This window comes from uncultured Desulfobulbus sp., from assembly GCF_963662935.2.
Taxonomy (GTDB): domain Bacteria; phylum Desulfobacterota; class Desulfobulbia; order Desulfobulbales; family Desulfobulbaceae; genus Desulfobulbus.
Window position 1 is genome coordinate 2,537,156 of record NZ_CAXXTL010000002.1, and the last position, 230,686, is coordinate 2,767,841.

A 230,686-nucleotide genomic window follows, 5' to 3' on the forward strand; every position below is an offset into this window, starting at 1 on the left:
CTGACCCTGCGGCTACTGGGGAGAATACAGGCAAAAGAGGCGGCATTTCAGATTCTTGGCCTGCAGCATGATATCGCCCCGCTCACTCTTTACGAGCAGGGCGTTCCCCTGGCAACCACAGTGGCCGAGCTTTCCGCCCAGGCCACCCGCACTCTTTATAAGGAAGAAGGCAATGGCAAGTGAGTTTATTCAACCTCTGGACAGTCTCGGTCCGGTCGCCACGCAGAATGGCAGCGACCAAGACCAGGACAATCCGGCAAAAAAGGATTATCTCGAAGGACGCAAGCTCCACAGTGACGGCGAGTATACCCAGGCGGCCATCGCTTTTCATAATGCCCTCAGGGGCTTTGAAGAGCAGGGAGATCAGGCGGGCGTAGCCAATGCTTCCGACCGGCTGGGCGATGCCTGCCTTGCTCGCGACGAATATGCCATGGCCATCGCCAATTTCCAGCGCGCCTGCGCCATCTGCGAGAAAGAGGATGACAGCTTTTCCGTGCTGGCCTTGAACAAAAAAATGGCGGTCGCCTATCGCAAGCTGGGTGACCAGGAGAAGGCCCTGGAGTTGCTCTATGATACGCTTGAGCATTTTCGGCTGACCAACAACCCCAAGGGGGCGGTTGAGGCGCTGATCTTCATTGCCGAAACCTATACTGAACAGGGTGAACGATTGAAAGCGGCGGACGCCTACCGTTCGGTGGCCAGCATTCACTCCCGATTTAAACACACCCGCCTGGCTGAGGAGTTCAACCAACGGGCCGCTTCCCTGGAGCAGCACGAGTAAATGTTTACCGGGATCATTCAGGGACTGGGTACGCTTTTTGAAAAGCGTCCGGCCGGCGGCGGAATGATCTTTGGCCTGGAGGCCGACTTTGCACTGACCGATCCGGAAGAGGGGGAGTCCATCGCGGTGAACGGCGCCTGCCTGACCGCGCGTCACATTAAAGGCAGCCGTTTTTATGTGGATGTCTCGCCGGAGAGTCTGACGCGAACCATTCTTGGTCGTTTACAAACCGGTCAACGGGTCAACCTCGAGCGGGCATTGCGACTCAGCGACCGCCTGGGCGGACATCTGGTCAGTGGCCACGTTGACACCCAAGGGCTGGTTGAGCAACGACGGAACGCCGGTGATTTCACTCTGTTTACCTTCTCGTTGGACCCTGGTCTGACAAAGTATGTTATTGAAAAGGGATCGATCACAATCAACGGCGTCAGTCTGACGGTCAATTCCTGCGAACGCGATCGATTTTTCGTTTCCATCATTCCCCATACCCTGGCGAGCACCACTTTAGGTGCGCTTAGGGAGGGCGACCCGGTGAACATCGAGGTGGATATGATCGGCAAGTACGTCGAAAAATTACTGACCGAGAAGTCGGCTGGTGGCGGGATGCAGGGCCGGATCAACCCGGCTTTTCTCGCCGAGCATGGTTTTTTGTAAAAGTCCGGGGTATGCATCGCAAACCGGAAGGCTATTGTAGGTATTCGTTGAGAATGGGAAACGTGGCGTGCGCACGGTCTTTCCTGGAAAGAGGGTGATATGGCAGTCAGTTCGATAGCGGAAGTTGTAGAGGACATCAAGGCTGGGAAGATGATTATCCTGGTTGATGATGAAGACCGGGAAAATGAGGGCGACCTCTGCATGGCAGCCGAACTGGTGACCCCGGAGGCCATCAATTTCATGGCCACCCATGGGCGCGGCCTGATCTGTCTGGCCATGAGCCCCGACATCATCGATCAGTTGGGGCTGCCGATGATGGTGTCGAACAATCAGTCGCCATACGGCACTGGTTTCACGATCAGTATTGAGGCTCGCACCGGCGTTAGTACCGGCATTTCAGCGGGGGACCGGGCTCGAACCATCGAAGCGGCCGTCGACCCCAATGCCACACCCCGCGACATTATTAGCCCTGGGCACATTTTTCCCCTGCGTGCTCGCGGCGGCGGCGTCTTGGTCCGCACCGGTCAGACCGAAGGATCGGTCGACCTGGCCCGGATCGCCGGACTACGCACCGCCGGCATCATCTGTGAAATTATGAAAGATGACGGCACGATGGCGAGAATGCCCGATCTGGAGATCTTTGCCGAGCAACATGGACTGAAGATCGCTACCATCGCCGATCTGGTCGCCTACCGGCTGCGCAAGGACGTGCTGGTACGCCGTGCCGCAGAGGCCCGTCTGCCCACCTTCCACGCGGGCGAATTCCGCCTGATTGCTTACCAGAACGATGTTGACGGGCAGGAGCACGTGGCCTTGGTCAAGGGCGAAATCAGTCCGGAAGAACCGGTCATGGTGCGCGTCCACTCCGAATGTCTGACCGGCGACGTCTTTGGGTCCGCCCGCTGCGACTGCGGCTCGCAGCTGCATGCGGCCATGCGTATGGTCGAGCAGGAGGGCAAGGGCGTGGTCTTGTATATGCGCCAGGAGGGACGTGGTATCGGCTTGGTCAACAAACTTAAAGCCTATAAACTCCAGGATAACGACGGGTTGGACACGGTCGAGGCCAACATCCGCCTCGGATTCAAAGCTGACCTGCGCGATTACGGCATCGGCGCGCAAATCCTTCGGGACTTGGGAGTGCGAAAAATGCGCCTTTTGACCAATAATCCCAAAAAGATTATAGGGCTGGAGGGCTACGGACTCGAGGTGACGGATCGTCTGCCTATCGAGATTCCCGGCGACGAGGAAAACAAGGACTATCTACGAACAAAACGCGATAAAATGGGACACATCCTTGAGCTGTACGGCGATCTGCCGATGGGATGTGCGTCACCAGGGACCCGTGATATTTAACTACAGGAACTACAATGGCACATTATCTGGAAGGAAATTTACAGGGCACTGGACGGAAAATCGGCATAGTCGTGGCTCGGTTTAATTCGTTTATCTCCGAAAAACTGCTGGAAGGAGCTCTCGACAGTTTGTTGCGCTCTGGTGTGAACACCGATGATATCGTGGTGGCGCGGGTGCCCGGTGCCTTTGAAATTCCACTGGTGGCTCAGAAAATGGCCAAGTCGGGCAGGCATGATGCGGTCATTTGCCTCGGAGCGGTTATTCGCGGCGCAACACCCCATTTTGATTATGTGGCCGGCGAAGTCTCCAAAGGTACGGCCCAGGTGATGCTTGACGCCGGCATTCCTGTGCTTTTTGGGGTTTTGACCACTGAGACCATTGAACAGGCCATCGAGCGGGCAGGGGCCAAGGCTGGCAACAAAGGTTCGGACGTTGCCATTGCTGCCCTGGAAATGATCAATCTCCTTGATGCGATCAACTGATGCAGGCGCCGGCTTTTTCTGGGCTTCTTTGTCAATTGAACTGCTCTAACTGAATCGCATGGGATTACGACGCAAATCGAGGGAGTTGGCCCTACAGTTTCTCTTTAGCCACGATTTTCAGGAGCGTGCAAGCACTCCTGAAACCGTGGTGCAGGATTTGGAACTTTTCTGTCACAGCTTTGAAGTGGGGCAAAAAGCAATGCCCTATGCCCGCCTTCTGGTCGAGGGGATCTGTCTGCGTTTGGACGAGATTGACATTCTCCTGGCCGAGCACTCCCATAACTGGCGGGTGGAACGTATGTCCTCTGTGGATCGCAACATTCTTCGGATAGCCATATTCGAGATGCTCCTCGCCGATGAAATTCCCGCGCAGGTGGTCATTAATGAGGCCCTGGAGATCGCCAAGCACTATTCCATCCATGATTCGGTGCCGTTTATCAATGGCATTCTTGACGCAGTTCAAACCGCTGTTCCCAAATGAGCTCTGCTCTGTTCCACAGGTGCTGTCTCGTTTTTTTTCCGCTTGGTCCTGTTATCCTGCTGGCTTCCAATGCAAGAAGGAACAGGCTGGCCGCCTGATCCTCGCCGCGTACTCTGTGCAGGTAGTTTGCCTATATTTCAGAAAGTTTAGTGGACTTTTCTCATGGGTTGCATGATTTGGTCGGCGAAAAACCTTCCGGCCTTCCTCCGCCCCTGTGGATGGATTATCCGCACTGTTGTAGGTAGTTGAGGAACGTTCTCGGGCGAGAACGAAAGCGGAAGTTATTTATTAGGGCGTTATGAGCATATCCGAAACACAGCCAGAGGGGAGGGGGCGGCAAGATGTGGTGGCGCTTCTGCTGCTGTTTCTCACTCTTTTTTTTCTTATTGCCCTTGGGAGCTACCTCCAACCACTCTTTGGGTCCGAACCGGCACGGCAGCAGCCAACTGCAAACTGGTGCGGGGCGCTTGGCTTTTATGCAGCCCATTACCTTTTTTCGTTTCTCGGGCTTATTGCGTTTTTTCCGATTGCCCTTCTAGGATATGCCCTGGGCTCGACCCTGCTTTCCCGCACCACTGCTCACCGGTTACCCGCCATCGTGGCCGGGTTTTCCGGGATCATGCTCGGTTCATCGGGTTTATTCGGGGCCATTGAACAACTGCTCGTACCAGCTTCCTTTATTGCACCTGGAGGATACCTCGGCAACCTGATTTGGGGTTTGCTCAGTAGTGTGATCGGTACTGTCGGTTCTGTTCTTGTTCTCCTCCTCCTCCTGCTTTTCTCCCTGATGGCCTCGGTGCGCTTTTCCCCTTTTGCTTTTATTGCATACATAGAGAGAGTTAAACGGCACGAGGCCAAATTCAACGAATTGCAGGATCTCGCAGAACCAAAGGTGAGTAAGTCGGCTTTTTCCCCCAAGCGGAGAAAGCAAAATATAGAATCCAAGCGCCTTCAGGACGAGCCTTTACCTGTTCCTGCACTGCATGAACCCCAGAGAAAAACTACGCCCGCAGAAAAAGACCGAAATACCATATCGAAGTACGCTCAACGGGGCGAGTATCAGTTGCCGCCGCTCTCCTTGCTTGATCAGAACGATGAGGGTGACATAGAGTTGAGCCGCGAGCACTACTACGAGGTCAGTGCTACCCTAACGGCTAAGCTTCAGGATTTCGGCGTGCAGGGCACTGTGGCTGGGATTTCTCCTGGGCCAGTGGTTACGACCTACGAGTTTTCGCCGGCGCCGGGAGTGAAAATCAATCGCATCGTAACCCTCGCTGATGATTTGGCCATGGTGCTGAAGGTCGACCGCGTTCGGATCGTCGGTTCCATTCCCGGAAAGGCGGCCATCGGCATCGAGATTCCTAATCCGCTACGCAAGACTGTTTTTCTGCATGAAATTTTGACCACCGCCGAATACCAGGATGCTGCTGCCATGCTTACGCTGGCCCTTGGTTTCGATGTCGTCGGCCACCCGGTAGTTGCCAACTTGGCCCGCATGCCGCATCTGCTCATTGCCGGGGCCACTGGTGCGGGTAAATCGGTGGCGATTAACGCCTTTATCGCCTCCATACTCTTCAAGGCCACTCCCGAGGAGGTGCGGTTGTTGATGATCGATCCGAAGCGGATAGAACTTTCCGTGTACGACGACATTCCCCATCTGCTCCATCCCGTGGTGGTTGAAGCGAAGATGGCTTCCCGAGCCTTGCTCTGGGCGGTGCGCGAAATGGAACGCCGTTACCGGTTGCTCGAGGAGCGACGGGTGAAATCTATTGCTTCTTATAATCAGGTAGCCGAGGAAAAACTGCCCTATATCGTTATCATTGTTGATGAACTGGCCGATCTGATGATGGTTGCTTCCAAGGATGTGGAAACCTCGATTGCCCGTCTCGCGCAGATGGCAAGGGCCGCAGGCATGCATATTATTTTGGCGACGCAACGGCCGTCGGTTGATGTCCTCACTGGCTTGATCAAAGCCAATTTTCCCACCCGCATCTCATTTAAGGTCTCTTCGAAAGTCGATTCAAGGACTATTCTCGATGGATCCGGGGCGGAACATCTGCTCGGCATGGGTGATATGCTGTTTTTGCCACCGGGCGCCGCTAAATTGCAGCGTATTCATGGTGCTTTTATCTCCGAACAGGAAACCGAAAGACTGGTTACTTATTTGAAAGGTCAAGGAACCGCCGAGTACGACGAGTCAGTTTTGCAAGGGATCGAGGAAGAAGCGGAGAGTGCGGACGAGACCTGCGAGGAGCATGATGAAAAGTATGACGAGGCCGTGGCCGTGGTCACGGAAACAGGACAGGCCTCGATTTCTATGGTGCAACGCCGGTTGCGGGTCGGATACAATCGTGCCGCACGAATGATCGAAATCATGGAGAAGGAAGGCATCGTCGGCCCGGCTGACGGCTCGCGGCCGCGCGAGGTCCTGGTCCGGTCATCGTATTCCGGGAACGATTGAAGGCTGCCTTGAGTTGACCGAACTGGAATTGTCGACCGGAAGTTATCCTTTCCACGAGACGGGAAATATTCTGTGTCTCGGTATGGTTAACAGTATGTATCCATAATTCTGATACTTTCGTTAAGTTTTGCTGTTCAATGTTGTTTTGACGATTTTTCTTGACATCGGGAAGGCAACAAATTAAAAGTGTGACACGGTCAGAAATGAGTGGCTGTTCATTTTTTGTATAATGACAAATTGTCTGAAAAGACGTATGAAATGAGCAGGTTGCACCCGTGGCCGCGGTGGAAAACGGTTGGCTGCTTGATGTGAGTATTTGTTTTTCTTGAAGCAAGAAGCTAGAGGTTATTGGTTGCCCAGATCGGGCGCCATAAAGGAAAATTCAAGTGAGGAGGTAGTTTAATGCCAAGTTACGTAGATCCTTCAAAATGTGATGGTTGCAAGGGTGGAGATAAAACCGCCTGCATGTACATCTGTCCCAACGATCTGATGGTTCTCAATGTTGAGGCTATGAAGGCGTACAATCAGGAACCGGATGCATGCTGGGAGTGTTACTCCTGTGTTAAGATTTGCCCGCAGGGTGCAATCTTTGTTCGTGGTTATGATGACTTTGTACCGCTGGGAGGCCAGGTGCATCCAATGCGTTCCTCTGACTCCATCATGTGGACTGTAAAATTCCGGAATGGCAATATTAAACGCTTTAAGTTCCCGATTCGGACCACCGCTGAGGGCGCTGCCAATGAGTATCCTGGTCAGAAAGGTGCAAGCCTGGATGACGAGTGTTTGCTGCTCGAGAGCAATCTGCCATCCCCCACCAAGCTGGCCTGAGCATCAACGGGAAGCAAGGGTTAACTGAAAATTCTATTCTGAAAATAATACTGAGGAGATAGAAATATGGCATTACCAAATAAGCCGAAAGGCGAGCTTAACGCCGTTGTCGATCCAGAAATCGTTGAGCATAGCTGTGACGTGCTGATCGTGGGCGGTGGTATGGCTGCTTGCGGCACAGCTTTCGAGATTACCAAATGGGCTCCTGCCGACATGAAAATCATTCTTGTCGACAAGGCTTCTCTCGAGCGCTCAGGCGCTGTTGCTCAAGGCCTTTCCGCTATTAATACCTATATCGGCGAGAACCCCATTGAAAACTATGTCAAGATGGTTCGTAATGACCTGATGGGCGTTGTTCGCGAAGATCTTATCTATGATCTCGGTCGTCATGTTGATGAGTCTGTTAAGCTGTTTGAAGAATGGGGTCTGCCCATTTGGAAGAAAGCTGATGACGGCGGCAACCTCGATGGCGCCAAGCCTGCCAAAACCCTCCGTGAAGGTGGCGCTCCGGTTCGTACCGGTAAATGGCAGATCATGATCAACGGTGAATCGTACAAGTGTATTGTTGCTGAGCCGGCCAAGAAGGCATTGGGCGAAGCCAATATTCATGAGCGTGTTTTCATCGTCAAGATGTTGCTTGACAAGAACAAAGAGAACACTATCGCCGGTGCGGTTGGCTTCTCTACCCGTGAAAATAAAGTCCATGTCTATACCTGCAAGTCCGCTATGGTTGCTTGCGGTGGCGCGGTAAACATTTTCCGTCCCCGGTCCACCGGTGAGGGTAAAGGTCGCGCTTGGTATCCGGTATGGAATGCTGGTTCCACCTACACCATGTGCGCCCAAGTTGGTGCTACCCTGACCATGATGGAAAACCGATTCACACCGGCTCGTTTCAAAGATGGTTATGGTCCGGTCGGTGCGTGGTTCCTGCTGTTCAAGGCCAAAGTACAGAATGGTCTTGGCGAGTTCTATGCCAATAGCCCGGATGTTAAAGCAGAGCTTGAGAAGTTCATGCCTTATGGTGCATCTGCGGTTACTCCGACCTGTCTGCGTAACCACCTGATGATCAATGAGCTGAAGGCTGGACGTGGTCCGATCTACATGGCCACCGACGTAGCCCTTAACGCCTTCTTGGATGACATGCGCGCCGCCGGCAAAGATGAGAAAGAGGTTAAAAAATTCTGGAAACATCTGGAGTCAGAAGCATGGGAAGACTTCTTGGATATGTCCGTTGGTCAAGCCGGTCTCTGGGCGGGCACCAACACTGAACCCGAGAAAGTCGGATCTGAGATCATGCCGACCGAACCCTACATGCTAGGTTCCCATTCCGGTTGTTGCGGTATTTGGGTTTCCGGTCCTGAAGAGAGCTGGGTCCCTGCAATCGACGGTCCTCGTTCGCATCAGTACAAATGGGGCTACAACCGCATGACAACCGTTAACGGCCTGTTCACCGCAGGTGACGGCGTTGGCGCATCCGGACATAAGTTCTCCTCCGGCTCACATGCTGAAGGTCGTATCTGCGCTAAACAAATGGTTAAGTACTGTCGTGATAACGCAGCGTTCAAACCTGAGCTCGCTCAGACCGCCAAGGAATTGGCCGCTGAAATCTATGCACCGGTACGTCTGTATCATGAGTTTAAAGATGCTTCCACCGCATCTGACGTTAACCCGAACTATGTTAAGCCTGCCGGGCTGATGATGCGTCTGATGAAGGCCACCGACGAATACGGCGGTGGTGTTGCTACCTACTATATGACCTCCGGCAAACTGCTGAACATCTGTCTTGATCTGCTTGCAGTAATGCGTGAAGATGCTGCCAAGATGGCTGCCGGCGACCTGCATGAGTTGATGCGCGCTTGGGAAAACTATCACCGCATCTGGTGTGTAGAGACCCACATCCGCCACATCGAGTTTCGTAAAGAATCCCGTTATCCCGGATTCTATTACCGGTCAGATTATCCGACCTGTGATGACGAGAACTGGAAGGTCTTTGTTAACTCCACTTTTAATCCGAAAACCCAAGAGTGGAAGTGTGAAAAAGTCAACTGTGTGAACATCATCGAGACCACTCCTTGGATCTGATCTCGAAGAGACATTGATTGTCTGAAGAAAAATCTCCAGGCTCCCTCGCGGAGCCTGGAGATTTTTTATATACGGGTCTGATTTTGTTTGAGTTGAGACGAAAGATGAAGTAGTTATTCACATTTCGTATCAATTGAACCAGAAATCACCTTTCATCAATACCAGCAGTTATGGAGGTTTGGCATGAGTGACACTGCAGGCAATGGTGCGGTACTGGTTGTGGGCGGCGGTATAAGTGGTTTGACCGCTGCACTCGAAGCTGCTGAAGTCGGCAATGATGTTTTTCTCGTTGAGAAAAACTCTTATTTTGGTGGCCGGGTTGCCCAGCTCAATCAGTATTTCCCCAAACTTTGTCCCCCCACATGTGGACTTGAAATCAATTTCAAGCGCATCAAAGACAATCGTAAGATCAGAACCTATTCCTTGACAACCGTTAAATCGGTTACTGGTGGGCCTGGTAATTTCGAGGTTCAGCTCGAAACAGCACCGCGTTACATCAATTCTAACTGTACCGCCTGTGGTGACTGTGGCCAAGTTTGCACCGACGAAATCGAAGATGACTTTAACTTCGGTATGAACAAAATCAAGGCTGCGTACCTCCCTCACGAGATGGCCTTCCCGCGGCGATATGTCCTGGCAAAGGATGCCTGCTCAAGTACCTGCCTCGATGCAATTAAAGCTGCCTGCAAGTACAATGCTGTTGACTTGGATATGCAGCCCCAAACTTTTACTCTCAAGGTTAGCTCCATTATCTGGTCGACCGGGTGGAATCCCTACGCTGCCAACAAAATCAGTAACTTGAATTACAATTCCTCCAACGCTATTATCACTAACATGATGATGGAACGGATGGCGGCCGATAACGGGCCGACAAAAGGAAAAATTCTTCGTCCCGGAGATAACAAAGAACCCGCCTCCTTCGCCTTTGTGCAATGTGCCGGGTCTCGTGATGAAAATCATTTGCAGCACTGTTCTTATATCTGCTGCATGGCAACTTTTAAACACATTTCCTATATTCGGGAACAGTATCCCGACGCCAAGATTTATGTCTTTTACATCGATCTGCGAACGCCTGGGAAATACGAACATTTTCGTGAAAAATTTATGGCTGACCCCAATACCACCTTCATTAAGGGTAAGGTGGCAGATATTGTCGCCGAACGTGATGGCGGTGTCAGCGTGACTGCTGAGAATGCCGTCACCGGAACCAAGGTCCACCAGAAAGTGGATCTCTGCATTCTGGCAACCGGGATGGAACCCGCACTTGGTGAGCAGGGCAAGGCGTTGGGCGTTATCATGGATGGAAACGGTTTTGTGGTTTCCGATGCGGCAAAAGGTATGCTTTCAGCAGGTTGTGCAAAATCAGCCGTTGATGTTTATACCAGTGGACAATCCTCCACTGCCGCTGCCCTTAAAGCCATTCAGATCGGACGGTAGGAGGAGAGTCAATGAAAAAAGTATATGGTGCATATCTCTGTACTGGTTGTGGCATTGGCAAAGTCCTCGATGTAGATGGCCTGAAAGACGCCGCATCCGATGCTGGCATTGCAATGAATGACCATGCCTGCTTGTGCGGAGCAGACGGTCGGGCCTTCATCGAAAAGGATATTGCCGAGAAAGGGGTCAATACGGTTGTTGTTTGTGCGTGCTCACCCCGAGTCATGCAGAAGGAATTTGATTTTGGCGAGCAGACCATTACTGTTCGTGGCAATTTACGTGAGCATGTTGCTTGGACAGCCGGTGACCCTAAGGAAGACGGTAGTGTCGATGATTTTCTGCAGGAAATGGGAACCGACTATGTCCGCATGGCAGTCACCAGAGCCCAAAAAACCGAATTGCCGGTTCCTTACAAACTCGAGACCACTTGTAAGAAAATTTTGGTCATGGGTGGGGGCATTGCCGGTTTGACCGCAGCTAATGAAGCGGCAAAAACCGGGTATGAAGTAACCCTCGTTGAAAAGGAAGCACAGCTCGGCGGTAAGGCACTGGGATGGCGGAAGATGTTTCCAACTGCTTACCCGTACACGGATCTGGAAAACCCGACAATTCAAGACATGATTGCCGAGGTGCAGGCCAACAGTAAAATTTCCGTGAAAACCAGCTGCGAGGTCGCTCGAATTGGTGGGTCTCCCGGGCAGTTCAACGTCACCCTAAAGGCTGCAGGCTCTACCATATCATGGGACGCGCCGGCCAAGGTTACAGCTGACCAGCAAGATCTCATTAACAAAGGTGAATTGGAAGATCCCAATAAGGGGTTGGAGAAATATACCAACTTGAATCCCGAGGGCGAGATTTTTGGCGCCGTTGTTCTGGCCACCGGCTGGAAACCCGCTGATGTTTCCCAATATGAACATCTCGGTTACGGTAAATTGACCAACGTGGTTACCAACGCTGAGTTTGAGAAGTTAGCCAAAAATGGTAAGGTACCGGCGCGAGTAGCTTTTGTCCAGAGCCCTGGCGGTAAGGATAACGACAAGGATTTTCCGTACTGCAACTCGGTTACCTCTATGGTGGCTCTCAAGCAGGCCAACTATGTCGTTGAGGATAACCCTGTCGACGGTCAGGCTTATATCCTCTATCAGCACATGCGGACCCCTGGCAACGCCGAATTCTTTTACAAAGGGATGCAGGCCAAAGATGGCGTCTTCATGACCAAAGCGGCGGTCACCAAAGTGGCTGCGGCAGGAAGCGGTTTGGTTGTCGACGTTGAGGATAATTTGCTTGGTGAGAATCTCCAGTTAGAAGTGGATATGGTCGTATTGGCAGCTGGTATGGTTCCGACCACCGCTACCGAGAATGTCATCAATCTGGCTTATCGCCAAGGCCCAGCTTTCCTTGATCTTGACCTGTTTGACGGCTATGCCGATTCACATTTTATCTGTTTCCCATATGAAACGAGAAGAACAGGTATCTATAACTGTGGTGGCGTCCGGAAGGCCGAGACCATGGAAGAAACCATCGACGATGCCACCGGCGCCGCATTGAAAGCCATTCAGTGTATTGAATCGGCTAACCGCGGGGTAGCCGTTCACCCGCGATCAGGTGACCAGACCTATCCTGATTTCTTTTTCTCCCGCTGCACCCAGTGTAAGCGTTGCACAGAAGAATGCCCCTTTGGTGCCTTGGATGACGACGAAAAGGGTACACCGTTGCCGAACCCGACCCGGTGCCGCCGCTGTGGTACCTGCATGGGTGCGTGCCCTGAGCGCATCATCAATTTTGCCGACTACAATATCGACATGATTGGTTCGATGGTCAAAGCCATCGAAGTACCTGATGATGACGAAGAAAAATTGCGAGTTATCGTTTTTGTCTGTGAAAACGATGCATATCCAGCGATAGATATGTCTGGAATGCACCGCAACAAGATCAATAGGCTGGTCCGTTTTATCCCTGTCCGTTGCCTTGGTTCAATGAATATGGTGTGGATCAAGGATGCCATGTCGGCAGGCATGGACGGCGCTTTGCTACTTGGATGCAAGTACGGTGATGATTACCAATGTCACTTTGTCAAGGGATCTGAGATAGCTTCTCGGCGTATGGAGAATATCGGTGAAACCCTTGGTTCGCTGGGACTGGAACCTGAACGTTGTGGGGTACGTGAAATTGCTATTTCCGACTATGACAAAATCCCTGCCATTATCGATGAATTTGTCGAGGAAGTTGTAGCCATGGGGCCCAATCCATTTAAGGGTTTCTAATAATAAGTGACTGTTATCTCGCCGCCGCCATCTTCTTCTATCGTCGATGGCGGTGATTTTCCTATGCTACTGATTTACGGCAAAGGGACTCGACATGTTGACCATCACCTTTTCATGACAGGAGGAAATAATGTCTATGAACGTGCAACCCGATCTTGAATTTATCAAAGCCATGAAGGAGGCGGGTGGCGACACTTTGAAACAGTGTTATCAATGTGCGACTTGTTCAGTCGCATGCCCGCTTTCTTCAGACAGCCAGCCTTTTCCGCGCAAAGAGATGATTCTTGCTCAGTGGGGATTAAAGGATAAGCTGATTACTGATCCCAACGTCTACCTCTGCCATCAATGCGGCGATTGCACCGAGTTGTGCCCACGCGGTGCCCGTCCTGGTGATGTTCTGGGCGCAATCCGCGCCTATGCCTATCGTTCGCTCGGTTGGCCGAAGGCCTTGGCAGGTCTTTGTAGCTCTGCCAAAAACCTTCCCGTGCTCATCGGTATTCCTGCTGTGACTATTTTCATCATGTGGCTGATTTCTGGAGGAATGCATATTCCCTCAGGTGAGCAATTCGCTCGGGCTGGCTACACGCAATTCTTTGGGCACTGGGATTTCTATTTGTTGGCCAAGAATGTTCTCTTTATCGACATTATCATGCTGACGGCAGCCGGTATTGCCGTGACCTCAGTCTACAAAGGCGTTTCAACCCTTTGGAAAGGTATGTCCGAATCAATCGGTCTCAAAGACGTACCTTATCGTCCTTCTGTGCCGCAGTTCATCAAACTGTTTTTGTGGCCCTCGATTATTGAGATTCTTCAGCACAAACGATTCAAGGAATGTACTGTAAACGCAGACCGCGTGAAAGGACATCAACCTATGGTTTTTGGGTTTATTGGCCTCTTCATTGTCACCTGCTACTCACTGTTTACACAAGATGTCATTGGTATTTTTATCCCATCTATGCATGGTCCGATTTCCATGTGGAACCCGGTTAAATTGCTTGCCAACGTTTCTGCGGTGGCGATGATAGCCGGTATCGGCATTCTCTGGATCAATAGAAGCAAAATGGAGGCTGCAGGTAAAGCAACCAAAACTTTCTATGATTGGTTTTTGATCTGGATCGTCATGGGCGTTGGCGTTACCGGCCTTGCAGCTGAGTTGCTCCGGTTGATTGGTATACCTTCTTTGGGATATGTTGTGTATTACCTGCATCTCATCTCTGTGGTTATGCTTTTCTCGTATATGCCGTACACCAAGTTTGCTCATATCGTTTATCGGACCTTTGCCATGGCGTTTGAGCGCTACCGAGAATCATCTTACATTAAAAACCCACTGAACGGCTGAACAGTCGCCAGGGGGGAAGGAACGGAGACCGGAAGCTCTCGCTTCCGGTTTTTTATTTGTTGAGAGTTAGAGAAAATTGTTGATTTTTAATTTTCATAGGGTATATTTTCCGGGTTAATGCTGGCGTAGCTCAATTGGCAGAGCACCTGATTTGTAATCAGGGGGTTGCGGGTTCAAGTCCCATCGCCAGCTCCAGGGAGATGAGAAAACAAATGCCAGGGAGCGGTTGATTGAAAGCTGCTTTCTGTCCTTTGTTTTCTGGTGATAAAGTGGAGGGGTTCCCGAGCGGCCAAAGGGAACAGACTGTAAATCTGTCGGCGGAGCCTTCGGAGGTTCGAATCCTCCCCCCTCCACCATAACCTGGTTCAGTTGTATCGCACTGGTATCGCAGGGTTCGCAAGGATCAAGCGGGAATAGCTCAATGGTAGAGCATCAGCCTTCCAAGCTGAGGGTTGCGGGTTCGAGTCTCGTTTCCCGCTCCACGCATATCGGACGTTGGCCGGCCAATGCAAGGTTTCAAGTAATCGTTCTTCGCCCACGTAACTCAGGGGTAGAGTACCTCCTTGGTAAGGAGGAAGTCATCGGTTCAAATCCGATCGTGGGCTCCAAGTATCAATCGATTGTGAAGGGTGGTCGATTGAGTCTGATTGAACTTCTGTCCAAGGAGACATGAGATGGCGAAGGAAAAATTTGCGCGGACAAAGCCGCATGTCAATGTCGGAACAATCGGTCACATTGACCATGGTAAGACAACCCTGACAGCGGCGATAACCCGCGTGTTGTCGACAAAAGGCATGGCCAAATTCACTGATTTCAGTGAGATTGACAAGGCGCCCGAGGAAAAAGAGCGCGGTATTACAATTGCTACCGCCCATGTCGAATACGAGACAGCTGCTCGCCATTACGCGCATGTGGATTGTCCTGGGCATGCCGACTATATCAAAAACATGATCACCGGTGCGGCTCAAATGGACGGGGCTATTCTTGTTGTGGCGGCCACCGACGGTCCCATGCCGCAAACCCGTGAGCACATTCTCCTGGCCCGTCAGGTCGGTGTCCCGGCCATGGTCGTTTTTCTCAATAAATGCGACATGGTCGATGACCCGGAACTGATCGAGTTGGTTGAGATGGAGCTCCGCGAGTTGTTGGACAAATACGATTTTCCTGGTGATGATATTCCGATTATCCAGGGATCGGCGCTACACGCCCTTGAATTTCCTGAAGACGAGGAAAAGGCAAAATGCATCTGGAATTTGATGGAAGCGGTCGATAACTACATTCCGCAGCCTGAACGCGCCATTGACAAGCCTTTCCTGATGCCAGTCGAGGATGTTTTTTCCATCTCTGGTCGCGGTACCGTCGCAACGGGACGAATTGAACGTGGCGTTGTTCACGTCGGGGATGAGGTTGAGATCGTTGGAATTCGCCCGACTGCCAAGACCACCTGTACGGGTGTTGAGATGTTCCGCAAATTGCTCGACGAGGGGCAGGCTGGTGATAACGTCGGAGCCTTGCTTCGTGGTGTCAAGCGTGAGGAAATCGTCCGTGGTCAGGTCTTGGCTAAACCAGGTTCCATTAAGCCGCATAAAAAGTTCAAAGCAGAAGCCTATATCTTGACCAAAGAAGAAGGTGGGCGTCATACCCCATTTTTTAATGGTTACCGGCCGCAGTTTTATTTCAGGACCACTGATGTGACCGGCGTCTGTACTCTTGAAGAGGGTGTGGAGATGGTCATGCCCGGTGACAATATACATATCACCGGTGAGCTCATCACCCCGATTGCAATGGAAGCAGGGCTTCGTTTTGCCATCCGTGAAGGTGGTCGCACCGTCGGCGCAGGCGTCGTCAGCGATATTATCGAATAATCACGACCCCGCATTCGGGGAAAAAATACGAGGAATGAAGCAGCCGGGCTCGTCCCGGCTGCTCCACTCTGATGGGGCATATTATGAGAGATACCATCACGTTGGCATGCCAAGCTTGCAAACAACGAAATTACACCACCACCAAAAATAAAAAAACTGTGCCGCACAAATTAGAGCTAAAGAAGTACTGTCCCTTTTGTAAGGCTCATACCCCACACAAAGAAACCAAATAAACAGGCCAGTAGCTCTAACGGTAGAGCACCGGACTCCAAATCCGGGGGTTGGGGGTTCGAATCCCTCCTGGCCTGCCATTGAGATTTATGGTCATGTGAATTCAAGTTTCTTAGTTCACGATGTCAAATAAGAAATTAACTCGGACCAACAAGGAAGAGATGGAAGGCAAAAAAGGGATAGTTGATCCCGATAAGAAATTTTATTTCTCTCCTTCTGGCATTCGAGATTTTTTGCTGGAAGTTCAATCTGAATTTCGCAAAATCGTCTGGCCGCCTAAGAAAACCACTGCCGGATTAACCGGTTTTGTTATCTTGTTGGTTGTTGTGATATCGCTATATCTTGGCTCTGTCGATCTCCTCTTGGGCAAATTAGTGTCCACCGTCCTTAAATGATTGGCTCGCTGGGAAGAAACTCATGGCAAAAAGTTGGTATATAGTTCATACGCACACCGGGTTTGAGAACAAGGTCAAGGCCACCTTGGAAGAGCGTATTAAAATGGCAGGTCAAGAGGATGGCTTCGGAGAAATTCTCGTTCCTACCGAGCAAGTCGTCGAAATGGTGAAAGGAGCACGAAAAACTTCCGAACGGAAATTTTTCCCAGGCTACATCCTTATCAACATGGAAATGAGTGAACACACTTGGCACATTGTACAAGAAACCCCAAGAGTTACTGGTTTCGTTGGTATAAATATGAGCCAAGCAGGCACGGATAAAGATATATATAAAAAAATTCCCTCGCTCACAGAAAAAGAAGCGCATAAAATTTTAGGTCGCATAGCCGACGGCGCGAATAAACCCAAGCCTAAGGTGATTTTTGGGGAAGGAGATGCAGTGAGGGTAATAGATGGACCCTTTGCCAATTTTCAAGGAACCGTTGAAGAAGTTTTTCCGGAAAAGGGCCGGGTAAGAGTTATGGTGTCAATTTTTGGACGCTCTACACCGGTTGAACTAGAATATATCCAGGTGAGTAAAAATTAAGCTCCCACTCTCTCGGAGAGGTTTGTGCTATGGCAAAAAAAATTCAGGCGTTTATTAAACTGCAAATTCCTGCAGGAAAAGCAAATCCATCGCCACCAGTAGGTCCAGCTCTTGGGCAACACGGCGTCAATATAATGGATTTCTGTAAGTCGTTCAATGCTCAGACGCAGTCAGTTGGGGATACTATTATTCCCGTTGTGATCACGGTCTATTCAGATCGGTCATACAGCTTCATCACCAAAACTCCTCCCGCTTCCGTCTTATTAAAAAAGGCTGCAGGTTTGACAAGGGGGTCGAGTAATCCTAAGAAGGATCGGGTTGCAGAATTGGATCAAGCAAAAATTAGAGAAATCGCTGAAACTAAAATGCCTGACCTTAATGCCTACGATATTGAGCATGCAGTTCGTATTATCGAAGGTACTGCAAGAAGCTGCGGCATTACCGTTATCAAATAACAAAAACATTCGCTTCACCTGTGCAAAACCACACTGCACCAGGGAGAATACAAGAGGTACTTATGCCTAGACGTGGGAAGAATTATAATGCTTCTGTTGCAACAGTCGATCGCCAAAAACTAACAGATTTGACTGAGGCTCTAGAAAATGTGTTAAAAGCTAAATACGCTAAGTTCGATGAATCTGTCGATATAGCTGTACGACTTGGCGTCGATCCGCGCCACGCTGACCAGATGGTACGCTCTAGTGTCATCTTGCCGAATGGTACTGGAAAAACTGCGAGAGTCCTCGTGTTTGCTAAAGGTGAAAAAGAGAAAGAGGCGCTCGCTGCAGGTGCTGATTTTGCCGGCTCCGATGAACTAATTGGAAAAATTAAAGGGGGATGGCTTGATTTTGATAAAACCATTGCCACCCCCGACATGATGGGTGAAGTCGGAAAAATCGGACGTATTCTAGGACCAAGAAACTTAATGCCTAACGCCAAATTAGGTACGGTAACGTTTGATATCGAGCGCGTTGTTAACGAAATAAAAAAAGGGAAAGTTGATTTCCGCGTAGATAAAGCTGGGGTTGTTCACGCTGTTATGGGCAAAAGTTCTTTCGGCGTAGAGAAATTAGCAGAGAACATTTTGGCCTTTATCGATAAACTAATTCAACTCAAGCCATCGACAAGCAAAGGGATTTACCTGCGAGCAATCTCGGTTTCCAGCACTATGGGGCCTGGCTTTAAGGTTGATCCACTGCAAGTGCGATCCCTCATCAAAGCAGCTTAAATACTACTGGGCCAGGAATATGTGGCAACGTAATCTTTAAATGTAGCATCTTGTTTAAGTAAGATTAACCCTTGGGAAGGTCAAAGACAGCAGGGACGAATGGTTAATGACACTTTGTTTCGGAAAGTGTCCCCTGCCGAGGCCAGACCGGCGTAGAAAGTTATGCCGATTGTAGTCTTCATTCCTCTTTCTGCTCTTTTAGACAGTCCCGTTACACACGAAAGGAGGTATCAACGTTGAATCGCGATCAGAAGACCGATATCATTAGTGAACTCAACGAAACCTTTTCCAAAGCAAAGTTTGCTGTAGTCGCCGATTACCGCGGACTTAAAGTTACGGAACTGGAAAAACTTCGGAAGAATCTTCGTGAAAACGATGCGCAGATTCAGGTTGCAAAAAACACCTTGTTGCGACTTGCCGTGAAAGGAACCGCCTGCGAAAGTTTAGGCGACTCTTTTAGTGGCACGACTGCTGTCGCTATCGGATTCAATGAGCCGGTAGGACCTGCAAAGGTGCTCGCTGCATTTGCCACCGAATTTAACGCGTTTTCCATCCGATCCGCAATACTCGACGGCACTCTTTTGAGTGCGGATGATGTGGTAGCTCTTTCCAAGTTGCCCAGCAGAGACGAGTTGCTGGCCAAATTGCTTGGCACCATGTCTGCTGTTCCGACAGGGTTCGTCAGAGTTCTTAGCGCAGTACCGCAGAAATTGCTCTACGCACTTTCCGCGATTAAAGACCAGAAAGAAAATTAAAACAACAACGCTCTGGAATTGAAAAATCCAGAGTAAATTGATTTTGTCATCACGTCAGGAGGAATGAAAATGGCTGCAACTAAACAAGAGGTTATTGACTTTATAGCAAATATGACAGTTCTCGAACTCTCTGAGCTTATCAAGGAGTTGGAGGAAAAATTCGGTGTTTCTGCTGCGGCCCCGGTCGCCATAGCTGCTGCCGCTGGTCCCGCTGATGGTGGTGCCGTGGCTGAGGAAAAAACTGAATTTGATGTTATTTTGACAGGTTCTGGTGATCAAAAAATTAAGGTCATTAAGGAAGTTCGAGCTATTACTTCCCTTGGGCTGAAAGAAGCAAAAGATTTGGTGGAGGGTGTTCCTGCTCCAGTTAAAGAGGGCGTGAGCAAGGATGAGGCTGCTGCCATCAAAGCTCAAATCGAAGGTGCCGGTGGTACCGTAGAGATCAAATAATTATTTTTCAATTGTGCTAACGGGACACTCCATGCCCGAAGGCAATCCATCCATTCAGGTAACGCTATAGGGCTTAATGCCCCGTAGCGTTCCTGTGTTTGTAGGTTTTTCAATTTTCAGGGCAGATCGTTTTTTTATTTTATACTATTATTTCAGATGAATAATAAGAAAACAATCGGCGTCACGCGGAATGTTTTGAGGGGACTATGAGAAGAGTACGTAAGAGTTTTGCGAAAACCAGCCAGATTATAGAACCACCACATCTTATCGCAATGCAGAGGGAATCTTACGAGCACTTTCTGCAGCGAGGTATAGCGCCTGAGCTACGCAAAGACCATGGATTGCAAGCCATATTTCAAAGTATATTTCCCATTACGGATTTCAACGGACTCTGTTCACTTGATTTCGTACGTTATTCCTTTGGAGAGCCGAAATACACTGTTGCTGAGTGTATAGAACGGGGCATGACCTACGAAGCACCGCTCAAAATCACCGTTCGGCTGATTACCTTCGATTTCGACGAGGAAACAGGGGTTCAATCTGTTCGTGACATCAAAGAACAGGAGGTTTTTCTTGGTGCTTTACCATTAATGACTCAGGATGGCGTCTTTGTTGTCAACGGGACAGAACGCGTTATCGTCAATCAATTGCAGCGATCCCCAGGTCTTTTTTACACCCATGACCATGGAAAGTCGCATGCATCCGGTAAAAGACTTTACTCCGCACGTATTATCCCTGTCCGTGGTTCTTGGCTTGATTTTGAGTTTGACATCAAAGATATCCTCTATGTGCGGATTGACCGTCGCCGAAAACTGCCAGTGAGCGTACTCCTTAAAGCGCTTGGATATAACGAAGCCGAACTGCTCAATGAGTTTTATCATGCGGATACCATTTGTTTTGATGGGAAAGAGTATACAATCTCCTTCAATGCCGTCACTTTTGCTAATCAGCGACTGAACACCGATATCATTAATCCAGCCGACGGAGCTGTGGTTGCCAAGAAGGGGAAGAAAGTCACCAAGACACTGGCGAAAAAGATTGAGAGTTTAGGGGTTTCTTCGCTGAGTATAAGCGTTGATGAACTTCACGGACGTTTTTATGCAAATGATATCGTCAATGAACAGAGTGGCGAAATCTTGGTTCGCTGTAACGAGACCGTTACGCCCGCAAATCTGCAGGCTCTTGCTGATGCCGGAATCAATACGTTTTCTCTGCTTTTCATTGACGGCGTTAATTTTAGTGAATCTTTCAGAAAAACGCTGTTACTCGATAAAATCAAAGATACCGAAGAATCCTTGGTGGAAATTTACCGGCGGCTACGTCCCTCCAGTCCTCCGACTCCTGAAGTAGCCAAATCTTTTTTTGACAACCTCTTTTTTAATTCCTCCACTTATGACCTGTCTGAGGTAGGGCGCTATAAAATTAACACCAAATTAGGTGTGAACACACCTATCGAGGTCCGCACCTTAACCAAGGAAGATATTGTTAAGAGTGTCAAGCATCTGGTTCGGATCAAAGATGAATTGAAAGATGGTGACGATATCGATCATCTTGGCAATAGAAGAGTACGCACTGTTGGTGAACTTTGTGAGAATCAGTTCCGTATGGGCTTGGTCCGCATGGAAAGAGCGATCAAAGAACGGATGACGCTTCAAGAAATAGAAACTTTGATGCCCCATGACTTGGTAAATCCAAAGCCCGTCACTTCGGCCATCAAGGAGTTTTTCGGCACGAGCCAGTTGTCCCAATTCATGGATCAAACTAACCCCCTTTCCGAAGTCACGCATAAAAGGCGTCTGTCCGCTCTTGGGCCAGGAGGTCTTTCCCGTGAACGGGCCGGGTTCGAAGTTCGTGACGTCCATCCCACACATTACGGCCGCATTTGTCCGGTCGAGACACCGGAAGGCCCGAACATTGGTCTTATTGTCAGTTTGGCAACGTATGCGAAGGTCAATCCATACGGATTCATTGAAACGCCCTACAGGTATGTGAAGGAGCGGACAGTCTCCCATGAGCATAAATATCTTTCCGCCTTGCAGGAAGAGGATCATGTTATTGCTCCAGCCAGGGTAGCACTGGACGGCAACCGCCTTGTTGATGACTATCTGATTGCGCGTCATGAAAGTGAGGTGTCCATGGTCCCTGCCGATGACATTACCATGATGGATATTGCGCCCAACCAGATGGTTTCAATTGCAGCCTCGTTGATACCTTTTCTTGAAAACGACGATGCTAACCGGGCCTTGATGGGCTCCAACATGCAGCGCCAAGCGGTGCCGCTCCTCAAGACCAGTTCTCCGCTTGTCGGTACCGGCGTGGAAAAATATGTGGCACGGGATTCAGGTGCTTGTTTGTTGGCGGGTGGCGATGGTGTCGTTGAAGAGTCAGACGCCAATCGGATTGTTGTACGGTATGACCAACCCGGTGTGGATGGCTTTGATACCGGGATTGGTGTTTATCGTCTGTCTAAATACAAAAAGTCGAACCAAAATACGTGCTTTAACCAAAAGGCGTTAGTGTATCCCGGAAAGCGAGTCTCCAAGGGAACTATTTTAGCGGATGGACCGTCCACCGAAGCGGGCGAGCTTGCGCTTGGAAAAAATGTAACCATCGCCTTTATGCCTTGGCGCGGCTACAACTTTGAGGACTCGATTCTGATCAACGAACGCTTGCTTAAGGAAGACACCTTTACCTCTGTGCACATCGAGATTTTCGAGACCATGGCTCGAGACACTAAATTGGGCAAGGAGGAAATAACCCGTGATATTCCCAATGTTGGCGAGGAAGGTCTGCGTAATCTTGACGATTCTGGCATCGTCCGCATTGGTGCCGAAGTCCGTGCGGGTGACATGCTAGTTGGTAAGGTGACCCCAAAGGGTGAAAGCATGCTCTCGCCTGAAGAAAAATTGCTCAGAGCGATTTTCGGAGAGAAGGCTGGCGATGTTAAAGACTCCTCCCTTCGTGTTCCCCCTGGAATAGAAGGCGTAGTGATCGATGCCAAAGTTTTTTCCAGAAAGGGTGTGGATAAGGATGAGCGCACCCTCATAATTGAGGAAGTGGAGATAGAGCGCCTCAACCGTGATATGGAAGATGAACTCAAAAGTTTGAAGAAAGGTGTGCGCAAAACCTTGTCTACCTTGCTGGATGGTCGTACTGCCAAGAGCGATGTCAAGGATAAGAAAGGCAAGGTTATTCTTAAACTCGGAAAACAAATGACCGCCAAGATAGTCGAACAGGTGAGTTTTACCGAGTTACGTGAGCTGGATTTCTCCGAGAAAGCCAAATATGATGAAGAGATGGAGGCTGTCTTTAGCCGCTACAACAGCCAGTCCGCCGTTGTTAGAGGACGTTATCAGGGGATTGTTGAGCGGATGGAAAAAGGAGACGACCTGCCTCCAGGTGTAGTCAAAATGGTTAAGATTTATGTTGCGACCAAGAGAAAGCTGGCAGTAGGCGATAAAATGGCTGGTCGCCACGGCAACAAAGGTGTTGTTTCCCGGTTGCTTCCGGAAGAGGACATGCCTTTTTTTGCTGATGGCACCACCGTCGACATTGTTCTCAATCCACTGGGTGTTCCGTCGCGTATGAATGTGGGACAGGTTCTTGAGTGCCACCTCGGTTTTGCCGCGAAAAAACTCGGAGAACAGATTTCAGCCCTGGCCAAAGAGAAAGAGGTTGAAGGGTTAAAACAGCGGCTAGGTCAGATTTACTCCCCGGCCGAATATAATAGCCTGACTGAAGGCCTCAATGACGACGAACTGCTCGATATCATGTGTAAATATGGTCGTGGCATCCACATAGCCACCCCTGTGTTTGATGGGGCCTCCGAGTCGGAAATCAGACAGTTGTTGGTTGAAGCGGGTGTTGATGAGGTCGGTCAATCGACACTGTACGATGGACTGACCGGTGAGCCTTTTGACAATCAGGTCACTGTCGGAGCAATGTACATGCTCAAACTCCATCACTTGGTTGACAATAAAATCCATGCGCGTTCAACCGGTCCGTACTCCTTGGTTACTCAGCAACCGCTAGGCGGTAAAGCCCAATTTGGTGGTCAGCGGCTTGGAGAGATGGAGGTTTGGGCCATGGAAGCCTATGGCGCTGCCTATACCCTCAAAGAATTTCTCACCGTAAAATCTGATGATGTTGAAGGGAGGACCACGATGTACGAAAAAATCGTGAAAGGGAACAACTTCCTTGAAACTGGTTTGCCGGAGTCGTTCAATGTCTTGGTTAAGGAATTGAAGGGACTCTGCCTAGATATTGAACTGCTCGAGTAGGCCATCGGCCGGTTGAACTCAACGATGTAAATAGCGTCAGCGTTTCTGCCGTTTTAACGGATAGATTTGAAATAAGAATAGGTGAATTCGTGGAAGAACTGTTTAGCTTCTTTGCAAAACCAAAAGGTCCCATTAGTTTCAATAAGGTGAAAATTTCTCTCGCCTCACCGGAAAAAATCAGGGAGTGGTCACATGGAGAAGTAAAAAAACCTGAAACCATTAACTATCGTACGTTCAAACCTGAACGGGATGGCCTGTTTTGTGCCAAAATTTTTGGACCAGTCAAGGATTACGAGTGCAACTGCGGCAAGTACAAGCGAATGAAACACCGCGGTGTAGTCTGCGAGAAATGCGGCGTTGAGGTTATTCAGTCTAAGGTTCGCCGAGAGCGGTTGGGACATATAGAACTTGCGGCACCGGTTGCTCATATTTGGTTTCTCAAGAGTTTGCCTTCCAAGATAGGGGCCATTCTCGATATGACCCTCAAGCAACTTGAGCGGATTCTCTATTTCGAGTCCTATGCCGTTGTTGCTTCACAAGTTGAGGACATGCCGGTCGGTTCTCTCCTGAACGAGGATCAATACCGGACAGCTCTGGAAGAGCATCCCGGTAAATTTCGCGTCGGCATCGGTGCAGAGGCTATCCGCGAAATGCTCATGGGGTTGGAACTGAAAGGACTGTCTGAGACCCTTCGCAAAGAAATGAAGGAAACCGGATCGGTGACCAAACGCACCAAGTACGGCAAGCGGCTCAATGTAGTTGAGGCCTTCCGTGATTCCGGCAACCGGCCTGAATGGATGATCCTGGAGGTTATCCCGGTTTTGCCACCCGATCTGCGCCCGCTTGTTCCCCTCGAAGGAGGGCGTTTTGCCACCTCTGACCTGAATGATCTTTACCGTCGGGTCATCAATCGTAATAACCGGTTGAAACGGTTATTGGAACTCGATGCGCCAGATATAATTATCCGCAATGAAAAGCGGATGCTGCAGGAAGCGGTTGACGTTCTTTTCGATAACGGGAGGCGGGGGCGGACGATCACTGGCCCGAACAAACGTCCGCTGAAGTCGCTTTCCGATATGCTTAAAGGCAAGCAAGGACGCTTTCGGCAAAACTTGCTCGGCAAGCGTGTCGATTATTCCGGCCGTTCTGTTATTGTCGTTGGCCCGCATCTTCGCTTACACCAATGCGGCCTGCCCAAGAAAATGGCGCTCGAGCTGTTTAAACCTTTTATCTACAATAAACTTGAGCGGAAGGGATATGTTACGACCATAAAAAGTGCCCGAAAGATGGTCGAAAAAGGGACCAAGGAAGTTTGGGATGTTTTAGATGACATTGTTCAGGAGTATCCCGTGATCCTGAACAGGGCACCGACGCTTCACCGGCTTGGCATGCAGGCTTTTGAGGTGGTGTTGATCGAAGGAAAGGCCATTCAACTCCATCCTCTTGTCTGTGCTGCTTTTAATGCCGACTTTGACGGCGACCAGATGGCAGTGCATGTCCCCTTGTCGGTCGAGGCCCAGGTTGAGGCCAGGGTCTTGATGATGTCGACCAATAACATCCTTTCACCCGCCAACGGCGGACCTATTATTATTCCCAGTCAGGATATTGTTCTTGGGTTGTATTATATGACTCGGGAACGTTTTGGTGTGACCGGTGAAGGAGCAGTCTTCGGTTCTCCGATCGAGGCTCGTGTTGCCTATGATCACGGCGCCGCTCACCTGCAGGCTAGGGTAAAAGTGCGGATCAAGGGTTCCCTTGTTGCAACCACTATCGGTCGCATGCTTGTCGGGGAACTGCTTCCACCCATGGTCCCCTATGCGTTGGTTAACAAGGAGTTGTCAAAAAAAGAATTAGCCTTCCTCATTGATTATACTTATCGCCATGGCGGAACCAAGGAAACGGTTATTCTAGCTGATCGGCTCAAAGATCTCGGCTATGAATATGCTACCCGGGCAGGAATTTCTATCTGCATCAACGATATGAAAATTCCGGTTAGAAAAGAGGAATTTGTTGAAGATGCAGAAAAAGAAGCTGCGGATGTTGACCAGCAATATTCGGACGGTTTGATAACCGATGGTGAAAAGTACAATAAGATCATAGATATCTGGTCAAAGGCCACCGATAAAATCACCAAAGAAATGATGGATGAGATGGCGGTTGAGTTCATTCCCGACGCATTCGGAAAAGTCCAGGAGCTCAAAAGTTTCAATTCTGTCTATATCATGGCTGATTCCGGCGCCCGTGGCTCCAAGGATCAGATCAGGCAGCTTGCCGGTATGCGCGGGCTTATGGCCAAACCGTCCGGTGAAATTATTGAAACCCCGATTAAGGCTAACTTCCGTGAAGGCCTGAGTGTTCTTGAATACTTTATTTCTACCCATGGAGCTCGTAAAGGTCTCGCCGATACTGCACTAAAGACAGCTAACTCCGGTTATTTGACACGACGTCTCGTTGATGTTGCCCAAGATTCCACCATCGTCATGAAAGATTGCGGCACCATGCGGGGTACCTTGGCTGAACCGCTGATCGAGGGCGGTGAGGTTATTGTCCGTATTGGCGAGCGAATTCTGGGCCGTGTAGCCCTCGAAGATGTGGTTGATTTACACACCGGTGAAGTGTTGGTGGGTATGGATGAGGAAATTACCGAGGATAGAGTCGAGGCCATTGAGGCCGCCGGCATCGATCGTGTTCATATCAGATCGGTACTTACCTGCGAGGCTAAACGGGGGGTTTGCGCCATGTGTTATGGGCGTGATCTCGGTCGTGGACACATGGTCAATATTGGTGAGGCCGTCGGTATTATTGCGGCCCAATCTATTGGTGAGCCTGGAACACAGTTGACCATGCGGACTTTCCATATTGGTGGTACTGCGAGGGGGTCTGTGGAACAGGCTGAAGTCCGGACCCAGCGCGGCGGCCAGATTCGTTATAAGAATCTACATTCGGTCACCAACAACGACGGTTTTGAAGTGGTCATGAACCGAAATGCCGAAATTACCGTGCTTGACGACCTCGGGGTGGATCGTGAACGTTTCCCCGTTCCCTATGGGGCTACATTGAGAATCAAAGATGGCCAAATAGTTGATCCTGGAACGGTCATAGGCGATTGGGATGCGTTTTCTATCCCTATCGTCGCTGAGGTCGGTGGCAAGATCAAATATGGTGATGTAGTGGAAGGGGACACGATGCAGGAACGTGTTGACCAGATCACTGGCAAAGCGAGTAAGGTCATTACCCCTGGGAGTTCTACGAAGCAGATGAACCCTAGAATTTCCATCAAGGATGATCGTGGTCGAACGTTGAAATTACCGGACGGGGAACTGGCAGCCCGTTATCCACTGCCTGTTGGCTCGATTATTACAGTCAGTGAGAATGATGCCATTTTTCCTGGAATGGTGATAGCCAAAATTCCACGTGAAACCACCAAAACAAAAGATATTACAGGCGGTTTGCCCCGTGTGGCTGAATTGTTCGAAGTACGAAAACCAAAGGAGCAGGCTATTATAGCGGAGATCGACGGTCGCGTGAGCTTTGGCAAAGATCTGAAAGGGAAGCGCAGAGTTGTCGTTACTCCTGAAATCGGCGATCCAAAAGAATATCTCATACCTAAGTCTAAGCATATCACCGTGCACGAGAATGACCGCGTCGCTGCTGGCGACCCTTTGATGGAAGGAAACAGATTGCCCAACGATATCCTCCGAGTAAAGGGCGCAGAGGCTTTAGCCCGATTCCTGGTCAACGAGATTCAAGAGGTGTATCGACTACAAGGTGTAAAAATCAACGATAAACACATCGAGACCATCGTTCGTCAGATGCTCAAGCGAGTCCGGATTACCGATGCCGGTGATTCTCGCTTCATGTTGGACCAACAGGTTGAATGGTGGAAGTTTCAAGAGGAGAACGAGCTCCTGTTGCAAACTGGCATGCAACCGGCTTCTGCCGAACCCCTGCTTCTAGGGGTCACCAAGGCCTCGCTTTCGACGGATTCATTTATCTCCGCCGCTTCTTTCCAGGAGACCACGAAGGTACTGACAAACGCTGCCATGGCTGGGAAAGTTGATGATCTTTCTGGTCTAAAAGAAAATGTCATTATGGGACGGTTGATTTCGGCCGGCACCGGATTGATGAGATACCGGTTACATCCGGATAATTAACAAAGATATAACTTGACCTTTACTCTTGGTTCGATTATTAATTTATCCTTTCATGCTTGCCCCCTTCTATTTTAAAGGGGAGCCTGATTGTATTACTTAAAGGAGCTGGTTGAATGCCCACGATAAATCAACTTGTCAGGAACAGAAGAAAGAAAATTACCAAGCGGACTAATACTCCTGCCTTGCAAAGTTGCCCGCAAAAGCGCGGAGTATGCGTCCGTGTTTATACAACAACACCCAAGAAGCCAAACTCAGCGTTGCGCAAGGTCGCTAGGGTGCGCCTCACGAACGGCATAGAGGTGACGTCCTACATCCCAGGCATTGGGCATAACCTCCAGGAGCATTCAGTGGTTCTTATACGCGGGGGGCGTGTCAAGGACTTGCCCGGCGTGCGGTACCATATCATACGCGGTACTTTGGATACACTAGGGGTGAATGATCGTAGGCAGGGGCGCTCAAAGTATGGAGCCAAACGTCCTAAATGATTTTTTGTACAAGATTCTGAACGAGTTAGAGTATGCCAAGAAAAAAACTATTAGATAAGCGGCCTATTGCATCAGATCCTAAATTCAATTCAGTTTTGGTGGCAAAGTTCACCAATGGTTTGATGGGGGATGGGAAAAAGACCGTCGCGAGGCGCCTTTTCTACGATGCCATGGAGATCATTGATGGCAAAATAACTGACCAGGAGCCGCTTGCGGTTTTTGAAGCGGCTATGGAAAATGTTCGGCCTAGGGTTGAGGTAAAGAGTCGGCGTGTCGGAGGAGCAACTTATCAGGTTCCAGTAGAGGTCCGACCCGAGCGTAGAAATGCTTTAGCTATTCGTTGGATTATTAATTTTTCTAAAGGGCGCTCTGGGCAAACAATGTCTGAAAAACTTGCAGCTGAGTTGTTAGACGCTTTTAACAATCGGGGTGCCTCGGTAAAAAAGAAGGACGATACTCATAAAATGGCAGAAGCTAATAAAGCATTTGCCCATTATCGGTGGTAATTTCCTTTTTTTTGTCTTGAGTTCTCCTTGGGTGAACAAGAAGCCTTGACAAGCAGGTAAATTTGCTGTATGTACAGCGACATTTTTCTAGGCTTACACTTGGGGAATGTTTTTTAGAAAATAGGAAGTAACAGTGGCAGTGGTTGATCCATTATCCAATGTTCGCAATATCGGCATAATGGCCCATATTGATGCGGGAAAGACCACCACTACTGAGCGTATTCTTTATTATACGGGACGGTCGCATAAAATTGGTGAGGTGCATGACGGTACGGCCGTTATGGACTGGATGGAGCAGGAGCAGGAGCGTGGCATTACTATCACCTCGGCTGCGACTACTTGTATTTGGAAAGAATACCGCATCAATATTATTGACACTCCTGGGCATGTCGATTTTACCATTGAGGTTGAGCGATGCTTGAGAATCCTTGATGGCGCAATTGCGGTTTTCTGTGCGGTTGGTGGAGTTGAACCGCAATCGGAAACGGTATGGCGGCAAGCTGATTACTACCGGATTCCAAGAATTGCTTTTGTTAATAAAATGGACCGAGTGGGGGCATCCTTTACTAAATGCCTTGAAGAAATAGAAAACCGGTTGGGAGCATCTCCAGTGGCTATCACGCTCCCCGTCGGCAGTGAAGAAACCTTTTCAGGCATCATTGATCTTGTCGGAATGAAGCTGCTCCGATTTGATGAAGACACGCTAGGGCAACTTGTCACTGAAGAATCAATTCCTGACTCTTTGTTGGGAGATTCATCGGCCGCTAGATTGACACTCCTCGAGAAGTTGGCCGACTTCGATGAGGGCGTCATGGAAAAATACTTAAACGATCAAGAGATCGCTCCCGGTGAGATTCGAGCGGCATTGCGAAAGGCAACGCTTCACCTCGATTTGGTACCAGTGCTCTGTGGATCTGCATTCAAGAACAAAGGCGTTCAGCCATTACTTGATGCAATAGCAGATTATTTACCATCACCCGCTGATGTTCCCCCAGTTGCGGGGACGGATAAGGACGGTGCGCCGCTTGTCCGCAAGCCTGAGAGGAGTGAAAAATTTTGCGGTTTGGTTTTCAAGCTGCAAACAGATCCGTATGTGGGGAACTTAGCTTTCATCCGTGTTTATTCCGGTGAGCTTAAGCTAGGGGATAAAATTTTTAACCCGCGTAAAAATAAAACGGAAAAGATCTCGAAACTTATAAAACTTCACGCAAATAAACGTGAAGAAATTTCATCTATTAGCGCTGGTGACATCGGGGCTATTGCTGGTTTGAAATTTACTCGAACTGGCGATACACTCTGCGAAATTGACGACTTCGTTGTTCTCGAAACAATGCAATTTCCTGAACCAGTCATTGGGATCGCCATAGAGCCCAAGACTAAGGCAGATGAAAAACTGCTTGTTGAAAGTTTGGAAAAAATAGCTCAAGAGGACCCAAGTTTCAGAGTGACCCTGAGCGAGGACACTGGGCAAACGATTATTTCCGGTATGGGTGAGCTTCACTTGGAAATAATTACTGATCGACTCGTTCGCGAATTTAAGGTGTCCGCTAATGTCGGAAAACCTCAGGTATCCTACCGCGAGACTATAACAAAAAAGTGCAAGGCAGAAGCTAGGTTTGATAGTTTGGGTAGCGGCAAAGAACAATATGGACATGTTGAAATAGAACTTTTTCCAGGGAAAAAAGGAAGCGGTAACCAATTTCAATGTCTCGTCAACGAAACCTTAATACCCCCTTTATTCGTAGAATCCATAAAAAAGGGCGTTCTTGATAGTTTGGATTCTGGGCCATTGATTGGTTATCCCATGCTTGACGTAGTCGCCCACTTAGTTGGGGGCTCCTACGACGAGGAAAAGTCAACGGAAATGGCTTTCGGGGTGGCCGCCACTATGGCCTGCAGAAAAGCAGCAACTTTGGGAGAACCGGTACTGCTTGAGCCCTTGATGGATTTGGCAATTGTCACACCGGAGGAATACTTGGGTGACGTAATGAATGATTTGAATAAAAAACGTGCGCACGTAAATGGTGTCGTCACGGAAAAAAACAGGCAGATCGTTAATGCAAAGGCTCCCTTGGCTGAGATGTTTGGGTATTCCACAGATCTACGATCAGCCACCCAGGGCAGAGCGACATTTACCATGATTTTCAGTGAATTCTCGATGGTTCCATCCAGGCGAGCTGAAGTCATTATACATAAGATTAGTGGCGTATAACCTTATTTATACCCGTTGAGGTGCATGAGATGGCGAAGGAAAAATTTGCGCGGACAAAGCCGCATGTTAATGTCGGAACAATCGGTCACATTGACCATGGTAAGACAACCCTGACAGCGGCGATAACTCGCGTGTTGTCGACAAAAGGCATGGCCAAATTTACTGATTTCAGTGAGATCGACAAGGCGCCCGAGGAAAAAGAGCGCGGTATTACAATTGCTACCGCCCATGTCGAATACGAGACAGCTGCTCGCCATTACGCGCATGTGGATTGTCCTGGGCATGCCGACTATATCAAAAACATGATCACCGGTGCGGCTCAAATGGACGGGGCTATTCTTGTTGTGGCGGCCACCGACGGTCCCATGCCGCAAACCCGTGAGCACATTCTCCTGGCCCGTCAGGTCGGTGTCCCGGCCATGGTCGTTTTTCTCAATAAATGCGACATGGTCGATGACCCGGAACTGATCGAGTTGGTTGAGATGGAGCTCCGCGAGTTGTTGGACAAATACGATTTTCCTGGTGATGATATTCCGATTATCCAGGGATCGGCGCTACACGCCCTTGAATTTCCTGAAGACGAGGAAAAGGCAAAATGCATCTGGAATTTGATGGAAGCGGTCGATAACTACATTCCGCAGCCTGAACGCGCCATTGACAAGCCTTTCCTGATGCCAGTCGAGGATGTTTTTTCCATCTCTGGTCGCGGTACCGTCGCAACGGGACGAATTGAACGTGGCGTTGTTCACGTCGGGGATGAGGTTGAGATCGTTGGAATTCGCCCGACTGCCAAGACCACCTGTACGGGTGTTGAGATGTTCCGCAAATTGCTCGACGAGGGGCAGGCTGGTGATAACGTCGGAGCCTTGCTTCGTGGTGTCAAGCGTGAGGAAATCGTCCGTGGTCAGGTCTTGGCTAAACCAGGTTCCATTAAGCCGCATAAAAAGTTCAAAGCAGAAGCCTATATCTTGACCAAAGAAGAAGGTGGGCGTCATACCCCATTTTTTAATGGTTACCGGCCGCAGTTTTATTTCAGGACCACTGATGTGACCGGCGTCTGTACTCTTGAAGAGGGTGTGGAGATGGTCATGCCCGGTGACAATATACATATCACTGGTGAACTCATCACCCCGATTGCGATGGAAGCAGGGCTTCGTTTTGCCATCCGTGAAGGCGGTCGCACCGTCGGCGCAGGCGTCGTCAGCGATATTATCGAATAAAAGGAGAAATGATGATTCCTACTGATAAAATTCGTATAAGGTTGAAAGGATATGATCATAAACTTCTTGATCTCTCCACCAAGGAAATAGTCGATACCGCGAGAAGGACTGGGGCGACCATTGTTGGACCTATTCCGCTTCCCACAAGTATAAATAAATACACGGTGCTGCGATCTCCGCATGTTGATAAAAAATCTCGAGAACAATTTGAGATGAGGACCCATCGACGTTTGCTAGACATACTTGAACCTACTCAGCAAACAATCGATTCGCTCATGAAACTTGAGTTATCTGCCGGCGTCGACGTTGAGATTAAACTCCCGTAATTGACGACTGTTGATGAATGGGTGTTTGATAAACTAATAATCACATCTAGTGATTAAGAATTGAATTCAGGTAGAAAAATGCCGAATACAAAAGGAATATTAGGACGGAAAGTCGGAATGACCCGCGTTTACGATGAAAATGGTCGGGCGATTCCAGTAACCGTTATTGAAGCTGGACCATGTACGATACTGCAGAAAAAGACGGTGGGAAAGGAAGGGTACAATGCTATTCAGATCGGTTTTCTTGAGAAAAGAGAATCGAGGCTAAATAAACCTGAGGCCGGACATTTTAAACGTTCAGGGGGTGTCGGTTTTTACCATATTAAAGAATTCAGAGTGAACGATCCTGAATCCTATGAAGTTGGCCAGAAAATTACCCTTGCTGAGATTTTAACCATTGGTGATCTCATCGATATTTCAGGAATGAGTAAGGGGAGAGGGTTTCAGGGTGTCATAAAGCGTTATGGTTTCTCAGGTGGTGGGGCAAGTCATGGTTCTAACTTCCACCGTGCTCCTGGCTCCATTGGCTGCAGTGCATGGCCTTCACGGGTATTGAAAGGCAAAAAAATGCCTGGAAGAATGGGGAATGACCTGGTGACGCTGAAAAATCTTAAGGTCATTGATGTTAGAATAGACGAGAACGTTTTGCTTGTGCATGGAACGATTCCAGGCGCAAAAAACGGGATACTTAATATTTTTACAAAAGCATAATCGCCAGGACTGCTTTTAAGGAGATTCTCATGGCAGTTTGTGATGTCTTAAATACACGAGCCGAAAAAGTCGGCGAAATCGACTTGAACGATTCATTGTTCAATGTTGAAATTAAAACAGGAATTCTGCATGAAGTTGTATGCATGCAGAGAGCAAATCGCCGCAGTGGTAGTGCGTGTACAAAAACGAGAGGCGAGGTGAGTGGCGGAGGTGCAAAACCGTGGCGACAGAAAGGAACCGGCCGTGCTCGAGCTGGAAGCCGGACGTCTCCAGTTTGGCGCGGTGGCGGCACTGTTTTTGGCCCTAAACCACGAGATTACAGCTACTCAATGCCTAAAAAAGTCAAACGGCTCGCTTTGAAAATGGCACTTAGTGCGCGTAATCAAGAAGGCAATCTTGTAATTGTTGATTCTTTCGAACTCCCTGAAATCAAAACTAAAGGTTTTGTAGGAGTGATGAGTAATTTTAAGTTTGACAATTGTTTACTAATCACAAGTGAGATTGATGATAAAATCTCTATTTCGGCGAGAAATGCTGTTGGCTATAAGGTTTTGTCAGTCGCAGGACTGAATGTTTATGACATTCTTAAGCACTCTAAATTGATGCTGATTCAATCGAGCCTAGCTAAAATTGAAGAGAGGTTGATGGCATGAAAGCAATATATGACGTGATTAAAAGTCCTTGCTTGACTGAAAAAGGAAATATCCTCCAGGAGACACAAAATAAGGTTATCTTTGAGGTAGATCCGAGAGCTAATAAAATTGAAATAAAAAAAGCAGTTGAAAGTCTATTTAATGTAACGGTATCAAAAGTTACAACGACTAATATACTTGGAAAACAGAAACGAGTAGGTGCCAAATCCACTGGTAGAACGAGTGATTGGAAAAAAGCGTATATCACCCTAGCAGAGGGAAAAATAAATTTCCTCGACGAGCTTTAATCCATAATTTACCGATTTACATCAGCAGAGATTAGATTATAGGAATTGCAATGTCTATCAAAATCCACAAGCCAACATCACCAGGAAAGCGGCACCACGTATCTGTTCAACAGGCATTTTTGACTGATAAAGAGCCTGAAAAAAGTCTGGTTGCTACCCTTAAAAAAACTGGTGGACGTAATACTTACGGACGGATTACTGCGAGGCACAAAGGCGGCGGTCATAAACGTAAGTATAGAATAGTCGACTGGAAGCGAAATAAAATAGGTATACCCGCTACTGTAAAAGCTATCGAGTATGATCCCAATCGTTCAGCTAACCTGGCACTGCTTACCTATGCTGACGGTGAAAAAACCTACATTCTTTCACCCAATGGCCTGACTGTTGGCGATATAGTCGTCGCAGGGGCAGGGGTGGACATTAAGCTTGGCAACTGTCTCCCCATGATTAACATTCCATTAGGAACAGTTATTCATAACATCGAAATGAAAATCGGCAAAGGAGCGCAATTAGTCCGCTCCGCTGGCGCTGCAGCTCAATTGATGGCTAAAGATGGAAATCAGGTACTCGTTAAACTGCCTTCAGGGGAAGTGCGAAAATTTAATAAAGAATGCAGAGCCTGCATTGGACAGGTAGGAAACCCTGAGCATGCAAGTCAAAAACTTGGTAAAGCTGGTCGCGCCAGATGGAAAGGTGTTCGTCCTTCGGTCCGAGGTGTAGCCATGAACCCCGTTGACCATCCAATGGGCGGCGGTGAGGGCAAAAGCTCAGGTGGCCGTCACCCTTGCTCACCATGGGGCATGCCTTCTAAGGGTTTTAAAACAAGAAAACGGAAAACCTCTGACCGTGACATAGTCAACAAGCGGAGTTAGTAAAAGGAGAACATACTTATGGCCAGATCTATAAAAAAAGGCCCTTTTGTCGATGGACATTTGATGAAAAAGGTTGAGCAGGCTCAGGAGACAGGAGCTCGTAAAGTCATCAAAACTTGGTCTCGTCGGTCAGACATTCTGCCAGAAATGGTTGGGTTAACCTTTGCAGTTCATAATGGTAATAAATTCATTCCTGTTTATGTAACTGAAAACATGGTTGGGCATAAATTGGGTGAATTCTCACCGACAAGAACATACTATGGTCATGCCTCAGATAAAAAAGGCAAATAGACTATAATAAATTATACTGCAGGTCACCCTCAGGAGTGAAACGATGGAAACAAAAGCCGTCGCAAAATATATTCGTATTTCTCCACAAAAAGCACGTCTTGTTGCAGATGTCATTCGTGGTATGAATGCCGAAAAAGCGGTTACTACTTTACGTTTTATGCCCAAAAAAGCTGCTAGGATCATACGTAAAGTGTTGGAATCTGCTGTAGCAAACGCCGATCAGAAGGAATCTATCGATGTTGATACGCTCTTTGTTAAGGAGATTACTATTGATGGAGGCCCTATGCTTAAACGATTTAGCCCTCGGGCTATGGGGCGAGCTACTCGTATTTTAAAGAGAACGAGCCACATTACAGTAGTGGTCGCTGAAGCGTGATCAAAACTATCATTCATTTTGAGATTACCTGTAGATAGGGAACGGAGGATTATCTTGGGACAAAAAGTCAATCCCATTGGACTGCGGCTTAATATCACGCGATCTTGGGAATCCATTTGGTATGCTGACAAGGATTATGCAAAAAATCTTCATCAGGATCAACTTATACGGAAATTTTTAAAACAGAAACTTTATCACGCAGGTGTTTCAAGGGTTGTTATTGAAAGAACCGGTGACAAGATCAAGATAAAACTGTATACCGCTCGCCCTGGGATAGTCATAGGGAAAAAAGGCACTGAAATTGAAGGATTAAAGAAGGAGCTTGAGCAAAAGTTTAAGCGCACTTGTTTCATTGATATCCAAGAAGTGCGACGTCCAGAAGCTGATGCTCAACTCGTTGCGGAGAGTATCGCTACGCAACTCGAAAGGAGAATAGCTTTTAGACGGGCCATGAAGAAATCGATCAATTCTGCTCTTCGCTTTGGAGTACAGGGAATCAAAATATCCTGCTCAGGGCGATTAGGCGGTGCCGAGATGTCCCGCACGGAATGGTTTAAGGAAGGCAGAGTTCCTCTGCATACGCTCAGAGCCGATATCGATTATGGAACCGCTGAAGCCAAAACAACCTACGGAATAATCGGTGTAAAAGTCTGGATTTTTAAAGGTGAAATTCTTGCGGACGCTGATTCTTCAAGCGAACAGATTTCTCAGAATCATTGATCTGCGATTATATTTCCATTGGCGATTTTCACTAGGAGTTAGAAATTATGTTAAGTCCTCGCAAAGTTAAACATAGAAAACAATTTAAAGGAAGGATGCGCGGTGAAGCATACCGTGGCTCCGATCTTGCCTTTGGAGATTTTGCGCTGAAAGCTACTGGGTGTGGTCGTATGACCGCCCAACAAATAGAAGCCGCTCGTATAGCCATCAATAGAAAGGTTAAGCGTGGTGGTCAATTATGGATACGCGTCTTTCCAGATAAACCCATTACTAAGAAACCTGCTGAGACTCGCATGGGTAAAGGCAAAGGTGCCCCGGAATATTGGGTAGCGACCATCAAGCCTGGAAGAATTTTGTATGAACTAAAAGGTGTACCTGAAGATTTGGCACTCGAAGCTTTGAGACTTGCGAGCTTTAAGTTACCTTTTCCTACTACTGTTGTTAGCAAGAGTAAAATGATATGAAAGTAAAAGAACTCAGAAGCCTCTCTGTCGAAGAACTTCATAAGAAAAATTCTGAAACACGTGAAGATCTTTTTAAGTTACGCTTTAAACACGGTATTCGACGGCTTGAAAATCCTTCTAAAATTGGGTTGTTAAAAAAGGATATAGCTAGAATTCAAACCGTACTTACTGAAATAAATAAAACTACTTTGCCTAACCATTAATTACTGTTTCTGGATAAAATGATGAGCGATCAAGTCAAGAAAACGCGACAAGGTTTTGTTGTTAGCAATAAAATGGATAAGAGCGTAGTTGTGGTTGTGGAACGAATTATTCCCCATAAACTCTATGGGAAATATATTCGACAACAGGTAAAATATATGGCGCATGACGTTTTAAATCAGTGTCAAATCGGTGATTTAGTTCTGATTGAAGAATGTAGACCTTTATCCAAAAGAAAGCGATGGCTTGTACGCAACATTATAGAACGCGCCGCGTAATTTCCCCCCTAGTAGTAGACTAGCGAACGCTCAACGATACGAATAGAGAAGATAATCGGGTGATGTCATGATCCAAACAGAAACCATTTTGAATGTTGCCGATAACTCCGGTGCTAAAAAAATACTATGTATACGAGTGTTGGGCGGAACCCGAAAACGCTATGCGAGTATAGGAGACATTATTGTCGTCACAGTTAAAGAAGCCATCCCGCATGCAAAGGTCAAGAAGGGTGATGTACTGAACGCTGTTGTAGTACGTACAGCTAAATCGATAAGGCGACCCGAAGATACAACTGTTAAATTCGACGAAAATGCAGCTGTTCTGCTAGCAAATAACGGCGAACCGATAGGCACTCGTATTTTCGGACCGATAGCTCGAGAACTTCGTTCACTCGGATTTATGAAAATAATATCTCTAGCTCCTGAAGTGCTATAATAATCAATATATAACAAAGCGACTGAGGATTTAAAAAATGCGCCAAGGACATGCTAATCTCCGGGTCAATGATAAAGTTGAAGTTATAGCCGGGAAAGATAAAGGACGTGTAGGTAAGATTTTACGAATTGAAAATGCAAACAATCGATTAATAGTTGAGCGAATAAATTTGATAAAAAAGCATCAAAAGGCAACTGAAGCTACTCAGTCAGGGCAAATTATAGAAAGAGAAGCAGGATTACATATTTCAAATGTGATGCTCGTCTGCCCTGAATGCTCCGAAACAGTAAGAGTCGGAAAAAAATTGTTGGAAGATGGAACGAAGGTTCGCATGTGCAAAAAATGTAAAGCAACAATTGAATCAGCAAAATAGTAGCATTGCCTGCTTACGGAGCAAGAAATGACCACACTGAAAGAACAATACGAGAACGAACTGAAATTAACACTTCAGAAACAATTAGGGATTTCAAATGTTATGGATATCCCAAAAATAGAAAAAGTCGTCTTGAATATGGGACTCGGAGATGCGGTTCAGAATCCTAAGATAGTTGAAAAAGCTGCACAAGAACTCACCATGATATCAGGCCAAAAAGCAGTGGTAACAAAGGCTAAAAAATCCATCGCCACTTTTAAACTGCGCGCCGGAATGCCTATCGGAGCCCGAGTAACGCTTCGTAAAGACCGGATGTACGATTTTCTCTCAAAACTAATAAATGTCGCCTTACCGCGAGTCAGGGACTTTCGCGGGGTATCTGGCAAAGGCTTTGACGGGCGGGGTAATTTTTCCATGGGTATTACGGAACATATTATATTTCCCGAAATTGATTACGATAAAATAGACCAAATTCGTGGGTTTAATATTACTATAGTGACTTCGGCAAAAACTGACGAAAATGCTCGGGCTTTACTGGACGCCATCGGAATGCCCTTTAAGAAGAAATAATAGTCATATTTTTAATATCTGTAACAGGAGGATTCTGTGGCAAAAAAATCGCTTATTGCCAAGGCCGGGCGCAAACCTAAGTTTTCTGTTCGCGCCTACAACCGATGCCCTTTATGCGGTCGATCAAGGGCTTTTTACCGCAAATTTGGCCTATGCAGATTATGTTTTCGTAAGCTTGCTTCCAAAGGCGAAATTACTGGCGTTACAAAATCTAGTTGGTGACAGCTCATCGCATTACTTTTTGCTAAGCTTTTATTCTCCAATATGAGGAACGTTCAATGTCCATGAGTGACCCGTTAGCAGATATGTTAACAAGAATCAGAAATGCTACAAAGGCGCATTTTTCTACAATCGAAATGCCACTGTCAAAACTTAAGGTCAGCGTAGCCAAGGTACTTCAGAAGGAAGGCTATATAGCAGAATATCATATCCTTGAAGATGGACCTCAAGGTACTCTGAAGATAGATCTGAAATATGGCGCCAATAACGAGCGTGTAATTACTGGAATCAAACGGGTTAGTAAACCTGGTTGCCGACGATATAAACCAAGCAATAAAATTCCCAAAGTGATGAACGGACTCGGAGTAGCAATTTTAACTACTTCTCAAGGTGTTATCACAGATAGAGAAGCTCGGCAGCTGAATATTGGCGGTGAACTGCTTTGCGAAGTCTGGTGAAACAGATAAGTATCTTCGAAAATAGGAGAATGGAATGTCCAGAATAGGTAAACAGCCTATACCCGTACCCAAGGGTGTGAAGGTTGAAATACAGGGGACGCATATTAAGGTTTCAGGAAATAAGGGTGTGCTGGAACGAAATATCCGACCTGAGATAGATATCAAACAAGAAGAAAGTTTTCTTGTTTGTTCGCCTAAAGGAACCAGTAAACGGGTCATGGCTTTTTGGGGTATGACTCGCTCACTTATTAGCAATATGATTGCTGGAGTTGATCAGGGATTCTCAAAAAAACTTATGGTTGAAGGTGTTGGATATCGAGCAAACATCGCCGATCAAACCCTTTCTTTGAGTGTTGGTTACTCTAGTCCTGTCAGTTTTCCTCTTCCTAGTGGAATATTTGCTACTGTCGAAAAAGACAATTCAATCACCGTACAGGGGGTTGACAAAGAACTTGTAGGGTTGACAGCAGCAAAAATAAGAGACATTCGAAAACCAGAACCTTATAAAGGGAAAGGAATACGATATTTCGATGAGCATATCGTTAGAAAGGTAGGCAAAGCTGGCGGTAAAAAATAACTTAATCACTAAAGTGGTCAACCATGGCTAAAACTAATCCAAAAGTTACAGCAAGAAAAAAAAGGGTCCAAAGAATCCGGGTCAAAATCTTCGGAACTACAGAAAGACCCCGTATGAGTGTTTATCGAAGTAATAAGCATATCTACGTACAAATCATTGATGATATGCAACACAAAACTCTTGTTGCCATGTCAACTGAAGATAAAAATTTCGATTGTACTGAGCTCAACGGTAAATGTGAGCAGGCAAAGAGAATTGGTCTTCTGATTGCTGAGAAAGCAAAAATAGCTGGAATTGAAAAGGTTGTTTTTGATCGAGGCGGTTATATTTACCATGGTAGAGTAAAGGCATTATCCGAAGGGGCACGCGAAGGCGGCTTACAGTTCTAATTATATTCTAAAGTTTAATCGATTCAATATATCGAACGGGGGTGTTTCTTGGCTGAATTTAAACGAGCGAAAGAAGGGATTCAGGAAGAGCTCATCGAAAAAATTGTTTTTATCAACCGTGTTGCTAAAGTTGTTAAAGGCGGTAGGCGGTTCAGTTTTAGCGCCATTGTTGTTGTCGGAGACGGTAATGGCAAAGTTGGCTACGGGCTTGGCAAAGCAAACCAGGTACCTGAGGCGATACGTAAAGGAATTGAACAAGCGCGTAAGGATATGCAAAATGTATCCTTAACCGCAGTTTCAATTCCTCATGATATCATAGGTAAATTTAAATCCGGAAGTGTCATGCTCAGACCAGCATCTGACGGTACAGGTGTTATTGCCGGTGGTGCTGTGCGCGCTGTTCTTGAAGCTGCTGGTGTTCAAAATATTCTCACCAAATGCCTTGGTTCTAATAATCCACACAATTTAGTAAAAGCCACCATGGCCGGGTTGAGAAAACTGAGAACCGCCGAACAGATTGCAAAATTGCGTAATCTAAAGGTCGAAGAGATGGTTGCTTAAGCATCTCATAAAGGGAAGATATAAAATGAATGAGATCATCACATACTCTCAGGTGAAAAGCTACATTGGTAGCCCCAAGGCTATTCGTGCTACCTTGATTGGACTAGGGCTCACTAAGATGCATAAAACTATAACCAAAAAAAATACACCTGAGTTGCGCGGTATGTTAGCAAAGGTGCAGCACCTAGTAAAAGTGGAGGAGTAACTATGCTCACATTAAATAATCTCACTCCGAGTGAAGGTGCTCGGAAAGATAAAAAAAGAGTTGGGCGTGGACCAGGCAGTGGCAATGGAAAAACAGCTGCAAGGGGCCATAAAGGTGCTCGCGCACGATCTGGTTATAGTGCCAGGCCAGGTTTTGAAGGCGGACAGATGCCACTACATCGTCGCCTTCCCAAAAGAGGATTTACTAATATATTCAAAAAAGTCTATAACTTGATATCTCTCGATCAACTCAATACTTTTGAAACGGGAACTGTTGTAGACTATGCGGCTATTGTGATTGCAGGTTTTATAAAAAAGGATGGACCTGTAAAAGTATTGGCCAATGGTGAGGTTACCAAGCCCCTTACAATCAAAATTGAGAAAATTAGCCAAGGCGCAAAAGAAAAAATTATTGCTGCTGGTGGGACAATTGAGGCATAACGGATGAGCGGTCTAGTCAGCGCTGCCAGTATACCAGAGTTACGCAAGAGAGTGATTTTCACTCTCTTGATGCTTTTAGTCTACAGAATGGGGGTGCAAATACCCACCCCAGGTATAAATGGAGAGGCTCTGGCTGCTTTTTTTGAAAAAAATGCGAGTACATTATTTGGCATGTTTAACATGTTCTCCGGCGGTGCGTTGGAGAATTTCTCGATATTTGCATTGGGCATCATGCCTTATATCTCTGCCTCGATTATTATACAATTGCTTACCGTTGTCGTTCCTCAACTCGAATCCTTGTCAAAAGAAGGTGAAACGGGCAGAAGAACAATTACCAAATACACTCGCTATGGAACAGTGGTTCTTTCCATTATTCAAGGCTTCTTTATTGCCACGGGCTTAGAGGGAATGACGAGCCCTAATGGAGTTCCTATTGTTATAGATCCTAGTCTTCAGTTTAAACTGATGACTGTTCTTACCTTGACATCCGGAACTGCATTTATCATGTGGCTTGGTGAACAAATGACCGAACGCGGGATCGGGAATGGGATTTCCATGATCATTTTTTCCGGGATCGTCGCGAGAATGCCTGCTGCAGTAATGAATACCGTTGAACTTATCAGATCCGGCGAACTTTCATTGATTTTCTTGCCAGTCATTGTAATTATGATGTTCTTCGTCGTGGGTTTCATAATTTTTATTGAAACGTCGCAGCGACGAATTCCCATTCAATATGCTAAAAGAGTTGTTGGTAGACGAGTATATGGGGGCCAATCTTCCCATCTGCCTTTAAAAATCAATGTGTCAGGAGTTATACCTCCCATTTTTGCCTCTTCAATAATGATGTTTCCTGCGACCATTGGCTCCTTTATTAAAATCGACTGGGTACAGCAGGTTTCAGCAGCTCTCTCACCAGGAACTGTTTATTACTACATCATGTACGTTGGGATGGTTGTGTTTTTCTGTTTTTTTTACACTGCTGTTACTTTTAAACCTGATGAAGTCGCCGAAAATTTAAAGAAGAATGGTGGGTTTATACCCGGAATCCGTCCCGGTAAAAAAACGGCAGAATTTCTTGACAAAGCCCTAGTGCGGCTGACGGTTATAGGCGCTCTGTATTTAAGCGTTGTCTGTATTATGCCTACACTTCTTATACAAAAACTCAATGTACCGTTCTATTTTGGAGGTACAGCGTTACTAATTGTAGTAGGTGTCGCCATAGACACCATTTCACAGATTGAATCCCATCTCATTATGCGCAACTATGATGGGTTTATGAAAGCTGGTCGGATTAAAGGTAGGCGTTGATACAGTTGTGGCCAGTGACCATTACGATAAGGCAATTACGATAAAATCGCCTGAAGAAATTGAACTGATGTTTCAGGCAAACCAGATAGTTGCTGGTGTTCTTAGTTTGCTCGAATCAAAAATATTAGAAGGTATATCAACTTTTGAGCTTGATTGTTTAGCCGAAGAATATTGTTATGAGCATGATGCTCAGCCCGCCTTTAAAGGGTATAAAGGTTTTCCTGCAAGCCTTTGTGCCTCTGTGAACGAAGAAGTTGTCCACGGTATACCTTCAAAGAAAAAGATTCTTCGCCCAGGCGATATTATTTCTCTTGACTTTGGGACTCGCTATAAAGGTTTTTACGGAGATGCAGCTATAACAGTAGCTATTGGACCAATAGATACTCGGATAGCTCAATTAATAGAGGTTACCAAAACAGCACTCGATAAAGGGATAGAGCAGGCAAAGGTAGGGAATAGAATTTCTGATGTTTCTCGGGCCATTCAGCAATATACCGAAGAGCATGGTTTTTCAGTTGTTCGTCAATTTGTTGGACATGGTATTGGTTCAAACCTTCACGAACCACCTGAAATACCTAACTATGTTCAAAGGCAGGCTTCTCCCCGAATCTTGGAGGGAATGGTCCTTGCGATTGAACCGATGGTTAATTTTGGGGTAGCAAAGGTAAATGTCATGAAGGACCAATGGACGGTTGTGACTGCGGATCGAAAGCCATCGGCCCATTTTGAACACTCAGTAGCCATCACTTCACACGGGCCAAGAATTCTCAGTAAACAGATTTCTCTTTGTTAGCTTTCTTGGATAGATAATAATAAAGCTTGAAAAACAAAATGTAATTCGATATAATTTACGTTTTTATTCGATCGAATCGGGGTGTTTTGAAAAATGTCGAAAGAAGAGGCTATTGAAGTAGAAGGTACTATTGTTGAGCCGTTACCCAATGCTATGTTTCAGGTGGAATTGGACAATGGGCATAAGGTACTTGCGCATATATCCGGAAAGATGCGTATGCATTATATTAAAATCCTCCCTGGTGATCGTGTGACTGTTGAATTGTCTCCTTACGATTTAACACGGGGAAGGGTTACTTTTCGCGCCAAGGGCGGAAAAGGGAAAAAATAAATTATACTGTCTGGGGCATGATATGAAAGTTCGGTCATCTGTCAAGAAAATATGCAGTGAATGCAAGATTTTAAAGCGAAAAGGGGTTGTTAGGGTTTCTTGTGTCAATAAAAAGCACAAGCAACGTCAAGGTTAACAGGTCTTTTTGAAATTCTAGCAATTTTCTGAAAAAAGGAGCACAAATTTGGCACGTATAGCTGGTGTGGATTTACCACGCAATAAACACATGGAACGAGCGCTGACATATATTTACGGAATTGGTTTGACAACTGCGCGCCAAATTCTCGACAAGGCTGATCTTCCTTATCAGATGAACAGTGATGACCTAAGTGTAGAGGATGTTAATAGAGTCCGAACCGTCATTGAAAATGACTACGTGGTCGAAGGTGACCGGAGACGTGAAGTCTCTATGGACATCAAACGGCTCATGGATCTCGGATGCTATCGAGGGCGAAGACACAGAAGAGGACTGCCTGTCAGGGGGCAACGAACGAAAACAAACGCCCGAACCCGAAAAGGTCCACGACGTGGGGCAGCTGTTCGGAAAAAATGAACAACAGGTTATTAATATAATGTTATTTGGCTACAGGTAATCAGGAGCATTTATGGCAAAAGCCGGCAAAGTTAACGTAAAAGTTAAGAAAAAAGATAAAAAGAACGTTCCGGAAGGGATTGTTTTTATTTACTCTACCTTCAATAATACGGTTGTTACCGTTACTGATCGCCAAGGAAATACTTTGTCTTGGGCTAGTGCAGGTGTTCTAGGTTTTAAGGGTTCAAGGAAATCTACCCCCTTTGCTGCTCAAAATGCTTTGAGTGATGCTGTGGCTAAAGCTAAAGAGCATGGGTTGCGCAAGGTTGAAGTGCGAGTAAAGGGACCAGGGCCTGGGCGGGAAGCTGCATTGCGTGCCTTAACGACAGTTGATTTGGATGTAAGCCGAATTGTAGATGTCACCCCACTTCCACACAATGGATGTAAGCCCCCCAAAAGAAGAAGGGTCTAAGTTTTACTCTGTCATAATTCGTTATTTATGTCTTGCTAGTGACCCAAGACAATTATTTGGAGGTAAAAGTTGGCTAGATATACTGGAGCATCATGCAGGCTTTGCAGGCGTGAAAATCTGAAAATGTTTCTTAAGGGCGACCGTTGCTACTCTGATAAATGCGCTTTCGAAAGACGTTCATTTGCCCCTGGGCAACATGGGCAGAATAAATTTCGTAAAGTTTCAGATTACGCTGTCCAGCTCCGTGAAAAACAAAAAGTCAAGCAAATGTACGGAATGCTTGAAGCTCAATTTCGGCGATACTTTGAGAAAGCCGAAAGGGCTAAGGGCGTGACAGGTGAAATTCTTCTCATTATGCTTGAGCGTCGGCTCGACAACGCTCTTTATAGAGCAGGTTTTGCAAGTTCTCGAGATCAAGCACGTCAGATGGTTCGACATGATCTTTTCACATTGAACGGGAAAAAAATTAACATACCCTCCTATCAAGTGAAACCAGGGGATATCATTTTTTTGAAAGAAAAAAATCGGAAAAATGCCGTGATAACTGACAATCTTGAAGGGGCAGCCCGCAGAGGATTACCGAGTTGGTTAGAATTTGACCAGACTAAATTTCAATGTGTTGTTAAAGCATTGCCAAACCGTGATGAAATAACGATGCCAATTCAGGAACAACTCATTGTAGAGCTGTATTCTAAGTAACTTTTATAGTTAGGTATTGCATGGCACAGGAAATCCGGGATGAAAATCCCTTTTACAATAACTGGCACACCCTTATAGCTCCGGAAAAGCTGGAAGTCAATGAGGGCTCACTTACCAGTCGTTACGGTAAATTCGTTTGCCAGCCTTTGGAAAGAGGATTCGCTACAACTATTGGAAACTCTCTGCGTCGGATTATGCTCTCCTCGATTCGAGGGGCTGCTATAACATCCGTCAGATTGAATGACGCGCTACATGAATTCACAACAATAGACGGTGTTCATGAAGATGTGGCTGAGATTATCCTTAACCTAAAACAAGTACGACTGAAATTGAACGGGCCGGAATCTCGTACCGTCACCATTGAAAAAATAGGTCCAGGAGAAGTTCTCGCAGGGGACATTAACGGTGGCGCATACGTTGAAGTTATGAATCCTGATCTCGTTATCTGTACGATTACAAGTGAAACTACTTTTCGTGCTGAGTTAGAGGTTCATTGGGGAAAAGGGTACGTTCCCGCAGAGTTCAATAAAAAAGAAGGGCAACCGATTGGTGTCATTCCTATTGATTCGGCGTTTTCACCTATCATTTGTGTACAATATGTTATTAGCCAGGCTCGAGTTGGACAGCAAACAGATTATGACCGTCTCACGATTGAGATTGAAACCGACGGAAGCGTAGAACCGCAAAATGCTCTTGCATATGCCGCGAAAATCTTGAAAGAGCAAATGACCATTTTTATCAATTTCAACGAAGAAATTGCTAAAGCTCCTGATAATTCAGATAATGATGAAGATGGTAAAGCGTATCCTCCTTTTCTTGATAAAAATGTCGAGGACCTTGAGCTATCGGTACGATCTGCTAACTGTTTGAAAAACGCTCAAATCCAATACATCGGTCAGCTTGTTAATAAAACTGATGCTGAAATGTTGAAGACCAAGAATTTCGGTCGTAAATCATTAAATGAAATTAAAGCTTTACTTTCAGAACACAATCTCACTTTGGGGATGAAGTACGACGGATGGGTTTTCCCCGAAAAACGTGAAGAGAAAATTGAAGAGTAGGCTTGTATTCCTTGCTAAAGGACAATTCTTGCTAAAGACCAAAGGATAGACCATGAGACATAGAAAAGCTGGCCGTAGACTTGGCCGTACATCTTCACATCGTGATGCCATGTTGAGGAATATGGTAACTTCGTTACTCGACCAAGAACGAATCGTTACTACAGTGCCTAAAGCTAAGGAAGCTCGACGGGTAACCGAACAGATGATCACCTTAGGAAAAAGAGGAGATCTTCACGCTCGGCGTCAAGCAATGTCCTACATTCGGTCAAAAAATATTGTAGCTAAGCTTTTCGATCAATTGAGCAGCCAGTATGCCGAGAGAAAAGGTGGCTACACACGGATTATCCGGACTGGTTCACGATTGGGTGATGCCGCGCCTATGGCAATTCTCGAATTGGTCGATTATAAGGAAATTGTGAGCGAGGTTAAGGCGGAACAAGACCAATAAAGTCCTTTTATACTATTACAAACAAGCTGGCATGAATATTCATGCCAGCTTTTTTTTTTAACTTTCATCGAAAGAGTTAAGATGGATTTTGCGCAAATTCTGCCCCCTGATCGCACGAAGATTGAAGGTGGCACGTTCCAGTTTCATTGTCACCCTGGGGTAAGTTGTTATCTTTCGTGCTGTCAGAAGGTTGACATGCTGTTATTTCCTTATGATATCGTTTTGCTTAAGAATCATCTCAATCTTCATTCCGCTGTTTTTTTACGCAACTACACTCATATTTGTAAAGGGAGCCACCCTTTCTTCCCTGGACTTGAGTTAAACATGCGCCAGGATGATCTCTCGTGTCCTTTTCTTGGAGAAGTGGGATGTTCGGTTTACAAAAATCGTCCATCAGCTTGTCGCACTTATCCACTTGAACGTGGAGTTGAACATATAGGCAATAACCGTGAATTAAAAGTACATTATTTCATGACTCAGCATCCATATTGTAAAGGCCATTTTGAAGCACGACATTATTCCATCGATCAATGGGAACGTGATCAAATGCTCCATGAATGCAACCAATATAATGATTTTTGGGCTGAGCTTGATGCTTTTTTTGCTACCAATCCATGGGCAGGTGAGGGGACAACGGGTGCGATGCAACAGCTTGCTTTTATGGTATGCTACAATGTGGATGATTTTCGTTCCTATACAGAAAAGCACAATTTATTAAATAACTTTAAGCTGAACAAAGATGAACGTCGACGTATCCAGAAGGACGATGGTGCACTGCTCCGATTTGGATTCGATTGGCTTGAATACATTTTGGGTGGGCGGAAGAGAATTATAAAAAAATGATATTTTTTACTCCCTAAAATTTTTGAGGAGAAAGTTGGCTGGAGTAAGCTAAACTTGAAATTATTAACTTGGCGTGATAGTATAATCTGTTTTGTTATACTTGGGGCGAGGTTTTTTTTGCCTGTACCCTAAATACACACATCCCTTCGATAGCTCTTTGGTGTTCCATTCTTTCTTGGAATTGGCTTGCGGGATGGAGGAAAAACCAAAATAATACAGGAGATAAGTATGGCATCAGTCACAATGCGGCAAATGCTCGAGGCAGGCCTTCACTTTGGACATCAAACCAGGCGATGGAATCCCAAAATGAAACCCTACATTTATGGACCTCGGAATGGCATTTATATTGTCAATCTTGACATTACCATGAAATTGTTCAGAAAAGCTTACAGTTCCATGGTGGATGCCATTACCAATGGCGGAACGGTTCTTTTTGTCTGCACAAAACGGCAAGGGCAAGTCATTGTCAAGGAAGAAGCCGAACGTTGCGGCATGTATTTCATCAATCACCGATGGCTTGGTGGCATGTTGACCAACTTTCAAACAATTAAACATTCTGTCGATCGACTGAAAAAAATTGAGGCTATGCAAGCCGACGGATCGATCAACCGTTTTCCGAAGAAAGAAATTCTGCAGATGGAGAAAGAAAGAATCAAACTTGATCGGAATATCGGAGGCATCAAGAACATGCGGAGTCTACCGGATATTCTTTTTGTCGTTGATCCTAAAAAAGAAGACATTGGAGTCGGTGAGGCCAATAAACTCGGTATTCCGGTTATCGCGCTGACCGACACCAACTGCGACCCTGATGGTATTGATTTCGTTATTCCCGGGAATGATGATGCCATTCGCGCCATCAAGTTGATATCTTCCATGATGGCAGAAGCCGTCCTTGAAGGCAAGGCTCGTCGGGGCGAAGAAGCTGAGCCCAATGTCGATGACTTGGAAGCCGCCATGGTTGCAGGTGCGGGAGAGGAATTGGCGGCAAAAGTGGACGAAGAATAAGGGGTGTCGTTGCTTTGCGACGAAAACCGTTTTGGATTTGAACCGACAAAAAAAATATTTTTTTGTCGGTTCTTCCATGTGTTGCTGACTTCTTTATTGGTATTGAAAGGATCCAGTTTTCTGTAAAAAGGAGAGTATATCGTGACTATTACAAGCCAGATGGTGAAAGAGCTTCGGGACAAGACCAATGCCGGCATGATGGACTGCAAAAAAGCGTTGACTGAAACCTCAGGTGACATGGAAAAGGCTGTCGACTTCCTTCGGCAGAAGGGCTTGGCAGTTGCTGCCAAACGCGCAGGTCGGGAAACTAGAGAAGGTGTGGTGGAGGCCTATATCCATGCAGGTGGCAAGCTCGGCGTCATGGTGGAAGTCGGGTGTGAAACCGATTTCGTTGCCAAAACGGACGATTTCAAGGCGTTTGCCAAAAACGTTGCCATGCATATTGCTGCCGCCAACCCGGTTGCCGTCAATCGGGACGATGTGCCACCCGAAGTTCTCCAACGTGAGAAGGATATTTATGTCAACCAAGCCCTTGAGTCAGGTAAACCTCAGCAGATAGTTGAGAAGATGGTTGTTGGAAAAGTCGAAAAATATCTTGCCGAGATTTGTCTCATGGAACAAAAGTATGTAAAAAATGACCAACTGTCCGTTCAGGATTTATTGAACGAACTGGTGGCTAAAATGGGTGAGAATATTTCGATAAAAAAATTCGCCCGTTTTCAGATCGGTTGAGGTTTACGTTTCAGCGATTTGAGGAATCAAAGTACTTTTTATCCGTCGCCTCGATCAGGTTTCGGATGAGTCGCAGGGGGCGACAGGATGAAATTTAAACGAGTACTCTTGAAAATCAGCGGGGAAGCGCTGATGGGTGATAGAGCCTATGGCATAAGTACTGAGGTGATAAAGTTTTTATCGCAGGAAATACAGGCTCTGCACCATCTCAAAATCGAATTGGGCCTTGTTGTCGGAGCTGGCAATATTTTTCGCGGAGTTTCAGGAGCTGCCAGTGGCATGGATCGGAGTTCCGCGGACAATATGGGCATGTTGGGCACGGTGATGAATTCTCTGGCCGTGCAGGATGGACTCGAAAGCCAGGGGATTCCCGCCAAAGTTATGTCGGCCATCACTATGTTGAACGTGTGTGAACCGTATGAGCGGCTAAAGGCTCTTGAGCACTTGGAACAAAAAAGGATCGTTATCTTTGCGGCCGGAACTGGCAATCCCTATTTTACTACCGACACCGCCGCCGTCTTGCGAGCCCTGGAAATTAAGGCTGATGTAATTATGAAAGCCACCAGGGTTGACGGCGTTTACGACCGTGATCCGGAAAAAGAGGCGAATGCCGTCCGTTACCATACGCTCACTTATTCCACTGTACTGCGCGATGACCTCCGGATAATGGATGCCGCCGGGATTTCGCTTGCCCGAGACAATGATCTGCCTATTTTCGTTTTTGACATGACCAAGCCTGGGAACATCGTCAAGGCTGTCATGGGAGAAGACGTCGGTACGCTGATCACCAACTGAGAACATTCGTCTCGCTCATCTCTCAAACGGGCGACTGGTGTATTCTGGTTCCTATCATTGAGCTCAACATAAGGCTGTCCGAGGGTCCCATGACAAACGCAATCATTGATCAACTTAAAGAGAAAATGGCTTCGAGTATTGATGCTCTTAAACGGGAACTGGTGAAGATTAGGACCGGTCGGGCGTCACTTTCTCTGCTTGACGGTATTAAGGTGAATGCCTACGGATCTCAGATGCTCATGGACCAAGTGGGAACCATGACGATACCCGAGAATAACATGATTGCCATTAAGCCATGGGATCCACAACTTCTGCCTGCCATTGAGAAAGCGATCCTCGGTTCCGGATTAGGGCTGACTCCACAAAGTGATGGCAACGTCGTTCGCCTGACCATCCCACCGCTCACTGGTGAACGTCGGAAAGAACTGGTCAAACAGGTGAAAAAGATTGGTGAAGAGTATAAAGTCGCCATTCGCAATGTTCGTCGTGATACCAACGAGTCCTTGAAAAAATTGAAAAAAGACAAAGATATTTCCGAAGACGAAATGTTTCGTTTGCAGGAAGACGCGCAAAAGGTGACCGATGGTTATATCACCCAGGTCGACGATATCACCGGGGGGAAGGAAAAAGAAGTGATGGCGGTTTGATGCGCCCTCTTCTCTTCGGCAATCGTGGTTGAGCTCGATACAAATACGCCCGTTCCCCGCCATGTTGCCATCATCATGGACGGTAACGGACGCTGGGCTGAGGAACGGCACCGCCCGCGATTATTCGGACACAAGGCGGGCGTCGATTCCGTCCGGGAGATAGTCGAAACAGCGCGCGAAATCGGCGTTGAAGTGCTCACCCTCTACGCCTTTTCGACGGAGAACTGGAATCGGCCCTCCGGCGAAGTGAGCGGTTTGATGGGCTTGTTGAAAAGCTATCTCCAGTCGGAGTTGCGCACTATGGTGCGCAATGATATTCGTCTGCTTTGCCTTGGGCAGCAGGATCGCCTACCGGCGGATGTGCGAGCGATTCTTCAGCAGACCATCGATGACACTCGGGAGTGCCGGAGTATGACCTTAAATCTGGCCTTGAGTTACGGTGGCCGTAGTGAACTTGTGCTGGCATTTCAAGAAATAGCGAAAGAGTGTCAGGAGGGTGTCCTTGATTGGCGTACGCTTTCCGAAACCACCATCAGTGACCATCTGTTCACAGCCGGTCAGCCCGATCCGGATCTACTGATTCGCACCGGCGGCGAGCATCGCCTGTCCAACTTTCTCCTCTGGCAGGCCTCCTATGCCGAACTCTATTTCACCGAAACACGGTGGCCTGATTTCAAAAAAGCCCAATTCCTGGAAGCGATTAACATCTTCAACCACAGGCAGCGCAGATTCGGGAAGGTCGGGGCGCAACTGATTCGGGAAGGTCGGGGCGCAACTGATGGCGAGTAAAGAGCGATGAGCCGCGTCATCCCTGGAATTCTCATGGCTGGTGGTTGGCTGTTCCTGCTTTTTTGGGGGCCAGTCCACCTGTTTTGGGCCGTTATTGTCAGCGGAGCTTGTTTGGCACTCCATGAATTTTTCCGCATGGCCATGGCTTCGCTTCATGGTTGGCGTCTGTATGCAACGATTAGTTTCTGCCTTTTTCCGGTTCTAGCAGCCTTCTTCGGGCAAAGTGACGCAGTGCTCGCCGGGGTGATCGCTAGTTTGCTTGTCATGGTTGCGGTGGCGCTCCATGGGTACGGCGTCATCGACGATGTGCTCAAATACACCAGTTGCAGCGGTTTTGCCTGTGTCTATATCTCGCTCTGCCTAGCCCATATTGCCCTTATCCGTTTTCTCCCGCAAGGCGCGTTTTGGTTGACCATGCTCGTGGGAATTGTCGCCGGGTCGGATACCGGGGCTTATTATGCCGGGAGGGCTTTTGGGCAGCGAAAGCTATTCCCCCAGATCAGTCCGAAGAAGACCGTGGCCGGCGGAATCGGCGGGGTGGTTGCCGGTGTCGCCGCTGCCGAGGGGATCAATCTCTTTTTTCCCGCACAAGCCGATCCACTGATCCTTTTTATTGTGGCGATTCTATTGGTTACTATCGGGATCGCCGGTGATTTAACTGAATCGATGATCAAACGATCAGTTGGCGTTAAAGATTCGGGAACCATTCTCTTTGGTCACGGAGGCCTGCTTGACCGCATAGACAGTCTCCTGCTCACTGGTCCTGTTCTGTATTATCTGCTCCGTTTTGGGATTCTGTGATGAAGGCCCTTTCACTGCTTGGATCCACCGGTTCGATTGGTGAAAATGTTTTAGCGGTGGTTCGGCAGTTTCCCGGACAATTTCGAATTGTCGGGCTCTCGGCTGGTCGAAACGTTGATCTGCTGGCCAAACAGGTGCTGGAATTTAAACCGGAATGTGTATCCGTGGGGGATCCGGCTCTGGTTGAAACTTTATCGCAACTGCTTCCCCCTGCGTATCGTTCCCGGATTGTCTCTGGCTTGGAAGGCAACTGTCTGGTGGCATCATTGCCTTCAGCCAACATGGTGGTTTCTGCCGTGGTCGGGGCGGTCGGCCTGCTACCAGCACTCGCCGCCATTCGTGCTGGCAAAGATCTCGGGCTGGCCAACAAGGAAACTCTGGTCATGGCCGGTCGCCTGATTATGGAAGCGGTCCATGAGTACGGGGTGCGTCTGTTACCCATTGACTCAGAGCACAGCGCCATTTTTCAGGCGCTTGAAGCCGGCCGTAGGGAGGATGTGGCTCGAATTATTCTCACCGCTTCCGGCGGGCCCTTTCGCACCTGGACCTCTGATGCCTTGGCTGCCGCGACTTCGGACCAGGCGTTGGCCCATCCCAACTGGACCATGGGGCGGAAAATTTCTATCGATTCCGCCACGTTGATGAATAAAGGCTTAGAGGTGATCGAGGCTCGCTGGCTCTTTGACGTCAGTCCGGACCAGATTGAGGTTGTGGTGCACCCCCAATCGATTGTCCATTCCTTGGTCGAATACCAGGATGGTTCGGTGGTGGCCCAGTTGGGTATACCGGATATGCGGATCCCCATCGCCTATGCCCTTTCCTACCCGGAAAGACTTGAGTTGGGTTTGTCCCGTCTCAGCCTGGCGCAATGCGGCGGACTTACCTTTGAACAACCGGACCATCAACGCTTTCCCGCCTTGCAAATGGCATACGATGCCCTGGCCATGGGCGGCGTGAAGCCTGCGGCCCTCAATGCCGCCAACGAGGTTGCCGTGGAGGCCTTTCTTGCCGGCCGCATCGGTTTTACCCAGATTGCTGAAATAGTCGGCGCGGTTCTGACAAAGACCACACAAGCTGATGAGTTAGACCTGCAGGCTATTCTCGCTGCGGATCAGGAGGCACGGACCCTCGCAGAGCGAGAGATTGGTCTCGCCTGAGCACAAGCGCAACCACTGGCCGTAACCGCCTTATTTAATTCTTTTTCTACCTCTTTCTTTCAAATATCATGAATTCCGTCCTGTCTTTCATTCTTGTTCTCGGTGTTCTTATTTTTGTCCATGAACTTGGCCACTTTTTACTGGCCAAGGCCTTTGGCGTCAAAGTCCTCAAATTCTCCTTGGGATTTGGCAACAAGCTGATCGGTCGGCAATGGGGAGAGACCGAATACCTCATCAGTGCCTTTCCTCTCGGAGGATATGTCAAAATGTACGGCGAACAGCAGGGCGAGGAGGTCCGCCCGGAGGACGAGCACCGATCGTTTTCCCACAAGGCTGTTTGGCAGCGCTTTGGTATCGTTTTCGGCGGCCCCTTGTTCAATTTATTGTTTGCTATTGTCTTGTTTTTTTTCATATTCATCTTTGCGGGCATCCCCGAACCGGTGGATTCCACCAAAATCGGCGAGGTGACTGCTGGTTCCGTGGCCGATCAGGTGGGGATTAAGGCCGGCGACCTTGTCCGGTCCATCAACGGCACCCCCACCACTTCCTGGACCCACGTTTCCGAGAGTATCAAGGACAGTCGCGGACAGGAAGTGACGCTGGTTGTAGACCGTCTGGGACAGGAACTGACCATTACCGCCAAGCCGACCATGCAGAAGATGAAAAATCTTTTTGGCGAGGAGGTCGGTGAACGCTACATGCTGGGTATTGTCCGCAGCGACGACATCCGCTATAAAGACGCCACCATCGGCGCATCGTGCGAAGCAGCCTTGATTCAGACCTGGAATCTCAGTTACCTGACAGTTATGGGCATCGTCAAGATGATCCAGCGAGTCATCCCCGCCAGCGAACTGGGCGGGCCGATTCGCATAGCCGAACTGGCTGGCCAGCAGATGGAGGCCGGCTGGATGAACCTGCTTTATTTCATGGGACTGTTGAGCGTCAATCTCGGCATTCTCAACCTGCTGCCCGTGCCGGTGCTCGATGGCGGCCATCTGGTGTTTCTCTCGTTTGAAGCTGTTCGTCGCCGTCCCTTGAGTGACCGGACCATGGAAATCAGCCAGAAGGTTGGCATCGCCATTCTCGGCACCCTGATGGTTTTCGTTTTTTATAATGATATCGTTCGATTGGTCAAAAGATGGCTGGTGTCCTGATCCTGGCCATTGAGACGGCGACCGGCTGTGGTGGTGTCGCCCTGACTCGAGGTGTCGGCGAATCGGGAAAACTGCTGGCCGAATACACCTTGCAGCCGGAGGTTACCCACTCGCGGCGCTTGTTGGGATCGGTCGCCGCCATGATGGCAGCGACCGACATCGATTGGAGCGAACTGGCCGCTGTGGCCGTCAGCCAGGGGCCGGGTTCGTTTACCGGGCTGCGCATCGGCATGGCGGCTGCGAAAGGGATTGCCATGGCAGCGGGTACCCCTTTATTGGCTGTTCCCACCCTTGACGGTCTGGCATTGCAGACGACAACGACCGACCTGCCGATCTGCTGTCTGCTCGATGCACGAAAACAACAAGTGTATGCTGCGTTTTACCGGTACGAGGCGGAGCGCTGTCGCCGGACCAGCCCTTTCCTTGTCTTGGGGCCGGAAGAACTTGCGCACCATATAGACGAGCCGACCCTGGTGATCGGCCCCGGCGTCCAAGCGTGTCAGTCCCTTTTCGCCGCGCATCCGCTTATCCGATCCAACCCCTCTGGCTTTCTTCATCCTCGGGCAGCGGCGATCGGTTTTTGCGGCGCTCGGCAGTTAGCAGAGGAGGCTGCCAACGAGGCTGAGGAAATTGTCCCTCTCTATGTCCGTGCCTCCGAGGCGGAGCTCAGTCTGCGCGGTATGGACGGGAGGGTGCGAGGAGCGTGATGATCACACGGAAAACAACCCGCCAAATTCATGTAGGTTCGGTGGCCATTGGCGGCGGCGCGCCCATTGCCGTTCAGTCGATGACCAATACGCTTACCGACGATGTCGAGGCCACGGTCCGGCAGATTCATGAGTTGGAGCGCGCCGGATGCGAAATTATCCGGGTAGCGGTGCCGGACATGGCGGCGGCTCATGCTCTTACCGCAATCAGAGAGCAGATTGCCATTCCCTTGATTGCCGATATCCATTTTGATGCCCGTTTGGCAGTGGCGTCTATGGAGCACGGCGCCCAAGGAATTCGCATCAACCCCGGTAATCTCGGGGGACCTGAGAAACTGGCCCGGGTGGTGGCCGCTGCCAAGCTGCACCAGGTGCCGATCCGGGTGGGCGTCAACTCCGGTTCCATCGAAAAAGGGTTGCTCACTCAGTATGGGTATCCCACTCCAGAGCGGCCGGACGCCCTGATCGAAAGTGCACTCGGTAATGTCCGCCTGCTTGAGGCGCACGGCTTTTTCGACATCAAGATCTCGATTAAATCCTCGGACACCCTCACCACCATCGCCGGCTATCGTCAGCTTGCGCGCACGACCGAGTATCCCTTGCATCTTGGGGTCACCGAGGCGGGCGGGCTCATCGCCGGGACGGTCAAGTCGAGCGTGGCCTTAGGCATTTTGCTGGCCGAGGGGATCGGCGATACCTTCAGAATATCACTGACCCGCGATCCGGTGGAAGAGATTCGGGTCGGGTTTGAACTGCTCCGCTCGCTGCGCATCCGGGAACGGGGGCCGGAGTTGATCTCCTGCCCCACCTGCGGCCGGACCCGAATTGATCTTTTTTCGCTGGCGGAAAAGGTAGAGCGACACCTGCAAACCATGCAATCTTCCCTCAAGGTCGCGGTCATGGGCTGTGTGGTCAATGGACCAGGCGAGGCCAGGGAGGCCGATATCGGCATCGCCGGCGGCCACGGGGTCGGGATTATTTTTAAAAAAGGCGAAATATACAAGAAGGTTGCGGAAGCAGAATTGCTGCCCGTCTTTCTTGAGGAACTGGATAAACTGGAAGCCGAAAGAAAAGCAGGGACTTGAATACGCCAAGCGGCCACGCGCCGCCGGCCCTGTTTTCAAGCGAATGGAGATTGACTATGCGTTATTCACAGATGTTGTTGCCCACCACCAAGGAAACCCCATCGGAAGCCGAGGTCGTTAGCCATCAGCTCCTGGTCCGGGGCGGGTTCATCCGCAAACTGACCTCGGGAATGTACACCTATCTGCCCATGGGTTTTCTTGCGCTGCAAAGGGTGACCGAGATCGTCCGTCAGGAGATGAATCGCGCCGGCGCCCAGGAAATTCTTATGCCCATGGTGCAGCCAGGTGACTTATGGCAGGAATCAGGGCGGTGGAAGAAGTACGGGCCGGAGCTACTTCGCTTCCAGGACCGGCATGATCGCGATTACTGTCTCGGACCGACCCATGAAGAGGTGGTAACCGATATTGCCCGCCGCGAGTTGCAATCCTACCGGCAGTTGCCGATCAATCTCTACCAGATCCAGACCAAGTTCCGTGACGAGATCCGACCGCGTTTCGGTCTGATGCGGGGCCGGGAATTCGTCATGAAGGACGCCTATTCCTTTGATGTCGACGACGCCGGCGCCAGTCGCAGTTACGAGATTATGCGTCAGGCCTACTACCGCATTTTCGAGCGCTGCGGCCTGGAGTTCCGGGCGGTGGAGGCAGACAGCGGTGCCATCGGCGGCTCATTTTCCCATGAGTTCATGGTTCTGGCCGAGACCGGTGAGGACACTTTGGTGATCTGCAACTCCTGCAGCTATGCGGCCAATGTCGAGAAAGCAGCTCTTACCCTGGAGGACGTGACGACCTCGGCAGTCACCCTGGAAGAAATGGTCAAGGTGGCTACACCGGGTATGAAAAAGGTCGACAAGGTGGCTGAGTTTCTCAAGGTCGGTCCTGCTGATGTGATCAAGACCATGTTCTATCTCGCCGACGGCGCTCCAGTAGCCGCGTTGGTCCGTGGAGACCGCGAGGTGCAGTCGGTCAAGTTGAAAAATCTGCTGGGTGCCGCCGATGTTGAGGTTATGGACGAGGAACAGGTCTGGCAGCAACTCCGCCTGCCCGTCGGTTATCTCGGACCGGTTGGACTGGAGCTGAGGATCGTGGCGGATCAGGAAGTGATGCAACTGGTCAACGCGGTGGCCGGGGCCAACGAGAAAGGGACGCACCTCACCGGTGTCAATCCGGGACGCGATTTCACGCCCTATGTGGTCGGCGACCTGCGGCAGATCACGGTCGATGATCGCTGCCCTGCCTGTGGCGGTAGTCTGCGGCTGAAAGAGGGGATCGAGGTCGGGCACATCTTCAAGCTTGGCACCAACTATTCCGAGGCCATGAAGGCCACCTTCCAGGACAGTGACGGCCAGGAGAAGCCCTTTGTCATGGGCTGCTACGGCATCGGCGTTAGCCGGGTAGTGGCGGCGGCCATTGAACAGAACCACGACGCCAAGGGCATTATCTTCCCGGTGCCGTTGGCTCCCTTCCAGGTCATTCTCCTCAATCTCGGTCCTAAAGATGAGACGTACAACCAGGCTTCGGAAAGACTGTATAGCGAATTGCGGGTTCAGGGCGTTGATGTCCTCTACGATGACCGCGATGAACGGCCCGGTTCCAAGTTCAACGACGCCGATCTTCTTGGTATCCCGTACCGGCTGACCGTAGGCAAGACCTTTGAAAAGGAAGGCAAGGTGGAGTTGCGTTCCCGCAAAACCGGAGAGACCCAAGTTCTCGATCTGGATGGGGCCGTTGATCATATTGCCGGGCTTGTCCGGCAGGCCCTTTCCTGATTTTCCGGAAGTCACTTCTCTTGGACTGCGGACAATAACGATGTCAGACATTAAGCCCCTTCTTTCCCTGGCCTCGGCGTATCTCCACGAGGTCGACCTGACCCCGTTAACCAAGGCCTACGAGTTCATCAGCGAGCGACATGCCGGTCAACACTATGTGACCGGCGAACCCTATGTCGATCATCTCCTGGCTGTGGCCTCGAGCCTCGCCTCGATGAAACTCGACCTGGAGACTATTGTCGCTGGCCTGCTCCATGGCGTGATCAAGGAAAACGTTGCCACTCTGGATGAGCTGAAGAAACAATTCGGCGAATCCGTTGCCAATATTGTCAACGGCGCTACCCGGATCACCAATGTCCGCTACAATTCGCACCTGGCCCATGAGGCGGAAAATATCCGCAAACTCCTCCTGGCCATGGGGGCGGACATCCGCGTCCTCCTGGTCAAGCTGGCCGACCGCCTGCAGGACATGCTCAATCTCGACGCTGTCGACGAGGAAGAACGGCGCTCCAAGGCCCGGGAGACCATGGATCTCTATGCTCCTCTAGCCAGTCGCATCGGTATCGAATGGCTCAAGCGTGAATTGGAGGATCTGTCTTTCAAGTATCTCTTGCCGGTTGAGTATGCCGACCTGAGCGCCCATCTTGAGAGTACCCTAGCCCAACGCCAAGCCTATGTCGACGAGGTCCTGGAGATCCTCCATTCCAAGCTCAGGGCTAACAAAATCGAGCCATTGCGCATCATCGGCCGGCCCAAACACATCTATTCGATCTACAAGAAGCTGGTCGCCCAGAAAATCCCTCTGGAGCGAGTCTATGATAAGGTCGCCTTCCGCATTGTTGTCCGCACGGTCAAGGAATGCTATCAGGCCCTGGGCATTGTCCATGCCGACTGGACACCGGTTCCGGGCCGGATCAAGGATTGGATCAGTGCGCCGAAATCAAACAATTACCAGTCGCTGCACACCACAGTCGCGGGCCCGCACGGGCATTTTATCGAAATTCAGATTCGTACCCAAGAGATGGACCGGATCGCCCAGGAGGGCGTGGCCGCTCATTGGGCCTACAAGGAAGGGCAGAAGGTCACCAGCGGCGACGCCCGTCTGTTCAAAGATCTGAAGCGGCTGGTCCAGTCCCTCCAGGAAGTCGAGGATCCGAGCGAGTTCATGGAATCGGTGCGGGGCGAACTGTTCAAACCCGATGTCTTTGCCCTGACTCCCACTGGCGAGGTGCGCGAGTTACCCCGGGGGAGTACGCCGATCGATTTTGCCTACGCCATCCACACTGCTGTTGGCGACACCTGCGTCGGGGCCAAGGTTAATGGTCAGATCGTCCAGCTCAAACATGAATTGCAAAGCGGCGATATTGTCGAGATACTGACGCAAAAGAATCAGCATCCCCGCCGTGCCTGGCTGCAACTGGTCAAAACCAGCAGGGCCCGCACTCGGATCCGCCACTATCTGCGACGGGAGGAGAAGGAACGATCCCTCAAGCTTGGCCGCGAGATCTGCGAACGGGAGTTGAAAAAATACGATGTCAACCTGCGCGGTTTGCTGAAGAGCGGCCATTTACGCCTACTGCTCAAACAGCTCAACTGTAACTCCCTTGAGGACATGCTGATCCGGGTGGGGAACAGTTCCCTCACCATTCCGTATCTGGTACGAACCCTGCAGCCCGAGGAATTCCGCGAAGCTGAGGAAAAACGGCGGATGACGGAGATGGTTGAGCGGGCGCAGCGGGCCGCTGAGGGCAACCGGGTCAGCGTACGCAGGCGCAGCGTCATCGACATCGACGGCGTTGACGGCATGTTGGTCAAGGTCAGCCAGTGTTGCCGGCCGGTTCCCGGTGATGCCATCCTGGGTTTTATCACCACCGGTTCTGGCATCTCGGTTCATAAAGCTGAGTGCCCCAATCTGGCGGCCACCGACCCAACCCGCTGGCTGGAGGTCGCCTGGTCCGGCTCGCCGCAGGCCACCCACCGGGCGTCGCTGCAGATCCGGGCGGAAAACCGCAAGAGTCTGCTGGCTGAAATCAGCTCCACCATCAGTGCCGACGATGCCGATATCGTCGAATTGAACGCCCGTACGACGGTGGAAAATATTGCTGAGCTCGATGTCCTGCTTGATGTGGTCAATCTCAAACACCTGCAGATCCTGCAGCAGCATCTCCTCCAGATGCCCGAGGTGATCGAGGTCCGCCGCCGGTAGCGCGGCCGGATGGGCGATTTGGGCGGAGAGAGCGAGGCGATGGTCTACCTGGTCTGCGAGGTCTGCGGCAATGAGGTCGAGTCCGGAAAGGCGCAATGCCCTTTTTGCCTGGCCGAATGCAGTGCGAGCACGCCCAGTGCCCCTGGACTGCTGCACCGGGTGGTCAACCTGGAAAAGGGCATGCCGCTGGTGCAGCAGGCTTTGGACCGGCTGGAGGCTGAAGTTACGACCAGCAGCGGGCAAGGACTCAAGGCGCTCACCCTGATCCATGGCTACGGTTCGAGCGGTACGGGCGGGGCGATCAAATCGGCGGTGCATCGTCATTTGCAGTTTTTTCGCCTGCAGGGGCGGATCAAGGAGGTCATCCCTGGTGAGGAGTTCGAAGGACGCTCCGGCCGTGGCCGCCAACTGCTACGCCGCTTTCCTTTTTTAACCGACCACCGCGATCTCAATCGCGCCAATCCTGGCATCACCCTGATTATCCTGTAATCCCGGCAGAAAACGCCATTCCTTGGCGCGTCCTGCTCACTCTTGACGACATTACTCGACAGTAAATGGAGAAACTATGCGAAACGATAATCGCCCAGCCGGTGATTTGCGTCCGGTCAGTGTTGAATACGGTGTGCAGCCCCATGCCGACGGCTCGGTGCTGCTCCGGATGGGGCATACTCATGTGCTCTGCGGGGTCACGGTCGAAGACAAAGTGCCGCCCTTTCTTAAGGGCAAGGGGCAGGGCTGGATAACCGCCGAATACGGCATGCTGCCCTGCGCCACCCACAGCCGGGGTCGGCGGGAGGCGGTGTCGGGTCTTTCCGGCCGGACCCATGAAATTCAGCGACTGATCGGCCGTTCCTTGCGAATGATGGTCGACCTGCGGTTGTTGGGCGAACACACCCTGCGCCTTGATTGCGATGTGCTCAACGCCGACGGCGGCACTCGGTGCGCCTCGATTACCGGCGGCGCCTTGGCGGTGCGGATGGCTCTTGCAGGCATGGTTGTGCAGGGGAAGATTCCGGCCATGCCGCTGTTGCTGCCGGTCGCGGCAATAAGCGCCGGCGTGGTTGCCGGTCAACCAGTGCTGGATCTGGACTATTCCGAGGACTCGTCCGCCGATGTGGACGCCAACTTTGTCATGAGCCGCGACGGCCGCTGGATCGAGGTGCAGACTACAGCCGAGGGCGCCCCTTTCCAGCCCGAACTGTTCACGACCATGGCGGGATTGGCCACGGAAGGCATCCGGCAATTGTTTACTTTGTGGGATACAGAGGATACTGCTGGACAAAAGAGTTGATCGGCCTCTTCGAGGGCGGACTGGGAGCGGCGGACCGCTGGGCAAAGGAGAGAGGGGCGCTCAGTCGATGATGGCAGAAAATTTGATGGCTTCCAGGTAGATGCCGTAGACTTTATCAGGGTTTGCCTGCAGCTTGTCCAGTGCGTGCACGCACTCCTCGGTCAAACCTTTTTCATAGGCTATGGCCGCATCAAGAAAGGGGGCAAGCGGTCCTTGCCGGACGAGCAGTGCCTCCTTGATATCTTCGGAGAGCGGCAGTTTCTCCATCATCTGTGCCATTGGTGTGTCAAGAATAGCGTCGATCAAGGAAAAAAGACCAAGGAGAAACATCTCCGAGGCATCCTCCTTTTGTTGACACTCTTCGGCCAGCAGTTCACAGAAACGGGCTCTGACCACCGATAGCCGCACCAATTCTGTCGGTTTATCCGCCGCCAGCTCCGAAATGATCACCAGGGTGACAAACCGCCTGATTTCCCGTTCCCCCAGATAGACGATGGCTTGATGGATCGACTCTACCTGCTTGAGCAGGTGAAAGAAGGCCGAGTTGATATAGCGCAGCAGCTTGTAGGCAATGGCGACGTCGATTTCGATAATCTGTTCCAGCCTGCTCGCCGTGGTTTGCCGCTTGTTGACCTCAGCCAGCAGACTCAGCAGGCTAGTTTTGTTCGAGGCGACCTCGGTGATGCGCAGGGATTCGGGACGGGCAAAGAAATAGCCTTGGAAATAATGAAACCCCAGTTTTCTCGCGTGCTCAAATTCCTCGTAGGTTTCTATTTTTTCGGCCAGAAATTTGAGATTGAAACGCGCCAGGCGGTAGAGAGTCCGTTCGATTTCATCGGTGGTTGAGAGTCGGTAATCGATCTTGATGATGTTGACCAGTTCGATCAGGGGGAGCAGATTCTTGGCGAAGATAAAATCGTCCAAGGCGAGGATATACCCCTGCTGGGAAAGGGTGCGGCAGGCCTCCAGCACATCAACGGTGGGTGGGACATCCTCGAGAATCTCAACAATGATCTTGTTTTTGGGGAAGGAGGCGGCGATCTCCCTGGTCAGGAGATTTTCGGTGAAATTGATGAAACAGGGCTTGTTGCCGGCAATTTTCTCGATTCCTTCAGTGAGAAAGGTGGTGGAGAGGAGGCTGGTGGTGGCGCGGTCACCGCTGAGTTCTCCCAGGCGCAATCCCAGGGTCTGGCGGAAAAGCAGCTCATAGGCAAACAGTTTTTGATGAATATCAAAGATGGGTTGCCGGGCTATATGGACATCCATTGCGCCTCAATAATGACTCCGAAGTTATCTTAGGCGGAGTATAGGGCAAAACAAACCCTCCACCAAGAACTATCGCACCCTATTGGGGAAGCCGGCGGAGGAGCGCCATACCGTCCGGAGTGACCGGTTCGGACGTGTTCAGGGCCTCAATTGCGGAGAGCGGAATAAACCGGCCATGGTCGATTTCTTCCGTCTGCAAGGTAAACGGACCATCGTTGATGCAGGAAAAAATACGCCCCCACACCCGGTTGTTCTCATCCTCGAAGTACTGATCAAAAAGCAGCTTGAGCTTGACGCCGCTGACGCCCAATTCCTCCCGCAACTCCCGCACCGCTGACATCAGATAACTTTCGCCAGCCAGCACCACGCCGCCGGCGGCCAGATCCCAGTAGCCGGGATAGACATCCTTGGTCAGGGTACGTTTTTGGATGAACAGCTCACCCTGGCGGTTGAAGACCAAGATGTAGGAGGCCCGGTGGATGAGTCTCTGCTGGCGCATGATCCGGCGGGTGACTGCACCGATGGGAGTGTTGTCGCGATCAACAATCTCGACAATCTCTTCAGCCGGATTGGCAATCATGCCGCTAGCTCTGCCGATGCATCCTGTTGTTCCCGGTGCCGGAACTCCCAGCAGCGGTGAATGCGGCGGTTGCGCTGAAAATCGGGGGGCACGGTCTCGTCGCTGATCTCCCGAACTGCAAAGTCGCGGGTGAGGGATTCGTCGAGCTTGAATTTGCGAAAATTGGAGGAGAAAACCAGTGTTCCACCCTTGGCCAGGTGCTGCATGGCCAGGCGGAGCAGGGCCGGGTGATCTTTTTGGACATCAAAGGTTTGATTGCGGTGACGGGCATTGGAAAATGTGGGCGGGTCGACAAAGATCACCCCGAATCGCTCGTGATTGCGCCTGAGCCAATCGATGCAATCGGCCTCAACGGTTTGGTGCAGCGGCCCGCCGAAACCGTTGAGCGCCAGGTTGGCTTGGGCCCGGGTGAGATAGGTCTCAGAGATATCGACAGTGGTAGTGGCGGTGGCCCCGCCCATGGCGGCATAGACCGTGGCGGTCCCGGTGTAGGCGAACAGGTTGAGGAAGGTCTTGCCCTGGGCTAGTTGCCCCAGGCGGGCCCTGGTGATGCGGTGGTCAAGGAACAGCCCGGTGTCGAGATAATCGGTGAAATTGACGAGAAAACGGCCGCCGCCCTCATGGACCTCGTGTAGGGAGCCGGTTCCCGGCTTTTTCTGGTACTGCTGGGTTCCTTTTTGTTTTTGCCGAGTTTTGATGAACAGCCGGCTGCGCGGGGTCTCGAACACCGAGCGGATCACCTGCAGGGCCAGGCTGAAGCGCTGCTCTGCTTTTTCCTGATCAATGCTGGCCGGCGGTGCGTATTCCTGGACATGGACCCACTCCTCGTACAGGTCAACCGCCAGATTGTATTCTGGGATATCGCTGTCGTAGATGCGAAAACAGGTGACCTCTTCTTCTTTTGCCCAAGGGAGCAGCGTCTCGCAGTTTTTGATCAGCCGGTTGGCGAAGTCTTCGCCAGGGCTGCCGGGTTCCAGAGGAACAAGCGTCCAGGAATGCGCTGCTTTTTCGTTCATCTGATTCTCCCTGCCCACCAGCAACTGGCACTTGATCGGCCCATTGAAGAACCTGTGCCGCTCTTGCCAGCTGATGCCGGTCATTTCGGCGAGATCGGGATTGGCGGTGAAAAAGCCCAGGGTCCAGCCTTCGAACTGGTCGCGAAAGGTGCGCCCGAGGCAGCGATAGAGGTATTTCACCACCTCCTTGTCCGACAGCCGCTCGCCGTAGGGCGGATTGGTTAACATGCAGCCTCGGGGGCCGGGACTCTGCAACCGCGCCAGTTGCCGCTGCTTGATGACGATCACATCGCGCAGACCCGCGGCAATCACGTTTTTCCGGGCGGCGGCCACCACCTTGGGGTCGGCGTCATAGCCGATGAATTGCGGCCAGGGTTCGGGAATGCTTTCACTTTCGCGATCAAGAGCCTCCTGCGTCAGCCGTTCCCAGAGCTGCGGATCATGCTTGTTCCAGGCCATGAAGCCAAAGGTTTTACGCAGCAGGCCTGGAGCACTGTGGCTGAGCATCAGCGCTGCTTCGATCAACAGGGTGCCGCCGCCACACATCGGATCCAGGAGGATGGGTTCGTTTTCGGCCCGTTCCAGCCAGCCGGAGAGACGGACGATGGCTGCGGCCAGGGTTTCCTTGAGCGGTGCCTCGCCACTGCCGGAGCGATAGCCGCGCCGGTGCAGGCTCTCGCCTGACAGATCCAGGGACAGCGATGCATCGGTTCCCTGGACATGGAGGTTGATGCGGATATCGGGTGCAGAGGCATTCACGTCCGGACGTTTGCCGAAGCGTTTGCGGAACTGGTCAACAATGGCGTCCTTGATCCGCAGCGAGGCAAATTGGCTGTGGTTAAGGGTGGCGTTGACCAGGGTAGTGTGCACGGCAAAGGTTGATTCGACGGTGAAATGATCATCCCAAAGGATGGTGCCGGCGTGGGTGTAGAGGGCGTCCGGATCGGGGGCGTCGAATCGGGTTAACTCCAGGAGGATGCGCGAGGCGAATCGCGACCAGAGACAGGCCCGGTAGCCGGTTTCCAGGTTGCCGGCCCAGGAGACCGCTCCGGGGGTTTCGGCGATCTCGTCACCGCCGAAAGAGGCAATCTCTTCGCTGACCAGCGGTTCGAGGCCGGAGGCGCAGGTGGCGATAAAGCGCAGGGGTTGTTTCTTCTTTGTTTTGGCGGTCGGGTGTGCTCGGAGCATGAAGTCTCTATTTTTTCGGAATGAACAATGTAGGGTGGAACTGACGTGAATGCCGGTATCAGAGGCTGGCGTCCGGGGGGCGCTGCCGGAGCGGAAAGACGCGTTTCGTTGATTCTCTTGACAAGGCGGGCAACCTGTGTGAACCATAGGATGAGGCCGCCGTCGATCTGCCCGGACAATCAGTTTGCAGGATAGGCGTTGTCAGGGCCGCAACATAGCCAAACTCTGCCTGGAAGTAAACAAGAACAAGGTGTTCGGCGCATTCTTCCCCGATAATCCGCGCTCAGCCGTCCAGGCCGGCCGGTGCGAAATGCCCCTCTCTTCCGATCATGACAGGTTTTTCTTTGCTCTCGAGTCCCCTTATCCCCTTGCTGGTTGCCGGTGGCATCCTTGCGATGCTGCTCTTTGTTTTCTATCACTTGCTGCATCGTTCTTCTGTCGCTTCCAGGCAGGCCGAGCAACAGCGGGCAGATGCGGAAAATCGCTTTACGCTGGCCTTCCAGCACAACACTGTTCCCATGTGCATCAGTGACTGGGATGGGACCATCCGTGACGTGAATCAGGTGTTTTGTGAAATATCAGGCTATGCACCCGAAGAACTGGTGGGGAAGAACAGTGTTGCCCTGGGTTTGTGGTGCTGGCCCGACGAACAGCGAACCCTGATGGTGGCTTTGTTGGAGCAACATGGACGGGTCCGAAACATGGAAGTCGAATTTCACAACAAGGCTGGCGTGATCGTGCCGACCCTTCTTTCTGTTTCTCTGATGACCATCAATGGCAAAAACTGCCTGCTCAGTACTCTCCATGATCTCACTGTCGCCAGGGAGATGGAGGAGAGGAATCGGAAATTTGAACAGCAAATGGCCCAGGCCAGGAATCTTGAGGCCATGGGCACCTTGGTAGGCGGTCTTGCCCATCAATTCAACAATATCCTTACCGGGATCATTGGTTATGGTGAATTGGCCCTGGATGACGTTGACGCCGATTCGCAGACTGCCGGGGATCTGGAGAGAATTCTGGAAAAGGCGGCAGAGGCGCAACAACTGGTGCGGCAGATCCTCACTTTTAGCAGGGAGCAGGTTCAAGAGGAACAACCGATCAACCTTGCTGGGTTTGTTGTGGATGTCGTCCGAGAGATACGGCAACAGGCGCCGGATGGCCTGACGATCGAAACCAGGTTTGCCGGAGACACCGCCTGGGTAGTTGCCGATCCGGTCAATCTACAGCTGGCGATCCTCAATATCTGCCGGAACGCCATCGAATCCATGCCTGAAGGCGGGGTGTTGATTATCGGCCTCCAGTACCCGCCTGGAGCGGGTGAACGGTTTGCCGATGTGGACGCTGATTTGCCGGCGGGCGAATTCGCCCACCTTTTTATCAAGGACAAGGGGCAGGGGATGGATCACCTCACCCTTGAGCGGATTTTTAACCCGTTTTTTTCCACCAAACAACCGGGGCAGGGGACAGGGATGGGGTTGTCAGTGGCCTATGGCATAATTCAAGCTCATGGCGGCATTATCAGGGTCAATAGTCGGCAGGGGTATGGTTCAACCTTTCATCTTTTTTTTCCGGTAATCGGCGGTGGTGTCAATGAGCAGCCAAACTGAAGGCAAGAACCTCTTGATTCCGGAAGACAGCAGGCTGACTCGCGAGCACGGACATGCCTTTAAGAACATCTTCAGCATCATTCTTGCCAATGCGGAGATGATCGGAGAGACTCTGGGAGCAACCGGGCCGGAGCAGAGGCGACTGGAGCGGATTCTTGAAGCCTGCCGCCGGGGCGAGGATCTGGTGCGCCATATTCGCAATCCTGAAGATACTCCGGCAGATTCTAAGCAGCATCGGTCAGCGTGGGGACCAGCGCTTGCCACGACGCCGGGGCGTATTTTGGTGGTGGATGACGAGAAGGATATCGTTGAGATCATCAGCCGCTATCTCCTCAAGGAAGGGTTCGTCGTGCAAGGGGTGACCGACAGCCGGATTGCCTCGGAAAACGTACGGGCAAATCCGTTTGCCTTTGATCTGTTGCTCACCGATTTTGACATGCCGTTTGTCTCGGGGGCAACACTGTGCCGGACCATGCATGAAGTGCGTCCGGATCTGCCTGTGCTCATGGTGACAGGATATGATCGGCACATCTCGACAGAGCAATTGTCCGATCTGGGGGTCGCAGAGCTGCTGATGAAACCGTTGGACAGGCAGGCGCTGTTGGCTGCGGTTCGCCGTCTTTTGACGCCTTGACATTTTCCTGGCCAGCGTGTGTAATGCCTATAATGTCTAAGAGACTTTGATTCGGGTTTTTCCGGATAAGTCAAGTACCACCTGGTGCCCCATTCTTAAGGGAAATGTGCATGGCTGCGGTTCTGATTATCGACGATGACCGGCTTTTTGCCGAAACGGTTGCCGACAAGTTGGACAGCCTCCGCCATGTTTCCCACGCCATGCACACCCTCACTACAGGGCTTGAAGCAGCTGTGGCAGGCAACTACGACATTGTCTTGCTTGACGTCTACCTTCCCGATGGTAACGGCCTGCAGGCGATCGACCGGTTGCGTTCGGTTCCTTCCGAGCCACAAGTCATTATCATCACCGGCCAAGGCGATCCGGATGGGGCGGAACTGGCCATCCGGCACGGAGCCTGGTGCTACCTGGAAAAAAACTCCATTGTCAAAGAGATAGCCCTCCCCCTGACCAGGGCCTTGCAGTACCGGCAAGCCTTGTCCAGCCAAAAGGCTGTCCTCAAGACCGTGGAGCGCGACCAATTGGTCGGTGAAAGCCCTCGGTTTGCTCACTGTCTTGAAATCATGGCCAAGGCGGCGGCAGCGGAGGCCAGTGTCCTCATCTCCGGCGAATCAGGGACCGGTAAAGAGGCCTTTGCCCGCGCTATTCACGCTAACAGTCATCGTCGAAACGGCAATTTTGTGGTGGTCGATTGTACGGCCTTGCCGGAGCAGCTGGTGGAAAGCGTGTTGTTTGGTCATGTCAAGGGGGCCTTCACCGGCGCTGACAGGGCAAATCGAGGCCTGATCCGGCATGCAGACAAGGGAACGCTCTTTCTCGACGAAATCGGTGAGTTGCCGTTGTCGACCCAAAAGAGTTTCTTGCGTGTCCTCCAGGAACGGGCTTTCTGTCCGGTCGGCAGTCAGGAGGAATGCAAGAGCGATTTCCGCCTGATCTGCGCCACGAATCGTGATTTGGCCGCCATGGCCGAACAAAATTTGTTTCGCGATGACCTGCTCTACCGACTCCGGGGCATGTCCCTGACCCTGCCACCTCTGAGTGAACGCGAGGGTGACATCCCGCTTTTGGTCGACCACTTTCTGAACCGCCTGATCCAACGCTATGGGCAGGAAAAAAAGGAGTGTCTCCCCGATTTTATGGAGTATCTCGCAAGCTACAGTTGGCCGGGCAATGTCCGGGAGCTGTCTCAGGCGGTTGAATCCGCCTTTGCCCAGGCTGTCTACTCACCCATGCTGTTCACCCAGCACTTGCCGGTGCACATCCGTACCGCACACGCCCGCGCCCATGTTCGAGGGAAGGAAACGGCCGTCCACTCGTTTATCCAGGCATCCGGCGCTACCGTGCTTTCCTGGCGGGAGGCCAAGGATACCTTCGAACGGGAATATACCCGCAATATCCTTCACCAAAGCGACGGCAATATCATGGAAGCGGGTCGCCTTTCCGGGCTCTCCCGTACCCGCCTCTATCAGTTGATCAAGAAATATCCAGAAGTGTAACCCTTTCGTCCTTCTTCTGCTTGAACCGGCGGATTTTCTCGGCAGCGCAAGGCCTCTCCCCTTTTTTTATTGCAAACAAGAAGGGGGAAGGAAGGCTTGGGGAGATTATCCTTTGTGATCGGCGTCTTCAGCGGCATAAAGGCTTGGCACAGTTAACTTGCATGCGGGATGGGGAAGGCGTTGTGAACGCTCTCTCGGGGGAGGCGCTATTTTGATAAATGATTACTGTTTCAAATGCTTGCAAGCTGTTACAATCAGGCTGATACCGTGAGATGGTCTAATAGCGGCAACAGATTGTTTAACAAGCGGAACAAGATGATGACTGGCATTGATTCGCAATTTCGTTGGCTGGCGGCGAGAAAGGGGAGGCGAACAACGGCTTGGCTCTGGCTGGCACTCACCCTCTCTGCGCTGGCCCAGTTGAACGGTTGCCGTGAGGCTGAGCCGCCGCCAGTTCCTCCAGCGGTAAAGGAATTGGTCTTCTATGCTTTTGCTGAGGACATGCCCCAACCGGTGCTCGACGCCTTCGCGAAGGAATCTGGTGTCAGCATTCAATACCTTTCCTACCAATCCCCAGAAGAGGCTGATGAAAACATCCGGTCAGGGCATCGTTATGATGTGGTCCTGATAGAGAATCAACTTTTTCCAGCATTAATCAAAGAGCAGTTGTTGGCAGAGATCAACCTCTCCCGGGTGCCGAATTTCAAAAATATCTCAGCCAATTTTCGCGATCTGGCCATCGACCCGGGCAACCGCTATTCGGTGCCCGCTTCCTACGGCACCACTGGTCTCGTGGTGCGAACCGACCTGGTCGGCGACGGCTTGAAACGATGGGCCGATCTCTGGAATCCGCAATATGCCGGCAAGATAGGCCTGCGGGCCCAGCCCCGTGAAATCATCGGCTTGACCCTGACATCCCTTGGGTATCCCTTTGCCTCCGAAAATCCACAAGAACTGGAGGCTGTGCTGCAGCGGCTGCTGGAATTGAAACCCTCGGTTGTCATGCTCGATATTGAAGCCGATAACGCGGTCCGCGCCCTGCTCCAGGGCGAGATAGCTGTCCTCCACGGTTATGCCGAAGATTTCCAGGAGGCCCATGAGGAGAACCCCGCGGTTATCTACGTCCTGCCGATGGAAGGGACAGCTCTCTGGGGAGAAAGTTATGCCATCCCCACCAACAGCCGCCATAAACAGCAGGCGGAGCTCTTTATCAACTTTTTGCTGCGTCCTGAAATTACCGCTCACATCATCAACGAAAAAAAATACGCTCAACCCAACGATGCGGCACTTCCCTTGGTCAAGCCAGAGATACGCTTCAACCCGGTTATTTTCCCTGCCAACAGGGATTTGGAAAACGGCTCCATCATCCTGCCGCTCAGCCCTGAGGGGAAAAAGCTGTACGCCGATATCTGGGCGCGATTTATGGCCGGGAATCCCTAATGGAGGATGTATACATGCTCGTGCGAAGCTGGTTGGCCGTGTTCTGCGGATTGCTGCTTATGGGCCTGATCCATGGGTGTGAGAATACGGATACTCCCAAAAAAACTGTGCCGGCCCTGGCCAAGGAGCTGGTCCTCTACGATTGGGTGGACGATATGCCCCGATCAGTGCTCGACGATTTCACCAGGGAGTATGGGGTTAAGGTCACCTACCTCACCTTTGAATCCCAGGAAGAAGCGGTCGAAAATATTTTGCAAGGCAAGGTCTACGATGTGGCCGTGCTGGAAAATCCGTTTGTCCCCTCATTGATTGGGGCCAAGCGCCTTGCCGAGATCGATTTTCGCAATGTCCCAAATTTCAAAAATATCTCGGCAAATTTTCGCGATCTGGCTATTGATCCGGGTAACCGCTACACCGTCCCCTACCACTACGGTACAACCGGGCTGCTGGTACGGACCGATCTGATCGGTAACGCGGTAAACAGCTGGACCGACCTCTGGGATCCGCGTTTTGCCGGTCAGGTGGCATTGCGCCTCCAGCCGAGGGAACTCATCAGCATCACCCTCTTGTCGCTTGGATACGGACTGAATTCGGAAATCCCGGACGAGGTTAATACCGCTGTTGATCGCCTCATTGCCCTGAAACAATCGATCCTTTGGGTCGAGGTCGACACCCCCAAAGCGGCGGCTAAGCTTCTCAGCGGCGAAGCCGCTCTTCTCTTGGGCTGGCCCCTGGATTATCAGGAGGCCCATGGGGCCAATCCGGCCATCTCCTACATCCTCCCCAAGGAGGGGGCCCCCTTGTGGAGCGACAACTATGTAATCCCGACGAGCAGCCCCAACTCATATACCGCTGAGCTTTTCATCAATTTCTTGCTGCGCCCGGAGATCAGCGCCCGGATCGTCAATGAGAAAAATTACCCCACCGCCAACGATGCCGCTCTTCCCCTGGTTAACCCGGAAATCCGCAATGACCCAGTGATTTTCCCATCGCCGGAGCAGCTTCGGCGGGCGCATTTTTATCTCCCACTCAGTCCAGCTGGAGAGTCCTTGTACAAGCAGGCATGGGATCGTTTTCTTGCCGCGCCACCAGTGTTGCCAAACGGCCAATGAATTCGGAAAAGGTGCAGCACCCCTCCGGCAGTTTGCGCCGGCAGTTATTGACGGTATTCGGCGCGACCATGTTCATCGTGCTGGTCGCCAGTGTCTCGGGCTTGTATTTCCTCGTGCGGCAAACCGAGGAAGAGGGGTGGATGGGGCGTCAGCGTGAGGCCACCCAGCGGGTCGCCCAAACCGTGGGTGACTTCATCAGCCGCCAGCAGCATCTGCTGAACATTCTGCGTCTTTTTGGCCTTGATGAATTGGCCGAGATTTCAAGCGAACTTGAGCAGTTGCTGCATAACGAGCCCATTCTTCAAGAACTCGTGCATGTCGATGCCGCTGGCCGGATTCTCGCGCATGCCCCGAAAAGCCAAAACATACTGGCTAACCTGTTCACCATCCCCCAGTCGAACTGGTTTATAACCGCCCGCAAAGGAGAGAGTTACATCGGTGACCGGCAGTTATCCTCCACCAGTGAACCCTATCTGGTTTTTTCCATTCCCGTGATGGATGGAGGTGTGATCGCCAGCCGTTTGCGGATGCAGATACTGAACGAAGTGGTTGCCAATCTTCACTTCGGGAAGACCGGCATTGCCTATTTGGTGAACCGGGATGGCAGGGTTGTCGCCCATTCCTCTCCCCAGGTGGCCCTTGCCAACATTAGCCTGGCGGATCACGAAGAGATCATCCGGCTGATCCGTACCAATAAGGCTATGTGGTCCGGTTCCTATCGCAATTTTCAAGGGGAACCGGTGATCGGCACTCTGCTCCCCGTTCCTGGTACCCCATGGATTGCGGTGACCGAATTACCGCAAGCCGAAGCCCACGCCGCCAGCCTGCGTGCTTTATGGATCATGCTCGTCGCTGCCTTGCTGGTCAGCGTCCTGCTGGCGGCCACCATCACCAGATTGCTCAATCGCCAATTCCTCCAGCCCATTGACCGGCTGCAAGAAGGGGTGCAACAGATCAGCCTGGGGGACCTGGAGCACCGGCTTGCCTTGACTGGACCGGATGAAATCCGCCAGGTGGCTGCGGCCTTTAACGACATGACCCTCCGCTTGCAGCAGCGCCAACAGGACATTGCCGAGCAAAATGCGGCCCTGCAAAAGAGTGAGGTGCGCTATCGGGCCATTGTCGAAGACCAGACCGAATTGGTCTGCCGATACCTGCCAGACGGGACCATCACCTTCGTCAACGAGGCCTTTTGCCGCTATTTTGAGAAACCGCGAGAGGCGTTGCTTGGTATTGGCCTTCTGCCCTTTCTGTCTGCCGAAAATCTCAATTTGAACAGGGAACTGCTTGCCTCACTCAACAGCAACAACCCCGCTGGGAGCCTGGAGTACCGGGTTGTCCGACCAGATGGAGACATCCGTTGGCTTCACTGGACAGATCGGGCGATCTTCGATGCGCAAGGGTCGATCAGTGAATATGCCGGCGTCGGCCGAGACACCACCGATCGCAAGAACGCCGAGGAAAGGCTGCAACAGGCCAAGGAAGCGGCAGAAACCGCCAACCAAGCTAAGTCGCTGTTCCTTGCGAACATGAGTCATGAGATCCGCACACCGATGAATGCGATCATCGGCATGACCCATCTGGCCCAGCAGGCGCAAACGGATGATAAGCGGCAGCGTTTTCTGCAAACAGTGCAGCATTCGGCCGAAAGCCTGCTCGGCATTCTCAATGACATTCTCGATTTTTCCAAAATGGAAGCCGGCCAGCTCCAGTTGAATAATGGCCCCTTTGACCTGCACCAGCTGCTTGAGGGCATCCTTGCCACTCTACAGGGAACGGCCATCGAGAATGGTCTGGAACTGCACATCACAGCCCCAGACGCCTGCCCGACGGTTTTCATCGGCGACGACCTGCGTTTACGCCAGATCTTGCTCAATCTCGTCGGCAATGCCATTAAATTTACCCCCACCGGCTCCATCACCCTCGGTGTGGTCTATGAGGACACCGGTGAGAACGACGGCAAGACCGCATTGCATTTCTCCGTGGCCGATACCGGCATCGGCATTCCATCGGAGAAACAGTCCCTGATCTTCAATAATTTTGAACAGGCTGACAATTCGTACCTTAGAAAATATAAGGGTACCGGTTTGGGCTTGGCCATTTGCAAACAGTTGACCGCGTTGATGGAGGGTCGCATTTGGGTTGAAAGCCAGGTGGACCTTGGCAGCACCTTTCATTTTACCGTTCGCCTGCACCCCTCTTTCAAACAGGTTCCGGCACTCACTGTGGCGCAACCCCTCTGCCCGGATGGCCTGATCAACGATATGTCCATTCTGATTGTCGATGACAACGAGGTGAATCGCGACGTGGCCGGCATGATGCTCGAACAGAACAACCGAGTCACCACCGCCGCCAATGGCCTGGAAGCGCTGAAGGCTTTGGCTGCAGATACTTTTGACGTCGTCCTCATGGATGTGCAAATGCCGGTAATGGACGGCCTTTCGACCACTGCCATTATCCGATCGGTGGAAACGGGAACGCCACTCGCCATCGAATTACCGGAAACTATAGGCGTCCCTCTTACCGAAAAACTGCAAGGGCGACATGTGCCGATTATTGCCATGACAGCCCATGCCATGGGGGGGGATCAGGCAATGTGTTTCGCTGCCGGCATGGATTTCTATTTGACCAAACCTTTTCATCCCCGTCAGATGATCGAGATCCTTCGAGCACTCACCGGGGCTGCCGCCTGTTTGAATACGAAAACGCTGCAACAGACGCTTGAGCCGGCATCTCGGAAAGAAGCAGCAGCACCGCCAGCCAGAGCCACTTCACGGGAAGTGGTTGCGTTTTTGCACTCATCAACCCTGATGGCGCCTGAACTGATTGAGAAAATTCTTATATCGGCACGGATGAGTATGACAAACAGTCTCGAATTGGCTCAGCAGGCCCTCCAGCAAGAAGATTTTACAACTCTTGGCCGCGCGGCTCATACCCTCAAGGGAACTCTGTTGCAATGCGGCCTCGTTGGTTGGGCAGAAATAGCCCAGGAGATCCATGACGGCATAAGGGAAAAGCAAGACCTGCCATTTGCCGAGCGGCTGGAATCTTTGCACCATGGAATGCACGAATTGCTGAACCGGTAACGATTTGAAAAGGCGATAAATCAAGGGCGAAATGGGGTTCTCCGTTCCCATGGTTGGGGGCTTGCAAGCAGCCAATCCTTGCGGCCAGGTGCCGATCGCCTTCCCCGCCATGTTGTTGTCCAAAAAAAGAATGCTGCCTTCCATCTAAACGATCAACCTGCCCCTCCGGCTGAGGGGAGAGGCGCTCGCCTTGCCGAGTATCTCACCCCCTTAGGCGGGCACGATGTCCACACCTCGATCTAGCCCACTTCACATCCTTCCCCGCAGGTCTCCACAGCTTTTTTCTCTCCTCTGCTGATCCCGGAGAACTCAACCCAGATTTGCCTTTTGTTGTTCACTTTTCTCAACATCATCCCCTTTTGTTGACAGTTATTGATGGGGTTGCAGCCGTGTGCAGCTTCCTGACTCGAATCCTCAATGCCCGGCCTGCCAAGGCTTTCCGTCTTCTTTGCTCTCCTTGAGGAGACAGGCATAGTCTTTGCTGATTTGCTGGAAACGGTAACCTTTTGCGGCCGACGCTATGAAAGAGAACGGGGTCTGATATGAATGTACTGTTATTTGCCGCAAAAAATACGGAGAGTGGCGAGAGGTTAAAACGTTCCATTGAGACACTTGCGTCTCTGGGATCCCTGACTGATTGCTGGAATATCTCCGATCTGATCCACCATTTGCAGACTCCTGATCCGCTCCCGGAAGCCGTTGTCCTGCAAGCGGCCAGCAAGCATGAGCTCAAGGCCTTGGAATCCTTTCGGTTTCGCTTGGAACAGGTGTTTTTTGTCCTGGTGCTGCCTGATGCCGATCCGGAAACCGTGGCCCGAGGTCACCAGTTGCGGCCACGGTTTATAGTGTATCAGGACAGTGATTTCAGTGAAGTGGGAGCGGTGCTTGAACGGCTTGAGGCTCGACACCGGAACAAAACCATCCAATTTTCCTCTTTTGGGACTGAGAGCGGTCAATGAAAGTAGACACACGTAACAGACGGAAAGGAGATCTATGAACCGGGAACAGCTTTTTGCCTCTTTCATCCTTGATCGTCGAACCGGAATTGAGATTGCCCTGCCGGCAGAGCAGGTGATCGAGGCCATGTCCCTCAACGCACCTATTCAGCCCCTCCCCACCGGTGTTTTCTTTCTCGAAGGCGTCATGCATCTGCGCGATGACGTCATCCCGGTGATCAATCTGAAAAAACGGCTGGCCTTGGCGGAAACCGACTACAGCACAGACGCCAAGGTGGCAGTGATTCAGTTCAATGCCAAGCGCTACGGTCTCTTGTTCGACGATATCCGTGATGTCTTACGCGTCTCACCCCAGTCGATCGAGCATCTCGATCCGTTTCTCCTGTCAGCGGAAACGGTGATCGTCGATTTGATCAAACTGGAGCAGGGGCGGCGTACGTTGGAGTTGCTCGACCTGCGACGGCTGTTCCCCGATGGCGCGGCTGAGATTGAAAGCGGACTTGATCGGAGAGAACCGGCGCCGGCAATACAGCGCACCTATCTGCAATTTGTCATTTTTTCCTGCCGGGAGCAAGTCTACGGTATCCCGGTCGGCGACGCCAAGGAAATCTGCTTTTTTAACGATATAGATCAGACCTTCAAGAGCGGCAAGGTCGAAGGAGCCCTGCAACTGCGCGGCCAGACGATCCCTGTGCTCTGCAGCGCCACGCTGCTCGGCTGCTCCGAGGAGACACTCAAGCCGACCGAAGATACCAGGATTCTGGTGATGCAGTCCGGCTTGTTGTCTTTTGGCCTGATTGTCGACCGGATTTATCAGATCCTGGTGGTGGCCGACGACGAGATCATGCCTATACCTGGCCGTCACCTGCCGCACCTTCAGGGGGTGTGTCGTTGCTCGAAATACAACAATATCATGCTGCTCGATGTGCCGGAGCTTGTCAGCTCTCAGTCGGACAAAATCAGCGCCATGACCCGGTTGCGCAAAAAGAGCGACGAGACTATCGAGGAAACCTCCTCAACCAGGCATCTCATCACCGAGCACTGCTACCTGGTGTTCGCCATCGGCAAGCACTATGCGATTGAACTCAGGGATGTGCAGGAGATTATCGATTGCGGCGGCGATTTCATGCGGATCGCCAGCGGCGGTGGTCTGGTCCAGGGGATCATCAACCTGCGCGGCCGGATCGTGCCGGTCTTAAGTCTGCGCAGCTTTTACAGTTGTCCTGATCAGAACGTGGTCAGCAGGGAACCCGGCCGGGACGACAAACTGATTATCGGCAAGGCCAACGGCAACCTGGTCGCCCTTTTGGTCGATGAAATCGTCACTATCTACAAGCAGGAGCGATTTCACACCACTCCCTCACTGCGGCCCGAGCTGCAGTCAAAAAAAGACACGCTTGACCGGTTGATCGAGTTTGTCAACGGCAATGGATTGAAGGAACATGTGCTGGTTGTCAATGTCGCCAATGTTCTGCGCAATCATCTCCTGATACCGGACCAGGAGACAGCAGGGCCGGAGGAGGCCGCAGTGGAAGAACCAACCTTGGTTGGTTGATCGTAACTCCAGGTGCAACAAAGAAATTTCATGGATATTGAACAGGATAAATCAACGGAGGGAACAATGGCAACGGGGGAAAAAATGATGGCCGGCTTGGATGTATCAGTTCTTGAACTCTTGGATGAACCTGGTTTTGTGGTCGACCAGAAACGGACCATTACCTGGGCAAACCCGGCTTTTTTTGAAGCCTTTGGACTGGAAGCGGCGCAGGTGATCGGTAAGATGACCTGTGAGGAGACCTGTAACCTGCACCTCTGCGGCACCAAGGATTGCCCGGTGGAAAAGGCCGGGCGAGTGCATAAACCGGTGTCGGCCGAAGCCATTCAGAATAACGGCGCCGGTCTGCGCTACTATCGTTCCCTGGCCCGGCCGATGAACAGCGGCAGCGGTCAGACCCTGGTCACCATGACCGATATCAGTGAAAAGAAGCAGCTGGAGGCCCGGTTACATCAGATGGAAACCGATCTCAATGTCATCCCTACCCCAATATTGGAGATCGACGATAAATTTACCATTACCTTCATGAACCCGGCGGGCGCGGCAGTGGCGGGCCTGACTCCGGATGAGGCGGTGGGCAGGAAGTGTTATGACCTGTTCAAGACGCCGCATTGCAAGACCGAGAAATGTGCCTGCGCCCGAGCCATGAAGACTGATTCCGTGGTCACTGAACACACTATTGCCCGTCCGCGCGACGGGGTGATTGTTCCGATCAAGTACACCGGCGCGCCGATTAAGGACGCCAAGGGCAATATTGTCGGTGCGGTCGAATATGTGCTCGATGTGACTGACGAGGCGAAACAGCAGCAGATGGCCGAGGAGAAGGTTGAGAATCTCAATACCATTCCGACGCCAATCATGGCCATCGACACCGATTTCACCGTCACCTTTATGAACCCGGCCGGTGCCTCGATTGCCGGCCTGACGCCGGACGAAGTGGTAGGGAGAAAATGTTTTGATCTCTTTAAAACACCCCATTGCAAAACCGAGAAATGCGCCTGCTTCCGGGCGATGAAGACCGATTCGGTGGTGACCGAACAGACGATCGCCCGGCCCAAGGAGGGGGTGATTATCCCGATCAAGTACACCGGTGCACCGATCAAGGACGCCAAGGGCAACATCAAGGGCGCGCTGGAATATGTGCTCGATGTCACCGAAGAGACCCAGCAGCAGCAGATGGCCAACGAGAAGATCGAGAACCTCAACACCATCCCCACCCCGATCATGTCGATCGACACCGAATTCACCATCACCTTCATGAACCCGGCTGGGGCGTCCATTGCCGGGCTCACGCCGGACGAGGCCGTGGGCAAGAAGTGTTATGACTTGTTCAAAACCCCGCACTGCAAGACCGAGAAATGCGCCTGCGCCCGGGCGATGAAAACCGATTCCGTGGTCACCGAGCAGACCATCGCCCGACCGAAGGAGGGGGTGATTATCCCGATCAAGTACACCGGCGCGCCGATCAAAGACGCCAAGGGCAATATCAAGGGGGCGCTGGAATATGTGCTCGATGTCACCGAAGAAGCGCAGCAGCAGCAGATGGCTAACGAGAAGATCGAGAATCTCAATGCTATCCCCACGCCAATCATGGCCATCGACACCGATTTTACCATTACCTTCATGAATCCGGCTGGCGCGGCCATTGCGGGCCTGACCCCGGACGAGGTGATGGGTAAGAAATGCTATGACCTGTTCAAAACACCGCATTGCCGCACCGAGAAATGTGCCTGTGGTCAAGCGATGAAGCGGGATGCGATCGTAACCGAGGAGACCATTGCCCGGCCGCGGGAAGGGATGATCGTGCCGATCAAGTACACCGGCGCGCCGATCAAGGATGCCAAGGGCAACATTAAGGGGGCGCTAGAGTTCATTCTCGACATTACCGAGGAGGCCCGGCAGCGGCACGACGCCAACACCAAGATCGAAAACCTCAACGCCATTCCAACGCCGATCATGGCCATCGACACCGATTTCGCCATTAGCTACATTAACCCCGCTGGTGCCCAGGTTGTTGGTTTGAGCCCGGACAGCGTTATTGGCCGCAAATGCTATGATCTGTTCAAAACCCCGCACTGCCAGACGGAAAAATGCGCCTGCAACCGGGCGATGAAAACCGATACCGTGGTGACCGAGGAGACGATTGCCCGGCCGCGCGACGGCGTGATCATGCCGATCAAGTACACCGGCGCGCCGATCAAGGATGCCAAGGGCAACATCACCGGCGCCCTCGAGTTCGTCCTCGATATCACCGACGAGGCAAGGCAGAGGCAGGAGGCCAACGAGAAGATTGAAAACCTCAATGTTATTCCGACGCCGATCTTCTCCATCGACACCGATTTTGTCATTACCTACATCAATCCGGCCGGGGCTCGTGCCCTGGGGGCAAGCGTTGATGAAGTGATCGGCAAGAAGTGCTTCAGCCTGTTTAATACCACCCACTGCAATACCGAGCACTGCGCCTGCGGCCAGGCGATGAAGACCGACAGCGTGGTTTCGGCCAAAACCGTAGCCCGGGTCAACGGTCGCGAAATCCCGTTGAAGTACACAGGGGCGCCGATCAAGGACGCCAAGGGCAATATCAAGGGCGCGCTTGAATTTGCTCTGGATGTGAGTGCCGAGGCCGAGGTCGAGCAGCTGGTGAGCATGGCCAGTCAGGATGTGGCCGAGCTGGTGGCCGAGTCCCAGCGGCAGATGGAGCATGTGCGCGGCAATATGCACCTGATGAGCCAGTCGCTTGATCAGGAGGTTGTCCGCCTGGATGAGTCGGAGACCACCATTCACCAGATGCTCGAGTCCTCGACCGAGATGCTGAGCGTGAGCGAGAAGGTCAATGCCCTGGCCGGCACTATGTCGCGGGAGGCGGAAAACGGCCAGAAGGCTGGGGCAGAGGCCGGCGATAAGATGCAGCAGATCAATCGTTCCATGCAGCAGAATAACGAGAAGGTGGCCACCCTGGTCACCCAGGTGGAAAAAATCGGCGGGTTTGTCGACATTATCAAGGAAATTGCCTCGCAGACCAATCTGTTGGCCTTCAATGCCGCCATTGAGGCGGCCAGGGCCGGAGATGCGGGCCGGGGCTTTGCGGTGGTCGCCGACGAGGTGCGCAAACTGGCGGAGAACAGTTCACGCTCGGCGGTGGATATCTCCAACATCGTCAAGATGGTGGAAAACGACAGCCGCCAGACCATCAGCGCCATGCAAGACGGCATGCGCATGCTCGACGACGGTTCCAAGGTGATCAACACCGCCCTCTCCGCCATGGAACAGATTTCCAGTGGCATCATGACCATCTCGACCTCGGTTGACGATGTCAGCGGCCGCGCCGCCACCTTGGCTGATCAGGGGCACAAGGTGATGGAGCAGATCCAGACGGTGGTTAAATCCGCGGGCGACAATCAGAAAACCACGGAAACCGTGCAGGTTTCGGTCGGCGATACGGTCAAAGCCCTGGACCGGTTGATGACCTCCAGCAGTTCGCTGCAGACCGCAGTCAACAATATGTGTCAATAGGCAGGCAACGAACGGGAGGGGCAGCACCTCTCCCGTTCCCTTGCGGGAGGTTCGGCGGACATGACCATTTTCGGTGACAGGATATTTACCATACGCTTGCAGCTTCGGCGCATCGAGGTCGGCGATCTGCCCCTTCTTGCCACTTGGAGCAGTAATCCCACGGCCTATGGCGACTATCTGACCCCGGAAAACCACTCCGCCGATCATCTTCGGCTGCAGGTGCAGGCCGGCATTCTCTGGAATGAGCGGCAAAAGACCTTCCTGATCGAATTGCGCGATGGGACTCCCATTGGCACCATCCATTACTGGATTCGTTCCGAGGATCCAGGCACTGTGGTGATTGCGGTTAAGATTGCCCTCCCGGAGGAGCGATGCAAGGGCTATGGGACTGAGATCCAGAAGTATCTCATCCTTTTTCTCTTCAATCGGCTCGATATCCGGCAGGTGGAGATGTATACGGACGTCAACAACATTGCCCAGCAGCGTTGCCTGCAGAAACTCGGCTTTGAACTTACCCAGTCCCTGCCGTATGCCGATCAGCAGGTCCAGCGGATCGGCTATCTCTATCGCCTGTGCCGAAAACGATTCTCCCGCGAACCCATCTACCGGCATCACTATGCATAAACAGCCAGGGATCCTGTTCGACCGCAGGTACTACGAGCACGGCATACCTCAGCTCTCCCTGGAAAATTCCGGGCGAGTGCGCAACCTTTACAGCACCCTGGAAGGGCCGGAATACACCCGCCAGCTGCGGACCTATCGGCCACGGGAAGCCTCTGCTGCGGACATCGAGAGTGTGCATTCCTCCTTCTACCTGGAACAACTGCGCGAACATGTTAATCTCAATGATCCCTATTCCTATGACCGCGATACCTATCTGATGGAGCAGAGCCTCTATACGGCGGCCCTGGCTGCCGGAGGTTGCCTTAATCTGGCCGACCGGATTATGGGCGGGGAGATCGATTACGGCTTTGCTCTTGTCCGGCCGCCGGGGCATCATGCCGAACCGGGCCGAGGCATGGGCTTTTGCCTGTTCAACAATGTGGCGATCACCGCCGAGTACCTCCGCCGGGTGCATGGGCTGCAGCGGATTTTGATTTTAGATTTCGATGTCCATCACGGCAATGGCACCCAAGCGGTCTTCTACGAGACGGCACAGGTTTTTTTTATTTCGATCCACCAGGATAAGCTGTTCCCCTTCACTGGCCAGGCGCATGAAACCGGGAGCGGCAAAGGACAAGGTTACACGATCAACCTGCCTGTGCATTCGCAGTTCGGCGATGCGGAATACACCTTTCTTCTGGGGAAGGTGCTGAACGGGGTGGTGGAACAATATCTGCCGCAGATCATTCTCGTTTCCGCAGGCTTTGACGGGCATTGCGAGGATTCTATCAGCAGGGTTCTGTTGACCACACATTGGTATGCGACCATCACTGAGCTGCTCAAGCATCTGGCGCACGAGGCCTGCGACGACCGGTTGCTGTTCGTGCTCGAGGGCGGCTACAATCCGGTTTCGCTGGAGGCATCGGTTTTGGCGACGGTGGAAAGCATGCTGCATCCGGTGGGGCGAAGGCCGGGAGTCGCCTATTCCGAACGGGCGGCGCGAATCCTCACCAATCATCCGTTGCACGGTTTCTGGACGGTCTGAACCAAAGGGAAGGGGGCGGTTACCTTGTCATGACGAAAAATATAGCGATTGATCAAGCAGCCCTGCGCACCATCTTTGCCGAATGCCGGCAATGCGGCACTTGCTGTAAATCGTACCGCAAGATTACCCTGCAGCCCGATGAGGTCGATTTTATTGGCAAGATGGGCGGGCATGTCGGGGTCAATGTCAGTATCGCGCAACTACGCGACAAATCGATGGAACAACTGGTGGGCGAGGCCTCGGCAACGGGGAAGGTGTTTATGATTCACCCGGACGACAAGGGGTGCATTTTTTTACAGAAGATAAACGGCAAGCATGCCTGCAAAATTTATCACCATCGGCCGCGCGCCTGCCGTGGATTCCGGTGCAATTTGGCCGATTCAAGTTTTCTTGATCTGTTTGGTGCGGACAGTATCCATCTGCTGGGACAGGACCGGTTTGGTTTACCGTTGGTAAAAAAATGAGCTGTTGTATCGATCCGTTAAGCTGGATGTTAATGAAGAGGCCGTACTATCGTTGTTCTTTTGAGACGTCACCGGGAGTTTGTTTGACGGTTGCTAGATTTTGGCATAGGATACAAAGAAGAGAAAGGTTCACTGTTTCTGTTGTTGATGGCGGGCATGAACCCAGCCCGCCGGGGAGAGTTGAACGCCATGCGGAACATACGAAAATTTGTCGCCCCTGAGATCGTTTTCGGAGAGGGCACCACTGAACTGCTTGGACGTTACGCCGCCAATTTTGGCGCCAACCGAGTGCTTGTAGTCACCGACTCTGGAATGGTGAAGGTCGGGCTTGCGAATAGGGCGGTGGATATTCTCCGGTCAGCGGGTGTGGAGGCGATTGTCTACGACCGGGTCAGCCCCAATCCTCGCGACCACGAGGTGATGGCGGGTGCGGCGCTCTATCATCAGGCCACCTGCGATGTCATTGTCGCTCTGGGGGGCGGCAGCCCGATGGATTGCGCCAAAGGCATCAGTGTTGTCTCGGTCAACGGCGCCAATATTCTCGATTTTGAAGGGGTCGACAAGGTCGGGGCTCCCGGTCCACCCCTCATCTGCATTCCCACCACCGCCGGTTCTTCCGCCGATGTTTCCCAGTTTGCCATCATCAACAACGTGGATGATCGGGTCAAAGTCGCCATTATCAGCAAAACCGTTGTCCCGGATGTGGCCCTGATCGATCCGGCCACCACCCTGACCATGGATAGATACCTAACGCTCTGTACCGGTGTCGATGCCTTGGTCCATGCCGTCGAGGCCTATGTCAGCTCGGCCAGTTCCGACCTCACCGATCTGCATGCCCTAGAGGCTATTCGTTTGCTCCATCGCTACCTGCCGGAGGTGTTGGATCGGCTTGATGATCTCTGGCTGCGGGGCCGGATCATGCTGGCCAGTCTAGAGGCCGGTTTGGCTTTTTCCAATGCCAGCCTCGGAGCAGTGCATGCCATGGCGCATAGCCTGGGCGGTTTGCTCGATCTGCCGCATGGCGAATGCAACGCTTTACTGCTCGATCATGTTGTGGCCTTCAACTACAGTGCCGCCCCGGAGCGGTATGACCGGATCGGCGAGATTTTCGGGGTGTGCCTGACCGATTTGACGGAGCAGGAAAAACGGAGAGCCATCATCGATTCGCTGCGAACTTTCAAAGAGCACCTGGGGCTCCAGTCCGGCCTGGCCAAGCGTGGTGTGCGTCGTGAGGATGTTGGTGTGCTTGCCCGTAAAGCCATCGCTGACCCGTGTATGGCAACCAATCCGCGACGGGCGCAACTCGCCGATATTGAGGCGATCTACATGGAGGCCTACTGAGCAATGACCAGGAACGGTGATGGCGGGGATCAGTGGGATCGTCTCAAAGACAGCATTGTCGGACTCGGCGAGCGATCCATCCGGAAAAGTCACTACCCGGAACTGAAGAATAAAATCAGGGATCTTGATCAGCAGCGCTCCTTTTTCCAGTCGACCCTCTTCAGTATCCCGGACGGGGTAGTTGTCATGGATCCTGCCGGCATGATTATACAGGCGAATCCGGCCCTGTGCCGGATGTTCGGCTACAACGCCGAGGAGTTGGCGGGCAACAATCCCTCCATCCTGTACGAGGTGCATTCCGAGGTTTTTCATCACGATGAGTTCCCGGCTATTTGCTGTCGCCGTTTTGTCCGTCAGGACGGCACCCCTTTTCTTGGTGAAACCCTGGCCAGTGAGATTCGCGATGAACAGGGGGGGCTTCTGGGCACTCTTGAGGTAATCCGCGACCTGACCGAGCGGCTTTCAGCCCTCCGGCAACAGCGACAGTTGGAGGATCAACTGCGGCAAGCGCAGAAAATGGCCGCCATCGGTACCTTGGCCGGCGGCATTGCCCACGACTTCAATAATCTCCTCGCTGCTATTCTTGGGTACGCCGAGCTGGCGCAGCTCAAGCTGGATCCGGGTGCTCCCCTGCACCGGGAGATCGGGCAAATCCTCAAGGCCGGCGGCAAGGCCGCAGAGCTGATCAATCAGATTCTGGCCTTCAGTCGTAAGGAAACAGCCAAGCGTATCCTGCTTCAGCCGGTTCCTCTGCTCAAAGAAGTGATCAAATTACTCCGCGGCACCATCCCGGCCACCATCACCATCCGTGAACGGATTGCCGCTGCAGACCGGGCGATTCTAGCCAACCCCACCCAGCTGCACCAGGTGGTGATGAACCTTTGCACCAACGCCTTTCATGCCATGGAAGAGCAGGGCGGAGAGATGGTGTTGAGCCTTGATGTGGTTGGCAGAAAAATGGGGGCAAGCGAGACGGAGCAGGAGTGTATCCGGATCAGTATCGCCGACAACGGTTCCGGCATCGACCCCGTCACCCTGGATCGCATCTTTGAGCCGTATTTCACCACCAAACCCAGCGGCAAAGGGACGGGGATGGGGTTGGCGGTGGTGCACGGCATTGTCGACAAGCATGAGGGCCAAATTGAGGTGGAGAGTACGCTCGGACAGGGAACCACCTTTCATGTGTATTTTCCGGTGGTTTACGGTGTTGAAACGCCCCAACCGCACAAGGAGTCGCTGTCGTTGGCCGGTGGCAATGAATCGATTATGGTGGTCGACGACGAGCAGATGGTCGCCGATTATCTCAAAGCCTTTCTCGAGCGACTCGGGTATCGGATCACGGTCTGCAACGACGGCAGCAGCGCCCTTGCGGCGTTTGGGCGCAATCCCGGGGAGTTTGATCTAGTGATCACCGATCAGACCATGCCAGGGCAGACCGGTTTTGAGGTGGCCCGGGCTATGCTTTCCCTCCGGCCCGAGCTGCCGATTATCCTCTGTTCGGGCTACAGTTCAGCTCTCTCACCCGAGCGGGTCACCGCGGCCGGCATCCGCGAATTCATGATGAAGCCGGTGTCGCTGCACGATCTGGCGCCGATTATCCGTGCGGTTTTGCATACTCCCTGATTCTTTCCCTGAAAGAGCAAGGCACGAGCAGGCGATACATCTGTGTCCGCTCGATTTATGTATGAATTCCATTCTGTCATTTTCCTTGTCTCTTTCTCTGTCCCGTCTCTTTCTGTATCTTGATCCATATCTTTATCGTCGTGCCGCCAGGGCGCCGAGAGCGGCAAGCAGATAAGCAGCGGCGGAGGCAAGGGCGAGGCTGGAGAAGCCCATTTGGAAGGCGAGCAGGCCGGCGGCAGGGGCGGTGATCACAGCGAAGGCACTGTCGATGCCGCAGGCCCAGGGAATCTGTCCCGGTGGGTGGGCCGATAGCAGGCGTATACCTAGAGGGAAGGGCATGCCAAGGGGGATGGCGCACAACACCAGCAGCGCTATCCCCCCGCCAAAGCGCACGGCGGCGGACGCAGCGAGCAGGTGTTCGACCGCCAGGGCCGACATCGGCAGCAGAATGGCCTGCATGATGGCGATGCCGAGCACCAATACGGTGAGCACACCCGGCCGGGCGGGCAGCAGGCGGCTGATAGAACTGCCCAACCCCATACCGCAGAGCAGCGCCATGATTACCAGGGCGGCGCTGGTCACCGGACTGCCCCAAAGCAGGGTCAGCCGCTGGATGAGCGCCACCTCAAAACACATAAAGCCCGCCCCGATCCCGGCGAAAAACAGCAGGGTGAATGGCGCACGCGACAGTGATGCGTGCAGCGGCAGCAAGGGGGCGAAAACCAGAAACAGCACGGCTGCAGTCAGTACTATCAGCAGGGCCTGGAGAAACAGCAGGCCGCGTTCGCTGACGCTGAGAAAATCCAAGTCGGAACTGCGTTCGCCCAGCCGCAAAAACTGATTGAAAAAAGGTCGGTCGTCGACGGGTGCGCGGATGTCGAAGCGGTAGTTCCGGATCAGTTCTTCGGGATGCGGGCTGAGGAGGAGCGCGATCATCCGATCAAGCGGTTCGCCGGCGAATCCGTGGCGGCGCTCGACATCTCCCGGCGGCCAAAGAACATCATAACCTTTTTCCGCGGCAAATGAGGTGATACGGGCAAGGGCTTCGGCTCTGATCGGTTCGCGGCCGGCGAGAATTGACAGCGAGCTCCATCCGCGGACTATGGCCATATGGTCGCCGGGCCGTTCAATCCCTTCGGCGCGCAGGGCGCAGGCCACGAGATCTACCAGGCGCGGGGCGTGGCGCAGAGGCTCATCCAACCAGACATTGAAGGCGAGTTTGCCATCCGGGGCCAGTCGTGACCAAGCAGAGCGGAGGGCTTCAACCGTGAAGAGTGTATCTTCGCCCAAGGTCTGCAAGCCGGCGGGGCCCCCGAATAGGCCGCGCTCGGGAAAGATGATCAGATCCTGCGGCGGAAGGACCTGCCGCGCCAGGAACAGGCGAGGGTCAGCGTGGTACAGGGTCGTTGCTCCCGCTTTCAGCAGGGGACGAACGAGTTCGGCGATTCGGGGATGCGGTTCAATGGCGGTGACTTGCGCGCTCAGCGTGGCGGCGACATTGAGAAGAGGTGTGCCGCCGGGAGACAGGCAGAGCACCGTACCGACAGGTCCGGCGGCAAAGGGCAGGGCGCGGGGTGTTTCCGCAAGGATCAGCGCCGCAGGATCGGCGGGATGGAGCAGGTTGCCGGCGTCCTCTCCATCGATGAACAGATGGGGCGGTGCTGGGACAGGGCCGGTGTAGTGCAGGCTGAGATCGGGCGCATATCGCTGGGCGGGAGAGCGGACGATGTCCACCCGTCCCAATGGATGTGGTAAAGGGCCTTCGTGGTGGACTTCAGGCAGTTGGAGCGCATAGCTCAGTGCCTTGTAAGGGGATCGCGGCAGCGGGGGTGAGAAGGCGACGGCCGGTACCACCCCCAGAACAGTCAGGAAAAACAGCGTCCTTCGGGGATGAGCTGGCAGCACCGCCAGCAGAGGGATGAATGCCAGCCACGGCATGATCTGTTCAGGCAGGGCAAGACGCAGCAGGACAAGCGAAGCCCCGGCCCCGGCAGCGGAACCCAGCAGATTTGCAGCATAGAGACGCCCTATTGTTTCCGCGCGCACGGAGAAAGCGACGGCTAAAGCGGTGGCTCCGAGGAAAAACGGCAAGAAGATCACCCCACCAAGAGCGGCCAGGCGCAACCATTGACCGCGGTCCATATGGAGCAGGTCTACCTCCAGGACCGCAAGCAGGGGACACGCCATCAGAGGGAGCAGGGCGGTTGCCAGGGCGCAGAGCAGCAGGCAGGGCGCATAGAGCTTTTCCAGGTTGCTGCCGGGTTTTTGCCACAGGGTCAGCACCGAACCGCCGGCGCCAAAGCCGAGCAGGGCGATGGAGATGATCACATAGGCCAGGTGGTGTCCCTGGGCATAGCCCAGCGCTTGTATCCAGATGATCTGCAGCGCCAGCAGCAGGAAGGAAAGTAGGGCAATGGAAAAGGCGGTCATGGCGGAGCCGTCACTCGCCCGAGCGTTCGCCGACACCGGTAAAGGGAACGAACCGCACCGGCAGCATGTTGCGGGTGGTGATCCGGTCGCCCTGCTTTTCCACCAGGACCAGTTGTTGCGTCCGGAAGCGCGAGCCAACGGGAATAACCATCCGACCGCCGTCCTTGAGCTGGGCGATGAGCGGCGGCGGGATGTGCGGTGCGGCTGCCGTCACCACGATGGCATCAAACGGCGCATGCTCTTCCCAGCCGAAATAGCCGTCGGCGTGTTTCACCGTAACATTGTTATATCCGGCCCGTTGCAGACGTTGGCTTGCCCATGCGGCGAGAGGTTCAACAATTTCGATTGTGTAGACGTGCTCGGCGATTTCGGCCAGCACCGCAGCCTGATAACCGGAGCCGGAGCCGATCTCCAGCACCTTGGAATTCGGACGCGGCCGCGCCAGTTCCGTCATCAGCGCCACGATATACGGCTGGGATATGGTCTGACCGTGACCGATGGCTACCGGCCTGTCATCGTAGGCCTGCCGTTCCTGCCCTTCGGGGATAAACAGGTGCCGCTTGACGGTGCGCATAGCCGCCAGCACTGCGGGATCTCGGACATCCCGCGCGGCGATTTGCGTCCGCACCATCTCCAGGCGCGTGTTCTCGGTTGGATCAGAGTGTGCCGGAACTCCCGGCGCCAACAGAAAGCATGCCGCCATCACGGCGGGTATCCAATTGAAGCGGAAAGCATACAGGCTCCTTTTCATCAGACGCATTCCTCCATGAAATGAGGGGCGGTTGAGAAGGATCGGTCCGTTGTCGCGGAACTGTTGTTAGGATAGGAGTCAGGCAACGGCCTGCCGATCAGCCTCTTGTTTTCCCCTTTTTTTGCTAGTATTGATCCTGGCCTTGCGCATTTTTCAGTGCCTGGCTGCGTGGTCATGAGTGAGGGGGGGGCAGCTCTTTGGTTACCCGATTCATTGGATCCCCTGCATCAGCGCAATGTAGGCCGGACTCTCGGAAATTGTGTTGTGGCCCGTGCCGCCGACAACCTTCAGGGCCGCCACTCCGCCCGAAAAACGGGTGCAGAGGGCCTCGGTGCTGGCGCGCGGAATGACCTCGTCATGTTCGGCCGCGATGACAAGCGTGGGCGCGGTGACCTTGGGCGCGTATTTTCCTGACTCGAACTTGTCCAGCAGCAACCAGTGTACCGGAAGGTACGGAAACTGGCGAGTGGCCAGCCCTTGGATGCTGTCGTAGGGCGTGACGAGGACAAGGCGTGCAACCGGCCGCTGGCTGGCCAAGTACACTGCGACACCGCTACCCAAGCTCCGGCCGATAACCACGATCTTTGAGTGCTCATTCTTGGCCTTGTCGAACAGAGCAAGAGCGTCAGCAAAGAGCGCGGTCTCGGAGGGTTTGCCCGAGCTTCCGCCATACCCCCGGTAGTGGGGCAAGTAGAGGGCGTGATCGGGGAAGGCCTGTGCAAGGCTGGGCAGGCTGGAGGAAACATCCTCTGCATTGCCCCCAAAGTAGAGGAGAGCGTCCGGACCGCTGTGGGGGCGCGTAGTAATCACCACTTCGGCACCATCGACCGGCAATGTGATTATGGTGCCCCCGCCAAACGCTCGTGGTTGCGGAAAGTAGATCAGGGAACGCTGGAACGCGAAAACCCAGGCGCACAGCCCAAGATAGGCGAGCGAGGCAATGGCTGCAAGGGTGAGCACGGTACGCGACATTGGGCAAGCGCCAACGCTCAGCGAGCCGAGTTGCCGACGCGCTGGAGCGCCTGGCTAAGCGTTCGGCTGGTTTGATCTGTCATGGGTCTTCCTTGTGCCAAAGTATTCAACCATCCCCAACAGCATGAACGCCCTTGTCAGTAACGAGAAAAAAAGGCCATAGGCGATGAGCAGGGGAATTTCAGCCAAGAGTTTTCTGGGGTCGCCACTTCCCCATCCCCAGGGGATCCAAGCATATTCACGATAGGCTTGATGGAGAACAAGGTAGGCGAGGAGGGACAAAAGGCCTGTCCCGAAAGAGAGCCAAGCCTTCTGGAGCATGGCGCGCCTTTTCCTGGTGTCTTGAAATTGACTGCGGCCAGCAAAAGTGACGAGAACAACGAACAGAGTACTGACTGTCGTCACCGTGCTTATCAAGTTTGGGGCAAGCTGGTCAAAGACGCCATCATTGGTCCCATAGGGACCCAAGGGGATAACATGAAGAAGGATGTTGGAAAGAGGGAAAAAAACGGAAATTCCTGCAAGGATGCCCCAAAGGTTCTGTAAGAAGGTCAGAAAGTCGGTGAGTTCTTCAAAGTAGCCCTTCTTGGATTCAGGAGGGTTCATTGTTTTTCCGTCCTCGCTTTTGCAATGTGATGACCCAGGTCTGATGTTTGAAATAACAGGTCTTTTAGCCAACTCTGCTTCTCATGAATGCTGGATTTTTTTGGATAGGTCGCGAGTTATTTTGGCACGCACCGAAACTGAAGTGAGGCACTTGCAGGCCGGGCAAAGCCTGAATCAGTCATTTCCAGGTTCACCGTTTCAAGAGCTTTGTTTTGATTTGCACAGAATGCATTTGCTTCCTCATAAAGATCAGCCTTTGCGCCATTAGCCGGACCAAAGCCAACCTGTGCGCTTCGTTTTGAGACCATATAGGAATCTTTGTCCATTGGAACAATGCCAGTGCTTGAGCATGCTGAAAGCAGAAAAATAATTCCAACATAATATGGCTTCATAATTTCCTCAGTATATGATTATTCGGCATTTGATACGCCTTTCGGGTTCATAGGGGCGGCTACCATCCCCTCCAGCGTTGTGTACTGATCATTGAAAAAGGTGAACACGTATGTTCAGAGGGAATTGGCGTTGAAGGTGTCGCAGCTGGCGACTTTTCCCGTCTGGTAGCCCTGCTGAAACCACCGCACGCGCTGAGCCGAGGTTCCGTGGGTGAACGAATCCGGGGTTGCGTAGCCTCGGTGACGCTGCTGCAACCGGTCGTCGCCGATCTGGCTGGCGGCATTGAGGGCTTCCTTAATATCGCCGGGTTCCACCACCTGCCGTACCCTGTCCGCATTGTGGGCCCAAATACCGGCAAAACAATCCGCCTGCAATTCCAACTTGACCGACAGCCTGTTGTATTCGCTTTCGGAAACCTGCCGCCGTAAGGCCTGCATCTTGCTGCTGATTCCCAGCAGATTCTGCACGTGATGACCCACCTCGTGGGCAATGACATACGCCTGGGCAAAATCACCGGGGGCGTTCATCTGTTGCTTGAGATCACGGTAGAAGGAAAGATCGATGTACACTTTGCCGTCTCCGGGGCAGTAGAAAGGCCCCATGGCGGCCTGGGCAAATCCGCAGGCCGAATCGACCGCGCCACTGAACAGCACCAAGGTCGGTTCGGTATAGGATTTGCCGGCGGCGCGAAAAAGCTGATTCCAGGTATCTTCGGTGTCGGCAAGCACCACGGAGACAAAATCAGCCAATTGCCGCTCTTCCTCGGTTTGACGGGGCAAATTGGAGGGCCCGGACTGAACAACTTGGGCATTTTGGCCCAGGTTGAGAATAATGGAGGGATCGATGCCGAAATACATGCCAATCAAGGCCAGTATGACAATGCCAATGCCGCCGCCCTTGGCTTTTCCGGAAAGGCGGCTCCCCCGCTGATCTTCCACATTCGTGGACCGACGACCATCTCGCCACAGCATGCCTGTTCCTCAGTTGAAAGGGATCTGTTTGCTGTCCTGCTGATTCTATCTATTCGCTTCAATCCGAGGAAAATACACTTGTTTCCGCCGTCGGAGGTTGCGAGGAGAATATCAACTCATCTGAGTTGGTGGAATATTATCGAACTCTTCTTGCCTTTACCATGTAATAGAGCACCGGTACCGCCATCCGGCTGATCAGAAGCGAGGCAATCTCCCCAAACATTAGTGAAATGGCCAAGCCCTGGAAGATGGGATCGGCCAGGATCACCGAGGCCCCAACCACCACCGCGAGTGCGGTCAGCAGCATGGGCCGGAAACGGATGGCACCGGCCTCGACCACTGCCTCGGCCAGTGGCAGGCCGTGGCTGATCCGCAGCTCGATGAAATCAACCAGAATAATCGAATTGCGGACCACGATCCCGGCCCCGGCCATGAAGCCGATCATCGAGGTGGCGGTGAAAAAGGCGTTCAACCCCCAGTGGGCCGGCAGGATGCCGATCAGCGAGAAGGGGATGGCTGCCATCACCACCAGCGGCGTGATGTAGTCCTTGAACCAGCCGACCATCAGCATGTAGATCAGCACCATGACCACGCAGAAGGCCAGACCCAGGTCACGGAAGACTTCCAGGGTGATGTGCCATTCGCCGTCCCACTTCATCGACGGCTGACTTTCAGTGAAGGGCTGGCTGAGGTTGTAGACGGTCACCGGGCCAGTCTGGCCGCCGAAATGGGCGGCATCGAGTTCCTTGAGCCGCTGGTTCATCTGCAGGATCGGGTAGACCGGGCTTTCGGCCGCACCGGCGACGTCGCCGGTGACATAGATCACCGGTTTGAGGTTCTTGCGGTAAATCGGCTGATCCACCGGCTGCTCGCTGACCCGCACCAGTTCGCGCAGCGGCACCAGCGGTGCCTGCGGGTTGTTCTCCGGCCGCAGCGATATATTGAGCAGGTTGTCGACCCGGGCCCGTTGCGACTGCGGCAGTTGGAGGATGAGTTCGATCTCCTCTTTGTCGCGGGGCTGGTGGAAGAGGTCGATCGATTTGCCGGACAATCCCATCTCCATGGCGCGGGCAATCTCGCCCTCGGACAACCCGTTGAGGGCGGCCTTTTCCTTGTCCACGGTCAGGACCAACTTGTTGCGCTCCTGTTCCCGGTACCAGTCGATATCCACCACCCCGTCGGTGGTGGTAAAAATCTTTTTCACCTCAGTGGCCAGTTGCACTCGGCTGGCCTCATCCGGGCCGTAGATCTCGGCCACCAAGGTCTGCAGCACCGGCGGTCCGGGCGGCACTTCGGCCACGGCCACGGCGGCCCCGTATCGCTCCGCGATCCTGGCAATGGCCGGCCGCACCCGCTTAGCAATGTCATGGCTCTGGCTGTCGCGGTCCTTTTTACCCTTGAGATTGACCTGGACATCGGCCACGGTCGGCCCGGAGCGGAGGAAATAATGGCGCACCAGGCCGTTAAAATTGAAGGGCGAGGCCGTGCCGGCATAGATCTGGTAATTGACCACTTCAGGTTCCTTGCCCACCACCTCGGCCATTTCCAGGGCTACCCGGGCGGTTTGCTCCAGGGGTGAGCCTTCGGGCATGTCGAGGATAATCTGAAACTCCGATTTGTTGTCAAAGGGCAGCATCTTCATTTTGACCTTGCCGAAGATAACCAGAGAGCAGGAGACGAGCAGCAGGGCCACAATCAGGGCAAAGAATCCGAATCGCCAGCGGGCGTGGGCGAGGAGAGGGTCCATGATCCGGTGGTAGAGCCGGGTGGACCAGTCGTTGGGGGCATGGTCGGGATCATGCTCGTTGCCGTCGGCCGAAGCTTTGGGTTTGCGCAGGATGCGGATGGCGGCCCAGGGGGTGACGGTGAAGGCGATCAGCAGGGAGAAAATCATGGCTGCCGAGGCCCCAATGGGAATGGGCCGCATGTAGGGGCCCATCAGGCCGCCGACAAAGGCCATGGGCAGGATGGCGGCGATCACCGCCCAGGTGGCGAGAATGGTGGGATTGCCGACCTCGATCACCGCATTCACGGCAATGTCTTTGAGGGAGGCTCGCTGGTTGGCTGGCAGGCGCATGTGGCGGACAATGTTTTCGACCACGACAATGGCATCATCCACCAGGATGCCGATGGAGAAAATCAGGGCAAACAGGGTGATCCGATTGAGGGTGTAGCCATAAAGATAGAACAGCAGCAGGGTGAGTGAAAGGGTTGAGGGGATGGCCAAGAGGACAATGGTCGACTCGCGCCATCCCAGGAAAAAGAGGATCAGGAGGGCCACACCAAAGACCGCAATCACCATGTGCAGGAGCAGTTCATTGGACTTCTCGGCGGCGGTCTCCCCGTAATCGCGGGTGACGGTCACCACAACCTCGGGCGGGATGAGCGTACCCTTGAGGCTCTCCACCTTGTGCAGGACCGTCTCCACCACATGGACGGCGTTGGCGCCGGGCCGCTTGGCCACCGACAGGGTGACCGCTGCCTCGGGATTGGCGTTCTGGGTGCCGAAGAGGACATAGGATTTCGGCTCCTCCGGGCCGTCGATCACAGTGGCGACTTCGCTCAGATACACTGGCTTGCCGCCATGGACGCCGACCACGATCCGGCCGGCTTCCTCCGCCGAGGCAAGAAAAGTACCAGTCTGCACCAGCACCTCGTTGTTCTGCGCCCGCAGGGCACCGGAATGCGACTGGCGGTTGGCCTGTTGCAGACGCAGGGCCAGGTCCGCCGGGCTTAAGCTGCGGGCCGCCAGCAGCAGCGGATCGAACTGGACCCGCAACTGTCGTCGGGTACCGCCGATCAACTTGGTTTCGGCCACCTCGAAGATGGATTTGACGGCATCGTCGACCTCGGCGGCCAGACGGCGCAGGGTGGAGTGGTCAGAGGTCTTGGAGTGGAAGGTCAGGGCCAGGATCGGGACATCATCGATGGAGTGGGGCTTGATCAGCGGCAGGGAGACCCCATGCGGGATACGGTCAAAATTGGTCTGCAGTTTCTGGTTGAGACTGACGATCGCTTTTTCGAAATCCTCACCCACATAGAAACGGGCGACCAGCAGACACTGGCCGGGTGTGGAGGTAGAGTAGATGTACTCGATCCCCGGCAGTTCGTAGAGCAGCTTTTCCATGGGCACGGCCAGCCGCTGTTCCACCTCCTTGGCGGTGGCGCCGGGCATACTGACCATGACGTCGATCATCGGCACCTTGATCTGCGGCTCCTCTTCGCGGGGCAGCAGGGAGAGGGCCAGCAGGCCGAGCAGCAAGGAGGCGATCAGGCCCAGGGGGGTGAGTTTGGAGCCGATGAAGGCGGCGGTCAGTCGTCCGGCAAAGCCAGGATGGGTCGAGTTGTCGCCCTTCATGGTTGGGTCCGCAGGGGCTGGCCGTCCACCAGGAGGCGGTTGTTGGCGGTGACCACGGTTTCCCCAGCGCTCAAGCCGGTGAGGATTTCGGTCATGCCGTTGAGGCTCAAACCGGTCCGCACCAGGCGGAGGCGGGCGCGTTCGCCCTCAACCACGAAGACCCTGTCCATCTGTCCGCTCGGGACAAGGGCGCTACTCGGCACCATGAGGGCTTTTGAGCTTTTTCCGGGCAGGACAATCCGGGCAAACTGGCCGCTTCGCAGGTTGGGGTTGGCGGGCAGGTCAAGAACCACCGGGGCGGTGCGCGAGTTCGGATCAACCGTTGGGGCAATCTCCGAGACTGTCCCCTGGATGACCACGCCGGCCGCCTCCACCTTGACCGTGAGGACATCGCCGGTGCGGATGTGCAGAACCAGGCTTTCCGGGACTGCCGTGGTCACCTGCAGGGTGCGGTTGTTTTCAATCTGCAGCAGGATAGTCCCCGGCGTGGCGAGATCGCCGCTGTTGACGTTTTTGCGGGTGACTACGCCGTCAAAAGGCGCGGTGATCGTGGCGTAGCCCATCATGGTCTTGGCTTCGCGGTACCCCGCCTGGGCGATGTTGTATTGATCGGTCATTGATTTAACGGCTTCCGGGGTGGCCGCGCTTTTCGCCAGCAGATTCTGATCCCGCTCCAAGTTGCGTTTGGCCTGGGCCAATTGGGCTTCGGCCTGATTCAGCCGGGCGGCAATTTCTTCGGCGCTGATGGCTGCCAGCAGGTCGCCGGCCTTGACTGTGGAGCCAAGTACCACCGGCATCCGTGTGATTACTCCAGTGACCTTGGCGGCGATGGACGCCCGCTCGGCGGCCTGAAGGGTGCCAGCCACCTCGATCAGGACCGGAACTTCCTGTTCGCTCACCTTGGCCACGGTTACCGCAACCGGCGCTGCCGCCTCCTTGTTCCTGGTTTCCGTCAGAGCGGGAAAAGACGAAGCCGCCAATAGGATCAGGCAGAAGAGGGAGAGGGGCAATCTGTGGAGGGTGTGCGACATGGGTTATTTCTCCTGGTTGAATTGGGCCAGTCCGACTGCCCGGCGCAGATCGGCAATGGCAATTTTACGGGAGGATGTGGCCAGGGCATGGCTCAGCCGGGCGTCGGTCAGTCGGTTTTCGGTGTTGATCAGTTCCGAGGAGAGCAGGACGCCCTCCTTGAAGCGCAGGCGGGCCAGCCGGGCGCTCTCTGTTGCCGATTCCACCATCTTGCCGGTGACCTTGAGCCGCTCCTCCTCCTGGTTGAGGGTGAGCGCCGCCTGTTCCATCTCCAGATTGAAGGCCAGTTCCATTTTGCGTTGTTGCTCCTTGGCTACTCTCAGTTGGGCCTCGGCTCGTTCCGTTGCGGCGGAGGTCTGCTGACCGTTGAACAGGGTGTAATTGAGCCGGACACCGGTGGCCCAGGAGTTGCCGGAGCCACCTTCCAGCTCCGTGCCTTTGTCGACCTGATAGCTGCCGATGGCATCGGCCGTGGGATAAAAGCCTGCCCGAGCCTGCCGGACCATAGCCTCTCCCGCTTTGATCATGGCCGCCATGCCCGTGAGTTCAGGCCGGGTGCGGATATCCCGCTCCACCGGAATCTCCTGGTCAGGACTGGCCGCCATATTGAGTTGCACCGATTCTCCGGTGAGGCCCAGTAAATGGAGAAAGCCGCGCTGTGCCAGATTCAAGCCGTGTCGCGCCTGGATCAGTTGTTCCTGGGTTCGTGATTGCTGCACCTCGAGATTGAGCAGGTCTTCCTTTAAAAGACTGCCCTCGGAAAAACGAGCACGGGCCACAGCCACGGAGGCGTCGATTGCCTCAAGGGCGGACTGTCGTGCCCGTACCGTCTCCGTAGCCTGGACAATGGTGCAAAAGGCTCGGACCACCTCAAATTCGAGGCGGGAACGGATGGCCGCCTGCTCGTTGCCAGCTGCCCGACCGCGTTCATCGGCGGCATCCAGGGCCGCCAGATCGTGACCGCCGTTGTAGAGCCGGTATTGGAGGGTCGCCTTGGTCTGCAGGTTGTCGGTGGTTCCGGGATTGTTGAAATCAATCGTGTCGGTGAATACCCCCTGATTGAGGATATTGCCAAAGGAGTACATCGGATTATTGGTGCGGCTGTATTCGGCGCTCACTCCCAATTGGGGGTAAAAGGAAGCCTTGGCCGCCTTGATGTCGGCATCGGCCGCCTTGATTCGCTCCACAGCGGCCTTGGCGTCCGGATTGTGGTTCAATGCATACTGCACCGCCCCCCGGACGCTCCATTGGGCCGGCACGGTTTCCTTGTTAGCCGCAGGGAGCATTTGCGGCGGGAGAAGAGACAGAAGGAAAAGGGCCAGGGGAATGCATCGGTGCCTCATGATACGGACCTTTTTTTCGGGGTGAATCGGGATGGGCGTTGGGTATATGGGGACAAATGGAATCCAATCGGAAAAGAACTCTTCGGGATTCGATAAAACAAATTTTTCTGCAATTAGGTCATGAGGAAAATAGGTCGTAATCTTGAATTTTGCAATAACAATGCATATTAAACATCCAATGAATAGGAACATTGGAACAATCGATCAAGGAGGAATCAATGAAAATGATGCACACAATAAATCAGATAATCATTTGTGGATTGACGCTTGCAGTCGTCTCGTTCTTGTCCAATGCCGTGGCTGAAGAGCAGGCCGCTCCCAAGGAAGAGGGGGTTGTGCAGCAACAGGAGGCAAGCAAGTGGGGGGAGGCCGGGAAGGAGGTCAAGGCAGCCGCCGGATCGGTGGCCGAAGCCACCACGGAGACGGCCGGAACCGCCTGGGACACGGTGAAAACCGAGTCAGTCGAGGCGTGGGAAAAGGCAAGGGCCGGTTCCCGTGAATTGTTCGAGACGGTTGAGGATAAATCGAAGGAGGCCTGGCATGCCACCAAGAAGGAGTCGAAGCATTTTTGGGAGAAGGGCAAGGCCAAAGTTCATGAGGTCACCGCCCCGGCTCCGCCCGTAGCGCCTCATGCTCCTGCGCAACCCGCCGTAGAAGGGCCGCCCGCTCCGGCCGCCGCACCGCCTCCTGCCGGACAACAATAGATCCTTACGGCGCAGTTTAACGCCGCCGGAGCACATCCTTCAAGACCCAAGAAACCCCGGAACATTGATTGCCTCTGCAGCTCGCAAGCGGGACAATGTTCCGAAGGGATTTTTCTCTAAAGTTCAAACGATTGGTGCAGGTCCGGCATTTCGACTTTGGTCTCCATGAGGTGAGCGGCCAAGACCTCCATGGCTTCCACCTCGCCATGGACCAGAAAGGTGCGCTCGGGTTGACCCGTCTGCGCATGCCAGTTGAGCAGTTCCTGTTGATCGGCATGGGCCGAAAAGCCGCCGATAGTGTAGATCTCGGCGTTGACCTCGACCTCCTCTTGCATCACTTTGACCACTTCCGCGCCTTCGATAATCTGTCGGGCTAGGGTGCCCCCAGCCGCATAGCCGACAAAAACCACCGAGGCCTCGCGGCGCCAGAGGTTGTGGCGGAGGTGGTGGCGAATGCGGCCGCCGGTGCACATCCCCGACCCGGCGATGATCACCGCCCCCCGGACATGCTTCAAGGCCATGGATTCGGCGGTGTCGCGGATGATTTCCAGGCCGGGCAACTCGAAGGGGTCACGCCCGGCAGAAATAACCGCCCAGGTTTCCTCGTCGAAACATTCGCGGTGCCGCCGGAAAATCTGGGTGGCGGAAACGGCCATGGGCGAATCGAGATAGACCTGGAGATGGCGCGGTAGCCGTTCCTGTTCGATCCCTTCCCGGAGGTAATAAAGCAATTCTTGGGTCCGTTCCAGGGCAAAGCTGGGGATAAGGACGTTGCCGTTGCGGGCGATGGTGGTGTTGATCGCCTGGTATAACTCCTTGATGGAGGGTTCCAGCGGTTTGTGCAGCCGGTCGCCGTAAGTGGATTCCATGATCACCGTGTCCGCATGGGGCGGTGTGGCTGGATCAGGCAGGATGGCCCGGCCGTTGTAGCCGAGATCGCCGGAAAAGAGCACGCGCCGTTGCTTGCCCCCTTCCTCCAGCTCTAGGAGAATACAGGCGGAGCCAAGGATGTGGCCGGCATCGTAGAAGGTGGTGCGGATGCCGGGGCAGAGATCGTGGGGCTGGTCGAACGAGGCGATGTCGACAAAGGTGTCCAGGCAGTTGAGGGCGTCCAGGGTATTGTACAATGGTTCAACCTGCTCTTCCCGGCTTCTCCGTCTGTTGGCCTTGTAATTGCGGTAGCGGGCCTCCTCTTCCTGAATCCGTGCCGAATCGAGCATGACCAGGCGGGCCAGCTCGCGGGTCGCCGCAGTGGTCAGGACCGTGCCCTTGAAGCCAAGCCGACTGAGCAGCGGGATGCGGCCGCAGTGGTCAAGATGCCCATGGGTGAGCAGGAGGAAATCGATGGAGGCCGGATCGAAACCGAAATCATTGCGGTTTTCCTCAGCCATCTCCCGGTTGCCCTGGTAGAGACCGCAGTCGATCAGGATCCGTTTACCCTGACATTCGACTTGGTGGCAGGAACCGGTAACATTGCGGGCGGCCCCGTGAAAGGTGATGCGCATGGACAACTCCCGTGCGAATAGTTCGCGTTGTTGTTATTGTCCGCGCAGGACGATGGTGACCCGGCGGTTCTGTTGGCGGCCTTCCTCGGTGTCGTTGGTGGCCACAGGGTTGGCATAGCCGTACCAGTAGAGCAGCGTTCTGTCCCGCTTGATGCCGAATCGTTTCTGGAGATAGTGCCGAACGCTTTCGGCTCGCCGCTGGGAGAGCCCGACGTTGTAGCGCTCGCTGCCGATACTGTCGCAAAACCCCGAGAGCACAACGTAAAGCTGCGGGTTGGCCACAAGCAACCGTCCCAGCTTGTCAAGATGTTGGGTCATAGTGGGGCGGATGTTGGATTTGTCGAAATCAAAAAGGATGTTGTTGAAGCCGCCTCCCTGGGTGTCCATGTAGAGTTTGCCCAGGAGATGCTCGGGATGATCGAAGGCGGTGTCGAAATCAATGACTTGAGAGCAACTGTTGACACTAGCGATGTCTTCCAGCAGTTTTCGAGCTTTGGCATCGGTGGCGCTGGAGACGATATTGAAGCAGATGTCGAATTTAGCGGCCAGCATCCGGGCCTCGGCGAGGGGTTGCGGTTCCAGCCCCTTCTCAGTCATGTGCTTGCCGTCAGAGAAGAGGAAAATCTCGGTGCGCCCCGCAAGACCGAGGAGATGTTCGAGTTTCATTAACCCGGTTTGCAGCATCGGCGGGCTTTGCGGCGTGACCGGCAACTGCTCGATGGCGGCGGCATACTCTGCTTTTTTATAATTCTGCAGCCGGTAGTAGGGCTTGAAGGCATAGGGCGAGCCAGGCAGCCAGAGCTCACCCTTCCAGTGCGGATAGAGGCCGGCCTGCCAGTTCAGTTGCGGCAGAGAGGCGTTACTTGCACGCAGGATGTGCTTTTGCGCCTCGATCCGGGTCAGTCCGGTGGTTTTGTATGGCACTGCCATGGTGGTGGTGGGGTCGTAGATGATGAAGAAGTTGTCCGCCATGCGGAGGTAGCGAATATCCTCGGTGGTGTTGAAGTTTTTGTCCTTGGGAACCAGTTGTTCGCTTCGGGCCAGGCCTGCAACTAGAATCAGCAGAAAAAAGGCGAGGAAATAAGGCAGAGTAGAGCGGGGTTTCATCGTGTCGGCTCCTATTGTGACCTGCATCATGGCTGAATCCCGAAAAAATAAGGGCTTGAACTCTTTGGTTCAGAGTATACCTCTCCACAGAGGCCTGTCAAGTGAGGGGAGCGATGTTGATCACATGGGCGCTCTTAACTTCTCTGCTTGGTCGGAATCTGGGCGGGAAGGACGATAATGGTTTCGGTGAGTCCGGCGAATTGCCCTTCATGGTACCAAGGAGTCTGATGCACCAGTTTGCGGACGCCGTTTTTCTCGGTGAAATAGGTGTTGGATGTGTGTTCCCGCAGGAGTCGGCGGATAATAATATTGGCCGGTTCCGGGTGACAGTCGAACAGGCTGGTCCCGTTCAGGTTTGCCCCGCCGTATTTGCCAAACAGTTCCAGAGCCAGCTTGTTGATGGCGATGATTGTTCCTTGGGTGTCGCAAACGCTGACAGCCGCCGGATAGTGTTCCACCCAGTCAAAGGTTGTAGGGGGCATATGAGTTTCCATTGATGAAGGGAAAACAGCCTGTCAGAATCGGCCAAGCTCCTTGGGGCCGAAGGGCAGCCAGTGGAAAAGATGCTGTTCCAGGGCGAGGCATTTGTTGAAATTTTTCCGGATCAGCTCCCGCCGGTCCGGGGTGCCTTTGCCGTAGTGGTCGAGGATGTATTCCAGTCGCTCATCGAGGTTGACCACCACATTGTGCCGGACCCGCTTGTCAGCATAATAGACGATCTCCCGGGCAGTGAAGTTTCCGGCTTGATAGCGTTCGGGATCAAAGTCCCAGAGGATCACATGCTGCTCGACAATGGCCGCAATCTCGGGAAAACCGTGCCGATGGCAGATCTCAGCCCCGGCCTTGGCGTGGTCGCAATTGCTGCCCAGGCAGGGGGTCTTGGCGATATCATGGAGCAGGGCGCCGCTGATCACCAGATGTCGGTCTGCCTGGGGTTGGTTCGGGGCAAAGGCACACAGGCCTGCCTGGAGTTGTTCGGCCAAGCGGGCGACAACCAGCGAATGGTGGCGGATATTGGCCAGCATCCCGTACTGCTCCATCAACCCGATGCATTCGGTGAGCGAAGGGGTGGACGCGCTCGTGTTTTCCATAGATGGGGCGAAGAGCAGGCTGGTTACGGCTTGCCGCTGAAGCGATGAACGGCGTCAACCGCAATCCGTACCTGTTCCGGTGGCGTCTCCGGCTGGATGCCATGGCCGAGGTTGAAGATATACCCCCTGGCTTCGCGGGCTTCTGTTAGCATGCTTTTAATTCGTTCTTCGAGTCGTTCCTTCGGCAGAAAGAGGGCCAGAGGATCGATGTTACCCTGCACAGCGTGCTGGCCGGAGCGGGCGATGGCGTCGCCGATGGGTAATCGCCAGTCAAAACCAAGGACGTCGGCGCCTACGGTGGTCGTTAATTTTGTTAACGTTGCGCCATTGTTGGCAAAATAAATGATCGGCACATCGGTTACAGCTCGGAGGTCGCTGATGATCGAGCGGACATAAGGCAGGGCAAACTCTTCGTAATCGCAGGGGGCGAGGATGCCGACCCAGGAATCAAATATTTGGAGGGCCTGGGCGCCGGCACGTGCCTGGGCCTGGAGATAGGCACTGGTGCAGGCGGTAATTTTGGCCAGCAGATTGTGGTAGAGTTTGGGTTCCTGGAACATCATTTTTTTGGTGTGCAGGAATACTTTGGAGCTGCCGCCCTCGATCAGGTAGGTGGCCAGGGTAAAGGGCGCTCCGGCAAAGCCGATGAGCGGCACCTTTAATTGGCTGCGCAGCAGGCGGATCGTCTCCAGGACAAAGGGAACCGCTTCTTCCGGAACGGGCACCACCAAGTCATCGACCGCCTTTTGGCTGCGCACGGGGTGGGCAAAGATGGGCCCCTTGCCTTCGTGAAATTCGAGGGCGAGGTTCATGGACTCCATCGGGATGAGGATGTCGGAAAAGAGAATGGCCGCGTCGAAACCGAAAAGGTCGATGGGCTGCAGGGTGACTTCGGCGGCGAGTTCCGGGCTTTTGCATAGCTCCAGAAAGCTGACTTTGCCGCGAATCTTCTGGTATTGGGGCAGGTACCTGCCAGCTTGGCGCATGAACCAGACCGGGGTGTAGGCGGTGCGCTCCCCGCGGCAGGCTTGAAGAAAGGTATCGTTCATTGCTGTCCGTTAGTTTGTGGTTATCGGCACTGGGCCGGTTGGTTTACCTGATGGGCAGATAGGAGCTCATCGCTGGGGCTGGTAGGTGCAGAACGGCTCGCCCGCCAGATAGTCGCCGGTCATGGCGTAGGCCCTGGCCCGGCAACCGCCGCAGACATGCACATATTCGCAGCGGCCGCAGTTGTCCTTGTACCCGGCAAAGTTGCGCATATCGAGCATAAGTTTTGAGTTTTCCCAGATATCTTGAAAGGACTGGGTGCGCAGGTTGCCAGCCGGCAAAGGGAAATAGCTGCACGGCAGGACATTGCCGTCGACATCAATGAGACAGATCAACTGTCCAGCCAGGCATCCCTTGGAGCCGCCGGTGGAAAACTTGAGGCTGCGCCGTTTGAAACGTTCACCCTCGACCTTGGACCGCTGGAGCACGATGCGGTAATACTGGGGGGCGCAGGTGGGGCGGACCAGCAGGTCGCCCTCTTCCTTTTCCATATCGTAATGCCAGTTGAGGATATCCTCGTACTCTTCGGCCGGGATCAGCTCGCCCATGATCTCCTCACCGCGACCGGTGGGTACGATCATAAACAGATACCAGGCGGTGGCACCCAGCGATTTCACCAGGTTGTATATCTTTGGTGCCTCCTCCTTGTTGCGCTTGGTAAAGGAGGAGTTGACGAGAAAATCGATCTGGTGCTCGTTGAACAGGCGGATGGCGTTCATCACGCCGTCGAAGGCGCCCGGCTGATTGCGGAAATTATCGTGGACGCTTGCGGTCGAGCCATCCAGACTCAAGGAAACCATCTTGATGCCGGAGTCCTTGATGTAGCGGCAGATGTCTTCCGTCACTAGGGAACCGTTGGTGGCCAGGCACATTCGCAAACCCAGGCCGGTGCCGTAGGCGGCAATCTCGAACACATCCGGCCGCAGCAGTGGTTCCCCGCCGGAAAGCACCATGACCGGATTGGCATAAGCGCGGATCTCGTCAAGCACCCGTTTGGCCTCTGCCAGGGAAAAATCGGGATGCCCTTCGATCTCAAGCTGGGACGAGGAACGGCAGTGCACACAGTTGAGATTGCAGCGACGGGTGATCTCCCAGGCTATCCATTTGGGCGTGAATTCCATGATAATTCTCGGTGGTGATGGGGCAGAAAAAGGTGGTGGAGTGTCAGTGCGCCCCGGTGGAACAGCAGGTCTTGCCCTGTCCGGCCGGCGGGAGCGACGAAAGTCGCAGGAAGTTGCAGCCAGATAAACGACTTGGAATATATTCACGATAAACGGCAGGGTCAACAGCTTTGTCGGAGACTCTCCCGTCGGGCTGTATCCCCGGTGCAACTATTCATGGTGAAAATGTTGCAAACGATATATCTTATTGACTAACCAGGTTGAACTTCCATCTTCTTTCACATGAGGAGGTAATCAGTATGCAAGCAATCAAGAATATCCTTACCCCAATCGATTTTTCCGAGAATGCCGGCAAGATTGTCAAGGCTGCGGCCTATGTGGCTGGAACATTCAAAGCGGAGTTGCACCTAGTTTTCGTTGTGCAGACCTTTGAAGATTACAGTGGTTTTTTTGTCCCGCCTGTGAACCTGCCTAATTTGGAAGAAGAACTTTTTGCCTCGGCCCAGCAGCAGATGGAAACCTATGTCGAAGAAAACAAGCCGATGTTTGCCGAGGTCGGGGTCACCCATGTGACCGGTAAAGTGCTCTCCGGGGATGTGGGTGAGGAGATTTTGAGCTACGCTGCCAAGAAGAAGGTGCAGTTGATTGTCATGGGGACCCATGGGTACAAGGGGCTGGAGCGGATCATGTTCGGCAGTGTTGCCGACAAGGTGGTGAAAACTGCCTGTTGTCCGGTGATGACGATCAACCCGTATCGTGAGGAGTGTGAGGGGAAGGTTGAGTGAAGCATTTTTTGGAAGAGCGGAACCGGTGATCAGCCGTTATTTGGACAGGAGGTCCGCAGCAGCGGCGAGCTCTGGCTGTCCTGGCCATTGGTTTTTGAGTCGTGCTGTCGATGAGCAGGGGAGGTGCTTGCATGGAAAAGCGAAAACACACGCGTATCGTCGTTCGTAATATGCAGATCGATATCTCCGACGGTATCGGCTGCTGTTCGGGGACAGTGCGCGATATTTCCCGGGTCGGTTTATGTCTGTCTGATCTGGCGAAACGTTTTGGCAGAAACATCGATGCCTATGTTGTGGTTGCCTCCAGCGAAGACCTCCATTTCAAGTTCCGGGTTCGGCCGAAATGGGAACAGGTGGGCAGGCTGAACAAACGGGTGGGGGTCGAAATCCATGAACCTCCCCCCCAATGGACCGAATACATCCTCTCGCTTGAATCGAAGAGGAAAAAGAAGTAGGTGTTGGACTCATTCTATCCTGAGCAGACCGACGACACATCCGGTTGCACCCTCTTCTACTACCTGTTTGCCGGAGAGGGTGTCACCGCCGAAGCTCTCCGCACATAACTGCCGGGCCGATATCTCCGGGAAAAAGAACAAGTCGAGAACGCAGTGCTTATCCTGCCCGGGGGGAAAGTGAAGGGCGTGGTGCTGCGACCACTCGGTCTGGCCATCCTTTAAAAGCTGTTCTAATCCTTCTTTCAGTTGCACACTGGAAACACCGGCGTTAAGCGCCGTCAACGCCAGGTGCAGGGTGGGGCAACACTGTCCTAGCGGTTTGTCGATAGAGGCATTTTGTCCGGATGGCGGGGTGCCGCATGGCAACTCCAGGCGGACTAACAGCCGGGCACTTTGCCGGCGCAGTTTTTCATAGACTTCCTGCAGCAGATCCATGGCCGCCCCGTGGCCGGTGACAAGGATTCCCGGCGCCGGGTTGCCGTCATGAAAACAGAGTCGACTCCAGGCTTTAAGCCGATGCCGGAGAAGCCCATCTGTTTCCTGGCCGTTGTTCTGCATGCCGGTAGGGAGGACAAAGGGGTTGTCTTCCTCCTCACATAGATCAGCGAGCAGGCTGTCCTGTTGGGTGGTTATATCGCGCAGAGCCTTGTTCAATTCGCCTTGTTCTTCATCGTAGAATTCCCCCAGTTTCAAGATCAGTCGCGACTGCCAGAGCAGCAGTTTCGCCTCTTCTTGCTCCTTGATGTCACTTCGCTGCAACAGGTTGGACAGGATTGAGTGTTGTGACTCCGGTTGGTTCCGGCGGTTGAGGCCTGCCAGGGTCAGCATGCTCAGTTGGCTGGTATAATCAACACCGCGCTGCCTCATGTCATGCACTAAGGCAAGAAACCGCTCGCGCTGGTCGCCCAGCGGTACGGGGGTAAACCGCTGCAGTCGCCCCAACTGTTGGGAATGCTCAATAAAGGAAGGGGTGACCCCTTGTTGTGTCGGTTCGTTTTCAATGGCTTGCATGTAGACAACCTGTTCGAAAACTTGTAGAAGGGGGAAAAGGAGACGCTCGCTGGGAAGGGTTTCCGGAAACACGCAGGCAATGCTTTTATTCATAGTATGAGTACGTTACGGGAAAAAATTACATTTATACTGACGGCCTTGGCCTATGTGCTCTTTCATTTGCGCTTGGGCCCCGATATGGCCGCCATCTTGACCGGAACGGTCTACCAGGTGCTGCTGACAGCCCCTTATGCCCTTGGTTTCACCTATATAGTCGCGGTTGTTTTCCGTCGGCTTTCGGGCAAGGGGTGGCTCCCCTGGGATCGGTTGATGCGGGTCTTCTTCACCGTCGGCATTTTTTTTGCTTTCTTTTTTGCCTTGTACGAGCATGCCAGTCAGGGGCAGCCGCTGGTGGACCGGGAGTTGCGGGACAACTCTAGCGCAGCACGGTTTTTGGAGGATGTAATCCGGAAGGTGCGGTAGTGTTTGGCATGAGGAGGCAGTCCGGCCCCATGATGGTGCCGGGGCTGGTGACCGCGTTGCACCCGGTTTGTGCCCCGTCTCCAATGATGGCGCCAAATTTGCGTAGGCCGGTGTCGAGCATGCCGCTCGTTGTCCGGATTGGGACATTGCCAGGGAAAAACCGCAGGTTGGCGCATTTGGTGCCCGCCCCGAGGTTGACGTTGTTGCCGAGGATCGAATCCCCCAGATAGGCAAAATGGCCGGCCTTGGCGTCGTTGAGGAAGATCGTGTGCTTGACCTCGGTGGTGTGACCGACGACGCAGCGCTTGCCGATCAGGCAGTTGCCGCGCAGGTAAGCACCCTGGCGAATCTCCGAGTTGTCGCCGATGATGGCCGGCGATTTGATCATTGCACCCGACTCGATAAGTACGCCCTTGCCTATTTTGATGTTCTTTCCCACCATCACCGCCCCAGCCATGATCACGGAAGCCCCTTCGAGGAACTGGCCGTTTTCCCATATCGAAAGACCGCCCTTGGTGGTGTCGCCGTAGGTGATGATGCATTCTCGGGCGTTTCGCAGCTTGCCGTTAAAAAAAATGTACGGGCTATCCAGCGGTACTCCGTCGGTAATGCAGACATGCTGAAAGGTGGGAGCTGTCTGACTGGCGACGTAGGCCCGCAGTTTTTTCAGCGGACCCCAGACATAGGCGCAGTCGGCAAAGAGTTCTTGGTCAGAAAAATCAGTGAGATCGAAAAATGACCCGATGGTCAGCATAGTCGGCTCCAGGCAAGCGGGTGAATGGAAGGCTGCACGATAGCCTTTCTATATTGAGCCCCCGGCATTTATTCAAGGGAAATATTCTCTGCCGTTAAGGGCGGGGCGCCGCCTTGACTTCGGAAGGGGTTGTGTTTACTATCGTGGGACAATTCAGCACTAGCAATCGCTTGAGGCGATTTTAAGGAGGGGAACGTGGAATTTGATGATTCATTATCGACCAGTATGGGTGATTTCGGGGAGCAGACGCAGGATCTGGAGATTCCCGAATCCCTACCCATGATGGCCGTCCGGGATGTCGTCGTCTTTAATTATATGATCATCCCGTTGTTTGTCGGCCGGCCTGGTTCGATCGAAGCCGTGAATGAGGGTCTGAACAGCAACAAACTGCTGATGCTGGTGACCCAGAAAGATCCGACCAAAGACGACCCCGAGGAGAAAGATCTCTACGATGTGGGCATGGTTTCGATGATCATGCGCACGCTTAAGCTGCCCGACGGACGGCTCAAGGTTCTGGTGCAGGCCCTGTCCAAGGCCAAAATCCGTTCCTATCTCCAGAAAAAACCGTTTTACCGGGTTGAGATCGACCTGGTCGAAGAACCGGAATCCCCCGAAATCACCGTCGAGACCGAAGCGCTGATGCGGACAGTGCGCGAGCAGACGGAAAAGATTATGTCACTTCGTGGTCTGCTCTCCTCGGATTTGATGATGATCATCAACAACATCGAGGAACCTGGACGTCTGGCTGATCTGGTTGGCTCCAATCTGCGCTTGAAAATATCGGAATCGCAAAAAATTCTCGAAACTGTTGATCCCACCGAGCGGTTGCGCCTGGTGGCCGACCTGCTCCGTAAGGAGCTGGAAGTCTCTACTGTCCAGGCCAAGATACAATCGGATGCTAAAGAGGAGATGTCGCGCAGTCAGCGGGAGTATTTCCTTCGTGAGCAGATCCAGGCCCTGAAGCGGGAACTCGGCGATGAGGACGGCTACTCTCAGGAGATCGACGACCTGCGCAAGCAGTTGCGCAAGAAAAAGATGCCGAAGTACGCCAAAAAAGAGGCGCGCAAACAGTTGCGGCGGCTGGAAATGATGCATCCCGACGCCTCCGAGGCAACCATTGTCCGCACCTATCTCGACTGGTTTCTCGACTTGCCGTGGCGGCAATCGTCCACGGATTTATTGGATCTGAAAGTGGCGGCCAATGTCCTTGATGAGGATCACTACGGCCTGGATCGAATCAAGGAACGCATCCTCGAATATCTGGCTGTACGCAAACTCAACGCCGACACCAAGGGGCCGATCATCTGCTTTGTCGGCCCGCCTGGCGTGGGTAAGACCTCGCTGGGTCAGGCTATCGCCAAGGCCATGGGGCGCAAGTTCTATCGCCTTTCCCTGGGCGGCATGCGTGACGAGGCGGAAATCCGCGGCCATCGCCGCACCTATATTGGTGCTCTGCCTGGCCGGATCCTCCAGGGGTTAAAGAGCGTCGGTACTAATAATCCAGTGTTCATGATGGACGAGATCGATAAGATTGGCGACGATTACCGCGGCGACCCTTCCTCGGCCCTGCTGGAGGTCCTCGATCCGGAGCAGAACAACACCTTCTCCGATCATTACATGAACCTTCCCTTTGATCTTTCCAAGGTCATGTTCATTACCACGGCCAACCGCAGTGACACCATTCCCGGACCGCTGCTCGACCGCATGGAGGTAATCCAGCTCTCCGGCTATACTCTGGAAGAGAAGATGGTCATCGCCAATAAATATCTGTTGCCCCGCCAGATCAAGGAAAATGGCATTAAAGTCAGCCAGATCAAGATCGACGCTGCCACCCTGGAGGCCATTACCAGCAAGTACACCCACGAGGCCGGGGTGCGCAACTTGGAGCGGGCCTTGGGCAAGGTCTGCCGGAAAATTGCCCGCAAGGTCGCCGAGGGGGGCAAGGGCCCTTATGTGATCTCGGAAAAAACAGTGGAAAAATATTTGGGGCCACCTAAATTTTTGCCGGAAACCGAGCTGGACACCAGCTCTCAGCCCGGCCTGGTGATCGGGCTGGCCTGGACCGAGGTCGGCGGCGAACTGCTGCACATTGAAACATCGGTGTTACCGGGCAAGGGCAAACTGCTCCTCACCGGCCAATTGGGCGAGGTGATGAAGGAGTCGGCCCAGGCAGCGCTCAGCTACTGCCGCAGCCGCAACAAGATGTTGGGTGTGGAGCCTGAGTATTTCGACTTGGTCGATGTGCATATCCATGTTCCGGCGGGTGCCATTCCCAAGGACGGTCCCTCGGCCGGTATTACCATGACCACGGCTTTGTTCTCGGCCATCAGCGGTAAAGTGGTGAAGCGGGGTTTCGCCATGACCGGCGAGGTGACCCTGCGTGGCCGGGTTCTTCCTATTGGCGGGCTGAAGGATAAGGCCTTGGCGGCACTACGCGCTGGCATCAGTAAAGTCATTATCCCTGAGGAAAATCAAAAGGATCTGGTCGAAATTCCAGAGGAATTGCGCAAGAAAATCACCTTTTTTCCGGTCAAGCACATGGATGAGGTGATCGAATTGGCCTTGGGGAAAATTCCCGTGCGCAAGAATCAACCGAAACAGGTCGTCAAGGAAGAAAAATAGTTGAATCCAACCGGGCAGCGCACGTCGTGAAATAGTGTCGCCGCCTGGTCAACTGCCTTTTCTTTCTGACGGAACCTCCTTCTTTTCAGTGTATCCATGCGTCGTTTCCTGTTTTTTTTGGTGCCGGTTCTCCTCTGTATTGGCGGCGCGGGTCTCTGGTATACATCCTACCTGACCACAGGCTCTTCAGGGAGCGGAGAAGTTATTGTTGTTCTGCCTAAAGGGGCAGGGGTACGCGGTATCGGCGCCTTGTTGGCAGCAAACGGCATCCTTGAAAATGACATTCGTTACCTTTGCCTGGTTTACTTCTCCGGGCTTAAAACCCGGCTTCAGGCCGGAGAGTACAGCATCCCCCTGGGGTTGACCCCACCCGAAGTCCTGCAACTCCTGGCAAAGGGCAGTACCCTTCGTCATCATGTCACCATTCCCGAGGGCGTAACCGCCGAGCAGATTGCCTCTCTCTTTGAGAAGGATGGCTGGATTAAGCGAGATCGTTTTCTCAGCCTTGTTCAGGATATCGAGTTTATAAAAAAATTGGGAATTGATGCCGTCAACCTGGAAGGGTATCTTTTTCCGGAAACCTATACCCTGGTCCGCCATGAAACCAACGAACCGTCGGTGATCCGAATGATGGTGGATCGCTTTCAGGTGGTCTGGAAGGAACTCAATGTTCAGGAAGCGTACGGTCTCAATCGTCATCAACTCCTTACTTTGGCCTCGGTGGTGGAAAAGGAAACGGGAGCGGCTGAGGAGCGTCCGCTGATTGCTCGGGTTTTTTACAATCGGCTGACGAGAAAAATGCGTTTGCAATCAGACCCCACCGTTATTTATGGCATTCGCGATTTTAACGGCAACCTGACCAAAGCTGATCTGAAAAAAGAGACACCGTACAACACCTACGTTATCCCCGCCTTGCCGCCGGGGCCCATTTGCAGCCCTGGGCGCGCAGCCTTGGAAGCAGTCCTTCGTCCGGCTGATTCGGAGGCGCTTTATTTTGTCTCGAAAAATGACGGCACCCATATTTTCTCCACCAACTTGAAGGATCACAATCAGGCCGTTCAAGTCTATCAGCGCCGGACCGTGAACGACCTTCGGGGACAGTAGAGGCAATCTGGTTTGTTTTTCTCGAGGTGACTTCCGGCCCTTCCTTCTCCATCTCGTTGCTTCCATGATGAAAATACTTCGAGCGAGTACCCGGAATCATCAATTTCCTTGTTTTTAATTAAATTAGTGTTATGTTCGCGCGCAGGAGTAGAACATGCGGTATTCTCGATGGTTAGGTTTTTAATTCTCTTTCCTGAATTTCTAAAACAGCCGGAAAATCGCATGGACGGAACATTCAGCCCAAGACAAGGAGAAACAGGGAACAATGTTGAAAGGAACAGTGAAGTGGTTTAACGAGTCTAAAGGTTTCGGTTTTATTGAGCAGGAAGCAGGCAAGGATGTTTTTGTCCACTACTCTGCCATCAGTGGATCGGGTTTCAAGACACTCAATGAGGGCGACAAGGTTCAGTTCGAAATTGTTGACGGGCCAAAGGGACCGGCGGCCGCCAACGTCATGAAACAGTAATTCAAATTGTTTTCTCAAACCCGGCGGGATGACCTCTGCCGGGTTTTTTTTGTGAAGAGCCTGGGGCTTTTATTCCCTCGCTTTTCCCTAGAGTTGCGTTTTTTTCAGTCACTATCGTGCGGATCCGCATAGCCAGGACGTGTCCATAGCGGTAGTCCGTGAGTCAGTTTTTTTAGGTTGAACGCATTTTGAAAATCGCTCTTGTCCAGACAAACCCGATCATCGGCGCCTTTGAGCGGAACCTTCGGCAGGTCCTCGATTGGATTCGAAAGGCAAAGCGGGATGGATGTGATCTTGTTGTCTTTCCAGAATTAACGCTGTGTGGCTATCCACCTCAGGATTTGCTGGAGCGTCCTTCCTTCCTCGACGCCCATGACCGAGCCTTGGCCGATCTCGTCAGAGGATTGGACGGCATCACCTGCATTATCGGGGTGCTGGAACGACGGCGAGGCCCGGGAAAGCCTCTGTACAATTCCGCTTTTGTCCTTGAGAAAAATACGATCGCCTTTCGGGCGCGTAAGCGGTTGTTGCCCACCTATGATGTCTTTGACGAGACCCGGTATTTCGAACCAGGGATAATGTCGACCGTTTTTCCTTTTAAGGGCCTGCACTGCGGCCTGACCATTTGTGAAGACATTTGGTGGAAGAGCGAGGCCTACCAGGCAAACCCGCTCAAGGATTTTGCGGTTGGCCCGATTGTCCCCGACTGCCTGATTAATATCTCCGCCTCACCCTATCATCACGGCAAATTGCAGGAACGTCAGCGTGTTTTTGGCCAACTGTGCCGGAATAACAATCTCCCATTGCTCTACGCCAACCAGGTTGGCGGTCAGGACGGCCTCATTTTTGACGGCCACTCGACGGTGATGACTCCAGCCGGAACCCTCTGCAGGGTTGCTGCTGGTTTCGCCGAGGACATGCTGATTATTGACAGCGAGGAGTGGGACAAGGCTGGCCAAGCGACGATGGTGGATAGCGTTGCCGAAGTCGAGGAGGCGCTGGTCCTTGGTGTGCGCGATTATCTCCACAAGACCGGATTTCACAAGGCGGTGCTCGGGTTGTCGGGAGGCATCGATTCTGCGGTCACTGCTGTTCTTGGTTGCCGTGCCTTGGAACCAGAGAACGTCCTTTGTGTCGCCATGCCTTCACCCTACACGTCCCAGCAATCCATCGATGAAGCTCGCCTGCTTGCGCAGAACTTGGGCTGCGGATTTGAGATCATCGGCATTTCTGCAGTTATGGAAGCCTACCATTTGGCCCTAGCTCCCCTTTTTACCGGGCCTGCGGAAGATACCACCGAACAAAATATCCAGGCCCGGATCAGAGGCAACCTGCTCATGGCCCTGTCGAATAAATTCAATCGGCTCTTGCTGTCTACCGGTAACAAATCGGAGATGGCCGTGGGCTACTGCACCCTTTACGGTGACATGAGCGGCGGGCTGGCGGTGATAGCTGACGTGCCCAAGACTATGGTCTACGAACTTGCCCGATGGATGAACAGGGACCGCGAAGTGATTCCCGAGGGAATCATCAACCGGCCGCCGACAGCGGAACTTAAGCCGGATCAATGCGATCAGGACGATCTGCCGCCTTATGAAATCCTTGATGCCGTGCTGCAAGCCTATTTGGAAGAACACAAGGGCATAGCGGAAATTGTCGCCGGTGGCGTCGATGAACGATTGGTGCGGGATATTGTGCGGCGTATCAAATTGAACGAATACAAGCGCAAGCAGGCGCCTCTGGGGATCAAGGTGACCACTAAGGCCTTCGGGCCGGGGCGCCGCTATCCAGTGGTCCAGGGGTTTGTGGAGTGAGACCGACTCGGCGGTAGCCCTTTTCGCCGCAAAAGTTCTTTTGACGCTGTTGGTTTTTTTCGTTATCCTGATCTGACTTTTCCGGTTGTAAACTTCTATTCGAGACGATCAGCAAGCGACATGGCCAGGCCGTCCCGTAGTCTCATGCCTCTCTTTTTCTTTGTCCCGGTCATCCTCCTGTTGATTGGTTATCTGGTTTTTCGTGAGCATACAACCAAGCGTCCTGATCAACTGGCTGTTACCACTGCCGGCATGGTCGAGATGTGTCTGAATTGCCACACCAAGGAAAAACTTGACGGCGCTCACGACAGTCTGGTAGTCGGCTGCTCACCCTGTCATCTGGGCGATTCTCTGGCTATCGATAAGGATAAGGCCCATGCGGGCATGGTTCTTAATCCCGGTGACCTGCGTTGGGTCGGCAAAACCTGCGGGGTCGAGGGCTGCCATCCGGCTGACATTCACAAAGTCAAGAATTCATTGATGGCCACTAACCGCGGCATCCTGTCCACTCTGCTGTACTATTGGGGCGAACGGGAGAGCCAGAACGCCGACATCACGGTCGAGCAGTTGCTTGCAAGTGGTGAGACCTCGCTTGCCCTTGATTACTACCGCAAGCTCTGCGGCACCTGTCATCTGTGGAAACAGAAGAATGATCTGCCCGGCGCACCGGCCTTTTTCAACGAGAAAGGTGGAGGCTGCTCTGCCTGTCATTACATCCTGCCACCGGGGACACCCAGCAACACCGTGACCTCGGAGATTCCCGAGGCCGATCAGGCGGAGGCGAAGAAAAACCGGCCCCATCCCTTGGTTGTTAAAAAGGTACCGGAAGATAACTGCATCCGTTGCCACAATCGTTCCGGCCGCATCGGTCTCTCCTACATTGGAATATTTGAGGCTGAGGGCTACGGCACCCCCTATGAGAAGGGGCAGCACTCCTCGCAACGGCTACCCGGAGATCGCTTTTATCTGAAAATCGCCGAGGATATTCATCATGTCAAGGGGATGGTTTGTATCGACTGCCATACCCGCGACGAAATCATGGGGGATGGGACCAGCTATGCCCATTACGAGGAACAGGTAGAGATCACCTGTCAGAGCTGCCATGATGCTCAGCCGGGCATGACCCGCAAGCAGAAGCAGTTGAATAATGTCAGCGAAAAACAAGAGCAGTTCGTCCTCACCGGCAAGATCGACGGCAAAGAACATCCGCTGCGCCCACCTGCCCCACAGGCCTGCATTGCCCCCGAACATAAGCGCGTTACCTGCGCGGCTTGTCATTCCACTTTGGTGCCGCAGTGTTACGGTTGCCATGTCAAGCGGGACAAGCGGGAAACCCATCTCGATAAATTGACACTGAAGGAGACACCGGGCTGGTGGGAGGAGGGGCGTTCCTACATCCGTTACGAGAAACCGATGCTGGCGGTCTGGGGGGAAAAGGTGGTGGTGGTGACACCTGGGTGCCAGGATCTGGTGACGCTGATCGATGAAAAAGGCGCCTCCGATGGCGGCTTCAACCGCTTTACCATGGCGGCGATTAACCCCCATACCATCCAGGCCAAGGGGCGCTCCTGCAAGGATTGCCACGCTTCACCCAAAACCGTGGGGCTAGGTGAAGGCACGGTGGTGAAAAAAGGGGGGAAATGGCAGTTTTTTCCAGTGGATCGCGGGGTGGCGAGCGAGCAAGGGCAAACACCGGGTTTCGACACCTTTGTGACTATCGACGGTACACCGCTGCAGCACGGTTCACGCAAGGATCTGCGGCCTTTTAATGGCGAGGAGTTGCAGCGAATCCTCCGGATTGGCCTCTGTCTTGATTGTCACAGCGCGCCCGATGATCCGGCTTATCGCAATTTTGACCGGCAACGGCCGTGTCCGGTCTTCAAGGAGCCGTGAGAGACCTGTCGTTGCTCTCAAAATATCCAGGTCCCTTTTTTTGCTCTTGTTAATTTTTTTTAAAAGCGTTAGAGCCCACTGGTTTTTATTAACCGGAGAATGACACAAGGAAGGAGTACAATGATGTTTTCTGAAAAATTCGTGCTTGCAGATCGAGTGCTGCAAGTGGCCCCCTCGCCGACCCTTGCGGTCAACGCCAAGGCAAAGGCGCTCAGGGCCGCAGGTGCCGATATCTTGAATTTCAGCGTGGGAGAACCGGACCTGTCCACCCCTATCCATGTCTGTGAGGCTGGGAAAAAGGCCATCGATGATGGGCACACAAGGTATACTCCGGCAGCGGGTACTCCGGAACTGCGGGAGGCCGTGTGCGCCAAACTGAAAAAAGACCAGGGTTGGGACTATGTTCCGGACCAGGTGCAGATCAGTTGCGGCGGTAAGCACGGACTCTATAACATTTTCCAGGCGATTGTGAATCCCGGTGACGAGGTGCTCATTCCCTCGCCCTATTGGGTTTCCTATCCGCCCATGGTCCAGTTGGCCGGCGGCACCCCGGTGATTGTCCCGCTGAGGCAAGAGAGCGATTTCGATATTGATCCGTCGATTTTGGCGCAGTACGCCACAGATAAAACCAAGGCGATTGTGCTCAACAGCCCTTCGAATCCGACCGGGGCTGTCTATTCTCGGGCTGCACTTGCCGAGGTCGCCAAAATGGCCTATGCCAACGGCTGGCTGGTGATCACCGACGATATGTACGAGGATCTTTTTTACGGAGAAGGCAGGGTTCCCCATATCCTCCATGCCGATCCGCGCTTGAAGGACCAGGTCGTGCTGTCCAACGGCGTGTCCAAGTCCTTTGCCATGACCGGTTGGCGCATCGGCTATTCCGTCGGCCCGCGTGAGGTGATCAAGGCGATGAATAAGATTCAGAGCCAGTCCACCTCGAACCCGGCCGCGCCTTCCCAGTATGCCGCCCTTGCCGCTTTGACCGGGCCCCAGGATTTTCCCCGGCAATTGCGTGAGGCCTTTATTCCGCGCCGGGCATTTTTTGTCGAGGCCTTGGAGTCCATTACGGGCGTGAGTTGCGTGAACCCCATGGGCGCCTTCTATGTGTTTCCCAATTTTTCGGCTTATTACGGCAAAACCTTCAACGGCCAAATTATCGACGGATCCGTCGCCCTGGCCGATTATTTCCTCGGGGAAGCGAAGGTGGCCTCCGTGCCTGGAGCCGCCTTTGGTGCCGATGCGTTTATCCGCTTTTCCTTTGCCACCTCGATGGAGAATATTAAAAAAGGCATGGACCGCATTAAGAAGGCGCTTGCCGCCTTACAATAGAATGCTCCATAAAAAAAACCGGGCAGGGAGTGTTCCTCTGCCCGGTTTTGATGTTTCCGGTTTGCTGGCATGGGCGCATTGAACCCCTAACGGTTTGGTTCCTCCTGCTGCTGAGAAGGCAGCATGCAGTCTTGGCCGATTTTGCTTTTGGCCAGCAGTGACTGCAATTTCCACGGCGACGAGAGACATTCCCGGCCCAAATGATTTTCCGCCACTATCTCGCAGAATTTAAGGAATTCGGCCATGAGCCGAGTGATAATCTTGTCTTTATGCTGGATGATCCAGAGTTGCCGGCTCATGTCCATACCCTCGATGGGCAAGATTTTCAGCCAACCTTCCTCCGCCTCCCGGCAGACCGTCAGCATGGACAGGCAGGCGGCGCCGACTCCAGATTCCACGGCCTTCTTGATCGCCTCTGTATGTCCGGTTTTTGTGACCACCTTGAGCATGGAAGCATAGCGGCCCAGCTTTTTGATGAAGATTTCTGCGGTTCCTGATCCTTCCTCGCGGATGACCCAACTGGTCTCCTTGAGGTCGTCCGGGATTTGGAAAGTTGAACGATCCGCCAGTTTGTGAGTGGAACTGACAATGATCCCCAATTCATCCTCAAACCAGGAGGTGGCGACCAGCGAGTCGACGTTGATGTCCCCCTCGACAAATCCAAGATCAGCCTGTCCCGTGGCCACCAATTTCTCGGCGGTCATGGTGTTCACCACCAGCATGTTGATATGCGCCTCGGGGTGCAGCTGCATGAAGGCGCCGATGAGATAGGGAAGAACATAGTTGCCAAGCGTCGAACTGGCAACGATCTCAAGCACACCGGCCACAGCACCCTGCTGTTCGGTGAGGATGGTCTCGATGTTGGCCACTTGGTGGAGAATGGCCTTCGCCAGGGGAAGAAGGTAGCGGCCTCGGTCATTGAGGAGCAGGCTGCGTCCATGACGGTCAAAAAGCGGGCCGCCCAACTGGTTTTCCAATTCACCCAAGGCCATGCTCACCGCCGACTGGGTGAGCAGGAGCTTCTTGCTGGCCCGGGTCACCTGTTGTGTTTCGGCGACAGCAATGAATATTTCAAGTTGTCTGAAGGTAATGGCCATGAGAGTCTTTCTATCAGCTCGACTGAATCTATCTATGATCGGAATTGAAAGCTAAACGTTAAACTAACACTTCCGAAAAATAGGTCAACGACTTTTCGGTGGCTCCGGGCACTATTTCAGGGCCTGAGAAGAATGTGTGTGCCTTTTTTTACCGGAATTCTACTTGACATCAGGTGTGCTTTTCAGTAGCCTGATAAGATGTCTTGATTAAATGCATCAGTTGGATTGATGCGTCGTGATTGGCGCTGTTGAGGAGAAAATGATGGATCAGGTTGTGCTCACCAATATCATTTACGTGACCCTGTTTCTAATCGGGGCACTGTTGTTCGGGTTTGGCCCGATCATCATCGTCAAGCTGCTCAGTCCCTCGTCTCATACCCGGCAGTCCGCCGGCCGCGCTAAACAGTTGATCGAGTGCGGTATGGAACCCATCGGCAGCGCCTGGATCCGCTTTGGCATCGTTTATTATCTCTATGCCTTGATTTTCCTCGCTTTTGATGTCGACGTGCTTTTTCTTTTTCCGGTGGCTGTCGCCTACAATAGTCCGGAGTTAGGTCTTCAGGATTTTTACGAGATTTTGTTGTTTGTCGCCATTCTTTCATTAGCCATTGTCTATGCTTGGCGCAAAGGAGTGTTCACGTGGGAGAAGAAAATATACCATCGTCAATAGTGCAGTTCGCCCAGCTTGATAAACTGCTTAATCTCGGTCGGGCTAATTCGCTCTGGCCCATGACTTTCGGGTTGGCCTGCTGTGCCATTGAAATGATGTGCACCGGCGGTTCCCGCTTCGACATCTCCCGTTTCGGCGCTGAGGTCTTCCGGCCTTCACCGAGGCAGAGCGATGTTATGATCGTGGCTGGGACCATCAACAAAAAGCTTGAGTTGGCGATCAAGACCCTTTATGACCAGATGCCCGAACCCAAATGGGTGATTGCCATGGGGAACTGCGCCATCAGCGGCGGGCCGTTCAAGGTGAAGGGCAATTACAATGTGGTGGAAGGGGCGGACAAGCTGTTTCCGGTGGACGTCTACATCCCCGGTTGCCCACCGCGTCCTGAGGCTCTGCTTGAGGGGATTATGACCCTTGAAGAAAAGATCACCGGAAAACGACGCTGGCCGCGGGTGCATCCAGGCTGAAACGGGGAGCAAGAGTGATGGAACTATTGGAAAAAACGCAGAGCGCACTGGCCGAGCTTTTCCCGGAAATAGCTCCGGCTTCGGCACCGGAAGGGGAGGGGGACCAAGTGACTCCGCCGAGGGAAGCCGGTGTCCTTGCAACCGATCCGGCTAAGCATGGCAGTCATCTCGATGTCCTCTGCGGTCCCGATCAGGTGGTGGCCGTAGCCCGGATCATGGATCGCGAGGGCTATTTCCTTGAAGCCATCTCCGGAGTCGATTGGCTCGACAAGCAGCAGATGGAAATCCTCTATGACTACAACCGGCTGGGCGGCACCCACTGCCGGGTAATGGTGCGAACCTTCATTCCCCGGAGCGAACCGGTTGTGCCGACCATTGCCAGTGTCTTTCCGGCAGCCGATTGGCACGAGCGCGAAACCTTTGATTTCTACGGCGTCCATTTCCAGGATCATCCCAACCTGATCCGTATTCTCCTGCCGGAAGATGCCGATTTCCATCCCCTTCTCAAGGATTTTATGCCATGACCGTCCCCATTCACCTGCGGCATGATGAAACCTTTGTCCTCAACCTGGGGCCGCAGCATCCCGCCACCCACGGCGTTCTTCGGGTCAAGCTCACCATGGACGGCGAGTACATCGTCAAGGCCGAGCCGGTGCTGGGGTATATCCACCGGATGCACGAAAAACTCGCCGAAGGCGGCTCTTTTGCCCAGTTCATGCCCAATACCGCCCGCATGGATTACCTTCATGCCCTGGCCTTCAATCACGGTTGGGCCTTGGTGGTGGAAAAGGCGGCCGGTATTGAGGTGCCTGAGCGGGCCGAGTACATCCGGGTGATCACCGTTGAACTCAACCGGATCGCCAGCCACCTGCTGTGGTGGGCTGCCTTTCTGCTTGATCTTGGTGGATTCACCCCTTTGCTCTATGCCTTTGATGACCGCGAGAAGATCATTGATTTGCTGGAACGGGTGACCGGCTCCCGGCTGACCTATTGCTATATGCGTTTTGGCGGGGTCTGCAATGACATCGACGATGAGTTCATCACCGGCACCCGCGATTTCATCAAACGCCTCCGCGGTCGCATGCCCCGCCTCTATCACGACCTCGTCACTCATAACATCATTTTGATTAAGCGAATTAAAGATATTGGCATCATCAGCCCGGAACAATGTCGCCGCTACGGCGCCACCGGCCCGGTAGCCCGGGGTTCCGGCATCAATTACGATATTCGCAAAAACGAACCCTATTCGGTCTACCCAGAGTTTGATTTCGATGTACCGGTCTTTGATGAGTGCGATTCCATGGCTCGGTACATGGTGCGGATGCACGAGATGGAGCAGTCGTTGCGCATCATCGAGCAGGCCCTGGATAAACTTCCCGATGGCCCAGTGATGGGCAAGGCACCCAAGGTGCTTAAACCCGAGGCAGGCTACTATTACTCGGCGGTCGAAACCGCCCGGGGTTCGCTTGGTCACCGTCTGGTCTGCGACGGCGGCAAAAATCCCTACAAGCTCAAGCTGCGCTCCCCAACCTTCTCCAATCTGAGTCTGTACGGTGAGGTGGCCGAGGGTATGTTGCTGGCGGACGCCCTGGCTTTCATGGGCAGCCTGGATCTGGTTATCCCCGAAATCGACCGCTGATCGGGGGAGGTGCATTCTATGGAAACAAGCATTTGGCGCGCCCTCTTCTACCTGGTGGGCATCATGGCCTTTGCCGGCCTCAATGCCGCCTATCTCGGCTGGTGCGAGCGTAAAGGCGCGGCCCGCATCCAGCGTCGCATCGGACCGTGCGAGGCTGGGTATGCTGGCCTGCTGCAGCCCCTGGCCGACGGCCTCAAGTTGATGAGCAAGCAGTTGCTGGTGCCCGATGGAGTTGATGGCATTATCTTCCGGGTGGCCCCGGTGCTGGCCATGATCCCGGCCATTACTTCCATGGTGGTCATTCCTTTTTCCGACAATATCGGCGCTCGGGCGATGGAGCTTTCGGTGCTGTTGCTCTTTGCCCTGGCCTCTATCGGCATGATCGCCATTCTGCTCGGCGGCTGGGCCTCGGGCAACAAGTACGCCATCATCTCCGCTGCCCGCTCGGTTTCGCAGAATCTGGCCTATGAGATCCCTATGCTGATCACCGTGATCACGGTGGTGATGATTTCCGGGTCGATGAATCTGCGCGATATCGCCATCGATCAGCAGGGCGGCTTCTGGCACTGGAACATCTTCCGCCTGGAGAACGGTCATTTTCTGACCATGTGGATCTCCTTCATCATCTTTTTCATCTGCTCGGTGGCTGAAACCAACCGGGCGCCCTTTGACATGGCCGAGGCCGAGAGTGAGCTGGTGGCCGGTTTCATGACCGAATACGGTTCCATGGGTTTTGGCCTGTTCATGATGGGCGAGTACCTCAATATCGTGGTCGGCGCCTGCCTAACAGCTACTCTCTTTCTCGGCGGCTGGGACTGCCCTTTTGGTATGACGCCGGGCGTCTGGTGGTTCCTGATCAAAATCTACATCCTGATTTTCACCTTCATCTGGATTCGCTGGACCTATCCACGCACCCAGATCTACCGGTTGTTGAACCTGAGCTGGAAAATTCTGATTCCCTTTTCGCTGGCTAATCTGCTGATTACCGCGGCCCTGATCAAGGTGTTCTGAATATGAGTGGCTATTGGAGTGATATTTTTACCGGCAGCAAAAGCCTGATCACCGGTTTGGCTATCACCGCCCGTGAGTTCTTCAAACCGGTGGTGACCGAGCAGTACCCCTACGAGGTGCCGACGATGACGCCTCTGTTTCGGGGACACATCGAGCTGATCGGCAACGAGGAGACCGGGGAACCCAACTGTGTAGTCTGCGGTATGTGCCAACGGGCCTGTCCCTCTGTCTGTATCAGCCTGGACGGCAAGAAAAACGAGGGCGGCAAGGGCAAGGTGCTGACCAGCTATGTGCTTGATTTCACCAAGTGCAGCCTCTGCGGTTCCTGCGTGGAGAGCTGCAACTTCAACGCGCTGCGTTTTTCCAAGGTGTACAACCTGGCCAGTTTCGATAAGAACGAGTTTATTATGGATTTAATGAAAAGGCTGGAGGAGCAGAACCGATGCAAGCGCTAGTCTGTCAACCGGCCGCCGCTCCGGCCCTGTTTTCCGCCGAGGGGATGGTGGGGGTTGTTTTTCTGCTGACCGTGGCCCTGGTGGTGACCGGTGCATTGATCGCGGTCAACGCCCAGCGGCTGGTCCGTGCCGTTGCCGGCCTAGCCATCTGTTTCACCGGCTTGGCCGGCGTTTATTATTTTTTGCTCAGTCCCTTCCTCGCCATGATGCAGATGCTCATCTATGTCGGTGCGGTCTCGATCCTGATTGCCTTTGGCATAATGATGGCCACACCGGAGGAGCAGCAGACGGCGGATATGCAACACAGCTCGATCCTCGCCGGGCCCCTGGCTTTCAGTGTCGGCGCCTTCATCTTTGCCGCCCTGACCGTGCTCGGTCTGAAAACCCAGTGGCAGGTCTTCCCCCGGCAGGGTTCCTTTGACATTAAGGCAGTGGGCATGTCGCTCCTGACCACTCATTCCCTGGTTTTTGAACTCATTTCCATCGTCCTGCTCCTGGCCATCATCGGCGCCTTGGTGCTGGCGCAGAGGGGGAGGAACTAACCCGATGCAACTGCTCAATTTGTATAATTGTCTGCCGACCTACCTGGTCATCGGCGCCCTGCTGTTTGCCTTCGGGGTGTATGGCATGGTGGCTCGCCGGACGGTGATCGGCATGCTGATCTCTTCGGAATTCATCCTCGCCGCCGCTTCAACCAACTTCATGGCCTTTAATCGCTTTCTGGCCCCGGACCCGGCGGTCGGGCAGATCTTCACCCTGTTCATCATGGCCATTGCCGCCGCTGAAGCCGCCATCGCCATCAGCATCATGATCGCCGTCTACCGGAATTACAAGACCATCGAGACCGACGATCTTGTTGATCTGCAGGGGTAATTGGAGAAAATGACCATGGACGCCGTTGCCGCCGCCGAACAAATTGTCAAAAACTCCAACCTGCTGCTGGCGGTGATCATCCCGCTCTTTGGCAGCTTGGTGGTCATGACCCTAAAGAACCATCCGAATCTGCGCGAATTTGTCTCTGCCAGTGCCTCGGTTCTGCTGTTTCTCATGGTGCTTTCCTTCATCCCAGCCTTGAAAGCAGGCCAGACCCTGGTCTATCCGCTCTTTCAATTGCTGCCCGGGCTGTCCATTACCCTGCGCGCCGACGGCTTTTCCATGATCTTTGCCATGGTCGCTTCCTCGCTGTGGATGATCGCCGTCTTTTATTCCATGGGCTACATGCGGGCCCATCACGAGCCTTGTCAAACCCGGTTTAACGCCTGTTTTGCCCTGGCCATTTTCGGGGCCATCGGCGTGGCCTTCTCCGATAATCTGCTCACGCTCTATCTCTTCTACGAGATCGTCTCGGTCTGCACTTACCCGTTAGTTGCCCACCATCAGGATGAGGAATCCTACGAGGGGGCGCGGAAATATATTATCTACCTGACCACCACCGCCAAGTTCTTTCTGCTACCGGCGCTGATCCTCATCTATGTGCTCGCCGGTACTCTCGATTTTCCGCACAATATTAACACGGGCATGATCCCCACCTCGGCCACCGATTGGGTGGTGACGATGCTCTACATCTTCTGCATCTTGGGATTTGCCAAGAATGGTGTCATGCCGTTCCATCATTGGCTCCCCGGTGCCATGGTCGCACCGACGCCCGTTTCCGCTTTGCTGCATGCGGTGGCCGTGGTGAAGGTCGGGGTCTTCTGTACCACCCGGACCATGCTCTACGTCTTTGGGGTTGACACCATGGATCGGCTCAACCTGGGTATCCCCACCGCCTACTTTGTCGGTTTCACCATCCTGGTGGCCTCGATGATCGCCCTATCCAAGGATAACCTCAAGGCTCGATTAGCCTACTCCACGGTCAGTCAGTTGTCCTACATCATCCTCGGCGTGGCCCTGCTGACGCCACATGGCATCGAAGGTGGGCTGATCCACATCGTCAACCACGCTTTTGCCAAGATCACCCTGTTCTTCTGCGCCGGCGCTATCTACATCGCCGCTCACAAAAAGTATATTTCAGAGATGAGCGGATTGGGCCGGACCATGCCCTTTACCTTCGGCGCCTTTGCCGTGGCCTCGCTCTCCATGATCGGAGCGCCGCCGGTGGCAGGCTTTGTCTCCAAATGGTACCTGCTGGTGGGTTCGATGGAAGCGCATCAGGTAGGCATCCTCCTGATTCTCATTGCCTCGACCGTGCTCAATGTCGGCTATTTTGCTCCGGTAACCTACAAGGCTTTTTTCGGCAAACGACCGGAAGGCGAGGTTGAGACCGGCATCAAGGAAGCGCCGCTCAGCATGCTCATTCCCCTGCTGATTGCCGTTACCGTTTCGGTGATTATTGGTATCTATCCCAATTTTATGATGCAATTTGTCTGGATGGTGACAGGATGACCACGCTTATTGAATACTTGCAGGCGCATCTGAAAATTGTGATCACGCTCTGTTTTGTGGCACTGGCCGTCATCGCCGGATCGTCACTGCTCATTGATACCCACCACGCTCACACCTGGGTGGAACAGCATGTGCCCTTTTTCTGGTCGCTGTTTGGTTTTGCCGCCGCCGCTGTGATCATCGGCGTAGCCCGCTGGTTCGGCCGGTCCGGTATTCAGGCGCCGACCGATTTCTATGACCGCTCTCAATCAACACTCTGCGAGGAAGAAGAATGACCTCCAGTTTTATCCATCCCTCTGCGCTGCTGATAGCGGGCGCGCTGCTCCTGCCCTTTATCCAGGGACCGCTGCGCAAACCCTATCTTTTCCTGGTGCCTTTGCTGGCCTTGGGTGCCGTGGTGCTCAATACCACCCTCAGCGGCAATTTGGGCGTCGTGTCCTTTCTCGACTGGCAACTGGTCCTGGGCCGGGTTGACAAGCTCTCCACGGTTTTTGCCCTGATCATGGGGTTAATGGCGGTCATCGGCACCCTCTACGGTCTTCAGGTCGAACGGGCTGGCGAACACATGGCCGCCTGGTTCTATGCCGCCGGATCGCTCGGCGCCATCTACAGCGGCGACTACCTGAGTCTCTTTCTCTTCTGGGAGATGATGGCCTTTGCCTCGGTCTTTCTCGTCTGGTTCCGGCGTGGGCCCCAGTCGCTACGGGTCGGCTACCGCTACCTGTTGATCCATACCATCGGCGGCATCATCCTTCTGGCCGGTATCCTCTTGCGTTATCAGGCGACCGGCAATATCACCTTTGAGCTGATGGATGTCGCCCATCCCGAGCTGTATACCTGGCTGATCATGATCGGCTTCGGCCTCAACGCCGCCATGGTGCCGCTCCATTCCTGGCTGCCCGAGGCCTATTCCGAGGCCTCCTATAATGGCGCGGTCTTTCTCTGCGCCTTCACCACCAAGACCGCGGTGTACACCCTGGCCAGAGCCTGCGCCGGCATGGACATTCTCGTCGTCCTTGGGGTGATCATGGCCCTGTACGGCGTCATCTACGCGGTGATGGAGAATGACATCCGCAAACTGCTGGCCTGGTCGATCGTTTCCCAGGTGGGTTACATGGTGGCCGGTATCGGCATCGGCACAGATATGGCCATCAACGGCGCCGTTGCCCATGCCGTTGTCCATATTCTCTATAAGAGCCTGCTGTTCATGGGCGCGGGCTCGGTCCTCTACATGACCGGCAAGACCAAGTTCACCGAACTGGGTGGTTTGTACGCGAAAATGCCGGCCACCTTCTTTTTCACCCTGATCGGCTGCCTGTCGATTTCTGCAGCCCCCTGTTTTGCAGCCTATGCCAGCAAGTCGATGATCATCACTGCCGGTTTTGAGCAGCATCTCAACTGGGCCTCCTGGCTGCTGATGTTCGGCGCCACCGGCACCTTCATGTATAACGGTCTCAAGCTGCCCTATTTCCTCTTCTTCGGTACCAATCACTGCAGCAAGGAAACCTGGGCTAAGGCGAGTGATCCCAGCTGGAACATGCTGATCGCCATGACCCTGGGTGCCACCCTCTGCATTCTGGTGGGCACGGCTCCTGGTTTTCTCTACGCCATGCTGCCGTATGCGGTGAACTATACCCCGCACACCGCCTACCACCTGATGGAAACCCTGCAGTTGCTCGGCTTTGCGGCACTGGCCTTTTTTCTGCTCAAGAAATACGTTGAGCCGGTGGACCGCATCTGCCTCGACATCGATTGGCTCTATCGCAAGGCCGGTGGTGGGTTCCTCTGGCTGATCAAGAACCCTCTGCAGTGGTGCGATACTGCCTGGGGCGAGGCCTACCGGGTGGTCGGCCTCTCTTCTCTGATGACCCTGAGCCGTTTCTGGAGTTGGTTTGATTGGCACGCCATTGACGGCGTGGTTGACGGTATTGCCCGCTCTGTCCGAGCGCTTGGCGGTAAGGTGCGGCTTCTGCAGAGTGGTCAGATCCAGATCACCCTGTATTACGCCTTTTCGCTTGCCGCCCTCCTGCTTGTCACCTTCATCTTTTTTCAGCTGCTCTAAGGGGAATTGAGAGAATGGATCAGTTACTTATCAAAGAGGGATTTCCTCTGCTCAGTTTTCTCATCTTCTTGCCGCTGGCCGGGTCTGTGGTCCTGCTCTTCTTTCACGGGGAGACTTTCGCCCGGTTGTGGGCAATGCTTTTCACCTCATTGACTGCTGTCTGCTCGCTTTTCCTGCTCACCGGTTTTGATTCTACCAGCGCCAAGTATCAGTTTGCCGAGGCCTACACCTGGATTCCACGTTTTCATATCAACTACATTGTCGGTATGGACGGCATTTCGATTCTGCTGGTGCTCCTCACCACCTGCATCATGCCGTTTTGCGTTCTGGCCTCCTGGAAATACATCCAGCATCGGGTTGCGCCCTTTATGTTCTGCCTGCTGATCATGGAAACCTCAATGATCGGCGTCTTTGTGGCCTTGGATTTTGTCCTTTTTTACATCTTCTGGGAGTTCATGCTTATCCCCATGTATCTCCTGATTGCGATCTGGGGCGGGCCGCGCAAGGTTTATGCATCGATCAAGTTCTTTCTCTACACCCTGGCCGGTTCGGTGTTGCTGCTGGTGGCCATTATCGCCCTTTATCTCAAATCCGGCAGCTTTTTCATCCCGGAGATGATGTGGCAACCCTATTCGCTCACCTTCCAGGTCCTCATCTTCCTCGCTTTTTTCCTGGCCTTTGCGATCAAGGTGCCGATGTTTCCCTTCCATACCTGGTTACCGGCCGCCCACGTCGAAGCACCGACCGCCGGTTCGGTCATCCTGGCCTCAGTCCTGCTGAAGATGGGCACCTACGGTATGCTGCGCTTCTGTCTGCCGATCACCCCGGACGCCACCCTGCTCCTGGCTCAGCCGATTCTGTGGCTGTCCATCGCTGGTATCATTTACGGCGGCTTTACCGCACTGGCTCAGCAGGATATGAAAAAGCTGATCGCCTACTCCTCAGTGGGTCACATGGGCTTTGTCACCCTGGGGATCTTCGTGCTCAATACCCGAGGTCTTGAAGGTGCGATTTTGCAAATGATCAACCACGGCGTCACCACCGGCGCGCTCTTTCTTTGTGTGGGCATGATCTATGAGCGCACTCACAGCCGGGAATTGGCCCTGGCCACTGGGGTGGGGAAATATATGCCTTGGTTCGTCACCTTTCTCGCCTTTTTCTCCCTCTCTTCCTTTGGTTTTCCGGGGACCAACTCTTTTATCGGTGAGTTCCTGGTGCTGGCGGGAACCTTTGAACACAATATCATTCTGGCCTTAGCCGCCATCCCCGGCGCGGTCCTGGCGGCGGCCTATATGTTGCGCATGCTGCAGAAGATTGTCTGGGGTGGGACCGCCAATCCCGATCAGTCGTACCTCGCCGACCTCGGCATTCGGGAAATAGTCACCCTGACGCCTTTCCTGCTCTTTGTTTTCTGGATTGGACTGGGGCCGCAGCCTTTTATTGATTTGATGCACGGCTCGGTGAGCCATTTGCTGGAGCAGTTCAATCATTGGCAGCAGCACCAACAGATTGCGGCTGTGCTCTGGCGTTAACGAATGCATTGCAACCCTCTATTCCCCGCCAACACCCTGATCGCTTGCTGCGCCAGGTGTTGAGGAAACACGAAGAAAGGCACTCTCTATGGTTATTCTTCCCGAACTGGTGCTGCTGGCTGGAGCACTTGCACTCTTCCTGGTCAGCCTTGACACGACGCCTTCCAAGCAGGCGGCGAAATCGGTGGCCATCGTTTTTGGCATTGCCACCTTTGTGGCAACCCTGCTTTCCTTTCAGGCGCAGGGCACTTTGTTTTACGGCGTGTACGAAGTCGACCAATATTCCCAGCTTTTCAAGGTGATGATCGGCTTTTCCCTATCCCTGCTCCTCATCCTAGGTCAGAACCTCAAGGGGATCAGCCCGAGTGTCCGGCCGGAATATTACCTGTTTCTTTTCCTCAGCGTTCTCGGCCTGATGATGTTAGTCAGTTCGGTGGAGCTGCTCGCCATCTTCATTTCCCTGGAGCTCTCCTCTTTTGCTCTCTATCTTCTCGTGCCCATGCGTGATGATCGCACCGGCATTCGGGTACAGATGGAAGCCGGCATGAAGTATATCCTTTTTGGTGTCATGGCTACCGGATTCATGCTGTACGGCATGAGCTATCTGTTTGGTCTGACCGGCACGACCTATCTCAAAAACATCCTCGCCTTCCTCGCACAAGGCAACCTGCAGCCGGCCGTGGTGGTGGCCGTGCTGATGATACTTGGCGGGTTTTTCTATAAACTGGCGGTCTTCCCCATGCATTTCTGGGTGCCGGATGTTTATCAAGGTGCTTCAAACGAGACTACCGGTTTCATTGCCACCATTCCCAAGTTTGGCGCTGTGGCCCTCTTGATCCGTTTTCTCATCGTGCCGACCGGCCAGTCGCCGTTCCTGATTGAACTCATGGCGGTATTGGCGCTCTGTTCTATGTTCTACGGCAACCTCAGTGCCTTGGTTCAGAAGGATATTAAACGGATGCTCGGCTTTTCCGGCATCGCCCATGCGGGATTCATTCTTCTCGGTCTGCTGACCCTCAACAGCGAGGGCTATGGCGTGGCCATCTATTACATTGCCGGTTACGTGCTGATGAATCTGGCCTGTTTTCTGGTGATCAGCAACGTCTCGCAGCAAGGCGAAAACTTGTGTGTCGAAGACTTCAACGGGCTCTACAAACGGCAGCCAGTGCTGGCCTTTGTCTTGGCGGTCGGCCTTTTCGGTTTAGCCGGTATTCCGCCTTTTGTCGGTTTTATGGGAAAATTCATGATTCTGACCTCGGCCCTGCGAGCGGATCATCTGGTGGTGGTCTGTCTGGCTGCAATTAATACCGCGATAGCCATTTATTATTATCTTTCGGTGGTCAAGGCTGTCTATACTGCTGATCCCGGAGAGAATCCACCGGTCACTGTGCATCCGGTGATCCAATTGACAGGCATTGTGCTGGTGATGGCCATTACCTTATTAGGAGCGCTACCGGCAAAATTTGTCGATTTTGCCAGTACAGTGGTGCAGACGTTGCTTTAAGCCACAGGGAACGGACAAAAAAGGGGACGCTTGGTAAAGCGTCCCCTTTTTTTCAGTGGTGTGATAAAGCGTTGCCTTACGTCAGATGTTCCAGTCCAGGTGCGGGAAAGCCAGCACAGAGTTTTTGCACTGATGTGGCGATTTCAGCCTGCAGGGCAGTGTTGGTCGGGTCGGCAACAACGGTGTTGATCCAATTGCCGATTTGGACCATCTGTTCCTCCTTGAAGCCGCGGGAAGTCACAGCCGCCGAACCTAGACGGATACCGCTCGGATCAAAGGGCTTGCGAGTGTCGTAGGGTACGGCGTTATAGTTGAGGACAAGGCCCGCAGCATCCAGGGCTTTGGCCGCAACCTTGCCGGTCACGTTCTTGTTGGTCAGATCGATCAACATCAGGTGATTATCAGTGCCGCCGGTCACCAGGTTGAAGCCCTTGTCAAGCAAAGTGGCCGCTAAGGCCTGGGCATTCTTGACGATCTGGGCCGCATACTGCTTGAACGCCTCGGTGGAGGCCTCTTTGAGGGCCACGGCAATGGCGGCCGTGGTGTTGTTGTGTGGGCCACCTTGCAGTCCGGGAAAGACGGCCTTGTCAATGGCCGCTGCGTGTTCCTGTTTGCAGAGAATCATGGCCCCGCGCGGACCGCGCAGCGATTTGTGAGTGGTGGTGGTGACCACGTCGGCATAGGGAATGGGTGAGGGGTGGGCACCGCCAGCCACCAAGCCGGAAAAATGGGCCATGTCCACCAGGAGCAGGGCACCGCAGGCATCAGTTATTTCACGGAATTTGGCGAAATCGAGGACCCGGGGATAGGCGGAGTGACCGGCGATCAGAATCTTGGGACGACAGGCCAGGGCTTTTTCACGGATGGTCTCATAATTGAGCAGGCCGGTCTCCTTGTCCAGGGAATAGGATTCGGCGTTGAAATACTTGCCGGAGATGGACACCTTGGCCCCATGGGTTAGGTGACCGCCATGCGGCAGGGCCATGCCGAGGATGGTGTCGCCGGGGCTAATGAAGGCGAGATAAACGGCCAGATTGGCCGGCGAACCTGAGTAGGGCTGAACATTGACATGCTCGGCACCAAACAGATCCTTGGCCCGCTGAATGGCGAGGCTTTCCACCTGATCAATGTACTGCTGCCCCTCGTAATAGCGTTTACCGGGATATCCTTCGGAGTATTTGTTGGTCAGGACTGAACCGGTCGCCTCCATGACCGCACCGGAGACGTAATTTTCCGAGGCAATCAGACGTATTTTATCTTTTTGGCGAACCTCTTCCTGTTTAATCAGGTTGAAGATCTCTGGGTCACGTTGTTGTAGGTCGTTCATATTAACTCCTTCGGTGTCTGGAAGTACCGGCAGGACGGGATTCAGTCCCCGTGTGGCCGGAAATGGATGCTTGCGATACAAGTGCTGCATTGCCAGGGGCATTGAGGAAAGAAATACCTGGAAATGTCGACTTCAATGAAAGGGAAACATCATAATCAACCTATTGGCTGTTGAACAGGAGAAAATTACAGATTGGGATGGGATTTGGTTGGAGAAACAGCGCTGAACTGATGGCTGTGTGAGAGATTTTTGCGGAGAAAAGATCCTTCTTTGTCAACCATGACCGTCAAAATCAAGCCCATGCGTTAACCTTATTCGGGATCGATTGTTAGGGTGAGGATAGGGATATATGATCCCGGACCAGGCACTGGGCTTATCGAACAGGTGCTGCGCTGAGGGGGTTGTGGTGTCTGGGCCTTCAGCGGCAGGTTTGCTCGAATTTTTTTTCACTTACAAGGAAAGGTGAATAGAAGGGCTCCTTCCGATTCAGATCTGCGTAAAGGTTGCTTAACCTTTGAGTGAAAAAACTCATGAGGCTGTGAAGCCTTTTTCAGCTGGTTTTCTCCTGTATCGAAAGGGTTTTCGATTTTTTTGATAAACTGCTTCTGCTCTTGGAAAAACAACTATGGTGGGGTATTCTGAAAAATGTCTGCCTGATCGAGCTGTGAGTAGTCGAAAAATCATGAAAAAGTTTGACGGAAAGATTGAATCGTGAGCCTAGAAGATCAAGGCGTTATGCGACCACGAGGGGAATGTTGATACGCGTTTCATTGGCCGGTAAAGGAAACAAATGATGGGACAATACATACCATGATGGCGAGGAATTGGTAAGGCGGCAACAGAGGTGGCTCTGTCTGGACGAATGGGGTGATAAGGTCCTGGCATCAAAAGAAATCGAACGACCAAGCAGGTGGAATAATGGATAAAAGAGCGTTATTTTGTTATGGAACATTGCAGTCGCCACTTGTGATGAAGGCCGTCACTGGCCAGGCCTTTGTGGGCAAGGAAGCTACGTTGAACAACTGGGCCCGCTTTCGTGTGCGAGACTCGGAGTATCCCGGAATCACTCGCCAGGAGGATGCGGTTGTTTCCGGCAAACTCTATTGGGGGCTGGACGAAAAGGCTATGGAGAAACTTGATGCCTTTGAGGGAGATAAATATGAACGGGTCATTGTCGAGGTGGCCCTGTCCGATGGCACCAGCGAGGAGGCCTATACTTATGCTATCCGAAGCGATTGTCGAAAAATGTTATCGGACGACCCTTGGGATTTTGATCGGTTTATCCAGAATGGACTGGAAAAATTCATCCATTGGTTTGTCGAAGATCGCCGCGACCTGTTTGACCGGGGCGACCTCTGATTGTCCCCGCTTTTTTACCGTTACCCCGGAATGCGATCTGCCAGACCGGGGTAACGGGAGCGCTTTCCTCCACTTTCCCGTTCTAAAGGCTTCTGGCCGTTTTTCCCACAGGACACAATTTACACTTTCCGTACCTGATCTTCTTATATGTCTGAGCGCTTCCCTCGATTCTGGGGCCGGGACGAGAGGGGTATCCGTTTTCCTTCAGGCAAATCCGGATTGGGTCGATAGAGAAGAATCATCCTGCCGATGATCTGCACCAACGCAGCTCCGGTGCTCTTTGTCAGTTCCTCACTGGCGCTATTCCGTTCAATCGGGCAGTTCTGCCCGAGCTTGATTTTGATGAGTTCATGGGCTTGGAGCGCAGCTTGGGTGGAATTGAGCAAAGTAGGGGACAATCCTTCCTTGCCCACATAGACCACCGGTTCAAGGTGGTGTCCCATGCCGCGCAATGCTTTTTTCTGTCCACTGGTCAGTTCGACTACTAATTCGATTGGTTCGTCCATGGAGTGATACCTTACTGTGATAAGAGGGATAGAGGTTCCTGCTGTTTGTGTTTAGTTGAAGAGAGTGTTGAAAATTCGATAGCCGCCGATCCATGTACCCAGGCTGTATATCCCACGGTGGTGAGAAGAAAAACAAGAAAAATACGAAGAAGTTTGTTGTGCCACCAGCCCTTAAAGGGAACGATATCCTTGCTTACAACTTCGAATTCTTTCACCATCAGTGGACTGGACATGACTTGGATAAAGGCGCAGGCGTATCCCGCGCCAATGAGCGGCGACAGACTGGTCACCGGCGAGGCTGCAAAGGCGCGGAAACAGTGGTCGCCGGGTGGGCCAAGGCAATCATCAGGGCGCCTACGGCTGTGGGAATGCCGTGGGCCATGATCCAGTAGATAGCGTTGGCCGTAAATTCTACCGTCCCCTGCAGCACCCCAATCAGGATCAGTGATAGTACGATCAGGCCGGGAACCAGCCAGCGCAGGATTTTCCCCGATCGCCCCACCGGTGGGACGAGACTGATCGTTTCAATCAGCCTGCTGTTATTCTGCGAGATGACCCGTTTGATGCCCTCCATGTGACCGGCTCCGACCACGGCCACCAGGCGTTGGCCCGGTGTTTTCTTGATATTTTCCGCCATGAAAATATCCCGCTCGTCGATCAGCACTTCTTTGGTGTGCGGTAGGGCAGTTCCCAACTCGTTGATTAGTTGGGAAAGGACATCCTTGCGTCGAATTGCCGCTAACTTTTCCTCTTCTAGCTCGGTCTTATCGAAGAGCGAGGTTAAGAGCGCCGCCAGCAGATATCCTTTTTTGAGAAACGAAGTAGCGTGCCAGGCGCGGCGAAGGGTCACACGAACATCGCGGTCGCAGAGGGCGATCGGGACGCCCAGCTGTTCGGCGGTCCGAGCGGCGGCCAGCAACGCGGCTCCGGGCTTGATCCCTAGTTGCCCGCCTAGTTTTTTCTGGTAGGCGGCGAGTATCAGATTGACCATGAGGGTGGCCAACTGTTTGTTGCGCACCACCTGTTTGAGGTCCAGATTTCCCCAGTTATTTTGCCTCGAAAGCGATGTGTATCGTTTTTCATCCAATTCAACGCAGACCGCATCGGGCCGTTCCTGTTCGATTACCCGCGTGACCAGATCAGTCGATTGCTGCGAAATATGAGCAGTTCCGACAAGAAGGATGATTTTGCCGTCCCAATTGATGAGGGTGACATCTTCGGGATAGTGATAGAAAGGGAAAGCAGCTACCGTCATATTGAGTGTTGACCGAAAAATTGCCAGGAAGCAGATATTGCGGCAATGTACTCCACTTTAGCGGGAAAAGGGATGAAATCTTCGCTCCTGAGCGAGGGGAAGAGCAAGAGGGGCGCAGGTGGTGGATGTTTTCAAAGCTGGTACTGCCGGATCCCAAAATCACACCAACTCGAAACCAGATGGTTCGAATATGACCAGGGTTGCTGGCGAGGATTTTGCCGGTCTCCATGAGGCTGGCCAGATGGGCCGAAGCGGACTCCCAGAGCCCTAGCCCTCACAGATAAATAATGTTCCGCACGCCTTGCTCAAGGCAGATGTTGAGAAAATTTTTGGCACAGATCCGGTCGACGCGGCTGAAATCCTTGCCTGTTCCCATGGAGTGGATGAGGTATGTGGTGGTATCTACACCGGTAAGCGCCTGGCGGGGTGCTGGGGGGGGGGGGCTAAAGGTGCCTCTTCGACGATTTCGGCATGCAGGTGGGTGTCTTGGAGGTGAGTTTTTTAGCGTTGCGCACCAGAAGGCGAAGGGCTTTTTCCATACTTCGGCCTATATATCCCGTGGCACCGGCGATCAGAATAGTCTTGGTCATTGGAGAAGCTTCCCCTTATATTGTTTAACAACAATAGAGATGATTAGCGGCTTGAGCAAGCAGGAGGTATATTGTTGAATGCAGACAGGGTACACAGGGGGGAGACCAAAGTGGGGTATGGGAGAGGAGGCTCCCGGCAAGGTTTGCCCCTGCCAGGAGCGCGTGTTCACGCTTTCTTAATAATCAATTTATTGCCGGTCTGCAGGGTGTTGTTGCTGAGTTTGTTCCAGTCGCGAATATTCTGAGGAGAGGCTTGAAATTTTCTGGCTATGGTCGTGAGGGTATCGCCATTCTTCACCACATACCAGGTGGGCGGCAGCTCCTTTTTTGCGGCTGCAACAGATTGTTTGGCTGCGATGGTTTCAGGTTGAGACTTGGTCGCGCTCCGTTTCTTGGTCGCATCCAGAGTGGGCACTTGCGCAGTTTGCTTGAGTTCAGCGGCGATTTTTACAACGGCTTGGGAAAATTTTGCTGTTACTGCAGCTGCCTCCGGAGTCGGTCGGTCAAGATGAAGGGTTATCTGCTGCCCCTTTTTTACCATGCTCAGGCTGGAAATTTTGTTCCACTGCAGAATGTTGCGTGCCGGTACTTGATACTGTTTGGCGATGGTCTCCAGCGTCTCTCCTGATTTCAGCGTATGCTGCACCACCTGTTGCTGCTTGTTATTGTTGTCAGTCTTAGCCAAACGTTCTTCAGGTGACTGCCCGTCTTTGGGGAGGACGTATTTGGTAGCTGTTGATGGGATTTTGAGACGAAGGCCTTGGGAAAGTTGTGCGGTTTTGAGGTTGTTCGCCTTGAGCAGGGTTATCCTGCTAATGTTATACATGCTGCAGATAGCAGCCAGGGTCTCACCTTTTTTCACTGTATGTGTGGCAAAGTCGATTGTGGTGACCGGGCGCAATTTGCCGAGATTGCTCGCCACCAGGTCCTTGGTGCCAAGGGGAATCCGCAGGACATAGTCCTTATGCTTCGGTGGCGTTTGATTTTTTCTCAGTTCGTTGTTGAGTGCGCGTAGCTCCTTTATCGATGAGTTAGCGGTGGCGGCAACAGCTTCGAGATTGACCCCGCCAGGAATGCTGATTGTCTCGTATTCCTGCGGTTTTTTGTAGGGTATGTCTGAAAAACCGTATTTTTCTGGATCACGGGCAATGATGATGGCGGCAATTAATTTGGGCACATACCGTTTGGTTTCCATGAAAATACCCTCGGAACTGGCTACTTCCCAAAAATCCTTGGCATTAAATGTTTTCATGGCTGTATCTATCTTTCCCTCGCCGGCATTGTACGCCGCAACAGCAAGATACCAGTCGTCGAATTGTGAATAGAGCTGGGAGAGATAACGAGTGGCAGCCTTGGTTGCCTTTTCCGGTTCCCGGCGCTCGTCAACCCAGGAATCGATTTTTAGACCATATCTGCTTCCGGTGCCTTCTATGAATTGCCAGAGGCCACAAGCTTTAGCTGGAGAGTAAGCTGATGGATTGAAACCGGATTCGATCATGGCAAGAAAGACAAGGTCCAAGGGGAGACCGGCCTTTTTCAGTTCGGCCTCAATATAGGGTCGATACATGGAGGAACGAGCCAGCCAGTAGCTGAAACTTTTTCTTTGTTTCCCTTGGAACAAGCTAAGGTAGTAGAGAACTTGTTTGTTGACGGTGATGGGGAAATCGTATTTGGAGGGGTCGATTCCGAGTTTTTCTAGAGAGTAGGTCTGGTTGGCCCCATATTCCCAAGCGCCGGGCTCGTTCAGGGCTTCCAATTCCTCTTGGGCCGTTTCCTCGGGCTCCGCTGACGAGATTTCTTCATCCCCGGAGTCGGTGGACACAACCTGGGAACTGGACTGCTGGAGTGCCGATTTTTTGTTGTGTGAGGAACAGGCTGAAAGTGAAAGGAAAATAAATGCGATTAGACAGTGGGTCAGCAGCTTGGGCAATATTTTCATAGAGAATAGTGAGGTTGTGCAACCTTATATTGCATTGAAATGATATTGTTTTTGTGCAATCAACAATACAGTGAACACAAGATGTGACGTTGCGATGATTCTTTTTAACTTTTAACAAAAAGAATGACAAGCAAAAGTATCTGGTTCCGTTGTTTTGCTCTCATGGAGAGTCGATTTTTAGCTTACCATTTCGCAATGAAAAGTGTCTTTTCCGGTTTTCCGATTTCTTTATTCTGGAAGATGCATCGACGCATTTTTCATGCAGGTCACTTTGTCGGGTTTGTTGGTATAACTATTTGTTTTTTAAAATTTTATATAGGAAATTTAGTCTGAATACCTTTCGTTTTTTGTAGGGACATGATGATCTAAGGCGGGCGGGTTTGTGATCAGAGGGCAGATGGGGCGTTCGCATTTGGCGACAGTGAAAAAAAACGCACTTTTTCTTCTGAACATGATAAAAACCTCATCACGTTATTGAGCGCTTTTATTGAATGAAGGGATAGTTTATTCTTAATAATATGAAATGATTATGTTTTTCAAGGAAACGTGAAGTGCTGTCGTTTTAAATTTGAACAATTCAGTTTTGTTCTAGTTAGCAATCGCATCGTCATGAATACCCCGAAATTATGATGAAATTTTTTAAATATTGTTTTGTTTCACTTGTGCTTTTCTCTTTGCTTGCCGCTGCGTTTGGTGCAGGAGGGCTCTATTACTTGATTGCGGTCGTTCCGGCTCCGGAGCTTGAAGAATCCTCCATCAACGAAATACTCGGGCGTGAAAGTCCGGTTTTTTATCGAGATGGACAGACGAAGTTGGGGGTGTTGTTTGAGGGCATTCACCGTCAATACCTGCCCTACAAGGACATCCCCCCTACTTTTATCAATGCACTGATTGCTGCCGAGGACGATCAGTTCTTCAGCCATTTTGGTTTGGATATTCCCGGTATCGTCCGGGCCATGCTCGTTAACTTCAAGGCGGGAAAGGTGGTTCAGGGCGGCAGTACCATCACCCAGCAGACCGCTAAGAACCTGTTTAAAAGGGAATCGCGCAGCATTCAGGCAAAGGTCAAGGAGTTGCTCTATGCCCTTCGACTTGAACGCAAGTACAGTAAAGAAAAAATTCTCGAGTTTTATACCAACCAGTTTTTTGTCAGCGGCAACGGGCATGGACTCGGAGTGGCAGCCCGCTTTTTTTTCGATAAGGATCCCAAAGATCTGACCCTTTTGGAATGTGCCTTCATTGCCGGCAGTGTCAAGCGGCCGAACTATTACAACCCCTTTCTCAAGAAAAATTCGGCCAATGCCGCCGAGGTCAGGCAGAGGGGGGATGAACGTATGCAGTATGTCCTTGGTAAGATGCGAAAAGCCGGTATGGTCAGCGAAAGTGAATACGCCAAGCTGAAGGTTGCGGATTTGATCTTCAAGCAGGGAAAAATGTCTTTCGCCCAGAACACCGCCATGGATCTGGTCAAGGAAGGATTGGAAACCCCATTTATTGCTAACACTCTCGAAGAAAACGGTATCTCAAATATTTCTACCTCCGGCGCCCGTATCATCACCTCACTCGATCCCAAACTTCAGGGGAAAACAGTGCTTGCCCTGCGCCAGCACCTTTCCCAGCTTGATGTCCGCTTGCGTGGCTACCACCGCATCCTCGTGCAAACCGAGTACAAGGCATTAGCGTATCCGGGGGACGAAGAGTACACCCCGGGCAGTTTCGTTTTTGGCATAATCGCGGCCATCAGCGAAACCCGGGATAAAGGCGCGGAAGTGCGGGTGCAGTTCGATGATGGCCGGTTTGTGGGCGTTATTGATGCGATTGGCCTGAATCGGTTGGGCGATGCGTACGCCAAATTCAGCCGTGGGGCTTCTGCCGCATCGCCCGCGGATCGTAAGGCCCTGCTCAAGTTGTTGCAGGCTGGAGACCGGGTTTATGTCAGCGTCCGGGGAGTCGGCGAATCGGGAGAGCTGCTCCTCGATCTTGAAAAGTTTCCAGAGGTTGAAGGGGCCGCATTTGTTCTGCAGGAGGGCGCCATACGCGCCATGAGCGGTGGGATGTCGAATTTAAACTTTAACCGGGCCACTACGGCCAAGCGGTTGATGGGGTCGACTTTCAAAACTTTTTTGTTTGCAGCGGCTCTGCAGCTAGGCTGGAGTCCGGTGGATATGCTCAGTAACAATCGGGACTCCTTTGTCTTCATGAACCGGCCATATGCGCCGCAACCGGACCACGACAGTCCCTTCAGTTCGGTGTCGTTAAGCTGGGCCGGTGTTACCTCGGAAAACGTTGCCGCGGTCTGGCTTCTGTATCACCTGACCGACCATTTAACCCCGCCCATGATCCGGGAACTGGCGGCCAAGGTGGACATGGCGCCGCGATCAGGGGATGGAAAAACAGAGGACTATCAGCGATATAAAGAGCGAATGCGGGACAATTACGGTATTATTCTCTCCCGGCAATACCTTGATCATGCCGCGTTTGCCAGCGCGGTGCGGTCGTTGAAGCCCGACTTTGTCTTTGACAACCGCACCGAAGAGTATAACCAGTTGGAGCGCATGCGGTATGACGGCTTTCTTGGTCTGCGTTCACTTGTCCCGGCCATGCTCGCCTTCCGGCAATCTCTTACCGCCTCCCCGCAGCAGCTCGATTTGGACAGTGTTTTTGACAATCCAGGAGCATCGGCACCTCCTTCCGGCGGCAGGCTGGTCCGGGATTCGGCGGGCCGCTTTATCTTCACGCTGCGGCAGGACCCGCCGCCCAACTGGCGTACCCTAACCACGACGGAGATCGTTGATCATCTCGTCACCCTTGATGCCGGTCTGATCGAGTCGTTTTGGCGGGAACAGGTCCAGCTTGACGGCATGATCGCAGCGACGACCCTGCAGCAGGTGGAGAACCAGATCCGGATTGAGCGGGAGAAGTTAGGGCCGGACAAGCTATATTCGCTGGAGGTGCTTGGCGAGGTTCGCGATTTTCGGGTGATGCTTGGGATGCAGTACTTGGTCCAGCTGGCCAAGGAATGTGGGGTCAATAGCAATTTTGAGCCGGTTTTGTCGTTACCGCTTGGGTCCAACGTGGTCTCTCTGGCGGAAATCACCCGTATGTATGAGACGCTCATCACTGGTAGCCGCCATGACGCCGCCGATGCCCCCACCCTAGCCGAATCCGAGTTGGATGGGCGTGTGGATCCGGATGGAGCGGCTCTTATCGAGCGGATCGAAACCCCGGAAGGCAGGGTGGTTTACTCTCGGCAGGTCCATAAGACGCGGGTGATTGATGTCAAGAGTTCCGCGGCCATAGGGAACATCCTGCAAAATGTCATTCCATACGGCACCGGCAAGTACGCCATGGAGCATGTCCAGCTCCGCAGCGACGATGCCGCCCGCAATAAAATCCTGGCTAAGCTGAGCCAGCCCTACCCGCTTCTGGGGAAAACCGGTACCGCCAACGACTACCGCAACGCCGCCTTTGTCGGCTATGTTCCCGTTTTGGCAAAAGATCAATCGGGAGTCAGCCTAGAGGGCGGTTATACCATCGGGGTGTATGCGGGCTTTGATAATAATCTTCCCATGGTGAAAGGCGGTTTCCGGGTCAGCGGTTCGGTGGGTGCCCTGCCAGCCTGGAGCGCTATTGCTCAGGCCCTTCTTGATGAGGAGAGAATCGCTGACCGGCTCGATGCAGTGGATCTGACCTTCAACGGGCTGGCCCTGCAATACCCCGACGTCAAGCAGGTGTTTCTGCCGGTGGCCCCCAATCAAGGGGGAGCGGTGGTGGGCGGCTCTACCGGGCTACGCCAGACTACCCCCCCAGCATCTCCTGCGAGTCTTTGTTTCGGCGCGGTGGGCGCGAATGGCCGGTTTGAGCCTGAGCGCCTTTTCCTGCCGTTCTGGAAAAATCGCTGACGATATTTTAGTTCAAGGATAGCCCACCGAGGCGTCTGGCCGAACCCTTCTGCCCAAGAGATGTCGATCCAGGCGCCCTTCCTAGTCGTGATGTTTTCCTTTAAGACGCAAGAAAGAAATTGTCCGGTGGCGTGGAATTTGCTATCTTCCCTCTTTATTCTTTGCTTTTTTCAACAACAGGATGGGGAGATGGGGGACCATTACTGGTTGCAACCATCCCGATAGCTCTCTTTTTTTAGTTTCCATATCAGCGAGTTGTTGTTTTCTCGACCTCTCCTGAAATTTTCCTGGAGAGATGCGCAGGCAAAAGCCCCGTGGGGATTAGCGATAATTTTTGCGGTATCCCCGCGTATTAAAAACGTTCCCTCCTCACATATTTAATGATCATGATGCTTACAATATATTCTTCTTTCAAACCGTTGGTGATTGTTTCCTGTCTGTGCGGTCTTCTCCTTTCAGGCTGTGCGGGCGGAAACGGGATGATTGATCCTTATGAGGCCCGGGCAAAACGGGAAGCCGCAACTCGACAGGAGCGCACGGATCAGCCCGCTACCGAGGTGGTCCGGCGGGACGTCATGATGCCGGTGATGAGTTCAATTAATAGCCGGATTCGCTCCTATGAGCAGAAGCTCGAAGAGTGGAAGGAGGTGGAACGGAAGGCCGCTTTGTTGGCTTTGCCGCAGGAGAAACTGAACAGGATAGACGAATGCCGATCCCATCTGCAGCATATCCTCCTTGAGTACAATTCGCTCCAAAAGCAGCTGCAGCAGGAAACACAGGTCGAGGCCGCCCAATTGCTCGCCGGCAATTCTCTGTTGCAGCTCAATCAGCAGGATATCGACTATCTTGAAAGCGGCTGCGGCAAGTTTCTGGTCGAGCTGAAGACCCTTTCGCAGCCTGCGGCTGCCGCGCCGGCCGATCCCCAAATTAAAGCCGCATTTGAGAACGGCGACTACGATCAGGTCATCAACCTCTATGCCCAAACCGGTTCACTGCCGGGGCAGGTTGCCGCCGCCGAGACCACCTTTCAATACGGCCAAGCCCTGCTGAAAAATCATCAGGAGGCGGAAGCGCGGAAAGTGTTGGGAGAACTGCTTGCTCGCATGCGGTTGCAGAAAGGGCAGGACGAATTGTTGCTGCAACTGCTGCAGACTGGTGCAGATCTTAATTTTGCTCTGGAATCTCATGATGAGGCCAGAAAACAGTACGAGGAGCTTGTTCGGCTCTCCATCGAGAAAGGGGCTCACAAGGAAGAGTGGGCTGGGCTGCAACTTGCGGCCCTGCAACCCGGTGGCGCCGCCCCTTCGGAAATGAAAGAGTACGCTACCTTGCTTAGAAATTATCTGGCTTATTCCCCCAAGCGTGATGGCTACAATGTGGCTGAGCAGGCCGACAAATTTATGCTTGCCTATCCGGCATCGCGTTTGGTGTCCAATGTTAACCTTATTAATAAAACCACCAGGGAACAGGCTGATGCCAAGTTGAATCAGGGCATTAAGCGGATTGAGGCCCAGGCTGGTGAACGGAAGGCTGGCGATCCTCCCGTTGCGGGTGGGCAGGTTCCCAGTGGAACCCCTCACCAAGGCGATGTATCGACAGCGGGCGGGAGCCAGGCCGTCGTCACGCCTCAATCGCCGGTGGGCAATGAAAAATCCCTGCAGGATGACTACGATAAAGGCATGGCGCATATCCAAGCAAAAGAATACGACAAGGCAATTGAACGTTTCAACAGGCTGTCGAGAACACCTTATGAAGCCAAGGCACGTTCTCAGATAGAGGAAGCTTCCAAGCTGGGCGCTCAGGATATGCGACAAAAGGCAGCTGAGCTTTTTGTTCGCGCCTCCAATAATCGCGATTCCGAAGAAAAACGTAAACTGCTGCTTTCCTCCCGTGATTTGCTGCAGAGCATCCTGGTAAAATATCCGCAATCAGGCCTGACCGACAAGGTCCAGCGGAACCTGACCAGGATCGAGGCGGAATTGAAGGCTGTTGACGCGGTAGGGACTGGGTCCAAACCCGCAGCAAGCGGTGGCGCATATGTGCCGCCGAAGACCGCTGCTCCCCCGGCGACTACATTATAAAGTTCGAAACTGATGGGTTCTGATTTGTTAGGAATTTGAAAACACTTAGCAATGGGGCTAGCGGAGCAGTTGTTCCACATGGGGGAGAAAAGTTTTTTCATTCACCAAGGTGACCTCATACATGCTCGTCAAGCCTTGGGCCTGTTCGTCGCTTAAGCCGACAACACAAAGAAGAAATTGTGATTTGTCTACAGAGAGGCGTTTGCGAAGTTTTGAGTACTTGTCAAGATCCTGACGGAATTCTCCAGTCTTGCATTCTATACAAATAGGTATACGGTTATCGATCAGGAAAAAGGTGTCAAGTTCATGGTAATCTTCGTTGGGTAAGGTGACAATTATACTGCGTGCACCTGAGAATGAAAGTTGTCTCTCGCGGAGAAAGTGTAACATCTTGACAAAAACAAACCATTCGAGCCAGACGCCATTGAAGAATTGGACAATAGCTGGAGCTGTTTGTAAGGTCAATTTGATAAGTTTATCCTGTTTCTGGTAATAATTTTTTGCTACAAAAGCGTATTTATGGAGTTGATCGCAGAATTTCACGATTTCCTGCAAATGTTTTTGGCTTTTTTGGGCGAGAGGGAAATTGATGTTGGTGTATCCTTTTTTCTGGATACGTTTTATTTTATCGGTAATCTCCTTTAACATCTCATAATTATTTCCCAACTCAAGGGCGACTTCGTCGAAGAATCCAGTTGTATCAAGTTCTTTTGGATTAACAGTGACCTTTACCTGTTTTGTTGCAAACCATTTGATGATGGGCAGATATTGGTGATCGTTCGTCAGTTCCGTGGTGTTGAGTATATCGACATCCTTTAAAGAAAAGAACTCCTCTTCAGGCTTGTCGATTACTTGAATCTCCAATAGATTCACCTCATTTGTCGTCTGCTGTAATTTGAGTAATTCTTTTTGTTGTTTAAAGTATTTTTCAAGTACTTTCTCGACAAATTGAACGGTGTCATAGATAGGAGCTGTCTGCTGGCACTGAGGACATTTAGCCGATTTTCCAATGTAATCGTTGCCCACCTCTTGGAGGTGGCCACATTTGTTGCAGCGAAAAAGAGCCATGGGGACCTTGGAGAAGAATGTTGTAGGATGTTAGTTTAACTTTTTGATTTTCTAATAAAATTATTCTTCATAACGGTCAAGCGAAAATTATTTCAGGTCTCTTCTTCCTCCGCGCCAATGACCCGGAGAATTTTTTTTTCGGATACCCCCAGGTCTAACTATAACTTTGCTCTGAAATGAGTTGCGATTCCCTTCAGATCGTTGACAAAGCGCCGTGGGTCGCTTACTTCTGTGCAGCATTCACCCCTTGGGAATGAGGTTCTTTTGGGAGACATATTGAGGCGAGGTGTGTGAAGTGCTAGAAATAACATCAAAAATAGTTAATCTGGATGACTGTGTGGTGCATTGCCTGGAGTGTGGCGAGGCGAAGGGCAGGGCTGTGGTGCTTCTGCACGGCATGAAGTTTCAGGCGGAAACCTGGCGGGAATTGGGTACTTTGGAGGTTTTGGCCGGGTTGGGGTTACATGTGCTGGCCGTGGACATGCCCGGTTTTGGCAAGAGCCCAGCCTCGGAGACGCTTCCGGTCGAGGTGCTGGCACAATTTGTCAGACAACAGGGGCTTGATCGGGTGGTCCTTGTCGGTCCTTCCATGGGCGGTCGGATTGCTTTGGAGTTTGCCATCAAGTATCCGCAGTGGATTGCTGGATTGATTCTGGCCGGTGCCGTGGGCGTTGAAGAAAACCGGGCTGGTTTGACTGGCATCGCCGCACCGACCCATATCGTCTGGGGGGCTAAGGATCAAATTTCACCGCTGGCCAACAGCGACACCCTGCTCGCCGAAATACAAAACGCCACCCGAGAAATTTATCCCGAGGCCCCGCATCCCTGCTATCTGGTGCAACCGGATCGCTGGCATGCCAGCCTGCGGACTTTTTTTACCAACTTGAACACATGAGGATTGCATCGGCAAGCACATGGGAAAAACACTGATCATTGCCGAGAAGCCGAGCGTTGCCGCTGATATCGTCAAGGCCCTTCCTGGAAAATTTACCAAGGCCAAAACCCATTTTGAAAGTGACGACCATGTTGTCTCCTTTGCCATCGGCCATCTAGTTTCCATCGCCTACCCCGAGGAAATCAATCCCGATCTGCATAAATGGTCTCTGGATAACCTGCCCATCCTGCCCGAGGAGTTTCCCCTGGCAGTGTTGCCCGACACCAAGGCCCAGTTCAATGCCCTGACCAAGCTGATCCGCCGCAAGGATGTGGAGGTGATCGTCAACGGTTGTGACGCCGGGCGAGAGGGCGAACTGATTTTTAAGTATATCCTTAAACAGGCTACCAACCGCTCGGTGGAGGGGAAGGCCATACGGCGGTTATGGCTGCAGTCCATGACTTTGGACGCCATCCGCGAGGGATTGGGAAAGCTCAAAGATAATAAGGAGATGCTGCCGCTCGAGGATACGGCGTTGTGCCGTTCCGAGGCTGACTGGCTGATCGGAATCAACGCCACCCGGGCCCTGACCTGTTACAATTCCCGGTTTGGCGGGTTTCACAAGACTCCCTGCGGACGGGTGCAGACCCCGACCCTGTCGCTTCTGGTGAAGCGGGAAGCCGAGAGACGCGAGTTTGTCCCCGCCACCTATTGGGAGCTGCATGCCCGTTTCGGCTGCGGTCCGGTTCTTTACGAGGGTGTCTGGATCGATCCCGCCTTTGCCAAGGACGATGAACAGACCCATGGCCGCCGCAACCGCATTTGGGAAGAGCAGGCAGCCACGGCGATTGTCGAACGCTGCACCGGCAAGCCGGCCACTGTGGAAGAAACAAGCAAGAAAGCGATCAAGGGCGCGCCGCCTCTCTATGATCTCACCCTTTTGCAGCGGGAGGCCAACAGCCGCTTCGGGTTTTCCGCCAAGAACACCCTCTCCCTGGCCCAGGCCCTGTACGAGCGGCATAAGCTAATTACCTATCCGAGGACCGATAGCCGCTGCCTGCCCGAAGACTATCTGCCCACGGTGGAAAAGGTGGTGATGCGTCAGCGGGAGTGGCAGTACGGAAAATTTGCCACCGAGGCCCTGGCTAAGAAATATCTGAAAAAAGACAAGCGGATTTTTGATAACAAAAAAATATCGGACCATTTTGCCATCATTCCCACCGCCGGCCTGCCTAAAACTCTGTCCGAGCCGGAATTGAAGATCTACCAGATGATTGTTCAGCGTTTTCTTGCCGTTTTCTTTCCGCCGGCAGTGTATCATAACACCCGGCGTCTTTCCTTGGTTGAGGGCGAGACCTTCCTCACCGAAGGCAAGATCCTGGTGGAACCGGGCTGGAAAGCGATCTACGGATCGGTGAGCGAGGAAGACGGTGACAAAGAGCTGCAGGCCCTGCCGTCCGGAACCGTGGTCCAATGCGAGGAAATCGACAAGCAGGAGCACCAGACCAAACCGCAGCCCCGATTCAACGAGGCAACCCTGCTCTCGGCCATGGAAAATTCCGGCAAGCTGATCGAAGACGAGGAGTTGGCCGAGGCCATGAAGGAGCGAGGGCTGGGGACGCCGGCAACCAGGGCTGCGATCATTGAGAAATTGATCAACGAGAAGTACGTTGTCCGGGAGCAGCGGGATTTGGTGCCCACCGGTAAGGCCATTGAGTTGTTGAGCCTGCTCGAAGCCCGGCAGATCGATGTCCTGGCCTCCCCTGAATTGACCGGCGACTGGGAATACAAGCTCAATCAGATCCTGAAGGGGACCATGACCCGGCCGCAGTTCATGAAGGAAATCCGGGCTATGACCGGCGCCATCGTCGACAAAGTCAAGCAGGGCGGCGGCAGCGAACGGCACGAGGCCGCTTTTTCCCCGGTAGAGGGGGTGCGTTTTTTCGAGACCGCCTCGGCCTTTGAGTCCGAAGACAAGAAGCTGATGATCCGCAAGGTGTTGGGTGGCCGGGTGATGAAGGAGCAGGAGATCGTCGAGCTGATTCAGGGCAAGACTCTGGGGCCCTTTGCTGATTTCCGCTCGAAAAAGGGCAAGCCGTTTACTGCTTCTGTCCACATCGCCCATTCCAAGGTGGAATTTCTCTTTGCCGACTCCACCGCCGAGCTTGATCTCGATGAGATCCGCCGCCAAGAGCCCTTGGGGGAATCACCCATCGACCGGACAAAGGTGTTCGAGACCCCTGCAGGGTTCCTGTCGGAATCGGCTCTCGAGGGCGATCAGAAAAAGGGTTTGCGGATTTCCAAGGTGATCCTCAGTCGGCAGCTTGACCGCGAGCATATCAGCCAGCTGCTGGCCGATGGTCGCACCGAACTGATCGGTGGTTTTATATCTAAAAAGAAAAAACCCTTTGATGCCTTTTTACTGCTCGACGCCAAGGGCAAACTGAGTTTTGAATTTCCCCCCAGGGGAAAAAGGGGAGCGGAAAAGGACGCCGGCAACGGCTGAACCCCGTCTCCGTCCCGGAGAAGAATGCATTTCGAATGGCGGCGGAATGTGCAGTGCTTCTACACTACAGCCAGTTAATAATTTATGGAAGTATGCGACATTTAAAAAAAGATTATGCGGAAAAAGAGGGAAGGGAACTGGCGGCGGCCTGTACCCGTATCGCCCTGGATACCAAAGCTGAGGATCTGGTGGTGCTTGATGTACGCGGCCTGGCCTCCTTTACTGATTATTTCGTGATCATGAGCGGCCGTTCCACCCGCCATGTTCAGGGGCTCGCTGAGGCCATCTCAGGCGAACTGAGCGCTAAGCGGGTCAGCAGCAAGCACAGCGAGGGATTGCGCGAGGGTTTATGGGTCCTGCTTGATTTCGGCGATGTCGTGGTGCATGTTTTTTATCACGAAAACCGCAGCTTTTACGATCTCGAGGGGTTGTGGCACGATGCCACCAAGATCGACGTGGATGAATTGCTGCCCGAAGATTCGCAGCAATAACAGTCAAGGAGGTTTGTAATGCCCGCTCCTGTCCCGATTATCCTCACCATCCTTGATGGCTGGGGGATTGGTGCGCCTTCCGCCACTAACGCGGTGACGGTTGCCGATACCCCGAACATGGACCGGTTAAGCGCAACTTTTCCCATGACCACGCTCACCGCCCACAATGGCATGGTCGGCCTGCCGGAGGGTCAGATGGGCAACTCCGAGGTCGGCCACCTCAATATCGGCGCTGGCCGGATCGTCTACCAGGATTACACCCGGATTAACCGCGCCGTGGATTTAGGTGAATTTGCCGTTAACCCGGTGTTCAACCGGGTGATGGACAAGGTCCGGATGGCGGGTTCCTGTCTCCACCTCTGCGGGCTGGTGTCCGATGGCGGTGTTCATAGTCATATCCGTCATCTGATCGGACTGATTGAGATGGCGGCGGCCAAGGGGGTTGAGGCGGTTTACGTCCATTGTTTCATGGATGGCCGGGACACGCCGCCCACCAGCGGCCTTGCCGCCATTGAGGAGTTGGTGGTGGCCATGGAACGCATCGGGCGGGGCCGGGTGGCCACCGTTTCCGGACGCTACTGGGCCATGGATCGGGACAAGCGGTGGGACCGGGTAAAAAAGGCCTGGGATGCTATGGTCTGCGGTGATGGGGCGACGGCCACGAATGCGGTAGCCTGTGTGCAGGCAGCCTACGGGCGAGGCGAGACCGATGAGTTCATCGCCCCGACTGTGCTGGTCGATAACCAGGGCGCACCGGTGGGGCGGATTGCGGACAACGACGCGGTCATCTTTTTTAACTTCCGCGCCGACCGGGTGCGGGAACTCTGTCATGCCTTCAGCGATGCCGATTTCTCCGGTTTTGCTGCCGGTTGCCGGCCCCGGTTGCTGGAGTTGGCGACCATGACCGAATACGAGGCCGATTTTACCTTCCCCATCGCCTTTCCACCGGTCAGCCTGACCCGTATTCTCGGCGAGGAAATCAGCCGGCATGGGCGGCGGCAGTTGCGGATCGCGGAGACGGAGAAATACGCCCATGTCACCTATTTTTTCAACGGCGGCAATGAGGTGCCCTATCAGGGCGAGGATCGGATGCTGATCAATTCTCCCCGCGATGTCGCCACCTATGATCTCAAACCGCAAATGAGCGCGGTGGAGGTGACCGACACCCTGTTGAGGGCCTTGGCCGAACGGGAAGCATCCGGCACTCCCTACGATCTGGTCATTCTCAATTTTGCCAACGGCGACATGGTCGGCCATACTGGGGTGATGGCGGCGGCGGTGACCGCTTGCGAGACCGTGGATCGCTGCGTCGGTCGGATTTTTCAGGTCGTCAAGGAGCGTGGTGGGATCATGCTGATCACCGCTGATCACGGCAACGCCGAGATGATGGTCAACCCGGAGACCGGCGAACCTTACACCGCCCATACCCTCAATCCGGTGCCCTTTATTGTGGCATCCGAGGGATACGAGCATCGAACCCTGCGCAGCGGCGGGGCACTCAAAGATATTGCCCCAACCATCCTGACCCTGATGGAATTGCCAATTCCAGCCGAGATGGAAGGCGTGAGTTTACTAGTCTGAGAATCTTCACCTGTTAGGTCTATGAGCCAAAAAACTACCGACTACAACTTGGGGCCTGAAAAAGCCACAGTTTAACGGAAAGGAACACGAGTATGCGCTATATCAGTACACGGGGCGGGATTGAGCCCCTGGGATTTCAGGATGCGGTGATGATGGGCCTGGCCAGGGACGGAGGGCTGCTCCTGCCCGAGACCCTGCCGACGATAGACGCCGCTGTTCTCGACAGCTGGCAGCACCTGCCCTACCAGTCTCTGGCTCGCGAAATTCTCTCGCTGTTCATCGACGATATCCCGGCGACTGATCTTGAGGATCTAGTCGAGCGTTCCTACGCTTCCTTTGCCCACCCGCAGGTAACCCCAATCTGCAAACAGGGCGATGTTTATATTCTGGAACTCTTTCACGGCCCGACCCTGGCTTTCAAGGACGTGGCCCTGCAGTTGCTGGGCAACCTGTTTGAGTATGTACTGGCCCGCACCGGTGGCTTTATGAATATCCTCGGCGCCACCTCGGGCGACACCGGCAGCGCCGCCATTGCGGGGGTGCGCGGCAAGAACAATATCAATATCTTCATCCTTCATCCGCACGGCCGCACCAGCCCGATCCAGGCCCTGCAGATGACTACGGTGCTTGATCCCAACGTGTTCAACATTGCGGTGCGCGGCACCTTTGACGACGCTCAGAGTATCGTCAAGACGATCTTCAATGATCTCGCCTTTCGGGACCTCTACCAGTTGGGTGCAGTCAACTCGATTAACTGGGCCCGGGTCTTGGCCCAGGTGGTGTATTATGTCTACGCCTATCTCAAACTGCGGAAACAGGGGAGCTCTAGTGTTGATTTTTCCGTGCCCACCGGCAACTTCGGCGACATCTTCGCCGGCTATGTGGCCCGGAAACTGCTGCCCGCCGGCTGTATCCATACCCTGATTTTGGCAACTAATGCCAATGATCTCCTGACCCGGTTTGTTACCCAGGGTGATTATTCCCGGGGCCAGGTCATTGCCACCAGCAGTCCGTCCATGGACATCCAGATCGCCTCCAACTTTGAACGCTATCTCTACTACCTCCGGGGCGAAGACGGCGCACAGGTCAAGCAGGACATGGAAGGCTTTGCTGCCACCGGGATCCTTGATCTCTCCACTTTCAAGGAGCAGGTGGCGGTCGATTTCCGTTCACGTTCGGTTTCTGAGGAGGAAACCATCGCAACCATCGGTGATTTTCACCGGCAACACGGGTATCTGCTTGACCCCCATACGGCGGTCGGGGTCAAGGCAGCGTTGGAACTTCGCGATCCGAACCGGCCGGTGGTCTGCCTGGCCACCGCCCATCCGGCTAAGTTCGGTGCTGCCGTCACCCGGGCCATAGGCAGCGAGCCGCCCCTGCCACCGGCCTTGGCAGACCTGGAGAACCGGGAGAGCCGCTGTGCTGTGCTGGATGCTGAGATGACTGAGATTAAGAATTTTGTGGCCGCCAACGCCTTGCAATAACCGAAAAAGTTTGCGTCGAGGGGGTGTGATCAATGATTGATATGGCCCTGCACCAGCACGAGGTGGAGGAGGCGGTTGCCTTTTTGCGGGAGCGTATCCCTGAGCCGCCGGAGGTGCTTATTCAACTGGGCACCGGCTTGGGGGAGCTGGTTGGAGCCATGCAGGAGACCTGCACCCTTGCTTATGAGAAGATACCCCATTTCCCGCGCTCCACCGTGACCAGCCATGCCGGGAATCTGGTGGTCGGTAAACTGGCCGGCAAACGAACGGCTATCCTTCAGGGGCGATTTCACTGCTATGAGGGCTATTCGGCCCGCGAGGTGGCCTTCCCCATCCGCGTGCTTTCGCTCTTGGGTGCAAGCGCGGCCATCATAACCAATGCCTCTGGCGGCCTCAATCCAACCTTTCGCCCCGGCACCCTCATGGTCTTTGATGATCATATCAGCCTCTTGGGCGATAATCCCCTGCGCGGACCCAATGTCGAAGGCTGGGGGCCGCGTTTCCCCGACCTCTCGACCGCCTACGATCCCGCATTTCGCAAACTTGCCCAGCGGATCTCCAAGCGGCTGGGGCTGAACGAAGTGGTCAGCGGCACCTATGTCTGCGTCCCTGGACCAAGTCTGGAAACGCCTGCCGAGACCCGGTTTTTGCGGATGATCGGTGCCGACGCCGTGGGCATGTCGTCGGTCCCGGAGATTTTGGTGGCCCTCCATGCGGGAATGCGGGTTCTGGGAATTTCGGTGGTGGCCAACGTCAATGATCCGGACCATTTTCAGCCGATCCGTATCGACGAGATCATCAAGGCAGCCCGCAAGGCGGGACCGCGCCTGCAGCAGTTGGTCATCAACCTTCTGGCGGAGCTGATACCATGAGCGCCCAGCAGGCGGACCTCATCCTCACCGGTCGCTATCTGCTGACTATGGACAGGGAGCAGTCGCTGATCGAGGACGGGGGGCTAGCCATCGCTGGCGACTCCATCCTCGCAGTCGGCAAAGCCAGTGATCTGCTGGCGCGGTATCCCGGCGCGACGATTCTTGTCGAGCCGCATGGGTTGATCATGCCCGGCCTGGTCAATGTGCATACCCACGCCGCCATGTCGTTGTTCCGGGGGCTCGCCGACGACCTGCCGCTGATGCAGTGGTTGCAGGACTATATCTTTCCGGTAGAGGCGACCTTGACCGGTGATCTGGTCTATCAGGGGACACTGCTGTCCCTTTGCGAGATGATCAAATCCGGTACCACCTCGTTCTGTGACATGTATCTCTTTGCCGGCGATGTGTCCCGGGCGGTCGAAGAGGCCGGGATGCGTGCCTGGATCGGCGAGGTGCTGTATGATTTTCCCTCACCCAACTACGGGGAGCTGGAGAATGGTTTTGCCTATACCCAAAACCTGATGGACCGTTACCGCAACCACCCGCTGGTAACCATCACCCTCGATCCGCATGCGGTCTACACTTGTTCACCCGATCTGCTGACACGTCTGGGCGCCATGGCCAGGGAGGAAGGCGCGCTGTATGTGATCCATCTCGCCGAGAACGAAGAGGAGGTCCGCACCTGCCGGGAGCGCTATGGCCGGACTCCGGTGGAACACCTCGAGGCCTTGGGTTTGCTCGGTCCCCATGTGGTTGCGGATCATTGTGTCATGCTCACCAGCGCCGAGATTGGTCTCTTGGCCAAACGCGGCGTCAAGGTGGCCCACTGTCCGGAATCGAATCTGAAACTGGCTTCGGGTATTGCCCCGGTGGTGCAGATGCTGGAAGCCGGAATCGCTGTGGGCATCGGCACCGACGGCAGTGCCTCCAACAATGATGTCGATATGTTCGGCGAGATGAACACCACGGCCAAGATTCACAAGGTCGACCGGATGGACCCGACTGCCATGAGCGCCGCCACCACCCTGCACGTCGCCACCCTCGGGGGGGCCAAAGTATTGGGCGCCGAAAGCCTGATCGGCAGTCTGGAGCCGGGCAAGAAAGCTGACTGCATTGTCCTTGATCTCGACCAGCCACACCTGACGCCGCTCTACCACCCGGTGTCCCATCTGGTGTATGCCGCCCGTGGCAGCGACGTTATTCATTCGGTGATCAATGGCCGGTTGGTAATGCGGAACCGCCGCCTGCTGACCCTTGATGAGCCAGCGATCCTGGCCCGTGCCGCCGAGATTGGGGCTGGGTTTCGCCAAAGCCGCAATGACGGTTGACAGGCGCTTAGCCGGAGTGCTATTATCTGCTCCTTTCATTCTGTTGTACTCATTCTACACGAGGTGTCGCCATGTTCGGACTCGGAATGCCTGAACTTATTATTATTCTTGTTATTATCGTCATTATCTTCGGTGCGGGCAAACTGCCGGAAATCGGTAGCGGCATCGGCAAGGGTATTCGCAACTTCAAGGATGCCACCAAGAAGGAGAATGAACCCAAGGCCCTTGACGAGGACAAAGACAAGGAAGCCTGAACGGATCCTTCCTCTCCCCCTTTTTCACCCCCACCCCGGCGGCTGCAATGTTTGGACTTGGTACCCCTGAGCTGATTATTATCCTGTTGATTGCCTTCCTCATTTTCGGCAGCAAGAAACTGCCGGAAATCGGTGCCGGTCTCGGCAAGGCCCTCGGTTCCTTCAAAAAGGGGCTGGGTGAGGTTGAAGAGGCTCAAACCGACCTCAAGAAAAGCCTGCCTGTGGTCAAGGAGATCACCGAGGTCAAGGAAACGCTCGCTAAAGCCAAGGACATCACCGGTATCCTCGGCAAGTAATTCCCCTTATTTTTATTCTGCCTCGGCGGGCGCCCCTTCGATTGTTCGTCGCTTTCCGGTCGAGGGGCCTTTGCTCTTGACAACCATTCCCCTTTTCAGTAAATGCTTTTCCTCGCATCCATTGTCAATATTGTGATTTTGCCCGTACGATAGCGCGCAGCAATATACATTTTTGTCGTATTTTATTCGTAATTGTGTCCTTCTGACCACGATCGACCTTTCAGGAGCCGTTCATGTGCCGATTAGCTCTCAAAAGCGCAGATACACCCTTTTCACCCTATGAAGTCCTCACCGCCATGGAGGCTATGCAGGAAGGCTATGACGGCAGTGGTCTTGGCTTGCTGCTGCGAGGGGTGGAATTCGAAGATTTCAAACTCAAACCCCATCATGTCGTCCTCTCCGGTATTGCTCACACCGAGGCTGCTTTCCACCGTCTGACCGACTGGATGGGCAGTCAGGGTTTCCAGGTCAAGTACGTGCACGAATTTGAACGGCGGCCCCAGTTGATTGAGGCCAAGGACCGTTTCAATTACCTGGTTCGCGTCTACAAAATGCCGGACCAGTGGGCGGGACTTGCTCCGGAAGAGATCGATGATCACCTGCTGCAGGTGCGGTTGGCCATCCGGAGGGACGGCGAGGCCCATGGCGGCGACATTACCGTTTTTTCGTTGTATCGCGACGTGGTGATGATCAAGGAGGTTGGTTGGCCCCTGGAGGTCGGCGACGCCCTCGGCCTCGAAGATGGACGCCTCCGGGCCCGGGTGGTCATGGCCCAGGGTCGGCAGAACACCAACTACGGTATCAATCTCTATGCCTGTCATCCCTTTTTCATTCAGGGCGTTGCCACTATGACCAACGGTGAGAACACCGCCTTTGTCCCGATCAAGGAGTGGTTGCTGGGCAAGGACATCCCCGGCTACCTCGGCTATCACAGCGATTCCGAGACTTTTACCCATATCCTCCACTATGTGACCAAGAAGTTGAAGCTGCCGCTGGAACTCTACAAGCATGTCATCACCCCGCTGAAGACCGAGGAACTGAATGTGCATCCCAACGGCGATTTTCTCAAGGGGCTGCGCACCGTCTGCCGCCGTCTGATTATCGACGGTCCCAACGCTGTTATCGGCACTCTGCCCGATGAAACCAGCATACTGGTGATGGATCAGAAGAAGATGCGGCCGGCAACCGTCGGCGGCCGCCCCGGTGCCTGGGCCATCGCTTCGGAGATGTGCGGCGTCGACGCCCTTGTCCCGGACCGCGATCCCTCCCTTGATTTTCAGCCCATGCGGGAGCACACCGTCATTATTCCACCCGAGCGAAAGGAACTCACAATATGGTCTCAGTTCGATCAATTTACACTTCCCCAAGCAGCTTAAGCTACCACGATCTTCCCTGGATCATTGAGCACCGGGAGGATCGCTGTACGCTCTGCGGCCGGTGCACCTCCGTCTGTCCTGTCGGGGCTATATCGCTGTCGTATCTCCGGCAGCGAATGCCAAAACTCGATATTCTCCAGAAAAAACGGGGGAACGAGTACCGGCATTTTACCGGCATCCGGCAACACACGGTCATCGAAAAACGGTGCATCGGTTGTGGCATGTGCGCCTCAGTCTGTCCCAATGAGGCCATCGGGCCGCATGTCAATGACAACGAGCACCGTGCCACCTTTCTGCTCAACCAGAAAGGCGATGCCCACAAGCGCGGTGGCCGGCGGAATGCCACCGGCAAGACCGTGCTGGACCGTATCTCGTTCGGTCGTATTTCGATGCTTACCGATCCGGCGCTCGATGCCGGCCGCCACGAATTCAACATGAACACCATTCTCGGTCGGGTATTGACGCCGGAGGAGTTCCTCCGCCGCAAGATGACCGGCGAGTGGATCCCGCCGACCCGGGAGATTTTTCCGTTCATCATCGGGTCAATGTCTTTTGGTGCTTTGTCACCCAATATGTGGCTCGGTCTGCTTCAGGGCGTGGCCTACTGCAACGAGGTCTTGGGCATCCCCGTGGTCATGGCCACTGGCGAGGGCGGCTGTCCTCCCTGGGTGTTGAGGAGTCCTTTCCTTAAATACATCATCCTCCAGATCGCCTCCGGCTACTTCGGCTGGGACGAGATCATCCGCGCCATTCCGGAGATGCAGTGTGATCCTGCCGCCATCGAGATTAAGTACGGCCAGGGCGCCAAGCCCGGCGACGGTGGTCTTTTGATGTGGTTCAAGGTCAGCAAACTGATCGCCCGCCTGCGCGGCGTACCCGAAGGGGTCGACCTGCCCTCGCCACCGGTGCATCAGACGCTGTATTCGATTGAAGAGAGCGTCATGAAGATGATCCAGACCATGTCCATGGCCTTCGGTTTCCGGGTGCCGGTCTATCCTAAGATCTCCGGGTCGACCTCGGCTAAGTCGGTGCTCAACAACCTGGTGCGCAACCCTTATGCCGGGGGCTTGCTGATCGACGGTATCGACGGCGGCACCGGCGCGGCCTACAACGTCAGCATGGACGCCACCGGTCACCCGATCGCCTCCAACCTGCGGGAATGCTATCTCGACCTGGTCCGTCAGGGCCGGCAGAACGAGATTCCGCTGTTCGCCGCCGGCGGTATCGGCAAGAACGGCAACGTCACCCAGAACGGCATGGCCCTGGTCATGCTCGGCGCTTCCGGCGTGCATATCGGCAAGTACATCATGCAGGCCACCGCTGGCTGTCTCGGTAACGAGATGGGCCGCTGCAATGTCTGCAACGTCGGTCTCTGTCCCAAGGGCATTACCAGCCAGAACGCGAAACTGTATCGCCGTCTTGATCCCGACGAGGTCGCCCAGCGCGTGGCCGATGTTTTCATGGCCATTCGCACCGAAGCTAAGAAGATCATGGCGCCGCTCGGCCGCTCCCAGAGCCTGCCCATCGGCATGTCCGATGCCCTCGGCGTTGACGATAAGGCCATCGCGGAACGGTTGCAGATCAATTACATCTGTTAGTCAGGATTCATTACAGGACGCCTTTGAAAATGAGCGAAACAAAGCACACCATACTCACTGTCCGCGGCAGGGATGACAACAACCACCGGATCTCGTCCAAGATTTTTGAGGAAGAGGTTCGGGGTGCGGCGGCGGTTGCCGATGAACTGATTCTCGAATCCTACGGCCAGCACAACATCGGCTTGCGGCTTGGTTCTGTCGAGAAGCCGCTGACCATCCGGGTCAAAGGCCCCGCCGGTCAACGGCTCGGCTGCATGGGCCTGAAGGGCGCGACCATCATCTGCGAGGGATCGGCCTCGGATGACGTCGGCTACCTCAATATCGGCGCGGATGTCATCGTCAAGGGTGATGCCACCAACGGCGTCTGCAACGCCATGGCCGGCGGCCGGGTGATGATCGGCGGCAGTATCGGTGCTCGCGGCCTGACCATGACCAAATGGAATCCGGACTACGAGCGGCCCCAGATGTGGGTGCTCGGTTCGGTGGGTGACACCTTTGCCGAATTTAACTGCGGCGGCTTGGGCGTGGTGTGCGGCATCAATCCTAAGGACCCGAAAAATGTGCTCGGCTACCGGCCTTGCGTCGGTATGGTCGGTGGGAAGATCTTCTTCCGGGGTCCCATCGACGATTCCTATTCCAAGACCAACGCCAAGCTGACCCCACTGAGCGACGAGGAATGGCAGTGGCTGAGCGAGCGGTTGCCCGAATTTCTCGAGAAGATTGACCGGTCCGATGTATTGCAGACCGTTTCAGTACGCGAAGAGTGGAACGTGCTGGCGGCCATCACCCCGCAGGAGCGCGCCCTGATGTTCTCCGGTCCCATGTCCATGGCCGAGTTCCGCCGGCGGGTCTGGGATCAGGGGTTCGGCGGCGGTGATCCCTTGCGCGACATTGCGCCAGGACTGGAGCGTTCGCTCATCGGTGTGGTCGAGACCGGCGAATTCCGGCGGAAAAAGCCCTTCTGGGCCAATCGGGACGCGGCGGCTCCCTGTACCTTTTATTGCCCCATCCACATCCCGACCATCGACCGTCTGCGCATGATTCGTGAGGGCCGCACCGATGAGGCCTACGAGATGCTGCTGCGGTATACCCCCTTTCCGGCCTCGGTTTGCGGCACGATTTGTCCGAACCTCTGTATCCAGAACTGCTCGCGCGAGAAGATCGATTACTCCATCGATGCCTCGGTCTTGGGCCGCTCGGTTCAGGCGGTGGAGCCGCCGGTGGCAAAGCCTGCCATCGGTAAGCGGGTGGCAATCATCGGCGGTGGCCCGTCCGGTATGGCTGTGGCCTGGCACCTGGCACTCAACGGAGTCGAGGCTCATATCTTTGAACGCGACACCCAGCTAGGCGGCAAGTTGGCCCAGACTATTCCCTGGGAGCGTCTCTCCCAGGCGGTTTGGGATGTCGAGATCGGCCGTTTCCTCAAAACCAAGAACCTCCATGTCAACCTGGGGGTGCAACTCAGCAAAGACAAGGTCGAGGAGCTGAAAAAAGACTTCGATTATGTCGTCGTGGCAGTGGGTACCCACCAGCCGCGGACCCTCTCTTTCCCCGGTCACGAGCGGGTTATTCCCGCGCTCGACTATCTCAAGGCGGCCAAGAGTGATAAGCCCATGGCCACCGGCAAGCAGGTGGTGATTATCGGGGCTGGTAATGTCGGCTGCGATGTGGCCGCCGAGGCCTATCGGCTGGGCGCGGAGCAGGTGGTGCTGGTCGATATCCAGAAGCCGCTTGCCTTTGGTAAGGAGCGGGCGTCGGCCGAGGCTCTGGGCGCCACCTTCCAGTGGCCGGTCATGACCCGCGAGGTGACGGCGGAGGGCCTGGTTGGCGCCGATGGCACCCTTATTCCGGCGCAGACGGTGATCATCTCCATCGGCGATGTTCCCAGCCTGCCTTTTCTGCCGGACACGGTGGAGGTGCTTAAGGTGGGAGGGGCGGCCTGGATCAAGACCGATGAGGCTGGCCGGACCAGCGACGACAAAATCCTCGCGGTCGGCGATGTTGAACGGCCGGGCTTGGCGACCAATGCCCTTGGTGCGGGTAAACGGACCGCCGAGTTCCTGCTCGCTACCTTCAAGGGCGAACCCTGGGTTCCGTTCCGGCAACGGTTGATCAGATATGAGGATCTGACCCTCGCCCATTACGACCCGGTCAACGACCGGGGAGCGACCGAGGATCAGCAGGCGGCCCGTTGCCTGAGTTGCGGCTCCTGCCGCGACTGCCACCTTTGTGAGACTATCTGCCCGACCGGTGCCATCTCCCGCCGGGAGATTGTTCCCGGACCGGACGGGGTGGATTATGAGTATGTCTCGGATGACGACAAGTGCATTGCCTGCGGCTTCTGCGCCGATACCTGTCCTTGCGGCATCTGGGTGCTGCGTCCCTTTTAAGGCTTTTTTTTCTTAAAATCAAAACGGCCCTGGACCGCATTGCGGTTCAGGGCCGTTTTTTTTAAGTCGAGCATTCCTGCTCATTTTCTTTGCAGTGAAGTCTAACGCGGAACTAACTAACGTGCAGCGGGGCTGTTCCCGCGATCAGCGTTTAGTGTCTGGTTATACTATCGTTTTCTTAGTATAATTTCTCTTTTTCAATCCCTAGATTAAAACGAAATGAATCTACTGTCTTTTCGTGAATTGGTCTAAGCTGTTCATAAAAAACTCTTTCAACCTTTTTCCTTGCTTCTTCAAGTATTTGGATTGTTATATTAGGCAGGTCGTATTGCAAAAATATTTTCATGAATTCGGCGTTTGTATTAGCCGCAATAGTGAAGTAATTGTTAAGCATTATGTATGTTTCGTTATCAAAATAGATCGCTTTTTTCCTTAATGTTTCATTCATGACCGTCGTTGATTTATTAACTTGGTCAGTTAATTTTATGTAAAAATCTATGTGCTTCTCGACCGGTGAACTCTTAATAGCAGGGCCAACAACAAACGTACTAAGAATAAATGAAGTATCACAGATGCATTGATAAATAGAGTGAATAGCCTCAGCCCTTTGCGTATCGACACGTTGGTAGGAAATATCTTTTTCATTCGCAAAGATAGCTAATGATGTTTTCAAGTATTCTGTCTTCTCTTGTAATTGAATTTTAAATTTTTCAAGATCCTTGATCAATGCGTGCGCAATAATCGACTTGCTCAGAAATTTCACAGTCAGGAAAGCAGCGCCTGAGCCAATAAATCCTGGGATGGCAATTTCCAATATGAAATTTATAATTTGTTGAATCGTGATGTTCATATTTTTTAATATAACGGTGAATTAATCTGAAGCGGGGCTGTTCCCGCTGTCAGTGTTAAATGACTGGTGTACGCCCGGCATGGGCGTGATCTTATGGGGTGGTAGTCCCCTGTATGTAAACCCTGGTACTATCGTGAGATAGGACCATAAATACTAGCCGAAGGCAAGGGCGGAACCGCGAGGGACCGTCCGGAGGAAGCCGGAGCGCAAAGCTATGAGCCGACGAACAGAAATGGCATATAAGGCCAAGTCTCCGGGCAAGTCAGCACCACATGACAACACCCTGGGTTGAGGAGATATGGTAAATGCTGCGGTTGCATAGTGAAAGATCACGTTCTTATCCGGGGTGACCTGTCCGACATGCGGCCGTTGTTACGGCAGCGCTCTGTGTGGTAACATGCCGGGTGTTCGAGCAGGAGTCAGCGGAGACCATGTGCTTTTGGCCCTCCGGTCAGTACGCTTGATGTATACGCCAAGCCCCGACGTGTGAGCAACATCGCCGTCAGCGGCCGGTCATTATTTCTTCATAAAACGAAGCAGGACCTTGTATTTTTTGACGTCAAAATCCTTGGGGAGGAGGGTGCTGTCGGGGATGAGCAGAGTCAGCACCTTACCGTTTTGCGGATCCTTGCGTGGCTGCTTGCGCCGTTCCTGCCCCAGGGGGCCGACGATCCGTTGGCGTGGATCACGCACATGCAGTAGTTCCGCCTCGATCGGGGCGCCGCCGGAGCCGGGCTTATTGGGTTGGATTCCGGCCGGCGCTATCGAGCCGATGATAATATCCACCATAGTCGTTCCTCCCTGAAGTGTATTTAGGGCCTGTTCACCAATAACCTGAACATCTTGCATCTTCGATTCGGGCCATCTTTGGCTGCAGCTTCAGCGCAAAATCCTCGACGTAGCACGACTACGCCTGCGGTTTTGCGCTAGGCGCCACAACCAAATCTAACCCAAATCGAAAGCGCAATTTTGTCCAGTTTATTTGCGAACAGGCCCTTATACCGCTATCGTAGCGGATTACTGCCGGATTTGCGCTCTTTTTTTCAATCTTTGCAGGAGCTTCCTTCCAGATTCAGTAATGCTTGTTTCATGGGCAGGCCACCGCCGAAGCCGGTCAGTTTGCCGCCTGCGCCAATCAATCGATGGCAGGGAATGATGATGGCCAGTGGATTGGCATGGGCGGCCCCACCTACGGCTCTGGCTTTGTGCCGTCCGCCGATCCGTTCGGCCAGTTCGCCGTAGGTCATGGTTTGACCGTAGGCAATGGTACGGAGTTGTTCCCAAACCTGGAGTTGAAACGCGGTGCCTTGGATCGATAGGGGCAGGTCGAAGTCGCGCAGAGAGCCGCTGATGTAGGCGAGCAACTGGCGACCAGCCTCGTGCAGCAAGGGATGGGTGGCAATTGCCACCAGAGATTTATGAAGAACAAGTTGATGTTCCTCCGGAAAGGAGAGGCCGCAGAGTCCGGCCTCGTCGGCGGTCAGGGTGAAGACGCCCAAGGCGGTGGGCAGGGTGGTGCTCAGTTGCATGGTTGCTTCCTGTCAGGAGAGGGTAAGGGGGTTGTAGGAATCGTGCCGTTTTTGAAGATTTTTTGGTTTGATGCGCCAACGTCGACCTGAAGAAATACCTTGAGAGCTCAAGGCTCTTCCCCGGCATTTTACCGATTTCGCAACGCCTCAACCAGTAATCCTTCTATCTTTGTCTGCTGGCTGAGGACGGCAGCGGCCCGGTGATAGAGGACCTCTAGCTTAACCGGTTCGGCGCTGTCAAGGATGTGGGTGCAGTTGTAGTTAAGGCAGAAGATCGGCTTGACCAGGAAAAGACAGCCCTGAGTGCCGAGGAAACGGCAATTTTCACCGCTCTCCTGCTGTTGGGCCACCCTGACGCCCAAGAGCAGGTTGATCAGCATCTGGAGACTGTCGGTATTATCGGCCATGTACGCGCTGCAACAGCCGCCTCCAGGCCGGGCGGCGCAGCCGCCGCAGAGTTGCCCCAGATCCATGCCCCCCATATGTTCGTTCAGCGCCTGGGAATGCCGGCGCAACTGGTCGAGTTCTCCCTGAAACGCGAGTGAGTTTGTCAATCTGTCGGCAAACTCAGCAAACAGGGCGCGGGCCTGGGTGAGTTTTTCAGCCGGAGTCCCGCTGTAATAGGTCTGCATGAAATGGGCGTCTTGAGTAGCCATGGGATCTCGGTTAGTTGACGGCTTGGAGCATGAACATCTTCCACACCGGAGCGGCGGCTTGCCCCCCCGTTTCGCCCGTTCCCAGCGGTGTGTCGCGGTCGTGACCGATCCAGACGCCGGTAGTCAGATCAAGAGCCGAGCCGACGAACCAGGCGTCGACGTGGTTGTCGGTGGTTCCGGTCTTGCCGCTGGCGCCGCGGACGCCGCTCGCATTCTTTCCCGTCCCCCGCTGCACCACCTGGGTCATGACCGTATGCAGCCAGGCAGCGGTTTCCGGTGCAATCACCTGTCGGCCCGGCGACTGCGGCCAAGGCTTGAACCGGCCGTCCCGGTCGCTGACCCGGGTGATGCCCACCGGGGCATGGTAGACTCCCTGGTTGGCAAAGGCGGTGTAGGCGGCGGTTAATTCAAGCACCGAGACCGGCGAGGCCCCGAGCGCCAGGGTCAGATCGGCCTCAAGCGGGGCGGTGATGCCCATTTTTTTGGCCGTGCGGAGGACGTTCTGCAGGCCGGCCTGTTGCATCAGGCGGACGGCGATCACATTGCTGGAATGGATCAGGGCTTCGTCCAGGGCCATTGAGCCATGGTACTCGTTTTTAAAATTGCGGGGCTGCCACGACTTGCCGCCACCGCTGGGCAGGGTGATTGGTGTATCCTTAAAGACTGATCCCGGCGACATTCCCTGTTCCAAAGCCGAGGCGTAGAGCAGGGGCTTGAAAGCTGAACCCGGTTGCCGGTTGGCCTGCACGGCCCGGTTGTACTGGTTTTCGGTGAAATCGGTGCCACCGATCATCGCCCTGATCCGGCCGCTGCCGGTGTCCAGGGCGACCAATGCCCCCTGCGGCGTGGGATTGCCTGGGTGCCGTTCAGCGACCTTAGCCACTCCAGCTTGAACAGCGCTGGACGCCTCTTCCTGGAGTTTGCTGTCCACGGTGGTGGCCACACTCAGCCCCTTCTCATACAGATCAGCCTCTTTGTAGGCGGTGAGCAATTGGTTGCGGACATAGAGGGCGAAGTAGCCGTTCAATGATTTACGCCAATTACCGGTCAGCTGCAGCCCCTCTTCATAAGCGGTACGCGCATCTTCGGCTGTGATAACGCCGTCCTCGGCCATGCGATTGAGCACGTAGCGCTGCCGGGTCCTGGCCGCCTCGGGCTGTTTGATCGGCGAATAGTTGCTCGGCGACTGCGGCAGGCCGGCCAACAGGGCGATCTCTCCCAGGGTCAGTTGACTGGTTTTTTTACCGAAATAGGTGCGGGCCGCGGCTTCGACCCCGTAAGCTCCCTCACCGAGATAAATCTCGTTGAGATAGATGAAAAGAATATCCTCCTTGCTCAACATCCACTCCAGCCGAAACGAAAGAACCGCTTCGGCCATTTTGCGCAAATAGCTCTTCTCCCGAGTCAAGAGGAGCGCCCGGGTCACCTGCTGGGTGATGGTCGAGCCTCCCTGACTGCGGCGGCCGGAACGGAGGTTGTTGAAGGCGGCTCGGGCGATTGACCAGCCGTCGAGGCCGTCATGTTCCCAGAACCGGCTGTCCTCGGCGGCGATAAAGGCCTTGGGCAGGAGAGCCGGGAAGCTCGTGTAGGGGATGACGACGCGAAATTCCTTGGCAATGACGTCGATGGGCCGGTTGGTGCGATCCAGGATCAGGGTCGCCACCTGCGGCCGGTAATCGTCGACCGAGCGGATGTCGGGAAGGGCCATGAACCAGGCCAGCACCGTGCCGTTCAGGACGCTGAGCACAGCGGCGATTATGAGCAGCATCTGGGTCAGATGGCGCTCGTCCAGGATCCAGCCGCGAAAGGGCGCTGGTTCTGGTGTTGGTTCGGATTGGGTCGACGGTTTGGTGGACAAGAAGACGAAGAAACAGTAGTGTTGAGTTCGCACAAAAACGGGATTGGTTCCGGGCGGCGCGGACACCTCCGCTTGCCGCCAAGCCCCTGCTGTTGGTGCAGGTGTTACCATGATTTCAGGATTTCAGCACCGTTAAAGAAAAACGCAGAGTCTCTCCCCTTGTCTCGAATACGGATTCTTTCAGAACAGTTAGCCAACCAGATCGCCGCCGGTGAGGTGGTGGAGCGTCCGGCCTCGGTGGTCAAGGAGCTGCTGGAAAATAGTGTGGATGCCGGTGCCAGCCGCATCGACATCCATGTCGAAGGCAGCGGCACGGGTCTTTTGCGGGTGGCCGACAACGGCGAAGGCATGGACGGCGATGATGTGCTGCTCTGCATCGAACGGCACGCCACCTCCAAAATCAAGGAAGAGGGGCAACTGGCCGCCATCGCCACCCTGGGTTTTCGCGGCGAGGCTATCCCCAGCATTGCCTCGGTCTCCTGGATGACCATCCTCTCCCGGCCCCATACCCAGGAACTGGGCACCAGGGCCGAGATCCGCTACGGTAGCCTGCGGGACGTGCACGAAGACGGATGCGCCCGAGGCACGGTGATCGAGATCCGCCATCTTTTCGGCAATATGCCGGCTCGAAAAAAATTTCTCAAATCTGCCCGCACCGAGATGCACCATATCGAGGAGGTGGTCAAGAACCAGGCATTGGCCCATCCGCGCACCGGTTTTACCCTGCATGTCGATGGCCGCGTGGTGCTGGAATATCAGCCGGAAGCTGATCTGGAACAACGGCTGTGCGAGGTTTTCCGCTACCGGGGCCAGCTCCTGCCATTGCGGGAGGATGGGGTGGGTGATGATGCCGAGATGGGCCTGGAGGGCTTTTTGCTCATGCCCGAAATGGCCCCGGCGACCAACGCCCGGCTGCGTATCCTGGTTAATGATCGGCCGGTGCAGGATGCGATGATCCGCCATGCGGTGGGTGAAGGCTTGCAGGGTTTTCTGATGAAGGGCTATCAGCCGGCCGGTGCGCTTTTGCTCACAATCGGACCCGATCAAGTCGATGTCAATGTCCATCCAGCCAAGCGCGAGATTCGCTTTCGCAAGAGCGAGGCGGTCCATCGATTCATCGTTGATCGGGTGGTCCAGGCCATGGGCGGCTACCAGCAGAGCCTGCGGACCAGCCTGTTTACCCGTCCGCCTTCGCCGCAGCTGCCGGACCGGCCGGTGGAGCGCCGCGAGGTCGCATCAACCGTATCTTGCCCACCCCTCACCACTGCCGAACCGGCGGCCGTCCAGCCGCGATTGCCCTCACTTCCGGCGACCGCTCCACCCTTTGGCCTAAGGCCGGACACTCGATCCCGGCAGACCCAAAATGAAGTCGTGCCCGGTACTCCGCCGATCCATCCGATCCCGGCCGAGGAGTATTCCGGCCTCACCTTAATCGGCCAGTTGTTTTCCCTCTATCTGCTGTGCGAGAAGGATGGCCAGTTCATGGTCATCGACCAGCATGCAGCCCATGAACGGCTTCTCTATGGCCAGCTCCTGCAGGGCTACCTGGAGGCCAAAATTCCCCAGCAGACCCTGATGTTTCCGGTGACCGTTGAGCTGACGCCGGTGCAGGCGGACACCCTGGAACAGCGGGGCGATCAGGTGGCTGCTCTTGGTCTCCAGGCGGAATCCTTCGGCGATACCACCTATGTGATCAAATCGGCCCCGGCCCTGGTCAGTCATGTCGATCCGGGAGCTTTGTTGCGGGAAATCCTGGACGGGTTGCGGGGGCCGGTGCGAACCGATACTGGCCGGCCTGTGCCCCAAGCGGTCGATGACCTCCTGGCCTCCATGGCCTGCAAGGCAGCGATTAAAGCGGGCAATCGCCTCCAACCGGTGGAGATGCTCAATCTGCTGGCACAGATGGCAACGAGTTCGGTCTTTTCCCACTGCCCCCATGGTCGCCCGGTGATCAAAACATTTTCTGTCCAGGAGGTGGAACGGTGGTTTCATCGCCACGGCGGTTGAAATATCCCAGGGTTTCGGTGATTATCGATCATTCTAAAAAAGAAATTTTCTCTCTTGCAGGAACAAGTATGGCAACAAGCAAACAATGTCCCTGTGCCTCTGGCCTTCCGTATTCCGTGTGTTGTGAACCTCTGCACGCCGGAAAATCACCAGCGGTGACCGCTGAAGGGTTGATGCGGTCACGCTATTCCGCCTATGTTGAGGGCCAGGTCAGCTACTTGTTGCGGACCTGGCATTCGACCACCAGGCCACCTGCTCTTGACCCTGCTACATTCCCGGATTGGTGCGGCCTGGAGATCCTTCGCACTGAGCGGGGCCGGGAAGATGACGACGAGGGGATCGTCGAATTTGTGGCGACAGCCTTGATGCACAAAAGACTCTGCAAGCTCCGTGAAACCAGCCGTTTTGTGAAGGAATCCGGGCAATGGTTCTATCTTTCCGGCGAGATGATCGGCGAATCCGAGCAGGGAAACGGGAATGCCGACAAGGTTGGCAGAAATGATAATTGTCCTTGCGGGAGCGGCAAGAAATTCAAAAAATGCTGCGGTCGATAGGGCAGGTGGGTAAGTCTGTTTACACATACCCTTGCTGCGTGTGAAATGCTGTTTTCCTCCGCATCCGCGGCAGCACATTCGAAGATTACCCCGCGCCGCGGCGCAGGGCCGAAAGAAAACGCGAGCGCAGTTTTTTGCTCAGCAGAGCCCGTTTGACCGGGGGAAGCTTCAGAAATCCGCCGACAAGGGCGCGCATGAACTCCTGGGTGCGGCTGGCGGGATTATCGAAAAGAAAGGTTTGCAAGGTGTCGCGTTCCAGGGCCTGAAGCATGACCCGTTCGAAGCTGTCCTCGGGGTGGAAGACCTTTTGGGGACGCGGCTGCAATTTTAAGGCACCGGTGGGGCATTTGAGGGCACAGACACCACAGCCCAGGCAGAGGGAGCCGATCCGGGCAACTTGTTTAACTGGCCGCGATTCGTATCCAGTCGCCTTAGATTCCAGATGGACGGCATCCACCGGACAGGCCTTGGCGCACAGGCCGCAACCCGTGCACAGGCTCTCGTCCACTGCCGCCGCATAACTTGAGGTGACCAGGATGCCGGGGTATCCTGTCTCTCGCACCCCCAACAGCAGATTGCAGCAGCAGCCGCAACAGTGGCAGATGAAGCCCGCGTCCCGGCGGACGTTGTCCGTGGACAGGGTCAGGCCCAAATCGCGGGAACGTGCCAGGATGTCGTGCATCTGGCTTTTGTCGATGGGCCGGGCGAAGCCGTTTCGGATCAGAAATTGGGCGCCGGAACCCATGGATGTGCAGGTTTCCATGGGCGCGCGGCAAGGCGCATGCCCCAGATGGTGCTTTTCATGGCGGCAGGAACAGAGGCCAAGAGAAAAGTCGGATTGTTGCTCGATAAGAACTGAGGCCTTTTCATAATCCAAAATTTCGACATGCTCGCCCAACGTTTCTTCATAGGGCAGGGCACGCATCACCGAGACCTGTTGACCGTTGCCGAAATTGGCGGCGAGAAAATCCTTTTCCCCAAACATGTAGGCCTGGAACAGTTCGGCCCAGCGCGCCCGAGGCAGATCCGGGCCGGTGCGCATCATGGTGAATTCGAAGAAACCGATGACAATGGGGCTCACCATGTACTGGTATTCCGTGCCGTTCCAGATGTCGAGGACCAACCCCTTGGCGCACAGGCTTTCGAGCATGGGGCGCAGCGTCTGCTCGGCCTCTCCGGTCATGCGGATGATGCGGGACAGGGTCGAGGGGCGATAGGGCAGGCGGATGACCAGTTGGGCCTCGACCGGGGAATAGAGTGTCTCCACCAGTTGGCGGAAGATCGCGGTCCAGGGGGTGCGCACCGGGGCCTGATCCAAACGCGTGCCCAATTGGCGGTAGATGTCCTTGCCGATGATGTGTCCCATGGTGTTTCTTTTACTCCGGCGATCCTTGATTGCAAGAAATGCCAGCTGCGACACTGACAACGGGTGCCTTCGCTGGTCCGCTTTTATGGGATCACTTGCCAGGATACGCAAAAAAGAGCAGGCAACCGGCAGCCCTTTTGGCTTTCTCTTGCCCGGCAACCGCAAAGAAGGAGCCGTCATTGACAACTGTACCCCATTTACCCCGGCCATGGAATGCTTGATTGCGCAGGACGATGCCAAGGTATCCAAGGACAAAGCGCCGCAAACAGGCCGTCACAATGGACCACAAAAAGGAGGATGACCATGAAAGCAATTGGGTACCAGAAATCTTTGGCAATTGACCAGCCCGAAGCCCTGCAGGATATCGAACTGGCTGATCCCGTGTGCGATGGGCACGACCTCCTGGTTGAGGTCAAGGCCGTTTCGGTCAACCCTGTGGACACCAAAGTGCGGAAACTGGTTGTACCACCTGCCGGAGAATGGAAGGTGCTTGGTTGGGATGCAGCCGGCGTAGTCCGAGCCATCGGCCCGGAGGTCACCCTGTTCCAACCCGGCGACCGTGTCTGGTATGCCGGCGACCTGACTCGTCAGGGTACCAATGCCGAGCTCCATCTGGTGGATGAACGGATTGCCGGTCACATGCCCAAGAGTCTCGACTTTGCCCAGGCCGCCGCGCTGCCGTTGACCACCATCACGGCCTGGGAAATGGTCTTCGACAGGCTGCGGCTGTCGCCCGGTAAACGGCCGACCGACGAAACCCTGCTGATCATCGGCGCCGCCGGCGGGGTCGGCTCCATCATGGTGCAGCTGGTGCGCCGGTTGACCGGGGTGACCGTCATCGGCAGCGCGTCCCGACCGGAAACCCAGGTCTGGGTCCGCGGCATGGGTGCCCACCATGTGATCGACCACAACCGGCCGCTCCACGAAGAGCTGCAGCGGATAGGTCTCAGCGAGGTCAGCCACATCGTTTGCTTGAACCAGACGGATCAGCATTTTCCGCAGATTGCCGAGGCAATTGCCCCACAGGGCAAGTTCGGCCTCATCGACGACCCGGAGACGCTCGATGTCACCCTGCTCAAGCGCAAGAGTGTCTCGCTCCATTGGGAATTTATGTTCACCCGGTCGATGTTTCGCACCGCCGACAGGATCGGCCAGCACCTTCTGCTCAACGAGGTGGCGGAACTGGTTGATGTGGGTATTCTCCGCACGACTTTCGGTGAGCATTTCGGACGAATTGAGGCCGCCAACCTGCGCCGCGCCCACGCCTTGATTGAAAGCGGCAGGGCTAAGGGGAAAATCGTGCTTGAAGGGTTCTGAGGTGAGAGTGAAGCGGGAAACGGGAAGGTTTTCCGCTTCCTCTTTCCCGCTCTTGAGGAAATCTTTCGGACCCCTCAGCCGCGGGGTTGAGTCTTGTCGTTTTCTGTCGTTGTTTTTGGCTGTAGGCTGTTGCCGAATGCGCTTTGGAGAAGCTGCTTCACGGCACTTCGGTCGCCGGCGGTCAGCGATACGATTTTCGCTCCGGTGTGCATCAGTGCCAGGGTGAGCCAAGCACTGAGCAACGCACCGCTACAGTAAACCATCAGAGCCATGATATTGGCAAGGGGGACGGACCTGCTTTCCAGCTTGAGATCAAACGCCCTCCCGCCGATACTCTCAGCCATCTGCTGGATAGGGCCAGTCAGATACGCGGGGGATTTCAGGATGGTGAAAATGAGCTCAAATATATCCATGGCATATTTGAGCCCGATGAGGATAATAGCAAGGCCAAGACAGGTGGCCATGAGACTGATGATTTTTTTGATGATTTCCACTGCTGGCACGGGATCCTCTCTTTTGGGTAACATGGTTATCATGTGGCTGCCTACCTCCCTTATCCCATCGTTGAGTAGACTTCCAGTTTATTTCCGGCTTTCACGATTGAACTGTTCTTGTTTCAGTTTCGATTGTTCAAGTTGACCTGTGTTGCCACCAGGTTTTTCAGCTTGGTGCGTTTCAATTTCATTGTACAGTTCAACGGTAATTTTCTGAGCTAAGTTCAAATCTTCCCACGACATATCTTTCAGCAGATCATTCCGGTTCCTCGCAGCCGCGCTATTGCCTTGGCTCGCTGCAAAGGAATACCACGCGTATGCACGTGCCTTGTCAACCTCTGTTCCGGTTCCGGTCGCGTACATGAGGCCGAGATTAGCTTGAGCGAATACATCGCCATGTTTTGAGGCCTGCTTATATAATTCAAACGACTTCACGTAATCCTTGTCGCCTCCCAAGCCATTATACAACATAAACGCAAGATCATTTTTTGCGCTATAATTGCCTTGGTCAGCCAGCAAACTCAACCACTTTCTGGCTTTGGCATAATTTTTTTCGGTGTCCGTTCCATTGAAATATGCTTGGCCGAGAATATGTAAAGACTCAGGCGAATGCTTACCCTCTTCCGCAGCTTTGAGGAGCCACTGAAAACCTTTTCCCCGATCTTGCAGCACTCCTTGTCCTTTGTACAGCTTTATACCAGCACTCAGCTGCGCCTCAGGGTCACCTGATTCTGCGGACTCGATCTCTGATTGAAAATTCATGGCCTCTTCAGCTTGCTTCGTCTCGTTACTTATCTCAGGTGCTAGCGGTGGTTTCAGTGTCTTTGCGGGAAGCGTCATCGGAGGCTTCACCGGAAGAGGGGCATTAAAATGCGATTTTTTTTCCGGTTGTTTTGAGTCGGACTTGTTTTCATCCGGCTCGGGTGAGAGGTAGACGGAAAATGTCTGCGTAGACTTTTTAGCGGGTTTCTGAACTTTCTTAACTTGGCGCTCTTTTTCCGCGGCCTCGTTTTCTTCAAGCCACTTTTCGACGCGTTGAACGGCGCTCATCTTAACAGCTGTGTTCATATCACTGGTTTTCTGAGACGGACCAACCGGTATTGTTGTTTGAGGGCTGATTGTTTCCTTTGGCTTCTTTTTTTCCGACTTATTCTTTTCTGATTGATTCTTTTCTTTTGTTTCCGCTATTTTTTGAATGGTTGGCTGAATTTGTTTCGGGACATTTGGTTGCCCAAGAGAAGACCCTGAATCCGGTAATGGTTCGGCAATGAACAAATCTTTGTCATCGAAAATATTCTCTTTTGATCCGGAAGCTGGTGTTTTGTCTGGAATTTCAGAAAAAAGGTCTGCCGCCAGAGCGGTTCCGGTTGTTATTGCAAAGAAAACGGTGAAAATGAAGAGATTGAACGAATTACCCATGATACTGAAATAGCAGATTCAACTTTGCAGTGCAGCAGTTAATGGTGGCCTGGAGGAGCTCACCTCTGCCCGAATAAAACATCTCATGCGGTGACCGATATCCCTGCATTTGTTCCTTGGTTGTTTCGTCCAGTAAGGGTATCTCATGGAGAAGAAAAAAGAAGGCGGGTCAATTTGGGTTGAAAAGGGCTCCTTTACCTGCCCTGTCGGATGCCAAGAATGACCAGCAAGGGAGCCAGGACATGACTTGTTGGAATGGTCATTCTGGCTGGACCAGATAGCCCCGTTGCCCCGCCTCAGGCGGTTGGTCGGGCATCATCCAGTGAAAGAGCCAGAATGACTTCGGCCTCGCTCAATATATTGCCGATCCATGATTTTGACAATGGTTGCTTGGTAAGAGCCAGTATCCACGAAAAGAATGGACCATCTGCCAGCCACATCATCAACCCTGTTTCCCCTTGTCGTTCTCTTCGGCCATCCCACACTGGGCCACGATTATATTCAACCTGATCGCCTGCTTTTTTCTACCCCCTCTTGTCTTGTTAACACAACCTTGCGCAATCTCGGTTGCCATATTATGATCAGTTAGATTTGGCTGTAATTTTTATATATTATTTCAGCTTGTTGCCAAAAAATAGATCGAGTGGTAGAAAAAATCTGGTTAACTCTTATTCTGAGTTTCTGTTCGTCCGAGCTCCTTCTTGGAAATATTGTATATGTACAGGTGAATTGTGTTAAAAATCTAATAATATCATTAACTCAACGACAGAGAGGGGGAAAGATGACCAATAACGTTGTTATCACCATTGCATGCGGCACTGACAATCCCAATCGCTCAACAAGGGCGATCCATTTGGCAACAGTTGCTCACAGAGAAGGAAAAAATGTCACCTTGTTCCTCCTTGACGAGGCTGTTTACCTCGCAAAGAAGGGGTTGATAGATCATTTGCGGGCTGCCACCGGGGATATAGCAGACGATTTGATGACCTATCTTCAGGCCAACGGTGTGCCTATACTTGCATGTACTCCATGCGCTAAAGCTCGAGGAATCAGCGAAAGTGACCTGATTGACGGTGCCAGGATGGGGACTGCTGTTGAGCTCATCCACCTTTGCTGCGATGCCGCAGTCATCAGTCTGTAGTCTCAATTAAGATCTATTACGCCCTGTTCAGGCAGGGGGAGTGAAAAAATGAAGATAGCGGTACCAACAAATGGGGATCAGGTTGACCAGCACTTTGGTCATTGTGAGAAGTATACGATTTTTACCGTTGAGGAAAAATCAATTACAGCAGTGGAATATATGGACTCTCCTGCTGGGTGTGGTTGCAAATCCAATATGGCCAGCAAGCTTGCTCAAAATGGCGTTCAGGTGTTGGTTGCTGGCGGCATAGGCAACGGAGCCGTCAATGTTTTGGCGAGTAATGGCATCAAGACAATAAAAGGTGCGTCAGGAACAGCAAAAAATGCCGTGGAGCTCTTTTTGCGGGGTGAACTGTCGGACAGTGGCGATATCTGTGAGGCTCATGGTCCGGATCATGTCTGTCAGCACTAAAAGATAACCTTCTACGCTGTAACGACATTATTTTTTCCAAGAGGCATTGTTGCGAGAGAAGCAGCATGCCTCCTGTCAAACAGAAAATAATGGCGCGGCTTGGTTATATTTCGCAGGTCAATACTCCTTGCTCAAGTTTCATCACTGATCTCCTTTCCGCCAGCTGCATATATTTGGCCAGTTAGAGCAAGGGCGGGTCGGCAAGTCAGTATGACGGGCATAATGTTTAAGGGTTTCAATGCCGTGCAGTGCACGGCAGCCAGCCAGAGCATCAGCCGCCATTATGGTCCATATCGGTTGCACCAGCAGGGAATCAGCTGATCATGCCAACTTCTACGATCCAGGATGAGTCGACCATGATCCAAAAAACCAAAGCCGAACAACTCAGGCAACAGATTGACTCCTTTCCCATCCTTCCAGCCACCGTATCCCGGATTATGCAGGTGACCGCCAGTCCGGAAAGCTCGGCTGACGACCTCGTGCAGGCCATCCTCCCGGACCAATCCCTCTGTGTCACCGTTCTCAAATTGGCTAATTCCGTCCTGTTCGGGCGGCCTCAACGGATTGATTCGCTGACCGCAGCGATCATAGTCCTCGGCTTTAACGAGGTACAATCCATTGCCTTGATCAAAGCCATGAACAACTCGTTCAGAGAACTGAATCTGGTCACCACAGCCCCGATTGAACAATATTGGGAGCATTCTTTCCTCACGGCGATGGCCGCACAGCATGTTGCCAAGCGACTGCGATTCGCCTCAAGCACCTTTTTCATGGCCGGATTGATTCACGACATCGGCAAACTGGTCATGTTGCTCACCTTTGAGGACGAATATGCTCCTGAACAGTGGATGACCTCTTTCAGCACGGAAGAACGTCTCGTCACGGAACAGCAGCTTTTTGCGTTCAGCCATGCATCGCTCGGAGGGCAACTCCTGGGGCAGTGGAATTTTCCCGAGAACCTGTTGTCTGCGGTGGAATACCACCACATGCCTATAAAAGCTCAGGCGCCTCTTGAACAGTTTTTGGCGCAGGTTATACAACTTGCCGACCTGTTGTCGTATCTATGCATTGAGAGTGACGCGGATGAAGACAGGGACGTGATCAGTGGGCTGCAGATATTCCTGCCCGAATTGCCTACGCGCTGGCGAGGCATGGGCATGGCTTGGAACGATGAACACTTTACAGGTTGGTACCGCTGGTTGTGCAAAAGCCGTGAACAGAGTCGCGATGTCAGAGAAATCTTCTCGGCCTGATGGTTAGTCTTGTTGGCAAGGTATCCGTCATGAATTGAGGTTTGGAACTGCGAGCCCGATTTCCTTGTAGACTTCGGAAATAAAAAGGCAAGGACCGCGAGATATTTGTCTGGAATGTATTGGCTCTGCCGGGTTGATTCGGGCCTGTGAGATCGAAACCGATTGTACCGCCAAGGAGCCGCAGAGTGTTCAAGCGATAATCGACCATTCAACGGCAACGGAATGGCAATGAAGGCGGCAAGTCCCCCACCTGCCTGCAAAGTCTGACTAATCCGGAGGATGGCCAGAGGCCACACTCCTTTCCATTGATGAGGGCATTATGAAAAAGAGCATCGTTGTTGTTTTGTACTTGCTGATGATGGCAATGGTGGCGCATGCGCAGGAAAACGAGACCGAGGTTGTCAAACAGAAAATCACCACCGAACGTGGCGACTTGCGTATCATCCAGCTGGATGAGGGACGGGTGGGTAATGAATTTGCCGTCCGCCTCAACGGCCGTGTTGTTGCAAAAACGGGCGGTGAGGAGAGCAGCAGTGGGTTCCGCTTTCATGACTACCCTTTGCCCAACGTCATTCTCCACATCAATAAAGGTGTGGCGCCTTTTGATGAGGTATTCGTTTTCCAGCAACGCATGTGGGGCAATGCCTGCGATGGCGGCCCGATCTGGTTTCTGGGAGATAATTCCGACGGCAGCTATGCCATCTCCGATGCCATTGACTATTGCGGCGGTCCGCCGCCGATCCTGACTGTGCTGCCGGAAAAGGTGACCGTTACCGTCCCTGGCCATGCCCCCCATCGCGGCGAGGATTTTAATCCCCAAGAGGTGTGGGTGTATGAGGACGGCAAGGTCAGGCAGGTCAAGAAAGCACAGAAAAAGAAGAAGTGATCTCTTCCGCGGTTGTTCAGGGCCGGCACAACCTAATCGGTTTTACTTATTGGCCAATCCGGCTCACTCCAAACCGGTGGCAAGAGGTTGAACCTCGCCGTGTTCCTGTTACAAAGGGGGCAATATCAACTTTTTCTCCTCATGGCTGGTTTGATCTTTCTCGATGCGTTCTCCAGGCATCACCGGGAGCAGCAGCATGCGATCCAGTCGATCAAGTATGGTCCCTTTTGATAAGGGCAACTCTTTCCCTATTTCCAATGTGCTCAGTACTGTCCGTCCTATGACCAATTTATTTTCAGGACAATTCATGCGTTTGTAGCGGAACGCCCAAGCGGTATGCAAGACGATTGGCTTTTCGCCATCGAGACCAATGTACAGCATGATGTGGCCTTTTTGATGTAAGAGTGTCCGAAAGGGTATCCCCTGCTCACGGATGAGTTTTTCTTTGTCGATACTGGACAGGTTTGCCAGTGACACCAATGGCCCCGAAGTAATTTGTTTCAGCGAATTGCGCGGCAACCAGATGCCGAATGCAAGAAAGAAGTCTCTTGTGGTGGCCGAGCAGTCGCGGTTTCGGTACAGTTCTCCCCAGCCGTAAGGTGTCTTGAGGAGTTCGTTGCCGATGAGGGTCAGGGCCTCAGGGCTGAACGATAAAGGGTGACGGCTGGCATTATTCTTAGCAATGCGTGCCGTTGCTAGAGCAGCATCCCGATCACTTCCAGCAACCGCCACATTGACCAGCCAATGATCTGGTTCTTCCTGCACCAGCGGATAGAGCGTGCCAATTTTCGGTTGCGGCAATACGTCTCCCCGTTCGGTTTGCATTATTGCAAAATCCCTGACGATAACGACCCGGGGTGCCTTGATCATCCGTTTTTGCAATGATTCATCGGTAACCCTGACGGCATCAGGTTCTATCCAGCCATTTGCATAGGATGTTTCGATGTACAGCCATGCCCCATCTTTGGTCGCATGCAGGATGCGTATAGGCTCGTTTGGTTTTATTTCTGAAAATTGGAGTTGGTCAAAGGGGAAATCGTCAGGAGTCTCATAGAACGGTCTGATGGTCGGAAGAATACGGATAAAGGTGGGTTTAATGACGATCCCCAATTGATTCATTGAGGGAAGCCGATCCAAATCAGCAAGGGCTAAGAGTCCCTGCATGCGCTCCGGCTCGACAATCTGCCGGTTTTCCCCATACCAAGTCCTTTCAGCGAACATTTTTACCTGCTCCGTCACCGTGCTGACATTGAACAGTGGTTCGGGCGTCGTCCAGGGGGCAAAGTATCGTTCATGAAATTGCTGCATAACCTGGGCTTGTTCATCGGTCCCCATGGTTTCTTTGATCATTGCAGCAAAACGGCGAATATCTTGGGGGATTTTGCTTAAATCTTCTATTGTGTCTGGCGCTTCATACGACTGCGAGCAAGGAGCTTCACCCGGCGCAGCCTCTTTTTTCTCCTGATTCAGACAGCCAATGTTGAGATGGAGCAGGTACCCGGCCATGATTGCTACGGTCACTGCAGCAATCAAGCAGTTGCTTTGCAAGCGGCTCATGTTATTATCCTTTGTATAGGGAAGTGGTCATCATCCGGCACGTAGAGACCAATGGGTCAAAAATGAAAGGACCAAGGTGTCATCAGGCAAAAGGATATAAGGTATGTTGGGATTATACCCCCTCTTCTCATTACCTTTCCTTCCTTATTTCATTGATGCAATCAAATACGTATGGAACCCTCGTCCAGGAGAGCACTTTATGAAAAGACCACTCTATCTCGCGATGATCTTATTGAGCGGCGTTATTGGCCAGAGTGCTTTTGCCTCTAGCTGCGCGCAGGGGGATTCAACCCATATCTGGATTACTCCGCAAGTGGTTGCAGCCGGAATGCCTGTCAAGATCATGGCGGTGTCCACTTCCGAACCACTTACCGAATTGCTGGTGATCGATCCGCAAGGTGCGGCACAACCGTTAAAAACCACAACTGATACCGATGCGGATGGAATGCCATGGCGTTTAACCGCGCAAATAGAGCCGCTGGGGGGCGGCCAGTATCAAATCGAGGCGAAAGCGAATGGCAACGTGCTGGCGTGCCGGGAAATTTTTAATGGTGAGAACACCAGGGATAAACCAGTCTGGAATGAGACGTATGAAGCCTTTTATTCAGCCTGGATAGAGCAGCTGTTTGACGGTGCGGTTGATGAAGACGTCAGTTTTCCCTCTTTAGAACCGGTATTGCGCGATCCTGAGCGCAATTTTTTGTATAACTCCTTAGGCCTGCATGAAGATAAAAGCCTTCCGGCGACACCGGATTGTGCTGATTTCCCCTATTTTCTGCGCAGCTATTTTGCCTGGAAAAATGGTTTGCCGATGAGCTATCGCTTTTGTAATCGCGGCTCGGCTACCAAACCACCTTCCTGCGATTCCGTCGTCATCAGAACAGATTTTGTCCAAAAGACAGCGCCGTTGGCCACCTTTAAATCGGTGAGCTACAGCTTAATGGATGCGGTGCAATCAGGTAATGGCCGTACAGCGCTTGCCAATCAGGAAACCGATTTTTACCCTTTGCCCTTGAAACGGGAGGTGTTATGGCCGGGAACGATTTATGCCGACCCTTACGGCCATGTGCTCATCCTGACAAAATGGGTCGCTCAAACCCCAGAGCGCCCCGGGATTTTATTTGCAGTCGATGCTCAGCCGGATAATTCCATTGCCAGAAAACGATTTTGGGAAGGGACCTTTTTATTTACCAATATCGCCAGCGCGGGTCCCGGTTTCAAAGCGTTCCGGCCCATTGCGAATACCCGCCTGCTGAAGAATGACGAGTTGCCGAATTTTTCGATGGAACAGGCCGACTTAAGCCCTAATGAGTTTTACGCACACCTGTATAAACTCATTAACCCTGAAGGCTTGCATGCACAACAGGCGTATGAGGCCACCTTAACCGCTTTAGTCGAACAGTTGGAAACACGCGTCAAATCGGTTGAAAACGGCGAAGCCTATTTCCATAAAGGCGGTGCCACCATTGCCATGCCCAATGGCGCCGCTATTTTTGAAACGGTCGGCCCATGGGAAGATTTCTCCACGCCGTCACGGGATATGCGTTTGATCATTGCAATGAATGTCTTGCTCAAATTTCCCGAAAAAATAGAAAACTATCCGGAGTTATTTCATTTGACCGCCCAATCCGTCCAGCAAGTGAAAACTGAAATAGAGCAGTTGCATGACACACTGATCGCGGAAAAGAAAATACAGTATATCCGGAGCAATGGTGAGCCTTGGGAGCTCTCCGTTGCCGATATTTTAGCGCGTCAATCCGCATTTGAGATGGGGTACAACCCCAATGACTGTGTTGAGGTTCGCTGGGGGGCGGAAGCCGGGACAGAGGAATATGCGAGTTGCCGCCGACACGCGCCGGCGGCACAGATCAAACAAATGACTGCGGTGCGCGAATGGTTCCGGGAAGCAAAACGGCCAGCGCGTTGAGTGGGTCAGGGTTGAAGAGCTTGGCCACACCTTGGCTGCGGGAGGAGAACTGGGGATTTTTGAATTGTCTCTTTGTCAGGATGGGAAATGTATTGACATTTGAGACTGGTCAATTACTTTTTTTAAAAATTTTAACGGGTTATCGGTGCTTCTTGCGTGCGCATATTGGTCGCGTTGGCCGGCATCATTAATCAATGGATGCAATGGGGGAAGAACGGTGAAAAAAACACTGATTGGGCTGCTCGGTGCGGGCTGTATGATCCTGTTTGCCGGAGCGCCGGCGACGGCGATCGATCTCTACGGTTTCGGCAGCTATTGGGATAAAGGAGACGCCGATGGGAAGTGGGGTTATGGGATCGGGCTGAGCCTGCCTGTTTTGACCGAGCATGTCAGGCTCGACGGCAGGGTCTATTTTTTTGAGGACAGCACCTTGGGCCGGGATGACGAACTCACGCTGATACCTTTTGATCTGGGGGTACAAGTGCACCTGGCTCCCGATGCCGCGTTCAATCCCTATGCTTTGGGAGGATTGTCCTTTATCTACGCCGATGCTGACCGGAGCAACGTGGATTCCAGCTTTGGCGCCTATCTCGGCGGCGGACTCGAATGGGCGCCTTTTGCGATCATCAAGTTGTACGGCGAAGTGGTATATCGCTTCCAGGAATTGGATGGCGGGAATGACGGCGATATCGATGTGAGTGGATATACCGGAAATGCCGGAGTGAAAATCTATTTTTGACGTTCTTGCAACAACCAGCTCTCCGGTCGAAGGGCAGTCCCATCCCTCATTCGCACGGAGAGCTGAGCTTTGTCCGGATAAACCTGCTGACCGGCATCTCATAAAACACACATTCTTTCCTGGCACAATGCAAACGATGGTAACGACGCAAGTAATACCGCCATTTACCAGTGCAGCACTCGAAATACTGTTTGATAAATCAAATTTTGCCTCATTCCAGAAAGCCGACTTCAGGTCGCATTATTGGGCTCCCCTCCTTTCTGCTTTTTCCGGGACCAGCCGCAACGAGATTTTTTATCTCACCCCAGAGGACCTCTTCCTGAAATACGATATTTGGATCATTCAAACAAACGCCAGCGGTGCAAAAAATGCGCAGTCAGGATCGACAATCCGAGACATTCCAATGCATCCCACATTGAAAAGATTAGGATTTCTCGAGTTTGTCCAAGATCGAAGACAAACGCACCCGAACGAGAGGCTCTTCTCGGAATACAAAGCCAGTCAAGAACATGCCGGGATGGTCTTTTCGCGGTCGTTCGTGCATTGGATCAAAACGACTGTGAATCAGTTACCAGACGACAAGAAAAGCCTCTTTGGGGAGGACTTTCACTTTCCGTCACTTCGCGCGCTTTTTTTGGCCGAAGCGATTCGTTCCGGAATGAGCGAGCGTACCCTCCAGAAGGTTCACGGAACCAGAAATGAATTTCGGCGGGCTATTGATGAAGATCAAGAACGCCGTGATCTTGAGAACGCTGAGGTCGAGATGAGGAGAATGGATATTGAATCGTACTTTCCGGCTCTTTGCACCTACGAAGATCTTAGAGCGTGACCCTGACTCCAATACGGAACCTGGAGAACGGTTTTTCGATTTAAGAAAGGTCAAGTAAGCGCTTCGTCGACGCATCAGATGGAGAACCGGTTTATAAGGGAGATTGAACAAGCAGACTTCGCGGCCTTCGGTATCCCAAACCCCAACCATCAGCATCGGATTGAGACATGAAACTGACAATACGAAAGGTGTTGACCCGCAAATATCTTGTCCTCTCGGTGGCCGCATTGCTGCTGTATGCTCTCGCCGGTTTTGTCATCGCACCTCTGGTCATCCGCTGGTATGTGCCCCAATACGCCCAGAACAACCTGCATTGTCAGGCCGGGGTCGAAAAAATTCGCATCAACCCGTTCCTTTTCTCGCTTGAAATTGACAGGTTCAGCCTGACTCAAGCCGATGGATCACCGTTGCTTGCCTTTGAACGGTTCTTTGTCGACCTGGAGATGAGCAGTCTGTTCCATTGGGCGGTCGTGCTGCGGGCGTTGGATCTTGATAAACCGGAGATCCAACTGGTCATAGAGCCCGACGGATCGATCAACTTCGAGAAGCTCGCAACCGTTCCTCCGCAAACGCCCGAACCTGCAGCGGCCGAGGCAAAGCCCTTCCCCTTCATTCTCCAGGATGCAACCCTCCGGGGAGGGCGAATTGCCGTTGCCGACAAGCGACAGAGCACGCCGGCGAATTTCACCCTTCAGGGGTTGAATCTGGATTTGAAGCAGTTGGCCACCGTCAAGGATCAAAACGGCACCTATCACCTGGCCGCCACCACAGAAGCAGGCGAATCTCTCCAGTGGGAAGGGGAAGTCACTCTGTCTCCGCTCCGTTCAAAGGGCAAACTCAGCCTCAATGCCATCCGGATAGCCAGCCTGTGGCAATTTTTCAGGGACAGCACCAACCTGGAGCAACCTGCTGGCCAAATTAATGTTGCCACCGAATATCGCCTGAGCGCCGAGAACACCCCGCTGCAAATGACACTCGAAGGGCTGCGCTTCTCCTCAGCGGACCTGTCGCTCAAATTGCTGGGGGAGGATAAGGCCTTGCTGCAATTGAAAAAAATGGATCTGGACGTGCCTCGGTTCGATCTGGTAACCAAGGAAATACACCTAGGTCGCCTGCTTTTAGAGGAAGGCGCGGTGGATGCCCGCATTAACGATTCGGGCGGGATCAATCTGCAGCAGATCATCCGGGCAGCTCGGCCGGAAAAACATCCTCAGAAAGAACCTCCACCCGCTGTTGTTCCCCCTGCCACCTCCGCTCCCGGACCAGATCAAAAGATCGCCGCTCCTCCACCTCCCGCAGCAGATCCTCCCTTCAAAATGCAAGCAGACGCCATTGAGATCAAAAATATTGCCTTTGCCCTGGATGACAAAAGTCGGAAGGCTCCGGTCCAAGCAGCGATAGCGGGTATGGATCTCCACGTGCAGGCGAACTTGGAGATGGGTGACGATACAAACATCATCGTGCTTCGAGACATAGCAAGTGAGGTGAGAGGAATACTCATCCACAGTCTCCAACCGCAGGAGCCGTTGTTTGCCGCGGAGAAGCTGACGGTGGAAGGCGGCAAGTGCGACCTGGGCGCCCATGCGATTTCTTTTGCCCGCATTGCGTTGAGCAAGGGGCGCCTAGATGCTGGTCGGGACGCCGCAGGCACAATCAACTGGCAGCAGCTTCTGCAGACAAAAGGAGCCGCCGAACAATCCGCGGGAGCCAAACCTGCGCCAGCTGCCGGTCCCGCGTGGAAATTTTTGGTTAAGTCTTTTGAGGTTGAAGGATTTGGTTCAAAATTTTCGGACCTGACGACACCTTCGGATAAACCTGTGCTCGGCCTGCAGAATCTCAAGGTCCGGCTGACCGAGGTCGACGGTGTATCGCCCATGGGATTCACCGTTGGTTTCCAGATGGAACAGGGTGGGGGGGCAACAATGAGCGGCACCGTGAATCTCGCCATCCCTTCGGTGGAGGCCGAGGTGAATGTGGCCGGTCTGGTGCTCACCACCTTGCAACCCTATCTCGAACCGTTCGTCACCCTGCAGTTGCAATCCGCTGCCCTTGCTGCCCAGGGCCGCTTACGCTACGGGATTCCTGGGGATGCGCAACAGATCGCGTATGAGGGCAGTTTCAGCCTGAATAATCTCCGGCTAGCCGATGCCAAGTCCCCTAAAAAGACCTATCTGAGCTGGGATGCCGTCCAGTTGCCCAAATTCAAACTGACACTGCAGCCAAACAGATTAGACGCTCAAGAGATCAATATCTCCAAGCCGGTCGGGGAGTTTATTATCGAGGCGGATAAGACTTTGAATCTCGTGAAGGTCTTAAAAAACAAGCCGACCGACAAAAAGGCCCCACCGTCTGCCAAGTCACAGCCTGTCAAACCGGCGTCTGCCAAACCAGCACCCAAAAAAGCCGGCATCGCAAAGGAACCGGATTCCTTTCCCTATCATATCGCCAAGGTGCGGGTGGAGAAAGGCAATATGGTCTTTGCTGACTTGAGCCTGCGGCCCCAATTCATGACTCGTATCCATGACCTCAAGGGGACGGTCACAGGTCTCTCGTCGTTACCTGACGCCCAGGCCAAGGTGCAGATGGACGGGCAGGTCGATCAATACGGGACTGCGAAAATTAGTGGTGTCATCGGGCCCAACGATTTTGGGCGTTCCTCCGACTTTGAAATGGTGTTCCGCAATCTGGAAATGAAAAATCTTTCTCCCTATTCCGGAAAATTCGCCGGGCGTCTGATTAAATCGGGCAAGTTTTCCGCAGACCTGAAGTATAAGCTGCTAGAGTACAAGATGACGGGCGATAATAAAATTGTGATCGACAACCTGACCTTGGGAGAGCAGGTTGACAATCCCGAATCGGCCAATCTTCCCCTGGATCTAGCGATTGCGCTGTTAAAGGATTCAAACGGCCGCATTGATATCGGTTTGCCCGTGACCGGCGATCTCAATGATCCTCAGTTCAGTATCGGGCCACTCGTCTGGCAAGTGTTCACCAACCTGATCACCAAGGCAGTCACCTCGCCATTTCGGGCATTGGGCAGTCTGCTTGGCGGAGAGTCGGAAAGTTTTGATGCGCTCGAATTTGACCCCGGAATCGCCGAGCTTCCTCCTCCGGAGAAAGAGAAACTCCTGAAACTGGCCGAGGCCCTGAAAAGTCGGCCACAGCTTAAATTGGTGGTCCAGGGGCGGTACAGCCTGGAAGTCGATGGTCTGGAATTCAAAGAACGGAGTGTCCGCCGAATGGTCGCAATCCGGCTGGGGACGAAACCCGGTTCAGACGACGCCCCGGAACCGCTCGACTTCTCCGACTCCAGCACGCAAGACGCTCTGGAAAAGCTGTATACAGAACGCTTCGGCAAAGAATCGCTGAATGAGCTTGAAAAAGGTATCGAGGCCGGGACCGTGACACCTCGAACACCCGCACAGCAACAAAAGGGCAAGGAAGCGGGCATGTTTTCGAAGATGGCCGAAGGCATGAAACTCTACAAAATCATTCCGGGCGGAAAGAGTCACGAACAGGCTGTTCTCTGGGCGGGAGAGCTGTATACCCGGCTGGTAGAGAGTGAAAAAATTGCCGACAAGACCTTTCTCCAGCTGGCCGAGAATCGTGCGCAATCGATTGCCACCAATCTGGCCGGCGAAGCCCAAATTCCGAAGGATCGGGTGAGCATCAAAGCCCCTGAACCGCTCTCCGGCGATGCGCATCCATCGGTGACGCTCTCTCTGGATGCCCTTTAAATGATTTTCTTCATCTGGAACAAACCATGAAAAAGATAGAATATCGAGAACAAGCCCTGAAAATCCTTCCTTGGGTTTGCGCCAGTTGCGGCCGCGATTTTTCAGGGAAAAACCTGCGAGAACTGACGGTTCATCACAAAGATCATAATTACAAAAACAATCCGCCCGATGGCAGCAACTGGGAGATGTTGTGTCTGTATTGCCACGACAATGAGCATGCCCGATCGCTCGATGCCGAATGGCTGCCCACGCATGATGCCGATAGGGAAAGAGGGCCAACGACGACTCACACCCCTTTTGCAGACCTCTCGAGCTTGTTGCGTACGTCTCGTGATCAGAAAGGGAAGAACAAAGCCGGGAAATAAAATGGGCAAGATGGTTCTGATCGCTAAGAGCCTTGAAACACAAGCCCTGTACCCCAACAACAAGAGGATATCGTGCACATCTGGGTCGATGCCGACGCCTGCCCCAAGGTGATTAAAGAAATACTCTTTCGGGCCGCCGAACGGACCGGAGTTTCCATGACGCTGGTGGCCAACCAGCCGCTGGTCACCCCTCGCCTGAAAAATGTCCTATCCTTGCGGGTCGCCGCCGGTTTTGACGTGGCGGATAACGAAATTGTGCGGAGGCTGGTCGCCGGAGATCTGGTCATTACCGCCGATATCCCGCTGGCGGCCGAGGTGATCATCAAGGGCGGGTATGCGCTGAATCCTCGCGGCGAGTTGTACACCACGGAAAATATCCGGGCTCGCCTCAGCATGCGGGACTTCATGGACAGTCTGCGGGCGACCGGCGTGGAAACCGGCGGGCCGGCCTCGTTTAGTCAGGCCGACCGGCAGGCCTTTGCCAATCAATTGGATCGTTTCTTATCCCTCCATTATCGGCAAGCCAAGGGATAGTCCTTGCCAGACGTTACCGGGCTTCAGGTTCTCCTCCCTTTGTTTTGAAAGACAAAAAAAATCCTGTTTGTAGCGAGCTGGCAAGCGAGTGTCGTGCTTACTCTCCGGCAATTGAATGTGTTTCTGAAGAAAAAACAAAGAGTTGTTGGGTGTGAGAAAGAACAATGGATGGTCAAGTTATGCAAAAACGCAGGGTCGAGACGGTCAAGATTGTATCAATCTACACCATTTTCGGGGTGGCCTGGATCTACGGGTCTGATACTGCAGTGGGCTGGTTGGTGCGCGACCCTGAAATTATAGTGAAAATTGCTGTCTCCAAAGGTTCTTTCTTTATCTTCTTCACCGCGACCCTCTTGTATTTTTTAATCAGCCGTTTTGTTCAACAGCTCGCGGTTGCTGAAAGGGGCCGGTTGGAGAGTTTGAAAAACTATCAGGCAATTTTCAACGCCACGAACGAGGCCATCCTGATTCATGATGCCCACAATGGAAGCATCGTCGATGTCAATGAGCGCATGCTGGAAATGTTTGGGTATGGGCGCGATGAAGCTTTAACACGAGAAATTTGGCAGCTGTCGGCAGGCGTGTCGCCTTATTCCCAGGAGGAAGCGGTTGGGAAGGTTCGGAGAGCAATGCTTGAGGAACCGCAAGTTTTTGAGTGGCTGTCACGCAAGAAAAACGGAGAACTGTTCTGGTCTGAAGTGTCCTTGAAAAAAGTTGTAACGGGTGGTTGTGACAGGATTGTCGCTGTGCTCAGGGAGATAAGCGAACGCAAACAGGCTGAGGAAGCTGTTCGGGAGCGAGAGCAGTTTCTGCAAACTATTCTCCAGACAACAGCAGACGGATTTTGGGTGCTGAACGCGGAGGGGAGATTTGTAGAGGTCAACAACGCATATTGCAACATGTCTGGCTACTCGAAGCAAGAATTGGCAGGTCTTCACATCAAGGACATTGAAGCAGACGAAACCCCAAACCGAACAGCAGAGCGAATCCAGCGCATTTCTGCCCGTGGGACGGATTTTTTCGAGACCCACCATCGTCGCAAGGATGCAAGCGTCTTTCCCCTGGAGGTTTCGGTCTCGTTTACTAAGGAACGTGGTGGCCAGTATGTTTGCTTTTGCCGGGACCTGACCGAACGGAAACGGACCGAAGAGGTGCTGCATGCAACCCTCAGACGGACGCAGGTCATTCTTTCAAATATGCATGCCGGTATTCTCTTGGTCAATAATGAAAATCAAATTGACTTTGTTAACCAATCCTTCTGTGAACTTTTCGATCTGGAGGAAGCACCGGCAAATTTGCTCGGAATGTCCGCCGCTGCAATGAGAACCATCACCCCCGGCGTGTTTGATGACCCCCAGGTTGCCCTCGTCCGAATCCAGGAAATCATCGCCCAAGACCAAGTCATAAAAAACGAACAAATTTCTATCAGAGGCAAGAGGACCTATCTGCGCGACTACATTCCCCTTGTCGTCGAGGAAAAGAAATACGGCCGCCTTTGGCATTACCTTGACATTACGGAGCGTAAACGGGCCGAGGAAAAACTCAAGGAGAGTGAGGAGCGCTTCAAGGCGTTACACAACGCATCCTTCGGCGGCATTACCATACATGACAAAGGGCTGATTTTAGAATGCAATCAAGGGTTGTCCCAGATTACCGGCTACCCTGTGGAAGAACTCATTGGCATGGATGGTTTGACGCTGATAGCCCCCAGCTCCCGTGAGCTGGTCATGAACAACATTGTAGCAGGGTATGAAAAACCGTATGAGGCGATGGGGATACGGAAAAACGGAGAAGAGTACCCACTTCGGTTGGAAGCGAGAATGATTCCGTATCAAGGGAGAACTGTTCGAACTGTCGAGTTCAGAGACATCACGGACTACAAGCAGTATGAGGCGGAAAGGGAGAGAATGCAGCAGCAGTTGGCCCAAGCTCAGAAAATGGAGTCCGTGGGCCGGTTGGCTGGTGGTGTGGCCCACGACTTCAACAACATGCTGGGGGTGATTCTCGGGTACTCGGAACTGATCCTGGAGCAGGTGGAGGAGAGTCAGCCGTTCCATTCGGCTTTGCAAGGGATCCAGCAGGCGGCGCAACGCTCGGCTGACCTCACTCGACAGTTGTTGGCCTTTGCCCGCAAACAGACCATTGCTCCCAAGGTGATCGATCTCAACAAGACCGTGGAAAGCATGAACAAGATGCTGCTGCGACTCATCGGCGAGGACCTTGATCTTGCCTGGCTGCCGGGGAAGAATCTGTGGCTGGTCAAAATGGACCCCTCCCAGATCGACCAGATGCTGGCGAATTTGTGTGTGAATGCTCGGGATGCCATCGCGGATACCGGCAAGGTCACCATCGAGACGGGCAACGTGGTTTTTGATGCAACCTACTGCGCCAGTCACACCGGTTTTATCCCCGGCGAGTATGTGCTGCTGGCCGTGAGCGACAACGGATGCGGCATGGACCCCGAGATCATTTCCCATCTGTTTGAGCCGTTTTTCACCACCAAGGAAATGGACAAGGGTACCGGCCTGGGGTTGGCCACGGTTTATGGCATCGTCAAGCAGAACAACGGTTTTATCAACGTCTACAGCGAACCTGGCCAGGGAACGACGTTCAAGGTGTACCTGCCGCGCTATCTGGCCTTGGCTGACCATAAATCAGAGGCTGAGGCGGCGTCTCCCGCCTTGTCTGGCCACGAAACCATCCTGCTGGTGGAAGACGAGCCCATGATCCTCGATATGGCCATGGCGATGCTCGAACGCCTCGGATACACTGTCCTGGCTGGGGCCACACCGGGCGAAGCCATTCGTTTGGCCAAGGAGCATGCCGGCAAAATCGACCTGCTGATGACGGATGTTGTCATGCCCGAGATGAATGGGCGTGATCTGGCAAAGAACCTCTTATCCCTCTATCCCGAGCTCAAACGCTTGTTCATGTCTGGGTACACCGCCAACGTCATTGCCCATCACGGCGTGCTCGATGAAGGCGTGCACTTCATCCAGAAGCCTTTTACCCTGAAAGTTTTAGCTGCCAAGGTGCGGGGAGCGCTCAACACGGGAAGCGTAAACGAGGGGCTATAAGCAATGGATGGAAGGGAAAGGCTTGGTGAGGAGCAACGGCAAGAACCACTGGGAAAATGATACCACTTCTCACCTTGTTCATCGTTCCCCGCAAGGACAGTAAACACGTCAAGGGTGTTGATCCTGATATGGCTGTACTTGCGGTGTTGACCAATTTCTGCGGCATCTCCTGCCACGATCCGAAAAGTTTTAAATAACATTTTCACCTCTGCCAAATGAAAGGGGCTCGAAAGAGCCTCTTTTTGTTTGTCGGTTATCGAAAGTTTTTCTCAGTCGATGCGATGAATGTATGGTACCTTGCCCTATGTTCACCCCAACGCCACCCAACTGCCTCTGGAGTGCACTGGCCCCGTTCAACCCGGATAAAGCCGTTGCCCCCGAATATGGAACCTTCTTGCCGAATCTTTATGTTGGCTGGAAAAGTGAAACCTCACCCCCTGAGCAATGAACGCTCACACTTACACAACCTGAACCAGGATAGTTTAATCCCCTTAAAGGGAAGGAAATCGAAATGAAACTCTGGGTAACCCCAAATGGCGACCGTTGGCTCTGTGATGAATGCCAGCCTGAATTCGAAGAACAGATCCGTAGTGAAAAATGGCGGGTAGCCTTCAATGAATTGGATCAAATGCTGCGTTGCTCTCATTGCAAACACAGTGATGTGGAAATCCCTGATTGAGGGTGAAGAGGGAGCCTTTGTCAATGCGCTTTGAACATTGCTCCCTTTTTCAGTTTCTCATCTCAACCCCTTGAGTCCAACTCTTCTTTTTTAAGGGCCTCTTGCAAAATAAACGTCTGCGATCATTGCTGTCTTATAGATTTTCCCACAATAAAATCTGCGGAGAAACAGTACGTTGAGCAACGGTTGGTTTAAAAAGTTCGATTAAATTCCTCTTGGTGAAGAGGTTGAGCTGCAGCACCCGGAGGATCTGCTGCATGGAACTACTCAATTTTGCTTTAAAATTGAGATAAGCGACCAAGAGGTACACGCATAGGGCTATCCACACCTGGGTCAACACTGCGTTGCTGGATGTTCCCAGAAAAGTTTTGATCTTCAGATTCTGCTTGATCCACTTGAAGAACAGCTCGATCTGCCAGCGCTCCTTATAAATAGCTGCGATCTCCTTGGCTTTCAGGTGGTGGGCATTGGTGACAAAGCGATATTCGACACCGGTTTCCGCATCGGTGTATGCGACCAAACGAAGAGGCTCCTTGACGCCCTTGAGCCGGATGGACTGGTCATTGGTGATGCCGGGGCTTTTACGTCCAGCCCGTTTGAGCAGGTATTCGACATCGGCGTTGCTTTTCAGGCGGGTGACAAAGAAAATGGAGTTTATGGTCAGGTCATTATACCATGCGTAATCGGTGAAGCCGCGATCAAAGCAGACAAAGGATCCCTTGGGAAGTTTGAGGGTTTTGGCCCAGTTGATCTCATGCACCTTGCCGCTGGTCATGTCCATGAACGCGGGGATAAAGCCATCGGCATCCAGCCCCATGTGCAACTTGATGGCCCCTTTTTTCTGCCGAAACTCGGCCCATGGAAACACGGACAGGCAGAGATTGATCACCGTGGCGTCCAAGAGGTAGAGTTTGCCCTGGAAGGAAAACTTGTGTTTGGGAGCAGCCAGTTGGCATCGGCTCAACAGTCGGGCGAACAGCATTTGATAGAGGGTGGCAGGCTGTTCGGCATTCACCCGTGCCAATGTCGCTTTGGAAGTTTTTTTCATGCCGAGGTGATAGAGACGTTGACCTTGCGCCTTCAGGTTATCGGTGATGTCCCGGAGACTTCTTCTGCCGGACATCTGCCCGATCAGCAGAGCCAGGAACTGACTCCACCGGTTGTAGAAGCGGAACTTCTGTCCCGCATGATGTACCTTGGCAAGAGCATCGAATTCATATCTCGGTATAAGTGCAATCAGTTGCTTCAGCGCGGTATCGCTATGGGCCATGGCTCGGATCTCCTTGGTTTGTATGATCTTTTTCGCAAAATCATTATACCCCAAAGAGCTCTCTGAGCCTCTTTTTATTGATCATTTATGAGACAGCAGTGGTCTGCGATCCATGTCATATAAAGGCCACAGCCGGAAAAGCCTATGTCTTGGATGGGAGAGATTGCTGCACAAGACTGAACCTTGTTCGCGGGCATGGCCCGCTCCTACCAGCAAACTCGATACCTTTGGGGGAGGAGTGGGCCATGCCCGCGATGTGAATTCTGAATTGTTGCATCTACTCGGATGTCATTTCGACCAACGGGAGAAATTTCTTGTTTCAAAGCACGTGATTTCTCGCTACCGCTCGAAATGACGACAAAAAATGTCTCATCTCTTTTTTGATAACCATGCCAAATCAAAGATCTTTTACATTTTGTAAAAGGCTCTAAAGAGAGACTGTTTTTTCTGTCCCAAAAGTAACAGCTCTCTTTGGCCATATCAGGTGCACCTGTACCAGGCCTCCAGCTGCTGTTATGGGGAAGCGGGAGTTGTTTTGCCTACCGCAGTCCGGGTTTTGAATAGCGGACCTGCTGTTCGATGATTACCCTCTTATTACAAGGGGGGCTGGGGAACGATGTGGTTGTTGTTCCCGTCCCGGACAAGGACGAGGATCTGTTACGGCAAGAGGAAGCGATGGTTGATTGGACCGAGAAAACCATCATTGTCACTGGCGGCGCGCAAGGAATTGGCCGAGCGGTGACGGAATATCTTTTGCGCCGAGGTGCGTCCGTGGTCATTGCCGATTGTGATGCGGAGGCGGGGGAAGAATTGCTGGCGGGTCTCGGTGCCCCGGAACAGCTCTCGTTCGTTCCGGCCGATATCGGGTCCGAGGAGGCGGTCCGGGCCTGCATCAAGCACACGCTTTCCCGCTTTGGCCGACTTGACGGGCTGGTCAATAATGCCGGTATCGCCAACCCTCAGCGGTTGCCAATCACCGAGATGCCGCTCGAAGACTGGGAACATATTGTACGCATCAACTTGACCGGTTCGTTCCTCATGGTGAAGCATGCTGCTCCCTACCTGGAGCAGCGCATGGGGGCGATTGTCAATATCGCCTCCACCCGTGCCCTGCAGTCGGAACCGCATACCGAGGCCTACTCTGCCTCTAAGGGCGGTCTTGTTGCCCTCACCCACGCCCTGGCGATCAGTTTTTCTCATCGTATCCGTGTCAATGCCGTCCTCCCCGGCTGGATTGATGTCAGTTCTCTCCAGAAAAAGAACAAACACCATGACCCGCGACTGAGCCCGGAAGATCATCTCCAACATCCCGCAGGTCGCGTCGGAGTGGGCAACGACGTTGCCGCTATGGTGGCCTACTTGCTTTCCGAAGAAGCGGCCTTCATCACCGGCCAATCGTTTGTCGTGGATGGCGGCATGACCAAGAAAATGATCTATGTTGAGTAAAGGAGGTGCGAATGTGATGCCGCCAATCCGGCTTGTGTCGATCATCTTGTTGTTTCTCATTATGGTTATTGCTGTTCCGGCGCTTTGGGCCAAGGAAAAACAGGTGCCGGAAGATCTCGGAGCCCTCATTGCCCAAGCGGTGGCCAACAATCCCGAGGTTAAAGCCTCGGCGGAACGCTGGCAGATGAGCGTGGAACGGGCCCGGCAGGCGGGGGCGCTTGAGGATCCGATGATGATGTTCCGCGTGCAGAATGCCCTGATCCGTGACCCGCTCAACTTCCAGCGCGACACTATGACCGCCAAGGTGATAGGCCTCAGCCAGAAGCTGCCCTTTTACGGCAAGCGCGACCTGATGCGGGAGGAGGCCGGATTCGAGGCCGATGCCGAGCGCTGGGTGGTCGAGGAGCGCCGGATCGAGTTGCGGCGGATGGTCAAGGAGACCTGGTATCAGGTCTACCTGGTTGACCGCTCCCTGGAGACGGTTGCCGGCACCGCCCGGTTGCTGGATGATCTCATTCGTCTGGCGGAGTCCATGTACAGCGTGGGCAAAGCAGGGCAGCAGGAGATTTTTCAGGCGCAAGTTGAGCGTTCAAAGATGGAGGAGATGCGTATCGGCCTGGAACAGAAGCGGCGGACCCTGGTCGCCACCCTCAACACTTTGGCCTACCGTCCGCCGGAGACTGCCATCCCCCAGATCCCCAAAACAACCCTGCCCCCCTTTTCTTTTTCGGCTGCCGAGCTTGAGAGCCTGGCTCTGGCCCATCGCCCGGCGCTGAAGTCCCTGAAGGCGAAAATCGACAAGGCTGAGGCCGGCGCTCTGCTGGCAGAGAAAGAACTCTATCCCGATTTCACCGTTTCCCTGGAATACATGCAGCGTGAGCCGGCCATGGAGACTCCGGGCGATGATATGTACGGCGCGCAATTGTCCTTTAACCTGCCGATTCAATCGGACCGGCGCCATGCCAAGATTGCCGAAATGCAGGCTTCGAAACGGATGGCTGTCCAGGAATTGGCCGTCCTGCAGAACCAGATCCGTTTGGCCATCAACGACGGCTTGGCCCAATTGGAACGCAGCCGCAAACTGACCCGGCTCTACGACAAGGGTATCCTCCTCCAGGCGGGAGGTGCCATTGAATCGGCTATGGCCGCGTACCGGACCGACAAGGCAAAATTTTCCGAGGTCTTGGCTAGCCGCATGGCCCTGTTTAACTTCGAGCGGGAATACCATGGAGCCATGGCCGAGCATCAGATGCAGCTGGCGGTGCTTGAAAACGTGGTGGGCATACCCTTGCCGCCAACGCAGTGAACAGCATTATTTCAGGAAGCGATATGGATGATCAGAAAAAATACACCACTTCTTTATATGGCCGGTTTGGGTACTTTGTTATGTGCTTTCCTTACGCATTATTTGCCTTGATGTTTTTACCGGTCCTAAAAGATATGGTAACTGGCATCCATGATAACGACATCGTATCCGAGGTGTTTTTTATAGCAATAGGGATAGGTTCATTATTCATATTTTTCTATAACCTCTATCAGATTACGAAATTTTCCCCAAGATTTATAACCACATCAAACGTGCTCATCCACAAAGGAATTCTTGGGACAAAGATGTTTGATTGGAAAGATGTAACTAAGATATCGCTTAATTACGCAGGGAAAAGTCCGTATGTACTTTTGAATATATTTACAAAGAAGAGAAAGCTCAGATGTAAGCTTGACGTATCAGGATTGGAGCCGAATTATAAAGAATTCATTAATGACATTAGAGTTCGAATGAAAAATGTCGGCAATGATTCTGTAATGGATCATCCATTATAGCAGCGATATGCTTTTTTACCCTTTTTGAGGATGTTTGATGAGAGTATCGGCGAACGTGAAGACAATAATGGTGCTCATCGGTCTGGCCCTGGCCCTCGGCGGCGGGTACCTGATAGGTGTCAGCCGTCACGAGCACGAACCAGCGGTTCCTGAAGCGGGGCAAGAGGCGGCCAAAGTCCAGTATACCTGCTCCATGCATCCGTTCATTCTCCGCGATGCCCCAGGTGCCTGCCCGATCTGCGGCATGGCCCTCACGCCAGTCAAAGCGGCCAGCAGCGGCGGGGTGCAGAAATGGCGTTCGCCCATGGACCCTACTTATGTACGGGATGTGCCGGGAAAGGATTACATGGGGCATGATCTGGTGCCGGTCCAGGAGGGCGGGGCCGCTTCGGAGGGGATCCGGATCGACCCGGTCACCCTGCAAAACATGGGGGTGCGGACGGAGAAGGTGGCCAAGCGCAGGCTGCAGCGGACCATCCGCACTGTCGGTCTGGTCACCGTTGCCGATGATCGCCAGTTCTCGGTGAATGCCAAGATTGAGGGTTGGGTGGAGCGGCTCCATGTCAACCAGCAGGGCCAGCCGGTGAAAAAGGGACAACCGTTGTTGGAGATTTACAGCCCCGAACTGGTGGCTGCTCAGCAGGAATATCTGCTGGCCGTGGCCAACAGGGGACGGCTGGCGGCCAGCCCCTTTCCCGAGATAGCCGCCGGTGCCGGCCGGCTGGTGGAGGCCGCCCGAACCCGTCTGCGCTACTGGGACATCAGCCCGGAGCAGATCCGCACCCTGGAACGATCCGGCCAGGTGCTCAAAACGCTGACCCTTTTCAGCGAACAGGGTGGGGTTGTGACCAGCAAGAAGGTGGTGGCGGGGGCACGGATCATGGCTGGCGAGGAACTGCTGCAGATTGCTGATCTGTCCACAGTCTGGGTCAACGCCGATATCTATGAATATGAACTGCCTTGGGTCAAAGTCGGCCAAGCTGTGCAGGTGGAGCTGCCCTTGGCGAGCGGCAAGGTGATTGACGGCACGATCGCCTATCTCTATCCCACTCTGGAGAACGAAACCAGGACCGTCAAGGCCCGCATCGAGGTGGCCAATCCCGGATTGGAATTGAAGCCAGCCATGTTTGCCAATGTCAGCATTACCGCTGGGGTGGCTGAGGAGACCCTCGCCATTCCCATGACCGCGCTGCTGCATTCCGGGAAGGGCCAAACGGTTTTTGTCGCCCTGGGGGAAGGCCGATTTGCGCCGCGGAACGTGAAAAGCGGCGTGCGTGACGAGAGCGGTGCCATCCAGATTCTCTCCGGTCTCAGCGAGGGCGAGAGCGTGGTGGTTTCCGCCCAGTTCATGCTCGATTCGGAAAGCAGGCTCCGCGAGGCTCTGGATAAGATGCTGAGCCCGAAAACGGAGGGGGAAACTCCTTCCCCTCCGGGGCCCGGTCCTGCGACAAAGCCGGACGAACCCGGAAAAGCGCCTTCCGGGAACAAGCCCGATGCCAAGGCCTTGGACGATCTGTTCAAATGAGCAGATCAGCCAGAGCCAACCCCGGGAGTCGTTATGCTTGAAGCCATCATCGCCTGGTCGATCCGCAACAAGTTTCTGGTGATTCTGTCGACGCTCTTTGTCGTGATCGCTGGCGTCTATTCTCTCCGGCAAACGCCGGTGGATGCCATTCCCGATCTGTCGGATGTCCAGGTGATCGTCTTCACCGAATACCCCGGTCAGGCGCCCCAGGTGGTGGAGGACCAGGTGACCTATCCCCTGACCACCCGCATGCTGTCAGTGCCGGGTGCCAAGGTGGTGCGCGGCTACTCCTTCTTCGGCTCTTCCTTTGTCTATATCATCTTTGAGGATGGCACCGACATCTATTGGGCACGTTCCCGGGTGCTCGAATATCTGAGCACCACCTCGGCCAGTCTGCCTCAGGGGGTGACCCCAACTCTTGGCCCCGATGCCACCGGTGTCGGCTGGATTTTTCAATACACGCTGGAGAGCAACCGGCACAATCTCCAGGAACTGCGTTCCATCCAGGACTGGTATCTGCGCTACGAGCTGACCTCAATCGAAGGGGTCTCGGAAGTGGCGAGCCTCGGTGGCTTTGTCAAGCAGTACCAGGTGGCGGTTGATCCCAACAAGCTGGCGGCCTATCGGATTCCGATAACCGAGGTGATGATGGCCATCAAGCGGGCCAACCTCGATGTCGGCGGCGGGTCCATCGAAATGGGCGAGACCGAGTTTGTGGTCCGCAGCCAGGGCTATATCCGCACCCTGGCCGATCTGGGCAGTATTGTGGTGATGGCGACCGGCGAGGGCACGCCGGTGCTGGTCAAGGATCTGGCCGAGGTGCGGTTGGGGCCAGAGATGCGGCGCGGAGTGGCCGAGTCGGACGGGCAGGGCGAGACAGTCGGCGGCATCATCGTTATGCGGTTTGGCGAGAATGCGCTGGCGACCATCGAGCGGGTCAAGGCCAAGCTGGAAACCTTGAAAGCCGGCCTGCCGGAAGGCGTGACGATCAAAACCGTTTATGACCGTTCCGGACTGATCGAGCGGGCCGTGGCCACTCTCAAGGAAAAGCTGCTGGAGGAATCCATCGTTGTTGCCGTGGTGACCCTGCTGTTCCTCGCGCATCTGCCCAGTGCCCTGGTGGCCATCTGCACCTTGCCGGTGGCCATTCTGCTGGCTTTCGTGATCATGCATGCCCAAGGGATCAACGCCAATGTCATGAGCCTCGGCGGCATCGCCATTGCCATCGGCGCCATGATCGACGCCGCGATCATCATGATCGAGAACGCCCATAAGCATCTGGAGCGCGATCGCGGCCGCAAACCCCATTGGCAGATCATCCTTGATGCGGCCAGCGAAGTCGGGCCGACGCTCTTTTACTCGCTCCTGGTGATCACCGTTTCCTTTGCCCCGGTGTTCACCCTCACCGAGCAGAGCGGCCGCCTGTTCAAGCCGCTGGCCTTCACCAAGACCTATGCCATGGGCGCGGCGGCGCTGCTGTCGATCACCCTGGTGCCGGTGCTGATGGGCTGGTTCATCCGCGGCAAAATCAAGGCCGAGTCGGCCAACCCTCTTAACCGCATCCTGATCCGCCTTTACCATCCGGTGGTCGACTGGGTGCTCAAATGGCGCAAACTGACCCTGTTGCTGGCACTCGCGGCTATGCTTTCGATTGCCTGGCCCTTGTCGAAGATGGGATCGGAATTCATGCCGCCGCTCTACGAGGGCGATCTCCTCTACATGCCCACCACCTTTCCCGGCCTGTCGGTGACCAAGGCCAAGGAGATCCTGCAGCAGACCGACCGCATCATCCGCCAATTTCCTGAGGTGGCGCATGTTTTCGGGAAGGTCGGACGGGCCGAGACCGCCACCGATCCAGCGCCGATGATGATGCTTGAAACCACGATCATGCTTAAGCCGGAGCGCGATTGGCGGCGGGTGCCGGCCATGCGCTTCTATTCCACCTGGTCCGGCGGGCTGGAATGGCTGAAAATCCCTTTGCGCCGTCTTTGGCCGGAAGAAAAAACCATGAGCGTCGATCAGCTCATCGAACGGCTCAACAACGCCATCCAATTCCCCGGTTTGACCAACGCTTGGACCATGCCGATCAAAACCCGGATCGATATGTTATCCACCGGCATCAAGACCCCGGTCGGGATCAAGGTCATGGGCAACGATTTGGCAACGCTCTCCCGGATTGGCGTCGAGATCGAGGGAGTCGTCCGGACCCTGCCGGGGACGCTCAGCGCCATTGCCGAGCGGGCCGTGGGAGGCAACTATCTCGACATCCGGATCGACCGTGCCAAGGCCGCCCGCTACGGCATCAATGTCGGGGTGATCCAGGAGCTCATCCAGACGGCGGTGGGCGGCATGGCGGTGACCGAGACGGTCGAGGGGCTGGAACGCTATTCGGTCAATGTTCGCTATGACCGCGATTTCCGCTCTGATCCCGATGCCCTGATGCGGGTGCTGGTGCCGGGTCCGGGGGGGAGGCAGATCCCCCTGGCCCAGCTGGCCGAGATCAGCATCAGCCATGGACCGGACTCGATCAAGAGCGAGAACGGCCGCCGCACCGCCTGGGTCTATGTCGACATCCAGGGTGTCGACCTTGGCACCTATGTCGCCGACGCCCGCAATGCAGTGGCGGCGCACATTCAGCTGCCCCCAGGCTATAACATCGTCTGGAGCGGCCAGTTCGAGTACATGGAAAAGGCGAAGGCCAGGCTCATGGTCATCATCCCGCTGACTATCCTGATCATCTTCGTCATCATTTACCTGAGCACCAAGAGTCTGATCAAGACCGGCATCGTTTTTCTCGCCGTTCCCTTTTCCTTGGTCGGCGCCTTCTGGCTGCTCTATCTGCTCGACTATCATACCTCAATCGCCGTCTGGGTGGGGATCATCGCCCTGGCTGGGCTGGACGCGGAAACCGGGGTAGTGATGCTGCTTTACCTCGATCTGGCCCACAAACTCTGGGGCGACCAGGGGCGGATGCGCACCCGCGGCGATCTGGTCCAGGCCATCCACTTTGGTGCGGTCAAACGGATCCGGCCCAAGGTGATGACCATCACGGTGATCATCGCCGGCCTGCTGCCGATCATGTGGAGCCACGGCGCCGGGGCGGATGTGATGAAGCGCATCGCCGCACCCATGGTCGGCGGTGTGGTCACCTCGGGCCTGATGGAACTGCTTGTTTACCCGGTTCTATTTTATCTCTGGCGCGCCCGGCGGCTTGATTCCAGCCTGGTTGCCAGTTCAGAGGCACCTCTTCATGAAGATGCAATCGTTATCAACCCACCTCAGATTGAGGAATTACCTAAGGAGAATTTATTATGAAGCGCACAGTCCTTTTATTGACCGTTCTTTCTTTTTTGACCTTGCCTGCACTCGCAATCGGTCAGACCCCCAGCGACCACAGTCAACACGCGATGCCGCCGCCGCAAGGTGATCATGGCACCATGCCGATGATGAATAAGCAGACGATCATGCTGGGGGAGCAAACGATCGAAGGCGTCAAGGGGATGGCCCATCTCAACGATGTCGGCGCAGTGATGGCCCAGATGGGTAAAAAGGAGAATTATCACTTTATGGTTATGTTCAGTGACGCCAAGACCGGGGCCGCGATTGAACAGGGGACGGTGGCCGTGAAAATCACCGATCCGAAGACCGGCCAGACCGGCGAAGCGATCCCGCTGATGGGTATGGGCGGCCATTTCGGGGTTGATGTCTCCTTGCTGGCCAAGGGTGAGTACCAGTTTCAGGTCGGCAGCAAACTGGCAGATGGGAGCAAGCGCCAGTTCACTTTTCATTATACATTAAAGTAAGTGTCTCTAGCCTTGACCAGGGTGGTGGCGGCCAACGTGCGGTTTCCTGGCCCTAGGTCAAGGTCGGATTTGAACAGGCTGCCACGCTATTCAACGGCGATGTCAGGTCATGATTGAATACTTGCCAAAGAAGGAACGGGTTGGAGATGCAGGATGTTGCCAGGCCCGCTAAGGGGAAAATCGCTCTTCTTATTCTTCTTATCGGGGGGATCACTTTTCTTCATTTTTTAGTCCCGACCAATCAGCATGCATTGCACATAATACATATCGTTCTGCGGAAACTCTATTTCCTCCCTCCTGTGATAGGGGCAGCTTGGTTTGGGTTGAGGGGGGCGGTGTATGTTACACTGGCGATCAGCATTTTGTTCTCTTTTCATGCGATTCTTGACTGGCCGGAAAACTACATGGAACAGGCCAACCAAGGCGGTGAACTAGTGAGTTTTTGGGTCGCGGGGCTTGTGGCCGGTCAACTTTTCGAGCGTGAGCGATCTCTCCTGAAAGATCTTGTACGGGCCCACGAGGAAACGCTTCTTGGCCTTGTATCAGCGCTTGATATGAAAGAACACTCTACTCACCTTCACTCACAAAGAGTCCGCCAGAATACGCTTCTCTTGGCCGACAAGTTTGGTCTCGATGAGGCCAGGAAGAGGGCCATCGGTTTCGGTGCGCTCATGCATGATGTGGGGAAGATCGCGGTGCCCGACGCCATTTTGTTGAAGCCAGACCCGTTGACTGACGAAGAACAAAAGGTAATGCGCAATCATCCCTCAGCCGGCTACGATATTGTGAAAAAAATTGGATTTCTTCGTGAGGCTGCGGAAATCGTCTATGCCCATCATGAGCGTTTTGACGGGTGTGGGTACCTACGTGGGTTGAAGGGCGGAGATATCCCTTTCGGCGCTAGGCTTTTTGCTGTAGTTGATGTTTACGACGCCCTTACCTCAGCACGGCCCTACCACACGCCGGTGAGTCATGAGGAAGCGCTTGCCGAGATCAGAAAGGAAAGCGGCCGTCATTTTGATCCGGAAGTGGTTAAAGCGTTTCTGGCAATTTCCCCCCAAGAACTCGGTGCAGATTGAGAATTTACCTCCTCTACCCGATGGACCGGAAAGAAAAGGAAAGGAAGGCCTCACCTTAAAGGCGCGTCCAATTTTTCGGCGCTACTTCTTATTTGAAGAGCAATGCATTGAGGTTGAGGCGAGAAAAAAATTATCTTATGCGAAAAACCATTTGGCCAGGGGATGATCCCCTTCATTCAACAACCATTACACAAGGAGAACGGAAATGAAGAAAATGATTTTGACCGCGTCCCTGATGTCGATGCTGTTCTTTGCTGGGTCTTCTTTGGCTGTGGATGAGCATCACGCTGAAAAGAAGGATGCGCCAGCTACGACCCAGATAAAGACGGACCAGATGGAAATGGGCCAGATGGAAATGGGCCAGATGGACGCCCAGACCAAAAAGATGGAAGAGATGCGAAAAAAGATTGAGATGGAGAAAGACCCAGCGGCGAGAAAAGCACTCATGCAAGAGCAGATGCAGATGATGAATGATTGCATGAAAATGATGGACGGGAAAGACATGATGGGTGGGAAGGCTATGATGGGGGACAAAAGCATGCCCATGGATGATCGCATGGGCATGATGGAGAAAAAAATGAACATGATGCAGGAAATGATGAACGGCATGATGATGCAACAGGAAATGAAGGCAAAATAATCTTTGGTACGGCTGTGCGTTCGCCTCTGGTCAGAAGGACGGGAACACTTTTCTGCTAGGGGCGATTCTCTGCTACCTAACTGAATAATTCACCCTATGGAACGGCCCCATCTGCACATTATTGGCGTCTTGCATGGCGATATAACAAGCCTTGAAGATGCTCCCAAAAACTATGATGATTCGCAACGGGTTGGGATTTTGGAGATCTTTCCGCAGTATCAGGAGGGGCTTGACGGTATTGTTCCCGGTCAGACCATTGTGGTGCTGTTCTGGCTGCACCAAGCGACCCGTGACATTCTCAAAGTGTATCCACGGGGGGACAGGTCGCGAGGACTTCGGGGCGTCTTCGCTACCCGGAGTCCGGTCCGCCCAAACCCCATTGCCCTTTCGGAATTGGAAGTTCGAGCTCTCCACGGTAATTGTGTGGAGGTTTCCGGGCTGGATATGCTCGATGGCACGCCCATCATTGACATCAAAAAGAAGATCAGCCGGTGAGATTTTTGCTGGACAGTTGCCGGACACAAAGGGTACACGATCTCTATCGCCGTCGACGGGCTGGTGGTGCGAAGGTGACCGCATCCTGGGGCGATATTTCATTCCCCTGCTTTGAGTGCAGCAGGTCGCATCCAGGTCAAGGGACGAAAAGCTGTTGACTTCAAACTTGTTGTTTTGCACCTAGAATTCAAAGGGTTAGAGCTGCGGTCTTGTTGTGGTGCCGAGGGCGGCTTGGGGGGTGCGGTCCACTGGCACCAAGGCGGCAACGAATCCGCTACCGCCTCCGTTATTCATTTACTTGATTCCTGGCATTCCTGCCCAACAGCCATTCTTCCCGACCTTCTGGACCATCTATGCCGATCTTGAATCTAACTGTTCCCGAATTGCGCCTCTCCATCGCCCCCGACTCCTTGGGTTTCGCCGATACCTCAGAATTGCTGGAACACACCCTGCCGTGGATCGGCCAGGAACGGGCGGAAATCGCCGCTCATTTCGGACTTGGCATGGATCAGGCGGATTACAACCTGTTTGTGCTGGGAGAGGTCGGCAGCGGCCGATCTTCGCTGCTCAAGCAAGCCATGCAAACGGGCGCCGCGCTCCGGGCCACCCCGCCGGACCTGTGTTATCTGCACAACTTCGACGCCCCGGAACATCCGCATGCCCTGCGTCTGCCCACTGGACAGGGTCGTCTGTTCCGGCAGGGCATGGCGCGCATGGTCAAGGCCCTGCTGACCGAAATACCGCAACAGCTCGACGGCCCGGACTTCAAGGTGGAGAGCGAGCGGTTGGCAAAATCCTACAAGGAGGAAGAGGCCAAGGCCTTCGCTGAACTCGATACCTTTGCCGAAGCCCGCAATTTTACGATGCACCGGGATTCGGGCAACATTCTGTTCACCTTGCTGGGTCCGGAGAAGGGGCATGCCATGACCGAGGATGAAATGTTTGCCCTGCCGAAGGAACGGCGCGCCGAGATTGCCCAGGCGGAACAGGATCTGCTCGTCGAGATCAACCGCTATTTCGAGAAAACCCGCCCGATGGAACGGACGATGAACGAGGCCCTGGCGGCCTTGCGTCGTCAGGTGGTCACGCCGCTGCTGGATCGAGAAGTCGGTGCAGTCCACGATGCCCTGAGCAAACAGACTCCAGATATGACCAAGGTCGACGCCTATCTGGACCAGGTGGTGCACGACATTCTCGACAACCTGGAGTTGTTCAAATCCTCGGAAACAGAGGATGAGTTGCGCAACGAGGTGCTGGGCAAGGTGCTGTCCCGTTACCGGGTCAACCTGGTTGTCGATAACGACGGTTTGCACGGTGCGCCGGTGATCGTTGAAGACAACCCCCTGTTCCGCTCGCTCTTTGGCAGCATCGAATATCAAGCCGAGAACGACGTGCTGATGACCGATTTTTCCCGCATCCGCGCAGGCAGCCTCCTCAAGGCGCACGGCGGTTTCCTCATGCTGCACCTGCGCGACCTGCTGGCCGATTCGCTGGTATGGGAGAAACTGCGGCGTTTTCTGCGCAGCGGTCAACTGCAGATTGAAGAACCGGGCACCGCTTTTGCGGCGATTGCAGCGGTTTCGCTCGAACCCGAACCGGTGAAGGTCGATGTCAAAATTGTGCTGATCGGTTCGCGGCCCCTGTATTACGAATTGCAGGAGGGCGATCCCGAATTCGCGCGCCGCTTCCGGGTTAAGGTGGATTTTGCGGAGAAATTTTTTGCCGGGGACGAGACCCGCCGCGCCTCGGCCGCCTTTGTTGCCCATACCTGCCGAAAACTCGGATTGCCTCATTTCTCCGCCGCTGCCGTCGCCCGTCTGCTGGAACAGGGACATCGCGAAGCAGAAGACAGGGCGCGCCAAAGTGCCATCTTTGGCCATACTGAGGCCTTGGTCATGGAAAGCGCTGTGCTGTGTCAAAAACGATCCGGCTGCCTCGTCGAAGCAGCCGATGTCGATGCCGCCTTGGTCGCCCGCACGCGGCGCCACGACTATCCCGAGCAGCGCCTGCGGGAAGCCATCGTCGAAGGCGAGGTGCTGATTTCCTTGCAGGGTGAGCAGGTCGGTCAGTTGAACGGTCTGACCGTCGTCGATCTGGGTGATCACCGCTTCGGCTTTCCGGTGCGCGTCACCGCCCGAACCTGCGCCGGCAACGACGGACTGATTAATGTCGAGCGCGAGGTGGAGATGTCCGGCCCCATTCACGATAAGGGCGTCCTCATCCTGCACAGCTATCTGGCATCGCTCTTTGCCCATAATGCCCCGTTGGCGCTCAACGCTTCCATCGTCTTCGAGCAGGAATACAGCGGGATTGAAGGCGATTCAGCTTCCTGTGCCGAATTGTATGCTTTGCTCTCGGCGCTGTCCGGGTTGCCGCTCAAACAGGATATTGCGGTGACCGGCGCACTCAACCAGCACGGCGAGGTGCTGCCGGTGGGAGGGATCAATGAAAAGATCGAGGGCTATTTCCACATCTGCGCTGCTGCCGGACTCAACGGCAGCCAAGGCGTGCTGATTCCGCATCGCAACCGCCGCCACCTGATGCTCGACCATGCAGTCATTCAAGCCGTCGCTCAAGGTTTGTTCCATATACATACGGTGGAGCATGTGACCGAGGGGTTGGAACTGCTCACCGGAGTGCCTGCGGGCTTCGCGAATGCCAGCGGTCTGTATCCGCGCAGCAGCGTACTGAGTCATGCCCAGCAAACCCTGCTGTCCTACCGCCGCGCTTGCCATACGTTGGAACGTGGCGGTGACACCAGACATGCCCACCGGTCCTTGAGGAGATAACCCGCTGCCAGCAAGGGGTCCATGAACAAGGCTGCGTGTGGATGCACAAAGAGACATCGATGATGGCCGATTTTTTTAAGGAGATGATGCTATGAAATTTTCAGAGGCACGGCAGGGCAGAGTATTTGTTCTTCGGCTGGAAGACGGCGATATCGTCCACGAAACCATTGAGCAGTTCGCTGTTGATCAGAATATTGAGGCAGCATCTCTCCTCATTGTTGGCGGAGCGGACGATGGCAGTCGACTGGTGGTCGGGCCAAGGAGAGACCGCGGCCTCCCCTTGGATGCCATGAAATATGAACTGGAACATGCCCATGAAGTTGCTGGCGTCGGCACCCTTTTTCGGGATGAGGAGGGGACGCCGCTCCTTCATATGCACATGGCCTGCGGCAGAGCCGGTGCAACGGTTACCGGTTGTATCCGCGATGGGGTGAAAGTGTGGCATGTCATGGAGGTGATCATGCAAGAATTGGTGGGGACCACCGCGAGAAGAGCACGGGAAGAGCCTCTTGGCTTGAAGTTGCTGCGGCCATAGGGCACGAGAGTCATTGCGCTCTTAAGGGATCGAAGAAGTTTGGCCCGTTGTGCTGCAGGCTTTGGCCCACCCTATCCAGAGAAGAACAATCGGCGAAAGTTGTCTGTAGCCTAAGAATAATAAATGAGAAAAAGGAATTCTTTTGAAAAATAACGATGTATTGCGAAGTGTCCGCTATGCCTTCGATTTGAGTGATTCAGCCATGATAGCGCTCTGCAGCACAGCTGATCATCAGGTCACTCGGGGGCAGGTCAGCGATTGGTTGAAAAAAGAGGACGACCCCGCTTTCCAGAATTGCAGCGATAGGCAGTTGGCCATTTTTTTAAATGGTTTGATTGACCAAAGGCGCGGCAAACAAGAAGGGCGGCAATTGGAACCGGAACAGCGTTTAACCAACAATATCATTTTGAAAAAATTGAAAATAGCCTTGGATTTGAAAAGCGAAGATATTCTTGAGATTATGGCACTGGCACAGTTCAGCATAAGTCAGCATGAAATAAGTGCGTTGTTTCGAAAGCCCGACAATAAGCACTACCGTCTTTGTAAGGATCAAATTTTGCGAAATTTTCTTAAAGGCGTGCAGCGTAAATATCGACCGAATAACCCTGTCGCGGAAACCTGAAGGATCTTGTATCCTAACAAAATTCGTTTTGGGGTCGGCTTGGGAAAAATCCAACAGTCTTGGCTTCCGGATGGAACGTCGAACAATTAATAGAAGGCCAGCTTATATGAAAATCGCATTCGTTCTCATGGTTATGATGACCCTCGGTGTGCTGACGGCCACAGCCCAAGAGGTGGTAAAAAGGGATGTCATCAAAACCTCGGCCGGCGACCTGGAACTTGTCTTCATCGGCCACTCGTCACTGATGATGACCTTCCGCGGCAAGATTATCCATTTTGATCCCTACGGCAAAATGGCAGATTACAAGAAACTGCCCAAGGCGGACCTGATTTTTATCACCCACGATCATAATGACCATTTCGATCTGGCGGCTCTGCAGGCTATTCAAAAAAAAGAGACGACTGTGATTCTCCCTCCCATCTGTTCTGAAAAGGTGCCGGAAGGTTGGATCATGGAAAATGGCGAATCCCTGACGGTGCAAGGTGTTGAAGTTCAAGCTCTTCCTGCCTTCAACATGGTGCATAAGCGGGAAAGTGGCCAAGCCTATCATCCGAAAGGTATTGGCAATGGCTACGTGCTGACCTTTGGTGACAAACGGATATATGTGGCGGGCGACACCGAAAACATCGCGGATATGAAGGCTCTGAAAGGAATCGACTGCGCCTTTCTGCCCATGAGCGTGCCCTCGACGATGACCCCAGAGATGGTGGCCGATGCGGCGAAGGCGTTCAAACCGAAAATTTTGTACCCTTACCACTACAACGAGACTGATCCGAAAAGGCTGACGGAGCTCTTGAAAAACACGCCGGTTATCGAGGTGCGCATCCGGCAATTGCGGTGAATGGCAGCATGGTGCCATCTCCTCTCGCCGGCATCAGGACATCTCCTGAAGGATCGATTCCGGCAAAAAAAGCGAAAGGGACGCAACGTAAGGGGGCTGGGCCGGGAGATGGGGAGCATATGCGGCAACTTCTTAAGTTCGTGTCCAACGCATTGAATGCCCTACCAGGAGAGGAGGAAATATATGTTTGAATCAGCGGAATTGGGACACAAAATCAAGAAATCTGTTTATGAGGAGGAAGTTCCTCTCTTGCGTGAGGCCCTGCTCAATACCCAGATGGAACTGGCAAAATCGGCCAGGCTTCCGGTGATTATTCTGATCGGTGGCCTGGATGGCGCGGGACGTGGCGCAACCGTCAACCTGCTCAACGAATGGATGGATCCCCGCCACATTCAAACCCATGGCATGGGCGAACCTTCCGACGAGGAACTCGATCGCCCTATGATGTGGCGTTTCTGGAGAGCCCTGCCGCCAAAGGGGAAGATTGGGGTCTTCCTTGGCTCCTGGTACACCTGGCCGATCCTTAATCGGGTGAATGGTGTCACCAAGGATGCCGATCTTGAACACAGCTTGGAGCGGGCCAAACGGCTGGAAAAAATGCTGGTAGACGAAGGGGCCCTGTTGATCAAGTTTTGGCTGCACCTCTCCAAGGAGAAACAGAAAAAACGTCTCGAAGTATTGGAAAAGAACCCCTTGACCCGTTGGAAAGTCACCGACCGTGACTGGAAGCACTTCAAGGCCTATGACAAGTTTCAGGAAGTCCATGAAAATGTCATCCGTCATACCAGTACGGCCGAGGCCCCCTGGCTGATTGTGGAAGGCGAGGATGCGAATTACCGCAACCTGACCGTGGGCAAAGTTATTCTCAAGGCAATTCAGGATCGGCTGGAACAGGAAAAGGCGCCGCCGCTCAAGGTTCTGGCACCGCCCTTGATGCCCTCCATCGACAACTTGCACCTGTTAAAAACCCTGGACATGGGCCAGGCAATCGAAAAGGACAAGTTCAAAATCAAACTGGAAAAATACCAGGGCAAGCTCAACGAGCTGACGCGCGACCCCAAATTCAAGTACATGTCGGTGATTGCGGTGTTCGAGGGGAACGATGCCGCCGGCAAGGGAGGCAGCATCCGTCGCATTACCGGTGCACTGGATGCCCGCTATTATCAGGTCATCCCCATTGCCGCCCCCACTGAGGAAGAGCGCGCCCAGCCTTATCTGTGGCGATTCTGGCGCCATCTCCCGCGGAAAGGGCGGGTGACGATTTTTGACCGCTCCTGGTACGGTCGGGTACTGGTGGAACGAGTTGAGGGATACTGTGCCGAGGCCGACTGGATGCGGGCGTATAGTGAAATCAACGAGTTCGAGGCACAAATGGTCAGGCACAATCTGCTGGTTGTTAAATTCTGGCTGGCCATTACCAAGGACGAGCAACTGCGGAGATTCGAGGATAGGCAGAAAACAGGCTTCAAGAGCTTCAAGATTACCGAGGAGGACTGGCGTAACCGGGAAAAGTGGGAGCAATACGAACAGGCTGTGTGCGACATGGTGGATCGGACCAGCACACTGATTGCTCCGTGGACGCTGGTGGAATCCAATGATAAGAACTTTGCGCGCCTCAAGGTGCTGAAAACCTTGTGCGAAAAGATTGAAACGAAGCTCAAGGAATTGTACGAAGAGGGGGTTGACTACCTGGACAAACCCAAGAAGCGCCGCTGATACCTGCCACCTCGTTGATCAACTCCATGGTCATTTGAATTGAAACTGTGTCGACCCACCAAGGAACCCGTCAAGATCGCCGAAAAAAGAGTGACTTATTGTAAACCATTCATAATCTGCAATAATCTATAATAAAAGAGAGAAATATATGAGTAATTCAGTCGTTAAATATGAAGAATTGAATCCTGAGCAAATTTTTTTGGAACTCGTGAAGAGATTTCCCCAAATGAAAAGAAGAGAGGGGAGCACTATAGGCGAAGTGTTTGGTGATGGGTGGGAATCGCTCAATGCAGCATCCAGGGAAATTGCGGAAAAAAAGTTCAGAAAAAAAATTAATGGCCATGAAATTCATGGAATTCGTTATGACGACAACAATGATGGTCTTTATTATTTAGCCAGATATAGCGCCGACGAGATCTTCTTTGAGATCATAAAAAGATTTCCGATGGTTAGCCATGGATCAGAAGTCTGTTTGCGCGAACTCTTTGGTGAAGAATGGTTTTTATTCGGCAGGAAAAGTAGAGAAGTGGCAGAGGAGAGATTTGTGAATGCAATTCGAGACGCAGATGTCAAAGGCATCAAATTCGTCATGAACAAAACAAATTTTGAACTCTTCAAAAACGAAAACAACGAAATACTGTATACGAGAATTGCCAACGACACCTACTGCTGAAGACAAACAACATCGGTTGCAGCCGGTTCAGTATCGGGGTTCCTGACCTCGGGGGAATATGCTCCCTTTAATCTTAGCTTGATGTACACCAATTCATCAGGTTAGATCGGCCTCTTCCCATTTTTGAGGATACAAATGAGAAAAACATTTCAATTAAGCCATCCGAAAATCAAACTTGCCCGACTTGTAGAAGCTATAAAACACGAGGTCAAAAAGTACATCAAAAGAGAGCGCAATAAAAAGTTGCCGGAGGATGTCGACTTCTGGGATTTCGACTGCAAATATGGCCCCACTGCTGAAGAGGCGAATGTTATTCACTTGTCTGAAATAAATAAATGCATAGATAAGGCCGAAGAACAGCATCTTGAGTCGTTTTATTTGGAAATTCTGGTTAAGCCGGGGCACAGAACGAAAAAGCTGCAACCCAATGAGTAAATGCTATGGGAAAGGGTGGCGTGCCTTGCAAAGGATACAGTCATTCGAGCGCCACTGAGCTCCACGATACTTGTCGAGAGAGTGACTAAAAATTCAGGCTGGAAAACGAAATATGCTTCCATGGAATTGATTGAACTTGGCATGGATCAGTGGTTCAAGGACCATGCCCATGAACTTTGTCAACCTGAACAACGAATAGCTCGAGTAACAGCGGTTGATCGTGGCCAGTGTATCGTGAGTAATGAGGTCGGCGAGGTCCCTGCCAAGGCCACCGGTGCTTTTATGAGCTCTCTTCAATTGACCACCGATATGCCTTGCGTTGGTGATTGGGTTTGTGTGGATTACCCTAGCTCGAGTAATTTCGCTAGTATCCATACGGTTTTGCCGAGAAAATCGTTTCTGCGGCGAAAATCTGCTGGAAAGAGCCTTAAGTTCCAGATGATCGCTGCAAATATTGATGTGGTCTTCATTGTTCAATCGTGTCACTTTGATTTTAATGTGAGTAGGCTTGAACGGTACCTGTTGATGGCGAATGAAGGTCATGTTGAACCAATATTGATCTTGACCAAAAAAGATTTGGTGAGTGCAGAAGCATTGGCACACTTGATCGAAAAAATTCGCGGTGCAGGGATACAAGCCAGGATTCTGGCTATCAGCAATGTCACGGGATCCGGTTTGGGGCAGGTCAAAGAGGTGATGCGTTTAGGCAAAACGTATTGTCTGGTCGGATCCTCTGGAGTCGGCAAGAGTACGCTTATTAACCAACTTACCGGCCATGATATAGTCAAAACCGGAAGCGTCAGCACTTCTGGAGAAGGACGACATACAACGGTTCGTCGTCAGCTTATTCTTCTTGAGCAGGGGGCAATGCTTGTTGATACACCGGGAATGCGAGAGGTCGGCATTTTGGTTGCCAGCGAAGGAATGGATGATAACTTCGATGATATCCAGCAGCTTTCCTCTGGGTGCCGCTTCACAAATTGCGGTCACACCAATGAACCGGGATGCGCTGTTTTGGCGGCGATAGAAGACGGTCACCTGCAATCGGAGCACTTTCAGAATTATACGAAGCTCAAGGCGGAATCAGCCTTGAATGAAATGTCGTATGTTGACAAGCGGAAAAAGGCCAACAAAGCTCATCTTCCGCATCACTAAATCAACAGTGCGTGAAGGCCAGGTCTCGAGCCAGAACCAAAGTTCAGCCGCGAACGACAGCTGCGGCGTCGAGTTTGCAAGCAATTGAAAGGAAGTACATACGCACTCAAAGAGAGGGATGAATATGTTGGGATTTCCTCGCGAGGTTCGGAACCCGCACCGCAGAATTCCCCTTGAAATTCCCGAGGGGGTCACCGCTACCGAGTTTTTTAACAGCCCCTGCAATCTGAGGCATCTCTCCCGTGAAAACGGTTTGTTGCGGACCAAGGAGGGATTTCTTCTCTACCGGAAGGCCATTGGACATTCGAACCTTTTTGACACCTCCATTATTCTGGATACCTCGCAAACCATCCTCGATCCACTTGGACGGCCAGTCCGGCGGGATCAGCTGGACCGGGAAGAGAAGTTGGTGTTCAGCCGGATGACCCAGGTTGTTTTTGACTACATGCTGGAGAAGTATCCCGATCCAGAAAGGTATCTGGTGTTTTGCGGAGAGGCGAGTCTTGACGCCACCTGGCCCCTGAGTAAACCAGGGGTGCCAAGTATCCGCATGATGCACAACCATTTTATGGTCTTTGACCAAGATGAACTCAGGGCCTCTCCGGCCGCGGCTGATGATGATCCGAACCTGACCGACAGCGGCAACAACGGACTCTTTCTCCAGTATCTTTCCACAGTCTATCACCGCTTTTTTGAAATCCTCGATCTGGAAATTCTCGAGCCTCTCAACCCCGATCAGGCGAGGATTAAGGTGACCGGATACCCTCAGGGGCTGCCAAGCTGGCGGGTTAAAGGCGGTGCCTCCGCGCTTAAAAACGGGAGATTCTGGCGGGAGTATGACATGGTACTCGAGGGGTTTCTTGATTTTTACCGAGCCTTTTTCACCTTGGTGGCAACCAATGAAACCAAGGTCCCTTCGGAGGCCCATTATCCAGAGCAGATTGAAAACGTGTTGTTTTTCAGTGATGAGTTTCACCGTGCCGCCCGCATTCTGCGCCTCATGGTTCTTGAAGACCCGTTGTTCGCAAATGACATCCGCTGGCGGCCCGCATACAAACAATTGCTTTACCGTGACGACGCGGGACAGTTGATTGTCACTATTAGTCAGAATGCGGTCGGCAATGCCATCACCGAGCTGTTAGGAATCGTGATCAAGCGGGTGGAAGATGACGCGGCCTATGCCTGTAGTGAGCCGGCCTTAGTGAAGCAGCTTTTGGAATTGCGAAACAGGTTGGTTTGGACCAACCTCGGTGAACCGCTCTCCACCCCTTCCTGGCCGCATGGGAGTTTCGTCCCGCCAAAGCGGTAAAAAAGCTTTTGGCGCGACTGCTTTTTCGGCCAGCCGGTTGTATCATCGGCAGACATCTGAAGGAGAATAAATCAAATGAAAATTTCAGACTGGTTGGATAAAAAGGAAGCAGAACAAGGGGATGTCTCTCAAATTGTACTGCCTGCAAATATGTTTTATGACCAAGACCCGGATGAAACTCTTTTTTTTAAAGAGATCAATCCCTGCGGCTTTTTTTGCACCGAAAATCACCCGTTTTCTACGGTCGAACGTTTTGGGCACTGGTATTACTGTAAGGGGCAAGACCGGAAAGCAGGTATTCATTCATCAGAAATGAAGTGGAGGCTTTTTACAAAGGACAAAGGCGTCGCCCTTCAAGCGGCGAAAGAACACATCGAAGAATAAAATTAAAATGATCCCACACTGAACTGTCATCGGGATTCTTTTTTGCCCAGAAGATTCATTTCGTCATCAACGATATTCATCCGGCCACGACGTCTCGAACACCGCCAATTCCTCAAGTCTAGATATTGGCCGATATCGCAGGTTTTCGGGCGATCTGGCCGACAGAGCCCTGGCCTAACTATTCGGTGATACACTACTCCTTCATATGGCGAAGACTCCTCATGAAAAATAGGTCTCAATCGATAATTATCGACAGTTGAAAAAGTCAGTGACCCTATCCGTAAACAGTCTTAAGATTGCCCATAACTTTTCTCGACGTAAGTCAAGAAACATAATCAGAGGAGCATGTCATGAACAGGTTTTGTGTGTTTTTCGTTTGCGCGGCTATTGCTGTGACCATCGCCGGTTGCGGAGTGCCCACGGTCAACCCCAACTACTCTTCAGCCAATCCAGATCTGATGCGAATTGGTGGAGAAAAGCCAGGGGACAAGGGGCCTGAGATTGTAAATATGGGGTCTTATTGCCTGAGTGTTACAGAGAAATGGAAAGCCGACGGAAAAACCCCGGATGGCCAAACGCTCTGGACCAAGGACAGTCTTCGTAAGGCTATCCCTTGTCGGTAGGATCGGTTGTTCCGATAAAATGTGCTGGTCTTGATGAGGGGCCGGCTCCTTCAGGCCTCAAGTAAGGGATTATTATGAAAAAATTTTTCAACCTATTGTTCCTGTTTTCGGCAGCGGTCCTTCTTACTTCTATAGTGAGCGCTACAGCCCAAGAGCAGCGCAGAATCGTTCTGCGCGATTCGCAGTTCAAGGAATCGTTGCTTCAAAAGGTGACGGTTTCAGGGGGGATTCGTGCTGGTTTTATGTTTCAAAGTTCAATGGACCATGTCGATATTCATGAACTCTATATACACCTGCCGCAGGATATTGAGGAACAGGATGCTATGTTGTGCGTGAACATGGTGAGTCGTGATGGCCGTTACACTGCATCTTGGGAATATGGTCTTGGGCAACAGTCGCATGGTTCTATCGCGGTCAATTTGCCCTCAAAATATCAAGAACAGATATCCGGTTATTCGACTGATGCGTTAGTTGTCCTTGCAGCCATAACGAAAAAGGATTGTACATCTGAAGAGAGTCGATATGTTCCAGCTAGCTGGGGTGAAAAACATGAGTTGGATTACATACTGTATGTGAATTCAGGAAATGCAGAAACTGCCATTGGCATACCTGGGAAAAAAGAAAAAATTCAATGCTCGAAAATTGACTCCGGGAGCACGGTGGCGTATGACACCAAATGTATAATGGAAAAAAATATGATAGGCGATGCTAAAAGCATCTTCTTGGTTAGGAATAACTTTGGTAATAGATTGCCAAATATAGAATTTCAGTTGAGGTAACTTGTGAAAATTGCGAAGGCATTGAATACATGCACTTCAATCATAAGAGATGTTTTCCTTGCTGCACTGGTTGCTGATCCAGAAAAAAAACAATTTTTTCATATCAAAAAACAATATCCGCGTCTGTTGCAATTTCTCTCCATATTGCTTTGTGTTTACGTGGCTTTTTTACTGTTTTTAATAGCGAAGATTGTCATCACTTCGTCAAGTAAGGGGTCTTTTATAGTTACGGCGAGAACGGAACGAATTGAATACTCTCCTGAGAGTATCGATCCCCCAAGAATCGCATTTCGCAATGCTACCTTTTACTGGGATGAAGAGAGTGATGCGGATTTTGACCCTTTGGCTTCGGTCGCATCGAAATTTAAATCACTGCCCCCGGAAGTTGGGGGGACCGTCCAGATACAGGGAAAAGCTACCATTATTTTTTCAAGAGTAGGCAAGGGACCTTTACATATACAAATAAAAAGCTCCAATCCGATTCTTGTTTTCAATGAAAACGATCAGAAAATATTTTCCTTGCCTTCCAATATTGATTTAGTTCTGAATGATCTTTCTCTTTTAACCAACAAGGGTGTTGCGTGGAAATATAATCTTGATGGGCCATTGATCATAGGTCGTGTTCCAACATTTGGAGCTGATCAATTCAATGGCCTTCTGCTTGAGGGGGAAATCCAGATGGTGGCCAAGCAATTGTTATCTGGGAATCATTATAAAGTTGAACCCTATAAACTGCAACTTGGTGATGAAATCCAATTTGTACCTGCAGAGCCAAGGACAAGTGGATTGTTGACTTTTGACGGCGATAGGGGGCTTCAGGTTGCTGCTATTGTCGAGGCAAAATCTGCAACCATTAAAAAATTCAGAGATACTCATCTTAAGATTCAAAACAATTTATGGTCTAAGCTTGGCAAAGATGAAGAATTGGTGATTACTTGGGCGATAATGCTTACGGTTCCTGGTTTTCTTGTATTCCTTACCCGTATGCTTTATTTCCACCTGCAGATGAATTCAAATACCTAATCATTTTCTCTTCAAAAATACGTCTTGGTCTAAAACTCACGATTTAACTTACTTTTTTACTGCTCGAAAATTGTTATTATGAAAAAACAGTTTCAATTATATAAATTTTTTATTCTCTTTTTTATAAATATATATTTTGCTCCTTCTCTTTTTGCTGCAGACGTTTATTTGAAAATGGATAGTAACGAATTTGGCCAAGGGGTCATGCGCCAGCGTGGTCAAGAATGTCTCGTTATAACGCCTGCGCATGTTGTGGAAAATGCCTTTCAGATAGAAATGACAACATCAGACAGGTCAAAATATGCAGCAGAGATGCTTGAAATGTTCCCGGGTGACATCAGTGTGCTTCGAATAGTCAACGGGGATTCGACCGTTTGCCGCCACGCAAGTTGGTCAAGTAAAACCAATTTAAACGGCCTCTTGGAAATAGAAAAGCACGGAGAATTGAGGACAATGCTCGCCGACGGAAGTCTCCGTATAACGGATGTCGATATTGTCGGTTATGACAAATACCGAAACATTAATGTTCGTCCCAGAAATATGGCGGATGCACTTTCGAAAGGGGAGAGTGGAAGCCCACTGTATATAGCCAATCAGTTTTCTGGTATACTTCTCTCTGTTAAAGAAGATATCGGCAATGTTATTCGCCAAGATGCACTCGCCAATACTCTAGCCTTATTTTTTAAAGAGTCCATTCAAACCAGTCAGCAAGGTGCAATGCCATTCAATGGGGCTAAGAAAGCGAATAGTCCTTCGAAAGAGAACGAACCCGCAATCGAGATGGAATTCATAGGTACAATTGCAAAAAGTGCCGTAGCTGTGCACCAAGTGAAGCTTGTTGAAAACAGTCCGATTCGTATAAACTTCCTTGCAACAGGAGATTCAGAGAAGTTCAATTTTGAGATTTGGGACTCAAATAGAACGATTGTGCTTCGGAACCCTTCCCAGCATTATAGTGGAACTGAATCTTTCACTGTTTCATTCACCCCACCCAAAAGCGATACGTATTCATTTTATATTACAGGAACTGAAGGTGAAGGGAAGTATAAGGTCAAGATATCGTCAATTGCATTCGACTCTCAATTGCGCAGTGAGGCTAATGTGATTCAGGTTGGGGGCAAGGCCGCAGCAGGCGTAATCGCCCAAGGTGCTGTGGCAAAATATCGAGTCAGTCTTGAAAAAAATAGCCCTGTTCGCTTGAATTTTTTGGCTACAGGAGAGCGGGGTAAATATACTATCGAAATTTTGGATTCAACTGGGAAAGCCGTCTATAGAAATCCATCCAGGAATTATAGTGGAACAGAAACTTTCACTCTTGCATTTACCCCACCAAAAAACGATACTTATGCATTGCACATCATAGGGACTGATGATGAGGGAAAGTACAATTTCAAAATATCAGCGATTGCACTGGATTCTCAATTGCGGGGAGAAACAAATATAGTCCAGATTGGAGACGACCCTGTTGGGGGTGTTATTGCCCAAGGTGCTGTAGCAGAATACCGGATCAAGGTGGAAGCAAATAATCCGATGCGCTTGAACTTTTTCGCAACAGGGGACCTTGGAAAGTATAATGTTGAAATTGTCGATTCAACGAGTAAGTCTGTTTATCTAGACCCTTACAAACGTTATAGCGGAACAGAAGCTACCAGCATTCCATTCGCAACATCGAAAAGTGATTTCTACTCTTTGCGAATCATCGGAACTGAAGGCGAATGTAGGTACTTATTCAATGTAACAGGTAAGGTGGAAAAATAAATATTTTACAAAGTATCGGCATAATCTCGCCATTTATTGATCATATTTAGACAGAAACTTTTCGTTTTTTTAAAAGAATTGAGAAAGAGGTCTTCCATCCTATGGAGATAGATTTAGATACAATTGAAGTACGGGTTCTTGGTAGCCTGATGGAAAAAGAGTTGGCCACTCCTGAATACTACCCACTTTCATTAAATGCATTGATCAATGCCTGCAATCAGAAAACCAATCGAGCTCCCGTTCTTTCCCTTGACGAAAAAGCGGTGAGCGTCGCCCTGCAATTGTTAAAGGAACAGCGTATCGTTTATCAAAGCGATGCGAGCCGCGTTCCGAAATACTGGCAGTCTTTTACCAAACAAAATAATCTTAATAGTCGTGAATCTGCATTGCTTTGCTTGCTCTTGCTTCGCGGACCTCAGACAGCTGGGGAATTGCGCAGTCGGGCGGAGAATATGTGTTCTTTCGAAGATCTGGATCAGGTCTTCCTCTCCTTGGAAAACCTCACGACAACCGGCTTGGTTGCGCAATTGGCCCGGCAGCCAGGCCAAAAAGAACAGCGCTTTGTCCACCTGCTGGCGGTCGAATCGGGCAACACTGATCATATTGTCGCCCGACCGGAACCTGTGCTGATTGAAAGGGTTTCAGTACATACTCGTCTTGAGACACTTGAGCAATCGGTGGCGGCCTTGAGGGGAGAAATCGAACAACTGAAAAATGATTTTTCCTCTTTCAAGAAACATTTTGAATAGCCTGATGGGGCAGGGTGGTGATGAACAGTGTTGGGTTAGAAAATTTTTCATGTTGTTAGTGTGATGACCGGATGAACGTTGATCTCAACTGTGACATGGGCGAAAGCTTCGGGGCATACATCCTGGGAAGGGATGCGGAAATCATTGCAACTATTTCCTCGGCCAACATTGCCTGCGGTTTTCATGCCGGCGACCCGCAGGTAATGAACCGGACTGTCAAACTCGCCCATGACCACGGGGTTAGCATCGGTGCGCATCCCGGATTTCCCGATCTTCTTGGCTTTGGCCGCCGGAACATGGACTGTAGCCTCGATGAAATCCGTGATTACCTTACCTACCAGATCGGGGCGCTCCAGGCCTTCTGCACCGCCCACGGTACTCGCTTGCGCCATGTCAAACCGCATGGCGCCCTGTACAATATGGCGGTCGGCAACGCGTCGCTGGTCCGCGCTATTGCCCAAGCCATCGCCCGAGTTGACCGGCGCCTTCTCATGGTCGCGCTTGCCGGTAGGGACAATGGGCACATGGCCGCTCTCGCCGCGGAAGAAGGGATCACCCTGGTGTTCGAGGCCTTTCCTGACCGTGCCTACACGCCGGAAGGCACCTTGGTTTCCCGTCACCTACCCGATGCTGTCATCCATGATCCGGAAGAGGCGGCCGCACGGGCGTTGCTGATGGTCACCGAAGGCGTCGTCCTTGCTCTCGATGGCACGCCGGTACCGCTCTCGGCGCAGACCCTTTGCGTCCACGGAGACAATCCCCAGGGTGTGGCCTTGGCCGCGACCATCCGCAGACGTTTGGAAGCAGCGGGTGTCACCATCCGGCCCATGGCGGGCGGCAGAGACGAGTCCCTTGCTCGCGATTCGGTAGGCGCTCCTCCTGAGTCCTAATAATTGAAAAGGGAGCAAATGGAACAGGCGCCCCATCCCGATCACCAGGTGCAGTTTCGGATCAGCGGTGATCGGGCGCTCCTAGCGGTGTATGGGGCCGGAGTTGATCCTGCGGTCAATGAGAAGGTGCGCCGGATGGCAGCCCTGGTCAATTCGATCCACCATCCGGGCATTGAGGCCGTGGTTCCGTCCTATTGCACCCTTGCTCTCTACTACAATTCCCTGCACATCCGTTGGGCCGATTTGGCCCATCTCCTCCTGGACCTTGAGCAGAGGCTGGATGAAATTGCCGATCTCGAAGCGGCAACCGTTGACATCCCGGTTTGTTATGGCGGCGAGCTGGGGCCGGATCTCGACTTTGTGGCGGCGCAGAACGGAATCAGCCCGGATGAGGTGATCCGAATACACAGTGCTGTTTCCTATCGTATTTATGCCATTGGCTTTGCCCCCGGATTCTGCTACCTTGGCGGGCTCGATTCCCGGATTCACGCCCCGCGTCACCCCACCCCGCGTCTGCAGGTGGCCGCCGGTTCGGTGGGGATTGCCGGCAGTCAAACCGGCGTCTACCCTTTGGCCAGTCCGGGCGGTTGGCAATTGATCGGCCGCACGCCGCTCTGTCTGTTTGCTCCTGATCGGGCGCCGCCGATTCCCTATCAGTCCGGTGATACCCTCCGTTTCAGGCCGGTTTCGTTCGAGGAATTCGAGCATCTACAACAGGGTGCAGATTCATGAACCAGGCTTTTCGCATCCTTTCGCCGGGGCCTGGAGCCACGATCCAGGATCTGGGCAGGGTTCACGCCTATCATCTGGGTGTCCCGGCTTCCGGGGCGCTGGATGACTATGCCCATCGGGTTGCCAACTGGCTGGTCGGTAATCCCTCCACCTGCGCGACGCTCGAGATGGCAATGATCGGTGCCTGCATCGAGATTCTCGGAAAAGCCGATATTGCCGTGACCGGCGCCCGCATGAACCTGCGCATCAACGGTGAGCCGGCGCGGCAATGGACATCGCTCCGGGTGCGGCCGGGGGATAGGCTCGAACTGGGTTTTGCCGAAAACGGCTGCCGTTCCTTTCTCGCTGTTACCGGCGGCATTGATGTCCCGGAAGTGCTCGCCAGCCGATCCACCTATGTCGGTGGCAAGATCGGTGGTTTCAGGGGACGTGCCCTTGTCAGCGGCGACATCTTGCCTCGTGGGGAAGGACCGTTGCTTAAGCATTCTCGCAGCCTGCCCTGGATTCCGCTCTATCCTGAACCCCTTGTCCTCCGGGTCATTGCCGGCCCGCACGACCAGTTTTTCCGCCAGGCGCAGGACCGCTTTTTTGCATCGACCTTCAGGGTGACCAACCAGAGCAACCGCATGGGGTGCCGGCTGAGCGGGCCATCCGTGGATCGCGACCCCGAGGCTCCGGCAAGTATCGTTTCAGAACCGGTCGTGCCGGGAAATATCCAGATTCCCGCCGACGGCCAGCCGATCATCTTGCTCAAGGAACAAACAATCGGCGGCTATACCTGCATCGCCACTGTGGTGACGGCGGATCTCTGGCGAATCGCTCAAGTCAAACCTGGAGATACTGTCAAGTTTACCCGGGTCTCCCTTGAGGAGGGCCAGTGCATCTATTGGCAGTGGATGGAATTTCTCGCGGACACGGAGCTTCTCCTGGCTGGTGATCCGTTGCAGAGTCTTTAAAAATATGAGGATGGGATGGCACGACAGAAACTCAAAGAGGTGGTGATTAACCAAGAATGGTGCAAAGGGTGCGGCATCTGCGTGGCGCTGTGTCCCAAGCAGGTGCTGGAACTGGACGCCCAGGGGAAGGCAACGGTCGTCCGGCCCGAGGACTGCATCTGCTGCACCCTCTGTGAACTCCGGTGCCCGGATCTCGCCATCACGGTGTTGGTCAATCGGGAGAACGAACATGACAAATAAGATTCGATTTGTGCAAGGCAACGAGGCCTGTGTCGAGGGCGCGTTGTACGCCGGCCTGTCGTTCTATGCCGGTTACCCGATCACGCCGTCGACCGAGATTGCAGAGTTGCTGGCCGAGCGGCTGCCGGCCAAGGGCGGCAAATTTATTCAGATGGAAGACGAAATTGCCTCCATGTGCGCCATCGTCGGCGCCTCGCTGACCGGCCGAAAAGTGATGACCGCCACCAGCGGACCCGGTTTTTCGCTCAAGCAGGAGGCCATCGGCTACGCCTGCATGGCGGAAATCCCGTGCGTTATTGTCAATGTCCAGCGTGGCGGCCCCTCCACGGGCAATCCCACCCACGTCGGCCAGGGGGACATCAACCAGGCCCGGTGGGGCACCCACGGCGATCACAATATCATTGCCATGACCGCCTCTAACCATCAGGATGTTTTTGCGGTGACCGTGGACGCTTTCAATCTGGCCGAAACCTATCGCACGCCGGTGATTCTGCTCTTTGACGAGACCATCGGCCACATGCGGGAAAGATTGGTCATCCCTGAACCGGGCGAGCTGGATTTGGTCCAACGGCTGCACACCTCGGTTCCCAAGGATGTTGATTACCGGCCCTACCTGCCCCGCGAGGACGGCCGTCTGCCCATGTCCGATTTCGGCGGCGAGCATCGCTACAATGTCACCGGTCTCTACCATGACATGTGGGGATTTCCCTCCAGCAACCCGACCATCGTCAGCGGGCTGCTCCGGCATCTGGTCGACAAGATCGACAACCGGGTGCATGAGATCACCCGTTTTAAGGAGCACTGCATGGAGGGCGCCGAGTATGTGCTCGTCTCCTATGGTGCTTCCGCCCGCTCGGCGATTCACCTGGCCAAGGAGCGGCGGTCCAGGGGGGAAAAGATCGGGGTGATTGAGCTGCAGACCCTCTGGCCTTTCCCCAGCGGGGTGATCCGGGAAAAATGTGCTGGCGCCAAGGCCGTGTTGGTGGTGGAAATGAATATGGGGCAGGTGCTTGCTCAGGTGCGGGCCGCAGTGAGGGAACCGGAAAAGGTCTTCCTTGCCAACCGGGTCGACGGCAAACTGATCGCACCTGACGATGTCAAGCAGGTTTTGCGGGTCATCCAGGGGAGGGGAGTCTGATATGGCGGTTCACGACTACATTCGGCAGCGCTTTTTTCCCCACCTGTGGTGTCCGGGCTGCGGCCATGGCACAATCCTCAACGCCCTGCTGCGGGCGGTGGACGACCTCAAGCTCAATAAAAACGATCTGGTTATGACCTCGGGCATCGGCTGTTCCGCCCGCATTTCCGGATACGTTGACTTCCATTCCCTGCACACCCTGCACGGGCGGGCCCTGGCCTTCGCCACCGGGGTGAAATTGAGCCGGCCGGAATTGACCCTGATCGTGCCCATGGGGGACGGCGACGCCCTGGCCATCGGCGGCAACCATTTCATCCATGCCGCCCGCCGCAACATCGACATCACCGCCATTGTCATGAACAACAAAATTTACGGCATGACCGGCGGTCAGTTTTCGCCACTCTCCGGTCCGGGCATCCTGGCCACCACCGCCCCTTACCGCACCATCGACAGCAGCTTCGACGTGGTCGAGCTGGCGAAGGCAGCGGGTGCGACCTTTGTCGCCCGGTCAACGACCTATCATGCCAGGGAAAGCATTGATATCCTCAAAAAGGCCATTGTCCACAAAGGATTTTCAGTGGTCGAGATTCTGTCCCAATGTCCCACCTATTACGGACGGAAAAACAAGGAGGGCGAGGCGGCGCAGATGATCGAGCAGTATAAGCACAGCACCGCCAAACTCGGTTCCAAGGCCTTGGAGGAGAATCCGTCCCTGATCCCCTTGGGCATTTTCGTTGACATTGAAAAACCGGAGTATTGTCAGGAGTACGACAAAATCATCACTCAGGCGATGCAGGGGGCAGGGCAATGAAACGGACCCGACTGGTTTTTTCAGGTTCAGGCGGTCAGGGGGTGATTACCGCAGCGATTCTGCTGGGTGAGGCGGCAGTGATCCACGAGGGGATCAATGCGGTTCAGTCCCAGAGTTACGGGGCCGCGGCTAGGGGCGGCGCTACCCGCAGCGATATTATTCTCGCGGATGACGAGATCTATTTCCCGGTGGTGACCCAGCCTAATATCGTGGTCTGCCTGACGCAGGAAGCGTACAACAGCTTTGCCCCTGAAGTCATCCCCGGCGGGATTCTGCTGTCGGATACCCGCTCCGTGCAGACGACCCGCAATGTCGATGCCCGGCAGATCGAGCTGCCGATGTATGCGGCCGTCATGGAGGAGATCGGCAAACCCATCGTCTTCAATATCTGTGTCCTTGGCGCCCTGATCGGCATCGCTGATCTGGTCAGGTCCGAGTCGGTGCTTAAGGCGATCAAGGAGCGAGTGCCCACCGAGTATATCGAGTTAAACACCAGGGCGTTCAATATTGGTCTTGGTCTGGGCCTGCCGTTTCGGCGCTGATCTGCGCCGCGTCCGAGCAGGGGAAGTAGCCTCGTCCCTTTCCCTTTAATCTTGAGTTGACAAGCGGCGAGGTGAGGAATAATACTCCTCACCCATTTTCCCATTGTTATCCGCAGTTGCATTGAAGATGTCCTGATCCGCTTGTATATTTCATGCGGTCACAATCCTTGGATTTGTCATTCCGAACGGAGGTGAGGAATCCCGGGATTTCTCCCGTTCGGTCGAAATGACAAGCCGGAAAATGTTAACTTGAAAGCAAACTGGAATTATCAACCCCTAGAGCAAGCCCTTGATGCAGCGATATGGTGAACCATCATGATTGAGATCGTTCGTCTGGCCTCCGACCCCGGTCGTCTGATAGCCGCAAAGATCCGCAACCGTTTTTCCGAGGAAACCGATGGCGATTGCCGGCAGGCTGTGTCCGGCATGCTTTCCAGGATCCGCCAGGAGGGCGATGCGGCACTGCTTGAGTATTGCCGGCAGTTCGATTGTCCGATCTTGACCGTCGAGTCTTTGCGGGTCAGTGCCGCCGAATTTGACCAGGCCGAGCGTGAGGTGGACGATGCCTTTCGCCAGACCCTGCAGTTTGCCGCCGACCGTATCCGAACCTTCCATGAGCGCGAGATGGAAGATTCCTGGATGCTGACCCGCGACGACGGCGCCATCACCGGTCGATTGGTGCGGCCGGTGGACAGTGCCGGTCTCTATGTTCCGGGCGGCAAGGAGGGCTCGACCCCTCTGGTCTCCTCGGTGCTGATGAACGGTATTCCGGCCCAGATCGCCGGTGTGGGGAGGCGGGTGATGGTGACACCACCCAGCCGTGAGGGGCGGATCAGCCCGGCCCTGCTGGTAGCGGCCCGTGCCATCGGCATTGATGAGGTCTACAAGGTCGGGTCTGCCTGGGCGGTCGGTGCGCTGGCCTACGGGACGGCAACCATCCCCCGGGTGGACGTCATCGTCGGGCCGGGCAACCAGTACGTGGCCGAGGCCAAGCGTCAGGTCATGGGCCGGGTGCGCATCGACATGATCGCCGGTCCCAGCGAGGTGCTGATTGTGGCTGATGAAACCGCCCAGGCCGCCTTTGTTGCCGCCGACATGCTGGCCCAGGCCGAGCACGATCCGCAGGCTCTGGCCATGGTGATCACCACCAGCGAACGGTTGGCGGGCGAGATCGTCAAGGAACTGGAACTGCAGCTGCCGCAGTTGCCCAGGGCCGAGATCGCCCGTACCTCCCTGGCGGAACGCGGCCTGATTTTACTCGCCGACAACCTGGAGCAGGCCATTGATCTGGCCAACGAGATTGCCATCGAGCACCTGGAATTGCAAGTCGCCGAAGCCTGGCAGTGGCTGCCCCGCATCCGCCATGCCGGGGCGATCTTTCTCGGTTCCTGGACCCCGGAGGCGGCGGGTGATTATGTCGCCGGTCCCAACCATGTGCTGCCGACCATGGGCACAGCCCGTATCTCCTCGGCCCTGGGGGTCGAAACATTCCTTAAAAAGAGTTCGATCATCTCCTATTCGCGCCAAGCCCTGGAGGCTGATGGCGAGCATATCCGCCGTCTGGCTGCGCTCGAAGGGTTGACAGCCCACGGCAATTCGGTGGCGGTTCGGCTTGGGACACGATAACCGCAGCCTCCTGCAACAGGGGGCTCAGCAACTGGGCTTGCCCCTCGGCAGTGAGGCCGTCGAGCGGCTGCTCGTCTACCTGGCCGAATTGATGAAGTGGAGCCGCCGGATCAATCTGATCGCCCGCGACACCCCGGAGGCGCAGGTGATCGAGAACCATTTTCTCGATTCGCTCACCCTCCTGCCTTTGCTGCACGGGGACGCGGTGCATCTGCTGGATGTCGGCACCGGAGCCGGTTTTCCCGGTCTGGCCTTGGCCTGCGTCCTGCCCGAAGGCCGCTTCACCCTGGTGGAGCCGCGCCAGAAACGGGTCACCTTTCTGCGCCATGTGATCCGCACCCTGGGGCTGACCAACACCGAGGTGGTTGCCGACCGGATCGAACCGCATGTTGCCGCCTGGCAGGGACGTTTTTCCCATATCACCAGCCGGGCAGTGGCCGAGCCGAGCCTCTTCTTGCCCCTGATCCGGCCTCTGGTCGCCCCGGCGACGCGGGTCATTCTTATGTTGGCTCGCGACGAGGCCCTGACCGGGATCGAGCAGCTCCCCTCCGGCCCCTGGCGGATTGACGATATAAAAAAAATTACGCTGCCCTTTTCCGGTGCGCCCCGGCTTCTGGCCGTCGCAACTGTGGCTTGAGGCTATTGCTACTTCTTTCTGGAATAATTGCGGTTGATCTGGTAGTAACAAAGTTTTTCCCACTCACACATTATCACGGAATTTTTCCGTTTCATAACGAGGATACTTATGGCACACAAGATTGCGATTTTAGCCGGTGACGGCATCGGCCCGGAAGTCATGGCCGAGGCCCTTAAGGTACTGGACGCCGTTCAGCAGAAATTCGGTTTTACCCTTGAATACACCAGCGCCGACGTCGGCGGCATTGCCATCGACAACCATGGCGAGGCCCTGCCCGCATCGACCCTGAAAGTCTGCGAAGCCAGCGAGGCCATCCTCTTCGGCTCGGTGGGCGGCCCCAAATGGGAAAACCTGCCGCCGGCCCAGCAGCCGGAACGGGCCGCGCTCCTGCCCCTGCGCAAACATTTCGACCTGTTCTGCAACCTGCGGCCTGCCAAGGTCTTCAAGGCCCTGGTCGGGGCCTGTCCGCTGCGGGCGGACATCGTCGGCGAGGGTTTTGATGTCCTGGTTGTGCGCGAGCTGACCTCGGGTATCTATTTTGGTCAACCCAAGGGCCGCGACGGCAGCGGACCCGACGAACGGGCCTGGGACACCAAAATCTACAAACGCTCCGAGATCGAGCGCATCGCCCGCATGGCCTTTGAGGCTGCCCGGCTACGCAACCGCAGGGTGACCTCGGTGGATAAGGCCAATGTGCTGACCTGCATGGTTTTCTGGCGAGAGGTGGTCACGGAAGTGGCCAAAGATTTTCCCGATGTGGAGCTGAACCACATCTACATCGACAACGCCACCATGCAACTGGTGAAAGATCCGCATCAGTTCGACGTCATGCTCTGCGGCAACATGTTTGGCGATATTATCTCCGATGAGGCTGCCATGCTGACCGGGTCCATGGGCATGCTGGCCTCGGCCAGCCTCAACAGCTCCAAATTCGGGATGTTCGAACCGGCTGGCGGCTCCGCCCCGGACATTGCAGGTCAGGGTATCGCCAACCCGATCGCCCAGATTCTCTCGGCAGCCATGCTGCTCAAGTACAGCCTGGGTCTGGATCAGGCAGCAGCGGCCATCGAGGCGGCAGTCGCGGCGATTCTCGACAAAAAGATCATGACCCGGGATATAGCCACCCCCGGCATTGCGCCGGTTTCAACCAAAGCCATGGGAGATGCCATCGTCGGCGAAATCCTGGCGTGATGCGCAGTGCACCCGCGATCTTCTTTGCAGCGGGTAGAATGTTTCGCGTGGACACACTTTTTGTGTTGTCATTCCGAACGGATGTGAGGAATCTCGGGGTGACTCCCCTGCGGTCGACAAGCAGGAGCGTGTCTGTTTGCGGGCAAACCGGATGAGGAACTGTCAAGAAGGAGGCACGGCATGCCGAGACGAAAAAATATCATTTTGATCTCCAACGGTTCTGCTGCCCGGATGGCCGCCGATGTGGCCAAGGAGCTGGACATCCCGGTGACCGAGATGATCACCCGGACCTTTGCCGATGGTGAAATTTTTCATGCCTTTCCTCGGGACATCGCCGGCAATGATCTGGTGATTATTGCCAACACCCCGGACGACACCGCCCACCAGGAGCTGATCGACCTGATTGCCGGCGCTCGCTACTGGAACGCCCTGTCGGTCAACGTGGTCATTCCCTACCTAGGCTACTCGACCATGGAGCGGGCCAAGCCCGACTCCGGCGAGATCCCCAAAGGCATCACCCGCACCCGGCAGGTCTTCCGGGCTCGGCCCGATTATGTCGCCTTTCTCGATCTCCATTCGGAATCGGTGATGCATGCCCATAGCGGCGAGGTCCGCACCCGCCACCTCTGGACCGAGCGGGTGGCGGCGGAGAAGATCCGGCAGATGCAGTTGGACAACATTGTCCTGGTGTCACCGGATTACGGCTTTTCCAAGCGGGTGGCGCGGCTGGCCGGGCTGCTCGATTGTCCGCACACCGCCGCCAACAAGGACCGCTACGATGTCGATCAGACCATTGTCGGCCAGTTGTCGGGCGCGGTGCGGGGCCGGACCGCGATCATCTGCGACGATATGATCCGCACCGGAGGCTCCATGCTGCAGACCGTGGATCGCTGTTACCAGGCAGGCGCTGTCGGGGTCATGGTCATGGCCACCCACCTGGTGCTGGCCGGCAAGGCTAGGGAGCGCTTCGTGGAAAAGGGCATCGGCTGTATCATCGGTGCCGACACCTATCCGGGCCGGGAGAGCGATGATCTTCTCCAGATCTATTCGGTGGCCCCAGTGATTGCCGATGAGTTGAAGGGATATTTTCGCCTGCACTAATCGCAGGGGGAACAACATATACAACAGCGGAAGGAAACTATGAAAAAAGTAGGTATTGTTGGCTGGCGCGGCATGGTCGGCTCCGTGCTCATGGAGCGGATGCGGCAGGAAGGGGATTTTCAGGGCTACGAACCCCGCTTTTTTTCCACCTCGCAGGCCGGTCAGGCAGGACCTGAGGTCAATGGCACGGTCTATGAACTGCTCGATGGCAGCAACGCTGCCCTGCTGGCGGAAATGGACATCATCGTTTCCTGTCAGGGCGGCAGCTATACCGGCGAAGTCTATCCGCAACTGATGGCCAAGGGCTGGCAGGGCTACTGGATCGACGCCGCCTCCAAGCTGCGCATGGATGAGGATGCAATTATTGTCCTCGATCCGGTGAACCGCGCCGTCATCGATCAGGGACTGGCCAAGGGCATCAAGAAGTACATCGGCGGCAACTGCACGGTTTCCCTGATGCTGATGGCACTGGGCGGACTGTTCGAGCAGGGCTGGGTGGAGTGGATCACCAGTCAGACCTATCAGGCGGCCTCCGGTGCTGGCGCCAAGAACATGCGCGAACTGGTTAACCAGATGCGGCTGGTCGGCGAAAACGCGGAGAATTTGCTGGATGCGCCAGCTTCGGCCATCCTTGCGCTGGATCGCAATGTGATCGAAACCCTGCGCAACCCGGCCTTCCCGATCAGCAATTTCGGCGCGCCGCTGGCTGGCAGCCTCATTCCCTGGATCGATACCGCCATGGACAACGGCCAGACCCGCGAGGAATGGAAGGGCGTCACCGAGACCAATAAGATTTTAGGCAATACCGGGCAGCCGATTCCGATTGACGGTTGTTGTGTACGCATCAGTGCTATGCGCTGCCACAGCCAGGCCTTCACCATTAAGCTGAAAAAAGATATCCCTCTGGCCGAGATCGAGCAGGCCATCGCCCATCACAACCAGTGGGTCTCTCTGGTGCCGAACACCAAGGAACAGACCCTCAAGGAACTGACCCCGGCCCGCGTCACCGGCACCCTCGATATCCCGGTGGGCCGCCTACGCAAGATGAACCTCGGACCCGAGTACCTCAGCGCCTTTTCTGTCGGCGATCAGTTGTTGTGGGGTGCTGCGGAACCGGTCCGCCGGATGTTGAAGATTGCTTTGGAGTATTTGGGGTAGACCTTAGGGCGCCGGGCGCGCTGAGATTGGTCGCCTGTTTTCGAAATGAACCCAAAAAAGCCGCTTCCTTTTCGGGAAGCGGCTTTTTTGGGTTGCGAGGCCAGCAAAATTGATTGCTGTTTTACCTTTTGGAAGGAATGTGGTCGGGTGTAGGGGCCGTTGCCACTGAGCCGGGCGGCGAGGTTCGGGGCTGGATGAAAGGGCAAACTGTTTGAGCGCAGCGAGTTTTTTGCCCCGCCGGCTCCGAATCTTGGTGACCGGGGTCGTCTCAGTGGCTTGGCTGCCCTTTCTTTAGCGGTGTGGCGCAAGACCACACGGTGGTTTCTTTTCTTTGAGTATGCAAAGAAAAGAATGGGAAGTCCGCAGGGATTTCCTCCATTTACATCCGAGATTCATACACTGTCCCTGAAACTCCTCAACTGATCCACGGCAAGCCTTTGTCTATAAATTATCCAGAGGTCTGCGCACGGCCAATCCAGGTCGATTGAGCACATGGGTGTGAACATGGTGGTGGCGACATCGGCATGATCAAGCAGTTCCTGCACGGTGCGGATGTCGGCGCCGTTCGCCAGCAGATGTGTGGCGAAGGAATGGCGCAGGGCGTGGGGAGTCACCCGCTGGGAGAGATTCGCCGCCCGCGCCGCCTTGCGATGTTTGTCTTTTGATTTTGTCATATTATATATATTGCCCAATCAATCGCTGATCTCAAGGACCATTTTTCAATCCATACCACGTCATGCAAAGACAAAAAAAATCACGTAACACCCTGGAGACGTTGCATATACAGGGTTATTTTTTGCCTTGACCAAGGCGCTGTCCACTGTGTATCTTACCCCCATATCTTGGCAGTTATTTGTTCGACTAATTAGCCTACCAATAATGCTCGAGTAAGGCTTCTTGAAAAAACTAATAAAATAAAAAAACTACAAAGAAGCACCCTTCCTGCAATTTAAAATCACGTCCCCTGTCCAATGCCGAGAGAAAGGCTGGGCTTTCAGATATCATTCGACAATATTGGCAGGCCTTTCGTCAACCCACGTCGCTCAACAACAAGCACAAAGCCGTTCTCTCCGCCATCGAGTGTTGCTGCACCGAACGATTGGGGTGCCATCTGGATACATGTAACCACTGCGGTCACCGTGAAATTCAGTAAAAAATAAATCGGTTTAGATAATGGAGGAGTTCATATGGCCTTATTTCCTGAGCTTATTAAATTAGGGTTCTTAGGGTTTGCTGTTGTTGTGCTAATTTTTTCTTTCTGGCTTTTGCATGGAATCACCTCTAATCCAAACCTTTCAAATGAAGGAGTCTCAATACGAGCACGAGAAATCCGGATATATATGGCGGGTTCTGTGCTTGTCCTGGTTCTTGGTTTAGCATGGGAATTTTTTAATCCCAAAGTATCATTGTTTGTAGATGTACATCCCAACGACATGGATGGACTATTAATTCGTGTTAAAGGACAAAGCATTGAATGGAACAAGGGGAAGACGGAAATCCAAATTCCGAATGGACAAGAGATTACGCTTGACCTGGTTCAAATTGACAGGAAACTGCGAGGAACAGAGAACTACACAAGAGAAATTAAAATGACCCAGTTGAAAGAGGCTACAGGTAATTTAGAAACCAAGGAGGCTGGGCTATGACATCGCGAATAATACTGACTGCTTTGGGTTTGACTTTGATGGTTTGCAATGTATCTGCAACTGCTGACGATCGTTGCATAGGTGTACCAGAATCTGCATGTCGTCGTTTTGTCGAAGCAGTTGGAATGCGTCAAAAAAACAACCCTAAAGGGTCACTGCTGGTAATCGAAGAACTGAGCAAGAATTATTCCAATAATTTTACAATACAATATACATACGGACGTTTACTAGCAGAAGACAAACGTTATGAAGATGCTATAAAGCAACTTCAAATTGCTTTAGAGTTAGGTCATGATTTTGAAAATTTTGATATTGAAATATACAATATTATTGGATTTTCATTGTTAATGGAAAGTAGATACGATGAGTCTATAGAATATTTTTATACAATTGAAATGTCAGAAGAGTTTCAAAAGAAATCTAAAGATTTTAAAATAAAAGTTTACAATAATTTCGGCGTAGCATATATGCAACTAGACCGATTTCAAGAGGCAAAAGAAAAATTCGAAAAATCAAAAAACCTTGGAAGTAAATTAGCATATAAGAATATCGAAAAGATTGATTCAATCCTGGAATCACTAAGAAATGGTGATGTAAATATGCCTGGAATTTTCGCTTTAATCGTTGCAAATCCTACTACAGAAATATATACTCAACAATCGTTATTGAAAGTATCTAACAAGCTAGATATTCCATCATCTGGGTTTACAGTTTTTCGTGCTACTAAAGGTCAATATTATATTGCAATGGCAAGCCAGGTTAGCTATCCAAAAGCCGAGCAACTGAAAGAGCAGGCAAACAAAAAAGGAATATCCGATGCCTTCATAGGGTCCATTACGAGTTGGGATAACGTTACAAAGAATTTTTATAGCAAAAACTAGAACCTGAATCAGGGTGTGAAAAGGGGCTAGATTTATTTTTTGGTTTTCTACCCCCTTTTATTTATTTCTCCTCCACCTTCCGCATCGGCGTAAACTCAATAGGCACCCAAGCATAGCTCCCTTTCTCCTCGGTCCGGACATGGCCGATACCGGGGAAGGGCAGGTGCATCCCGGCCACCAGGGACCCGCTCGCCGCCATCTCCTTCATGATCGCTTTGCGGGTGGCAATGGCCTGTTTCTGATCGACATCAAACTCAATCGATACGCCTGGACGAGCAAACTGGACGGCATGGGCGTGGACCACGTCCCCCCAGATGAGCAGTTTCTGCCCTGTCGATTCCACCGCATAGGAGGTGTGACCCGGCGTGTGGC

220 protein-coding genes, 5 tRNA genes and 1 pseudogene (2 of these 226 cut by a window edge) are annotated in these 230,686 nt (G+C 53.3%); 184 read left to right on the forward strand and 42 right to left on the reverse strand.

Annotated elements, in window-relative coordinates:
- From ACHZCX_RS15475 to rph, 76 genes are all read left to right on the forward strand, one after another.
- On the forward strand, positions 1-183 hold the 3' portion of the coding sequence (locus tag ACHZCX_RS15475) for a DVU0298 family protein (RefSeq protein WP_319588103.1). Its footprint begins 969 nt before the window's first position; only the last 183 of its 1,152 coding nucleotides appear in the window; its start codon lies beyond the left edge, outside the window; it ends in the stop codon at positions 181-183.
- The gene (locus ACHZCX_RS15480; RefSeq protein ID WP_319588104.1) at positions 173-781 is read left to right on the forward strand and encodes a tetratricopeptide repeat protein; all 609 of its coding nucleotides are present in this window, start codon (positions 173-175) and stop codon (positions 779-781) included. Before ACHZCX_RS15475 ends, ACHZCX_RS15480 begins: the two co-directional genes overlap by 11 nt.
- Positions 782-1,435: a riboflavin synthase gene (locus tag ACHZCX_RS15485; RefSeq protein WP_319588105.1), complete on the forward strand. Its 654-nt coding sequence runs from the start codon at positions 782-784 to the stop codon at positions 1,433-1,435. It abuts the gene before it with no gap.
- 99 nt (positions 1,436-1,534) lie between these two features.
- Positions 1,535-2,788 (forward strand): bifunctional 3,4-dihydroxy-2-butanone-4-phosphate synthase/GTP cyclohydrolase II, encoded by a 1,254-nt coding sequence (locus ACHZCX_RS15490; protein WP_319588106.1) that lies wholly within the window; start codon positions 1,535-1,537, stop codon positions 2,786-2,788.
- A gap of 14 nt (positions 2,789-2,802) precedes the next feature.
- The gene (gene ribE, locus ACHZCX_RS15495) at positions 2,803-3,270 is read left to right on the forward strand and encodes a 6,7-dimethyl-8-ribityllumazine synthase (RefSeq protein WP_319588107.1); all 468 of its coding nucleotides are present in this window, start codon (positions 2,803-2,805) and stop codon (positions 3,268-3,270) included.
- A 58-nt stretch (positions 3,271-3,328) separates the two neighbouring features.
- The gene (gene nusB / locus ACHZCX_RS15500; RefSeq protein ID WP_319588108.1) at positions 3,329-3,751 is read left to right on the forward strand and encodes a transcription antitermination factor NusB; all 423 of its coding nucleotides are present in this window, start codon (positions 3,329-3,331) and stop codon (positions 3,749-3,751) included.
- 298 nt (positions 3,752-4,049) lie between these two features.
- Positions 4,050-6,212: a DNA translocase FtsK 4TM domain-containing protein gene (locus tag ACHZCX_RS15505; RefSeq protein WP_319588109.1), complete on the forward strand. Its 2,163-nt coding sequence runs from the start codon at positions 4,050-4,052 to the stop codon at positions 6,210-6,212.
- A 402-nt stretch (positions 6,213-6,614) separates the two neighbouring features.
- Positions 6,615-7,040 (forward strand): adenylyl-sulfate reductase subunit beta, encoded by a 426-nt coding sequence (gene aprB / locus ACHZCX_RS15510; RefSeq protein ID WP_319588110.1) that lies wholly within the window; start codon positions 6,615-6,617, stop codon positions 7,038-7,040.
- 66 nt (positions 7,041-7,106) lie between these two features.
- On the forward strand, positions 7,107-9,122 hold the full coding sequence (gene aprA / locus ACHZCX_RS15515) for an adenylyl-sulfate reductase subunit alpha (RefSeq protein WP_319588111.1): 2,016 nt from the start codon (positions 7,107-7,109) through the stop codon (positions 9,120-9,122).
- Positions 9,123-9,305: 183 nt separating this feature from the next.
- Complete coding sequence (locus ACHZCX_RS15520; RefSeq protein ID WP_319588112.1) at positions 9,306-10,559, forward strand: FAD-dependent oxidoreductase; 1,254 nt, start codon at positions 9,306-9,308, stop codon at positions 10,557-10,559.
- Between the two features lie 11 nt (positions 10,560-10,570).
- Complete coding sequence (locus tag ACHZCX_RS15525) at positions 10,571-12,823, forward strand: FAD-dependent oxidoreductase (RefSeq protein ID WP_319588113.1); 2,253 nt, start codon at positions 10,571-10,573, stop codon at positions 12,821-12,823.
- 136 nt (positions 12,824-12,959) lie between these two features.
- Positions 12,960-14,162: a quinone-interacting membrane-bound oxidoreductase complex subunit QmoC gene (gene qmoC / locus ACHZCX_RS15530; protein WP_319588114.1), complete on the forward strand. Its 1,203-nt coding sequence runs from the start codon at positions 12,960-12,962 to the stop codon at positions 14,160-14,162.
- Between the two features lie 119 nt (positions 14,163-14,281).
- A tRNA-Thr gene (locus ACHZCX_RS15535) sits at positions 14,282-14,357 on the forward strand.
- Positions 14,358-14,433: 76 nt separating this feature from the next.
- Positions 14,434-14,518: transfer RNA gene (locus ACHZCX_RS15540), tRNA-Tyr, on the forward strand.
- A 51-nt stretch (positions 14,519-14,569) separates the two neighbouring features.
- Positions 14,570-14,644: transfer RNA gene (locus ACHZCX_RS15545), tRNA-Gly, on the forward strand.
- A 51-nt stretch (positions 14,645-14,695) separates the two neighbouring features.
- Positions 14,696-14,770, forward strand: a tRNA-Thr gene (locus ACHZCX_RS15550).
- Between the two features lie 66 nt (positions 14,771-14,836).
- Entirely contained in the window at positions 14,837-16,027 is a 1,191-nt protein-coding gene (tuf, locus tag ACHZCX_RS15555; RefSeq protein WP_319588115.1) for an elongation factor Tu, read from the forward strand.
- 83 nt (positions 16,028-16,110) lie between these two features.
- Complete coding sequence (gene rpmG, locus ACHZCX_RS15560; protein ID WP_319588116.1) at positions 16,111-16,260, forward strand: 50S ribosomal protein L33; 150 nt, start codon at positions 16,111-16,113, stop codon at positions 16,258-16,260.
- A 2-nt stretch (positions 16,261-16,262) separates the two neighbouring features.
- Positions 16,263-16,338, forward strand: a tRNA-Trp gene (locus ACHZCX_RS15565).
- 81 nt (positions 16,339-16,419) lie between these two features.
- Positions 16,420-16,653 carry a preprotein translocase subunit SecE gene (gene secE / locus ACHZCX_RS15570; RefSeq protein WP_319588117.1) on the forward strand — a complete coding sequence of 78 codons (234 nt, stop codon included), beginning with the start codon at positions 16,420-16,422 and terminating at the stop codon, positions 16,651-16,653.
- Positions 16,654-16,675: 22 nt separating this feature from the next.
- On the forward strand, positions 16,676-17,239 hold the full coding sequence (nusG, locus tag ACHZCX_RS15575) for a transcription termination/antitermination protein NusG (protein ID WP_319588118.1): 564 nt from the start codon (positions 16,676-16,678) through the stop codon (positions 17,237-17,239).
- A gap of 29 nt (positions 17,240-17,268) precedes the next feature.
- Entirely contained in the window at positions 17,269-17,694 is a 426-nt protein-coding gene (rplK, locus tag ACHZCX_RS15580) for a 50S ribosomal protein L11 (protein WP_319588119.1), read from the forward strand.
- A 62-nt stretch (positions 17,695-17,756) separates the two neighbouring features.
- Entirely contained in the window at positions 17,757-18,467 is a 711-nt protein-coding gene (gene rplA, locus ACHZCX_RS15585; protein WP_319588120.1) for a 50S ribosomal protein L1, read from the forward strand.
- Positions 18,468-18,703: 236 nt separating this feature from the next.
- Positions 18,704-19,222, forward strand: coding sequence for a 50S ribosomal protein L10 (rplJ, locus tag ACHZCX_RS15590; RefSeq protein WP_319588121.1), 519 nt, complete (start codon positions 18,704-18,706; stop codon positions 19,220-19,222).
- A gap of 69 nt (positions 19,223-19,291) precedes the next feature.
- A complete protein-coding gene (gene rplL / locus ACHZCX_RS15595) occupies positions 19,292-19,672 on the forward strand; it encodes a 50S ribosomal protein L7/L12 (RefSeq protein WP_319588122.1) in 381 nt (126 codons plus the stop codon).
- 206 nt (positions 19,673-19,878) lie between these two features.
- Positions 19,879-23,952, forward strand: a complete 4,074-nt coding sequence (gene rpoB, locus ACHZCX_RS15600) for a DNA-directed RNA polymerase subunit beta (RefSeq protein ID WP_319588123.1) — start codon at positions 19,879-19,881, stop codon at positions 23,950-23,952.
- A gap of 89 nt (positions 23,953-24,041) precedes the next feature.
- Positions 24,042-28,106, forward strand: coding sequence for a DNA-directed RNA polymerase subunit beta' (gene rpoC / locus ACHZCX_RS15605; RefSeq protein WP_319588124.1), 4,065 nt, complete (start codon positions 24,042-24,044; stop codon positions 28,104-28,106).
- A 113-nt stretch (positions 28,107-28,219) separates the two neighbouring features.
- A complete protein-coding gene (gene rpsL / locus ACHZCX_RS15610) occupies positions 28,220-28,591 on the forward strand; it encodes a 30S ribosomal protein S12 (RefSeq protein WP_028319554.1) in 372 nt (123 codons plus the stop codon).
- Between the two features lie 32 nt (positions 28,592-28,623).
- Positions 28,624-29,097 (forward strand): 30S ribosomal protein S7, encoded by a 474-nt coding sequence (rpsG, locus tag ACHZCX_RS15615; RefSeq protein ID WP_319588125.1) that lies wholly within the window; start codon positions 28,624-28,626, stop codon positions 29,095-29,097.
- 133 nt (positions 29,098-29,230) lie between these two features.
- Positions 29,231-31,309, forward strand: coding sequence for an elongation factor G (gene fusA, locus ACHZCX_RS15620; RefSeq protein WP_319588126.1), 2,079 nt, complete (start codon positions 29,231-29,233; stop codon positions 31,307-31,309).
- Positions 31,310-31,338: 29 nt separating this feature from the next.
- The gene (gene tuf / locus ACHZCX_RS15625; protein WP_319588115.1) at positions 31,339-32,529 is read left to right on the forward strand and encodes an elongation factor Tu; all 1,191 of its coding nucleotides are present in this window, start codon (positions 31,339-31,341) and stop codon (positions 32,527-32,529) included.
- 14 nt (positions 32,530-32,543) lie between these two features.
- Positions 32,544-32,855, forward strand: coding sequence for a 30S ribosomal protein S10 (rpsJ, locus tag ACHZCX_RS15630; protein WP_028319801.1), 312 nt, complete (start codon positions 32,544-32,546; stop codon positions 32,853-32,855).
- Positions 32,856-32,933: 78 nt separating this feature from the next.
- Entirely contained in the window at positions 32,934-33,566 is a 633-nt protein-coding gene (gene rplC / locus ACHZCX_RS15635; protein ID WP_319588127.1) for a 50S ribosomal protein L3, read from the forward strand.
- Positions 33,567-33,595: 29 nt separating this feature from the next.
- Positions 33,596-34,219, forward strand: coding sequence for a 50S ribosomal protein L4 (rplD, locus tag ACHZCX_RS15640; protein WP_319588128.1), 624 nt, complete (start codon positions 33,596-33,598; stop codon positions 34,217-34,219).
- Complete coding sequence (locus tag ACHZCX_RS15645) at positions 34,216-34,506, forward strand: 50S ribosomal protein L23 (protein WP_319588129.1); 291 nt, start codon at positions 34,216-34,218, stop codon at positions 34,504-34,506. Before rplD ends, ACHZCX_RS15645 begins: the two co-directional genes overlap by 4 nt.
- A gap of 50 nt (positions 34,507-34,556) precedes the next feature.
- On the forward strand, positions 34,557-35,378 hold the full coding sequence (rplB, locus tag ACHZCX_RS15650; RefSeq protein ID WP_319588130.1) for a 50S ribosomal protein L2: 822 nt from the start codon (positions 34,557-34,559) through the stop codon (positions 35,376-35,378).
- 18 nt (positions 35,379-35,396) lie between these two features.
- Positions 35,397-35,669: a 30S ribosomal protein S19 gene (rpsS, locus tag ACHZCX_RS15655; protein ID WP_319588131.1), complete on the forward strand. Its 273-nt coding sequence runs from the start codon at positions 35,397-35,399 to the stop codon at positions 35,667-35,669.
- Positions 35,670-35,712: 43 nt separating this feature from the next.
- The gene (rplV, locus tag ACHZCX_RS15660; protein ID WP_319588132.1) at positions 35,713-36,045 is read left to right on the forward strand and encodes a 50S ribosomal protein L22; all 333 of its coding nucleotides are present in this window, start codon (positions 35,713-35,715) and stop codon (positions 36,043-36,045) included.
- A 54-nt stretch (positions 36,046-36,099) separates the two neighbouring features.
- On the forward strand, positions 36,100-36,765 hold the full coding sequence (gene rpsC / locus ACHZCX_RS15665) for a 30S ribosomal protein S3 (protein WP_319588133.1): 666 nt from the start codon (positions 36,100-36,102) through the stop codon (positions 36,763-36,765).
- A gap of 47 nt (positions 36,766-36,812) precedes the next feature.
- Positions 36,813-37,229: a 50S ribosomal protein L16 gene (rplP, locus tag ACHZCX_RS15670; protein WP_319588134.1), complete on the forward strand. Its 417-nt coding sequence runs from the start codon at positions 36,813-36,815 to the stop codon at positions 37,227-37,229.
- A complete protein-coding gene (gene rpmC / locus ACHZCX_RS15675; protein WP_319588135.1) occupies positions 37,226-37,432 on the forward strand; it encodes a 50S ribosomal protein L29 in 207 nt (68 codons plus the stop codon). Before rplP ends, rpmC begins: the two co-directional genes overlap by 4 nt.
- A gap of 18 nt (positions 37,433-37,450) precedes the next feature.
- Positions 37,451-37,708 (forward strand): 30S ribosomal protein S17, encoded by a 258-nt coding sequence (rpsQ, locus tag ACHZCX_RS15680; protein ID WP_394708799.1) that lies wholly within the window; start codon positions 37,451-37,453, stop codon positions 37,706-37,708.
- A gap of 67 nt (positions 37,709-37,775) precedes the next feature.
- Complete coding sequence (gene rplN / locus ACHZCX_RS15685; protein ID WP_319588136.1) at positions 37,776-38,144, forward strand: 50S ribosomal protein L14; 369 nt, start codon at positions 37,776-37,778, stop codon at positions 38,142-38,144.
- A gap of 37 nt (positions 38,145-38,181) precedes the next feature.
- On the forward strand, positions 38,182-38,517 hold the full coding sequence (rplX, locus tag ACHZCX_RS15690) for a 50S ribosomal protein L24 (protein ID WP_319588137.1): 336 nt from the start codon (positions 38,182-38,184) through the stop codon (positions 38,515-38,517).
- A gap of 27 nt (positions 38,518-38,544) precedes the next feature.
- Positions 38,545-39,087 (forward strand): 50S ribosomal protein L5, encoded by a 543-nt coding sequence (rplE, locus tag ACHZCX_RS15695; RefSeq protein ID WP_319588138.1) that lies wholly within the window; start codon positions 38,545-38,547, stop codon positions 39,085-39,087.
- A 36-nt stretch (positions 39,088-39,123) separates the two neighbouring features.
- The gene (locus tag ACHZCX_RS15700; protein WP_319588139.1) at positions 39,124-39,309 is read left to right on the forward strand and encodes a type Z 30S ribosomal protein S14; all 186 of its coding nucleotides are present in this window, start codon (positions 39,124-39,126) and stop codon (positions 39,307-39,309) included.
- Between the two features lie 56 nt (positions 39,310-39,365).
- Entirely contained in the window at positions 39,366-39,764 is a 399-nt protein-coding gene (gene rpsH / locus ACHZCX_RS15705) for a 30S ribosomal protein S8 (protein WP_319588140.1), read from the forward strand.
- A 34-nt stretch (positions 39,765-39,798) separates the two neighbouring features.
- A complete protein-coding gene (rplF, locus tag ACHZCX_RS15710) occupies positions 39,799-40,341 on the forward strand; it encodes a 50S ribosomal protein L6 (protein WP_319588141.1) in 543 nt (180 codons plus the stop codon).
- A 23-nt stretch (positions 40,342-40,364) separates the two neighbouring features.
- Positions 40,365-40,730 (forward strand): 50S ribosomal protein L18, encoded by a 366-nt coding sequence (rplR, locus tag ACHZCX_RS15715; RefSeq protein WP_319588142.1) that lies wholly within the window; start codon positions 40,365-40,367, stop codon positions 40,728-40,730.
- A 48-nt stretch (positions 40,731-40,778) separates the two neighbouring features.
- Positions 40,779-41,291 (forward strand): 30S ribosomal protein S5, encoded by a 513-nt coding sequence (gene rpsE / locus ACHZCX_RS15720; RefSeq protein WP_394708800.1) that lies wholly within the window; start codon positions 40,779-40,781, stop codon positions 41,289-41,291.
- Between the two features lie 25 nt (positions 41,292-41,316).
- The gene (gene rpmD, locus ACHZCX_RS15725; protein WP_319588143.1) at positions 41,317-41,496 is read left to right on the forward strand and encodes a 50S ribosomal protein L30; all 180 of its coding nucleotides are present in this window, start codon (positions 41,317-41,319) and stop codon (positions 41,494-41,496) included.
- Between the two features lie 2 nt (positions 41,497-41,498).
- The gene (rplO, locus tag ACHZCX_RS15730) at positions 41,499-41,936 is read left to right on the forward strand and encodes a 50S ribosomal protein L15 (RefSeq protein WP_319588144.1); all 438 of its coding nucleotides are present in this window, start codon (positions 41,499-41,501) and stop codon (positions 41,934-41,936) included.
- Positions 41,937-41,939: 3 nt separating this feature from the next.
- A complete protein-coding gene (gene secY, locus ACHZCX_RS15735; RefSeq protein ID WP_319588145.1) occupies positions 41,940-43,244 on the forward strand; it encodes a preprotein translocase subunit SecY in 1,305 nt (434 codons plus the stop codon).
- 7 nt (positions 43,245-43,251) lie between these two features.
- Positions 43,252-44,037 carry a type I methionyl aminopeptidase gene (gene map, locus ACHZCX_RS15740; protein WP_319588146.1) on the forward strand — a complete coding sequence of 262 codons (786 nt, stop codon included), beginning with the start codon at positions 43,252-43,254 and terminating at the stop codon, positions 44,035-44,037.
- A gap of 93 nt (positions 44,038-44,130) precedes the next feature.
- Positions 44,131-44,367, forward strand: coding sequence for a translation initiation factor IF-1 (gene infA, locus ACHZCX_RS15745; RefSeq protein ID WP_319588147.1), 237 nt, complete (start codon positions 44,131-44,133; stop codon positions 44,365-44,367).
- Positions 44,368-44,389: 22 nt separating this feature from the next.
- Positions 44,390-44,503 carry a 50S ribosomal protein L36 gene (rpmJ, locus tag ACHZCX_RS15750; RefSeq protein ID WP_319588148.1) on the forward strand — a complete coding sequence of 38 codons (114 nt, stop codon included), beginning with the start codon at positions 44,390-44,392 and terminating at the stop codon, positions 44,501-44,503.
- Between the two features lie 48 nt (positions 44,504-44,551).
- Positions 44,552-44,920 (forward strand): 30S ribosomal protein S13, encoded by a 369-nt coding sequence (gene rpsM / locus ACHZCX_RS15755; protein ID WP_319588149.1) that lies wholly within the window; start codon positions 44,552-44,554, stop codon positions 44,918-44,920.
- A gap of 52 nt (positions 44,921-44,972) precedes the next feature.
- Entirely contained in the window at positions 44,973-45,371 is a 399-nt protein-coding gene (gene rpsK / locus ACHZCX_RS15760) for a 30S ribosomal protein S11 (RefSeq protein ID WP_319588150.1), read from the forward strand.
- Positions 45,372-45,440: 69 nt separating this feature from the next.
- Positions 45,441-46,070, forward strand: a complete 630-nt coding sequence (gene rpsD / locus ACHZCX_RS15765; protein ID WP_319588151.1) for a 30S ribosomal protein S4 — start codon at positions 45,441-45,443, stop codon at positions 46,068-46,070.
- 20 nt (positions 46,071-46,090) lie between these two features.
- Positions 46,091-47,131 (forward strand): DNA-directed RNA polymerase subunit alpha, encoded by a 1,041-nt coding sequence (locus ACHZCX_RS15770; RefSeq protein WP_319588152.1) that lies wholly within the window; start codon positions 46,091-46,093, stop codon positions 47,129-47,131.
- Positions 47,132-47,183: 52 nt separating this feature from the next.
- On the forward strand, positions 47,184-47,579 hold the full coding sequence (gene rplQ, locus ACHZCX_RS15775; protein WP_319588153.1) for a 50S ribosomal protein L17: 396 nt from the start codon (positions 47,184-47,186) through the stop codon (positions 47,577-47,579).
- 81 nt (positions 47,580-47,660) lie between these two features.
- Positions 47,661-48,422 (forward strand): YkgJ family cysteine cluster protein, encoded by a 762-nt coding sequence (locus ACHZCX_RS15780; protein WP_319588154.1) that lies wholly within the window; start codon positions 47,661-47,663, stop codon positions 48,420-48,422.
- Positions 48,423-48,650: 228 nt separating this feature from the next.
- Positions 48,651-49,427, forward strand: coding sequence for a 30S ribosomal protein S2 (gene rpsB / locus ACHZCX_RS15785; protein ID WP_319588740.1), 777 nt, complete (start codon positions 48,651-48,653; stop codon positions 49,425-49,427).
- Positions 49,428-49,568: 141 nt separating this feature from the next.
- Complete coding sequence (tsf, locus tag ACHZCX_RS15790; protein ID WP_319588155.1) at positions 49,569-50,159, forward strand: translation elongation factor Ts; 591 nt, start codon at positions 49,569-49,571, stop codon at positions 50,157-50,159.
- Positions 50,160-50,246: 87 nt separating this feature from the next.
- Entirely contained in the window at positions 50,247-50,954 is a 708-nt protein-coding gene (gene pyrH, locus ACHZCX_RS15795) for a UMP kinase (RefSeq protein ID WP_319588156.1), read from the forward strand.
- Positions 50,955-51,043: 89 nt separating this feature from the next.
- On the forward strand, positions 51,044-51,601 hold the full coding sequence (frr, locus tag ACHZCX_RS15800) for a ribosome recycling factor (RefSeq protein WP_319588157.1): 558 nt from the start codon (positions 51,044-51,046) through the stop codon (positions 51,599-51,601).
- 24 nt (positions 51,602-51,625) lie between these two features.
- On the forward strand, positions 51,626-52,390 hold the full coding sequence (locus ACHZCX_RS15805; protein WP_319588158.1) for an isoprenyl transferase: 765 nt from the start codon (positions 51,626-51,628) through the stop codon (positions 52,388-52,390).
- A 6-nt stretch (positions 52,391-52,396) separates the two neighbouring features.
- A complete protein-coding gene (locus ACHZCX_RS15810) occupies positions 52,397-53,191 on the forward strand; it encodes a phosphatidate cytidylyltransferase (RefSeq protein ID WP_319588159.1) in 795 nt (264 codons plus the stop codon).
- Positions 53,191-54,348, forward strand: coding sequence for a 1-deoxy-D-xylulose-5-phosphate reductoisomerase (locus ACHZCX_RS15815; RefSeq protein WP_324292489.1), 1,158 nt, complete (start codon positions 53,191-53,193; stop codon positions 54,346-54,348). Before ACHZCX_RS15810 ends, ACHZCX_RS15815 begins: the two co-directional genes overlap by 1 nt.
- Positions 54,349-54,416: 68 nt before the next feature.
- Positions 54,417-55,502: an RIP metalloprotease RseP gene (gene rseP, locus ACHZCX_RS15820; protein WP_319588161.1), complete on the forward strand. Its 1,086-nt coding sequence runs from the start codon at positions 54,417-54,419 to the stop codon at positions 55,500-55,502.
- Entirely contained in the window at positions 55,487-56,209 is a 723-nt protein-coding gene (gene tsaB / locus ACHZCX_RS15825; protein WP_319588162.1) for a tRNA (adenosine(37)-N6)-threonylcarbamoyltransferase complex dimerization subunit type 1 TsaB, read from the forward strand. Before rseP ends, tsaB begins: the two co-directional genes overlap by 16 nt.
- Positions 56,209-57,294 carry a flavodoxin-dependent (E)-4-hydroxy-3-methylbut-2-enyl-diphosphate synthase gene (gene ispG / locus ACHZCX_RS15830; RefSeq protein ID WP_319588163.1) on the forward strand — a complete coding sequence of 362 codons (1,086 nt, stop codon included), beginning with the start codon at positions 56,209-56,211 and terminating at the stop codon, positions 57,292-57,294. The genes tsaB and ispG overlap by 1 nt, the downstream gene beginning before the upstream one ends.
- 56 nt (positions 57,295-57,350) lie before the next feature.
- Entirely contained in the window at positions 57,351-59,063 is a 1,713-nt protein-coding gene (locus ACHZCX_RS15835) for a proline--tRNA ligase (RefSeq protein WP_319588164.1), read from the forward strand.
- A 40-nt stretch (positions 59,064-59,103) separates the two neighbouring features.
- The gene (locus tag ACHZCX_RS15840) at positions 59,104-61,269 is read left to right on the forward strand and encodes a bifunctional (p)ppGpp synthetase/guanosine-3',5'-bis(diphosphate) 3'-pyrophosphohydrolase (RefSeq protein ID WP_319588165.1); all 2,166 of its coding nucleotides are present in this window, start codon (positions 59,104-59,106) and stop codon (positions 61,267-61,269) included.
- An 18-nt stretch (positions 61,270-61,287) separates the two neighbouring features.
- Entirely contained in the window at positions 61,288-61,758 is a 471-nt protein-coding gene (locus ACHZCX_RS15845) for a Smr/MutS family protein (protein WP_319588166.1), read from the forward strand.
- Positions 61,759-61,834: 76 nt separating this feature from the next.
- Complete coding sequence (rph, locus tag ACHZCX_RS15850; protein WP_319588167.1) at positions 61,835-62,560, forward strand: ribonuclease PH; 726 nt, start codon at positions 61,835-61,837, stop codon at positions 62,558-62,560.
- Positions 62,561-62,620: 60 nt separating this feature from the next.
- Here the strand turns inward: rph and ACHZCX_RS15855 are convergent, their stop codons facing one another.
- The 3 genes from ACHZCX_RS15855 to rlmKL all read right to left on the reverse strand — a co-directional run bounded on the left by ACHZCX_RS15855 (position 62,621) and on the right by rlmKL (position 66,610).
- Complete coding sequence (locus ACHZCX_RS15855) at positions 62,621-63,826, reverse strand: HDOD domain-containing protein (protein WP_319588168.1); 1,206 nt, start codon at positions 63,824-63,826, stop codon at positions 62,621-62,623.
- A 79-nt stretch (positions 63,827-63,905) separates the two neighbouring features.
- Positions 63,906-64,406, reverse strand: coding sequence for an NUDIX hydrolase YfcD (yfcD, locus tag ACHZCX_RS15860; RefSeq protein ID WP_319588169.1), 501 nt, complete (start codon positions 64,404-64,406; stop codon positions 63,906-63,908).
- Positions 64,403-66,610 (reverse strand): bifunctional 23S rRNA (guanine(2069)-N(7))-methyltransferase RlmK/23S rRNA (guanine(2445)-N(2))-methyltransferase RlmL, encoded by a 2,208-nt coding sequence (gene rlmKL / locus ACHZCX_RS15865; RefSeq protein ID WP_319588170.1) that lies wholly within the window; start codon positions 66,608-66,610, stop codon positions 64,403-64,405. Before rlmKL ends, yfcD begins: the two co-directional genes overlap by 4 nt.
- Before the next feature lie 344 nt (positions 66,611-66,954).
- On the opposite strand from rlmKL, the gene ACHZCX_RS15870 reads away from it, so the two are divergent.
- From ACHZCX_RS15870 to ACHZCX_RS15895, 6 genes are all read left to right on the forward strand, one after another.
- Positions 66,955-68,217, forward strand: a complete 1,263-nt coding sequence (locus ACHZCX_RS15870; protein WP_319588171.1) for a PAS domain S-box protein — start codon at positions 66,955-66,957, stop codon at positions 68,215-68,217.
- On the forward strand, positions 68,201-68,851 hold the full coding sequence (locus ACHZCX_RS15875; RefSeq protein ID WP_319588172.1) for a response regulator: 651 nt from the start codon (positions 68,201-68,203) through the stop codon (positions 68,849-68,851). The genes ACHZCX_RS15870 and ACHZCX_RS15875 overlap by 17 nt, the downstream gene beginning before the upstream one ends.
- A gap of 110 nt (positions 68,852-68,961) precedes the next feature.
- A complete protein-coding gene (locus tag ACHZCX_RS15880; RefSeq protein WP_319588173.1) occupies positions 68,962-70,347 on the forward strand; it encodes a sigma-54 dependent transcriptional regulator in 1,386 nt (461 codons plus the stop codon).
- Positions 70,348-70,662: 315 nt separating this feature from the next.
- The gene (locus tag ACHZCX_RS15885) at positions 70,663-71,787 is read left to right on the forward strand and encodes a spermidine/putrescine ABC transporter substrate-binding protein (RefSeq protein ID WP_319588174.1); all 1,125 of its coding nucleotides are present in this window, start codon (positions 70,663-70,665) and stop codon (positions 71,785-71,787) included.
- A gap of 14 nt (positions 71,788-71,801) precedes the next feature.
- Positions 71,802-72,899, forward strand: a complete 1,098-nt coding sequence (locus ACHZCX_RS15890; RefSeq protein WP_319588175.1) for a spermidine/putrescine ABC transporter substrate-binding protein — start codon at positions 71,802-71,804, stop codon at positions 72,897-72,899.
- The gene (locus ACHZCX_RS15895; RefSeq protein ID WP_319588176.1) at positions 72,851-75,985 is read left to right on the forward strand and encodes an ATP-binding protein; all 3,135 of its coding nucleotides are present in this window, start codon (positions 72,851-72,853) and stop codon (positions 75,983-75,985) included. Before ACHZCX_RS15890 ends, ACHZCX_RS15895 begins: the two co-directional genes overlap by 49 nt.
- Positions 75,986-76,224: 239 nt before the next feature.
- Here ACHZCX_RS15895 and ACHZCX_RS15900 read toward each other — a convergent pair whose 3' ends face one another.
- The gene (locus ACHZCX_RS15900; protein ID WP_319588177.1) at positions 76,225-76,458 is read right to left on the reverse strand and encodes a hypothetical protein; all 234 of its coding nucleotides are present in this window, start codon (positions 76,456-76,458) and stop codon (positions 76,225-76,227) included.
- Positions 76,459-76,527: 69 nt separating this feature from the next.
- Between ACHZCX_RS15900 and ACHZCX_RS15905 the strand changes: the two genes are divergently transcribed.
- The 8 genes from ACHZCX_RS15905 to ACHZCX_RS15940 all read left to right on the forward strand — a co-directional run bounded on the left by ACHZCX_RS15905 (position 76,528) and on the right by ACHZCX_RS15940 (position 87,085).
- A complete protein-coding gene (locus ACHZCX_RS15905) occupies positions 76,528-76,944 on the forward strand; it encodes a hypothetical protein (RefSeq protein WP_319588178.1) in 417 nt (138 codons plus the stop codon).
- Positions 76,945-76,978: 34 nt separating this feature from the next.
- Positions 76,979-78,496, forward strand: coding sequence for a chemotaxis protein CheW (locus tag ACHZCX_RS15910; RefSeq protein WP_319588179.1), 1,518 nt, complete (start codon positions 76,979-76,981; stop codon positions 78,494-78,496).
- A gap of 30 nt (positions 78,497-78,526) precedes the next feature.
- Positions 78,527-82,009, forward strand: coding sequence for a PAS domain-containing protein (locus tag ACHZCX_RS15915; protein WP_319588180.1), 3,483 nt, complete (start codon positions 78,527-78,529; stop codon positions 82,007-82,009).
- 60 nt (positions 82,010-82,069) lie between these two features.
- Complete coding sequence (locus ACHZCX_RS15920; RefSeq protein ID WP_319588181.1) at positions 82,070-82,633, forward strand: GNAT family N-acetyltransferase; 564 nt, start codon at positions 82,070-82,072, stop codon at positions 82,631-82,633.
- Complete coding sequence (locus ACHZCX_RS15925; protein ID WP_319588182.1) at positions 82,626-83,657, forward strand: histone deacetylase; 1,032 nt, start codon at positions 82,626-82,628, stop codon at positions 83,655-83,657. Before ACHZCX_RS15920 ends, ACHZCX_RS15925 begins: the two co-directional genes overlap by 8 nt.
- Positions 83,658-83,686: 29 nt before the next feature.
- Positions 83,687-84,121: a YkgJ family cysteine cluster protein gene (locus ACHZCX_RS15930; protein ID WP_319588183.1), complete on the forward strand. Its 435-nt coding sequence runs from the start codon at positions 83,687-83,689 to the stop codon at positions 84,119-84,121.
- Positions 84,122-84,310: 189 nt separating this feature from the next.
- Positions 84,311-85,462: an alcohol dehydrogenase-like regulatory protein ErcA gene (ercA, locus tag ACHZCX_RS15935; protein WP_319588184.1), complete on the forward strand. Its 1,152-nt coding sequence runs from the start codon at positions 84,311-84,313 to the stop codon at positions 85,460-85,462.
- A gap of 3 nt (positions 85,463-85,465) precedes the next feature.
- Positions 85,466-87,085 (forward strand): ATP-binding protein, encoded by a 1,620-nt coding sequence (locus ACHZCX_RS15940; RefSeq protein ID WP_319588185.1) that lies wholly within the window; start codon positions 85,466-85,468, stop codon positions 87,083-87,085.
- A gap of 132 nt (positions 87,086-87,217) precedes the next feature.
- Here ACHZCX_RS15940 and ACHZCX_RS15945 read toward each other — a convergent pair whose 3' ends face one another.
- The 9 genes from ACHZCX_RS15945 to ACHZCX_RS15985 all read right to left on the reverse strand — a co-directional run bounded on the left by ACHZCX_RS15945 (position 87,218) and on the right by ACHZCX_RS15985 (position 98,938).
- Entirely contained in the window at positions 87,218-89,515 is a 2,298-nt protein-coding gene (locus ACHZCX_RS15945) for a hypothetical protein (RefSeq protein ID WP_319588186.1), read from the reverse strand.
- A gap of 10 nt (positions 89,516-89,525) precedes the next feature.
- Complete coding sequence (locus ACHZCX_RS15950) at positions 89,526-90,266, reverse strand: protein-L-isoaspartate(D-aspartate) O-methyltransferase (RefSeq protein ID WP_319588187.1); 741 nt, start codon at positions 90,264-90,266, stop codon at positions 89,526-89,528.
- A 210-nt stretch (positions 90,267-90,476) separates the two neighbouring features.
- Positions 90,477-91,238 carry an alpha/beta hydrolase gene (locus tag ACHZCX_RS15955; RefSeq protein ID WP_394708801.1) on the reverse strand — a complete coding sequence of 254 codons (762 nt, stop codon included), beginning with the start codon at positions 91,236-91,238 and terminating at the stop codon, positions 90,477-90,479.
- A gap of 54 nt (positions 91,239-91,292) precedes the next feature.
- On the reverse strand, positions 91,293-91,844 hold the full coding sequence (locus ACHZCX_RS15960) for a hypothetical protein (protein ID WP_319588189.1): 552 nt from the start codon (positions 91,842-91,844) through the stop codon (positions 91,293-91,295).
- A gap of 116 nt (positions 91,845-91,960) precedes the next feature.
- Positions 91,961-92,236, reverse strand: a complete 276-nt coding sequence (locus tag ACHZCX_RS15965; RefSeq protein ID WP_319588190.1) for a hypothetical protein — start codon at positions 92,234-92,236, stop codon at positions 91,961-91,963.
- Positions 92,237-92,350: 114 nt separating this feature from the next.
- Positions 92,351-93,208 carry a neutral zinc metallopeptidase gene (locus ACHZCX_RS15970; RefSeq protein ID WP_319588191.1) on the reverse strand — a complete coding sequence of 286 codons (858 nt, stop codon included), beginning with the start codon at positions 93,206-93,208 and terminating at the stop codon, positions 92,351-92,353.
- 136 nt (positions 93,209-93,344) lie between these two features.
- Positions 93,345-96,566, reverse strand: a complete 3,222-nt coding sequence (locus ACHZCX_RS15975; RefSeq protein ID WP_319588192.1) for an efflux RND transporter permease subunit — start codon at positions 96,564-96,566, stop codon at positions 93,345-93,347.
- Complete coding sequence (locus ACHZCX_RS15980) at positions 96,563-97,597, reverse strand: efflux RND transporter periplasmic adaptor subunit (protein WP_319588193.1); 1,035 nt, start codon at positions 97,595-97,597, stop codon at positions 96,563-96,565. Before ACHZCX_RS15980 ends, ACHZCX_RS15975 begins: the two co-directional genes overlap by 4 nt.
- Positions 97,598-97,600: 3 nt before the next feature.
- Complete coding sequence (locus ACHZCX_RS15985) at positions 97,601-98,938, reverse strand: TolC family protein (protein ID WP_319588194.1); 1,338 nt, start codon at positions 98,936-98,938, stop codon at positions 97,601-97,603.
- A 218-nt stretch (positions 98,939-99,156) separates the two neighbouring features.
- Between ACHZCX_RS15985 and ACHZCX_RS15990 the strand changes: the two genes are divergently transcribed.
- The gene (locus ACHZCX_RS15990) at positions 99,157-99,642 is read left to right on the forward strand and encodes a hypothetical protein (protein ID WP_319588195.1); all 486 of its coding nucleotides are present in this window, start codon (positions 99,157-99,159) and stop codon (positions 99,640-99,642) included.
- Between the two features lie 116 nt (positions 99,643-99,758).
- On the opposite strand, the gene ACHZCX_RS15995 is transcribed toward ACHZCX_RS15990, so the two are convergent.
- The 6 genes from ACHZCX_RS15995 to ACHZCX_RS16020 form a co-directional block, all read right to left on the reverse strand.
- A complete protein-coding gene (locus ACHZCX_RS15995; protein ID WP_319588196.1) occupies positions 99,759-101,147 on the reverse strand; it encodes an MBL fold metallo-hydrolase in 1,389 nt (462 codons plus the stop codon).
- A 33-nt stretch (positions 101,148-101,180) separates the two neighbouring features.
- Complete coding sequence (locus ACHZCX_RS16000; protein WP_319588197.1) at positions 101,181-102,254, reverse strand: OmpA family protein; 1,074 nt, start codon at positions 102,252-102,254, stop codon at positions 101,181-101,183.
- Positions 102,255-102,388: 134 nt separating this feature from the next.
- Positions 102,389-102,736: a PAS domain-containing protein gene (locus ACHZCX_RS16005; protein WP_319588198.1), complete on the reverse strand. Its 348-nt coding sequence runs from the start codon at positions 102,734-102,736 to the stop codon at positions 102,389-102,391.
- Between the two features lie 33 nt (positions 102,737-102,769).
- Positions 102,770-103,345 carry an HDIG domain-containing metalloprotein gene (locus tag ACHZCX_RS16010; protein ID WP_319588199.1) on the reverse strand — a complete coding sequence of 192 codons (576 nt, stop codon included), beginning with the start codon at positions 103,343-103,345 and terminating at the stop codon, positions 102,770-102,772.
- A 23-nt stretch (positions 103,346-103,368) separates the two neighbouring features.
- A complete protein-coding gene (gene hemE / locus ACHZCX_RS16015; RefSeq protein WP_319588200.1) occupies positions 103,369-104,394 on the reverse strand; it encodes a uroporphyrinogen decarboxylase in 1,026 nt (341 codons plus the stop codon).
- 66 nt (positions 104,395-104,460) lie between these two features.
- Positions 104,461-105,513, reverse strand: coding sequence for a radical SAM/SPASM domain-containing protein (locus tag ACHZCX_RS16020; RefSeq protein ID WP_319588201.1), 1,053 nt, complete (start codon positions 105,511-105,513; stop codon positions 104,461-104,463).
- Positions 105,514-105,812: 299 nt separating this feature from the next.
- Between ACHZCX_RS16020 and ACHZCX_RS16025 the strand changes: the two genes are divergently transcribed.
- Together ACHZCX_RS16025 and ACHZCX_RS16030 are read left to right on the forward strand one after the other, a co-directional pair.
- Positions 105,813-106,298, forward strand: coding sequence for a universal stress protein (locus ACHZCX_RS16025; protein WP_319588202.1), 486 nt, complete (start codon positions 105,813-105,815; stop codon positions 106,296-106,298).
- Between the two features lie 131 nt (positions 106,299-106,429).
- A complete protein-coding gene (locus tag ACHZCX_RS16030; protein ID WP_319588203.1) occupies positions 106,430-106,753 on the forward strand; it encodes a hypothetical protein in 324 nt (107 codons plus the stop codon).
- 9 nt (positions 106,754-106,762) lie between these two features.
- On the opposite strand, the gene ACHZCX_RS16035 is transcribed toward ACHZCX_RS16030, so the two are convergent.
- Positions 106,763-107,764 (reverse strand): hypothetical protein, encoded by a 1,002-nt coding sequence (locus ACHZCX_RS16035; protein WP_319588204.1) that lies wholly within the window; start codon positions 107,762-107,764, stop codon positions 106,763-106,765.
- A gap of 96 nt (positions 107,765-107,860) precedes the next feature.
- Between ACHZCX_RS16035 and ACHZCX_RS16040 the strand changes: the two genes are divergently transcribed.
- On the forward strand, positions 107,861-108,226 hold the full coding sequence (locus ACHZCX_RS16040; RefSeq protein ID WP_319588205.1) for a hypothetical protein: 366 nt from the start codon (positions 107,861-107,863) through the stop codon (positions 108,224-108,226).
- Here ACHZCX_RS16040 and ACHZCX_RS16045 read toward each other — a convergent pair.
- Positions 108,180-108,980, reverse strand: a complete 801-nt coding sequence (locus ACHZCX_RS16045) for a hypothetical protein (RefSeq protein ID WP_319588206.1) — start codon at positions 108,978-108,980, stop codon at positions 108,180-108,182. The genes ACHZCX_RS16040 and ACHZCX_RS16045 overlap by 47 nt on opposite strands.
- A 225-nt stretch (positions 108,981-109,205) precedes the next feature.
- Here ACHZCX_RS16045 and lon point away from each other — a divergent pair, with 225 nt between their 5' ends.
- From lon to ACHZCX_RS16075, 6 genes are all read left to right on the forward strand, one after another.
- On the forward strand, positions 109,206-111,602 hold the full coding sequence (lon, locus tag ACHZCX_RS16050; RefSeq protein ID WP_394708842.1) for an endopeptidase La: 2,397 nt from the start codon (positions 109,206-109,208) through the stop codon (positions 111,600-111,602).
- A 96-nt stretch (positions 111,603-111,698) separates the two neighbouring features.
- Positions 111,699-112,706, forward strand: a complete 1,008-nt coding sequence (gene mltG / locus ACHZCX_RS16055; RefSeq protein ID WP_319588208.1) for an endolytic transglycosylase MltG — start codon at positions 111,699-111,701, stop codon at positions 112,704-112,706.
- A 265-nt stretch (positions 112,707-112,971) separates the two neighbouring features.
- Positions 112,972-113,172 (forward strand): cold-shock protein, encoded by a 201-nt coding sequence (locus tag ACHZCX_RS16060; protein WP_306547252.1) that lies wholly within the window; start codon positions 112,972-112,974, stop codon positions 113,170-113,172.
- 188 nt (positions 113,173-113,360) lie between these two features.
- On the forward strand, positions 113,361-114,986 hold the full coding sequence (locus tag ACHZCX_RS16065; protein WP_319588209.1) for an NAD+ synthase: 1,626 nt from the start codon (positions 113,361-113,363) through the stop codon (positions 114,984-114,986).
- 120 nt (positions 114,987-115,106) lie between these two features.
- Positions 115,107-116,879: a hypothetical protein gene (locus ACHZCX_RS16070; protein ID WP_319588210.1), complete on the forward strand. Its 1,773-nt coding sequence runs from the start codon at positions 115,107-115,109 to the stop codon at positions 116,877-116,879.
- Positions 116,880-116,999: 120 nt separating this feature from the next.
- The gene (locus ACHZCX_RS16075) at positions 117,000-118,211 is read left to right on the forward strand and encodes a pyridoxal phosphate-dependent aminotransferase (protein WP_319588211.1); all 1,212 of its coding nucleotides are present in this window, start codon (positions 117,000-117,002) and stop codon (positions 118,209-118,211) included.
- A gap of 86 nt (positions 118,212-118,297) precedes the next feature.
- Here ACHZCX_RS16075 and ACHZCX_RS16080 read toward each other — a convergent pair whose 3' ends face one another.
- Positions 118,298-119,308, reverse strand: coding sequence for a LysR substrate-binding domain-containing protein (locus tag ACHZCX_RS16080; protein WP_319588212.1), 1,011 nt, complete (start codon positions 119,306-119,308; stop codon positions 118,298-118,300).
- Between the two features lie 262 nt (positions 119,309-119,570).
- Here ACHZCX_RS16080 and ACHZCX_RS16085 point away from each other — a divergent pair, with 262 nt between their 5' ends.
- From ACHZCX_RS16085 to ACHZCX_RS16145, 13 genes are all read left to right on the forward strand, one after another.
- The gene (locus ACHZCX_RS16085) at positions 119,571-119,978 is read left to right on the forward strand and encodes an NADH-quinone oxidoreductase subunit A (protein ID WP_394708843.1); all 408 of its coding nucleotides are present in this window, start codon (positions 119,571-119,573) and stop codon (positions 119,976-119,978) included.
- Complete coding sequence (locus ACHZCX_RS16090; protein WP_324292490.1) at positions 119,948-120,445, forward strand: NADH-quinone oxidoreductase subunit NuoB; 498 nt, start codon at positions 119,948-119,950, stop codon at positions 120,443-120,445. Before ACHZCX_RS16085 ends, ACHZCX_RS16090 begins: the two co-directional genes overlap by 31 nt.
- 17 nt (positions 120,446-120,462) lie before the next feature.
- Positions 120,463-120,969, forward strand: coding sequence for an NADH-quinone oxidoreductase subunit C (locus ACHZCX_RS16095; RefSeq protein WP_319588214.1), 507 nt, complete (start codon positions 120,463-120,465; stop codon positions 120,967-120,969).
- Positions 120,966-122,084 (forward strand): NADH-quinone oxidoreductase subunit D, encoded by a 1,119-nt coding sequence (locus ACHZCX_RS16100; protein ID WP_319588215.1) that lies wholly within the window; start codon positions 120,966-120,968, stop codon positions 122,082-122,084. The genes ACHZCX_RS16095 and ACHZCX_RS16100 overlap by 4 nt, the downstream gene beginning before the upstream one ends.
- 18 nt (positions 122,085-122,102) lie before the next feature.
- A complete protein-coding gene (gene nuoH / locus ACHZCX_RS16105; RefSeq protein ID WP_319588216.1) occupies positions 122,103-123,095 on the forward strand; it encodes an NADH-quinone oxidoreductase subunit NuoH in 993 nt (330 codons plus the stop codon).
- 2 nt (positions 123,096-123,097) lie between these two features.
- Entirely contained in the window at positions 123,098-123,550 is a 453-nt protein-coding gene (locus ACHZCX_RS16110) for a 4Fe-4S dicluster domain-containing protein (RefSeq protein ID WP_319588217.1), read from the forward strand.
- Positions 123,538-124,092 (forward strand): NADH-quinone oxidoreductase subunit J, encoded by a 555-nt coding sequence (locus ACHZCX_RS16115; RefSeq protein WP_319588218.1) that lies wholly within the window; start codon positions 123,538-123,540, stop codon positions 124,090-124,092. The genes ACHZCX_RS16110 and ACHZCX_RS16115 overlap by 13 nt, the downstream gene beginning before the upstream one ends.
- 4 nt (positions 124,093-124,096) lie before the next feature.
- On the forward strand, positions 124,097-124,423 hold the full coding sequence (nuoK, locus tag ACHZCX_RS16120) for an NADH-quinone oxidoreductase subunit NuoK (protein ID WP_319588219.1): 327 nt from the start codon (positions 124,097-124,099) through the stop codon (positions 124,421-124,423).
- Positions 124,424-124,438: 15 nt separating this feature from the next.
- Complete coding sequence (locus ACHZCX_RS16125) at positions 124,439-125,935, forward strand: monovalent cation/H+ antiporter subunit D family protein (protein WP_319588220.1); 1,497 nt, start codon at positions 124,439-124,441, stop codon at positions 125,933-125,935.
- A complete protein-coding gene (locus ACHZCX_RS16130) occupies positions 125,932-126,210 on the forward strand; it encodes a hypothetical protein (RefSeq protein WP_319588221.1) in 279 nt (92 codons plus the stop codon). Before ACHZCX_RS16125 ends, ACHZCX_RS16130 begins: the two co-directional genes overlap by 4 nt.
- Entirely contained in the window at positions 126,207-127,997 is a 1,791-nt protein-coding gene (locus tag ACHZCX_RS16135; RefSeq protein ID WP_319588222.1) for a Na(+)/H(+) antiporter subunit D, read from the forward strand. Before ACHZCX_RS16130 ends, ACHZCX_RS16135 begins: the two co-directional genes overlap by 4 nt.
- A gap of 14 nt (positions 127,998-128,011) precedes the next feature.
- Positions 128,012-129,529, forward strand: a complete 1,518-nt coding sequence (locus ACHZCX_RS16140; protein WP_319588223.1) for an NADH-quinone oxidoreductase subunit M — start codon at positions 128,012-128,014, stop codon at positions 129,527-129,529.
- A gap of 88 nt (positions 129,530-129,617) precedes the next feature.
- Positions 129,618-131,033 (forward strand): NADH-quinone oxidoreductase subunit N, encoded by a 1,416-nt coding sequence (locus ACHZCX_RS16145; RefSeq protein WP_319588224.1) that lies wholly within the window; start codon positions 129,618-129,620, stop codon positions 131,031-131,033.
- A gap of 76 nt (positions 131,034-131,109) precedes the next feature.
- On the opposite strand, the gene glyA is transcribed toward ACHZCX_RS16145, so the two are convergent.
- Positions 131,110-132,360, reverse strand: coding sequence for a serine hydroxymethyltransferase (gene glyA / locus ACHZCX_RS16150; protein ID WP_319588225.1), 1,251 nt, complete (start codon positions 132,358-132,360; stop codon positions 131,110-131,112).
- A 918-nt stretch (positions 132,361-133,278) separates the two neighbouring features.
- On the opposite strand from glyA, the gene ACHZCX_RS16155 reads away from it, so the two are divergent.
- On the forward strand, positions 133,279-133,719 hold the full coding sequence (locus tag ACHZCX_RS16155; protein WP_319588226.1) for a gamma-glutamylcyclotransferase family protein: 441 nt from the start codon (positions 133,279-133,281) through the stop codon (positions 133,717-133,719).
- A 143-nt stretch (positions 133,720-133,862) separates the two neighbouring features.
- Here ACHZCX_RS16155 and yhbY read toward each other — a convergent pair whose 3' ends face one another.
- The 5 genes from yhbY to ACHZCX_RS16180 form a co-directional block, all read right to left on the reverse strand.
- Positions 133,863-134,225: a ribosome assembly RNA-binding protein YhbY gene (yhbY, locus tag ACHZCX_RS16160; RefSeq protein ID WP_319588227.1), complete on the reverse strand. Its 363-nt coding sequence runs from the start codon at positions 134,223-134,225 to the stop codon at positions 133,863-133,865.
- Positions 134,226-134,236: 11 nt separating this feature from the next.
- The gene (locus tag ACHZCX_RS16165) at positions 134,237-134,515 is read right to left on the reverse strand and encodes a hypothetical protein (RefSeq protein WP_319588228.1); all 279 of its coding nucleotides are present in this window, start codon (positions 134,513-134,515) and stop codon (positions 134,237-134,239) included.
- Complete coding sequence (locus ACHZCX_RS16170; protein ID WP_319588229.1) at positions 134,512-135,480, reverse strand: TraB family protein; 969 nt, start codon at positions 135,478-135,480, stop codon at positions 134,512-134,514. Before ACHZCX_RS16170 ends, ACHZCX_RS16165 begins: the two co-directional genes overlap by 4 nt.
- A 443-nt stretch (positions 135,481-135,923) precedes the next feature.
- Positions 135,924-136,070 (reverse strand): hypothetical protein, encoded by a 147-nt coding sequence (locus ACHZCX_RS16175; RefSeq protein WP_319588230.1) that lies wholly within the window; start codon positions 136,068-136,070, stop codon positions 135,924-135,926.
- A 166-nt stretch (positions 136,071-136,236) separates the two neighbouring features.
- A complete protein-coding gene (locus ACHZCX_RS16180; protein WP_319588231.1) occupies positions 136,237-137,892 on the reverse strand; it encodes a LysM peptidoglycan-binding domain-containing protein in 1,656 nt (551 codons plus the stop codon).
- 830 nt (positions 137,893-138,722) lie between these two features.
- Here ACHZCX_RS16180 and ACHZCX_RS16185 point away from each other — a divergent pair.
- Positions 138,723-141,911 carry a transglycosylase domain-containing protein gene (locus tag ACHZCX_RS16185; protein ID WP_319588232.1) on the forward strand — a complete coding sequence of 1,063 codons (3,189 nt, stop codon included), beginning with the start codon at positions 138,723-138,725 and terminating at the stop codon, positions 141,909-141,911.
- A 479-nt stretch (positions 141,912-142,390) separates the two neighbouring features.
- Entirely contained in the window at positions 142,391-143,992 is a 1,602-nt protein-coding gene (locus tag ACHZCX_RS16190; RefSeq protein ID WP_319588233.1) for a hypothetical protein, read from the forward strand.
- Positions 143,993-144,049: 57 nt separating this feature from the next.
- Here the strand turns inward: ACHZCX_RS16190 and ACHZCX_RS16195 are convergent, their stop codons facing one another.
- Positions 144,050-145,060, reverse strand: coding sequence for a hypothetical protein (locus ACHZCX_RS16195; protein WP_319588234.1), 1,011 nt, complete (start codon positions 145,058-145,060; stop codon positions 144,050-144,052).
- A 295-nt stretch (positions 145,061-145,355) separates the two neighbouring features.
- Between ACHZCX_RS16195 and ACHZCX_RS16200 the strand changes: the two genes are divergently transcribed.
- From ACHZCX_RS16200 to ACHZCX_RS16255, 12 genes are all read left to right on the forward strand, one after another.
- Complete coding sequence (locus ACHZCX_RS16200) at positions 145,356-145,955, forward strand: alpha/beta hydrolase (RefSeq protein ID WP_319588235.1); 600 nt, start codon at positions 145,356-145,358, stop codon at positions 145,953-145,955.
- Positions 145,956-145,974: 19 nt separating this feature from the next.
- A complete protein-coding gene (locus tag ACHZCX_RS16205) occupies positions 145,975-148,440 on the forward strand; it encodes a DNA topoisomerase III (protein ID WP_319588236.1) in 2,466 nt (821 codons plus the stop codon).
- A 92-nt stretch (positions 148,441-148,532) separates the two neighbouring features.
- Complete coding sequence (rsfS, locus tag ACHZCX_RS16210) at positions 148,533-148,931, forward strand: ribosome silencing factor (protein ID WP_319588237.1); 399 nt, start codon at positions 148,533-148,535, stop codon at positions 148,929-148,931.
- 18 nt (positions 148,932-148,949) lie between these two features.
- Entirely contained in the window at positions 148,950-150,512 is a 1,563-nt protein-coding gene (gpmI, locus tag ACHZCX_RS16215; RefSeq protein WP_319588238.1) for a 2,3-bisphosphoglycerate-independent phosphoglycerate mutase, read from the forward strand.
- A 92-nt stretch (positions 150,513-150,604) separates the two neighbouring features.
- Positions 150,605-151,996 (forward strand): threonine synthase, encoded by a 1,392-nt coding sequence (gene thrC / locus ACHZCX_RS16220; RefSeq protein ID WP_319588239.1) that lies wholly within the window; start codon positions 150,605-150,607, stop codon positions 151,994-151,996.
- Between the two features lie 32 nt (positions 151,997-152,028).
- A complete protein-coding gene (locus ACHZCX_RS16225) occupies positions 152,029-152,868 on the forward strand; it encodes a purine-nucleoside phosphorylase (RefSeq protein ID WP_319588240.1) in 840 nt (279 codons plus the stop codon).
- A complete protein-coding gene (locus ACHZCX_RS16230; RefSeq protein WP_319588241.1) occupies positions 152,865-154,196 on the forward strand; it encodes an amidohydrolase in 1,332 nt (443 codons plus the stop codon). Before ACHZCX_RS16225 ends, ACHZCX_RS16230 begins: the two co-directional genes overlap by 4 nt.
- A 71-nt stretch (positions 154,197-154,267) precedes the next feature.
- Complete coding sequence (tatA, locus tag ACHZCX_RS16235; protein ID WP_319588242.1) at positions 154,268-154,450, forward strand: twin-arginine translocase TatA/TatE family subunit; 183 nt, start codon at positions 154,268-154,270, stop codon at positions 154,448-154,450.
- Positions 154,451-154,497: 47 nt separating this feature from the next.
- Complete coding sequence (tatA, locus tag ACHZCX_RS16240; RefSeq protein ID WP_319588243.1) at positions 154,498-154,746, forward strand: twin-arginine translocase TatA/TatE family subunit; 249 nt, start codon at positions 154,498-154,500, stop codon at positions 154,744-154,746.
- 233 nt (positions 154,747-154,979) lie between these two features.
- Positions 154,980-156,122, forward strand: a complete 1,143-nt coding sequence (locus ACHZCX_RS16245; RefSeq protein WP_319588244.1) for a glutamate synthase — start codon at positions 154,980-154,982, stop codon at positions 156,120-156,122.
- Complete coding sequence (locus ACHZCX_RS16250) at positions 156,080-157,720, forward strand: glutamate synthase-related protein (protein ID WP_319588245.1); 1,641 nt, start codon at positions 156,080-156,082, stop codon at positions 157,718-157,720. Before ACHZCX_RS16245 ends, ACHZCX_RS16250 begins: the two co-directional genes overlap by 43 nt.
- Before the next feature lie 29 nt (positions 157,721-157,749).
- Positions 157,750-160,110: an FAD-dependent oxidoreductase gene (locus ACHZCX_RS16255; protein WP_319588246.1), complete on the forward strand. Its 2,361-nt coding sequence runs from the start codon at positions 157,750-157,752 to the stop codon at positions 160,108-160,110.
- A 178-nt stretch (positions 160,111-160,288) separates the two neighbouring features.
- Here ACHZCX_RS16255 and ACHZCX_RS16260 read toward each other — a convergent pair whose 3' ends face one another.
- From ACHZCX_RS16260 to ACHZCX_RS16280, 5 genes are all read right to left on the reverse strand, one after another.
- Positions 160,289-160,960 carry a hypothetical protein gene (locus ACHZCX_RS16260; protein ID WP_319588247.1) on the reverse strand — a complete coding sequence of 224 codons (672 nt, stop codon included), beginning with the start codon at positions 160,958-160,960 and terminating at the stop codon, positions 160,289-160,291.
- Between the two features lie 516 nt (positions 160,961-161,476).
- Positions 161,477-161,749: a hypothetical protein gene (locus ACHZCX_RS16265; protein WP_319588248.1), complete on the reverse strand. Its 273-nt coding sequence runs from the start codon at positions 161,747-161,749 to the stop codon at positions 161,477-161,479.
- A gap of 254 nt (positions 161,750-162,003) precedes the next feature.
- Positions 162,004-162,489, reverse strand: coding sequence for a methylated-DNA--[protein]-cysteine S-methyltransferase (locus ACHZCX_RS16270; RefSeq protein WP_319588249.1), 486 nt, complete (start codon positions 162,487-162,489; stop codon positions 162,004-162,006).
- Between the two features lie 128 nt (positions 162,490-162,617).
- Positions 162,618-163,145 (reverse strand): hypothetical protein, encoded by a 528-nt coding sequence (locus ACHZCX_RS16275; protein ID WP_319588250.1) that lies wholly within the window; start codon positions 163,143-163,145, stop codon positions 162,618-162,620.
- A gap of 10 nt (positions 163,146-163,155) precedes the next feature.
- Positions 163,156-165,114, reverse strand: coding sequence for a PBP1A family penicillin-binding protein (locus ACHZCX_RS16280; protein ID WP_319588251.1), 1,959 nt, complete (start codon positions 165,112-165,114; stop codon positions 163,156-163,158).
- A 48-nt stretch (positions 165,115-165,162) separates the two neighbouring features.
- On the opposite strand from ACHZCX_RS16280, the gene mutL reads away from it, so the two are divergent.
- A complete protein-coding gene (mutL, locus tag ACHZCX_RS16285) occupies positions 165,163-167,010 on the forward strand; it encodes a DNA mismatch repair endonuclease MutL (RefSeq protein WP_319588252.1) in 1,848 nt (615 codons plus the stop codon).
- Positions 167,011-167,078: 68 nt separating this feature from the next.
- Positions 167,079-167,564: a YchJ family metal-binding protein gene (locus ACHZCX_RS16290; RefSeq protein ID WP_319588253.1), complete on the forward strand. Its 486-nt coding sequence runs from the start codon at positions 167,079-167,081 to the stop codon at positions 167,562-167,564.
- Between the two features lie 85 nt (positions 167,565-167,649).
- Here ACHZCX_RS16290 and ACHZCX_RS16295 read toward each other — a convergent pair whose 3' ends face one another.
- A complete protein-coding gene (locus ACHZCX_RS16295) occupies positions 167,650-168,930 on the reverse strand; it encodes a 4Fe-4S dicluster domain-containing protein (protein WP_319588254.1) in 1,281 nt (426 codons plus the stop codon).
- Positions 168,931-169,015: 85 nt separating this feature from the next.
- On the opposite strand from ACHZCX_RS16295, the gene ACHZCX_RS16300 reads away from it, so the two are divergent.
- Positions 169,016-169,231: a hypothetical protein gene (locus tag ACHZCX_RS16300; RefSeq protein ID WP_319588255.1), complete on the forward strand. Its 216-nt coding sequence runs from the start codon at positions 169,016-169,018 to the stop codon at positions 169,229-169,231.
- A gap of 2 nt (positions 169,232-169,233) precedes the next feature.
- Positions 169,234-170,247 carry a zinc-binding alcohol dehydrogenase family protein gene (locus ACHZCX_RS16305; protein WP_319588256.1) on the forward strand — a complete coding sequence of 338 codons (1,014 nt, stop codon included), beginning with the start codon at positions 169,234-169,236 and terminating at the stop codon, positions 170,245-170,247.
- 74 nt (positions 170,248-170,321) lie between these two features.
- Here the strand turns inward: ACHZCX_RS16305 and ACHZCX_RS16310 are convergent, their stop codons facing one another.
- From ACHZCX_RS16310 to ACHZCX_RS16320, 3 genes are all read right to left on the reverse strand, one after another.
- Positions 170,322-170,783 (reverse strand): hypothetical protein, encoded by a 462-nt coding sequence (locus tag ACHZCX_RS16310; RefSeq protein ID WP_319588257.1) that lies wholly within the window; start codon positions 170,781-170,783, stop codon positions 170,322-170,324.
- A 45-nt stretch (positions 170,784-170,828) separates the two neighbouring features.
- Entirely contained in the window at positions 170,829-172,160 is a 1,332-nt protein-coding gene (locus tag ACHZCX_RS16315; protein ID WP_319588258.1) for a tetratricopeptide repeat protein, read from the reverse strand.
- Positions 172,161-172,456: 296 nt separating this feature from the next.
- Positions 172,457-172,603, reverse strand: coding sequence for a hypothetical protein (locus ACHZCX_RS16320; protein WP_319588259.1), 147 nt, complete (start codon positions 172,601-172,603; stop codon positions 172,457-172,459).
- A gap of 338 nt (positions 172,604-172,941) precedes the next feature.
- On the opposite strand from ACHZCX_RS16320, the gene ACHZCX_RS16325 reads away from it, so the two are divergent.
- The 4 genes from ACHZCX_RS16325 (at position 172,942) to ACHZCX_RS16340 (ending at position 175,851) form a co-directional block, all read left to right on the forward strand.
- Positions 172,942-173,301 carry a DsrE family protein gene (locus ACHZCX_RS16325; protein WP_319588260.1) on the forward strand — a complete coding sequence of 120 codons (360 nt, stop codon included), beginning with the start codon at positions 172,942-172,944 and terminating at the stop codon, positions 173,299-173,301.
- Positions 173,302-173,349: 48 nt separating this feature from the next.
- Entirely contained in the window at positions 173,350-173,712 is a 363-nt protein-coding gene (locus ACHZCX_RS16330) for a NifB/NifX family molybdenum-iron cluster-binding protein (protein ID WP_319588261.1), read from the forward strand.
- 356 nt (positions 173,713-174,068) lie between these two features.
- Positions 174,069-174,965 (forward strand): HDOD domain-containing protein, encoded by an 897-nt coding sequence (locus tag ACHZCX_RS16335; protein WP_319588262.1) that lies wholly within the window; start codon positions 174,069-174,071, stop codon positions 174,963-174,965.
- Between the two features lie 319 nt (positions 174,966-175,284).
- Complete coding sequence (locus ACHZCX_RS16340) at positions 175,285-175,851, forward strand: hypothetical protein (RefSeq protein WP_319588263.1); 567 nt, start codon at positions 175,285-175,287, stop codon at positions 175,849-175,851.
- 108 nt (positions 175,852-175,959) lie between these two features.
- On the opposite strand, the gene ACHZCX_RS16345 is transcribed toward ACHZCX_RS16340, so the two are convergent.
- Positions 175,960-177,408, reverse strand: a complete 1,449-nt coding sequence (locus ACHZCX_RS16345; protein ID WP_319588264.1) for an NlpC/P60 family N-terminal domain-containing protein — start codon at positions 177,406-177,408, stop codon at positions 175,960-175,962.
- Positions 177,409-177,607: 199 nt separating this feature from the next.
- On the opposite strand from ACHZCX_RS16345, the gene ACHZCX_RS16350 reads away from it, so the two are divergent.
- The 9 genes from ACHZCX_RS16350 (at position 177,608) to ACHZCX_RS16390 (ending at position 189,295) form a co-directional block, all read left to right on the forward strand.
- Positions 177,608-179,335, forward strand: coding sequence for a hypothetical protein (locus tag ACHZCX_RS16350; RefSeq protein ID WP_319588265.1), 1,728 nt, complete (start codon positions 177,608-177,610; stop codon positions 179,333-179,335).
- Between the two features lie 217 nt (positions 179,336-179,552).
- Positions 179,553-180,074 carry an outer membrane beta-barrel protein gene (locus ACHZCX_RS16355; protein ID WP_319588266.1) on the forward strand — a complete coding sequence of 174 codons (522 nt, stop codon included), beginning with the start codon at positions 179,553-179,555 and terminating at the stop codon, positions 180,072-180,074.
- A gap of 136 nt (positions 180,075-180,210) precedes the next feature.
- Positions 180,211-180,903: a hypothetical protein gene (locus ACHZCX_RS16360; protein WP_319588267.1), complete on the forward strand. Its 693-nt coding sequence runs from the start codon at positions 180,211-180,213 to the stop codon at positions 180,901-180,903.
- Between the two features lie 167 nt (positions 180,904-181,070).
- Positions 181,071-184,640, forward strand: a complete 3,570-nt coding sequence (locus ACHZCX_RS16365; protein ID WP_319588268.1) for a DUF748 domain-containing protein — start codon at positions 181,071-181,073, stop codon at positions 184,638-184,640.
- Between the two features lie 26 nt (positions 184,641-184,666).
- Positions 184,667-185,005, forward strand: coding sequence for a YajD family HNH nuclease (locus ACHZCX_RS16370; RefSeq protein WP_319588269.1), 339 nt, complete (start codon positions 184,667-184,669; stop codon positions 185,003-185,005).
- 72 nt (positions 185,006-185,077) lie between these two features.
- Entirely contained in the window at positions 185,078-185,539 is a 462-nt protein-coding gene (locus ACHZCX_RS16375; protein ID WP_319588270.1) for a YaiI/YqxD family protein, read from the forward strand.
- 179 nt (positions 185,540-185,718) lie between these two features.
- Entirely contained in the window at positions 185,719-188,616 is a 2,898-nt protein-coding gene (locus ACHZCX_RS16380; protein ID WP_319588271.1) for a PAS domain S-box protein, read from the forward strand.
- Between the two features lie 56 nt (positions 188,617-188,672).
- A complete protein-coding gene (locus ACHZCX_RS16385) occupies positions 188,673-188,813 on the forward strand; it encodes a hypothetical protein (RefSeq protein ID WP_319588272.1) in 141 nt (46 codons plus the stop codon).
- Positions 188,814-189,127: 314 nt separating this feature from the next.
- Positions 189,128-189,295 (forward strand): hypothetical protein, encoded by a 168-nt coding sequence (locus ACHZCX_RS16390; RefSeq protein WP_319588273.1) that lies wholly within the window; start codon positions 189,128-189,130, stop codon positions 189,293-189,295.
- 133 nt (positions 189,296-189,428) lie between these two features.
- Here ACHZCX_RS16390 and ACHZCX_RS16395 read toward each other — a convergent pair whose 3' ends face one another.
- Positions 189,429-190,565: an IS4 family transposase gene (locus ACHZCX_RS16395; RefSeq protein WP_319587210.1), complete on the reverse strand. Its 1,137-nt coding sequence runs from the start codon at positions 190,563-190,565 to the stop codon at positions 189,429-189,431.
- A gap of 675 nt (positions 190,566-191,240) precedes the next feature.
- Between ACHZCX_RS16395 and ACHZCX_RS16400 the strand changes: the two genes are divergently transcribed.
- The 36 genes from ACHZCX_RS16400 (at position 191,241) to asd (ending at position 227,787) form a co-directional block, all read left to right on the forward strand.
- Positions 191,241-192,011, forward strand: coding sequence for a glucose 1-dehydrogenase (locus ACHZCX_RS16400; RefSeq protein ID WP_394708844.1), 771 nt, complete (start codon positions 191,241-191,243; stop codon positions 192,009-192,011).
- 16 nt (positions 192,012-192,027) lie between these two features.
- Complete coding sequence (locus tag ACHZCX_RS16405; protein ID WP_319588742.1) at positions 192,028-193,317, forward strand: TolC family protein; 1,290 nt, start codon at positions 192,028-192,030, stop codon at positions 193,315-193,317.
- A gap of 23 nt (positions 193,318-193,340) precedes the next feature.
- Entirely contained in the window at positions 193,341-193,832 is a 492-nt protein-coding gene (locus ACHZCX_RS16410; RefSeq protein WP_319588275.1) for a hypothetical protein, read from the forward strand.
- 55 nt (positions 193,833-193,887) lie between these two features.
- Complete coding sequence (locus tag ACHZCX_RS16415) at positions 193,888-195,357, forward strand: efflux RND transporter periplasmic adaptor subunit (protein WP_319588276.1); 1,470 nt, start codon at positions 193,888-193,890, stop codon at positions 195,355-195,357.
- Between the two features lie 33 nt (positions 195,358-195,390).
- On the forward strand, positions 195,391-198,672 hold the full coding sequence (locus tag ACHZCX_RS16420; RefSeq protein WP_319588277.1) for a CusA/CzcA family heavy metal efflux RND transporter: 3,282 nt from the start codon (positions 195,391-195,393) through the stop codon (positions 198,670-198,672).
- Entirely contained in the window at positions 198,669-199,160 is a 492-nt protein-coding gene (locus tag ACHZCX_RS16425; RefSeq protein ID WP_319588278.1) for a hypothetical protein, read from the forward strand. The genes ACHZCX_RS16420 and ACHZCX_RS16425 overlap by 4 nt, the downstream gene beginning before the upstream one ends.
- A gap of 146 nt (positions 199,161-199,306) precedes the next feature.
- On the forward strand, positions 199,307-200,239 hold the full coding sequence (locus tag ACHZCX_RS16430; RefSeq protein WP_319588279.1) for an HD domain-containing phosphohydrolase: 933 nt from the start codon (positions 199,307-199,309) through the stop codon (positions 200,237-200,239).
- Between the two features lie 205 nt (positions 200,240-200,444).
- Positions 200,445-200,879, forward strand: coding sequence for a hypothetical protein (locus ACHZCX_RS16435; protein ID WP_319588280.1), 435 nt, complete (start codon positions 200,445-200,447; stop codon positions 200,877-200,879).
- Between the two features lie 96 nt (positions 200,880-200,975).
- Complete coding sequence (gene tsaA / locus ACHZCX_RS16440; protein WP_319588281.1) at positions 200,976-201,374, forward strand: tRNA (N6-threonylcarbamoyladenosine(37)-N6)-methyltransferase TrmO; 399 nt, start codon at positions 200,976-200,978, stop codon at positions 201,372-201,374.
- A gap of 353 nt (positions 201,375-201,727) precedes the next feature.
- Complete coding sequence (locus tag ACHZCX_RS16445) at positions 201,728-204,163, forward strand: ATP-binding protein (protein WP_319588282.1); 2,436 nt, start codon at positions 201,728-201,730, stop codon at positions 204,161-204,163.
- A 91-nt stretch (positions 204,164-204,254) separates the two neighbouring features.
- Positions 204,255-204,698, forward strand: coding sequence for a PPC domain-containing DNA-binding protein (locus ACHZCX_RS16450; RefSeq protein WP_319588283.1), 444 nt, complete (start codon positions 204,255-204,257; stop codon positions 204,696-204,698).
- A gap of 142 nt (positions 204,699-204,840) precedes the next feature.
- On the forward strand, positions 204,841-205,320 hold the full coding sequence (locus tag ACHZCX_RS16455; RefSeq protein WP_319588284.1) for a DUF1456 family protein: 480 nt from the start codon (positions 204,841-204,843) through the stop codon (positions 205,318-205,320).
- A 106-nt stretch (positions 205,321-205,426) separates the two neighbouring features.
- On the forward strand, positions 205,427-206,161 hold the full coding sequence (locus tag ACHZCX_RS16460) for an MBL fold metallo-hydrolase (RefSeq protein ID WP_319588285.1): 735 nt from the start codon (positions 205,427-205,429) through the stop codon (positions 206,159-206,161).
- Positions 206,162-206,344: 183 nt separating this feature from the next.
- Positions 206,345-207,877: a polyphosphate:AMP phosphotransferase gene (pap, locus tag ACHZCX_RS16465; RefSeq protein WP_319588286.1), complete on the forward strand. Its 1,533-nt coding sequence runs from the start codon at positions 206,345-206,347 to the stop codon at positions 207,875-207,877.
- A gap of 148 nt (positions 207,878-208,025) precedes the next feature.
- Positions 208,026-208,550: a hypothetical protein gene (locus tag ACHZCX_RS16470; RefSeq protein WP_319588287.1), complete on the forward strand. Its 525-nt coding sequence runs from the start codon at positions 208,026-208,028 to the stop codon at positions 208,548-208,550.
- A gap of 135 nt (positions 208,551-208,685) precedes the next feature.
- Positions 208,686-208,985: a DUF6172 family protein gene (locus ACHZCX_RS16475; protein ID WP_319588288.1), complete on the forward strand. Its 300-nt coding sequence runs from the start codon at positions 208,686-208,688 to the stop codon at positions 208,983-208,985.
- Between the two features lie 120 nt (positions 208,986-209,105).
- Entirely contained in the window at positions 209,106-210,140 is a 1,035-nt protein-coding gene (gene rsgA / locus ACHZCX_RS16480) for a ribosome small subunit-dependent GTPase A (RefSeq protein WP_319588289.1), read from the forward strand.
- A gap of 124 nt (positions 210,141-210,264) precedes the next feature.
- Positions 210,265-211,449, forward strand: a complete 1,185-nt coding sequence (locus ACHZCX_RS16485) for a hypothetical protein (RefSeq protein WP_319588290.1) — start codon at positions 210,265-210,267, stop codon at positions 211,447-211,449.
- Positions 211,450-211,524: 75 nt separating this feature from the next.
- On the forward strand, positions 211,525-211,833 hold the full coding sequence (locus ACHZCX_RS16490; RefSeq protein ID WP_319588291.1) for a hypothetical protein: 309 nt from the start codon (positions 211,525-211,527) through the stop codon (positions 211,831-211,833).
- Between the two features lie 350 nt (positions 211,834-212,183).
- On the forward strand, positions 212,184-212,456 hold the full coding sequence (locus ACHZCX_RS16495) for a hypothetical protein (protein ID WP_319588292.1): 273 nt from the start codon (positions 212,184-212,186) through the stop codon (positions 212,454-212,456).
- Between the two features lie 74 nt (positions 212,457-212,530).
- Complete coding sequence (locus ACHZCX_RS16500) at positions 212,531-213,235, forward strand: hypothetical protein (RefSeq protein WP_319588293.1); 705 nt, start codon at positions 212,531-212,533, stop codon at positions 213,233-213,235.
- Positions 213,236-213,238: 3 nt separating this feature from the next.
- On the forward strand, positions 213,239-214,258 hold the full coding sequence (locus tag ACHZCX_RS16505; protein ID WP_319588294.1) for a hypothetical protein: 1,020 nt from the start codon (positions 213,239-213,241) through the stop codon (positions 214,256-214,258).
- Between the two features lie 78 nt (positions 214,259-214,336).
- A complete protein-coding gene (locus ACHZCX_RS16510; protein ID WP_319588295.1) occupies positions 214,337-216,016 on the forward strand; it encodes a hypothetical protein in 1,680 nt (559 codons plus the stop codon).
- 101 nt (positions 216,017-216,117) lie between these two features.
- Entirely contained in the window at positions 216,118-216,765 is a 648-nt protein-coding gene (locus tag ACHZCX_RS16515; protein WP_319588296.1) for a DUF480 domain-containing protein, read from the forward strand.
- Between the two features lie 71 nt (positions 216,766-216,836).
- On the forward strand, positions 216,837-217,655 hold the full coding sequence (locus ACHZCX_RS16520; protein WP_319588297.1) for a 5-oxoprolinase subunit PxpA: 819 nt from the start codon (positions 216,837-216,839) through the stop codon (positions 217,653-217,655).
- A gap of 18 nt (positions 217,656-217,673) precedes the next feature.
- Positions 217,674-218,387 carry a 5-oxoprolinase subunit PxpB gene (gene pxpB / locus ACHZCX_RS16525; protein ID WP_319588298.1) on the forward strand — a complete coding sequence of 238 codons (714 nt, stop codon included), beginning with the start codon at positions 217,674-217,676 and terminating at the stop codon, positions 218,385-218,387.
- The gene (locus ACHZCX_RS16530; RefSeq protein WP_319588299.1) at positions 218,384-219,343 is read left to right on the forward strand and encodes a biotin-dependent carboxyltransferase family protein; all 960 of its coding nucleotides are present in this window, start codon (positions 218,384-218,386) and stop codon (positions 219,341-219,343) included. The genes pxpB and ACHZCX_RS16530 overlap by 4 nt, the downstream gene beginning before the upstream one ends.
- A 15-nt stretch (positions 219,344-219,358) precedes the next feature.
- Entirely contained in the window at positions 219,359-219,583 is a 225-nt protein-coding gene (locus tag ACHZCX_RS16535; protein ID WP_319588300.1) for a 4Fe-4S binding protein, read from the forward strand.
- The gene (locus ACHZCX_RS16540) at positions 219,573-220,721 is read left to right on the forward strand and encodes a 2-oxoacid:acceptor oxidoreductase subunit alpha (protein WP_319588301.1); all 1,149 of its coding nucleotides are present in this window, start codon (positions 219,573-219,575) and stop codon (positions 220,719-220,721) included. The genes ACHZCX_RS16535 and ACHZCX_RS16540 overlap by 11 nt, the downstream gene beginning before the upstream one ends.
- Position 220,722: 1 nt before the next feature.
- Positions 220,723-221,532 (forward strand): 2-oxoacid:ferredoxin oxidoreductase subunit beta, encoded by an 810-nt coding sequence (locus tag ACHZCX_RS16545; RefSeq protein ID WP_319588302.1) that lies wholly within the window; start codon positions 220,723-220,725, stop codon positions 221,530-221,532.
- A complete protein-coding gene (locus ACHZCX_RS16550) occupies positions 221,529-222,074 on the forward strand; it encodes a 2-oxoacid:acceptor oxidoreductase family protein (RefSeq protein WP_319588303.1) in 546 nt (181 codons plus the stop codon). Before ACHZCX_RS16545 ends, ACHZCX_RS16550 begins: the two co-directional genes overlap by 4 nt.
- Before the next feature lie 315 nt (positions 222,075-222,389).
- Positions 222,390-223,700 carry a histidinol dehydrogenase gene (hisD, locus tag ACHZCX_RS16555; protein WP_319588304.1) on the forward strand — a complete coding sequence of 437 codons (1,311 nt, stop codon included), beginning with the start codon at positions 222,390-222,392 and terminating at the stop codon, positions 223,698-223,700.
- Positions 223,687-224,337, forward strand: coding sequence for a 16S rRNA (guanine(527)-N(7))-methyltransferase RsmG (gene rsmG, locus ACHZCX_RS16560; RefSeq protein ID WP_319588305.1), 651 nt, complete (start codon positions 223,687-223,689; stop codon positions 224,335-224,337). The genes hisD and rsmG overlap by 14 nt, the downstream gene beginning before the upstream one ends.
- 108 nt (positions 224,338-224,445) lie before the next feature.
- Entirely contained in the window at positions 224,446-225,528 is a 1,083-nt protein-coding gene (leuB, locus tag ACHZCX_RS16565) for a 3-isopropylmalate dehydrogenase (protein WP_319588306.1), read from the forward strand.
- A gap of 180 nt (positions 225,529-225,708) precedes the next feature.
- Positions 225,709-226,629 carry a ribose-phosphate diphosphokinase gene (prs, locus tag ACHZCX_RS16570; protein WP_319588307.1) on the forward strand — a complete coding sequence of 307 codons (921 nt, stop codon included), beginning with the start codon at positions 225,709-225,711 and terminating at the stop codon, positions 226,627-226,629.
- A 39-nt stretch (positions 226,630-226,668) separates the two neighbouring features.
- A complete protein-coding gene (asd, locus tag ACHZCX_RS16575; protein ID WP_319588308.1) occupies positions 226,669-227,787 on the forward strand; it encodes an aspartate-semialdehyde dehydrogenase in 1,119 nt (372 codons plus the stop codon).
- Positions 227,788-228,293: 506 nt separating this feature from the next.
- Here the strand turns inward: asd and ACHZCX_RS16580 are convergent.
- Positions 228,294-228,437 (reverse strand): annotated as a pseudogene (locus tag ACHZCX_RS16580) (tyrosine-type recombinase/integrase); the annotation flags it as partial.
- 353 nt (positions 228,438-228,790) lie between these two features.
- Here ACHZCX_RS16580 and ACHZCX_RS16585 point away from each other — a divergent pair.
- From ACHZCX_RS16585 to ACHZCX_RS16595, 3 genes are read left to right on the forward strand one after another with little or no spacing between them, the layout of a single operon-like run.
- The gene (locus ACHZCX_RS16585; protein ID WP_394708845.1) at positions 228,791-228,940 is read left to right on the forward strand and encodes a transposase zinc-binding domain-containing protein; all 150 of its coding nucleotides are present in this window, start codon (positions 228,791-228,793) and stop codon (positions 228,938-228,940) included.
- A gap of 34 nt (positions 228,941-228,974) precedes the next feature.
- Positions 228,975-229,433, forward strand: coding sequence for a hypothetical protein (locus tag ACHZCX_RS16590; protein WP_319588309.1), 459 nt, complete (start codon positions 228,975-228,977; stop codon positions 229,431-229,433).
- A complete protein-coding gene (locus tag ACHZCX_RS16595; protein WP_319588310.1) occupies positions 229,430-230,314 on the forward strand; it encodes a tetratricopeptide repeat protein in 885 nt (294 codons plus the stop codon). The genes ACHZCX_RS16590 and ACHZCX_RS16595 overlap by 4 nt, the downstream gene beginning before the upstream one ends.
- Before the next feature lie 61 nt (positions 230,315-230,375).
- On the opposite strand, the gene ACHZCX_RS16600 is transcribed toward ACHZCX_RS16595, so the two are convergent.
- Positions 230,376-230,686, reverse strand: partial view of an MBL fold metallo-hydrolase gene (locus ACHZCX_RS16600; protein ID WP_319588311.1) — the final stretch only. Its footprint extends 670 nt past the window's final position; only the last 311 of its 981 coding nucleotides appear in the window; its start codon lies off the right edge, out of view — the gene reads right to left on this strand; its stop codon occupies positions 230,376-230,378.

Coding starts and splice junctions, on each gene's coding strand:
- ACHZCX_RS15525 (WP_319588113.1), top strand. CDS start 10,571: ATGAAAAAAGTATATGGTGCATATCTCTGTACTGGTTGTGGCATTGGC.
- rplN (WP_319588136.1), top strand. CDS start 37,776: ATGATCCAAACAGAAACCATTTTGAATGTTGCCGATAACTCCGGTGCT.
- hemE (WP_319588200.1), bottom strand. CDS start 104,394: ATGAACGATACCTTTCTTCAAGCCTGCCGCGGGGAGCGCACCGCCTAC.
- ACHZCX_RS16075 (WP_319588211.1), top strand. CDS start 117,000: ATGATGTTTTCTGAAAAATTCGTGCTTGCAGATCGAGTGCTGCAAGTG.
- ACHZCX_RS15950 (WP_319588187.1), bottom strand. CDS start 90,266: ATGAAAAGGAGCCTGTATGCTTTCCGCTTCAATTGGATACCCGCCGTG.
- rpsL (WP_028319554.1), top strand. CDS start 28,220: ATGCCCACGATAAATCAACTTGTCAGGAACAGAAGAAAGAAAATTACC.
- ACHZCX_RS15985 (WP_319588194.1), bottom strand. CDS start 98,938: ATGAGGCACCGATGCATTCCCCTGGCCCTTTTCCTTCTGTCTCTTCTC.
- thrC (WP_319588239.1), top strand. CDS start 150,605: ATGCGCTATATCAGTACACGGGGCGGGATTGAGCCCCTGGGATTTCAG.
- ACHZCX_RS16030 (WP_319588203.1), top strand. CDS start 106,430: ATGGAAAAGCGAAAACACACGCGTATCGTCGTTCGTAATATGCAGATC.
- ACHZCX_RS15480 (WP_319588104.1), top strand. CDS start 173: ATGGCAAGTGAGTTTATTCAACCTCTGGACAGTCTCGGTCCGGTCGCC.
- rplQ (WP_319588153.1), top strand. CDS start 47,184: ATGAGACATAGAAAAGCTGGCCGTAGACTTGGCCGTACATCTTCACAT.
- yhbY (WP_319588227.1), bottom strand. CDS start 134,225: ATGGACGAACCAATCGAATTAGTAGTCGAACTGACCAGTGGACAGAAA.
- ACHZCX_RS16020 (WP_319588201.1), bottom strand. CDS start 105,513: ATGGAATTCACGCCCAAATGGATAGCCTGGGAGATCACCCGTCGCTGC.
- ACHZCX_RS16300 (WP_319588255.1), top strand. CDS start 169,016: ATGGGATCACTTGCCAGGATACGCAAAAAAGAGCAGGCAACCGGCAGC.
- rplX (WP_319588137.1), top strand. CDS start 38,182: ATGCGCCAAGGACATGCTAATCTCCGGGTCAATGATAAAGTTGAAGTT.
- ACHZCX_RS16085 (WP_394708843.1), top strand. CDS start 119,571: ATGGATCAGGTTGTGCTCACCAATATCATTTACGTGACCCTGTTTCTA.
- ACHZCX_RS15485 (WP_319588105.1), top strand. CDS start 782: ATGTTTACCGGGATCATTCAGGGACTGGGTACGCTTTTTGAAAAGCGT.
- ACHZCX_RS16360 (WP_319588267.1), top strand. CDS start 180,211: ATGGTAACGACGCAAGTAATACCGCCATTTACCAGTGCAGCACTCGAA.
- ACHZCX_RS16280 (WP_319588251.1), bottom strand. CDS start 165,114: ATGGTAACACCTGCACCAACAGCAGGGGCTTGGCGGCAAGCGGAGGTG.
- ACHZCX_RS15840 (WP_319588165.1), top strand. CDS start 59,104: ATGTCAGACATTAAGCCCCTTCTTTCCCTGGCCTCGGCGTATCTCCAC.
- rpoB (WP_319588123.1), top strand. CDS start 19,879: ATGAGAAGAGTACGTAAGAGTTTTGCGAAAACCAGCCAGATTATAGAA.
- ACHZCX_RS16070 (WP_319588210.1), top strand. CDS start 115,107: ATGGCCAGGCCGTCCCGTAGTCTCATGCCTCTCTTTTTCTTTGTCCCG.
- ACHZCX_RS15810 (WP_319588159.1), top strand. CDS start 52,397: ATGAGCCGCGTCATCCCTGGAATTCTCATGGCTGGTGGTTGGCTGTTC.
- ACHZCX_RS16195 (WP_319588234.1), bottom strand. CDS start 145,060: ATGGCTCTTTTTCGCTGCAACAAATGTGGCCACCTCCAAGAGGTGGGC.
- ACHZCX_RS16290 (WP_319588253.1), top strand. CDS start 167,079: ATGGCAACAAGCAAACAATGTCCCTGTGCCTCTGGCCTTCCGTATTCC.
- ACHZCX_RS16190 (WP_319588233.1), top strand. CDS start 142,391: ATGATTGATCCTTATGAGGCCCGGGCAAAACGGGAAGCCGCAACTCGA.
- ACHZCX_RS16325 (WP_319588260.1), top strand. CDS start 172,942: ATGACCAATAACGTTGTTATCACCATTGCATGCGGCACTGACAATCCC.
- ACHZCX_RS16330 (WP_319588261.1), top strand. CDS start 173,350: ATGAAGATAGCGGTACCAACAAATGGGGATCAGGTTGACCAGCACTTT.
- rpsH (WP_319588140.1), top strand. CDS start 39,366: ATGTCCATGAGTGACCCGTTAGCAGATATGTTAACAAGAATCAGAAAT.
- ercA (WP_319588184.1), top strand. CDS start 84,311: ATGCGGAACATACGAAAATTTGTCGCCCCTGAGATCGTTTTCGGAGAG.
- ACHZCX_RS16335 (WP_319588262.1), top strand. CDS start 174,069: ATGATCCAAAAAACCAAAGCCGAACAACTCAGGCAACAGATTGACTCC.
- ACHZCX_RS16025 (WP_319588202.1), top strand. CDS start 105,813: ATGCAAGCAATCAAGAATATCCTTACCCCAATCGATTTTTCCGAGAAT.
- ACHZCX_RS16390 (WP_319588273.1), top strand. CDS start 189,128: ATGAAACTCTGGGTAACCCCAAATGGCGACCGTTGGCTCTGTGATGAA.
- ACHZCX_RS16445 (WP_319588282.1), top strand. CDS start 201,728: ATGCCGATCTTGAATCTAACTGTTCCCGAATTGCGCCTCTCCATCGCC.
- ACHZCX_RS16475 (WP_319588288.1), top strand. CDS start 208,686: ATGAGAAAAACATTTCAATTAAGCCATCCGAAAATCAAACTTGCCCGA.
- frr (WP_319588157.1), top strand. CDS start 51,044: ATGACAAACGCAATCATTGATCAACTTAAAGAGAAAATGGCTTCGAGT.
- ACHZCX_RS16590 (WP_319588309.1), top strand. CDS start 228,975: ATGGCCTTATTTCCTGAGCTTATTAAATTAGGGTTCTTAGGGTTTGCT.
- ACHZCX_RS16000 (WP_319588197.1), bottom strand. CDS start 102,254: ATGAAACCCCGCTCTACTCTGCCTTATTTCCTCGCCTTTTTTCTGCTG.
- ACHZCX_RS16470 (WP_319588287.1), top strand. CDS start 208,026: ATGAGTAATTCAGTCGTTAAATATGAAGAATTGAATCCTGAGCAAATT.
- ACHZCX_RS15990 (WP_319588195.1), top strand. CDS start 99,157: ATGAAAATGATGCACACAATAAATCAGATAATCATTTGTGGATTGACG.
- ACHZCX_RS15970 (WP_319588191.1), bottom strand. CDS start 93,208: ATGCTGTGGCGAGATGGTCGTCGGTCCACGAATGTGGAAGATCAGCGG.
- ACHZCX_RS16110 (WP_319588217.1), top strand. CDS start 123,098: ATGAGTGGCTATTGGAGTGATATTTTTACCGGCAGCAAAAGCCTGATC.
- ACHZCX_RS16005 (WP_319588198.1), bottom strand. CDS start 102,736: ATGCCCCCTACAACCTTTGACTGGGTGGAACACTATCCGGCGGCTGTC.
- ACHZCX_RS16500 (WP_319588293.1), top strand. CDS start 212,531: ATGAAAAAATTTTTCAACCTATTGTTCCTGTTTTCGGCAGCGGTCCTT.
- ACHZCX_RS16130 (WP_319588221.1), top strand. CDS start 125,932: ATGACCACGCTTATTGAATACTTGCAGGCGCATCTGAAAATTGTGATC.
- ACHZCX_RS16435 (WP_319588280.1), top strand. CDS start 200,445: ATGAAGAAAATGATTTTGACCGCGTCCCTGATGTCGATGCTGTTCTTT.
- ACHZCX_RS16395 (WP_319587210.1), bottom strand. CDS start 190,565: ATGGCCCATAGCGATACCGCGCTGAAGCAACTGATTGCACTTATACCG.
- secE (WP_319588117.1), top strand. CDS start 16,420: ATGGAAGGCAAAAAAGGGATAGTTGATCCCGATAAGAAATTTTATTTC.
- nusG (WP_319588118.1), top strand. CDS start 16,676: ATGGCAAAAAGTTGGTATATAGTTCATACGCACACCGGGTTTGAGAAC.
- rpsB (WP_319588740.1), top strand. CDS start 48,651: ATGGCATCAGTCACAATGCGGCAAATGCTCGAGGCAGGCCTTCACTTT.
- rplD (WP_319588128.1), top strand. CDS start 33,596: ATGGCAGTTTGTGATGTCTTAAATACACGAGCCGAAAAAGTCGGCGAA.
- ACHZCX_RS15490 (WP_319588106.1), top strand. CDS start 1,535: ATGGCAGTCAGTTCGATAGCGGAAGTTGTAGAGGACATCAAGGCTGGG.
- rplF (WP_319588141.1), top strand. CDS start 39,799: ATGTCCAGAATAGGTAAACAGCCTATACCCGTACCCAAGGGTGTGAAG.
- ACHZCX_RS16405 (WP_319588742.1), top strand. CDS start 192,028: ATGCCGCCAATCCGGCTTGTGTCGATCATCTTGTTGTTTCTCATTATG.
- tatA (WP_319588243.1), top strand. CDS start 154,498: ATGTTTGGACTTGGTACCCCTGAGCTGATTATTATCCTGTTGATTGCC.
- ACHZCX_RS16230 (WP_319588241.1), top strand. CDS start 152,865: ATGAGCGCCCAGCAGGCGGACCTCATCCTCACCGGTCGCTATCTGCTG.
- ACHZCX_RS16060 (WP_306547252.1), top strand. CDS start 112,972: ATGTTGAAAGGAACAGTGAAGTGGTTTAACGAGTCTAAAGGTTTCGGT.
- ACHZCX_RS15975 (WP_319588192.1), bottom strand. CDS start 96,566: ATGAAGGGCGACAACTCGACCCATCCTGGCTTTGCCGGACGACTGACC.
- ACHZCX_RS16385 (WP_319588272.1), top strand. CDS start 188,673: ATGATACCACTTCTCACCTTGTTCATCGTTCCCCGCAAGGACAGTAAA.
- aprA (WP_319588111.1), top strand. CDS start 7,107: ATGGCATTACCAAATAAGCCGAAAGGCGAGCTTAACGCCGTTGTCGAT.
- ACHZCX_RS16205 (WP_319588236.1), top strand. CDS start 145,975: ATGGGAAAAACACTGATCATTGCCGAGAAGCCGAGCGTTGCCGCTGAT.
- ACHZCX_RS16135 (WP_319588222.1), top strand. CDS start 126,207: ATGACCTCCAGTTTTATCCATCCCTCTGCGCTGCTGATAGCGGGCGCG.
- ACHZCX_RS16485 (WP_319588290.1), top strand. CDS start 210,265: ATGTTGGGATTTCCTCGCGAGGTTCGGAACCCGCACCGCAGAATTCCC.
- ACHZCX_RS16530 (WP_319588299.1), top strand. CDS start 218,384: ATGAACCAGGCTTTTCGCATCCTTTCGCCGGGGCCTGGAGCCACGATC.
- ACHZCX_RS15955 (WP_394708801.1), bottom strand. CDS start 91,238: ATGTCGCGTACCGTGCTCACCCTTGCAGCCATTGCCTCGCTCGCCTAT.
- ACHZCX_RS16265 (WP_319588248.1), bottom strand. CDS start 161,749: ATGGTGGATATTATCATCGGCTCGATAGCGCCGGCCGGAATCCAACCC.
- nusB (WP_319588108.1), top strand. CDS start 3,329: ATGGGATTACGACGCAAATCGAGGGAGTTGGCCCTACAGTTTCTCTTT.
- infA (WP_319588147.1), top strand. CDS start 44,131: ATGTCGAAAGAAGAGGCTATTGAAGTAGAAGGTACTATTGTTGAGCCG.
- ACHZCX_RS16310 (WP_319588257.1), bottom strand. CDS start 170,783: ATGATAACCATGTTACCCAAAAGAGAGGATCCCGTGCCAGCAGTGGAA.
- ACHZCX_RS16490 (WP_319588291.1), top strand. CDS start 211,525: ATGAAAATTTCAGACTGGTTGGATAAAAAGGAAGCAGAACAAGGGGAT.
- ACHZCX_RS15900 (WP_319588177.1), bottom strand. CDS start 76,458: ATGCCTGTCTCCTCAAGGAGAGCAAAGAAGACGGAAAGCCTTGGCAGG.
- ACHZCX_RS16450 (WP_319588283.1), top strand. CDS start 204,255: ATGAAATTTTCAGAGGCACGGCAGGGCAGAGTATTTGTTCTTCGGCTG.
- ACHZCX_RS16425 (WP_319588278.1), top strand. CDS start 198,669: ATGAAGCGCACAGTCCTTTTATTGACCGTTCTTTCTTTTTTGACCTTG.
- ACHZCX_RS16420 (WP_319588277.1), top strand. CDS start 195,391: ATGCTTGAAGCCATCATCGCCTGGTCGATCCGCAACAAGTTTCTGGTG.
- ACHZCX_RS16315 (WP_319588258.1), bottom strand. CDS start 172,160: ATGGGTAATTCGTTCAATCTCTTCATTTTCACCGTTTTCTTTGCAATA.
- ACHZCX_RS16535 (WP_319588300.1), top strand. CDS start 219,359: ATGGCACGACAGAAACTCAAAGAGGTGGTGATTAACCAAGAATGGTGC.
- ACHZCX_RS16460 (WP_319588285.1), top strand. CDS start 205,427: ATGAAAATCGCATTCGTTCTCATGGTTATGATGACCCTCGGTGTGCTG.
- ACHZCX_RS16040 (WP_319588205.1), top strand. CDS start 107,861: ATGAGTACGTTACGGGAAAAAATTACATTTATACTGACGGCCTTGGCC.
- ACHZCX_RS16520 (WP_319588297.1), top strand. CDS start 216,837: ATGAACGTTGATCTCAACTGTGACATGGGCGAAAGCTTCGGGGCATAC.
- yfcD (WP_319588169.1), bottom strand. CDS start 64,406: ATGATTGCCAATCCGGCTGAAGAGATTGTCGAGATTGTTGATCGCGAC.
- ACHZCX_RS16245 (WP_319588244.1), top strand. CDS start 154,980: ATGTGCCGATTAGCTCTCAAAAGCGCAGATACACCCTTTTCACCCTAT.
- ACHZCX_RS16155 (WP_319588226.1), top strand. CDS start 133,279: ATGGATAAAAGAGCGTTATTTTGTTATGGAACATTGCAGTCGCCACTT.
- prs (WP_319588307.1), top strand. CDS start 225,709: ATGCCGAGACGAAAAAATATCATTTTGATCTCCAACGGTTCTGCTGCC.
- ACHZCX_RS16095 (WP_319588214.1), top strand. CDS start 120,463: ATGGAACTATTGGAAAAAACGCAGAGCGCACTGGCCGAGCTTTTCCCG.
- aprB (WP_319588110.1), top strand. CDS start 6,615: ATGCCAAGTTACGTAGATCCTTCAAAATGTGATGGTTGCAAGGGTGGA.
- mltG (WP_319588208.1), top strand. CDS start 111,699: ATGCGTCGTTTCCTGTTTTTTTTGGTGCCGGTTCTCCTCTGTATTGGC.
- ACHZCX_RS16410 (WP_319588275.1), top strand. CDS start 193,341: ATGGATGATCAGAAAAAATACACCACTTCTTTATATGGCCGGTTTGGG.
- rsgA (WP_319588289.1), top strand. CDS start 209,106: ATGGAATTGATTGAACTTGGCATGGATCAGTGGTTCAAGGACCATGCC.
- rplE (WP_319588138.1), top strand. CDS start 38,545: ATGACCACACTGAAAGAACAATACGAGAACGAACTGAAATTAACACTT.
- ACHZCX_RS16400 (WP_394708844.1), top strand. CDS start 191,241: ATGGTTGATTGGACCGAGAAAACCATCATTGTCACTGGCGGCGCGCAA.
- ACHZCX_RS16320 (WP_319588259.1), bottom strand. CDS start 172,603: ATGATGTGGCTGGCAGATGGTCCATTCTTTTCGTGGATACTGGCTCTT.
- ACHZCX_RS15815 (WP_324292489.1), top strand. CDS start 53,191: ATGAAGGCCCTTTCACTGCTTGGATCCACCGGTTCGATTGGTGAAAAT.
- rpmD (WP_319588143.1), top strand. CDS start 41,317: ATGAATGAGATCATCACATACTCTCAGGTGAAAAGCTACATTGGTAGC.
- ACHZCX_RS16545 (WP_319588302.1), top strand. CDS start 220,723: ATGGCGGTTCACGACTACATTCGGCAGCGCTTTTTTCCCCACCTGTGG.
- pyrH (WP_319588156.1), top strand. CDS start 50,247: ATGAAATTTAAACGAGTACTCTTGAAAATCAGCGGGGAAGCGCTGATG.
- gpmI (WP_319588238.1), top strand. CDS start 148,950: ATGCCCGCTCCTGTCCCGATTATCCTCACCATCCTTGATGGCTGGGGG.
- pap (WP_319588286.1), top strand. CDS start 206,345: ATGTTTGAATCAGCGGAATTGGGACACAAAATCAAGAAATCTGTTTAT.
- tuf (WP_319588115.1), top strand. CDS start 31,339: ATGGCGAAGGAAAAATTTGCGCGGACAAAGCCGCATGTTAATGTCGGA.
- ACHZCX_RS15925 (WP_319588182.1), top strand. CDS start 82,626: ATGCATAAACAGCCAGGGATCCTGTTCGACCGCAGGTACTACGAGCAC.
- rplK (WP_319588119.1), top strand. CDS start 17,269: ATGGCAAAAAAAATTCAGGCGTTTATTAAACTGCAAATTCCTGCAGGA.
- ACHZCX_RS16515 (WP_319588296.1), top strand. CDS start 216,118: ATGGAGATAGATTTAGATACAATTGAAGTACGGGTTCTTGGTAGCCTG.
- nuoK (WP_319588219.1), top strand. CDS start 124,097: ATGCAACTGCTCAATTTGTATAATTGTCTGCCGACCTACCTGGTCATC.
- ACHZCX_RS16340 (WP_319588263.1), top strand. CDS start 175,285: ATGAAAAAGAGCATCGTTGTTGTTTTGTACTTGCTGATGATGGCAATG.
- hisD (WP_319588304.1), top strand. CDS start 222,390: ATGATTGAGATCGTTCGTCTGGCCTCCGACCCCGGTCGTCTGATAGCC.
- rplB (WP_319588130.1), top strand. CDS start 34,557: ATGTCTATCAAAATCCACAAGCCAACATCACCAGGAAAGCGGCACCAC.
- ACHZCX_RS16540 (WP_319588301.1), top strand. CDS start 219,573: ATGACAAATAAGATTCGATTTGTGCAAGGCAACGAGGCCTGTGTCGAG.
- ACHZCX_RS16100 (WP_319588215.1), top strand. CDS start 120,966: ATGACCGTCCCCATTCACCTGCGGCATGATGAAACCTTTGTCCTCAAC.
- rpsK (WP_319588150.1), top strand. CDS start 44,973: ATGGCAAAAGCCGGCAAAGTTAACGTAAAAGTTAAGAAAAAAGATAAA.
- ACHZCX_RS16255 (WP_319588246.1), top strand. CDS start 157,750: ATGAGCGAAACAAAGCACACCATACTCACTGTCCGCGGCAGGGATGAC.
- ACHZCX_RS16080 (WP_319588212.1), bottom strand. CDS start 119,308: ATGGCCATTACCTTCAGACAACTTGAAATATTCATTGCTGTCGCCGAA.
- ACHZCX_RS15930 (WP_319588183.1), top strand. CDS start 83,687: ATGACGAAAAATATAGCGATTGATCAAGCAGCCCTGCGCACCATCTTT.
- rplO (WP_319588144.1), top strand. CDS start 41,499: ATGCTCACATTAAATAATCTCACTCCGAGTGAAGGTGCTCGGAAAGAT.
- ACHZCX_RS16125 (WP_319588220.1), top strand. CDS start 124,439: ATGGACGCCGTTGCCGCCGCCGAACAAATTGTCAAAAACTCCAACCTG.
- rpsS (WP_319588131.1), top strand. CDS start 35,397: ATGGCCAGATCTATAAAAAAAGGCCCTTTTGTCGATGGACATTTGATG.
- ACHZCX_RS15885 (WP_319588174.1), top strand. CDS start 70,663: ATGATGACTGGCATTGATTCGCAATTTCGTTGGCTGGCGGCGAGAAAG.
- secY (WP_319588145.1), top strand. CDS start 41,940: ATGAGCGGTCTAGTCAGCGCTGCCAGTATACCAGAGTTACGCAAGAGA.
- rpsQ (WP_394708799.1), top strand. CDS start 37,451: ATGATGAGCGATCAAGTCAAGAAAACGCGACAAGGTTTTGTTGTTAGC.
- ACHZCX_RS16115 (WP_319588218.1), top strand. CDS start 123,538: ATGCAAGCGCTAGTCTGTCAACCGGCCGCCGCTCCGGCCCTGTTTTCC.
- tuf (WP_319588115.1), top strand. CDS start 14,837: ATGGCGAAGGAAAAATTTGCGCGGACAAAGCCGCATGTCAATGTCGGA.
- ACHZCX_RS15505 (WP_319588109.1), top strand. CDS start 4,050: ATGAGCATATCCGAAACACAGCCAGAGGGGAGGGGGCGGCAAGATGTG.
- rpmG (WP_319588116.1), top strand. CDS start 16,111: ATGAGAGATACCATCACGTTGGCATGCCAAGCTTGCAAACAACGAAAT.
- rph (WP_319588167.1), top strand. CDS start 61,835: ATGCGAAACGATAATCGCCCAGCCGGTGATTTGCGTCCGGTCAGTGTT.
- ACHZCX_RS15915 (WP_319588180.1), top strand. CDS start 78,527: ATGGATATTGAACAGGATAAATCAACGGAGGGAACAATGGCAACGGGG.
- ispG (WP_319588163.1), top strand. CDS start 56,209: ATGATCACACGGAAAACAACCCGCCAAATTCATGTAGGTTCGGTGGCC.
- ACHZCX_RS16225 (WP_319588240.1), top strand. CDS start 152,029: ATGATTGATATGGCCCTGCACCAGCACGAGGTGGAGGAGGCGGTTGCC.
- ACHZCX_RS15880 (WP_319588173.1), top strand. CDS start 68,962: ATGGCTGCGGTTCTGATTATCGACGATGACCGGCTTTTTGCCGAAACG.
- tatA (WP_319588242.1), top strand. CDS start 154,268: ATGTTCGGACTCGGAATGCCTGAACTTATTATTATTCTTGTTATTATC.
- rplP (WP_319588134.1), top strand. CDS start 36,813: ATGTTAAGTCCTCGCAAAGTTAAACATAGAAAACAATTTAAAGGAAGG.
- ACHZCX_RS15855 (WP_319588168.1), bottom strand. CDS start 63,826: ATGGATGTCCATATAGCCCGGCAACCCATCTTTGATATTCATCAAAAA.
- ACHZCX_RS16175 (WP_319588230.1), bottom strand. CDS start 136,070: ATGACCAAGACTATTCTGATCGCCGGTGCCACGGGATATATAGGCCGA.
- glyA (WP_319588225.1), bottom strand. CDS start 132,360: ATGAACGACCTACAACAACGTGACCCAGAGATCTTCAACCTGATTAAA.
- ACHZCX_RS15780 (WP_319588154.1), top strand. CDS start 47,661: ATGGATTTTGCGCAAATTCTGCCCCCTGATCGCACGAAGATTGAAGGT.
- ACHZCX_RS15770 (WP_319588152.1), top strand. CDS start 46,091: ATGGCACAGGAAATCCGGGATGAAAATCCCTTTTACAATAACTGGCAC.
- ACHZCX_RS15980 (WP_319588193.1), bottom strand. CDS start 97,597: ATGTCGCACACCCTCCACAGATTGCCCCTCTCCCTCTTCTGCCTGATC.
- qmoC (WP_319588114.1), top strand. CDS start 12,960: ATGAACGTGCAACCCGATCTTGAATTTATCAAAGCCATGAAGGAGGCG.
- ACHZCX_RS15520 (WP_319588112.1), top strand. CDS start 9,306: ATGAGTGACACTGCAGGCAATGGTGCGGTACTGGTTGTGGGCGGCGGT.
- ACHZCX_RS16275 (WP_319588250.1), bottom strand. CDS start 163,145: ATGGCTACTCAAGACGCCCATTTCATGCAGACCTATTACAGCGGGACT.
- nuoH (WP_319588216.1), top strand. CDS start 122,103: ATGGAAACAAGCATTTGGCGCGCCCTCTTCTACCTGGTGGGCATCATG.
- rsfS (WP_319588237.1), top strand. CDS start 148,533: ATGCGACATTTAAAAAAAGATTATGCGGAAAAAGAGGGAAGGGAACTG.
- ACHZCX_RS15965 (WP_319588190.1), bottom strand. CDS start 92,236: ATGAAGCCATATTATGTTGGAATTATTTTTCTGCTTTCAGCATGCTCA.
- ACHZCX_RS16495 (WP_319588292.1), top strand. CDS start 212,184: ATGAACAGGTTTTGTGTGTTTTTCGTTTGCGCGGCTATTGCTGTGACC.
- ACHZCX_RS15905 (WP_319588178.1), top strand. CDS start 76,528: ATGAATGTACTGTTATTTGCCGCAAAAAATACGGAGAGTGGCGAGAGG.
- ACHZCX_RS16045 (WP_319588206.1), bottom strand. CDS start 108,980: ATGCTGACCATCGGGTCATTTTTCGATCTCACTGATTTTTCTGACCAA.
- rplA (WP_319588120.1), top strand. CDS start 17,757: ATGCCTAGACGTGGGAAGAATTATAATGCTTCTGTTGCAACAGTCGAT.
- ACHZCX_RS16010 (WP_319588199.1), bottom strand. CDS start 103,345: ATGGAAAACACGAGCGCGTCCACCCCTTCGCTCACCGAATGCATCGGG.
- ACHZCX_RS16250 (WP_319588245.1), top strand. CDS start 156,080: ATGGTCTCAGTTCGATCAATTTACACTTCCCCAAGCAGCTTAAGCTAC.
- rlmKL (WP_319588170.1), bottom strand. CDS start 66,610: ATGCTCCGAGCACACCCGACCGCCAAAACAAAGAAGAAACAACCCCTG.
- tsaB (WP_319588162.1), top strand. CDS start 55,487: ATGGCTGGTGTCCTGATCCTGGCCATTGAGACGGCGACCGGCTGTGGT.
- ACHZCX_RS16595 (WP_319588310.1), top strand. CDS start 229,430: ATGACATCGCGAATAATACTGACTGCTTTGGGTTTGACTTTGATGGTT.
- rseP (WP_319588161.1), top strand. CDS start 54,417: ATGAATTCCGTCCTGTCTTTCATTCTTGTTCTCGGTGTTCTTATTTTT.
- ACHZCX_RS15995 (WP_319588196.1), bottom strand. CDS start 101,147: ATGCGCATCACCTTTCACGGGGCCGCCCGCAATGTTACCGGTTCCTGC.
- ACHZCX_RS16510 (WP_319588295.1), top strand. CDS start 214,337: ATGAAAAAACAGTTTCAATTATATAAATTTTTTATTCTCTTTTTTATA.
- ACHZCX_RS16550 (WP_319588303.1), top strand. CDS start 221,529: ATGAAACGGACCCGACTGGTTTTTTCAGGTTCAGGCGGTCAGGGGGTG.
- ACHZCX_RS16380 (WP_319588271.1), top strand. CDS start 185,719: ATGCAAAAACGCAGGGTCGAGACGGTCAAGATTGTATCAATCTACACC.
- ACHZCX_RS16345 (WP_319588264.1), bottom strand. CDS start 177,408: ATGAGCCGCTTGCAAAGCAACTGCTTGATTGCTGCAGTGACCGTAGCA.
- ACHZCX_RS15960 (WP_319588189.1), bottom strand. CDS start 91,844: ATGAACCCTCCTGAATCCAAGAAGGGCTACTTTGAAGAACTCACCGAC.
- ACHZCX_RS15645 (WP_319588129.1), top strand. CDS start 34,216: ATGAAAGCAATATATGACGTGATTAAAAGTCCTTGCTTGACTGAAAAA.
- ACHZCX_RS16430 (WP_319588279.1), top strand. CDS start 199,307: ATGCAGGATGTTGCCAGGCCCGCTAAGGGGAAAATCGCTCTTCTTATT.
- tsaA (WP_319588281.1), top strand. CDS start 200,976: ATGGAACGGCCCCATCTGCACATTATTGGCGTCTTGCATGGCGATATA.
- ACHZCX_RS16365 (WP_319588268.1), top strand. CDS start 181,071: ATGAAACTGACAATACGAAAGGTGTTGACCCGCAAATATCTTGTCCTC.
- ACHZCX_RS15945 (WP_319588186.1), bottom strand. CDS start 89,515: ATGACCGCCTTTTCCATTGCCCTACTTTCCTTCCTGCTGCTGGCGCTG.
- ACHZCX_RS15920 (WP_319588181.1), top strand. CDS start 82,070: ATGACCATTTTCGGTGACAGGATATTTACCATACGCTTGCAGCTTCGG.
- asd (WP_319588308.1), top strand. CDS start 226,669: ATGAAAAAAGTAGGTATTGTTGGCTGGCGCGGCATGGTCGGCTCCGTG.
- rplV (WP_319588132.1), top strand. CDS start 35,713: ATGGAAACAAAAGCCGTCGCAAAATATATTCGTATTTCTCCACAAAAA.
- ACHZCX_RS16350 (WP_319588265.1), top strand. CDS start 177,608: ATGAAAAGACCACTCTATCTCGCGATGATCTTATTGAGCGGCGTTATT.
- rplR (WP_319588142.1), top strand. CDS start 40,365: ATGGCTAAAACTAATCCAAAAGTTACAGCAAGAAAAAAAAGGGTCCAA.
- rpmC (WP_319588135.1), top strand. CDS start 37,226: ATGAAAGTAAAAGAACTCAGAAGCCTCTCTGTCGAAGAACTTCATAAG.
- ACHZCX_RS16145 (WP_319588224.1), top strand. CDS start 129,618: ATGGTTATTCTTCCCGAACTGGTGCTGCTGGCTGGAGCACTTGCACTC.
- ribE (WP_319588107.1), top strand. CDS start 2,803: ATGGCACATTATCTGGAAGGAAATTTACAGGGCACTGGACGGAAAATC.
- rpsG (WP_319588125.1), top strand. CDS start 28,624: ATGCCAAGAAAAAAACTATTAGATAAGCGGCCTATTGCATCAGATCCT.
- ACHZCX_RS15940 (WP_319588185.1), top strand. CDS start 85,466: ATGACCAGGAACGGTGATGGCGGGGATCAGTGGGATCGTCTCAAAGAC.
- ACHZCX_RS16260 (WP_319588247.1), bottom strand. CDS start 160,960: ATGAACATCACGATTCAACAAATTATAAATTTCATATTGGAAATTGCC.
- ACHZCX_RS16370 (WP_319588269.1), top strand. CDS start 184,667: ATGAAAAAGATAGAATATCGAGAACAAGCCCTGAAAATCCTTCCTTGG.
- rplC (WP_319588127.1), top strand. CDS start 32,934: ATGCCGAATACAAAAGGAATATTAGGACGGAAAGTCGGAATGACCCGC.
- ACHZCX_RS15875 (WP_319588172.1), top strand. CDS start 68,201: ATGAGCAGCCAAACTGAAGGCAAGAACCTCTTGATTCCGGAAGACAGC.
- ACHZCX_RS16295 (WP_319588254.1), bottom strand. CDS start 168,930: ATGGGACACATCATCGGCAAGGACATCTACCGCCAATTGGGCACGCGT.
- leuB (WP_319588306.1), top strand. CDS start 224,446: ATGGCACACAAGATTGCGATTTTAGCCGGTGACGGCATCGGCCCGGAA.
- ACHZCX_RS16170 (WP_319588229.1), bottom strand. CDS start 135,480: ATGACGGTAGCTGCTTTCCCTTTCTATCACTATCCCGAAGATGTCACC.
- rplL (WP_319588122.1), top strand. CDS start 19,292: ATGGCTGCAACTAAACAAGAGGTTATTGACTTTATAGCAAATATGACA.
- ACHZCX_RS15835 (WP_319588164.1), top strand. CDS start 57,351: ATGCGTTATTCACAGATGTTGTTGCCCACCACCAAGGAAACCCCATCG.
- ACHZCX_RS16270 (WP_319588249.1), bottom strand. CDS start 162,489: ATGCAACTGAGCACCACCCTGCCCACCGCCTTGGGCGTCTTCACCCTG.
- ACHZCX_RS15890 (WP_319588175.1), top strand. CDS start 71,802: ATGCTCGTGCGAAGCTGGTTGGCCGTGTTCTGCGGATTGCTGCTTATG.
- ACHZCX_RS16305 (WP_319588256.1), top strand. CDS start 169,234: ATGAAAGCAATTGGGTACCAGAAATCTTTGGCAATTGACCAGCCCGAA.
- pxpB (WP_319588298.1), top strand. CDS start 217,674: ATGGAACAGGCGCCCCATCCCGATCACCAGGTGCAGTTTCGGATCAGC.
- ACHZCX_RS15895 (WP_319588176.1), top strand. CDS start 72,851: ATGGGATCGTTTTCTTGCCGCGCCACCAGTGTTGCCAAACGGCCAATG.
- ACHZCX_RS15910 (WP_319588179.1), top strand. CDS start 76,979: ATGAACCGGGAACAGCTTTTTGCCTCTTTCATCCTTGATCGTCGAACC.
- lon (WP_394708842.1), top strand. CDS start 109,206: ATGGGTGATTTCGGGGAGCAGACGCAGGATCTGGAGATTCCCGAATCC.
- rpmJ (WP_319588148.1), top strand. CDS start 44,390: ATGAAAGTTCGGTCATCTGTCAAGAAAATATGCAGTGAATGCAAGATT.
- ACHZCX_RS16140 (WP_319588223.1), top strand. CDS start 128,012: ATGGATCAGTTACTTATCAAAGAGGGATTTCCTCTGCTCAGTTTTCTC.
- ACHZCX_RS16035 (WP_319588204.1), bottom strand. CDS start 107,764: ATGCAAGCCATTGAAAACGAACCGACACAACAAGGGGTCACCCCTTCC.